We start from the raw sequence: 230686 nt of genomic DNA, 5'->3' as shown, positions 1-230686 counted from the left end.
GGATGAAGTACTGGAGATCTGCCAGCGGCTGGCAAAACTGACCGAGATGCTGCGTGGTCTGGCTGAGTTATTCCTCAATGATTTAAGTGAGAAAACCGGTAGCCATGACATTGTGCGTTTGCATCGACTGATTTTGCAGATGAACCGCGCGCTGGGGATGTTTGAGGCGCAGAGCAAACTCTGGCGGCTGGCGTCTCTGGCGCAATCTTCTGGTGCGCCGGTAACCAAATGGGCGACGCGGGAAGAACGCGACGGGCAGCTACATCTCTGGTTTCACTGTGTGGGGATCCGCGTCAGCGATCAACTCGAAAGGCTGCTGTGGCGCAGTATTCCGCACATTATTATCACTTCTGCAACCTTGCGTTCGCTGAACAGTTTTTTGCGTTTGCAGGAGATGAGTGGGTTGAAAGAGAAAGCGGGCGATCGCTTTGTGGCGCTGGATTCCCCCTTCAACCACTGCGAACAGGGCAAAATTGTCATTCCGCAGATGCGTTATGAACCGTCCATTGACAACGAAGAGCAGCATATTGCCGAAATGGCGGCCTTTTTCCGTGAGCAGGTAGAGAGCAAAAAACATCTCGGCATGTTGGTGTTGTTTGCCAGCGGGCGGGCGATGCAGCGATTTCTCGACTATGTGACGGATTTACGTCTGATGTTGCTGGTGCAGGGCGATCAGCCTCGCTACCGCTTAGTTGAACTGCATCGTAAACGCGTTGCTAACGGTGAGCGCAGTGTATTGGTAGGTTTACAGTCTTTTGCCGAAGGCCTTGATCTGAAAGGTGACCTGCTAAGTCAGGTGCATATTCATAAAATCGCCTTTCCCCCCATCGACAGCCCGGTGGTGATCACCGAAGGCGAATGGCTAAAAAGTCTTAATCGTTATCCCTTTGAGGTACAAAGCCTGCCGAGCGCCTCGTTTAACCTGATTCAGCAAGTTGGGCGTCTGATTCGAAGCCACAGTTGCTGGGGTGAAGTGGTGATTTATGATAAACGCTTGTTAACCAAAAACTACGGCAAGCGGTTACTTGATGCCTTACCGGTGTTTCCGATTGAGCAACCAGAAGTCCCTGAAGGTATAGTTAAAAAGAAAGAAAAAGCAAAATCCCCACGCCGTCGGCGGCGTTAATGATGTGAGTCAGGTAAGGAGTCATAAATGGACTATCGCAAAATCATCAAAGAGATCGGGCGCGGCAAAAACCATGCGCGCGATTTAGACCAGGATACGGCGCGCGGCCTGTATGCCCATATGCTCAACGGTGAAGTACCTGACCTTGAGTTGGGCGGCGTATTGATGGCGCTGCGTATCAAAGGGGAAGGGGAAGCAGAGATGCTCGGCTTTTACGAAGCCATGCAAAATCACACCATCAAGTTGACGCCCCCTGTTGGCAAGCCGATTCCTGTTGTTATTCCCAGTTACAACGGTGCACGGAAACAGGCCAACCTGACGCCATTGCTGGCGATCCTGCTGCACAAACTCGGTTTTCCAGTAGTGGTTCACGGTGTTAGCGAAGATCCGACCCGCGTGCTGAGCGAAACCATTTTCGAACTGATGGGGATTACGCCAACGCTGCACGGCGGCCAGGCGCAGGCGAAGCTCGACGAACATCAACCTGTGTTTATGCCTGTAGGCGCGTTTTGCCCGCCGCTGGAAAAACAACTGGCGATGCGCTGGCGGATGGGCGTGCGTAACAGTGCGCATACGCTGGCGAAACTGGCGACGCCATTTGCTGAAGGTGATGCGCTGCGTCTTTCCAGTGTTTCGCATCCGGAATATGTCGGGCGGGTGGCGAAATTCTTTAACGACATCGGTGGGAGGGCGCTGTTAATGCACGGCACCGAAGGCGAAGTGTATGCAAATCCGCAACGCTGTCCGCAAATCAATCTGATTGATCGCGAAGGAACGCGGGTGCTGTATGAAAAACAGGACGATGCAGGCAGTGAGCTACTGATACTGCCAGAAGCAAAAGACCCGGAAACCACCGCGAAGTGGATTGAGCGTTGTCTGGCAGGCAGCGAACCGATTCCCAAATCACTAAAAATCCAGATGGCTTGCTGCCTGGTGGCGGCGGGCGAAGTGGCATCCGTTAGCGATGGCCTGGCGCGCGTTAAGCAATCATTTTAATTTCTCCCCCTGCCGGATGATGAGCGTCATCCGGCCTTTACTCCACAGCAACATGAAATTGCAGCATATTTATTGACCTTCCCGCGTGCGGCGCGCAGCATAAAAAAGCAACAGGCATATAACATAAACAGGAGTTAACTATGGCAAGTGGTCATCGCTTTCATGCCCGGACGCTGCACAACTTTATTCTGACTGTGTTTCGTCAGATGGGTAGCGAGGAACAGGAAGCAAAACTAGTAGCAGATCATTTAATTGCGGCAAATCTGGCAGGGCATGATTCACATGGGATTGGCATGATCCCGAGCTATGTGCATTCCTGGCGACTGGGTTCTTTGCAAATCAACCATCACGCTAAAATTGTCAAAGATGCGGGGGCAGTGGTCACGCTTGATGGCGATCGTGCATTCGGTCAGGTGGCGGCGTACGAGGCCATGACACTTGGCATTGAAAAAGCGCGTCAGCACGGAATTGCTGCTGTGGCACTGCGTAACTCTCATCATATCGGGCGTATCGGTTACTGGGCGGAACAGTGCGCAGCGGCGGGGTTTGTCTCTGTTCACTTTGTGAGCGTAGTGGGGATTCCGATGGTGGCACCGTTCCATGGTCACGATCGTCGCTTCGGCACCAATCCGTTCTGCGTGGTCTTTCCACGAAAGGATAACTTCCCGCTGTTGCTTGATTATGCCACCAGCGCCATTGCATTTGGCAAAACCCGTGTCGCCTGGCATAAAGGTGTGCCCGTACCGCCAGGCTGCCTGATTGATGTTAACGGCGTGCCGACGACCAATCCGGCAGTGATGCAGGAGTCACCGTTGGGATCACTGCTGACCTTTGCCGAACATAAAGGTTATGCCCTGGCGGCGATGTGCGAAATTCTTGGTGGTGCGCTTTCCGGCGGCAAAACGACCCATCAGGAAACGTTACAAACCAGCCCCGATACCATTCTTAACTGTATGACCACCATCATCGTTAACCCGGAATTGTTCGGCGCGCCAGATTGTGCAGAGCAGACCGAAGCCTTTGCCGAGTGGGTGAAAGCTTCGCCGCATGATGAAGATAAGCCGATTTTGCTGCCAGGCGAATGGGAAGTGAATATGCGCCGTGAACGGCAGGAGCTGGGGATCCCGTTAGATGCCGGGAGCTGGCAGGCGATTTGTGACGCGGCGCGGCAAATTGGTGTACCAGAAGCGACGTTGCAGACTTTCTGCCAATAGTCAGCCAGCGAAAAAAAGCCCGTCCAGTGACGGACGGGCAAACAAGGGTAACATAGGATCAATGAGGGTTAGAGCACATGCGTCTGTCGGTAAACAGACAGGGAAATCCTTTTGCCGGATGCCGGTCAACGGTTCGGATTTTGTAGGCCTGATAAGACGCGGTAGCGTCGCATCAGGCACTTGTTGCCGGATGCGACGTAAACACCTTATCCGGCCTTGGAATTACTTATAGATAACCGCAGTTCCGCTTAATTTATTGTTGTTGGTGGCAGAAGTAATGCTGTATCCACTGGCACCAGCCGCCGCAGCTTTTTCTGCCAGTTTTGCTTCCAGCGCGTCGAGGGTGGATGCGCCATCGGCAGAAACTACGCCGATTTTATTCATGCTTTGTGCCTGGGATGCCGTTACCGGTTGTGCCGCGAACACGCCAAATGACAGAGTTGAAAGAGCCATAGCAGCAACAACAGTATTGATAGTTTTCATAATTAATCTCTCGCAGGTGATTTTGTTTAAGTGACGTTGTTTCGTCGATGTGATGAGTATCACGTTTTTTCACGAGAGATAAAATCGAAGAGAATTGACCGCCTTGTTCAAATAAATTGATTGATATCTAAGATGCTGATAATTCATCTATTTGTCGTGCTTATGATTCAATTTTGTACCGCGTGTCAGTTACGGCTGCGTTAAAGGCACGGAATGCCACGCAAAATGCAAATTATACTTGCTGTACTCCATGCCAGTTGTAGTTAACGTAACTGGCTGTCCTTCGAGCCTCTGCGATTATATCCTGCATAAGAATGTTTTTGTAAATCTTTCTCCTGCTGGCAGTGGATGCATAAGCGCACGCCAGGAATGGCTTCCCGACGGGCCTGCGGGATGGGAGCACCGCACTCTTCACATTCATACTGGCTTTCACCACGCGGGATTTCACCCCGAGCGCGGGCAACCGCATCTTCAATTGTACTGTTGATCTGTTCGTTGACGGCGTCATCATTAGCCCAACCGGATGCCATATCGTCCTCCCCATATCAATGCTTGTACAATTAAGTGTAGCTAATATAGGGACAAACTCTGGCAGTTCAACTGTCAGATCTCCGACCATTCTCGCAGCAGATTGTGATAAAGATTGAGTAGCGACAGGATTTCTTCACCTTCACCAAAGCGGTTTTTCAGCGACTGAATGTTGTTGTCCAAATCGAATAGCATGGCGCGCTTTTTATCATCGCGGATCATCGACTGGATCCACATAAACGAGGCCACCCGCACGCCGCGCGTGACGGGCGTTACGCTGTGCAGGCTACTCGAAGGATACAACACCAGATCGCCTGCCGGGAGTTTTACCCGATGCTGCCCGAAGGTGTCATTGACGACCAGTTCGCCGCCTTCATAGCTTTGTGGATCGCTCAAAAACAGCGTCGCAGAAAGGTCTGTGCGCATCCAGCCGTTTTGCGGATGACTGCGTACTGCGCCATCCACATGAAAACCATAGGTTTCATTGTGCTGGTAGCGATTAAACAGTGGCGTGGAGATAGTGCGTGGTAAAGCGGCGGCAAAGAACAATGCGTTCTGGTTAACCGCGTTAAGCACCTCAGTTTGCAATGCGGCATATAACGCGCTGCGGGTGTCCACTTGCTGATTGCTCTTAACTTGTGCGCCCTGCGCGCCAGTGGTGACACGACCATCAATCCATTCGGCTTGTTCCAGTTGTTCACGAAGACGTGCGACGTCCTGTGGCGATAACACGCCGGGAATGTGGTACATCATACAAGTTCTCCAAAAAGTGGGGCTTCACCCCACACCGATTTTTAACAGCAGGTGCTTTGTTCATGCCGGATGCGGCGTGAATGCCTTATCCGGCCTACCAAATGATGTGAACTCAACGTGTTGTACAACCTTGTAGGCCTGATAAGCGCAGCGCATCAGGCAGTCCTGTTCTCGCCATCAATCTTAGTAAGTCCTGCGCCCCATATCTGAATCAGAAATGCATATTGGCGGTGAGCAGGAAGGTTCTTGGCTCGCCCGGATGATAGCGGTAGCCGCTCTTGTTAATCGAGGCCACGTAATTGGTATCAAACAGGTTGTAGACGTTTAACTGGAAATCGAGGTTGCGATTGACGCGATAGCCCAATTTGGCATCGGCAACCCAATAACCTTCAGTAAACGCCGGAGTTCCCACCGCGCCGTCAGAACCTTTATGCATACTGCCGATATAGCGTGCGCCTGCGCCAATGGAGATATCATCCGTTGCCTGATACTGGCTCCATAAGGTAAAGGCGTGTTCTGGCGTATACGGCAGTGATGACGAACCATCCTGAGCCACGTCCGCACCATTTTTAATGGTCGCTTTTTGCTGGGTATATCCGCCAATCACCTGCCATGCGGGAGTGATATTTCCAGCCACGGAAATCTCATAGCCTTCGACGCGCTTTTTACCGTACTGCGAGTAAGTCCCGTCGTCGTTTTGCTCAACTTCATTTTCGATATCGGTACGGAACAGCGCGGCAGTTAGTAGCAGGCGTTTATCCAGCACTTGCCATTTGGTGCCAATTTCGCTGGTCTTCGCTTTTTGCGGTTTAAAGTCGGTGCGGTTGGCGCTGTTACCGCTGCCAGACTGTGCAAGAGCGAAGTTGCTGCCGCCAGGCGGTTGTTGGGAAACAGCATAGTTGACGTAGACATTGCCATTTTCCGTCAGATGATACAGCGCCCCGGCTTTCCAGTTGACCAGATTGCCCGACCTGGCGGTGTCAACGGTGGTGACCGGAGAACCGTTTGCCGCGCCAGTTGGGCAGGTGACGGCACCGCGACCACTGCCGCCGCAGGCGGTAGCACTGTCATATTCAGTATGATAATTGTCCAGACGGATCCCGCCGTTCAGCTCAAAATCACGGGTGATTCGCAGCGTATCGAAGGCATAAATCGCGAAGGTATCTGTCTGACCGTTAGCATTGGCACCGTTGCGCGTCAGACTGCCAGGATGAATGCTGCTGTCAGGATGGTAAATGTTCACCGGCGGTAACGTCACCGGATTAACGCCGTAGTTGGTCTGCGTTTCGCGGGTAAATTCCACGCCGGTACTGACATCATGGGCGATTGAACCGGTATAGAACGCCGACGTCAGGTTAGTCTGGTTGGTGAGGATTTTATTACTCACATCTTTAGTATTCGCCGTGCGTGACCACGTCCAGCTATCCACATTGCTGGTGGGCTGGGTAATATTCGATGCTCCGCCCATAATCGCCGTCATCAGATAATCCTGCTTCACGCGCGACCAGCGGGTGGTATTACGAATGGTGGTGTTATCGCTGATGTCATGTTCAAAACGCATAGTGGCGGTATCGGTGGTCGAATCGTCGTAATCGGAGTCCGTACCATAAAAGTTATGCGTATCCACTTTACCGGAATGGTTCAGTGCCGCCGTTCCTGCAGAAGGTGCGGAATAACCAGGCAAACCAATGGTCGGAATGCCGCCGTCCGGCGTGTTGTGCTGGGTAACGTGTAAATAGTTGAGATACAAACGCGTCGACGTACCGAGGCCTAATGCCACGGAAGGGGCGACGCCGTAACGTTCATTTTTAACCTTATCGCGCCCGGCATCGTGCGTTTTTTCGCCCATCACATTCAGGCGCACTGCGCTGGTGTCACCAATCACCTGATTGACGTCCAGTGTGCCGCGACGGAACCAGGCGCTACCAATACTGGCAGAGGCGTCAATACCAGAGTCATTACGTGGCTGTTTACTGATCATATTGATCGAACCCGTCGGCGCGCTGCGTCCGTAATCGGTGCCGGATGGGCCTTTAATGACTTCCACCTGTTCGGTATTGAAAGTGTCACGTGAGACACTACCAATATCGCGGATGCCATCAATATAAATGCTGTTAGAGGTATCCGCACCGCGCATATAAATGGCGTCGCCGGTAGTGGAATTACCATTCTCACCGGCAAAAAATGCGCCCACGCCAGGTACGTTTTTTAGCGCGTCAGTAAGGTTGGTTGCGCCCTGATCTTTTATCACCTGTTCAGAAATCACCGTCATTGTGCGGGTGGTATCGATGACCGGGCGGGAGAATTTTGGATCGGCAGATTTAAGTGGCGCATAAAGCGAAGGCGTCGATGCCTCGACAACCAGTGTATCATCAGCGTTTTGTTGCCCTTCTGCGGCGAGAGCCTGTGGCACAGGCGTGATGCCGATACAAAGGCCAGCAAAGAACGTGAGCGAATGAAAGGGTCTGGCAGGGAAATTGCGATTGTTTTCCATTTGGCAGGTGACTTTTTCTTATATGTTTAAATTTTCACTATCACGAGAAAGCATCTCTGCGGATGCGATGCCACTGTTAATCCCGTAATAGTAATCTTGAAGTGATAATAATTTTGATAAGCATTATCACCTGGCCGATTTTCTATCACCCATTGCGTGAAAAATAAATACATTTATTTACATTGTGTTCATATTTGATGTTTTTTGCTTACAAAACAGGCGAAAACTGCATCCAGAGGCGAATGCAGTTGCGTTGGTGTGGTTATTTGTAGATGGTTGCAGTACCGAACATCTGATCATTTCCGCCTGCGGAATTAATGACATAACCTTTCGCGCCTTGTTCGCGCGCTTTTTCTGCCAGTTTTTCCTCCAGATCGCTTAGGTTAGATGCACCGGTTGCCGAAACGGTTCCGGCTGGCCGTAGTTGACCGCTGTCCTGGTTACTCAGAGGTTGCGCGGCATAAGCCGTGAAGGTGATTCCGCTCAGGACGGTGGCAAGCAGTAGTGCGAGGCACTTTTTCATAATGACATCCTCATAAATACAACGAGTAGTGCCTGATAAGTGTAGGTCTCCTGCGTGATGAGAATGACGCAAAAAATTGACAGAGATGTGCTTGTTTTTTGAACGATGTATTTTTACAAAACCAGACAAATCAATGACATGCAGGGTGCTGATTTTTATGGTGAATTGCTGAAAAATGCAGTCAGGTTAAGGTTTTGAGTCATGTTAAACGCAGCCAGATATTTACCCTGCCGCGTTATGCGGGTATCTTACGCCGCTGCTTAAAGGAGAATGCTATGTCCGCCCAGAAACCGGGGTTGCACCCGCGCAACCGTCATCACAGCCGCTACGATCTCGCCACGCTCTGTCAGGTGAATCCTGAACTGAAACAATTTATCACGCTTACCCCTGCCGGTGAGCAAAGCGTAGACTTCGCCAATCCGCTGGCGGTGAAGGCGCTCAACAAGGCGTTGCTGGCACATTTTTATGCCGTGGCGAACTGGGATATTCCTGACGGTTTTCTGTGTCCGCCAGTACCTGGCCGGGCGGATTATATTCATCATCTTGCCGATTTACTGGCTGAGGCGACCGGAACAATTCCGGCCAGTGCCAGCATTCTGGATATCGGCGTTGGCGCGAACTGTATTTATCCGCTGATTGGCGTACATGAATATGGCTGGCGTTTTACCGGTACTGAAACTAACAGTCAGGCGTTAAGCAGCGCGCAGGCGATCATCAGCGCCAATCCGGGGCTTAACCGCGCCATCCGCCTGCGTCGGCAAAAAGAGAATAGTGCTATTTTTAACGGCATTATCCATAAAAATGAGCAATATGACGCAACCTTGTGTAACCCGCCGTTCCACGACTCTGCCGCGGCAGCGCGTGCTGGTAGCGAGCGCAAACGGCGTAATCTCGGATTAAACAGAGACGATGCGTTGAACTTTGGCGGTCAGCAGCAGGAGCTGTGGTGCGAAGGCGGTGAAGTGGCTTTCATCAAAAAGATGATTGAAGAGAGTAAAGGCTTTGCGAAGCAGGTAATGTGGTTCACCTCGCTGGTTTCTCGTGGCGAAAACTTACCGCCGTTGTATCGTGCTCTGACGGATGTTGGCGCGGTGAAAGTGGTCAAAAAAGAGATGGCCCAGGGGCAAAAGCAGAGCCGCTTCATTGCCTGGACCTTTATGAACGACGAACAGCGTCGTCGTTTTGCCAATCGTCAGCGTTAAAGTGTCGGTTCTCCCGGTAGTAATGGTTCTGCCGGGGTAACGCCCGGAGCAGGCAGCACTTGATAAGTCTGTACCGGTGCGCGAACACCCGCCTGGTCGAAATGTTTTTTTACCTGGCTGTCGAGGGCAAAACGTACTGTCCACTGTTTGAGTGGCAGCGTGGTAAACGAAACACGCAGTGTAAACGCGGTATTGCTTAAGCCAACAATTCCGGCAAAGTTAGGTTCACCGATAATCAGCCCGCGAACTTCTTCATTTTCCATCACTTCCGCCACGGCATCTTTTAGCGCCTGATTGGCTTTATCGGCATCTTCATGACGATCAACATCGTAATTCGCCACCACAGAGCCAATGCCGCGGACAAAGTTGGCAAAGGTGGTTATCGAGGACCACGGAATAATGTGATAAGCCCCGGTATCCTGGCGCACGCCTACGGATCGAATCGACATGCGTTCAACCGTGCCGGTCAGCGGCCCGATGGTGACTAAATCTCCGGTATTCATGCCGTTTTCAAACTGAATAAACACCCCGGTAATAATATCTTTCACCAGCGTTTGCGAACCGAAGGAAATCGCCAGCCCTAACGCTCCGGCTCCTGCCAGTAGCGGCGCAATATTGACGCCAATTTCCGACAACACAATCATAATGGTGATGGTACTGATTACCACCGCCAGCGCGTTGCGAAACAGTGTCAGCAGGGTACGCGTGCGGGCGCTGGGCAGCGGGCGACCATGAATATCCGAAGCCAGCCGATTTTCGATCAAACTGGCGAGAACCGTCCAGCCAACTGCCGAGAAGAAAAGGATGAGAGCGATGCGGATCAGGATATCCACCGTTTTCTGCCCCGTGCCGTTTTGCAGCCAGTTCCAGAAATCGAACAGTCCCCAGGCGCTGAATAGTAGCATCACCGCTACGCACACTGTCAGAATACGTGCCGTTTTCAGCGCCGCCGACAGCCAGCCGTTCAGCCGTTTTTGCAGTTCCGGATAGTTACGCTGAGTGTGTGGCGAAAGGGTAATGGTTTTTGCCAGCCAGCGAGAAAACATACCGGAAACAAACGCCGCGATCCCAATAATCGCCAGGCTACGCACCGTCGCGCCCATCATAAATTTCAGGCTGTTTCCTGGGTCAAATAACGAGAAGAAAAACAGCACGATAAAATAGGCGCTTGCCAGCCAGTGCCACACCAGCGCAAAAGCACGAATAAACAGACTGAAAAAGGCCAGTGAGTGTTCCGCGAAGTTGAGCAAATGCTGGGTAATCTCTTTTTTATTACGGAATATCAGATACAACGCCCATACCGTCATACACAGCATGATGATGACGTTCGCGAGTGCCCCGATTTGCACATTCACCTGGTTTGAGATAATCGGTACAGCCACAATCAGGCCATAACCAATCAGGCCGCTTAGCCAGCTAAGGCGGCGGCACCAGTAGCGGGCACTCTCATCCTGAATAGAGAATGGACGCAGTTCAGCAACGTTCGGGCAGAAAATCAGGCGTAAAACAGCTTTGAAAAATTCAATCAGGGCGAAAGCATTGAGAAACAGACTCTGTTGAAAAGCAATGGTGCGGCTGCCCGCATTCAGGTTGTCGCTTAAAACCTGACCGACAAATAATGTCAGTGCCAGTAACAGCAGGTCGATAATAAACGCACCGATAATCATCGCCGGAAGCTGCAACCAGTTACTGCGCTCACGATTTTTCTGCCGCGCCCACAGACCCATTTTGCGATATAACGGCAGTGCGCACAGGCGAACCAGCCAGTAAAAACTAAACACTAAAACGGCCAGCATGGAAAAATGGGTAAGGGCGTTGCTGAAGGTTTGCGGATTAAACGGTTTATGTGGGGAGCCAGTAATATTGCGATAAAGTTGCCCGAAGCGTGCGGAGAGAGCTTCACCATAATGGCGACTGACTTCGGTCACCTTTTGTAGCACGGTTTGCTCTTCAACCAGCGTTGGCGGCACGATCTTCGGTACGGGTTCCGCGGGGGGCGTGGCGGCGACGGTGCGTAACTGATCGACCAGCTCTTTGCGCGAGGTGTCATTATCCAGTACATCCGCCAGTGCACCATAGGCCGCTTTTTTTTGTTCAATATCCGGTTCCGGAGCCGGTTCAGTCGTTGGGGCCGTTGTCGTTGTGGTTGTAACGCCGGGTATGGATACCGCGTGGGCAGGTGCGCCCAGCAGGCAGAAGAGGATGAACAGGATCCACCGCATGACTCCTCCAGTGAGAAAATAGAGCAAAAAGATAAGTATAGATGCTGGGGGAGAGGGAATTTTAAATGAGAGGAATCTGGTGTTCCTCCCTTTCGGGTGAAAGGGAGGAAGGGATATTAAGCAGGTTGCTGACAACGTGCGGGCTTTTTTGCCGAATGCAGCGTGAACGCTCCTACAAATTCATGCAATTTCAATAAGTTACTATATATTCTGTAGGACTGATAAGCGTAGCACATCAGGCAATGTGTCTTATTAAGAGACGTGCTGTAAAAATTCCTGCAAACGCTGGCTTGGCGGATTCTTGATCAACACCTGTGGATTGCCATCTTCCGCAATCCGGCCTTTGTCGATAAAGATAAGACGTGAAGCCACTTTTTCGGCAAAACCGATTTCGTGGGTTACGATCACCATCGTCATACCTTCCTCTGCCAGATCCTGCATGACCTTCAGCACTTCATGGCGCAGTTCCGGATCAAGAGCCGATGTCGGTTCATCGAACAACATCATTTTCGGCTTCACCGCCAGCGCACGGGCAATCGCCACACGCTGTTGCTGACCACCAGAAAGCTCGGAAGGGTAGTGATGCGCGCGTTCCGCGAGGCCAACTTTCGCCAGCAGTTCACGCGCCAGTTTTTCTGCGTCTTCTTTGTTTGCACCACGCACGCGCAGCGGGCCAAACATTACGTTTTCAAGCGCAGTCAGGTGCGGGAAGAGGTAAAACTGCTGGAACACCATGCCTGCTTCCTGGCGAATCAGACGCTCGTCAACTTTCGGATCGTTAACCTTCAGGCCATCGACAATCAGATCGCCGGAGGTGATTTCTTCCAGTTTGTTGATGCAGCGCAGCAGGGTCGATTTACCCGAACCGGATGGTCCGATAATCACCACCACTTCGCCCTGGCTAATGTTCAAATCGATATTGTGCAGCACCTGGGTTGGCCCAAAGTGCTTGGAGACGTTTTTAAATTCAATCACAGGATTTTCATCCTTCTTTCCAGACGACGCAGAACAAAGCTCAGCACCAGGGTAATAATCAGATAGAACACCGCTACGGCGCTCCAGATCTCAAGGGCGCGGAAGTTACCGGCAATAATTTCTTGTCCCTGACGGGTCAGTTCCGCCACGCCGATAACAATAAACAGCGAGGTGTCTTTAATGCTGATGATCCACTGGTTGCCCAGTGGCGGCAGCATACGGCGCAGTGCCAGCGGTAAAATCACGTAGCGAATGGTTTCCCAGCGTGAAAGACCGAGCGCCAGCCCGGCTTCACGAAAACCTTTGTGGATTGACAATACCGCTCCACGGGTAATTTCCGCGATGTACGCGCCGGAGTTGATCATGATGGTGACCACCGCCGCAGTAAACGGATCGATACGTAAGTCGTTAAACGCCATCGGCAGGGCGAAGTAGATAAACATTACCTGGACGACGATAGGTGTCCCGCGGATCACTTCAATAAAGACCAGCGCGACGTGGTTGGCTATCCAACCACCGAAGGTGCGTGCAAAACCAGCCGCCAGGCCGATCACCAGGCCGCCAGCCAGACCGAGGACAGAAATCCACAGAGTCATTTTAGCGCCTTCGATCAGAAGCGGAATGGCCGGCCAGATGGCACTCCAGTCAAACTGCATATGTTGTTCCTGTTACCGTGGTGTAAATACCCTGAGCCAGAAGACTGGCTGGGCGAAACGCAGGCCCGGTATGCAAAAGGCCACCGGGCCATAAATTAAAGGCAATAATTATTTCGGCTCAGTACCGAACCATTTTTTGTAGATTTCGTTGTAAGTTCCGTTCTCGCGCAGGGTTTTCAACGCGCCGTTGACCTTGTCACGCAGTTCGTCGCTACCTTTCGGGAACGCAATACCGTATTGCTGAGCTTCCAGGGAGTCACCTACCGCTTTGAACTGGCCGTTACCGGCGGTTTTGATGAAGTACAGAATGTTTGGTGTATCGTGCAAAACAGCGTCTGCGCGGTTGGTGCCCAGTTCCATATAGGCGTTATCGATATTCGGGAACTGACGTAGATCTTTGGTTTTGATGTTAGTTTTTGCGTAATCAACGGAACCCGTGCCGCTCTTCACTGCAACGACTTTACCGTCGAGATCTTTCACGCTTTTCACATCGTTATTGTTGGCTTTTACCATCACCAACAGGCCGCTTTTGTAGTAGCCGTCAGAGAAATCGATCGCTTTTTTACGCTCGTCGGTAATAGTGATGCCCGCCAGTGCCAGATCGATGTTTTTGGTTTGTAATGCCGGAATAATGCCGCTGAAATCCATCGGTTTCAGTTCGTAATCCAACTTCAGTTCTTTAGCAATTGCCGCCCACAGATCGACATCAAAGCCCACGTATTTGTCGCCCTGTTTAAATTCAAACGGAACGAAAGCGGTATCTGTCGCGACAACTAATTTTTTATCCGCGGCATGAGAAGAAACCGCAAAAGCCAGGGTCAGTGCAGCCAGTGAAACTTTTAATACAGACTTCATAGCATTTCCTTTTTTCTATCCACGGGACGATCCCCTGCGTGACATTCATATATATGAAAAAATCGTGCCAGTTTTGCAACCCGTTGATTTTTCGAGATGCGACGAAATCTTACTGCACGATCTATGGGGCAACGCCCCCAGATTGCACCATTCTAGGGCACCAAAGTGGTGCGCTAAAATTGTGCAGTCAGCACAATGATCATTTAGCGTAAATCCTGATGAAAAAACAATCTTTATGTAACGATTGTGTGATGTTGTGGATACAAAAAATTTACTTATTCAGCCGGGGACGGTAGATGAATGCACTAAAAAAGTGCATTAAGAAGGGCAGCAAAGCAAAACGGCCTCCTGTCAGGAAGCCGTTTCATTGCGTACTAAAGTTTTGAACCATCAGCGATGGATTTATTCGATGTTAGATTCGATAAACCACAGGAATTTATCCAGGTCGCGGGAAGCGGCGGTCAGAATATCCGCAGTGTCATCATCTTTTGCTTCCCCGATTGCTTTACGTACGTCATTGGCGACAATCGCGTAACGGTCTGCCAGTTCTTTCAGGTGATCCTGAACGTTGTGGATGTCCAGCGGGTAGCTTTTCAGCGGTGTTTTGCTATTGATAACTTGAGTGGTGCCAAGGGCAACGCCGCCCAGTTGTACCGCACGTTCCGCCATGGTATCCAGGTGATCAATCAGGGCTGTACGGAAGCCATCCAGCATTTCATGTACGGCAATGAAGTTAGCGCCGCGCATATTCCAGTGCGCTTGTTTAGTAATCAAAGAAAGATCAATAAACTGGATAACCTGACGATTCAGCAACTCTACTGTTGCTTTCTTCTCGCTGTCAGAGACATCGTTGCGGGTATAAAGCAGATTGGTCGCTTTTGATTTAACTAATTTAGCGGTACTCATAATTTCATATCCTCTTGATGTTATGTCCCAGCAATTAACGGGATTAAGTATAGCACCGGCTATGTATTTCGCTATTGTGGCTGTTCCTATCGCACTAATAGCGGTAATAAACGTGAAAAATAAAATCTGATATAAATTCAGTAAGTTATATGTAATGATAAGAACGATTCTTATTTATTTGTTCATCAGAAGCTTTCGGAATAAATATGCTTTTGTATAACCGGATATATAAGGCCGTAGCAGGTGAAAAAAAGCGGAATATTCTGCATGGTTATGCATAACCATGCAGAATTGTAAATTTAAGTAATATCTAATTCTTCTATTTTGTTCTCTTTGCGTGCTGTCAGCGTGGAGCCCATTGAAGCGGCAATGATAGCGCCGAGTGCCAGAAGCTGTATCGGCGTCAGCATCTCACCGAGGAAAATCATCCCGGAAATGGCGGCCAGCGCCGGTTCCATGCTCATCAGAGTGCCAAATGTTCGCGTCGGCAAACGGGTGAGGGCAATCATCTCCAGCGAGTAGGGCAGAGCGGTCGAGAGGATTGCGACAGCCAAACCCAATGGAACCACTGCCCAGTGCCAGAGAGCCTCTCCTGCCTGTAACGCGCCAATTGGCACGAAAATTAACGCTGCAATCAGCGAGCCAACTGCCACCGTTGCAGGGCCGTGTTCAGCACCCGCACGTTGCCCACTTAATATGTAGATAGCCCAACAAGCACCGGCACCGAGAGCCAGCGCACAGCCGGTTAAATCGACATGGGAAACATCTTGCCCCAGCGGCAGCAGGAACCACAGACCGAGCACTGCCAGCAAAACCCAAACGAAATCTACTGGGCGACGCGAGGAGAACAGCGCCACCGCCAGTGGTCCGGTGAACTCCAGCGCAACCGCAATTCCCAGTGGTACGGTCTGAATAGAAAGATAAAAAAGATAGTTCATTCCACCCAGCGATACACCGTAAAACAACAGTGGCAACCGTTGTTCTTTGGCAAAACGCAGCCGCCACGGCTTAAAGAAAGCGATAAGAATCAGTGTCCCCAGAGCAAGACGCAGTGCAGTAACCCCGGGCGCGCCAACCAGTGGAAAAAGAGATTTTGCTAATGAGGCTCCACCCTGAATAGATGCCATGGCAACGAGCAATATTAATATCGGTAACCACACCGGCATTTTACGTAATGACCCTGGCATCATTTCTCCCATAAGTTTGTATAGTAAGGTAAAGCGTGGAGTGTACTGGATATACCGCAGGCTGGTTGAGCATTTGTTGAAAAATTTTTCCCCGTTTTGACTAAAATGCGCCAGGATTGATTGACTCATTAGTCTGATGATTAGGAATAATCTGGATGAGTGAGAGTGAAAATATGCGTAATACTTACGCAATTCACTGAAAAAATGATTTAAATTTAGATGGATAGCGGCATGTGGAAACGTTCTGTTACATGAAATGGCCCGTTAGACATCACAAATCGCGAAGAGTTTCCCATTAATTTTTGATATATTTAAAGCTTAGGACTTATTTGAATCACATTTGAGGTGGTTATGAAAAAAATTGCATGTCTTTCAGCACTGGCCGCAGTTCTGGCTTTCACCGCAGGTACTTCCGTAGCTGCTACTTCTACCGTTACTGGTGGTTATGCTCAGAGCGACGCTCAGGGCAAAATGAACAAAATGGGCGGTTTCAACCTGAAATACCGCTATGAAGAAGACAACAGCCCGCTGGGTGTGATCGGTTCTTTCACTTACACTGAAAAAAGTCGTACTAACAGTGCAGGTGATTACAACAAAACCCAGTACTACGGCATCACCGCAGGTCCGGCATACCGTATCAATGACTGGGCGAGCATCTATGGTGTAGTCGGTGTTGGTTACGGTAAATTCCAGGATACTAACTACCCGACCTTCAAACACGACACCAGCGACTACGGCTTCTCCTACGGTGCGGGTCTGCAGTTCAACCCAATCGAAAACGTTGTTCTGGATTTCTCTTACGAGCAGAGCCGTATTCGTAACGTTGACGTAGGCACCTGGATTGCCGGTGTTGGTTACCGCTTCTAATCACTTCGGTGATATAAAAAATCCGCCTCTCGGGGCTAATGCCGATCAGTTAAGGATCAGTTGACCGATCCAGTGGCTGTGTAAGAATCCGGAAACGCTCACTCGTTTCCGGATTTTTTTATGCTCATTGGACAGGCCCTTGATTTGGTATCCCGTTACGATTCTCTGCGTAACCCACTGACTTCTCTGGGGGATTACCTCGACCCCGAACTCATCTCTCGTTGCCTTGCCGAATCAGGTACTGTAACGCTACGCAAGCGCCGTCTTCCCCTCGAAATGATGGTCTGGTGTATTGTTGGCATGGCGCTTGAGCGTAAAGAACCTCTTCACCAGATTGTGAATCGCCTGGACATCATGCTGCCGGGCAATCGCCCCTTCGTTGCCCCCAGTGCCGTTATTCAGGCCCGCCAGCGTCTGGGAAGTGAGGCTGTCCGCCGCGTGTTCACGAAAACAGCGCAGCTCTGGCATAACACCACGCCGCATCCGCACTGGTGCGGCCTGACCCTGCTGGCCATCGATGGTGTGTTCTGGCGCACACCGGATACACCAGAGAACGATGCAGCCTTCCCCCGCCAGACACATGCCGGGAACCCGGCGCTCTACCCGCAGGTCAAAATGGTCTGCCAGATGGAACTGACCAGCCATCTGCTGACGGCTGCAGCCTTCGGCACGATGAAGAACAGCGAAAATGAGCTTGCTGAGCAACTTATAGAACAAACCGGCGATAACACCCTGACGTTAATGGATAAAGGTTATTACTCACTGGGACTGTTAAATGCCTGGAGCCAGGCGGGAGAACACCGCCACTGGATGATCCCTCTCAGAAAGGGAGCGCAATATGAAGAGATCAGAAAACTGGGTAAAGGCGATCATCTGGTGAAGCTGAAAACCAGCCCGCAGGCACGAAAAAAGTGGCCGGGGCTGGGAAATGAGGTGACAGCCCGCCTGCTGACCGTGACGCGCAAAGGAAAAGTCTGCCATCTGCTGACGTCGATGACGGACGCCATGCGCTTCCCCGGAGGAGAAATGGCGGATCTGTACAGTCATCGCTGGGAAATCGAACTGGGATACAGGGAGATAAAACAGACGATGCAACTGAGCAGGCTGACGCTGAGAAGTAAAAAGCCGGAGCTTGTGGAGCAAGAGCTGTGGGGTGTCTTACTGGCTTATAATCTGGTGAGATATCAGATGATTAAAATGGCAGAACATCTGAAAGGTTACTGGCCGAATCAACTGAGTTTCTCAGAATCATGCGGAATGGTGATGAGAATGCTGATGACATTGCAGGGCGCTTCACCGGGACGTATACCGGAGCTGATGCGCGATCTTGCAAGTATGGGACAACTTGTGAAATTACCGACAAGAAGGGAAAGAGCCTTCCCGAGAGTGGTAAAGGAGAAGCCCTGGAAATACCCCACAGCCCCGAAAAAGAGCCAGTCAGTTGCTTAACTGACTGGCATTACCTCTCGGGGCGGATTTTTTTGTCTCAAGATTTGGGATCGAATATATCGGTTCCGAGATGGTTGTAATCCACCTTCTGTAACTGGAAGTTTGTGATGTATATCGGCCCGGCTTTCTTTTCAGAAATAAACGGGTATTTGATGTTAATTTCCTTCGCTTTTATCCCCGTCCACTGTGAGAAAAAGCCTAAGAAGTCATTGGCTGAACGGCGTGCTTTAATTACCCGATGCGCTTTATCGTCGCTTGAAATGACCATAAAAGGCACCTGGAAATTTTGCTGATATTTATCGTCGTGAGCCAGATACTGGACTTCTTTACCGCGTTCCTTAAAGGCCAGACCGTGGTCAGAAAAGTAAACCATAGAGAAACTGTTACCGCTGTTGCGTAACTGGTCATAAAGTTTGCGCAGTAAGTCGTCCGTTTGCGTCATGGTGTAGAGATAGCATGACGTTTCTTTCGATTGTACGAAGGTTTCGTATTTGCCTTGTGTCCGGTCGCAGGCCTGCGGATGTGAGCCCATCAGATGTAAAACAATCAGTTGCGGTTGCGAGTGTTCTTCCGCCAACACCTGAGCGGTCATTTGCAGCAACGCTTCGTCTTTGGTGTTCTTATCGGCTTCAAAATTCCCTTCTTTCAGGAAGTACACTTCATCCGCACGTTTGGCGATGCTGGCGATGGCGGTATCGTATTCACCAATTTGTCCCTGATTGGAAAACCACCATGTCTGAAAACCCGCGCGGTTGGCAAGGGTGACAAAGTTATCCTGAAACTGTGGCTTGCCATCGACCACGCGGTTAAGCGTTAAGCCGAGCGATTTTTGCGTGGAACCACTGGCGGCAATGTAATCGGCAAAAATCAGGCCGTTAACACTGCTGGCAAACGGGGTGTTGTTCCAGTGGCCGCCAAAGGCACCAAGCGCGTCGCGCCGCGCACTTTCACCGATCACCACCACATAAGTGTGGTATTTCGGCTTAACTGCCGTAATCGTCCAGGTGTCTTTCATCCCGGAAAGTTTCGCCATCCGTTCTTGCTCTTCAATTACCTCGTTATTGTTAACGATGACATCCTTAGCAAAACGAAATACCGGATAGCCAGTATCTTTCAGTTTAAATACGCCGCCCCAGGCCAGGTTTTGAACCGGAGCGACAAAAAATGTCGCCACACTGAATACCAGGCACAGGCTGTCGAATTTATTCCAGCGCGCTTTTTCACTCTCTTTTTTTCGCCGGACAGCAATCACGCCGAGCGCAAAAATAAATAAGCCGACCAGATAGCTGTACCACGGAAAAATCGTCAGGATTTCAGTCGACTCTTCCATATTTGTGGAGTGCAATGCCAGCAATGTATTGAAGTTAGGCGCGCCGTAGGCCTGAGCAAAGGGGAAATAACAAGCTGCCACTAACGAACTGACGCCGATCAGGACTTTTTGCACGCGAGGCAATGTCCGCCATAGCAAAAGCAAAATAGCCGTAAACGCGGCGGTGTAGAGCAAACTGAAGGGATAGCCTAAGCTGAGATTAATTAATAGCGACTGTAAAAAGTAGAACGCAGTCCACGGGCTAAATACCCGGCTACGGGTAACAAGCGATTCTTTGAGGGTTAAATTCATATGCCACTATCGTAACAAACGCCATGTGCTCACCCTGGCGTCAAGGGTCAATACCTGCAAGAGTGCGAGAAGAGAGTGGAGTGGTCCGCATCCGCGAGCCGCAATATACGCAGGGCTGCAAGAAGATAGAGCGAGCCGCCGCTCAGGTCAACTACTGACGAAAAAATCTTTTGCGAAGAGGATAGCAAATCCGACAAAAAGTGGGGTTTTTCAAGCCAAACAATGTTTCTGCTAAAAGCTGGAGTGAAGCGGCGTACCGCGACGCCGCTATTTATTGGAGGGTTTATCTTGCTGCGGTTTGTTGTTGACCATATCGCACAACATCGAGAGCAGCATTAACCGCACTTTAAAGGGGGAGTAACTAAACACGCGTATACACCTCTTGAACTCATTCATAAGACCTCCTGACTTGCTAATCCCGTCGATCCATGAGGGATGATTGCATTACATACAGATATAGCACAGGCTATATTATATAGCTATTGCTAAAACGTTAAATTTTTGTGCCTTCACAACTCTGGTTTACAATGTGCGCACGAAATGAGAGCGCTATATATGTGTCACCATAATGAGGAAGCACAATGAGTCGTCGCGCAGGTACGCCAACAGTAAAAAAAGTGACGCAGTTAGTGAACGTGGAAGAGCACGTTGAAGGGTTTCGCCAGGTCAGAGAGGCACATCGTCGCGAGCTTATCGACGATTACGTTGAGCTGATTTCTGATTTGATTAGAGAAGTGGGAGAAGCACGTCAGGTTGATATGGCCGCCCGTCTGGGCGTCTCTCAACCGACGGTGGCTAAAATGCTCAAGCGGCTGGCAACAATGGGGCTAATTGAAATGATCCCCTGGCGAGGCGTGTTTTTGACTGCGGAAGGGGAAAAGCTGGCGCAGGAAAGCCGTGAGCGGCATCAGATTGTCGAAAATTTCTTGCTGGTGTTGGGCGTCAGCCCGGAAATCGCCCGTCGTGACGCGGAAGGTATGGAACACCATGTCAGTGAAGAGACGCTGGACGCCTTTCGTTTGTTTACCCAGAAACACGGTGCCAAATGAGCCTGCCTTTTTTACGCACGATACAAGGCGATCGCTTTTTTCAGTTATTAATTCTTGTTGGTATCGGATTAAGTTTTTTCGTTCCTTTCGCACCAAAGTCCTGGCCTGGCGCTATCGACTGGCACACCATCATCACCTTAAGTGGCCTGATGCTGCTGACCAAAGGTGTGGAGTTAAGCGGTTATTTTGATGTGCTGGGGCGTAAAATGGTGCGCCGTTTTGCCACTGAACGTCGACTGGCAATGTTTATGGTGCTGGCGGCGGCGCTACTTTCTACGTTTCTGACCAACGATGTTGCGCTGTTCATTGTTGTTCCGCTGACCATTACGCTAAAGAGACTGTGTGAGATCCCGGTTAATCGGTTGATTATATTCGAGGCGCTGGCGGTGAATGCCGGATCGCTGCTGACGCCGATAGGCAACCCGCAAAATATTCTTATCTGGGGACGCTCTGGCCTTTCGTTCGCCGGTTTTATTGCACAAATGGCACCGCTGGCTGGCGTGATGATGCTGACACTATTGCTGCTGTGCTGGTGTTGTTTCCCTGGAAGGGCGTTGCAGTATCATACTGGTACGCAAACGCCGGAGTGGAAGCCGCGACTGGTGTGGAGTTGTCTGGGACTGTATATCGTTTTTCTTACGGCGCTTGAGTTGAAACAAGAGCTATGGGGGCTGGTGATTGTAGCAGCGGGATTTGCGCTGCTGGCACGTCGCGTGGTGTTGAGTGTGGACTGGACGCTGCTGCAGGTGTTTATGGCGATGTTTATCGACGTCCATTTGCTGACCCAACTTCCAGCTTTACAGGGCGTGTTGAGTCACGTGAGTCATTTATCCGAACCCGGATTATGGCTAACGGCAATTGGTTTATCGCAGGTGATCAGTAATGTGCCGGGCACAATTTTGCTGCTGAACTATGTGCCGCCGTCGTTGTTACTGGCCTGGGCGGTAAATGTCGGGGGTTTTGGTTTGTTACCGGGATCGCTGGCAAATTTGATTGCACTGCGTATGGCGAACGATCGTCGTATCTGGTGGCGTTTCCATCTCTATTCGATACCAATGCTGTTGTGGGCGGCGCTGGTAGGATACGTTTTGTTAGTTATGCTCCCGGTTGGATAAGCGCTGGAAAATAAAAAAGGCGGATTATCAGTCCGCCTTTTGCTTAAGTTTTGAAGATTAATTCAGACGAACTGGCATCCCGGAACGGTTTTGAATAGCCTGGTCCAGAACCGCCTGATCAACATCTGGCTGACCGGTCACGGTCTGTACGCTCTTCGTCAGGGTAATTGGTACAATTTCCTGACCTTCAAACTGAGCTTCGGTCGTAGACAGCGGGTTATGGACTTCAATATAACGGCTGCCGTCTGGCTCGGTGGTCGCTTTCACTGGTTCATCAATAAACTGTACGCGCGTACCAACAGGCACTTTCTCGAACAGGAATTTGATATCTTCGTTACGCAGACGCACACAACCGTGGCTTACACGCAGGCCGATACCAAAGTTGGCGTTGGTGCCGTGGATAGCGTACAGGCGACCGATGTACAGAGCGTACAGCCCCATTGGGTTATCCGGACCAGCCGGAACAACAGCCGGAAGCGGTTCGCCTGCTGCACGGTATTCCGCATGCATTTTGGCGGTCGGTGTCCAGGTCGGGCCGGCTTTCTTACGTTCTACTTTGGTGGTCCAGTTGATAGGCGTGTCTTTACCTAACTGACCAATCCCGATCGGCAGCACGATAACGGTGTTAGTCCCTTTCGGATAGTAATACAGACGCATCTCTGCGCTGTTAATTACAATACCTTCATGAACCGTGTCTGGCAGGATCAGTTGCTGCGGAATGTTCAAGACGGTGCCGCCTTTCGGCAGGAAGGTATCCACACCAGGGTTCGCTTCCATCATATTGGAAAGCCCCATCTGATACTCGGCCGCAAAATACTCCAGCGGCTGGGTATTGCCTTCTGGAATGGTGATCACCTGATTCTGACCAACCAGGCGACTCCCGTCGGTTGGCAGAGGATAAGTTACCGCTGACGCGGTACTGCAAAAGCCGACAACAGCGAAGGCCGCTGCGAATAACGTTTTCAATTTCATATTCATGTTAAGCGAGATTTCGTGCCTGCCAGGCCATTAGGTTGAGAATATTAGAGTATTGGAAGCGCATTATATGTTCATTCCTGCTAACAGTGAAATCAGATGTGTACGAAATCACATTTTTTGCCTTTGGGAAGAGTGTAGACCTTAAGCGGCGAGCGGGATCTTCTTTCAGACTTATGGCATAATACGCGGTTTGTCATATCTCTTTTCAGGATACGCCTGTGTTAGTTTCCAGTAACGTCACCATGCAGTTCGGCAGTAAGCCGTTGTTTGAAAACATTTCCGTCAAATTTGGCGGCGGCAACCGTTACGGCCTGATTGGCGCGAACGGTAGTGGTAAATCCACCTTTATGAAGATCCTCGGCGGCGACTTAGAGCCGACGCTGGGCAACGTTTCCCTCGATCCCAACGAGCGCATTGGTAAACTGCGCCAGGATCAATTTGCCTTTGAAGAGTTCACCGTGCTGGATACGGTGATCATGGGGCATAAAGAGTTGTGGGAAGTGAAACAGGAGCGCGACCGCATCTATGCTTTGCCGGAAATGAGCGAAGAAGATGGCTACAAAGTTGCCGATCTGGAAGTGAAATACGGCGAAATGGACGGTTACTCTGCGGAAGCACGCGCCGGTGAGCTGCTGCTTGGCGTGGGTATTCCAGTGGAGCAACACTACGGTCCAATGAGCGAAGTGGCTCCAGGCTGGAAACTGCGTGTGTTGCTGGCGCAGGCGCTGTTTGCCGATCCGGATATTCTCCTGCTCGACGAACCAACCAACAACCTGGACATCGATACCATTCGTTGGCTGGAGCAGGTGCTGAACGAGCGTGACAGCACCATGATCATCATTTCGCACGACCGTCACTTCCTCAATATGGTCTGTACGCACATGGCGGATTTGGATTACGGTGAGCTGCGCGTTTATCCGGGTAACTACGATGAGTACATGACGGCGGCGACCCAGGCACGCGAACGCCTGCTGGCTGATAACGCCAAGAAGAAAGCGCAGATTGCCGAGTTGCAGTCCTTTGTAAGCCGCTTTAGCGCCAACGCGTCGAAATCTCGTCAGGCGACTTCACGTGCGCGTCAGATTGATAAAATCAAACTGGAAGAGGTGAAAGCCTCCAGCCGGCAGAACCCGTTCATTCGTTTTGAGCAGGATAAGAAGCTGTTCCGTAATGCGCTGGAAGTAGAAGGCCTGACTAAAGGGTTTGATAACGGTCCGCTGTTTAAAAATATCAACCTGCTGCTGGAAGTGGGTGAAAAGCTGGCAGTACTCGGCACCAATGGCGTCGGTAAATCGACCCTGCTGAAAACGCTGGTAGGGGATCTGGAACCGGACAATGGTACTGTAAAATGGTCAGAAAATGCGCGTATTGGTTACTACGCACAGGATCATGAATATGAGTTCGATAATGATCTGACCGTGTTTGAATGGATGAGCCAGTGGAAGCAGGAAGGCGATGACGAGCAGGCGGTACGCAGCATTCTCGGTCGTTTGTTGTTCAGCCAGGACGACATCAAAAAGCCTGCTAAAGTACTTTCCGGTGGTGAAAAAGGCCGTATGTTGTTTGGTAAGTTAATGATGCAGAAACCGAATATTCTGATCATGGACGAACCGACCAACCACCTGGATATGGAATCCATCGAGTCGCTGAACATGGCACTGGAACTGTATCAGGGCACGCTGATCTTTGTTTCTCACGACCGTGAGTTCGTAAGCTCCCTGGCGACCCGTATTCTGGAAATCACTCCGGAACGCGTGATCGACTTTAGCGGCAACTACGAAGATTATCTGCGTAGCAGAGGGATCGAGTAAGTTATTGCCCGTCACCCCGATACAGTCGGGGTGACGGCGGCTGAGGACAAACGCAAGATTGCCTGATGCGCTACGCTTATCAGGCCTACGCAGTCCCTGCAATATATTGAATCTGCAAGATTTTGTAGGTCGCATCCGGCATTAACAAAGCGCACGTTGTCAGCTCTCTGAGTAACATCGAACCGACTTCCTTAACCTCACTTCCACTAATCTATCAACTTTCACACGTCCATGCCCAGCGCGCGTTTACCGTGAACGTTCAGATCCTCCAGCGTAAAGCGGCCTTCCCAGTTTGCTTCATAATCTTCACGTGGGAAGTCACCCGGCGAGACGCCTTTTTCCAGTGCCTTTCTGTCCTTGTGCGCATAAGCCCGGTTTTTCTCGCACATCGGCGCGGCGGGAATATACATCACGTTCCCCCAGCCTTGTTGATTGTCTACCGGCGCGACGGAGTGAATCACATCGCAGTGCCACCAGACGGAATCCCCCGCTGTTATTGCCGGAATTGACGTGAGTGCTTTTATCAACAATGGGTGCCATTTCTCTGAAATTGGCAGAACCTTACCAGGCGCGACACCGCACAGCTCGTCGTCCGGTACGTCATCCAGTAACGGACGCAGTAAAACGTATGCCATCGCTTCCGGGATTGGCACCACATGTAATAATCCCTGGCCAGGCAACATATCGGAGAGCGCCGTCCAGCCCTGAAACGTGCGGAACACCGAACATTTGGTGGTGTTATCTACGGTGTATTCTTCTACATCGGTACGATGCGCAGCATCCCACGGATCATAATCATCAAAATTACCGTTGAAAACATTGGCAAAAACGCGCTGATAAGCGGGTAATAACCAGCGTTCCAGAGCACCAGAATCGGTGTGTGCGCCCAGACCTTTGGACGTCGTGCCTGGTGGGCGACGGCGAATTCTGTCCGGATAAATCACGCTGACATCGGGATCAAACCATTGTTTGCCGTTGCTTTCAGATTTCCACAGGCGGTTAAGGAAAGATTGAACCGCAGACATATTGTCGCTCTGCCGCGCTTGCATCTGCGCCTGTGACCAGTAAATGGGATAGATTTCGGGGCGAGAAGCTTCCAGCGAACCGAAAAAACTGTCGCCAGGACCTCTATACACATCATCAAAGTGATTGGCATCAAGGTAGTTGAGCATTGCGCGATCCCACGCCAGCGCCTGCTCACGAGGGAAATGGCCTTTTATTACCGCACAACCGCGGCGCTTAATTTCATTGCGAGTGACATTGTTTACTGTACCGGCTGCAATATCCCTATAAGAGATCTCCGGCCAAACCGGCAATCCTTGTGCTTTCAGGGCATCTATTTCTGCTACACGCGCTTCGATTTTTGCTGAGAGTTTATCGAAGACATGTTGCACATCACCGATCTGCTGTCGCAGCTCCGCTTTCATCTTACGGATAGCCGCTTTCGTATCTGTTGGCAGTGTCTCACAGGTAAAAGTCATATCAACCTCGCATCTTTCATTCGAAAGTAAAAATTATTACGATTGATACTTTAAGTTAAAAATAAGTTAACACAAGATAAAAATCTTGAGTCACTGCACAAAGCGAGAAAAAAGAGAGAGGCCGGAGGGGGCGCTCCGGCCAGGGGAAGATTACTTATTGAAAGGATCTGTGTTATCCAGCACCGCCTGAATCACATTCAGCGCGCCGTCATGATTATTATCATCGGTAGTGTAACGGGCGATGTGTTTAATGTTTTCCGCTGCATTGCCCATCGCAAAAGAATAACGCGCCATTTTCAGCATCTCTGCGTCGTTACCGCTGTCGCCAATTGCCACCACATTTTGCGGCGACAGATCCCAGCGTTTCAGTAACCGTGAAATGCCGTTCGCTTTATGCAGGCCGGGAATAATCAGGTCGATAAACCCAAAGCCACTGGTAACGGGTTTCATTATGCCGTCGAGCGCAACGTGCAGTTTGTCAACTACCTGCGGGATCTGCTCATCCGGCAGGTTAAGTGAAAACTTGAACAGAACATCATCAATGTCCTGATAATCTTTTACCGGTTTCAGGCGATGGTAGTGTTTTGCCATCAATGCAACGAATGATTCAGGGGCATTTTCACTGATGTATGCACTTTGCAGACCGCAGGCAACAAAATTGAGCTGTTTATCTTTCAGCAGTTCACCAATGACAATTCGAGATTCATGCGGGGTCAGTTCGCCGTGGAACAACTGCTTGCCATGTTCGTAGACCAGCGCGCCATTTTCCGCGACAAAAGAGATCTCATTCTTTAGCTCAGGAAAGAAGGAAATGAGCTGGTAATACTGGTTACCGCTGGCGACAACGAACTCGATGCCGCGCTTTTTCAGCTCCTGATATTGCGCCATAAAACGTGCCCGATTGTACGTTTTGGCATCGTTAAGAAAAGTACCGTCCATGTCTGTGACGATAACTTTTACGCTCATATGTGTGCTCCTGGCTCAAAAATGAAACCGTAACAGTGTAATAACAATGTGACGTGGAGCACAAATTATATTTCGAATGAAAGTAAGGGAGAATTGATTATGTGAATGATTTAGCCCGGTAACGACGGCTACCGGGCGGAGAGGACTACAGCATATGTTCGGTACGGGCGATGATATCGTCCTGAGCGTCAGGAGAGAGCGCGGTGAAGAAGGCGGAATAGCCTGCTACACGTACCACCAGATCGCGATACTGATCAGGATGTTTTTTTGCTTCCAGCAGTGTTTCGCGGGAAACGATGTTGTACTGAATATGCCAGCCTTTATGCACTTCGAAGAAGGTACGCAGCAGAACCATCAGCTTCTGCTTGTCGGACTCATTCTCCAGTGTCGCCGGATTCAGTTTCTGGTTGAGCAGTACACCACCGAGAATCGACGCCGTAGGCAGTTTACCTACCGAACCAATCACCGCCGTTGGGCCGAGGTGGTCGGTGCCGGAGGCCGGGCTTGCACCTTCCGCCAGAGGCGTATGTGCTTTACGCCCATCCGGTGTCGCCATCGTCTGTGCACCAAACGGTACGTTCGCGGAGATAGACGACGTACCTGCGTAATAGTTACCGCCAACCGGGCCACGACCGTAGCGCGGATTATGGTACTGCTTCAGTTCATCGATATAGGTCTGATAAGCGCGAGCCAGCAGTGTATCGACGGTATCATCGTCGTTGCCGTACTTCGGCGCGCCATTAATCAGACGCTGACGCAGTTGCTCGTGAGTCAGCCCTTCAAAGTCATCCGCCAGCGCGGCAGCAAGCTGTTGCTGACCAATCGCGCCTTGTTCAAACACCAGTTTTTTCACAGCGGCCAGGCTGTTACCCAGGTTGGCAATACCGACCTGTAAGCCAGAAACCCAGTCATATTTCGCGCCGCCTTGCTTAATACTTTTCGCTCGCTCAATGCAGTCATCCACCAGCGCCGAGCAGAGAATATCGTGTACGTTCTCTTCCAGCATGGTGTCGACGACATATTCGATTTCGATCGATTTGCGCGTGTAGTAACGGATTTGTGTATCCCACGCGTCCATGACTTCATCGAAGTTGTTGAAGTTACCCGCTGACAACGCTTTTTCTTGTGGCAGGAACACTTTGCCGCTGGTGGCATCACGACCACCTTCCAGCGCCGCCAGCATTACGCGGGCGAAGTTGATAAAGCTCATGCCGGTGCAGCGATAGCCCCATTTGCCGCCGACGGCAGTTTCGATACAGCCAATTGCCGCGTAATCGTAAGCGTCCTTCGGTTCAATACCGAGTTTAATAAATTCCGGGATCACGATTTCATCGTTGTTAAATGCCGGCATCCCGAAGCCACAGCGGATCACTTGCACGCAGGCATCGAGGAAATCGTTACTCATTCCCGCGTGGTAACGCACGCTGAGGTTAGGCTGAGTTGAACGCAGGCGACCACAGGATTCGAGGATTGCGTAGGAGAGCGGATTCACCGCATCCATCGGCTGACCATCAACCAGGTTTTGCCCACCGATGGTGACGTTCTGATACAGCGGGCTACCGGCAGAGGCTTTGGAGTGCGAACCGGAGCGGATTTTGTTCACTTCCAGCAACTTCAGCCAGCAGCTATGCAGCATCTCAATGGCGTGTTCACGATCCAGCGTCTGGTTGAGTTCAACGTCGCGACGATAGTACGGATAGAGATACTGATCCATACGACCAAACGATACCGAGTGACCGTTGGATTCGATCTGCAAAATCAACTGGATGAAATAGCATAATTGCAGCGCTTGCCAGAAAGTCTGCGGTGGCTGGTGGGCGATGAGATCGCAGTTTTCGGCCATTGCCAGCAGTTCATCGCGACGGCTTTCGCGGGTTTCGGTGGCTGCCATTTCACGCGCCAGGGCGGCGAAACGTTCAATGTGTTCACTGACTGCCACCAGCACGATATCAATGGCTTTCAGGAATTGCTCGCCGTGCAAATCTTCCAGTACCGTCAGGTTAATACGCGAGCGGCGCTCCGCCACTTTTTCGCGCAGACCATCAAGCCCTTTTTCCAGCAGCAGCGGGAAATTGACCGCCAGGTGCGCATCGCCGGAGGTCATATTGCCTTCCGCTTTAATGATGCCGGTTGCCAGCAGGCCTTTTTGCTCATCGGTAAACATGCCATAGCAGCGATCCTGTACGGTTTGACCGCGCCACCACGGGCAGACTTCATGTAGAACACGTTTGTTCTCTTCGCTCACCGCAAAACCAGCGCCGGGACGATCCGCCAGATCATCAATCTCTTTTTCGATCCACGACACGGTATATTCCGGGAAGATCGGCGCGGCGCGGACTTCGCTTGCCTGGTTGCCGATGATCAACTCATCGTGTTTGATCCAGATGGTGCGATTAGCCAGGTGATGCGCCAGCGCCAGCGCGCGACGAACCGGGATTGGCTTATCGAGATGTTGTTGATACATCTCGGTATAGTGCTGTGCGCGCTCGGTACAAACCGGTGGTTTCACAATATGTACCAGCGCATTTTTGTGCGCTTTAATGCGGTCGCTGAGCGTATCCAGTTTCAGTGTTGTCATGATTGTTATCCTCGTAAGGTCGCGGTTAACCCTTTCTGGCAGGCATACTGCTGGGCAAAGTCGAGCAGTTCTGGCGCATCAAGCGGTTTTTCCGGGGCGTCATAGGGCAGATTAAGTAAGTGATATTTGTTGATGCCCAGCATGTGGTAGGGCAGGAAATGAATTTCACCAACCTGTAGTTCATCGGCGGCAAAATCGGTAATGGCTTTCACTGCGGTTTCATCGGCATTAAAGCCCTGAATCAGCGGTACGCGGATGATGATTTTTTTCCCCGCCGCCGCAAGTTTTTTCAGGTTATCCAACACTCTGGCGGCGTTACCGTCGGTCCATTGTTTAAACGGCGCGTCGGCAACGTGTTTTAAATCGGCAAGAAACAGATCGATATAAGGCAGGGAAGGCGCGATATATTTCCACGGCACATGCAGACAGGTTTCCACTGCGGTATGAATACCGGCTTCGTGGCTGGCTTGCAGTAACGCCGCCGCCATTTCCGGCTGCATAAACGGCTCCCCGCCAGAAAGCGTTAAACCGCCGCCGCTGCGATCGTAAAACGGTTTGTCGCGCAGGACGGTCGCCATGATCTCCTCTACGTTTTTTGTTTCACCGCATACGGTCAGTGCCTGAGTTGGGCAGCAGTCGGTCAGCGCGCTCAGATGCTCAGGCGTTAACTTTTCACGATGGATAAGTAAACCATTCAGCGCTCGTTCAATCACTTCCGGGGCCGCCTTAGCGCACAGCTCGCAGCCTTCTAGGCACAGACGTGCGTCATACAGCAGATCCTGCGTGCGGGCGCGGCTTTCCGGGTTCTGACACCAGCGGCAGCCCAATGAGCAGCCTTTAAGAAAAACTACGGTGCGGATACCGGGACCGTCGTGGGTCGAGTAGCGTTGAATATTGAAGATCATAGATGCCTCTCTGTTTCGTTCAAACATTAAATAGCTTTCGAATGAAAGTTAAATTGATGTACATCAACTGTTCAGAGGGTTTTTTCGTGATAGTCTGATTTCATACAAAAGTACATTTGAGGATGGCTATGGAACTGTATCTGGATACTTCAGACGTTGCTGCAGTGAAGGCGCTGGCGCGTGTTTTCCCGCTGGCGGGTGTGACCACTAACCCAAGCATTATCGCTGCAGGCAAAAAGCCGCTGGAGGTTGTGCTTCCGGAACTTCACGAAGCGATGGGGGGGCAGGGGCGTTTGTTTGCCCAGGTAATGGCTACCACCGCTGAAGGCATGTTGAACGATGCACGCAAACTGCGTTCTATTATTGCGGATATCGTGGTTAAAGTACCGGTGACCGCCGAGGGGCTGGCAGCCATCAAGATGTTAAAGGCGGAAGGGATCCCAACGTTGGGCACGGCGGTGTATGGCGCGGCGCAAGGTCTGCTGTCAGCGCTGGCGGGTGCGGAATATGTTGCGCCTTACGTGAATCGTATTGATGCCCAGGGCGGAAGTGGTATTCAGACCGTGACCGATTTGCATCAGTTGCTGAAAATGCATGCACCACAGGCGAAAGTGCTGGCGGCGAGTTTCAAAACCCCGCGTCAGGCGCTGGACTGCTTACTGGCAGGATGTGAGTCAATCACGCTGCCGCTGGATGTTGCGCAGCAGATGATTAGCTATCCGGCGGTCGATGCCGCCGTGGCGAAGTTTGAGCAGGACTGGCAGGGGGCGTTTGGCCGGACGTCGATTTAACAGGACGTTCACCATCCTCAAAAATTGATTATGACGTGGCGGAGTGCACCGATGCTTGCCGCGTCTTATCAGGCCTGGAAATCTGCGCCCGAACCGTAGGCCAGATAAGGCGTTCGCGCCGCATCTGGCGTCTGGAGCAAATGCCCATGCGATGCCTGCCGCGTCTTATCAGGACTACAGGCGACAATTACTGTCCGCACACCTCACATCCAGGATTGCGCATCAGCTTCATTTCGCGAAACTGACAGGTCATCGCATCGTACATCACGATTTTCCCATTGGCAGGTTTGCCATAACCTGCCAGCAGTTTGATCGCTTCCATTGCCTGCAACGAACCAATTACGCCGATCAACGGAGCCATTACGCCTGCTTCCACGCAGGTTAACGCGTTTTCGCCAAACAGACGACTCAGGCAACGGTAGCACGGTTCACCATCCTGCCAGGTAAAGACGGTGATTTGACCTTCCATACGAATCGCCGCGCCAGAAACCAGCGGCACCTTTGCGGCAAAACAGCCCGCGTTAAGTTGATTACGCACCGTGACATTATCTGTACAGTCGAGCACCAGATTGTGTTTTGCAATCAACGCAGCAAGTTCAGCGTCGTCAAGCAGCGCATTCACCGGTGTAATCGCGATGTGAGGATTGATTCGCGCCAGTGCGTCACGGGCGGATTCAACCTTCGGTTGCCCGACCGTGGCATCACTGTGTAGTGTCTGACGTTGCAGATTCGAGAGCGAAACGGTGTCAAAGTCGAGCAACGTCAGGTTGCCGATGCCCGCACTTGCCAGATATTGCGATGCTGCACACCCCAGCCCGCCCAGGCCAACGACCAACACGCGAGAATCTTTCAGCGCTTCCTGACCGTCAAAATCAAAACCACGCAGGATGATTTGCCGGTTATAGCGCAGCATCTCCTGATCGCTGAGTTCCGCCATTACAAGCCCCCGAACAACGCGTTAAATGGCTCGACTTCTACCCATTCGCCCGCTTCTACATTTCCGCGATCGCGTTCCAGCACGATAAAACAGTTACCGAGACTAAAAGAACTAAAAATATGCGAACCCTGATGTCCGGTGGTCGACACTTCCAGTTCGCCGTTGGCGTTGCGTTGTAGCACGCCACGCTGGAAATCAAGACGTCCGGGGGATTTCTTCAGTCGAGATACTGTGCGTACGCGCTGACGCGCTGGCAGGCCGCTGGCGGTGTTGCCGCTTAATTTTGCCAGTAACGGTTGTACCAGTTGATAGAAAGTCAGCGTCGCAGAAACCGGGTTGCCCGGCAGGCCACAGAACCAGCTATTAGAGAGTTTGCCGAACGCAAACGGTTTGCCTGGTTTAATCGCCAGTTTCCAGAATGCGATTTCGCCCAGCTCTTCGAGAATGTTTTTGGTGTAATCCGCTTCACCAACCGAAACGCCGCCGGAACTGATCACCACATCCGCCTGACTGTCAGCTTCAATAAATGCCGCACGTAATGCGTTCGGGTCGTCACGGATAATCCCTAAGTTAATTACCTCGCAACCTAACTGTTCCAGCATCAGGTGCACGGCGAGACGGTTGGTATCGTAGATTTGACCATCACCCAGCGGCTGACCGGGTAACTGTAACTCATCACCCGTGGAAAATAGCGCCACACGCACTTTGCGAATCACCGGAACTTCGGCAATCCCCAACGAAGCAATCACGGGCAGTTCGGCGGTAGTCAGGCGAGTACCTGTCGGGAAAACAACTGCTCCCGCGGAGATATCCTCACCGCGTCGACGAATATTTTGCCCGCGACTTACTTCAGCGGTAAAACGTACGCCATTGTCCGTTTGTTCAGTCTGTTCCTGCATTACCACAGCTTCACAGCCTTCCGGCACCGGCGCGCCGGTCATAATACGAATACAGGTGCCAGCAGGCCACTCGCCATGATACGGCTGACCCGCAAACGACTTACCGGCGACGGGCAGTGGTTGACCGGAAGCGACATCGGCTAAACGAACCGCGTAGCCGTCCATTGCGGAGTTATCAAACCCAGGGACATCCAGCGGCGAAGTGACATCGCTTGCCAGAATGCGACCAAAACACTGTACCAGTGGCAGCGTTTCCTGGGGAGTCAGAGGGGTAACGCGAGAAAGCATCTCATTAAGCGCGGTGTCGAGCGGCATCAAACCGGTGGTAAATTCCATGAAAACACTCCTGCGGAGGCAAAATCGAATTTGCTTATTATGTCAGAAAAACGCCCCGGACTGTATGCCACCTCGGGCGTAGCGTGGGTTCCTGCCTTTACATGCCATATACATCTTTCTATATTCAAAAATTGAATGAGTAATTCATAAAAATTCTGATATTTATAGCAAAAGTGGCGAGCCACCCTTTAATGGACGAAAACTATGGGCAAAGCAGTCATTGCAATTCACGGTGGCGCAGGCGCAATTAGCCGCGCGCAGATGAGTCTGCAACAGGAATTACGCTACATTGAGGCGCTGTCTGCCATTGTTGAAACCGGGCAGAAAATGCTTGAAGCGGGCGAAAGTGCGCTGGATGTGGTAACAGAAGCTGTGCGCTTGCTGGAAGAGTGCCCACTATTTAACGCCGGTATTGGTGCTGTCTTCACCCGTGATGAAACTCATGAGCTGGACGCCTGTGTGATGGATGGTAACACCCTGAAAGCCGGTGCGGTCGCGGGCGTCAGTCATCTGCGCAATCCGATTCTTGCTGCCCGTCTGGTGATGGAGCAAAGCCCACATGTGATGATGATTGGCGAAGGAGCGGAAAATTTTGCTTTTGCTCATGACATGGAACGCGTCTTGCCGGAGATTTTTTCTACGCCTTTGCGTTATGAACAACTGATGGCGGCGCGTGAGGAAGGGGAAATGATCCTCGACCATAGCGACGCACCGCTGGATGAAAAACAGAAAATGGGCACTGTGGGCGCTGTGGCGTTGGATCAATACGGCAACCTGGCGGCAGCCACGTCCACGGGGGGAATGACTAACAAATTACCCGGTCGGGTCGGTGACAGCCCGCTTGTCGGTGCCGGGTGCTACGCCAATAACGCCAGCGTGGCGGTTTCTTGTACCGGTACGGGCGAAGTCTTCATTCGTACGCTGGCGGCATATGACATCGCTGCGTTAATGGATTACGGCGGTTTAAGTCTCGCGGAAGCCTGCGAGCGGGTAGTGATGGAAAAACTCCCTGCGCTTGATGGCAGTGGTGGTTTAATCGCTATCGATCATGAAGGTAACGTCGCGTTACCGTTTAACACCGAAGGAATGTATCGCGCCTGGGGCTATGCAGGCGATACGCCAACCACCGGTATCTACCGTGAAAAAGGGGACACCGTTGCCACACAGTGATGAGCTTGATGCCGGTGATGTGCTGGCGGTTGAGAACCTCAATATTGCCTTTATACAAGACCTGCAGAAAATGGCTGCGGTTCGCGGCCTCTCTTTTAGTCTGCAACGCGGCGAGACGCTGGCGATTGTTGGCGAATCCGGTTCCGGCAAGTCAGTTACAGCACTGGCGTTGATGCGTCTGCTGGAACAGGCGGGCGGTTTGGTACAGTGCGATAAAATGCTGTTGCGGCGGCGCAGCCATGAGGTGATTGAGCTTAGTACGCAGAGCTCCGGGCAAATGCAGCATATACGCGGCGCAGATATAGCGATGATTTTCCAGGAGCCGATGACGTCGCTAAACCCGGTATTTACTGTGGGTGAGCAGATTGCTGAGTCTATCCGTTTGCATCAAAACGCCAGTCGTGAAGAAGCGATGGTGGAGGCGAAGCGGATGCTGGATCAGGTTCGCATTCCGGAAGCTCAAACCATTCTTTCACGTTATCCCCATCAACTCTCCGGAGGGATGCGCCAGCGGGTCATGATCGCAATGGCACTGTCATGTCGCCCGGCGGTGCTGATTGCCGATGAGCCGACCACCGCGCTGGATGTCACCATCCAGGCGCAGATCCTGCAATTAATCAAAGTATTGCAAAAAGAGATGTCGATGGGCGTCATCTTTATCACTCACGATATGGGCGTGGTGGCAGAGATTGCCGATCGGGTGCTGGTGATGTATCAGGGCGAGGCGGTTGAAACGGGTAGCGTCGAACAGATATTTCATGCGCCGCAGCACCCCTATACCCGTGCACTGCTGGCTGCTGTTCCGCAGCTCGGCGCGATGAAAGGGCAAGATTATCCCCGTCGTTTTCCGCTGATATCACTTGAACATCCGGCTAAACAGGAAAGTCCTGTCGAACAGAAAACGGTGGTGGATGGCGAACCTGTTTTACAGGTGCGTAATCTGGTTACCCGTTTCCCTTTGCGTAGCGGGTTGTTGAATCGCGTAACGCGAGAAGTGCACGCCGTTGAGAAAGTCAGTTTTGATCTCAGGCCTGGTGAAACGCTGTCGCTGGTGGGCGAGTCTGGCAGCGGTAAATCCACTACCGGACGGGCGCTGTTGCGTCTGGTCGAATCGCAGAGCGGCGAAATTATCTTTAACGGTCAGCGAATCGATACTCTCTCGCCCGGTAAACTTCAGTCGTTGCGCCGCAATATCCAGTTTATTTTTCAGGATCCTTACGCCTCGCTGGATCCTCGCCAGACCATCGGTGATTCGATTATCGAACCGCTGCGCGTACACGGTTTATTGCAGGGTAAAGAGGCTGCTGCACGCGTTGCGTGGTTGCTGGAGCGCGTTGGCCTGTTACCTGAACACGCATGGCGTTACCCGCATGAGTTTTCTGGTGGTCAGCGTCAGCGCATCTGCATTGCCCGTGCGTTGGCGCTGAATCCGAAAGTGATTATTGCCGATGAAGCCGTGTCGGCGCTGGATGTTTCTATTCGCGGGCAAATTATCAACCTGTTGCTTGATCTTCAGCGTGATTTCGGTATCGCGTATCTATTTATCTCCCACGATATGGCAGTCGTGGAGCGGATCAGTCATCGCGTGGCGGTGATGTATCTCGGGCAAATCGTTGAGATTGGCCCACGGCGCGCGATATTTGAAAATCCGCAGCACCCTTATACGCGTAAATTACTGGCGGCAGTTCCGGTGGCGGAACCGTCCCGACTGCGACCACAGCGCGTACTGTTGTCGGACGATCTTCCCAGCAATATTCATCTGCGTGGCGAAGAGGTTGCCACCGTCTCGTTACAATGCGTCGGACCGGGGCATTACGTCGCACAACCACAATCAGAATACGCATTCATGCGTAGATAACATTCAGGCGGAGAATAAAATGGCAAGAGCTGTACACCGTAGTGGGTTAGTGGCGCTGGGCATTGCCACAGCGTTGATGGCATCTTGTGCATTCGCTGCCAAAGATGTGGTTGTGGCGGTGGGGTCGAACTTCACCACGCTCGATCCGTATGACGCGAATGACACGTTATCGCAGGCTGTGGCGAAATCGTTTTATCAGGGGCTGTTCGGTCTGGATAAAGAGATGAAGCTGAAAAATGTGCTGGCAGAGAGTTATACCGTCTCTGATGACGGCCTCACTTACACCGTGAAATTGCGCGAAGGGATTAAGTTCCAGGACGGCACTGACTTCAACGCTGCGGCGGTAAAAGCGAATCTGGATCGAGCCAGCGATCCGGCGAATCATCTTAAACGCTATAACTTGTACAAAAATATTGCCAAAACTGAAGCGGTCGATCCGACAACGGTGAAGATTACGCTCAAACAGCCGTTTTCCGCGTTTATTAATATTCTCGCTCATCCGGCGACAGCAATGATTTCACCTGCGGCACTGGAAAAATATGGTAAAGAGATCGGCTTTCATCCGGTCGGAACCGGGCCGTATGCGTTGGATACCTGGAATCAGAGCGATTTTGTGAAAGTGAAGAAATTTGCGGGTTACTGGCAGCCCGGTCTGCCCAAACTGGACAGCATTACCTGGCGTCCGGTGGCGGACAACAACACCCGGGCGGCAATGTTGCAAACCGGTGAAGCGCAGTTTGCTTTCCCTATTCCTTATGAACAAGCCGCGTTACTGGAGAAGAACAAAAATATCGAGCTGATGGCCAGTCCGTCGATTATGCAGCGTTATATCAGCATGAACGTGACGCAAAAGCCGTTCGATAATCCGAAAGTGCGTGAGGCGCTGAATTACGCCATCAACCGTCAGGCGCTGGTTAAGGTGGCATTTGCAGGATATGCAACGCCAGCTACCGGTGTTGTACCTCCGAGTATTGCCTACGCGCAAAGTTATCAACCGTGGCCTTACAATCCGGCTAAAGCACGTGAGTTACTGAAAGAGGCGGGGTATCCCAACGGTTTCAGTACCACGCTGTGGTCATCACATAACCACAGCACCGCGCAGAAAGTGCTGCAATTTACCCAGCAGCAGTTAGCGCAGGTAGGGATTAAAGCCCAGGTGACGGCGATGGATGCCGGACAACGGGCGGCGGAAGTGGAAGGAAAAGGGCAGAAAGAGAGCAATGTGCGGATGTTCTACACGGGGTGGTCGGCATCGACCGGCGAAGCTGACTGGGCGCTTTCGCCGCTGTTTGCTTCGCAGAACTGGCCACCGACGCTGTTTAATACCGCGTTTTACAGCAATAAGCAGGTGGATGAAGACCTTGCTCAGGCACTGAAAACCAACGATCCGGCGGAAAAGGCACGCTTGTATAAGGCGGCGCAGGATATCATCTGGCAAGAATCGCCGTGGATCCCGCTGGTGGTAGAAAAACTGGTGTCGGCACACAGTAAAAACCTGACCGGTTTTTGGATCATGCCAGATACAGGCTTTAGCTTTGAAGACGCGGATTTGCAATAAGCAACGCAGGGAGTGGAATGCTTAATTACGTTATCAAACGCTTACTGGGATTGATCCCAACGCTGTTTATCGTCTCGGTGCTGGTGTTTTTATTTGTCCATATGCTGCCCGGCGATCCGGCGCGATTGATTGCCGGCCCCGAAGCCGATGCTCAGGTTATCGAACTGGTGCGCCAGCAACTGGGGCTGGATCAGCCGCTGTATTACCAGTTCTGGCACTACATCAGCAATGCCGTACAGGGGGATTTTGGTCTGTCGATGGTGTCGCGTCGTCCGGTTGCCGATGAGATTGCCAGCCGCTTCATGCCTACATTGTGGCTGACTATTACCAGTATGGTTTGGGCGGTGATATTTGGTATGGCGGCGGGGATTGTGGCCGCCGTCTGGCGTAACCGTTGGCCGGATCGATTGAGCATGACCATCGCGGTATCGGGGATTTCCTTCCCGGCATTTGCTCTGGGGATGCTTTTGATTCAGGTGTTCTCCGTTGAGTTGGGGTGGCTGCCGACTGTTGGTGCAGACAGTTGGCAGCACTACATTTTACCCTCCCTGACACTTGGCGCAGCGGTGGCGGCGGTGATGGCGCGTTTTACCCGTGCTTCATTTGTCGATGTCTTAAGTGAAGATTATATGCGTACCGCGAGGGCGAAAGGGGTGAGCGAAACCTGGGTCATCCTCAAACATGGGTTACGTAATGCGATGATCCCGGTGGTTACCATGATGGGCTTACAGTTTGGCTTCTTGCTCGGCGGCTCCATTGTCGTGGAGAAAGTCTTTAACTGGCCCGGACTTGGACGTTTACTGGTCGATTCGGTAGAAATGCGTGATTACCCGGTGATTCAGGCAGAAATTATGCTTTTCTCGCTGGAATTTATTCTTATCAACTTAGTGGTGGATGTGCTTTACGCTGCCATTAACCCGGCTATCAGGTACAAGTAAGGATGCGATTATTTAACTGGCGACGTCAGGCGGTGTTAAACGCTATGCCACTGGTAAAACCTGACCAGGTACGTACACCGTGGCATGAGTTCTGGCGGCGTTTTCGTCGTCAGCATATGGCGATGAGCGCCGCATTGTTCGTTATCTTATTGATTATAGTGGCTGTTTTGGCGCGCTGGATCGTTCCTTATGACGCCGAAAATTATTTTGACTATGACAACCTGAATAACGGCCCCTCTTTGCAGCACTGGTTTGGCGTCGATTCACTGGGGCGCGACATTTTCAGCCGTGTCCTGGTGGGGGCGCAAATCTCGCTGGCGGCTGGCGTATTTGCGGTGTTTATTGGTGCGGCGATTGGGACGTTGCTGGGCTTGCTGGCAGGATATTATGAAGGCTGGTGGGACCGACTGATCATGCGCATTTGCGATGTGCTGTTTGCGTTTCCCGGTATTTTGCTGGCTATCGCTGTTGTCGCGGTGTTGGGAAGTGGTATTGCTAACGTGATTATCGCCGTCGCTATTTTTTCCATTCCGGCGTTTGCCCGATTGGTGCGCGGCAACACACTAGTGTTGAAACAGCAAACCTTTATTGAATCAGCACGCAGTATTGGTGCCAGCGATGTGACTATTTTGTTGCGTCACATCTTACCGGGGACAGTCTCTTCTATCGTCGTGTTCTTCACCATGCGTATTGGCACCTCGATTATTTCCGCCGCCAGCCTGTCGTTTCTCGGCCTTGGCGCGCAGCCGCCGACGCCAGAGTGGGGGGCGATGCTCAATGAAGCGAGAGCGGATATGGTTATCGCGCCGCATGTGGCGGTTTTTCCGGCACTGGCCATTTTTCTGACCGTGCTGGCTTTCAACTTGCTGGGCGATGGTTTACGCGATGCGCTGGACCCCAAAATTAAAGGATAATCACGGTTGAATATTGCTTGAAAGGGTTATCACCTCGCAGGAAATTATTGCCTGAAGCAAGTGTTGTAACTTTTTGCTGATTTTGTAGAATCTGGTCATTTAGTTAAAAAGTCGCTGTGGGGAACTATTTATGCAGCGGCACAGCGTACTGGCAGTTATTTTGTTAAATGTATTAACATGCTGAGTTTATACGAAAAGATAAAGATAAGGCTGATAATTTTATTTTTATTGGCTGCGCTGTCATTTATTGGTCTTTTTTTCATCATTAACTATCAGTTGGTATCGGAACGTGCGGTAAAACGTGCCGATAGCCGCTTTGAACTTATTCAAAAAAACGTTGGCTATTTCTTTAAAGATATTGAACGTTCGGCCCTGACGTTAAAAGACTCACTCTATTTGTTGAAAAACAGTGAGGAGATTAAACGTGCTGTTATTCTGAAAATGGAAATGATGCCATTTTTAGATTCAGTGGGACTGGTGCTGGATAATAATAAATATTATCTCTTTTCGCGGCGGGCGAACGATAAAATCGTTGTTTATCATCAGGAAAAGGTTAATGGGCCGCTTATCGATGAGGCGGGGCGCGTTATTTTTTCCGATTTTAACCCGTCGCAACGTCCGTGGTCTGTATCCTCGGATGGCTCTGACAGTAGCTGGAATCCGGCATACAATTGCTTTGATCGCCCGGGTAAAAAATGTATTTCTTTTACGCTACGAATTAACGGCAAAGATCGTGATTTGCTGGCTGTTGATAAAATTCACGTCGATTTAAATTGGCGATATCTGAACGAATACCTTGATCAAATCAGCGCAACGGATGAAGTCCTGTTTCTGAAACAAGGTCATGAAATCATTGCCAAGAATCAACTCGCTCGCGAAAAATTGATTATTTATAATAGCGAAGATAGTTATAATATTATTGATTCTGTTGATATAGAATATATCGCAAGGAAATCGGCAGTTCCTAATAATCCATTGTTCGATATCTATTTTTATTATCCTACGGGGGATTTATTTAACGCATCAGACAAACTCTTTTATTTACCATTTGCTTTCATTATTATCGTATTGCTGGTGGTTTACTTAATGACCACCCGTGTGTTCCGTCGACAATTTTCCGAAATGACAACGCTGGTCAATACGCTGGAATTTTTACCCGACTCTGCGGATCAAATGCAGGCACTGAAAATTCGTGAAGGCGATGCAAAAGAGATTATCAGCATCAAAAATTCGATCGCGGAAATGAAAGATGCAGAAGTTGAGCGTTCAAATAAATTGCTCTCGCTGATCTCCTACGATCAGGAAAGCGGGTTTATCAAAAATATGGCGATTATTGAGTCAAACAATAATCAGTATCTGGCCGTTGGGATCATCAAACTGTGCGGACTGGAAGCCGTCGAAGCGGTGTTTGGCGTTGAGGAACGCAACAAAATCGTCAGGAAACTGTGTCAGCAAATTGCCGAGAAATACGCGCAATGTTGCGATATTGTGACATTCAATGCCGATCTCTATTTATTATTGTGTCGGGAAAATGTAGAGATTTTTACCCATAAGATCGCGATGATAAACGATTTCGACAGTAGCTTTGGCTACCGCAATCTGCGTATACATAAATCTGCCATTTGTGAACCTCTGAAAGGCGAAAATGCCTGGAGCTACGCAGAAAAACTAAAACTGGCGATTTCCAGTATCCGCGATCATATGTTCTCTGAATTTATTTTCTGTGATGATGAGAAACTCAGAGAAATTGAAGAAAATATCTGGATTGCGCGCAATATCCGTAATGCAATGGAAAAAGGCGAGCTATTTTTGGTCTATCAACCGATTGTTGATATTAATACCCGCGACATTCTGGGAGCTGAGGCGCTGTGCCGCTGGGTTTCAGCAGAGCGGGGGATAATCTCGCCGCTGAAGTTTATTGCTATCGCTGAAGATATCGGTTTTATCAATGAACTGGGTTATCAAATTATTAAAACGGCGATGGGGGAATTCAGACATTTTAGCCAGCGTGCGGAACTGCAGGAAGGTTTCTTACTGCATATTAATGTTTCGCCCTGGCAGTTAAACGAGCCACACTTTCATGCGCGTTTTACAGCTATTATGGAAGAACATGAGCTGAAAGCGAATAGCATCTGTATTGAGATCACTGAAACAGTGATTGAACGTATTAATGAACATTTTTATCTCAATATTGAACAACTGCGTCAACAAGGAGTACGGATATCGATTGATGACTTTGGTACAGGTTTGTCAAACCTGAAGCGTTTTTATGAAATTAATCCTGACAGCATAAAAGTAGACTCGCAATTTACCGGCGATATTTTCGGCACTGCGGGAAAAATTGTACGCATTATCTTCGACCTGGCCCGCTATAACCGGATCCCGGTAATTGCAGAAGGTGTTGAGAGCGAAGAGGTTGCGCGTGAATTAATCAAATTAGGGTGTATTCAGGCCCAGGGGTATCTATATCAGAAGCCGTTGCCATTCTCTGCCTGGGACAAAAGTGGAAAGTTAGTAAAAGAGTAGTTTAGGTATGTCCAGAATCAATAAATTCGTACTTACAGTCAGTCTGCTGATTTTTATCATGATTTCAGCAGTTGCCTGCGGGATCTATACCCAGATGGTAAAAGAACGGGTGTATGGCCTGAAACAGTCCGTTATTGATACTGCTTTTGCGGTGGCAAATATTGCCGAATATCGGCGCAGTGTGTCAATTGATCTCATTAACACGCTTAATCCGACTGAAGAACAACTGTTGGTTGGCTTGCGCACAGCTTACGCTGACTCGGTTTCACCTTCTTATTTGTATGATGTTGGTCCTTATCTGATTTCCAGCGACGAGTGTATTCAGGTTAAGGAGTATGAAAAAAATTATTGTGCAGATATTATGCAGGTTGTTAAGTATCGGCATGTCAAAAATACGGGGTTTATCTCTTTTGACGGTAAAACCTTCGTCTATTATCTCTATCCGGTTACTCACAACCGCAGTCTGATATTTTTGCTTGGGCTGGAACGATTTTCGTTACTCTCAAAGTCGCTGGCAATGGATAGCGAGAACCTGATGTTCTCTTTATTCAAAGGTGGCAAGCCAGTTGTTGGGGATGAATATAACGCGAAAAATACCATCTTTACTGTTTCGGAAGCGATGGAACACTTCACTTATTTACCAACGGGGTTGTATGTCTTTGCTTATAAGAAGGATGTCTATTTTCAGGTTTGTACTTTAATTATTTTCTTTGCCGCATTAGTGGCAGCGATATCGGGGATAAGTTGCATGTATCTGGTACGCAGAGTCATTAATCGCGGCATCGTTGAGAAAGAAGCTATCATTAATAACCATTTTGACCGCGTGCTGGATGGTGGGCTTTTCTTCTCGGCGGCGGATGTCAAAAAACTCTACAGCATGTATAACTCAGCGTTTCTTGACGACCTGACGAAAGCAATGGGCAGAAAATCTTTTGATGAAGATTTAAAAGCCCTGCCGGAAAAAGGTGGCTATTTGTGCCTGTTTGACGTCGATAAATTCAAAAACATTAACGATACCTTCGGGCATTTGCTGGGCGATGAAGTGTTGATGAAGGTAGTGAAAATTCTCAAATCACAGATTCCGGTAGATAAAGGCAAAGTCTACCGCTTTGGCGGCGACGAATTTGCGGTGATTTATACCGGTGGTACTCTGGAAGAGTTGCTATCAATACTAAAAGAAATCGTCCATTTCCAGGTGGGGAGCATTAACTTAAGCACCAGTATCGGCGTGGCGCATTCAAATGAATGTACTACCGTTGAACGGCTGAAAATGCTGGCAGATGAGCGGCTGTATAAAAGTAAGAAAAACGGCAGGGCGCAGATTAGCTGGCAATAATGCTTATTAGCAGGCCGGGCGGGTAATTTGCCCGGCCTGACATTAATTAAACCCGACTACCCCACAAATCGTACTCATCGGCGTGTTCGACTTTCACACGCACAATATCACCCGGCTTAACGTTGGTTTCACCATTGAGATAAACCGCGCCGTCAATTTCCGGTGCATCTGCCATGCTGCGGCCAATCGCGCCTTCTTCGTCCACTTCGTCAATGATCACCAGAATTTCACGACCCACCTTCTCCTGCAGACGCTTGGCGGAAATCTGCTGTTGCAGTTGCATGAAGCGGTTCCAGCGTTCTTCTTTCACTTCTTCCGGAACCTGGTCAGGCAGGGCATTGGCATCAGCACCTTCAACCGGGCTGTATTTAAAGCAACCAACGCGATCCAGACGAGCTTCTTTCAGGAAATCGAGCAGCATCTGGAAATCTTCTTCCGTCTCGCCAGGGAAGCCGACAATAAAGGTTGAGCGCAGTGTCAGTTCCGGGCAAATTTCGCGCCACTGTTTAATGCGCGCCAGTTGGCGATCTACAGAACCCGGACGCTTCATCAGTTTGAGAATGCGCGGGCTGGCGTGCTGTAACGGAATATCCAGATACGGCAGAATTTTGCCTTCTGCCATCAACGGGATGACGTCATCCACATGCGGGTAAGGGTAAACGTAGTGCAGGCGCGTCCAGATCCCCAGTTTTGATAGCTGTTCGCACAGGCTGACCATGCTGGTTTTTACCGGTTCGCCGTTGTGGAAGCCAGTGCGGTGTTTTACATCAACACCATACGCGGAAGTATCCTGGGAGATCACCAGAATCTCTTTAACACCCGCATCAACCAGACGTTTCGCTTCACTTAACACTTCGCCAATCGGGCGGCTCACCAGATCGCCGCGCATAGACGGAATAATGCAGAAGGTGCAACGATGGTTACAGCCTTCGGAAATCTTCAGATAAGCATAATGATGCGGTGTCAGCTTAACACCTTGCTCCGGCACCAGGCTCAGGAATGGGTTGTGTTTCGGTTTTGGCACGTAGTGATGAACGTGTTCCAGAACCTGCTCGTAGCTATGAGGGCCGGTGATTTCCAGCACTTTTGGATGGACTTCGCGGATTTGATCTTCTTTCGCCCCCAGACAACCGGTCACAATTACCTTGCCGTTTTCATTCAACGCTTCGCCAATGGCTTCCAGTGATTCTTGCACCGCACTGTCAATAAAGCCGCAGGTGTTGACGATCACCATATCTGCGTCGTCATAGCTCGGTACTACATCATAACCTTCAGTGCGCAGTTCAGTCAGAATGCGCTCTGAATCGACGAGGTTTTTCGGACAGCCGAGGGAAACAAAGCCGATTTTCGGCTGGGGAGTTACTTTGCTCATAGCTTAAAAAATATTCAGTTACAGGAAAGGTCAGGGCAGGGATTCTACAGAGTTCTGGATAAAATTTGTATCGCAATCTGGTCAACCGGTGAGGAAAGCGCCCCAAATAAAGGGGCGCAAATGAGGATCATGCTACAGAATTTTCAGTTAGCGTCTCCGTAGGCTGGCTGCTGGATTTGTCCCGCAGCGTAAAGACCGAAATAAGCGTGAAGCAACCGGCAATAGCCCCCAGGATTAGATGGGTTTCAGCAAAGCCAATGGTGTCATACAGATAGCCTGCAATGGGTGAATAGATTGCTGTGGCGATGGATGCCACAAAAAGCACTAGCAGGTAGACCGTTGAAGAGAGTTTATGATCAAAGTTAGCCGCGATAAATTTAAACACAGACACCAGGATCAGTGGTTTTTCGATGGCGTGAATCATTTTAACGGCTGTAATCCACACCGGTCCCAGTTGGATTGCAGAACCGGCAATGCGTAACGACATAATGGTTCCGGCAATCACTAACGCCCATTTTGCACCAGTGCGGTTAACAAACCACGGCATCAGGCAGAGAAATAAGGTTTCTCCGCAGACCTGAACAGAAGCCAGAATTCCGTACCAGCGATTGCCTTCTTCTGGTGTCGGAAATTGCAGCGAAAAATACTGTGCGAACTGTTGATCGTAGGTGTCATAAATTTGTGTTACGAACAGAGTGAACATCAATAAAAACCAGAACTGACTATTTTTTGCCAGCTCAAGGGCATGGATGGCTTTCAGCGAATTGGTTTTTTCAATTTCGGCCTCGGTAAGTTCGATTTTGGTAAACATAAAGCAGATTGCGGCGATCACAATGGCGCAGCTTGCCAGCCAGAAAGAGAGATTAGGGTTGGTATCAATATATTTACCAACAATCCACGCGGCGGCGGCCCATCCCAGAGAGCCCCACATCCTTACGCGACCATATTCAAAATGATAACGACGCGAAACTTTATCTATCCAGGAATCCAGAACGCCACAGCCAGAATTAAAAATGATCCCCAGGTAAACGCCACCCAAAACAGCGCCCAGCCAGAAGTTATGAACCAGAAGCGGGGCATACACATAAATAAAGAATGGGCCTACGGGAAGTAATAATGCGACGAGGATCCAGATGAGTTGTTTCTTAAGACCAAATTTATCGGAGATGAAACCGAAGAACGGCTGCATTAATAACGCAATGAAAGCATTAACGGAATAAAGTAATCCTGTGCGTGTGGCGGTAATTTCCAGATGCTGTGTCGTCCATATGACAAAAAATGCCATCGTTGCCGACCAGGCGAAGAGGTACAGAAAATCGAAAATACTGAGCAAAATATAATTACGTTTACCGGGCAATAACATAGCCATATCCTCAATCACTGGCGTTGGGTCATTTACCGTTGGCACAGGCATTAGCTGTGCTTACTGGTTATTGTTTTGGTATGCATCTCCGGAAATGTCATACGTTAACAATTTCATTTTTACTCTGGCCCTGACATTGATGATTAGGCAATGTGTTAAATGAATGTTTGAGATTTACATCACATTTATTGCTGATAATAAAAAAGATTTAGCGAAATGGATCACTAAATCTTCTTTATGAGAACGTATTACTTTTATGCCTTGCGTGTTAGCTCATCTGCCAGCGTGCGAAGGTGTTCGGCAATATTCATCAGATCAGCCTGTGGTGAGTGCAGAGGGCCAGCAGAATTACGCACGACCAGACGGCTGGGAAGGATGGTTGAAGAGCGGAGCATAGCTTGTGCATCGTCCGGCTGTAAAATTTGTTGAACGGCAATTTTCCCTTGCAAATCAAAGTCGATTGCGACGGTCGTCAGTGAAGGTTCAAAAAACGCACTCTCATAGGTGTCGTCATAGCCAATGACAGAAATATCCTGCGGGATTTTACGTTTTTGTTGATGTAAGGCGCTTAACGCACCCAACGCCATCTGATCGTTCGCGATCAGAAGAGCGGTCGCCTGTGGCGTTTCACGTAGCATCTGTAATATCGCCAGATAGCCGCTTTGAGCGTCCCAGCTACCGTAATGTATGGCCAGCGGTGTCAGTTGGAGTGAGGCGAGGGTATCGCGCCAGGTATTGAGTCGTAACCGCGCCGGTACTGAATTTTCAGGGCCAGAGATCAAGCAAAATTGACGATGCCCCAAGTCGTAAAGATATTTTACGCTGGCGCGTGCACCTTCTGCGGGATTAAAGGTGACGTTAAACACCGGGCTATAAGGGTCCACGTCGAGAAACAGACACAATACATCACTGTTTTCAGCAACCAGAGTTTCAGCCAATGCCGTTTCCAGGGGGGCGTTGATAATAATCTTTGTTACCCGTTGTGCTTTTAAGTCATTAACTGCAGCCTGAATACCTTTAATATCAACATCATCAATCATCGATATCAGCACCTGATATCCCTGCTCCCCGGCATATTTTTTTACCGCCGCCGCAATTTGTGAAGGGGCATGTAGGGCGAGTGAGGTGGTGACCAGCCCCACCGTTTTGCTCTCTTTCCCTACCAACTGTTGAGCTACGCGATTTGGAACGTACTTCAGTTCGGCAATGGCTTGTTCAATTTTTTGACGTGTTTTGGCAGACACGTTCGCTGAATTGTTAAGCACCCGCGACACTGTCTGATAAGAAACATTGGCATGACGAGCAACATCGGCAAGGGTTGCAGCTTTGGTTTTCATATTCGCCCCGGCTAAAAGATTTGTCACAGTATACCGCAGTGAATGTCATACGTATCACGCTCACGTATTTCAGCGCATGTCTGCCAAACAGTGGAGCCTGTTTGAATGGAAAAACGCGTAGTTGCTCACATTTCTACCGGACACTTCTTGCATAACGAAGCAATTAATTACTAGATGACAGTATTGTGAACGAATAACATTTTTTGTCTGTTTAAAACAATTCAGGAGTCAGCATGGACAAGCATCCACCGATCATCCCCACAGCCCCGTGGTTACTTCATGGTGCCGATTACAATCCGGAACAATGGTTACATGTCCCTGGGATCCTGGAGAAAGATATTGCCATGATGCAACAGGCTGGTTGTAACACCATGTCGGTGGGCATCTTTAGCTGGTCAATGCTGGAACCCACAGAGGGGGAATATCGCTTTGACTGGCTGGATGAGGTGTTGGATAAACTTCATGCTGGCGGGATCTCTGTCTTCCTGGCAACCCCGAGCGGAGCCAAACCCGCCTGGCTTGCAGCACGTTATCCAGAGGTTCTGAGAGTTAGCGCGTCACGCGAGAAAATGCTTCACGGCGGTCGCCATAATCACTGCCTTTCTTCGCCAGTGTATAAAGAAAAAGTGACGCAAATTAACCGTAAGCTGGCGCAGCGATACGCGAATCATCCGGCGGTTCTGGGATGGCATATCAGTAATGAGTATGGCGGTGAGTGTCATTGTAACGGATGCCAACAGGCGTTTCGCCATTGGTTGCAGACTCGTTACACCACTCTTGAGGCACTTAATCAGGCATGGTGGACAGGCTTCTGGAGCCATACATACAGTGACTGGTCACAAATTGAGTCACCTTCTCCATTAGGTGAGATGTCTAACCACGGCCTGAATCTTGACTGGCGACGCTTTGTCACATCGCAGGTAAAAGAATTCTATCAAATGGAAGTCGCGCCGCTAAAAGCAGAACGGCCTGAGTTACCCGCGACGACCAATTTTATGTGGTATTTCAATGATTACAACTACTGGTCATTAGCTGAGGTTGTCGATTTTGTAAGTTGGGATAGCTATCCCATGTGGCACAAACAGGAAGATGAACGCGCCGTAGCTTGTAAAACAGCGATGTATCACGATCTGATGCGTACCTTGAAAAATAAACCGTTCATTCTGATGGAATCCACCCCCAGCCAGACAAGTTGGCAGCCAACCAGCAAATTGAAAAAGCCGGGAATGAACATTCTTTCTTCTTTACAGGCCGTCGCTCATGGCGCAGATGGCGTGCACTATTTTCAGTGGCGTAAGAGTCGCGGATCCGTGGAGAAGTTTCATGGTGCGGTGGTTGATCACGTCGGTCATCTGGAGACGCGTACCGGGCGCGAAGTTATACAGCTAGGGCAACGACTGGCACATCTTAAGCAATTGGTCGGGACGAAAACTCAGGCTAAAGTTGCCATTATTTTCGACTGGGAAAACCGCTGGGCGGTTAATGATGCTGCCGGGCCGCGCAATTGCGGTATCCATTACGAACAAACGGTAGTGGATCATTACCGACCTTTCTGGGAGCAGGGGGTGGCGGTCGATATTATCAACGCTGATTGTGATCTTACGGGGTATCAATTAGTTATCGCTCTAATGCTCTATATGGTTCGCGATGGATTTGCTGATCGTGCCCGTGCCTATGTCGAAGCTGGTGGCAATTTTGTCACCACTTACTGGTCCGGGATTGTCAATGAAACTGATTTATGTCACCTGGGCGGTTTTCCTGGCCCGTTGCGTGACCTGATGGGCGTGTGGGCTGAAGAGATCGATAGCCTTAATGATTATCAGCATAACGAAGTTATCTGCGAGCCGAATGCCTATGGATTGCAAGGTAAATGGCAGGCAAGGGAATTATGTGCGGTTATTCACGCCGAAGGCGCACAGGTTCTGGCGCGCTATGGTGAGGATTTTTATGCAGGTACACCTGCGTTAACGGTAAATCACGTCGGACAGGGACGTGCTTTCTATGTGGCTTCGCGTAATGATGCGTCATTTCATCAAGCGTTTGCTGCGATGTTGATCAACTCACTTAATCTTCCAAAAGCCCTTGCGACTGAACTTCCTGTTGGCGTTATTGCAACGCGTCGGACAGACGGCAATCAGGAATGGGTTTTTGTACAAAATTACACTGCTCATGTACAAAATGTGGTGCTTCCTGGTGCATGGCGAGTGGCGGAAACAGGCAAGGCTTGTTCACAAGAATTAGAACTGGCACCCTGGGGATGCGAGATACTGGAAAGAGAAATAATGTAAATTATTATTAATAAGATGTGAAGTATTGATCCTTGACAGCACTTTGTTCAAAAAGTAGCCATACTATTTAATTGCACTAAGGCTGCAAAGAGGAGGATCGAAGTATGTTCGTTGACAGACAGCGAAGCGATCTGCTTAATCGGTTGAACGATGCTCGAGTTGACCTCGCCGCATATGTGCGACTGAGGAAGGCCAAAGGATACATGTCCGTCAGCGAAAGCAATCATCTACGAGATAACTTTTTTAAACTGAATCGCGAACTGCACGATAAATCGCTGCGGTTGAATCTTCACCTGGATCAGGAAGAGTGGAATGCTCTTCATCATGCTGAAGAAGCATTAGCGACAGCCGCAGTATGTTTGATGAGTGGGTATCATGATTGCCCAACTTTTATTACCGTCAACGCCGATAAGCTTGAAAATTGTCTGATGAGCTTAACGCTGAGTATCCAGAGCCTGGAGAAGCACGCCATGCTTGAGCAGGCCTGAAAGCTAAGGGGGAGAAGGCGTCTCCCCCTTCATATTTAAGTTTATGTAAAAATAAATTTGTCACGCCCCTGACTGACTACGCTTTAAGCCAGAGTCAATCCGGAGGTGTTATGTATCGACAATCCTTTTACCTTGTGCCCCTTCTCTGTATTCCTTCCGCTCTTTGGGCGGCACCCGAAACGGTAAATGTCGAAGTACTGCAGGATAAACTCGACCATCCGTGGGCGCTGGCCTTCTTACCGGATAATCACGGCATGTTAATCACCCTGCGCGGCGGCGAGTTACGCCACTGGCAAGCAGGAAAAGGATTATCTGCGCCGCTTGCCGGTGTGCCGGAAGTCTGGGCGCACGGGCAGGGCGGTTTGCTGGATGTGGCATTAGCGCCTGATTTTGCCCAGTCGCGCCGTATCTGGTTAAGTTTTTCTGAAGTCGGTGATGATGGTAAAGCCGGAACTGCCGTAGGTTATGGCCGCTTAACTGATGACCTCGCAAAAGTGACGGACTTCCGCACCGTTTTTCGCCAGACGCCAAAACTTTCTACCGGTAATCATTTTGGCGGGCGGCTGGTATTTGATGGTAAAGGCTATCTGTATATTGGTCTGGGTGAAAACAATCAGCGCCCGACGGCGCAGGATCTGGATAAATTGCAGGGTAAATTAGTGCGCCTGACCGACCAGGGCGAGATCCCGGATGATAATCCCTTTGTGGAGGAGTCTGGTGTGCGAGCCGGGATCTGGTCTTATGGCATTCGTAACCCGCAAGGGATGGCGATGAATCCGTGGAGTAATACGCTGTGGTTGAATGAACACGGTCCGCGCGGCGGCGATGAAATTAATATCCCGGAAAAAGGTAAAAACTACGGTTGGCCGCTGGCAACTTGGGGGATGAATTACTCAGGTTTTAAAATACCGGAAGCGAAAGGGGAAATTGTCGCCGGGACTGAACAACCCATTTTTTACTGGAAGGATTCACCGGCGGTGAGCGGCATGGCCTTCTATAACAGCGACAAATTCCCCCAGTGGCGGCAAAAATTATTTATTGGCGCGCTGAAAGATAAAAATGTCATCGTGATGAGCGTTAAAGGCAACAAGGTGGCAGAAGATGGTCGCATATTAACGGACAGGAGGCAGCGAATTCGTGATGTTCGCAGCGGACCCGACGGTTATTTATACGTTCTGACCGACGAGTCCAATGGAGAATTACTCAAAGTTAGCCCACGCAATAATTAGCTAACAGGGATCATCACAACTTTACGCACCGCGGGGCGTTCGGTGAGTTGCTGATACCAGCGTTGCAGATTCGGACGTGGTGTCCAGGTCAGGCCAACGTTAAACAAATTGTAGATAAACGGCGCGATGGCAATGTCGCCCACACCAAATGCATCGCCGGAGAACCATTTCACTTTCGCCAGCTCTGCATCGAGAAGGGCAAACAGGGCGTCGCATTCCTTGCAACTGGCATCAATGGCGGCCTGATCGCGCTTTTCCGGTGGCGTTCTGACCAATCCCATCAGGATCCCTCGATGGGCATTACTGAGCGTCTGGTTTGCCCAGTCCATCCACTTTTCGGCTTCTGCGCGGCGTGCCGGTGAGTCGATCCATAAACGGTTTTGCCCGTACTGTGCTGCAATGTAGCGGACAATGGCGTTTGATTCCCAAAGAATTAAATTACTTTCGTCGTCACGCAACAGCGGCACTAGCCCGTTAGGATTCATCGCCAGAAAATCGGCGTCATGGTTTACCCCAAACTCACGACCCGCCAAAATTTGCTCATAAGGTAGTTCCAGTTCTTCGAGCGTCAGCAACACTTTTTTAACGTTGGTTGAATTATTCCGACCCCACAGCGTAATCATAGTCACCCCTTTTATACAGGCAGCCACAGGCTGAACAGGATTCCGATGGTGAAGTAAAGTTAACTTTTAAGCAACAGTGAGTAAAAAAATGACACCAGAAGCAGCGAAGCGGCAGGATATTGCATAAACTTTAAAAACTTTACCAACTTACGGTTTCTTTAAGCTTGTGTGTGCGTTATTAATCACCGAACTTATCATACGGCGATATAACGTATTTTTTTTGAATGGATACTCGGGTGGCATTTATGACGCAATACTCCTCTTTCCTTCGTGGTCTTGCAGCGGGTTCTGCATTTTTATTCCTTTTTGCCCCAACAGCATTTGCGGCGGAACAGACCGTTGAAGCGCCGAGCGTGGATGCGCGTGCATGGATTTTAATGGATTATGCCAGCGGCAAAGTGCTGGCAGAAGGCAATGCGGATGAGAAACTGGACCCCGCAAGCCTGACTAAAATCATGACCAGCTATGTGGTTGGGCAGGCGCTTAAGGCCGATAAGATCAAACTCACCGATATGGTGACGGTCGGCAAAGATGCCTGGGCAACGGGCAATCCAGCGCTGCGCGGTTCATCGGTCATGTTTCTCAAACCGGGCGATCAGGTCTCTGTGGCGGATTTGAATAAAGGTGTGATCATTCAGTCCGGTAATGATGCCTGTATTGCACTGGCAGATTATGTTGCGGGCAGCCAGGAGTCATTTATTGGTTTGATGAATGATTATGCGAAGAAACTGGGCCTGACCAACACCACCTTCCAGACGGTACACGGCCTGGATGCACCGGGGCAGTTTAGTACCGCGCGCGATATGGCATTGCTGGGTAAAGCGTTAATTCACGATGTACCGGAAGAGTATGCCATTCATAAAGAGAAAGAGTTTACCTTTAACAAAATTCGCCAACCTAACCGTAATCGCCTGTTGTGGAGCAGTAACGTTAATGTTGATGGTATGAAGACCGGAACCACGGCAGGTGCGGGATACAATCTGGTCGCTTCGGCTACCCAGGGTGATATGCGTTTGATCTCTGTGGTGCTGGGGGCGAAAACTGACCGTATCCGTTTTAATGAGTCTGAGAAATTACTGACCTGGGGTTTCCGCTTCTTTGAAACCGTGACACCAATTAAACCTGATGCCACCTTTGTGACTCAGCGGGTTTGGTTTGGTGATAAGAGCGAAGTGAATCTCGGTGCCGGTGAAGGGGGATCGGTGACTATCCCTCGTGGGCAACTGAAAAACCTGAAAGCCAGTTACATGTTAACGGAACCGCAGCTTACCGCACCGCTGAAAAAAGGTCAGGTCGTCGGCACTATTGATTTCCAGCTTAACGGCAAGTCGATTGAACAGCGTCCGCTGATCGTGATGGAAAATGTGGAAGAGGGCGGATTTTTTGGTCGGATGTGGGACTTCGTAATGATGAAATTCCATCAGTGGTTCGGCGGCTGGTTCTCTTAATCTTCTGATGACCGGATGACGCGTTAACGTCATCCGGTTATGCATCATCAATACATCAACTTAATATGCTGCGTCTGTGCGTACTTCACATACTCATCTTCCGGGCAACGATCGCTTACCACAATATCAAATCGTTTCAGGTCACTCATGCGTACCGGGCGTACCTTGCCAAACTTACTGTGGTCGACAACCAGCACATGCTTTTGCGCCATCGACATGGCCCAGTGTTTTACCGGCAACTCTTCAAGATTAAAACAGGTAGCACCTTTACTGATATGCACTCCGGCTGCGGAATAAAAAGCGATATCTGGACAGAAATTATTCAACGTCAATTGAAAATCGACGGGTTTAAAAATGGCGTTACTGGCATGAAATTCACCGCCGCAAAGAAACACCCGGCAATGGGGTTTCTCTTTCAGTGCCAGAAAGGTATTTAGTGAATAACAAACGGCGGTGAAAGGGATTTCATTATCTATCGCTTCAATAATCCACGGCGTGGTAGTGCCACAGTCAAAAAAGAGGGTCTGATCGGGTTCTACCAGCGTCGCAGCCAGTTTTGCCGCCCGGCGTTTTTCTTCCACCAGACGGGATTTTTGATCGCTTAACAGGTAATGGCTGGCACTGCGCGGTTCCAGAACGATATAACCGCCGAGTAATACGACGGGGGCGCTGTTGTTATTCAAATCGCGGCGAATCGTCATCTCTGAAACCCCGAGCAGGGTGGCGGCGTCCTTCAGATGTAACTTATCGCTGCGTTTTAATTCTTGCAGTAATTGCCCGATACGCTCTTCGCGACGTGTTTCCATAATCCCTCTGAATTGTTATTGAAGCGAGCCGCCTGATATTACACTTTTTATCCGAAATCAGCCACGCACCCAGCCTTTACGTATTGGTAAGGCGAAACAGATGCGATACCACAATTGCAGCCGCTGGTAGAGCCTGGATCCCACAGCTTGCCAGATAATCTGGGCGTTAAGGCAACCAATCATTCCCGCCAACAATCCACCAAGCATGTCCAGCGGCCAGTGAACACCGAGATAAACGCGCGACCAGGCAATAACTACCGCCAGTACCATGAGGATTGCTCCTGACCACAAACGATGCCAGCATAAAAATGCCAGCGCAAAGGTAAATATCACCGTGCCATGATCGCTCGGGAAAGAGTCATCTACTGCATGATGCAGGAAGTTATAGCCGACATTCTCGACAAATGGACGGTCATGCGGAAACAGATGGCCCATCGTCCAGGAAACAAACAGACTGACCGCTAGCGCGATGGCGATTTTTATCACCAGTTGTCGTTGCGCCGTAAATCCCCATAGCCAAAGCACCGTAGCCAACAATGGCACCACGGTAATTAAATCTTTGGCAATAAAAATTGCTAACGAAATCATCCATGCGGATGAGTCTGGCGTCGCATTAATAAGAGAGAATAATGAATAATTCAGATTTTCCAGCATAACTTTCAGACTCAAAAGGTGATTAGTGGGCAGCCATCAGGCAAGTCGATGAGAATAAATCGCTTGTTAAACAGGGTAAAGCGGCATCGTCTTATTTACCTCAACCGGATTGGCTTACAGCAGAGAATGGTAACGCGAAGAAATTAAATAAAGCTTAAAGAAAGGGGGGCTATACTCGGAATAACGTAAGAATGTGCTTAACCGTGGTTTCAGCTACAAAATTTGCTTTCTCGTTTGCCACGCTTTTATTAAAATTTGCGCGATTATTATTGGCGAAGAAATTGCATGCAAAATAAATTAGCAACAGGTGCCAGACTTGGGCGTCAGGCATTACTTTTCCCCCTCTGTCTGGTGCTCTACGAATTCTCGACCTATATCGGCAACGATATGATTCAACCCGGTATGCTCGCCGTGGTGGAGCAGTATCAGGCGGGTATTGACTGGGTTCCTACTTCGATGACCGCTTACCTGGCGGGAGGGATGTTTTTACAGTGGCTGTTAGGACCACTGTCGGATCGTATTGGTCGCCGTCCGGTAATGTTAGCTGGCGTGGTGTGGTTCATAATCACCTGCCTGGCGATATTACTGGCGCAAAACATTGAACAATTCACGCTGTTGCGCTTTCTACAGGGGATAAGCCTCTGTTTCATTGGCGCTGTGGGTTACGCCGCGATTCAGGAATCTTTTGAAGAGGCGGTTTGTATCAAGATCACCGCGCTGATGGCGAATGTGGCGCTGATTGCTCCGTTACTCGGGCCATTGGTGGGTGCCGCGTGGATTCATGTGTTGCCCTGGGAAGGGATGTTTGTGTTGTTTGCTGCATTGGCGGCGATCTCCTTCTTCGGTCTGCAACGTGCGATGCCAGAAACGGCTACGCGCATTGGCGAGAAACTGTCGCTGAAAGAGCTTGGTCGAGACTATAAGCTGGTACTGAAGAACAGCCGCTTTGTTGCAGGAGCGCTGGCGCTGGGATTTGTCAGTCTGCCGTTACTGGCGTGGATTGCCCAGTCACCGATTATCATCATCACCGGTGAACAGTTGAGTAGCTATGAATATGGTTTGCTGCAAGTGCCCATTTTCGGCGCGTTAATTGCGGGTAATTTGCTGCTGGCACGTCTGACCTCGCGCCGTACCGTACGTTCGCTGATTATTATGGGGGGCTGGCCGATTATGATTGGTCTGCTGGTCGCCGCAGCGGCCACGGTCATCTCATCGCACGCGTATTTATGGATGACCGCCGGGTTAAGTATTTATGCTTTTGGTATTGGTCTGGCGAATGCAGGGCTGGTGCGTTTAACGTTGTTCGCCAGTGATATGAGTAAAGGGACGGTATCGGCGGCGATGGGGATGTTGCAAATGCTGATCTTTACCGTAGGTATTGAGATCAGTAAACATGCCTGGCTGAATGGCGGTAATGGATTGTTTAATCTGTTTAATCTTGCCAACGGAGTTTTGTGGCTGCTGCTGATGTTTATCTTTTTAAAAGATAAACAAACAGGAAATTCTAACGACGGATAAGAAAATGCCTGGTTGTTTTATACAATCAGGCATTCAGGGATTAGTGGTGATGGTCGTCGATCTGATGTTCGATTACCATCCCTTCGCCTACGCTGGCAAGGTGACGGACATATGGATGTGCACGGTAAGCCGGAGCTGGCGTAGGGACCACGTATACGGTTTGCGGCACGCTGGCAACGCTGACGGCTTGCGGAACGCTGACTGAATCAGGGACCACCACCACTTTGTATCCACTCGGCACATCAACGGTGACACTTTGCGCCATTGCCACACCAGTAAAACTCAACAGAAACGCGCCCAGCAGTACACATTTTTTCATCATCATTTCGCCTGAAATAATCCAGAAGGGTAATTTCCGCGGATTATGCATCCTTCATTCAGGCATTGTGTTGCCGGGCGTGCTGCCGTTTTATTGATTAAATGGCGCTTCGTGTTTAAGAACTTTATCGATAATGTCCAGTACGCCTTCATGGTTATTGGAGCCTGCACGGTATTTCGCCGCCGCTACGACTGCGTTGCCAGCATTTTCCATTGCAAAGCTAAAGCCCGCCTGACGCAGCATCTCAATATCATTACCGCCATCGCCAAAAACCACCACTTCGCTGTCGTCTATGCCCCATAATTTCTGGAGTTGACGCAGGCCATTGGCTTTATGTACGCCGGGGATAATCAAATCGATACTACCGTTGCCGGTATGGACTGGCACCATAATATCGCCAATAGAATCATGTAACTCTTTTTGCACTTGCGGAATCAGTTCGTCAGAGAGATTTAACCCAAACTTGAAGAAGATATCGTCGATATTGTCAAAGTTATCGACATATTCCAGGCGATGATAGTACATCTCCGCCACGGCCTTCATTTCGGCGTCATACTTTTTCAGGGTATAGGCGCTATTTTTTCCACAGGCAATAATTTCCACCTCCGGGCGCGTCAGTAAATGCTCCACAATAGTGGAAAATGCGTCCTTCGACAGTTCGCCATTAAAAACATCTTTGCCTTCGTTCACCACCCAGCCGCCGTTTTCCGCCACAAAGGCAATTTCATTGGCAATTTCGGGAAAGAACGAAATTAACTGATAATATTGATTTCCACTGGCGACCACAAAGCGAATACCTTGTGCTTTCATCTGCTGATACTGGGCCGTAAACCGCTCACGGTTATAGGTTTTTTGATCGCTTAAGAAAGTACCGTCCATATCTACCGCAATTAATTTAATGCCCATCAACTATTCTCCATCGCAGTTTGCGTTTTTGTATCGGGTTTGGCGACGGCTTTAGCGACAATAGCCGCAAGAATAACCAGCGCCAGCACAACCAGCATTGCACTACGTAATCCATAATGTTCTCCGAGATAGCCCAGCAGTGGCGGCCCGACGAGGAATGCCAGATAACCCGTCGTTGCCACTACGCTGACGCGGGTCGACGCATCGGGGCCGGTATCGCTGGCGGCAGAAATGGTTAGTGGGAAGCCCAGAGAAGCGCCCAATCCCCAAAGCACAACAGACACCCCAGCGACCCATGCGCTATCGACAAAAATAATCAGTCCGATACCCAACGCACCCATCAAGGCACTGGCACGTACTACGGCAACGCGGCTGTAACGGTCGATGAACCAGCCACCGGTGAAGCGTCCAACGGTCATCCCCAATGTGAAACCGGCATAAATCAGTGAGCCTGACGTTGGACTAAAACCGTGGCCATCAACCATTAATAAGGGTAACCAATCGTTGGCAGAGCCTTCTGCAAAAGCCATTGCCAGTACTACGACACCAATCAACAGCAACTGGATATCACGGTAAAAAGGCACACCTTTTTCGTCATGCTGCGAGCCATCGGCAGCGTTTTTGCCCGTACCGCCAGGGATTGCCTTAATAGCAATATAAATAGGTGCGATGCCCGCCAGTGCCGCCAACAAAATATGTACAGTTGCCGGAACACCAAAGGCTGTCAACGCCATCCCGACACCAGCGCCTGCCAGCGTGCCCAGGCTATAAAAGCCGTGCATCATAGGCAAAACCGTTTTATTCATTTCTCGCTCAACGGCTGCGCCTTCAACGTTTATCGCCACTTCAGCGGAACCAAAACTGGCTCCAAAGACACCAAGACCAACGGCAAAGAGGACGGGGGATGTCAGCCAGAGCGCCAGACTTAATATCATCATCCCGATCAAAGCGCAGGACATAGTGACCAGAATGACATTACGCGTCCCAAAGCGTTTCACTAACCACGCCGAGCAGAGGATACCGCTCATCGAACCTATCGACAGGCCAAAGAGTACACCGCCCATTTCAGCGATAGAGACAGAGAGAATATCCCGAATTGCTGGCGTGCGGGTGGCCCAGGAAGCCATTAGCAGTCCTGGCAAAAAGAAGAACATAAACAACGCCCAGGTACGGCGTTTCAAGGCATTACGTGAAGAATTTACTGTCATAGATCACGTCAAAAAAAGAAGAGGGAAGACAACCTTAGCAAGGTTGTGTACATTTGTACACAATTGCAGAGAGAGGGTAAAAATATGCGCCGCGCTAATGATCCCCAACGGCGAGAAAAAATCATTCAGGCCACGCTGGAGGCAGTGAAACTTTACGGGATACATGCCGTTACGCACCGTAAAATCGCCACCCTCGCCGGAGTGCCGTTAGGATCAATGACCTACTATTTTTCAGGAATTGATGAGTTGTTGCTGGAAGCGTTTAGCCGTTTTACGCAGACGATGTCGCGGCAATATCAGGCTTTTTTTGATGATGTCAATGACGCCCCCAGCGCCTGCCAGGCCATAACAGACATGATCTACAGCTCGCAGGTCGCAACGCCGGATAACATGGAACTGATGTACCAGCTCTACGTATTGGCCAGCCGAAAACCGCTATTAAAAACGGTGATGCAAAACTGGATGCAGCGTAGTCAGCAAACGCTTGAACAATGGTTTGAACCGGAAACTGCCCGGGCGCTGGATGCTTTTATTGAAGGGATGAGTCTGCATTTTGTCACCGACCGTAAGCCGCTATCGCATGAGGAGATTTTGAGGATGGTGGAGCGAGTGGCAGGGCTGGAGATAAATTTCAGGCAACAAAAAACCCATCAACCTTGAACCTAAATGGCGGGGTTGATGGGCTCCACAAAATGGGGACATCAAAGAAAAGCAGTGGCACTAATTAAGACTGATACCCTGAAGAAAAGTTCTGCGGTTGTACAAAAAAATTTCATTTTTAGGGCAACTTCAGTTTTATCCGAGTCTGGGCCATACCATCACAATGATTGTCCCTGCCAGTGTCAGCAGTACGTTAGCTATTGCATAAGTGCCCGCATAGCCCAGCGCCGGGATGTTACTGCGGGCTGTATCACTGATGATCTCCATTGCCGGTGCGCAGGTTCGTGCGCCCATCATTGCGCCGAATAACAGTGCGCGGTTCATACGCAATACGTAAGCACCGAACAGGAAGCAGATAACAACGGGCACCAGACTGACAATCAATCCGGCAATCAACATCTGACCGCCAATCGCGCCCAGGCCGTTATTGATGCCGCTACCGGCGCTTAAACCAACACCCGCCATAAACACCATCAAACCAAACTCTTTCACCATACTTAACGCACCCTGCGGAATATAGCCGAAGGTCGGGTGGTTAGCGCGCATAAAGCCCAGCATAATGCCAGCGAATAACAATCCGGCAGCGTTACCCATGCCAAAACTGAAAGTGCTGAACTGGAAGGTAATCATCCCGATCATCAGGCCTATAACAAAGAATGCGCAGAATGCCAGCAAGTCGGTGACCTGGCTGTGAATCGAAATAAAGCCGATACGGTCAGCGATGGTCTTCACACGGCGGGCATCGCCGCTCACCTGCAAAACGTCACCTTTGTTAAGCACTACGTTATCGTCAATTGGCATCTCGATCTGACTGCGGATCACGCGGTTAAGGAAGCAACCGTGATCGGTCAACTTCAATTGCGCCAGACGTTTACCGACGGCGTTATGGTTTTTGACGACCACCTCTTCAGTGACAATACGCATGTCGAGAAGGTCACGATCAAAAACTTCTTTACCGTTACGGAAGCTGGGATCGAGTCGGGCGTGGGCATCGGGATATCCTACCAACGCTATTTCATCGCCCATTTGCAACACGGCGTCACCATCCGGATTTGCCAGAATCCCGTTACGACGGATACGTTCAATATAGCAACCGGTCTGTCGATAAATACCCAATTCACGCAAGTTCTTGCCGTCGGCCCAGGCGACCAGTTCCGGTCCGACTCGGTAAGCGCGAATCACCGGCAGATAGACTTTGCGGCTGGCGTCGGTGTCCAGACCTCGCTCACGAGCGATTTGCTGGGCGCTGGTCTGTAAGTCCTGATGCTGTAACTTGGGCAGGTAACGCGCTCCGACAATCAGGCTCACCAGACCGATCAAATAGGTTAATGCATACCCAAGGCTTAAATTATCCAGTGCCGCGGAGAGCTGCCCGCTTTCTATACCAGAGTGGCGTAACGTATCGCCCGCACCGACCAGAACCGGCGTCGATGTCATGGAGCCAGCCAACATACCGGCCGTCAGGCCAATGTCCCAGCCAAACAGCTTACCCAAACCTAAGGCGATCAACAGCGCACTACCGACCATTACCAGCGCTAACATTAGGTAATTTTTCCCATCGCGGAAAAAAATGGAAAAAAAGTTGGGTCCGGCTTCGACCCCGACGCAGAAAATAAACAGCATAAAGCCAAGATTAAGCGCGTCGGTGTTAATACTGAAATGTTGTTGACCTAATAATAGCGATACGACTAAAACGCCAATGGAATTACCCAGTTGGATTGAACCAAGTCGTAATTTTCCGAGACATAGCCCAAGCGCGAGGACCACGAATAATAACAGAATGTAATTCCCATTTAACAATTCGGCGACGTTTATATTCACGGAGACTAACTTCTTGTTTACGAGTAAGCTGTTGAAAGAAATGGTAATTTAAGATAATGTTTTTACCTGAATTCAGGGCGCAGATTCATTCAGCGCACTTAATCAATAGTAAAGTAACAATATATTTTACTAGTGTAATCACATTAGATACCAACGGCTATAAGAATTGTGTTGGCCTATATTAGCATGGAATGCGAAGCGACTTTATCTTACTGAGCGCCACACTGGCGAAAAATGTGTTCGATAGAGGCAGTGTCAGGAGGAAGATGTGAAACATAAACAACGTTGGGCGGGGGCAGTCTGCTGTTTTGTCCTCTTCATTGTGGTGTGCCTTTTCCTGGCGACGCATATGAAGGGCGCTTTTCGGGCTGCCGGGCATCCTGAAATCGGCTTACTGTTTTTTATTCTTCCTGGGGCTGTCGCCAGTTTTTTTTCGCAGCGTAGAGAAGTCCTTAAACCCCTGTTTGGCGCAATGCTGGCAGCACCGTGTTCTATGTTAATTATGCGCCTGTTTTTTTCACCAACACGCTCATTCTGGCAAGAGCTGGCATGGTTATTGAGTGCTGTCTTCTGGTGTGCGCTGGGGGCGTTGTGTTTCTTGTTTATCAGTAGCTTGTTCAAGCCACAACACAGAAAAAATCAATAAAGCCCTCAAACAGAGAGGGCTTATCCGGCAAATCAGGCGTCAAGATTCTCTTTTACCCAGGCTGCAAAATCGGTATAGCCACCGATGTGTTGCTGATCGACAAAAATCTGCGGCACGGTTTCAACGGGCTTCCCGGCCTTCTGTTGTAAATCTTCTTTAGTGATCCCTTCAGCACGAATATCCACATACTGATAGTGAAAATCATCGCGCTCGTTGCTTAATTTTTCTGCCAGATCTTTTGCACGAACGCAGTAAGGGCAACCCGGACGGCCGAAAATAACGGTTTGCATTTTCTCTCTCCATTTATCTGTCATGCGTGCATGATCACGCCAAATCTTATTCGCTGAAAGTAGGTTTAACCTGTTGCATTGATTGCTTAAAGCTATAACTGTTAAGCACAATGTGATGAAAGGTTTTAAACTGGCCGCTCACTTTGCAGAGGGAAGCCTATGCGCACGATCGGTAAATTGCCTGACAGCGTGTTGATACTGGAATTTCTCGGAATGATGTTACTGGCTGTGTCGCTGCTGTCGGTAAGCGACTACCTTTCGCTTCCGATGCCGTTTTCTACACCAGAAGCGCAAATTCTGATGATTTTTCTCGGTGTTTTGCTCATGCTTCCCGCTGCGGTGGTGGTTATTCTTCAGGTTGCAAAACGGCTTGCCCCGCAACTGATGAATCGTCCACCAGAATCTTCATGTTCAGAAAGAGAAAAAGATAATGACGCCAACCATTGAACTCATTTGTGGTCATCGCTCCATTCGCCATTTCACTGATGAACCTATCTCCGCTGAACAGCGCGAGGCGATTATCAACAGCGCCCGGGCGACTTCCAGTTCCAGTTTTTTGCAGTGCAGCAGCATTATTCGCATTACTGATAAAGCTCTGCGTAATGAACTGGTAACGCTGACCGGTGGGCAAAAACACGTTGCGCAAGCGGCGGAGTTCTGGGTGTTCTGTGCCGACTTTAACCGCCATTTACAGATTTGCCCGGATGCTCAACTCGGCCTGGCGGAACAGTTGTTACTCGGTGTCGTTGATACGGCGATGATGGCGCAAAACGCCTTAACCGCAGCGGAATCGCTGGGATTGGGCGGTGTATATATCGGCGGCCTGCGCAATAACATTGAAGCAGTGACGGAACTGCTGAAATTGCCGAAGCATGTATTGCCGCTGTTTGGCTTGTGCCTGGGCTGGCCTGCGGATAACCCGGATCTCAAGCCGCGTTTACCGTCCTCTATTTTGGTGCATGAAAACAGCTACCAACCGCTGGATAAAGACATTCTGGCGCAGTATGACGAGCAACTGGCGGAATATTATCTCACCCGTGGTAGCAATAATCGCCGTGATACCTGGAGCGATCATATTCGCCGGACGATTATCAAAGAAAGTCGTCCTTTTATTCTCGATTATTTACATAAACAAGGTTGGGCGACGCGCTAAAACCGTAACGCCGATGTATTATACGCGGGCTTTTGACCAGGTCTGACAGAGAGGTGCAGGGTGAAAATTGCCATATTGTCCCGGGATGGAACGCTCTATTCGTGTAAGCGACTGCGTGAAGCGGCGTTGCAGCGCGGTCACCTGGTTGAAATTCTCGATCCGCTTTCTTGTTACATGAACATTAATCCTGCGGCGTCGTCCATTCATTATAAAGGTCGCAAGCTTCCCCATTTTGATGCGGTGATCCCGCGCATTGGCACCGCCATTACCTTTTATGGAACGGCGGCGCTGCGCCAGTTTGAAATGCTGGGCAGTTATCCGCTAAATGAATCGGTTGCTATTGCCCGTGCGCGTGACAAATTGCGTTCAATGCAATTGCTGGCACGTCAGGGTATTGACCTGCCTGTCACGGGGATTGCGCATTCGCCGGACGATACCAGCGACTTAATCGAGATGGTCGGTGGTGCGCCGCTGGTGGTCAAGCTGGTTGAAGGTACGCAGGGAATTGGTGTGGTGCTGGCGGAGACGCGTCAGGCGGCAGAAAGCGTGATTGATGCATTTCGCGGCCTGAATGCCCATATTCTGGTGCAGGAATATATCAAAGAGGCGCAAGGGCGCGATATTCGCTGTCTGGTCGTCGGTGATGAAGTGGTTGCGGCGATTGAACGGCGGGCGAAAGAAGGCGATTTTCGTTCCAATTTGCATCGTGGTGGCGCGGCAAGTGTCGCAAGTATCACGCCGCAGGAGCGCGAAATCGCCATTAAAGCCGCGCGAACGATGGCGCTGGATGTTGCCGGTGTGGATATTCTGCGTGCAAATCGCGGACCGTTGGTGATGGAGGTAAATGCATCGCCAGGTCTGGAAGGGATAGAAAAAACCACCGGTATCGACATCGCGGGTAAAATGATCCGCTGGATTGAACGCCATGCTACGGCGGAATATTGCTTAAAAACCGGTGGTTAGTCGCAATAACGTGACTGATCATGGTTTTGCCTGCGCTTTTTGCGTAAGCTGTGCCGGTCTTTTTATCGGAAGAGGTTGTACAAAATTATGACATCGCTGGTCGTTCCTGGTCTGGATACGTTGCGTCAATGGCTCGATGACCTGGGGATGAGTTTTTTGAATGTGATAACTGTCAGGCTCTGCATCTGCCACATATGCAGAATTTCGACGGTGTCTTTGATGCCAAAATCGATCTGATAGATAACACAATCCTGTTTTCTGCTATGGCGGAAGTCAGATCTTCAGCCGTGTTACCGCTGGCGGCGGATTTATCAGCCATCAATGCCAGTTCGCTGACCGTGAAAGCATTTCTTGATATGCAGGATGATAATCTGCCAAAGCTGGTGGTTTGCCAGTCTTTATCCGTTATGCAGGGCGTAACCTATGAACAGTTTGCATGGTTTGTACGTCAGAGCGAAGAGCAGATTTCGATGGTTATCCTTGAAGCCAATGCCCATCAACTGCTGTTACCGACTGATGATGAAGGGCAAAACAACGTTAGCGAAAACTATTTCCTTCACTGATAATTCCTTTTGAGCACGCAGTCGCTGCCGCAGTGGCTGCGCGTTGTAATATTTTCTGCTGATTTTAACCTTTCATTAAAGATTATTTCACTTCTGTTGTGCCGGATTTGCTTTATCACATAGAGCAAATACGCATAAAAATTTGTTAAATGCCGTTTTTTATTACAGCTATAGTTTCAAACCCTGGCTAAAGTTATTCTTGCAATGCTTTTATATAGCGAGCAATGCTGGCCGGGAGAGAGTCCTCTTTTCTTACACCGCGCCGATAAAAAATATGCACATTTATTGCATATCTTTCAGTGTGACAACTTTTGTTCGTTTGTTAACGAACTTTCAGAAGGAAAGAGATATGACCGGCTTAAATAAAAAATGGCTATCGGGTCTGGTTGCGGGTGCTCTGATGGCTGTCTCTGTCGGCACGCTCGCGGCTGAACAAAAAACACTCCACATTTATAACTGGTCTGATTATATCGCCCCGGATACGGTGGCAAATTTTGAAAAAGAGACCGGTATCAAAGTCGTCTACGATGTTTTTGATTCCAACGAAGTGCTGGAAGGCAAATTAATGGCGGGGAGCACCGGCTTTGATCTTGTCGTTCCATCAGCCAGCTTTCTTGAACGCCAGTTGACTGCCGGTGTGTTCCAGCCGCTGGATAAAAGCAAATTGCCAGAATGGAAGAATCTCGATCCAGAACTGTTGAAACTGGTGGCAAAACACGATCCCGGCAATAAATTTGCCATGCCATATATGTGGGCGACGACTGGCATTGGCTATAACGTCGATAAAGTTAAAGCGGTACTGGGTGAAAATGCGCCTGTCGATAGCTGGGACTTGATCCTCAAACCTGAAAATCTGGAAAAACTGAAAATCTGCGGCGTCTCTTTCCTCGATGCGCCGGAAGAAGTTTTTGCTACCGTGCTGAATTATCTCGGCAAAGATCCGAACAGTACCAAAGCAGATGATTACACCGGACCGGCTACCGACTTACTGTTGAAACTGCGCCCGAATATTCGCTATTTCCACTCCTCTCAGTACATAAACGATCTGGCAAACGGTGATATCTGCGTCGCTATCGGCTGGGCGGGTGATGTCTGGCAGGCGTCAAACCGTGCGAAGGAAGCGAAGAATGGCGTAAATGTCTCTTTCTCGATTCCGAAAGAAGGGGCGATGGCATTCTTTGATGTGTTCGCCATGCCTGCCGACGCCAAAAATAAAGACGAAGCGTATCAGTTCCTGAATTACCTGCTACGCCCGGATGTAGTAGCGCATATCTCCGACCATGTGTTCTATGCCAACGCCAACAAAGAAGCGACGCCGCTGGTAAGCGCGGAAGTGCGTGATAACCCGGGGATTTATCCTCCGGCAGACGTTCGCGGCAAAATGTTCACACTGCAAGTGCAGGACCCGAAAATTGACCGAGTGCGCACCCGCGCCTGGACTAAAGTGAAGAGCGGAAAATAATCCGCAGCCGTAGATGCCGGACGGGCGCGCCAGTCCCTCCGGCAATTTGCACCATCATGGTGCGCTTGCACACCTTAAATGCCGGAGAGCAGCCGTGAATGACGCTATCCCTCGCCCACAGGCGAAAAGTCGGAAGTCGCTGACACCACTATTAGAAATCCGCAATTTGACCAAATCTTACGATGGTCAACATGCGGTCGATGATGTCAGTCTGACCATTTATAAAGGCGAAATCTTTGCACTGCTGGGCGCATCTGGCTGTGGCAAGTCCACGCTGCTGCGTATGCTGGCAGGTTTCGAACAGCCTTCTGCCGGGCAGATTATGCTTGATGGCGTTGATTTGTCACAGGTGCCGCCTTATCTGCGCCCCATCAATATGATGTTCCAGTCCTATGCGCTGTTTCCGCATATGTCCGTGGAACAGAACATCGCCTTTGGCCTGAAACAGGACAAGTTACCAAAAGCGGAAATTGCCAGCCGGGTCAACGAGATGCTCGGGTTGGTGCATATGCAGGAGTTCGCCAAACGCAAACCGCATCAACTTTCCGGCGGTCAACGCCAGCGTGTGGCGCTGGCCCGAAGCCTTGCCAAGCGCCCAAAACTTCTGCTGCTTGATGAACCGATGGGCGCGCTGGATAAAAAACTACGTGACCGGATGCAGCTTGAAGTGGTGGATATTCTCGAGCGTGTCGGCGTGACCTGTGTGATGGTCACCCACGATCAGGAAGAGGCGATGACCATGGCGGGGCGTATTGCCATTATGAATCGCGGTAAATTTGTCCAGATTGGCGAGCCGGAAGAAATTTATGAGCACCCGACCACCCGCTACAGCGCCGAGTTTATTGGTTCAGTTAACGTCTTTGAAGGGCTGCTAAAAGAGCGCCAGGAAGACGGACTATTGCTCTATTCGCCGGGGCTGGTGCATCCGTTGAAAGTCGATCCGCAGGCGTCAGTGGTCGATAACGTGCCGGTGCATGTGGCGCTGCGTCCGGAAAAAATCATGCTCTGTGACGAACCGCCTACTGATGGCTGCAATTTTGCGGTGGGAGAGGTGACACATATTGCCTATCTCGGTGATTTGTCTGTTTATCATGTTCGTCTGAAAAGTGGGCAGATGATCAGCGCTCAGTTACAAAACGCCCATCGTCATCGTAAAGGGCTGCCGACCTGGGGCGATGAAGTCCGTTTATGTTGGGAAGTGGACAGTTGTGTGGTGCTGACGGTTTAAGGAGCAAAGATGAGTACACTTGAACCTCCTGTCCGGCCGGGCGGGTTGAAACTGTGGCTTACGCAGTGGCAAATGAAGCACGGGCGTAAACTGGTGATTGCGCTGCCGTATATCTGGTTGATTTTGCTGTTTCTGCTGCCATTTCTTATCGTCTTTAAAATAAGTCTGGCAGAGATGGCGCGCGCCATTCCCCCTTACACCGAACTGATGGAATGGGCGGATGGGCAACTGTCGATCACCCTCAACCTTGGTAATTTCCTGCAGCTAACCGACGATCCGCTCTATTTCGATGTTTATCTCCAGTCGTTACAGGTAGCGGCGATTTCGACCATTTGTTGCTTATTGCTCGGCTACCCGCTGGCGTGGGCGGTGGCGCACAGTAAGCCTTCAACCCGTAATATCTTATTGCTGCTGGTGATCCTGCCGTCGTGGACTTCGTTTTTGATCCGCGTTTACGCCTGGATGGGGATCCTGAAAAACAACGGTGTATTGAATAATTTCCTGCTGTGGCTGGGCGTTATCGATCAACCGCTGACCATTCTGCATACCAATCTGGCAGTTTATATCGGCATTGTTTACGCCTATGTGCCGTTTATGGTGTTGCCGATCTACACCGCGTTAACCCGCATCGATTATTCGCTGGTAGAGGCGGCACTGGATCTCGGCGCGCGACCGCTGAAAACGTTCTTCACCGTCATTGTGCCACTGACCAAAGGCGGGATTATCGCCGGATCGATGTTGGTTTTCATTCCGGCGGTTGGTGAGTTTGTGATCCCGGAACTGCTCGGCGGCCCGGACAGTATTATGATCGGACGCGTCCTGTGGCAGGAGTTCTTCAATAACCGCGACTGGCCGGTGGCCTCAGCGGTGGCGATCATCATGTTATTGCTGCTGATTGTGCCAATTATGTGGTTCCACAAATATCAGCAAAAAAGCGTGGGGGAGCACGGATGAATAATTTACCGGTCGTTCGTTCTCCCTGGCGGATTGTGATTTTGCTGCTGGGTTTCACCTTTCTCTATGCGCCGATGCTGATGCTGGTTATCTATTCGTTTAACAGTTCGAAACTGGTGACGGTGTGGGCCGGTTGGTCAACGCGCTGGTACGGCGAATTATTGCGTGACGATGCGATGATGAGTGCGGTCGGGTTAAGTCTGACTATTGCCGCCTGTGCGGCGACCGCGGCGGCGATCCTCGGGACTATTGCGGCGGTCGTGCTGGTACGGTTTGGACGGTTTCGTGGCTCAAATGGCTTTGCCTTTATGATCACCGCGCCGCTTGTCATGCCGGATGTGATAACTGGTCTGTCGTTGTTGTTATTGTTCGTTGCCCTTGCTCATGCCATTGGCTGGCCAGCCGATCGCGGCATGTTGACTATCTGGCTGGCGCACGTAACTTTCTGTACGGCGTATGTGGCGGTCGTTATTTCTTCACGTTTGCGGGAACTGGATCGCTCGATAGAAGAAGCGGCGATGGATCTCGGTGCGATGCCGCTGAAAGTATTTTTCGTGATTACGCTGCCGATGATCATGCCGGCAATCATTTCTGGTTGGTTGCTTGCTTTTACTCTGTCGCTCGATGACCTGGTGATTGCCAGTTTTGTTTCCGGACCCGGTGCCACCACATTGCCGATGTTGGTTTTTTCCAGCGTGCGGATGGGGGTGAATCCGGAGATTAACGCCCTGGCGACGTTGATCCTCGGGGCGGTAGGAATTATCGGATTTATCGCCTGGTATTTAATGGCGCGTGCAGAAAAGCAGCGGATACGCGATATCCAGCGTGCAAGACGTGGCTGAAGACACTAAAATTTGCCAACCTGGCTACATAATACCGCGCATGTCGCGGCATTGTTTTCATGGAAGACGAAACGTTGGGATTTTTTAAGAAAACATCTTCATCACATGCTCGCCTGAATGTGCCTGCGCTGGTGCAGGTGGCGGCGCTCGCCATTATTATGATCCGTGGTCTCGACGTGCTGATGATTTTCAATACGCTGGGCGTTCACGGTATTGGCGAATTCATTCATCGTAGCGTACAAACCTGGAGTTTAACGCTGGTCTTTTTAAGCAGCCTGGCGCTGGTTTTTATTGAAATCTGGTGTGCGTTTTCGCTGGTGAAAGGCTGTAGCTGGGCGCGCTGGCTGTATCTGCTGACACAAATTACGGCTGCCAGTTATCTGTGGGCGGCTTCACTCGGTTATGGTTATCCTGAGCTGTTCAGCATTCCCGGTGAATCAAAACGCGAAATCCTCCATAGCCTGATGCTGCAGAAGCTGCCGGATATGCTCATCCTGTTGTTGCTATTCGTTCCCGCTACCAGTCGGCGGTTCTTCCAGTTGCAATAATGTGTATAATCGTCGCCCCTGATGATGTGAAGGTCAATGTATGCAGTGCGCACTTTACGACGCGGGTCGCTGTCGTTCCTGTCAGTGGATAACGCAGCCGATTCCAGAGCAACTCTCCGCTAAAACCGCCGATCTTAAAAATCTGCTGACCGATTTTCCGGTTGCGGAGTGGTGCGCGTCGGTGTCTGGCCCCGAACAAGGGTTTCGTAATAAAGCCAAAATGGTGGTGAGTGGCAGCGTTGAAAAGCCACTGCTCGGAATGCTACACCGCGACGGCACGCCGGAAGATCTTTGCGACTGTCCGCTTTATCCTGCCTCATTTGCGCCCGTTTTTGCGGCGCTAAAACCGTTTATTGCCCGCGCCGGGCTGACGCCGTACAACGTGGCGCGTAAGCGTGGTGAACTGAAATACATTCTGCTGACTGAAAGCCAGACTGATGGCGGCATGATGCTGCGTTTTGTGCTGCGCTCGGAAACCAAGCTGGCGCAACTGCGTAAGGCGCTACCGTGGCTACAGGCACAACTGCCGCAGCTCAACGTCATTACCGTCAATATTCAGCCAGTACATATGGCGATTATGGAAGGGGAGACGGAGATCTACCTGACCGAACAACAGGCGCTGGCAGAGCGTTTTAATAACGTACCGTTGTGGATCCGTCCGCAAAGTTTCTTCCAGACCAATCCGGCAGTTGCCAGCCAGCTTTATGCGACCGCGCGTGACTGGGTACAGCAACTACCGGTAAACCATATGTGGGATCTGTTTTGCGGTGTTGGCGGTTTTGGTTTGCATTGTGCGACGCCAGAAATGCAGTTAACGGGGATTGAAATTGCACCAGAAGCGATTGCTTGTGCGAAACAGTCTGCTGCTGAGCTGGGCTTAACGCGTTTGCAATTTCAGGCGCTGGACTCCACTCAGTTTGCCACCGCGCAAGGCGAAGTGCCGGAACTGGTGCTGGTTAATCCACCGCGTCGCGGCATTGGAAAGCCACTGTGTGACTATCTCTCAACGATGGCACCGCGTTTTATTATTTACTCCAGTTGTAACGCTCAAACGATGGCGAAAGATATTCGCGAACTGCCTGGTTATCGCATTGAGCGGGTACAGCTTTTCGATATGTTCCCGCACACCGCGCATTATGAAGTGCTGACGCTGTTGGTGAAGCAATAAAAAAGCCGCGGCTGCGGCTTCAGATTGTTGACCAGATGCGCTTTGTTCATGCCGGATGCGGGGTGAACACCTTATGCAACCTACAAAATCTTGCGAAATCAATATATTGTAGAGTCAATGTAGGCCAGATAAACGTAGCGCATCAGGCCATCTTACTTTTGTCATCAGTCTCAATTACTGCGGGAACCATTGATCACTGATTTTCTGATACGTACCGTCGGATTTAACGGCTGCCAGTGCGTTATTCAGTTTCTCCAGCAGAGCTTTGTTATCCGGACGAACAGCGATGCCCAGGCCGGTGCCGAAGTACTGCGGATCGGTCACTTTCTCAGTCGCAACGCCCAGTTGTGGATTGGTTTTCAGCCATTCATTAACTACCGCTGTGTCACCAAATACACCATCGATACGGCCATTTTTCAGGTCGATAAATGCATTCTGATAGCTGTCATAAGAGACGGTTTTCACTTCCGGATGCTGATCCTGAATATATTTCTGGTGGGTGGTGCCGTTTTCCATACCAATACGTTTACCTTTCAAATCGGCAAAAGTCTTATAGGTATCTTTTTTGGCAATCACGACGGCAGAGTTTTCGTAGTATGGCGTGGTAAAGGCCACCTGTTTGCTGCGCTCTGGTGTGATGTCCATCCCGGAAATCACGGCGTCATATTTCCTGAATTTTAGTGACGGGATCAGGCTGTCGAAAGCGTGATTAGTAAAAGTACATTCTGCCTGCATTTGTTTGCATAACGCTTTTGCCAGATCGATATCAAAGCCGACGATCTCATTATTAGCACCTATAGATTCAAAGGGGGGATAGGTAGCTGATACGCCAAAATTGATTTTCTCTGCGGCAGAAGCGCCGAAAGTAAAGGAAGCAAGTAATGCGGCAAGAACTAACTTTTTCATGATGGAACTCCCGTCTGTCAATCTTATGTTTATTGGCCGTGTCTGCGGCATGGGTTAACAATGCCATTAAGTGAATTTATATGCAATAAATATGATTAAATAATTCAGAATGGATAAAAAAAGACGGACAACTTAGTAGGTTGCCCGTCTTCATTATAAGGGTTTATGCAATATGTGGGTTCTGTGCTGGTGTCTGATGCGATGCTTGCGGGTCTTATCAGACCTACAAATTATCCTGCGAATGTAGGCCGGATAAGGCGTTCACGCCGCATCCGGCATTAGCACGTTATCAATGCAGCCACATTAATTCCGACGCTCGAACGCCAGCGCTTTACGCTCGAGCAGGCGCATCATCAACGTCAGCAGGCCGTTAACGATCAGGTAAATAATCCCCGCCGCGCCAAACACCATCACATCGTAGGTGCGTCCGTACAGCAACTGGCTGTATCCCATCACTTCCATCAGCGTAATGGTGTAAGCCAGCGAGGTACTTTTAAACACCAGCACCACTTCGTTGGAATAAGAAGAGAGCGAGCGTTTAAATGCATACGGCAGCAGGATCGCCAGCGTATCTTTTTTACTCATCCCCAGGGCGCTACAGGATTGCCACTGACCTTCCGGGATCGCACGAATTGCTCCGTAAAACAGTTGCGTGGTATACGCGGCACTATTCAGCGATAACGCAATCAGTGCACACAACCACGGTTCCGACAGCAAATGCCACAGCGCCGGATACTCCTGCAACGTCGGGAACTGGCCCGGTCCGTAGTAAATCAGGAAGATCTGCACCAGCAGCGGCGTACCGGTAAACAGCGTGATGTAACCCCGCACCAGCCACACCAGCACCGGTGTTTTCAGCGTCAGGACGATGGTAAAAATTAACGCCAGAATCAGCGCCACAATCAGCGAGGCGACCGTCAGCGTCAGGCTGGTATGCAGCCCTTTCATCAGTTCAGGTAAATACTCAAGCATCAGCCAGGTCTCCGCTCAAAACGTGTCGCGCGCAGATCAATGCGTTTGAGAATGTACTGGCTCAACAGGGTAATCACCAGGTAAATCGCCGCCGCCACAATGTACCAAGTAAATGGTTCCTGGGTACGGGTGGCGATGCTTTTGGTTTGCAGCATTAAATCATTCACACTAATCAAACTGACCAGCGCGGTATCTTTCAGCAGTACCAACCACTGGTTGCCGAGACCAGGCAGCGCATGACGCCACATCTGCGGCATCACCAGACGGAAAAATATAGCCGATTTCGACAGCCCCAGCGCCTGACCAGACTCCCACTGACCCACCGGCACCGCTTTCAGTGCACCGCGCAGGGTTTGCGAGGCATAGGCAGCATACAGCAGGGACAGGGCGATCACCCCGCAGAGGAACGGGCTAACGTCGAAGTTCTCTATGTCCATCTGCACCGGGATCTGTACGAACCCAAGGTTGATGGTGAAGCCATCCGAAAGTGTCAGTAGTAGCTGCGAAGAACCAAAATAGATAAACAGCACTACCAGAATTTCTGTCAGGCCGCGCAGAATCGTTACCAGCGCCGAACCTGCCCACGCGACAGGACGCCATTTTGCTGACTCCCACACCGCGAAGAACATCGCCAGCGCCAGACCGACAATCAATGCACAAACGGCAAGGCCGACGGTCATCCCGGCGGCGCTTGCTAAAGGAAAAAATTCATTCATCAGGAATTACTTCTGGAACCATTTGTTGTAGATGGTTTCGTAAGTGCCATCTTTCTTCACTTTTTCCAGCGCAGCGTTGAATTTCTGCTGCAGTTCAGTGTTGCCCTGACGTACCGCAATACCGAGGCCAGTACCGAAGTAATCTTTATCGGTCACTTTGTCGCCAACTGGTGCCAGTTTGGGATTATTGTTCAGCCATTCGGTTACCACTGCGGTGTCACCGAATACGCCGTCAATACGGCCATTTTGTAGATCCAGTTTCGCGTTCTGGTAGCTGTCATATGGAACAGTGGTGATTTCCGGATGTTTATCCATAATGAATTTCTGGTGCGTCGTCCCGTTCTGCACGCCGACTTTTTTGCCTTTCAGTTGATCAACGCTGGTGTATTTGCCTTGCTGACCAACAAACAGTGCAGAGTTGTCATAGTACGGGGTGGTGAACAGTACCTGTTTTTCACGCTCAGGAGTGATATCCATACCCGCCATAACGGCGTCCACACGACGGAATTTCAGACTCGGGATCAGGCTGTCAAACGCCTGGTTAGAGAAAGTACAGGTCGCATCGATCTCTTTGCACAACGCCTGCGCCAGGTCAACGTCAAACCCGACGATCTGGTTATTCGCATCCATCGATTCAAACGGAGGATAGGATGCTTCGGTAGCAAAACGAATGGTTTCAGCGGCTGTGGCGGAAAGACTAAAACCTGCAATTAACGCGGCAATCAGAACTTTTTTCATTGTCGTTATCCCGAATCTTAGTGAGAGAGATAGTTTTTAAATGCTTCGGTTTGCGGCTCGGTAAAACAGCTCGCGTCGCCTTGCTCTACGATGTGACCGTTTTCCATATACACCACACGGCTGGCGGTTTTACGCGCGACTTCAACTTCGTGGGTGACGATCACCTGGGTAATGTTGGTTTCCGCCAGTTCACGAATGATACTGACGATTTGCGCTGTAATTTCCGGGTCCAGTGCGGCGGTCGGCTCATCAAACAGCAACACCTGCGGTTCCATCATCAGCGCTCGGGCGATAGCAACACGTTGTTGCTGGCCACCAGAAAGGTGCAGTGGATAACGATCGCTATAAGGTTTGAGACGCAAACGTTCCAGCAGTTTTTCTGCACGAGCCAGCGCCTGATCTTTACTCAAGCCGAGTACGCGGCAGGGTGCTTCAATCAAGTTTTGCTGCACGGTGAGATGCGGCCACAGATTGTATTGCTGAAACACCATGCCAACGTTACGACGCAGGTCGCGAATCGCTTTGTCAGACGGTGTTTTGGTGAAATCGAAATGATTGCCTGCAATGTTGAGCGTACCGGAGCGCGGCATCTCAAGCAGATTGAGTACACGCAGCAGCGAGCTTTTCCCCGCGCCGCTGGGGCCAAGTAACACCAGCGTTTCGCCCTGCGGGCAATCCAGCGTGATATCGAACAGCGCCTGATGTGCGCCGTAGAAGCAATTAATGCCGTTTAATTGAATACTCATTGACACTCGTATACTGGCAGTCTGATAGCTATTGAGGTCGAAGATAGTACCTTTGACAGAATAATTATGCAATATTTCTGCTTTAAAAGTTAAAAGCAAAGCACATTATTCACTAAACATAGCACAAAATAACGAGGGTGATGGGCGGCGAGCATAAATGTCGGCATTCCTCGCAGAATGCCGGACAATTTATGGGGGTTATAATCTGATCAAGGGATTAACGGTTCTCAACGGACTGACGTAATGTTCCCGCTTTGGCGTGAACGCTGCCACCTAAATAGCGCACATCATCGATAACCCAACATTGCCCCTCCTGAATCATCAATACTTCATCCTGCCAGCTCTGATCGCCTTGTTTCAGATCTACGCGCAGCGGAATATTGCGCGCATCGCGATTCGGGATGGTCGATGCGCTGGCGACTCGGGCGCTATCAGGCAAGGTAGTACGGCTGGAGAACGGATCGCTGCTTAACAATTCGCGATGGTTGTTATCGCGGTTGGCATCGCTGAGCAGTGCCGCCAGTTTATCGCTCAAATACGGGCGCAGAGCGGTAATGTCGTTACTGCGATGCTGAATACGGTAGTCATAGAATTGCTGAGCCACGCTGTCAGGGCCGCCCTGGACGCAAGAACCTGTGCGAGTGCCATTGTCTTTATAGGCTGGCGTAACGGTGGTACAAGCACTGAGTAACAGTGCGCAAGGGATAAGCATGGTCAATTTGCTGTAGCGCATAATGATTTCCTTATAAGCGAACACCTTGAAAGCGTTCTACGATAATAATGATATCCTTTCAATAATAGCGTATCAGTCCGATAATGCTTTTGAGATCGAAGGCTTAGCAAACAAGGAGATCGATCATGCAATTTTCCACAACCCCAACACTTGAAGGTCAGACCATCGTTGAATATTGCGGTGTGGTGACGGGCGAAGCGATTTTAGGTGCCAATATTTTTCGCGATTTCTTTGCGGGCATCCGCGATATCGTCGGCGGACGCTCCGGGGCTTACGAAAAAGAACTGCGTAAAGCACGGGAGATTGCGTTTGAAGAGTTAGGCGATCAGGCACGGGCGCTGGGCGCTGACGCAGTGGTCGGCATTGATATCGACTATGAAACGGTCGGGCAAAACGGCAGTATGCTGATGGTCAGCGTCAGCGGAACAGCGGTGAAAACGCGTCGATGAGAAGAATCTTCTGGCTGGTTGCTGCGGTTCTGTTACTGGCAGGGTGCGCAGGAGAAAAAGGAATTGTTGAGAAGGAGGGATACCAGCTCGATACCCGACGTCAGGCACAGGCAGCGTATCCTCGTATCAAAGTGTTGGTGATCCATTACACTGCAGATGACTTCGATTCTTCGCTGGCGACACTGACCGATAAGCAGGTCAGCTCGCATTATCTGGTGCCTGCCGTGCCGCCGCGTTACAACGGCAAACCACGTATCTGGCAACTGGTGCCGGAACAGGAACTGGCCTGGCATGCGGGGATCAGCGCCTGGCGCGGAGCAACACGAATTAACGACACCTCTATTGGTATTGAGTTGGAAAATCGTGGCTGGCAAAAATCGGCGGGGGTGAAATATTTTGCGCCGTTTGAACCGGCGCAGATTCAGGCGCTCATTCCACTGGCGAAAGAGATTATCGCCCGCTATCACATCAAACCAGAGAATGTGGTGGCACATGCGGATATAGCCCCACAGCGCAAGGACGATCCTGGCCCGTTATTTCCGTGGCAGCAACTGGCGCAGCAGGGGATTGGTGCCTGGCCGGATGCATCGCGCGTTAGCTTTTATCTGGCCGGACGCGCACCACACACGCCGGTAGAAACAGCATCGTTACTGGAGCTTTTGGCGCGCTACGGCTATGACGTAAAACCTGAAATGACGCCGCGCGAGCAGCAGCGAGTCATTATGGCGTTTCAGATGCACTTCCGCCCGACGTTATATAACGGCGAAGCGGATGCAGAAACTCAGGCGATTGCCGAAGCCCTACTGGAGAAATACGGCCAGGACTAGCGCGGCAGTTTTCCGTGGTCGCGCAGCCAGGCAGCAGTTTGCTCGATACCTTCATCCAGCGAGATGACCGGCTGATACCCCAGCTCCTCCTGTGCTCGCGTAATATCCAGCGTAAAGTCAAAATTCAACTTGGAGATGCCGTAATGGGTTAGCGGCGGCTCTTTTGCTGACTTGCGTCCTAAACGCTCCATACTGCGGGCAATCATATCCAGCATCGGGTAAGGCACCGAACGGATACGGCAATCAATATTCAGCTCGTCGATCAATTTCTGCACGATACTGCGCAGAGTGCGATGTTCGCCGTTGGTAATGTTATACGCACGACCAGAAGGCAGTTTATCGCACGCTTCCTGGCTCGCCAGCCACATAGCGTGCACCGCATTTTCATAGTAAGTCATATCGACTAGTGCGCTGCCGCCGTGGGGTAACAGGATGCTGCCGTAGTGGTGCATCATATGCGCCAGACGGGGAATAAAGACTTTATCGTGCGGCCCAAACAGGCTTTGTGGGCGCAGAATGGTAAAGCGCGTTTGTGGATTTGTCTGCGAAAGCATATTGATGACCTCTTCACTGGCGGCTTTGCTGCGGGCAAATTCGTTGGCGAAGCGGTGCGGACGAAAATCTTCTTTGATGTCGCGGTGGTGGTGGTAGTCGAAGTACAGTGACGGTGAAGAGATATGAATAAAATTACGTACGCCCCAGGCGACAGCCCATTCGCCCAGGCGGCGAGTGGCGCGAACGTTTGCCAGATCGAAAGCCTGCTGCGTTCCCCACGGCGAGGTAAAGCTGGAACAGTGCCACAGCGTATCAATGCCTGCGAGCATTACTTTTGCCTGTGATGAGACCAGTTCAGTCAGATCTGCCTGGACAAACTCTGCGCCTATTTTCTCCAGCAATTTACCCATCGCTTCATTGCGACCGGTCGCTCTTACGCTGATGCCTTTTCGGCATAAAAATTCAACCGCGTTTCGACCTAAGCCGCTGGTGGCGCCGGTAACCAGTACCTTCATATCATTCCACTGTTGTTGATAAAAACGACGTGCGCATTCTTCCGTGATTTCATCCTTGATGCAATGGGAAACATGAAAGAATAACGCAGGTTTTTTTCGATTAATCTGTGCTTTGTTCTGCCAGTCTGGCGATTCGTTTTGCCATCCCGCGAAAAATAAACAGATGTGCGGGGATCATGAACAGCCAGTAAAACAGCCCTGGCATCCCGTGCGGGTGCCAGAAAGCGCGGACATCAATAGTGCGATAGTCGCCTTTATCTTCGAGAGTAAAACAAAGTCGCCCAAGTCCTGGCGCTTTCATACCAAACAATAAGGTAAGTTGTTTTTCAGGCTCGACGACAATCACTTTCCAGCTATCCACCGCATCGCCGGTTTGCAAATATTCTCGCTCGGGGCGACCTTTCGCCAGTTTGTGACCTATTGCGCGGTCCATCAACGCCCGGGTCTGCCACAAAATATTGCCAAAGAAGTAACGTTCTTTACCGCCGATTTGATTCACTACCCGCCATAAAGCCTGAAGGCTGGCGGAGGTTTTAACGGTATAACCCGCCTGTTTGGCGAAATAACCGTATTCTGGTCGCCAGCGGGCAAAGGCCTGAGTGTCATATCCCCAGTCGCTGGAGTTGGCGAGCTTTTCTTCCTCTCTCAACGTGCGACGCACAGCGTCATCAAAAGCGATCAGCGGTTGTGGAATGAGCGCGCGTAAGGCGGTGTCATCCGCCAGCAGATCGTGTTTCAGTCCCTGAATCAACGCACTTGCGGTGGTGGACGGTACGGAGGTAATCACATTGAGAAACCACACCGAAATCCAGCGGGTGGGGAAAGGGATGGGGATTAACCCGCGGTGTTTGCCGCTCACGCTCATAAAATGTTCAAACTGCTGTTGATAGCTGAGCACCTGTGGTCCGGCGGCTTCGAATACCCGATGTTCGCAGGCCGGATGGTCTAACAGCGCCACCAGATAGTGCAGCAGGTTTTCCAGCGCGATGGGTGTGGTACGTGAACGAACCCAGCGCGGTGGTGTTAGCACTGGCAGGTTGTAAACCATATCGCGCATGACTTCGAACGCCGCTGACCCGGCTCCGACGATAATTCCGGCACGCAATTCAGTAACAGGCACATCGGCTTCACGCAAAATATCCGCCGTGGCCTGACGGGCGCGCAGATGATCCGATTGCTCATGGGGCTGAGCCTGCAATGAACTAAGAAAGATGACTTGCTTAACCGGCACTTCACGCAGCGCATCACGGACGTTGAGAGCAACCTGGCGTTCCTGAGCGATAAAATCACCGCCTTCGCCCATGCTGTGCACCAGAAAATAGACGGTATCAACATCTTTTAACAGAGCCGTAAGGTTGTCCGGCCAGCTAAGATCGACTTTATGGCAACTGACATTAGCCAGTTGTAGCTTTGTAAGCCTGTCGACATGACGTGCCGCCGCCAGGATCTGATGCCCTTGCTGGTTGAGTGTGCGCACCAGATGCTGACCAATGTAGCCACTGGCACCGAGAACTAAAATGCGTTGCGGCACGTCTCGCTCCTTAACGCGTCAGGAAAGCGCGCCAGTGGGCGGCGACTTCAGCCAGTTGTTCACGCGAGACGTCGAGATGTGTTACCAGGCGAACAATCGGTGAGGCGTTAATCAGCACGTTTCTCGCTTTCATGTATTCACCCAACGCAGCAGCATTTTCTTCCCCGACGCGAACAAACAGCATATTGGTGTCCTGGCGCATCACATCAGCGCCCGCCTCACGCAGTTGCTCTTCCATCCAGGCGGCATTGTCGTGGTCTTCCTGTAAACGCGCGACGTTATTTTTCAGCGCATACATCCCGGCGGCCGCCAGGATCCCGGACTGACGCATCCCGCCACCGGTCATTTTCCGCCAGCGGATGGCTCGTTTAATGTAATCACGATTGCCTACCAGTAGCGAACCTACCGGCGTACCAAGACCTTTCGACAGACATATGGTGAACGAATCACAATATTGCGTGATCGCTTTCAGTTCGCAGCCATAAGCCACCACGGCGTTAAAGATGCGAGCGCCGTCAACGTGCAGCGCCAGATTGCGCTCGCGGGTAAATTCCCATGCCTGTTTCAGGTATTCACGCGGTAGTACTTTGCCGTTGTGGGTGTTTTCCAGACTAAGCAACTTTGTGCGGGCGAAGTGGATATCGTCAGGTTTGATTTTCATCGCCACTTTATCCAATGGCAGCGTGCCGTCGGTAGCCGCATCGATGGGTTGCGGCTGAATGCTGCCCAGCACCGCAGCACCACCAGCTTCAAACAAATAGTTATGTGCTGCCTGACCGACAATATACTCTTCGCCGCGTTCGCAGTGACTGAGCAGAGCGACCAGGTTGGCCTGGGTGCCGGTAGGCAGAAAAATGGCGGCTTCTTTACCGGAAAGCTCTGCCGCGTAGTCCTGCAGAGCATTAACGGTAGGGTCGTCTCCATAAACGTCGTCCCCAACCGGGGCGGCCATCATCGCTTCTAGCATGGCGCGGCTCGGTCGGGTAACGGTATCACTGCGTAAATCAATCATGGCATGTCCTTATTATGACGGGAAATGCCACCCTTTTTACCTTAGCCAGTTTGTTTTCGCCAGTTCGATCACTTCATCACCGCGTCCGCTAATGATCGCCCGCAACATATACAGGCTAAAACCTTTGGCCTGTTCGAGTTTAATCTGCGGTGGGATAGCTAACTCTTCTTTCGCGACGACCACATCCACCAGTACAGGACCGTCGATGGAGAAGGCGCGTTGCAGGGCTTCGTCGATTTCAGCGGCTTTCTCTACGCGGATGCCCGTAATACCGCACGCTTCGGCAATGCGGGCAAAGTTGGTGTCGTGCAGTTCAGTGCCATCTGTCAGGTAACCACCAGCTTTCATCTCCATCGCCACAAAGCCCAGCACGCTGTTGTTAAAGACGATGATTTTCACCGGTAGTTTCATCTGTACCACCGAGAGGAAATCGCCCATTAACATACTAAAACCGCCATCACCGCACATGGCGACTACCTGACGTTCTGGCTCGGTTGCCTGCGCGCCCAGCGCCTGCGGCATGGCGTTAGCCATCGAACCGTGGTTAAACGAACCTAACAAGCGACGCTTACCGTTCATTTTCAGATAACGCGCAGCCCATACCGTTGGTGTGCCGACGTCACAGGTAAAGATGGCATCATCGGCAGCAAAATGGCTAATTTGCTGAGCCAGATATTGCGGGTGAATCGCTTTCTCGCTCGGTTTGGCTAAATCGTCCAGCCCTTTACGGGCATCGCGGTAATCTTCCAGCGCTTTATCCAGGAACTTGCGATCGGTTTTTTCTTCCAGCAATGGCAGAAGTGCTCGCAGGGTTGATTTGATATCGCCCACCAGCGCCATATCCACCTTGCTGTGTGCGCCAATGCTGGCAGGATTGACATCGATCTGAATAATTTTGGCATCGGTCGGGTAGAACGCGCGGTAGGGGAATTGGGTGCCGAGCAGCACTAAAGTGTCGGCATTCATCATGGTATGAAAACCCGATGAGAAACCGATTAAGCCGGTCATTCCGACATCATACGGATTATCGTATTCGACATGTTCTTTACCACGCAGAGCATGGATGATTGGCGCTTTAATTTTCCCGGCAAACTCTACTAACTCTTTATGCGCGCCCGCGCAGCCGCTGCCGCACATCAGTGCAATATTTCTGGAGTAACGCAGTAGTTGCGCCAGCTTGCGTAACTCTTCTTCTTCCGGCGTCACTATTGGCAGTGGCGCGTGATACCAGTGGGTGGTTGCCCCTTCTGGCGCAGGTTTTAACGCCACATCGCCCGGTAAAACGACCACCGAAACGCCACGGTTAAGCACCGCTTTGCGCATGGCAATCGCCAGTACTTGCGGGATCTGCTCCGGGCTGGAAACCAGCTCGCAATAGTGACTACATTCGCGGAATAACTCTTGCGGGTGGGTCTCCTGAAAATAACCGCTACCAATTTCGCTGGAAGGAATATGGGCGGCAATCGCCAGTACCGGAACGTGATTACGATGACAGTCGAACAGGCCGTTGATTAAGTGCAGGTTGCCTGGCCCACACGATCCGGCGCAGACCGCCAGTTCTCCTGAAAGCTGGGCTTCAGCGCCAGCGGCAAAGGCCGCGACTTCTTCATGGCGGGTGGACATCCACTCGATAGTGCCCATACGATTAAGGCTGTCGCTGAGGCCGTTAAGCGAGTCGCCCGTCACTCCCCAGATACGTTTCACCCCAGCCGATTCGAGCGTTTTAGCGATATAAGCTGCAACCGTTTGTTTCATGGTTTTCCGTCTCCTGAATGTGATAACGGTTACAAGTTTAGTTCATCTGACGGAGAGGGAAGGGATGGGAGAAAAAGGAGGCACTAACAGTTAAATTGCCCGATGACAGGAATATCATCGGGCATAATGCGATTACGCGAGAACCATATCTCCCTGCGGATGGCAGGAACAGGCCAGCACGTAACCCTCAGCGATTTCGGCGTCAGTCAGCGTCATGGTGCTGCTCACCGTGTATTCGCCAGAAATTACTTTTGTTTTACAGCAGCCGCAAACACCCGCACGACAGGCGGCGACGACCGGAACTTTATTGCTTTCCAGCGCCTCCAGCAGCGTGGTGCCAACCGGGGCATAAAATTCTTGTGCCGGTTGTAATTTGGTGAATTTCAGACCACTGGTCGCAGCGTCCGCCACCGGCGTGAAGAACTTCTCTTTAAAGAAGCGTGTTACGCCAAGTGCTTTCACTTCCTGTTCCACCCAATCCATATACGGAGCCGGGCCACAGGTCATCACGGTACGCGAAGCCAGGTCAGGAACGCTTTCCAGCAGTTCGCGAGTCAGGCGACCAGCGATAAAGCCCTCGCTGACGTTATTTTCTGCCACCAGCGTCACCGGATAGTTGCGCCATTCGTCGGCAAAAATGACATCCTGCGGTGTGCGCACGTTGTAGATCACCTGTACATCGGCCTGCGGACGATTTTTCGCCAGCCAGCGACGCATCGACATAATTGGTGTGACACCGCAGCCTGCTGCCAGTAACAGGAATTTCTCTTCTGTTTTATCGTCGCAGGTAAATTCCCCCATCGCATCCGAAAGCCAGAGATAGTCACCGCGTTTCACCTCGCGAGTCAGCCACTGGGAGCCGACACCGTCATCAATCCGCCGCACGGTCAGGGTGATGTATTCACTCACGCCTGGCGTGGAGGAAATGGTATACGCACGCAGCGTTTCTGCTGAGTTACGCACGCTGACCAGCGCATATTGCCCGGTGCGATACGGATAGTAATCGTGGCAAATCAGGGAAAGCGTCCACACATCCGGTGTTTCTTGCTTAATGTGATGAACCTGCATCCGCCACGGGCATTGATTCGTTGGCATCGTCATCGATAAACTCCTTACGCGCTCAACAGTTGCTTCATGTCTTCTTCAACAGTGGTGATAGAACGCAGGCCGAATTTCTCATTCAGCACCGCCAGCAGGTCTGGGGTCAGGAAGCCTGGTGCAGTCGGGCCGGTGACGATATTTTTCACGCCCAGAGAAAGCAGCGTCAGCAGAATAACAATTGCCTTCTGTTCAAACCAGGAGAGTACCAGCGAGAGTGGCAGATCGTTGACACCGCAACCCAGTTTTTCTGCCAGGGTGACAGCCAGAATAATCGCTGAGTATGCATCGTTACACTGGCCGGCATCCACCAGACGCGGCAGACCTTCGATATTGCCAAACTCAAGTTTGTTAAAGCGATATTTACCGCAGGCGAGCGTCAGGATCAGGCAGTCATCCGGCACGCTGGTAGCGAAATCGGTGAAATAGTGACGTTCACCACGGGCACCGTCACAGCCGCCAAGCAGGAAGATATGACGCAGTTTTTCACGGCTCACCAGATCAATCAGCGTATCGGCTGCGCCAAGCAGCGTCTGACGACCAAAACCTACGGTGATCAGATGCGGAATCTCGCTGTACGGGAAGCCCGCCATTTGTTGCGCCTGGGCGATGACCGCAGAGAAATCCTCACCATCCAGATGACGCACGCCCGGCCAGCCAACAATGCTGCGGGTCCAGATACGATCGTCATAAGCGCCGACGGTTGGGTCGATGATGCAGTTAGAGGTCATCACGATAGGGCCAGGGAAGCGAGCGAACTCAACTTGTTGATTCTGCCAGCCACTGCCGTAGTTACCGACCAGATGCTTGAATTTACGCAGCTCCGGGTAGCCGTGAGCAGGCAACATTTCGCCGTGGGTGTAGACGTTAACGCCTGTGCCTTCGGTCTGTTCCAGCAGGTTATAGAGATCTTTGAGATCGTGACCGGAAATCAGAATACATTTACCCGCTGTAGCTTTGACGTTGACCTGAGTCGGTGTCGGATGACCGTATTTACCGGTTTCGCCTGCATCCAGAATGCTCATCACTTTGAAGTTCATCTGGCCGATTTCCATGGAACACTCGAGAAGTGCGTTCATATCGGAAGGCCAGGTTCCCAGCCATGCCATGATTTTATGGTACTGGGCGTAAATATCGTTGTCGTACTGACCGAGAACGTGAGCGTGTTCCATATAGGCCGCCGCACCTTTCAGGCCATACAGGCAGAGCAGACGCAGGCCGAGAATATTTTCGCCAATCGTTGCTTTATCTTTATTTGGCGTAAATTCCGCCGCCTGACGTTGCAGTTCACCGAGATCATCGCTCACCAGTTGCAAGTCAGCCATCGGGTTATCGACGCGGGCGTTTGCATCTACTGCCAGGCATTGTGCTTTCAGCGCCTCACGCAGGGCAATCGCTTCACGGGCGTAGCCGACAATACGAGGAGAATCGAAGTTAACGTTAGTCAGCGTTGAGAAAAATGCACGCGGCGCGAAGCTGTCTACGTCGTGGTTGATGATGCCGTATTCACGTGCTTTTACCGCCCAGGCAGAAAGCCCTTGCAGCGCCGCAATCAGTAAGTCCTGAAGGTCAGAGGTTTCCGCCGTTTTACCACACATCCCCTGCGCGTATGAGCAGCCGTTTCCTGCCGGAGTACGGATAGTTTGTTCACATTGCACACAAAACATGATCACACCTTTAAAGTTATATTTAATATGCATGTTTAAGGTTAAGACGCTTAACGCGGGGATAAAAGGGATTTTTGTTGCAACTTTAAGGGAGATTGATTTAGCGCAATTTTGGCGGCAGGGTTCTACCGCCAGAGAGGTATTACGCGGAGAAAAGGGCGATCAGAATGGGCACCAGCAGGCTAAGAATAAAACCGTGAACAATCGCCGCCGGGACCATCTCCAGACCACCTGTACGCTGAAGAACGGGCAGGGTGAAATCCATCGATGTGGCACCGCACAAACCCAGCGCCGTTGAGCGACTGCGACGGATAAGGCCGGGGATTAGCATGATGGCGATCAGCTCTCGTGCCAGATCATTAAAAAACGCTGCGCTACCGATTACCGGGCCAAAAGATTCGGTCAACAATATACCGGAAAGAGAATACCAGCCGAAACCGGAGGCCATTGCCAGCGCGGTGTTGATAGGGAGATCAAGAATAAAGGCGTTAATTAAACCGCCAATTAATGAACTGGCAACCACTACCACAGCGACAATCATTCCCCGGCGATTAAGGACAATCTGCTTTAAGGTCATGCCATTATTGCGTAGCTGAATACCGACGAGGAAAAGTAACAGAATTAACGTGTATTCGCTGGCTTCAGTGGCGTGTTGTAAGAAACCTAATCCGCTAAGGCCAATGGCAAAACCAATCACTACTACGCCGCACAGTTTTAGCGACTCCAGTGCCATCGCAATACGTGACGGTAATTTCTCTTGCTGGTGGTTATTACGCCATGGCAAACCACGCTCCAGCCACAGCAAGGCGACAATATTGCATAGCAAAATAACGGTAATACTGACGGCGGAATAATGCAGGATCGCCAGCAAATTACTGGCGAGATTATCAAGGAACGCCAGGCTAATACCCATAAAAAAGAGAATGAGATAGACCATCCAGCTTAATAACTGATTAATGCGTTTTAACGCAGCTTTTTGGCGAAGCGGAATGAGGTAACCCACAATGAGTGGCACCAGAATGATTAACAGCCCAGAAAACATGAAAACTCAGCCCTTGCAAAGAAGAAATCGAAATGCGCGATGACACACTACTGAAAGCGGAAGGATGAGTAAAGTTGCAATTAAAAGGAAACGTTATGCAAATGAGAAGGCCTGACATTGCGTCAGGCCTTCTGTGTTAATTAATCGCGTTTTTCCAGCAGTGTCCGGTAAATCAGACCACCAATAATACCGCCGACAATGGGCACTACCCAGAAGAACCACAGTTGTTCTAACGCCCAGCCCCCCTGGAAGATAGCAACCGCAGTGCTGCGCGCCGGGTTAACGGAGGTGTTAGTGACCGGAATACTGATTAAGTGAATCAGCGTTAATGCCAGACCAATGGCAATCGGCGCAAAACCCGCCGGCGCGAATTTGTCGGTCGCACCGTGGATCACCAGCAAGAAACCAGCGCTCAATACCAGTTCAACAACCAATGCAGAAAGCATGGAATAGCCGCCAGGTGAATGCTCACCATAACCGTTAGACGCAAAACCGCTGGCCGCCGCGTCAAATCCGGCTTTACCGCTGGCGATTAAATACAGCAGTGCCGCCGCAACAATACCGCCAACAACCTGGGCAATGACGTAGCCAACGACTTCTTTTGCCGGGAAACGACCGCCAGCCCATAAACCAATAGTGACTGCCGGGTTAAAATGACCACCAGAAATATGACCAACAGCGAAGGCCATGGTCAGTACTGTCAGACCAAACGCCAGCGCGACACCAGCAAAGCCAATACCTAATTCCGGAAATGTTGCCGCCAGCACAGCGCTACCGCAGCCACCAAATACAAGCCAGAAAGTACCAAAACATTCTGCTGCTAATTTTCTGAACATATCCACCTCAATTAAAAATTGACCCTGTGAAAAATATGGTCGTTTTATAGGGTCGTCGTAAAAAAGTGACGACAGAAATAATGCGTGGGTATTTTAAAAACGAAGCTGAGTCATTCGCCAGATAAATAAATCCAGTAATTTTGATTTAGAACAAATGAGGGTTCCCCCATATAGTCATTTGCCTGATTGACAGTGTAGTGCAAACCACGAAATTAAACCTTTGGGGGTAATAAAAATAATACACAAGATTAATCATTTGATTTTATTGTTTTTTGGGGGAAATCAGTGAGAGGGCGTCTGACACAATTATTCGCTCATTTTTCAGACATTTGCCATGCTTAAGTGTGATGTCATCACGTATTCCTGGGGGCTTTCCCGTTATACTGCCGGAGTAAAGGATAAGTAACATATTTCTGGAGGGGATATGATTCTTGAGCGCGTTGAAATTGTGGGCTTTCGTGGTATCAACCGACTATCGTTGATGCTGGAACAAAACAACGTCCTGATTGGGGAGAACGCGTGGGGTAAATCCAGTTTGCTGGATGCGCTAACCCTACTGCTATCGCCAGAATCAGATCTCTACCATTTTGAACGCGACGATTTCTGGTTTCCGCCGGGCGATATCAATGGCCGGGAACACCATCTGCATATCATTCTGACCTTTCGTGAATCGCTGCCTGGGCGGCATCGTGTTCGCCGTTATCGCCCACTTGAAACATGCTGGACGCCGTGCGTCGATGGTTATCACCGCATTTTTTATCGTCTGGAAGGGGAGTGTGCGGAAGATGGCAGCGTGATGACGCTGCGCAGTTTTCTTGATAAAGACGGGCATCCGATTGAGGTTGATGATATTAACGATCAGGCGCGTCATCTGGTGCGGTTGATGCCTGTTCTGCGCTTGCGTGATGCCCGCTTTATGCGCCGTATTCGCAACGGAACTGTACCAAATGTGCCCAATGTGGAAGTTACCGCGCGCCAGTTGGATTTTCTTGCCCGTGAATTATCCTCACATCCACAAAATCTTACTGACGGGCAGATTCGTCAGGGGCTTTCGGCAATGGTGCAACTGCTTGAGCATTATTTTTCGGAGCAGGGAGCCGGGCAGGCGAGATACCGCTTAATGCGGCGGCGGGCCAGCAATGAGCAACGGAGCTGGCGTTATCTGGATATCATCAACCGGATGATTGACCGGCCTGGAGGTCGTTCGTATCGGGTTATTTTGCTTGGGCTATTTGCGACTTTGCTACAGGCAAAAGGCACATTGCGGCTGGATAAAGACGCGCGTCCGTTATTGTTGATAGAAGATCCGGAAACGCGCCTGCATCCGATTATGCTTTCAGTCGCCTGGCATCTGTTGAACCTTCTGCCATTGCAGCGTATTGCTACCACCAACTCTGGCGAGCTGCTTTCGTTAACGCCGGTAGAGCATGTTTGCCGTCTGGTGCGTGAATCTTCTCGCGTTGCCGCATGGCGTCTGGGGCCGAGTGGCTTGAGTACCGAAGATAGCCGACGCATATCCTTTCACATTCGTTTTAACCGTCCGTCATCGCTGTTTGCCCGTTGTTGGTTGCTGGTGGAAGGGGAAACAGAAACCTGGGTTATTAACGAACTGGCGCGCCAGTGTGGGCATCATTTTGATGCTGAAGGGATCAAGGTCATTGAATTTGCCCAGTCAGGATTAAAACCGCTGGTTAAATTTGCCCGCCGGATGGGGATTGAGTGGCATGTGCTGGTCGATGGCGATGAAGCCGGGAAGAAGTATGCCGCTACGGTGCGCAGCCTGTTGAATAACGATCGGGAAGCTGAACGAGAGCATTTAACGGCATTACCGGCGCTGGATATGGAGCATTTTATGTATCGCCAGGGATTTTCCGATGTATTCCATCGCGTGGCGCAAATCCCGGAAAATGTACCGATGAATTTGCGCAAAATCATCTCGAAGGCGATCCATCGCTCTTCCAAACCCGATCTCGCCATTGAGGTTGCAATGGAGGCCGGACGCCGTGGTGTGGAGTCCGTACCGGCATTGCTGAAAAAAATGTTCTCGCGCGTGCTGTGGCTGGCGCGCGGTCGGGCAGATTAACCGCGAAACATCGTTGCCATCTGTGGCTGAATAGCGTCGAGCATCTCATAGCGGCGACGGTATTCAGCTCGTTTTTTACTGGCTATTTCAGCAACTTCTTTTCGTACTATCTGACCAGGAAGTCGGTAATGCCGTTCGGCATCGCATTCGCCGCCAACCGACTCCCAGAACGCGTTATAGTCCGCATGGATTTTTCCTTCTTTATCGCGATAGCGCAGGCTGCGATAAATATGCGTTTCATTGCTGACGGCAATAATCTGCTCAACCTGTAAGCGTTGGGCAAAGAGACAGACCGCTTCCATCACCAGACGTTTTGGAAACAGACCGTGGCAGGCTTTCGTCGCATTCTGGATTTCCTGGTGCGGAATTTCCCATTTCGCGCCTTGCAGTCCACCAATAAACAGCGTTCTTTTTCCCTGGTACTCACACAGAGTGAAGGTGATCTCTGCCAGAGGGATGCCCTCGCTGTTACGGAACAGGATCGTGCTGTCACCTTCTTTATCCATTGAGATCATCATGGTCAGTTCAAGCGTGAACTGCTCGCCGTTTTTTCCTTCCAGCTTCGCCAGTTGCAGCCCGGGGGTATTCAAATATAAGCTGAATTCTTCCGCCGACATGCAGGCACGCAGCAATGCATAATGGTAACGTAACGCCTCCAGTAATTGTTTGCGGTTAAGATTGGCGGCAAGGTAAGGGCGATGCAGACGAACAGGCAGTCGCGGCTGGCGTGTTAACAGCGTATTGAGGTTCGGCCAGTGGGATAGTTCGTTCATCCACTCAACGCTTAAACGCGGCATAATCAAAGAGCGCAGCAAAAATTTCTGGCGAAAGCTACGGCGATGCCAGAATTTACCTGGTCGCCACTGGCCACCAGCCAGACTAAGGAAAAGAGACATGCTGCTAAGAGATTCAGATGGCGTAAAAGCCCGTTCAGTAAGTTGTGACATATTCACAAAATCAATGATTATACATAGCGTCGATTTCACCATCGGAAATCTTAACCAAACATCAATAATGTGATTACTAACGGAAATTTTAGGGTTTTGTTGATATTTTGTTGATGTTAACAACGCCCGGATGCGCGTATGGAGTACTCAATATATTTATGAAAAAGCGAAGAAACATTAAGAAGCGTTACGTTATTGCGCTGGTGATAGTCATTGCCGGGTTGGTTGCATTGTGGAAAATTCTCAATGCGCCGGTGCCAACTTATCAGACATTGATAGTGCGCCCCGGTGATTTGCAGCAAAGCGTGCTGGCGACCGGAAAGCTCGACGCGTTGCGTAAAGTTGATGTTGGCGCGCAGGTCAGCGGTCAGTTGAAAACGCTGTCGGTGGCGATTGGCGATAAAGTGAAAAAAGATCAGCTTTTAGGCGTTATTGATCCAGAACAGGCTGAAAACCAGATCAAGGAAGTGGAAGCGACGCTGATGGAGCTGCGCGCACAACGTCAGCAGGCGGAAGCAGAACTGAAACTGGCTCGGGTGACATACTCTCGCCAGCAACGACTGGCGCAAACGCAGGCCGTTTCACAGCAGGATCTCGACACTGCTGCGACTGAAATGGCTGTTAAACAGGCGCAGATTGGCACCATTGATGCGCAAATCAAACGCAATCAGGCCTCTCTCGACACAGCTAAAACCAATCTCGATTACACCCGCATCGTTGCTCCGATGGCCGGGGAAGTCACGCAAATCACTACCCTGCAAGGGCAGACGGTGATTGCCGCACAACAAGCGCCGAACATTTTGACGCTAGCAGATATGAGTACCATGCTGGTAAAAGCGCAGGTTTCTGAAGCGGATGTTATCCACCTGAAGCCGGGGCAAAAAGCCTGGTTTACGGTGCTTGGCGATCCGCTGACGCGCTATGAAGGGCAGATTAAAGATGTGTTGCCAACACCGGAAAAGGTCAACGACGCTATTTTCTATTACGCCCGTTTTGAAGTACCAAACCCCGATGGTCTGTTGCGGCTGGATATGACTGCACAGGTGCACATTCAGCTCACTGATGTGAAAAACGTGCTGACAATCCCACTGTCGGCGTTAGGCGATCCGGTTGGCGATAACCGCTATAAGATCAAACTGCTACGTAATGGAGAAACGCGCGAGCGTGAAGTAACGATTGGCGCACGTAACGATACCGATGTTGAGATTGTCAAAGGGCTGGAAGTGGGCGAAGAAGTGGTGATTGGTGAGGCCAAACCAGGAGCTGCGCAATGACGCCTTTGCTCGAATTGAAGGATATTCGCCGTAGCTATCCCGCGGGAGATGAGCAGGTTGAGGTGCTGAAGGGGATCACTCTGGATATTTATGCCGGAGAGATGGTGGCGATTGTCGGCGCTTCGGGTTCTGGTAAATCGACCCTGATGAATATCCTCGGCTGCCTGGATAAAGCCACAAGCGGCACCTATCGCGTCGCCGGTCAGGATGTTGCCACGCTGGACGCCGATGCGCTGGCGCAGCTCCGTCGCGAGCATTTTGGCTTTATTTTTCAGCGTTACCACCTGCTTTCGCATTTAATCGCCGAGCAGAACGTTGAAGTTCCCGCCGTCTATGCTGGCCTTGAGCGTAAACAGCGACTGCTGCGCGCCCGGCAATTACTGCAACGACTGGGGCTGGAAGAGCGCGCAGAGTATTACCCTGCTCAGCTTTCCGGTGGTCAACAACAGCGAGTCAGTATCGCCCGCGCGTTGATGAACGGTGGGCAGGTGATCCTCGCTGATGAACCGACAGGCGCGCTGGACAGCCATTCCGGTGAAGAGGTGATGACTGTCCTGCATCAGTTGCGCGATCGCGGGCACACGGTGATTATCGTCACTCATGATCCGCAGGTTGCCGCCCAGGCAGAGCGAGTGATCGAAATTCACGACGGCGAAATCGTGCGTAATCCACCTGCTATTGAAAAAAATACTGCTGCAGCCAACAGCGAACCGGGTGTCAAAACGGCGTCTGGCTGGCGGCAGTTCGTCAGCGGTTTTAACGAGGCGCTGACGATGGCGTGGCGCGCGCTGGCAGCCAATAAAATGCGTACTTTACTGACCATGCTGGGGATTATTATCGGTATTGCGTCGGTGGTATCTATTGTCGTGGTAGGCGACGCGGCTAAACAAATGGTACTGGCGGATATTCGTTCTATTGGTACTAATACTATTGATGTCTATCCCGGGAAAGATTTTGGCGATGACGATCCGCAATATCAGCAGGCGCTGAAGTACGACGATTTAATCGCCATTCAAAAACAACCGTGGGTCGCTTCTGCCACACCCGCCGTCTCGCAAAACCTGCGCCTGCGTTATAACAATGTTGATGTTGCTGCCAGCGCCAACGGCGTAAGCGGGGACTATTTTAATGTTTATGGTATGACTTTCAGCGAAGGGAACACCTTTAATCAGGAGCAACTGAATGGTCGCGCGCAGGTAGTTGTTCTCGACAGTAATACCCGCCGTCAGCTTTTTCCGCATAAAGCGGATGTGGTTGGCGAGGTGATTCTTGTCGGTAATATGCCAGCGAGGGTCATCGGCGTGGCGGAAGAGAAACAGTCGATGTTTGGCAGTAGTAAAGTGCTGCGCGTGTGGTTGCCTTACAGCACCATGTCCGGGCGGGTTATGGGGCAGTCGTGGCTTAACTCCATTACCGTAAGAGTGAAAGAAGGCTTTGACAGCGCTGAAGCTGAACAGCAACTCACCCGTTTGTTGTCGCTGCGCCACGGCAAAAAGGATTTCTTCACCTGGAACATGGACGGTGTCTTGAAAACGGTCGAAAAGACCACACGTACTTTACAACTGTTTTTGACACTGGTGGCGGTGATTTCGCTGGTGGTGGGCGGCATTGGCGTCATGAATATTATGCTGGTATCGGTGACAGAGCGGACGCGGGAAATTGGTATCCGCATGGCCGTGGGCGCACGCGCCAGCGATGTGTTGCAACAATTTCTGATTGAAGCCGTGCTGGTTTGTCTGGTGGGTGGTGCGCTGGGGATAACGCTGTCACTGTTAATCGCTTTCACATTGCAGCTTTTTTTACCCGGTTGGGAAATTGGTTTTTCTCCGCTGGCGCTGCTACTGGCGTTTCTTTGTTCAACCGTTACCGGGATTTTATTTGGCTGGCTGCCTGCGCGAAATGCGGCAAAACTGGATCCAGTGGATGCTCTGGCACGGGAGTAATATTTGAGATAAAAATGCCAGCCGATCGGGCTGGCATTTTGCCTGTAGGATGTACACAATGAGACAGAAGAGCTATGCGACTGCAGCTTCTACTTCGACGGGCACAATGACACTGGCATGATTGCCTTTTGGCCCCTGGTGGACATCAAACTGAACGGATTGCCCAGCTTTTAGCGTTCTGTAACCATCCATCTGGATGGTGGAATAATGAGCGAAAATATCTTCGCCGCCGCCTTCAGGGCAGATGAAACCAAACCCTTTGGCATTGTTGAACCACTTAACAGTACCCTTTTCCATGCTTCGACATCCTTCGCAAATCTTATACAAGTAAGATGGAATAAACCGGGGTCAGAGAGGGAGCTGTTCAAAACCTCGCCAACTCTAGAAATACAATTTAGAGAAATAGGGCGAGCCGTCAAGCGTTTGACAGGGGGCTGGGGGTAGGTATGCATCAAAAATTTGAAGCAGTTAACGCTATTGACAGTAATGTGACTGATGTCGCTGATGCCAACGATAGATGATAATTATCTATTATGTGGAGTAGATTGGTCAGGCAAATAAGCTCTTGTCAGCGGCAGAGCGTTCTGCCGATAACCGTAACCGAAGATGATAACTGACAATGGGTAAAACGAACGACTGGCTGGACTTTGATCAACTGGCGGAAGAAAAAGTGCGTGACGCGCTAAAACCGCCATCTATGTATAAAGTGATATTAGTCAATGATGATTACACTCCGATGGAGTTTGTTATTGACGTGTTACAAAAATTCTTTTCTTATGATGTAGAACGTGCAACGCAATTGATGCTCGCTGTTCACTACCAGGGGAAGGCCATTTGCGGAATCTTTACCGCCGAGGTTGCAGAAACCAAAGTGGCGATGGTGAACAAGTACGCAAGGGAGAACGAGCATCCATTGCTGTGTACGCTGGAAAAAGCCTGAATGCAGGCATAAAAATTGGGGGAGGTGCCTATGCTCAATCAAGAACTGGAACTCAGTTTAAACATGGCTTTCGCCAGAGCGCGCGAGCACCGTCATGAGTTTATGACCGTCGAGCACTTGTTACTGGCATTGCTCAGTAACCCGTCGGCTCGGGAGGCGCTGGAAGCATGTTCCGTGGATCTGGTGGCGCTCCGTCAGGAACTGGAAGCCTTTATTGAACAAACCACACCCGTTCTGCCTGCCAGTGAAGAGGAGCGTGACACGCAGCCGACGCTGAGTTTTCAGCGTGTACTGCAACGTGCGGTCTTCCATGTTCAGTCCTCCGGTCGCAGTGAGGTTACCGGTGCGAATGTTCTGGTTGCTATCTTTAGCGAACAGGAGTCACAGGCTGCCTATCTGTTGCGCAAACATGAAGTCAGCCGTCTTGATGTGGTGAACTTTATTTCTCATGGCACGCGTAAAGACGAGCCATCTCAGTCTTCTGAACCAGGAAACCAGCCCGGCAGTGAAGAACAAGCTGGTGGGGAGGATCGTATGGAGAATTTCACGACGAACCTGAACCAGCTTGCGCGCGTGGGAGGAATCGACCCGCTGATTGGTCGTGAGAAGGAGCTGGAGCGCGCCATTCAGGTTCTCTGTCGCCGCCGTAAAAACAACCCACTGCTGGTTGGCGAGTCTGGCGTTGGTAAAACTGCGATTGCGGAAGGTCTCGCCTGGCGTATTGTCCAGGGCGATGTACCGGAAGTGATGGCTGACTGTACGATTTACTCTCTGGATATCGGTTCCCTGTTAGCGGGAACTAAATATCGCGGCGACTTTGAAAAACGTTTCAAAGCGTTGCTCAAACAGTTGGAGCAGGATACCAACAGCATCCTGTTTATCGATGAGATCCACACCATCATCGGCGCAGGCGCAGCTTCTGGCGGTCAGGTGGATGCGGCTAACCTGATTAAACCACTGCTCTCCAGCGGTAAAATTCGCGTTATAGGTTCGACGACGTATCAGGAGTTCAGCAACATTTTCGAGAAAGATCGTGCTCTGGCGCGTCGCTTCCAGAAAATCGATATTACTGAACCGTCGATCGAAGAAACCGTTCAAATCATCAACGGTCTGAAACCGAAGTATGAAGCGCACCACGACGTGCGTTATACCGCGAAAGCGGTGCGTGCGGCGGTAGAACTGGCGGTGAAATACATTAACGATCGTCATCTGCCGGACAAAGCGATTGACGTTATCGACGAAGCGGGCGCTCGCGCACGTCTGATGCCGGTAAGCAAGCGCAAGAAAACGGTCAATGTGGCGGATATTGAGTCCGTGGTGGCGCGTATCGCACGTATCCCAGAGAAGAGTGTTTCTCAGAGTGACCGCGATACTCTGAAAAACCTCAGTGATCGCCTGAAAATGCTGGTCTTCGGTCAGGATAAAGCCATTGAGGCGCTTACCGAAGCCATCAAGATGGCGCGTGCGGGTTTAGGCCACGAACATAAACCGGTCGGTTCGTTCCTGTTTGCTGGTCCAACCGGGGTCGGCAAAACCGAGGTCACGGTGCAGCTTTCCAAAGCCCTCGGCATTGAGCTTCTGCGCTTTGATATGTCCGAGTATATGGAACGTCACACTGTCAGCCGCCTGATTGGTGCGCCTCCGGGATACGTCGGTTTTGATCAGGGTGGTCTGCTGACCGATGCGGTCATCAAGCATCCGCACTCGGTGCTGCTGCTGGACGAAATCGAGAAAGCGCATCCGGACGTGTTCAATATCCTGTTGCAGGTGATGGACAACGGCACGCTGACCGATAACAACGGACGCAAGGCCGATTTCCGTAACGTGGTGCTGGTGATGACTACCAACGCCGGGGTACGTGAAACCGAGCGCAAATCGATTGGGCTTATCCACCAGGATAACAGCACCGATGCGATGGAAGAGATCAAAAAGATCTTTACGCCAGAGTTTCGTAACCGTCTCGACAATATTATCTGGTTCGATCATCTCTCAACCGACGTGATCCATCAGGTGGTTGATAAATTCATTGTCGAGTTGCAGGTTCAACTGGATCAGAAAGGTGTTTCTCTGGAAGTGAGCCAGGAAGCACGTAACTGGCTGGCTGAGAAAGGTTACGACCGGGCAATGGGCGCACGTCCGATGGCTCGCGTCATCCAGGACAACCTGAAGAAACCGCTCGCTAACGAACTGCTGTTTGGCTCGCTGGTGGATGGCGGTCAGGTCACTGTTGCGCTGGATAAAGAGAAAAATGAGCTGACCTACGGGTTCCAGAGTGCGCAAAAGCACAAAGCGGAAGCAGCGCATTAATCTGGGGTCGTGAAGCCTTTTAAGTAGGTTGATAAAGTCCGTAATCTCGTAAGAGGTTACGGATTTTTTTGTTTGTGAGGTGGGGCGGTAAAAACCCTATTTTTGAGGGCGAAGGTAAGTTATTGATAATTAATGCTGCTGGAAGGCAAGGATAAAAAAGGGGCTGGACAAGGAATTTTGCTGGTTTCGCTTTATTAACAATGGGCTAAGCGTGTAGTATTTGAGTTCACTGCCGTACAGGCAGCTTAGAAACAGCGTGGCATATGAATAGATGGACGCCAGCAGTTCACTGCCGTACAGGCAGCTTAGAAAAGCATCTGCATGGTGCCCGTGGTCTTAACAAGGTCCACTGCCGTACAGGCAGTTTCACAAATACGATGATGGCAGAAATTTAGCTGCGTTATGGCGCTCTCAACTCCGAACCATTAGCCGTGACACACAATAACAATTGTGATAATTGCGACGAGAATCAATTTCTCACACAGAAATCAATGCTGTACTAATCCTAACTCCTTCAAATAAAAATAATCACAGGATGTGTTTATGTCTTCAAATTACCTTACTCCTTCTGATCTCAAAACCATTCTCCACTCCAGGCGTGCCAATATTTATTATCTGGAAAAATGCCGGGTGCAGGTGAATGGTGGGCGAGTGGAGTATGTCACCAGTGAAGGCAGGGAGTCGTATTACTGGAATATCCCCATTGCGAATACCACGGCGTTGATGTTGGGGATGGGAACGTCCGTTACCCAGGCGGCGATGCGTGAATTTGCCCATGCTGGAGTGATGGTGGGTTTTTGTGGTACGGATGGCACGCCGCTGTATTCGGCAAATGAAGTTGATGTTGATGTCTCCTGGCTCAGTCCGCAAAGCGAATATCGTCCTACTGAATATCTTCAGCAGTGGGTTTCTTTTTGGTTTGCTGAAGATAAACGACTTGCCGCCGCGAAACGTTTTCAGTTAATCCGCCTGACACATATCGATAAGCACTGGACCAGCGCGAAAATGCAGCGTGAACACGCCTTTCAGCCTGATGCTAATGCACTGCAGACTCTGCTAAATCGCACTCGTGAAGAAATAGACATGGCAGAAAGCCATACGCAGCTTATGCTCGTAGAGGTGAAATTGACCAAAGCACTCTACAAAATGGTGAGTCAATCCGTGGGCTACGGCGACTTTACTCGTGCAAAACGGGGTGGCGGAGTTGATATGGCCAACCGCTTCCTCGATCAGGGTAATTATCTGGCGTATGGCCTGGCGGCAGTGGCGGCGTGGGTAACCGGGATCCCGCATGGTTTAGCAGTAATGCACGGTAAAACCCGTCGCGGTGGTCTCGTTTTTGACCTTGCCGATCTGATTAAAGATGCCCTTGTTATGCCACAAGCATTTATCGCTACAATGGCGGGAGAAGATGCTCAGGAGTTTCGTCAACGCTGCATCAATATCTTTCAACAAGCGGATGTGCTGGATGTCATGATCACCTCTCTGCAGGAAACGGCTCAGGCCCTGGCTAAGGCTGACCAATGAACGTCCTGATTATCTCGCGCTGCACAAAAAATGCTCGAGTGGAGAGCTGCCGTATTATTGATCAGTTTGCCGAACGCACTGGTGACGCCGCATGGCAAACGGTGATTACTCTGGAAGGGGTTAATACACTTCGCCGTTTACTGCGCAAAACTGCCCGGCGAAATACCGCAGTGGCTTGTCACTGGCTGAAGAAGAATGGGCAAACGGAGTTGATGTGGATTGTCGGCAATATTCGTCGTTTTAATGCTCAGGGACGCGTTCCCACAAATCGAACAACGCAAACCAGCCTGGTGAAAAAAGAAGAAAATCGCTGGCAGTGCGCGGAAAGTATTGCGCTGCTGGCGGCTATCGCTGGGTTATTTCATGATTTTGGTAAAGCAGGACGCAGCTTTCAGCAAAGCCTGACCCAAAAGAATGCCCGCAGTTATCAGCCTTATCGGCATGAGTGGATTTCGCTGCGGCTTTTTCAGGCTTTTGTCGGTGAACAGCCAGACGAAGTGTGGCTGGAAAAACTTGGGAAATTAACGGCAGATGATGAAACCGCGATCCTTGAGTGCCTGCAAAAAGACACGCCTCATTTTTCAAATAGTCCATTCAGTTCGCTGCAACCACTCGCCAAAACGGTAGGCTGGTTGATCCTTTCCCATCATCGAATGCCGGAGAATCTTTCGCCACAACCAGAACAATCATGCAAAGGCTGTGATAGTTGGCTGGAGAAGCAACTCAATGCTGACTGGAATGCCGTTAACCACCGTAAGAATGACTGGTCACAACAGGATTTCGAGCAAGTCTGGCAATTTCCGTCAGGAACGCCGCTTCAAAGCGCGAGCTGGCGAGAAAAAGCGCGTCAGATTGCCCGTAGGGCGTGTAACGCGATCGGCTTAAAGGAATGGGGGCAGATGGAGCAACTGTTTCCGTTACATATGGCGCGTTTTTGCCTGATGCTTGCCGATCACTACTATTCATCTAACGACGCGCAGCAAAAATGGCAAGACCCGAATTATATTGTCTGGGCAAATAGCGATCGGCAGAGCGGCACGCTCAAACAACGGGTAGATGAGCATCTGGTCGGCGTCGCGCATCATGCGTATCTACTTGGGCGGCAACTGATGCACACACGTGCATCGCTTCCGGCAATTGCCCGACATAAAGGTTTTAGACAACGGGCCACAGACGCGAAATACCGTTGGCAGGATAAAGCCTGGGATGTGGCACGTGCGTTACGTGAGCGAAGCCGGGAAGACGGTTTTTTCGGTGTCAATATGGCCTCGACGGGGTGCGGTAAAACCTTTGCTAACGCCCGCATTATGTATGCGCTTACCGATGAGCGGGAAGGGTGCCGTTTTACCGTCGCGCTGGGATTGCGCACGCTGACTTTGCAAACCGGCGATGCTCTGCGCAGTCTGCTTGGACTGGGCGAGGATGAGCTGGCGGTACTGATTGGTTCGGCGGCAGTTAAGCAACTGTGGCAGCAGGAAAAAACAGACAATGATTGCGGAAGTGCTTCGCAAGAATCGCTGGCAGAGGAGCAACAGTTTGTTAAATATGACGGTAGTCTGCATACCGGGGCGCTGGAAAAATGGTTGAAGGATGACAGCAAACTTAAGGCGTTAGTAAGCGCACCGATTCTGGTAGCGACCATTGATCATCTTATTTCTGCGACCGAAGGTGTGCGAGGCGGAAAACAGCTTCCTTCGATGTTGCGTTTGTTAACCAGCGATTTAGTGCTCGATGAACCTGACGACTTTGATATTGCCGATCTTCATGCAGTATGTCGTCTGATGAATTGGGCCGGAATGTTGGGAACGCGGGTATTACTTTCTTCCGCGACGTTGCCGCCAGGGCTGATTCAGGCGCTGTTCGCGGCTTATCTTGCCGGGCGTAAAATGTGGCAGTCGTCATGCGGTACGAACGGCAGACCCGTCAATATTTGCTGTGCCTGGTTTGATGAAAAAGATGCCGACGCCATACAAATTGGCGATGGCGCTACTTTTCGTGAGACGCACAAAAAGTTTGTTGCGCGACGAGCGTTAATGTTGGCCGAAAAAGAACGACTGCATTTCGGACGTATTGCTTCTATTTCATCTGCATCAAACGCGATTCAGGATGTTACCGAAAGCGTGGCTCAGACGGTACATGCGCAAATGCTGAAGTTGCATCAGGCACATCGCCAGCAGCACGAAAGCGGTAAAACCGTTTCGCTGGGCCTGGTGCGCTTCGCGAATATCAATCCACTGGTCGCAGTGACCAAAGCCCTGATCGCCATTCCATCACCAGAAGATGTCTGCATTCATTATTGTGTTTACCACTCCCGACATCCACTGGCAGTACGTTCAGATATTGAGAAGCGCCTGGACCGCGCTTTTACCCGCCATAACGAACTCGATTTCTGGAACAACGAGGATATTGCTGAAGCCTTACATAACCGTCCGGAATCGCACCATCTGTTTGTGGTGTTGGGGACATCGGTTATAGAAGTGGGGCGTGACTGGGATGCGGATTGGGGAATTATCGAACCAGGCTCCATGCGTTCGATAATTCAATTTGCCGGACGTATTCAGCGGCACCGTAGAAATGTGCCGACCAGTGAGAATCTGGTTATTTTGCGTTTTAATATCAAAGCATTGCAGAAAAAAGCCCCCGCATTTTGTAAGCCTGGTTTCGAAACAAAAGAACACTTGCTGGATAGCCATGATATTTGCGAACTGATTCCGATCGCGGACTACCGGACGATTAACGCCTTGCCGCGGATTCTGTCTGCCAATAATGACAACAAACTGGCGGAACTTGAGCATAGTCGTTTATCCACTGAATTGATGAGCAGTAAAAGCAAACATGTGGTGGCGGCGCAATGGTGGCGCGCACCGCTAAGCTGGAACGGCTGGATGCAGCGCCAGACGCCATTTCGTTATTCGCCGTTGCCGGAGGCGGTATTTTTTCTACATATGGATGATGAAGAAAGCGAAGCGCGTTTCTATTCCTACACCGGTGACAACGAGCGTAAAGCGCAGGGGAATTTCAGGCGAGAAGAGGTGAGATGCGCCAGCGGCGTCGCTTGCTGGGGCGTGATGGATTACCAACACGTTTTGTTGAATTTAGCTGATAAGCACGGTTGTGAAATACAGCGTGTTGGAGAAATGTTTGCTGAAGTGAGAGTACCGGCCAGTGAAGAAGATGCGGTCGATGACTGGCGTTATCACCCCTGGTTGGGAGTGTTCCGCAACCTGTGATAGGGGGCGCGCTGCCTGTACGGCAGTTTACAAGTCCGTATCCGGAGATACCTCTATTTCTTAGCTGCCGATGGCAGTGCGTGAATGTTAGCTATCAAACCATTGCGTGGCAAATATTTTATGCAGGGTAATATCACTATTGGTTATTGCATGGGTTTGGCTAGATTAAAGCGTAGATACCTCTAGGTGAACTATCCATGATTATCACCGCGGGTGTTGTCCCTTTTACTGTATGTGTCGTTGTACTGAAGCCTGGTTGGGCTACGGAGATTTTTCAGTGAAGTCAGGGAGCAACTTCAATTTGATGGATTAACGAAAAGGAGCCGAAATGGAAAAAACGGCGCTAATACAATTTATCACTGACTACATTGCTTCGCGAAGGCAACCCAAAATCGATACCTTTGAAAAAGAAGCAGCAAAGCGACTGGAGCAGGGCGACGACGCCAGCGCTATCGCTCAGGAGCGACAGGAACTCGAAGCACGCTACCTGCCACGTAACTGGTTAACGGATGCGGCAAAGCGTGCCGGGCAAATCAAATTAGTCACTCATGGCGCTAAATTCAGTCATGGTGACTCTAAAGCCAGTAGCTTTTGTCTGGAAACCTCCGCTAACGAAAGCTATTTAAACACGGCATCGTTGGCGAATGTCGCTACTGACGCGATTGGTAACGCTGCCGCACTTGACGTCGCAAAGTTGCTACAAACCGATGTGAACGGAGATTCACTGCTTGCCAGCCTGAAGCGTGGTGATTATCAGGCATTAAGTACGTTTGCAGAGGATAAAGCGCAACTAGAGCAGTGGGTAGCTGGGTTTAGCCAGGCATGGACAACTGGACAGCCTGCCAGCCATAAACTGGCAAAACAAATCTATTTCCCTGTCGATGATGGCTATCACCTGTTATGCCCGCTGTTTTCCAGTTCGCTGGCACAGGCGATGTATGAAAAGCTAACTGCCGTGCGCTTTAGTGAGGAATCGAAAGCCATTCGCGATGCGCACAAAGCAGGTAAATGGCACTCACAGCCAGATATTCGTTTTCCTAATCTTGCCGAAATGCATTTTGGCGGCACAAAACCGCAGAATATTTCTTTGCTCAACAGTGTTCGTGGTGGCCGTGTCTGGCTGTTGCCGTCAATGCCGCCCACCTGGGCGGCGCTGGATCGCGCACCACAAAACATGCGCAGTATTTTTGCCTTACGTGGCGATTTCAATCGGGCGGCCTCGGGCATTATCGCCCGCATGACCTATCTTCTGAAAGTTGACAAAAATAATGTTCATATCCGTACCACACGGGCGAAATATATTGATGAGTTGATAGATTTGCTGTTTATGCAGGCATCCTCTTTTCAACAAGAAAAATGGCAGGGATGGTCCGCGCAATCACCAGATTTACCTCGCCACCAGCAACTGTGGCTGGATCCGTGGCGGAGCCTGTCAGATGAGGCTTTCAAACTGGAGCGTGAAAAAAACGACTGGCAGGGTATGGTGGCCGAGGATTTCGCGCGCTGGCTGAACTATCGCCTGAAAAAAGCCAGTTTCGATGTAGGTGCTATCGAGCAAAAAGAGTGGCGCAGTCAGTCCCTGTTCGCTCAACGGATGCGTGAAATGGAAGCCGTTTTGCAGGAGGCGCTGAAATGAGTTATCTGCTCTTGTTACCCCATGTACGCATCGAAAACGCCAACGCTGTTTCCGGGTTGACCTGGGGATTCCCGTCGATGACCCATTTTCTCGGCTATGTTCATGCGCTTTCTCGCAAAGTGGTGGATGAATTTGGCGTAAGTTTTGACGGTTGCGCGGTCGTTAGCCATGAACAACATATTCAGGCGTACAGCTCCGGGCGCGATTTTCAGTTCGCTCTCACCCGTAATCCACTAACCAGAGAAGGTAAAACCACCTCATTTAATGAAGAGGGGCGTATGCACCTGACGGTCTCTCTGCTGATTGAATGTAATGGCGAAATTACCAATGGTGAATACGGTAGAAAAGCCCTTTGTGACCATCTGAAAATGCTCTGCCAGAGCCACAAACTGGCGGGCGGCAGCATTGTTGACATGCGCGATCCTCAGCTTTTTCATGCGCCTGAAGATGAAAAGCAACTGCGTAAAATCATCTGGCGTTTAATGCCAGGTTACGCGCTTTACGACCGCAGCGAATGGCTGGCTGAACATCACCAACAACATCCCGACATATCGTTGCTTGATGCCTGGCTTGATTTTGCCACGATTAAATATCAGGCCGAATCTCCGGCAGAAGACAACAGCGCAAAATGGATATACCAGCCGAAGCCGATGACCGGTTTCCTGGTGCCGTTAATGTGTGGCTACCAACGCATTTCTCCTGTTTACGCACCTGGTGAAGTGGAAAATGCACGCGGCATCGTGACGCCATTTGCTTTTGCCGAAGCGGTTTATGGCATTGGCGAATGGCGTGGATTACATCGCATTACTGATTTGCAACCGCTGATGTGGCGCTATCGTACGACGGACACTGGCTACTATTGCTCGGCAATACCACTCGTTGACGGCCCTACTACTAATGAAGATGACGATTCAGAATAAGGACATAATTATGGCAAAGGCCCCTGTAGCAATAAAAACGGCGTCGGTACTGGCATTTGAACGCAAACTGGCAACGTCTGACGCGGCGATGTACGCAGGTAACTGGCAAGGAAATGAATGGCAACCCATTGAGATTCAGGAAAAAGCGGTTCGCGGAACCATTTCTAATCGCCTGAAAAACACGATTACCAGTGACCCCACCAAACTGGATGCTGAAATCCAAAAAGCCAACTTGCAGCGGGTAGATGTAGCCTCGCTTCCGGTAGATGCTGATACGCTAAAAGTGGTGTTTACGCTGCGAGTGCTGGGTAATTTATCTTCACCTTCAGTATGTAATGATATGGCCTATCAGGAGGCGCTTTCCGACGTTATTGACGGCTATATCAGCGAGCATGGTTTTAAAGAGCTGGCGCTTCGCTATGCGCTGAATCTGGCAAATGGTCGTTTTTTGTGGCGCAACCGCATTGGTGCTGAGCAGATCCAGGTGAAAGTTACTGCTAATGATTCGTCCTGGACTTTTAACAGTCATGACTTCTCCTTGCGTCAATTTGATCAAGGCCAGAGTAGCGTCACAGAACTGGCGACAATAATTGAACAAGGATTAAGCGGAAAAGAGTGGGTGATGCTTACCGTTGAAGCGCAGGTTCGCCTCGGTGCCGGGCAAGAAGTCTTCCCATCACAGGAACTGGTGCTCGACAGCAACAGTAGCAAAAGTCGCGTGTTGTACCAGGTTGCAGGCATTGCCGGTATTCACTCCCAAAAAATTGGCAACGCTTTACGTACTATTGACACTTGGCATCCGAAGGTTGATGAGTTGGGGGCTATCGCCGTGGAGCCTTATGGCTCTGTAACCAGCCGAGGCGTTGCCTGCCGCCAACCGAAAGAAAAACTCGATTTTTATACCTTACTGGACAATTGGGTGACTAAAGGGATGAAACCAGACGTTGATCAACAGCACTACGTGATGGCAGTGCTGATCCGTGGCGGTGTCTTTGGTGAGAAAGCGGAATAAGGAGCTGCCAATGGAGCACTACCTTGAGATCCGCGTTCTGCCAGATCCTGAATTTTCGAGTGAAATGTTGATGGCAGCGTTATTTGCCAAATTGCACCGGGCATTAGGCGCAAGAGGGCAAGGTGATATCGGCGTGAGTTTCCCGGACGTGAATGTTACGCCGGGAGCGCGTTTACGCTTACACGGCAGCGCCCCGGCATTGCAGGCGCTTGAAGCCTCAACGTGGCGTAAAGGACTTACGGACTATTGCCAATGTTCACCTGTCACTCCTATTCCTGAAATAAAAGGCTGGCGAGTGGTAAGCCGTGTGCAGGTTAAAAGTAACCCCCTGCGTCTGTTAAGGCGTTCAGTAAAAAAGGGCTGGCTCACTAAAGAACAGGCAATTGAGCGACTGGCGACGCAAACTGAACGGCGGACCGATTTACCCTTTCTCAATATGAAGAGTTTATCGAGTCAGCAACAGTTCAAGCTGTTTATCCGTCATGGTGATTTGCTCACTGAACCGGTGAAAGGGGAATTCAGTAGTTATGGATTAAGCGCAACAGCAACTATTCCCTGGTTTTGATTGGTTAGTTGTAATGTAATGTATAAAAGACTTGGCCTTACAGTCAGGTCTTTTTGTCTATTGAAAAGCCTCCTTCTGGCTGGAAATAGCATAAAGAGTTCAATACCCAACACTGTTATCAGTATACGGATATTTATTTAAAATAAACAACCCGCAATTAATTATACGTATTAATCTACCGTGCAAAGACATCAAATAATGCCGAATAGTAAACAAGGTGAATGTTTTCATGGGTATTTTTTGTTTGTTACATATTTTTGACAGTTTGACTTAAATCACAAAAAACAACCTGTTTACATTGCGATAACAAGTTTAATTTGCGAAATTCATTTCCGAGAGGACAGAGACTCTTAATCACCTGGAATAAATCAGTTAAGGAATAGACTATGAAACGTTCAATTATTGCAGTTGCAGTATTATCTTCTCTTTTTATGAGCGCAGGGGCTTTTGCTGAGGAGGGGAGTGAACAGGGTGAGTTAGTTATTACCGGTAATGTGGTTGGAACTACTTGTCAATTTATCGGAAATAGCCAGGCTACGATTGCTATGAACGATATTGGTGCTGATCAATTTGATGGTAAGAGCGCTGGTTATGTTTATGATGGTTATTCAAATAAAACAACTGTACCGCTGACGGTCAAATGTACAGGAGATGAGACTCCCAGAATTACGTTTTCCAGAAGTCAGTTTGATGCAAATCTTAAAGATATCACCATTAATACTGCGGCAAACCAAAATGGTGCTGGTTTTGCTGTCTACTATGAGAGTGCAGATGGGCAATCTCAAAAGATTGAAGGTGATAAAAGTATTGAGTTAGAAAAAATTAGCTCTAATGAATATACACTAAATTTCAGTGCGAAATACGCGCAATCAGGTGATGCGGTGACTGCTGGCCCGGTTAACTCTGCTCTGACAATGACTGTCGTGACAAATTAATATCGTGTTTATCGGCGGCTTTGGCCGCCGATTTCTCAAACAAGGATTGTTTAATGAAAAAATTAATAGCCTTCTTGCTGGCCGGCATGGTCACGCCTGCGTGGGGCGGAGTCTATATCTACGGCACTCGCGTTATTTATCCAGAACAGAAAAAAGAGATTACCGTTCAATTAATGAATGAAGGTGAGCGCAGTGCTCTGATTCAGTCGTGGATTGATGATGGCGATAGCCTGTCCCCAGAAAAAATTCATGTTCCGTTTGTGCTGACGCCACCGGTAGCTCACGTAAAAGGAGGAGGGGGGCAGCAACTTAAAATTAAGCAACTGACGAATACCCTACCTAAAGATCGCGAAAGCTTGTTCTTTCTCAATGTCCTGGATATTCCACCTAATAGTGAGAAAAATGAGAGTAAAAACCAGATTAAATTCGCGATGCAAAACCGCATTAAATTTATTTATCGTCCGGAAGGTATAGCAGGTGTCGATAAAGGGAGTTTTTCTCGACTGAATATCAGAACTATCAGTAATGGTATTAATATAAAAAATAATTCAGCGAACTGGATAACTATTCCTGAACTGAAAGGTAATACCAAATCTATGATATTGGGCATTTTGACCTGAAATTAAATGTACCTCAGGCCTATATTGTTGAATATGAACGTGGATATGCTCCACCTGAGGCATGGGATCGCGGGATTAACGCATTATATACATCTTATTATGCCAGTCAGTATTACAGTAATTATAAGCACGGAGGAGATAATAAAAGTAGCTATTTAAATCTGAACAGTGGTTTGAACCTTCTGGGATGGCAGTTGCATTCAAATGCCAATTATACGAAAAGTGATGAGAGCAGCGGTAAATGGAAAAGTAACACATTATATCTGGAGCGCGGAATTTCACAAATTCTCGGCACGCTGCGGGCCGGTGAAATGTATACCGGCTCTGATGTTTTTGACTCCGTGCGTTTTCGCGGGGTACGCCTCTGGCGCGATATGCAGATGTTGCCGAACTCTAAACAGAATTTTACTCCTATAGTGCGAGGAATTGCCCAGAGCAACGCACTCGTCACTATAGAACAAAATGGTTTTGTTATTTACCAGAAGGAGGTTCCGCCAGGTCCATTCGCCATTGATGATTTGCAACTTGCTGGTGGTGGTGCCGATCTGGAAGTTACTGTTAAAGAAGCTGACGGTTCGGTATCGCGTTATCGTGTACCTTATTCATCTGTACCAAATATGTTGCAACCGGGCGTTTCGAAATATGAATTTGCTGCCGGACGTAGTCGTATTGAGGGAGCCAGCAATCAGTCGGATTTTATTCAGGGAAGCTATCAGTATGGCCTTAATAATTTGCTGACTCTCTATGCTGGCACGCAATTGTCTGATAATTACTCATCGTTTGTTCTCGGCACGGGATGGAATACACCGATTGGTGCTGTATCGGTTGATTTTACCCATTCCCACAGTGAACAAGATAACGGTGATGTATTTAATGGTCAAAGTTATCAGATTGCCTGGAACAAATATCTCTCACAGAGTGGGACGCAATTTTCTCTGGCAGCCTGGCGTTACTCCTCTCGGGATTATCGTACTTTTAACGATCACGTATGGGCAAATAACAGGAATAGATATAATCGAGAAGATGACTCTGTTTATGACATTGCCGACTATTATCAGTACGATTTTGGTCGCAAGAACAGCTTTTCTGTAAATATAAACCAGTCATTACCAGATGATTGGGGATATCTGTCGGTCAGCGGTCAATGGCGGGATTATTGGGAACGCAGCGGGACAGGGAAAGATTATCAACTCAGCTATTCGAACTCCTGGGAACGCCTTAGTTATACCTTGTCTGTTAGCCAGACCTACGATGAAGATAACCGCGAAGATAGACGCATTAACTTATATTTCTCAATTCCCTTCTCGTGGGGCGATGGAATCACTGAAAAACGACGAGATTTATTTGTTTCTAACTCAACCACTTTTGATAAAGACGGCTATCGGTCGAATAATACCAGCCTCAGCGGTGTAGCGGGGAGCCGCGATCAGTTCAGCTACGGGGCTAACTTAAGCCATCAACACCAGGGCAGCGAAACAACAGCAGGTGGAAACCTGACCTGGCGTGCGCCATTGGCGACTATTGGTGGCAGCTATAGCCAGTCGAAAAAATATCAACAGGTTAGCGGTAATATTCAAGGCGGTTTAGTCGCGTTGTCGGACGGGGTGGCACTGGCTCCCAGACTTTCCGATACGTTCGCCATCGTCAAAGCGCCGGGACTGGAGGGAGCGGCGGTGCAGGGATATCGTTACCTGACCACGGATAGCAGAGGCTACGCTATTTATGACAACCTGACGCCGTATCGTGAAAATACGTTGATGTTGGATATTGCCGACAGTAAAAGCGATGTGGCGCTGCTGGGTAACCGTAAAAACACCGTTCCTTATCGTGGTGCGGTAGTGATGACTCAGTTTGAGACTGATAAACGCAAACCCTGGTATTTCCTCTCCCAACGTCCTGATGGCTCTCCGTTGTCGTTTGGTTATGAGGTTGAAGATGAAAACGGTAATAATGTGGGGTTAGTCGGACAGGGAGGTCGGATATTTATTCGCACCAATGATGTCCCCGCATCGATTCGCGTCTCGGTTAATAAACAGCAGAAACAATTCTGCACTATTACCTTTGATAACGTTATTGATGAGAATAAAGTTTATATTTGTCGCTAAAGGATTTGGTTATGAAGAAATCACACCCAGGGATATTGTTTCACCCAAAACCTATTCCGTCAGTAATACTATTAATAATAAAGAAATGAAGCTAACTGCCTCATATATACCACCTACTTCGTATGATGAAGCTGGGAGTAAGGGCGAACTAGTAATTGCAACAGGTGATTCATTCAAGTTAAAAAACGCTGCAGCTATTTTTACATCTAATAATGTCTGTTCTTCAGGTCCGCTTGCGTCGTTACTTTGCTATCTCTTTGGTCTGTCAAGCTTAAACGAATCTTATAAGCAAAAACTAATATTTAATATTAAACATAAACCCACAACCTGTAGTTTCTCGCAATCGATTTACGAAATACAAATGCCAGATATAGCTATAAGTGAGGTTGAATCAGCAAATGATACTAAAACAGGCTCTACAAATCTGCTCCTCAATTGCGACAGTGTTTATAACGTCACGACTAATCCAGTGACTTTTAAAGTTGCGCGCGGTGAATGGGATGATAGTGGAACCATTCTGAAAACACATCGCTTAATGGTGCTAAGGGGGTTGGGTTCCAGATTTATAATGGTAACGCAACGACACCGTTAAAGCTGGGTGATACTCTGATGAACAAACTAACTAAAATGGCGGCCATTGAGAATCAGTACACCTTCCCGATTACCGCGAAATACGTTCGCGTGAAGGAGGAAGCGATACAGCCTGGAGAAGTCCAAAGCAAAGCGATATTTGCCGTATCCTATGATTAATGTGCCACTGGCCTTCACGTACTTTCGTAGAGGAAGTACGTGTTTTTTATTCATGGCGGCTCAATGCAAAAAAAGCCCGTACTTTCGTACGAGCTCTTCTTTAAAGATGGCGGTGAGGGGGGGATTCGAACCCCCGATACGTTGCCGTATACACACTTTCCAGGCGTGCTCCTTCAGCCACTCGGACACCTCACCAAATTTTTGCTGCCTTACCACATGGGTGGCAACGGGGCGTTACTATAGGGAGTTGGAGCAAAACGGTCAAGAAGAATTTATTTAGATTGATTTGTTTGGTTACGCAATGAACACACGATTCATTCGCCCGAGATTATGGCCGTATGCGTTCTGGTCAATTGTTTATCAAAAGCTACGAGGGAAATATGAGAGTGAAGAAATACCAATCGACCCATTTTTTAGAGTGACATGTAACTCATTGATTTTGTTTATTACTATCTTGACGTCTCGAAAAAGGGTATGAACCTATGATTTTGTGATTTTTAACAGTAAATCAATCGGATAGTCTGCTATTATTTCAGTTCACTGCCGTACAGGCAGCTTAGAAACAATCCAGTTGCCAGGTATCCCATACGCTATAGTTCACTGCCGTACAGGCAGTTTTTAAAATCCACACCCCAATATTTATTTTCTTCCTTAATCCCGGGCGCAAAAAAGGCCGGTTAAACCGACCTTTTACTCGTTCTTTCTCTTCGCCCGTCAGGCGGCAAAACAATCAGCGACTACGGAAGACAATGCGGCCTTTGCTCAGGTCGTACGGGGTCAGTTCAACAGTCACTTTGTCGCCCGTCAGGATGCGGATGTAGTTTTTGCGCATTTTACCGGAGATGTGTGCAGTAACCACGTGACCGTTTTCTAACTCTACGCGGAACATGGTGTTAGGTAACGTTTCAAGAACAGTACCTTGCATTTCAATATTGTCTTCTTTGGCCATCTAATCCTCTGGGGTATCACTACCGTAATTTGAACCGGCAAGATAATGCCGAAGTTCTGTAAATAAGTAAAGATTTGCGCGCTAAATCGCAACAAACAGGTTTGGCACATAACTCCGAAAACACACGGCTAAGCCGCACCAAAAGCGCAACGTATAAGGGAACGGTGAGATAAACGATGGGCGTTACCTGACGCGAAAAATTCCTTATCGGCAGCGGAGTAATGAGCGTAACCAACTCTGCGAGCGCAATTATAACACTCTGGAGAGAAATGTGCCGAAAACATTCATTTCTGTGGCGAAAACAATTGCCGCGGCACCCAGAAATTATTCGGTAATCGTTCCGGGCGCATTTGATTGAGGTAATTGAGGTAATCCCGCCGGGGAATTTCGCAGGCACCAAGCGAAGCCGTGTGATCATTAAGCACCTGGCAGTCGATCATTTTGCCGCCATGACGGATAAATTCTTCGCAGAAGATCATGAGCGCCGTTTTGGACGCATTTTCCATCCGGCTGAACATCGATTCGCCACAAAATAGCGTTCCCTGCGCTACGCCATATATGCCGCCGACAAGCTCGTCTTCATGCCAGACTTCAATGGAGTGGGCATGACCCAGCTCGTGTAAGCGGTGGTAGGCTTCAATCACATCGCGCGTAATCCAGGTTCCTTCTTCGCGATCGCTGGCACAGCCTTCAATGACCTGACCAAAGGCATGATTCATCGTGACATGGTAAGGCGAGCGTTTATGAAATCGTTTCATACTGCGACTGATGTGCAGTGATTCCGGCCATAATACTGCGCGTGGATCCGGCGACCACCAGAGAATGGGGTCGCCAGGAGAAAACCATGGGAAAATACCACGCTGATAAGCCATTAACAGGCGCGCGGGGCTAAGATCGCCCCCCAGCGCCAGCAGGCCGTTAGGCTCACGTAATGCGCCTTCCGGAGAAGGGAAGGCTATTGAATGGCGAGAAAGCTGAACCAGGCGCATGACCGCAAAACTCCACTACGCAAGTCGGATCGTTCAATAATAGCTTACAAACCCTGCTTAAACTGGTAATAACGCCCCTGTCTGGCAAGCAGTTCTGCGTGAGTACCTTGCTCAATAATTTGCCCGTTGTCCATCACTATTATTTGCTGGAAATGAGAGAGTCCGCGAAGTCGGTGAGTGACCATTAACACCGTTTTCTCACGCATCATTTCTGCAAGTAATTCAAGGATCTGACTTTCTGTTGTGGCATCTAAACCTTCGGTAGGTTCGTCCAGCAATACCAGCGGCGCATTGTGCAATAGTGCGCGGGCGATAGCCAGACGGCGCAGTTCACCACCAGAGAGTTGACGTCCGCCTTCACCTAACCAACTGTTGAGTCCTGCATCTTCGAGCAATTTCTCCAGACCGACGCGGCGCAAGATCTCCGCCAGAGCCTCATCACTACTGCCAGGCGAAGCGAGTAATAGATTATCTCGCAGCGTGGCGCTAAACAGATGCACACGCTGCGGCACAACGCTGATGGTCTGGCGCAGAGTCGCTTCGTTCAGGCTGGCAATGGGGCTACCGTTAAGCAGAATCTCGCCTTGCTGTGGATCCCATGCGCGAGTCAGCAGTTGTAACAGAGTTGATTTGCCGCATCCGGTTCGCCCGAGAATCGCAATATGTTCTCCGGCGTTTGCCTGAAGGGAAATCCCTTTAAGCGCTTGTTGTGATTGTTCCGGATAAGTGAACTGAACATCACGTAATGTCAGGGATACCTGATCGGCAACACTGGATTGGGTATCAGGAAAGGTAACTTCCGGCTTTTGGTCCGTTAAGTCAGTGATTCGCACGGCAGAGGCAATCACTTGCCCCAGATGCTGAAATGCGCCAGTCACCGGAGTCAGCGCTTCAAATGCAGCTAACGCGCAGAAGACAAACAGCGCAATTAACGCGCCAGGCTGATTATTACTACCAACGCCACCGGAGGCCATCCATAGCATCAGGATCACCGCCAGCGCGCCAATCAGCAGCATAATCGCTTGTGATAACGCGGTCAGTTCGGACTGGCGGCGTTGCGCTTCCAGCCACTGAATTTCGGTATTCTCTAACTGCGTGCGATAACGATCGCTAGCGCCAAAAATGGTCAGCTCGGCTTGCCCTTGCAGCCATGCGGTTAATTGTTGGCGATACTGACCGCGAAGGTGAGTCAGATTTTGCCCGGTGCTCTTTCCGGCGCGATAAAACAGCGGAGGCATCAGGAACAACGTCAGCAACATAATGCCGCCCAGCGTAAAGGCGAGGGTGAAATCAAGGAAGCTTAACCCGACGGTCACCACCATAATCACCACAAAAGCACCTACCAGCGGCGAAATAACGCGCAGATAAAGATGATCGAGCGTATCAACATCCGCCACGACACGGTTGAGTAATTCACCCTGGCGATAGCGGGCCAGCCCGGCAGGGGAGAGTGGCAATAGTTTGCTGAAGGTGTAAATGCGCAGATGCTGCAATACGCGGAAAGTCGCGTCATGACTCACCAGTCGTTCAAAATAGCGACCGGCGGTACGGGTGATTGCCGCGCCACGCACACCTGCGGCGGGCAGCATATAGTTAAAACTATACAGGCCTGCGACACCGGCTACAGCCGATGCGGAGAGGAACCAGCCGGAAAGTGTTAACAGACCGATACTGGCGAGCAGAGTAATAATCGCCAGCACAATACCGAGGCTTAACATCCACTTATGGCGTTTATACAGTGCCAGATAGGGTAGCAAAGCGCGCATTTAAATCTCCTCCTGACGATGGGCCAGTAATGTGGCGAAAGGACCGTTAGCCACGCTTAACTCCGCGTAACGTCCTTGCTCGACAATCTGACCATCCTGCATTACCCAGATGGCATCCCAGTCAGCAAGATCTTCTAACTGGTGGGTGACCATTAACGTAGTCTGGCGCAGTGAGGCGGCATTCAGTGCTTCCATCACGCGCTGCTCGCTGTGAGCATCAAGGCTGGCAGCGGGTTCATCCAACAGTAATAGCGAGCAGGGATTTAGTAACGCACGAGCCACCGCCACGCGTTGCGCCTGACCCACGGAAAGGCGGGCTGCCTGGTCGCCAACAGGCGTATCAACACCTTGTGGCAGGAGCGGTAGAAACTCACTGACCCACGCGTTATCCAGTGCTGTTTGTAACTCTTGTTCGCTGGCATCAGGTCGCGCTAGCAGTACGTTATCCCGTAGTGTTGCCGCCGGTAATTGCGGATTCTGCCCAACCCAGGAGAGATGTTTGCGCCACGATTCCGGTGATAAATCGCTCAATTCTATGCCGTTGACTCGTAGCGATCCCTGATAGGAAAGAAAACCGGAAAGCGCATTCAATAGTGAGCTTTTACCTGAACCGCTACGACCAACTAACACCGCACGTTGGCCTGCTGGCAGAGTAAAATTCAGCGGGCCGACCAGCGTTTTACCTTCTGGTGAAGTGATAAACAGATCCTCGGCTTCAATGGTCACCGGATCGTTAGACGCTAACTCCGCCTCACCGCGTTGTGGATGAGCGAGTGGGGTTTCCATAAACGTTTTCAGGCTGTCGGCTGCGCCAACCGCCTGGGCTTTAGCATGATAAAACGTACCGAGATCGCGTAATGGCTGGAAAAACTCTGGCGCAAGGATGAGTGCGAGAAAACCCGCAGCCAGCGTCACCCCAGTATCGTAGTGACCAAAATCCAGCTCACCGAGGTAGGAGAAACCAAAGTAGACCGCCACCAGAGCAATTGACAGCGAGGTGAAGAATTCCAGAATGCCGGAGGATAAAAATGCCAGTCGTAGCACCTCCATCGTCCGTTGACGGAAATCTTCCGAAGCAGAACGAATGCTTTCAATTTCGGCTTCACCACGACCAAAAATACGCAGTGTTTCCATGCCGCGCAGGCGATCGAGGAAATGTCCACTTAAGCGAGCAAGCGCGAGAAAGTTACGTCGGTTCGCATCGGCTGCGCCCATCCCAACCAAAGCCATAAATAACGGGATTAATGGAGCGGTGCCCAGCAGAATGAGCGCCGCAGCCCAGTTAGAAGGGAAGATCGCGACCACAATCAGTAGCGGCACTGATACCGCCAGCGCCATTTGCGGCAGGTAGCGAGCATAGTAATCATGCATATCGTCAATTTGCTCAAGTACCAGCGTCGCCCAACTCCCGGCTGGCTTGCCCTGAATCCATGCAGGCCCTGCTTGTTGCAGGCGGTCGAGAACCTGGCGGCGAATGGCAAAACGGATATGCTGCCCGGCGTGATAACCCACCCGTTCGCGTAACCAGACCACCCATGCGCGCAGCACAAAGGTCAGTACCAGTAAAGTAAAGGGAAGCAGCAGGGCTTCGCGGGGAATATTCTCCATAATCACATGTTGCAGAATACGCGCCATGAACCAGGCCTGGGCAATTATTAATATGCCGCTCACAAAGCCCAGCAGACGAGAAATATTCAGCCAACGTTGGGAGATGACGCTTTGCTGTTTTAACCAGCGGGTTAACTCTTTTTGACGGGATTTATTCATTGCACGCTTAGCAGGTGAGTTATCAGAATTTTTTGCAGGGCAATGTTACAACGGGGAAATAATAAAGGCGACCCATAGTCGCATGGAGTCGCCTTTTTTACTTTTGTTACTGATATGTAAAATTATTTTTCGCCGTATAAACCGTCGAGGTAGCGTTCAGCATCAAGTGCCGCCATGCAACCTGTACCAGCAGAAGTAATGGCCTGGCGATAAATGTGATCCATTACATCACCTGCGGCAAACACGCCCGGGATACTGGTCTGGGTGGCATTGCCATGAATACCCGACTGTACTTTGATGTAGCCGTTTTCCAGTTCCAGTTGCCCTTCAAAAATGGCGGTGTTCGGACTGTGGCCGATAGCAACAAACAGGCCAGCAACGTCGAGTGATTCGATGTTATCGCTGTTTTGCGTATCGCGCAGACGAACGCCTGTGACGCCCATCTGATCGCCAGTCACTTCTTCCAGCGTGCGGTTGGTGTGCAGAATGATGTTGCCGTTCTCCACTTTATCCATCAGACGCTTAATGAGGATTTTTTCTGCGCGGAAACTATCGCGGCGGTGGATCAAATGTACTTCGGAAGCGATGTTAGACAGATACAGCGCCTCTTCAACCGCAGTATTGCCGCCGCCGATAACCGCTACTTTTTGGTTACGATAGAAGAATCCATCGCAAGTCGCACAGGCAGAGACACCACGACCTTTAAAAGCCTCTTCAGAGGGCAGGCCGAGATAGCGTGCAGAAGCCCCGGTGGCAATAATCAGCGCATCGCAAGTGTATTCGCCGCTGTCGCCAGTCAGGCGAAACGGACGATTCTGCAAATCCACTTTGTTGATGTGATCAAAGATGATTTCAGTTTCAAATTTGGTGGCATGTTCATGCATGCGCTCCATTAACAACGGTCCGGTCAGATCGTTTGCATCGCCTGGCCAGTTTTCCACTTCCGTGGTGGTGGTCAGTTGGCCGCCTTTTTCCATGCCGGTGATCAGCACCGGTTGCAGGTTGGCGCGTGCCGCGTAGACAGCAGCGGTATAGCCCGCCGGGCCTGAACCCAGGATAAGCAGTTTACTGTGTTTGGTCGTGCCCATGAGATCCCCATAGTTGTTGGCAGACAATAGGCAGGATTGTAGGGAATTTACAGGCGTAAAAAAAGAGTATGACGATTTTGTTAACGATTTGTGCAATCGTCAAAAGCGATAAGCGTGTCAAATTCTTCTGTCATTATCACCTCTGCTACTTAATTTTTCCGGTTTATAAGCCGATTAAATGATGATTAAACGCGACTGTTAATGAATATCTGGCATGTTGTACTAAAAAACGATGTTTTGCTTTGACAATCACCTGGCGTTTTGCGAAAACATTCGAGGAAGAAAAAAACAGTATTCTTATATGCGCATAATCATGCATGTAAATACCATGTTTACCGTGCTAGTGAAATCTACGCATGGCGTGGACAGACGCCATTCGTGATGTCGATAGCTGCCACAAGGCAACGGTCTTCTCACCGTAGACCCAGGCATTGCGCGCCGTGAATCTTAATGATTTCGGTCTATCGTGACGGGTAGCGACTCTGGACAGTGATGTTTTCAGGGTCAGACAGGAGTAGGGAAGGAATACAGAGAGACAATAATAATGGTAGATAGCAAGAAGCGCCCTGGCAAAGATCTCGACCGTATCGATCGTAACATTCTTAATGAGTTGCAAAAGGATGGGCGTATTTCTAACGTCGAGCTTTCTAAACGTGTGGGACTTTCCCCAACGCCGTGCCTTGAGCGTGTGCGTCGGCTGGAAAGACAAGGGTTTATTCAGGGCTATACGGCGCTGTTGAACCCGCATTATCTGGATGCATCACTTCTGGTATTCGTTGAGATTACTCTGAATCGTGGCGCTCCGGATGTGTTTGAACAATTCAATACCGCTGTACAAAAACTTGAAGAAATTCAGGAGTGTCATTTAGTATCTGGTGATTTCGACTACCTGTTGAAAACACGCGTGCCGGATATGTCAGCTTATCGTAAGCTGTTGGGGGAAACTCTGCTGCGTCTGCCTGGCGTCAATGACACACGGACATACGTTGTTATGGAAGAAGTCAAGCAGAGTAATCGTCTGGTTATTAAGACGCGCTAACACGGAACAGGTGCAAAATCGGCGTATTTTGATTACACTCCTGTTAATCCATACAGCAACAGTACTGGGGTAACCTGGTACTGTTGTCCGTTTTAGCATCGGGCAGGAAAAGCCTGTAACCTGGAGAGCCTTTCTTGAGCCAGGAATACACTGAAGACAAAGAAGTCACATTGACAAAGTTAAGCAGCGGGCGCCGACTTCTGGAGGCGTTGCTGATTCTTATTGTTCTGTTTGCCGTCTGGTTGATGGCAGCTTTATTAAGCTTTAATCCTTCGGATCCCAGTTGGTCACAAACGGCCTGGCATGAGCCTATCCATAATTTAGGTGGGGCACCTGGCGCATGGCTGGCCGATACCCTGTTCTTCATTTTCGGCGTCATGGCTTACACCATCCCCGTCATTATCATCGGTGGCTGTTGGTTTGCCTGGCGTCAGCAGGCCAGCGACGAATACATTGATTATTTTGCCGTCTCGCTGCGAATTATTGGTGTGCTGGCGATCATCCTTACTTCCTGTGGTCTGGCGGCGATCAATGCTGACGATATCTGGTATTTTGCCTCCGGTGGCGTAATCGGGAGTTTATTAAGCACTACGCTGCAGCCACTGTTACACAGTAGTGGGGGAACGATTGCGCTGCTTTGCGTCTGGGCGGCAGGCCTGACGCTGTTTACCGGTTGGTCCTGGGTGACTATTGCCGAAAAACTGGGCGGCTGGATTTTAAACATTCTCACATTTGCCAGTAACCGTACTCGTCGCGACGATACCTGGGTTGATGAAGATGAGTATGAAGACGACGAAGAGTATGAAGATGAGAGTCACGGCAAACAACATGAGTCGCGCCGTGCCCGGATCCTTCGTGGCGCATTAGCGCGTCGTAAACGTCTGGCCGAAAAATTCATTAATCCGATGGGGCGGAAAACTGACGCTGCGTTGTTCTCCGGCAAGCGGATGGATGATGAAGAAGAAATTACCTACACGGCGCGCGGTGTCGCCGCCGATCCTGATGACGTCCTCTTTTCGGGCAATCGTGCAACGCAGCCAGAATATGACGAATACGATCCGTTATTAAATGGTGCGCCGATTACCGAACCTGTAGCTGCTGCAGCGGCTGCGACCACTGTGACACAAAGCTGGGTTGCGCCGGTTGAACCGGTAACCCAGACACCACCATCTGCACCTGTTGATATTTCACCAACACAGCCCACAGTGGCCTGGCAACCTGTTCCTGGACCGCAAGCGGGTGAACCGATAATTGCACCTGTATCCGAAGGTTACCCGCAGCAACCGCAATATGTGCAGCCTGCGGTGCAATATAACGAATCGCTGCAACAACCGGCGCAGCCTCAGCAGCCATATTATGCGCCTGCGCCGGAACAACCGGTGGTTGGTAACACCTGGCAAGCTGAAGAATCGCAATCCACTTTTGCTCCACAACCTACTTACCAGCCGGAGCAAACTTATCAGCAGCCGACCGTTCAAGAGCCGTTGTATCAACAGCCACAACCTGTTGAACAGCAGCCTGTCGTTGAACCGGAACCTGTTGTTGAAGAGACAAAGCCTGCACGTCCGCCACTTTACTATTTTGAAGAAGTGGAAGAGAAGCGTGCGCGTGAACGTGAGCAACTTGCGGCCTGGTATCAACCGATTCCTGAACCGGTTAAAGAACCAGAACCGGTCAAGCCTGTTTTGGCACGACCAGGTGTTGCAGCAGTGCCGCCGGTAGAATCCGCAGCCGCAGTCTCACCGCTGGCATCTGGCGTGAAGAAAGCGACCCTGGCAACGGGAGCCGCAGCGACGGTGGCTGCACCTGTCTTCAGCCTGTCAAATAGCGGTGGACCGCGCCCGCAAGTGAAAGAGGGTATTGGCCCTCAGTTGCCAAGGCCGAAGCGTATTCGTGTTCCGACGCGTCGTGAACTGGCGTCATACGGTATTAAGCTACCCTCACAGCGTGCAGCGGAAGAGAAGGCACGTGAAGCGCAGCGCAACCAGTACGATTCTGCCGGGCAGTATAACGATGATGAAATAGATGCAATGCAGCAGGATGAACTGGCTCGTCAGTTCGCCCAGACGCAGCAGCAACGCTATGGTGAACAGTATCAGCATGATGTGCCAGTTAACCCGGAAGATGAAATAGATGCCGCAGCAGAGGCAGAACTGGCTCGTCAGTTCGTCCAGACACAGCAGCAACGTTATTCCGGTGAACAACCTGCGGGGGCGAATCCGTTCTCGCTGGATGATTTTGAATTTTCACCGATGAAAGCATTAGTGGATGATGGTCCACACGAGCCGCTGTTTACGCCAATTGTTGAACCTGTTCAGCAGCCGCAACAACCGGTCGCGCCGCAGCCGCAGTATCAACAGCCACAGCAACCAGTCGTGCCGCAGCCGCAGGATACCCTGCTTCATCCGCTGTTAATGCGCAATGGCGACAGTCGTCCGTTGCACAAGCCGACAACGCCGTTGCCATCGCTGGATTTGTTGACGCCGCCGCCGAGCGAAGTGGAGCCAGTAGATACCTTTGCGCTCGAACAAATGGCACGTCTGGTGGAGGCGCGCCTGGCTGATTTCCGCATTAAAGCCGATGTTGTTAACTACTCACCAGGGCCAGTTATCACTCGCTTTGAACTGAACCTGGCACCGGGTGTAAAAGCCGCGCGTATTTCTAACTTGTCACGTGACCTTGCCCGTTCGTTATCAACAGTGGCAGTCCGTGTAGTTGAAGTAATCCCAGGTAAACCTTATGTAGGTCTGGAATTACCGAATAAAAAACGCCAGACCGTTTATTTGCGCGAAGTGCTGGATAACGCCAGGTTCCGTGATAACCCATCACCGTTGACGATTGTATTGGGTAAAGATATTGCCGGTGAGCCGGTGGTTGCCGATCTGGCGAAAATGCCGCACTTATTGGTTGCGGGGACTACCGGTTCCGGTAAGTCTGTCGGTGTGAACGCTATGATCCTGAGTATGCTCTATAAAGCGCAGCCGGAAGATGTGCGTTTCATCATGATCGACCCGAAAATGCTGGAGCTTTCGGTTTATGAAGGTATCCCGCATCTGTTAACGGAAGTCGTTACCGACATGAAAGATGCAGCTAATGCTCTGCGCTGGTGTGTCAACGAGATGGAACGTCGTTATAAGCTGATGTCGGCACTGGGTGTGCGTAACCTGGCAGGTTATAACGAAAAAATTGCTGAAGCTGATCGTATGATGCGGCCAATTCCAGATCCGTACTGGAAGCCGGGCGATAGTATGGATGCCCAGCATCCGGTGCTGAAAAAAGAGCCGTATATCGTGGTGCTGGTGGACGAATTTGCCGACCTGATGATGACGGTGGGTAAAAAAGTGGAAGAGCTGATTGCACGTCTGGCGCAAAAAGCCCGTGCCGCGGGTATCCACCTCGTACTGGCAACGCAACGTCCTTCGGTTGATGTTATTACTGGTCTGATTAAAGCGAACATTCCGACCCGTATCGCCTTCACGGTATCCAGCAAGATCGACTCACGTACCATTCTTGATCAGGCTGGCGCAGAATCGCTACTGGGAATGGGGGATATGCTCTACTCCGGGCCTAACTCCACCATGCCAGTACGTGTTCACGGTGCCTTTGTTCGCGATCAGGAAGTACATGCGGTGGTGCAGGACTGGAAAGCCCGTGGTCGTCCGCAGTATGTTGACGGCATCACTTCCGACAGCGAAAGTGAAGGTGGTGCGGGTGGTTTTGACGGTGCTGAAGAGCTGGATCCGTTGTTCGATCAGGCGGTGGCGTTTGTCACTGAAAAACGCAAAGCGTCTATTTCCGGTGTTCAGCGTCAGTTCCGCATCGGTTACAACCGTGCCGCACGCATCGTAGAACAGATGGAAGCGCAGGGGATCGTCAGCGAACAGGGTCACAACGGTAATCGTGAAGTGCTGGCCCCACCGCCATTTGACTAATTGGTGAATCGTAGGCCGGATAAGACGTGATAACGTTGCATCCGGCACTCCATCAACTGAAAATTCAGTATTTTCTTCTTTCCTCAAGCTGATTATTAGCCTGGAATAGAGAGTAGAGGGAACTCCCGTTTGGGAGTGACGTAATTTGAGGAACAATGATGAAAAAAATTGCCATCACCTGTGCATTACTCTCAAGCTTCGTGGCGAGCAGCGTTTGGGCTGACGCCGCAAGCGATCTGAAAAGCCGCCTGGATAAAGTCAGCAGTTTCCATGCCAGCTTTACGCAAAAGGTCACTGACGGTAGCGGCGCTGCTGTACAGGAAGGTCAGGGGGATTTATGGGTGAAACGCCCTAATCTGTTTAACTGGCATATGACTCAGCCGGATGAAAGTGTTCTGGTTTCTGACGGTAAAACACTGTGGTTCTATAATCCCTTTGTTGAACAAGCCACGGCAACCTGGCTGAAAGATGCCACCGGCAATACGCCGTTTATGCTGATTGCCCGTAACCAGTCCAGTGACTGGCAGCAATACAACATCAAACAGAATGGCGATGACTTTATCCTGACGCCGAAAGCCAGCAATGGCAATCTGAAGCAATTCACCATTAATGTGGGGCGCGATGGTACGATCCATCAGTTTAGTGCGGTAGAGCAGGACGATCAGCGCAGTAGTTATCAACTGAAATCCCAGCAAAACGGTGCTGTGGATGCAGCGAAATTTACCTTCACCCCGCCGCAAGGCGTAACGGTAGATGACCAACGTAAGTAGAGGCCCTGAGTGAGCAATCTGTCGCTCGATTTTTCGGATAATACTTTTCAACCTCTGGCCGCGCGTATGCGGCCAGAAAATTTAGCACAGTATATCGGCCAGCAGCATTTGCTGGCTGCGGGGAAACCGTTGCCGCGTGCTATCGAAGCGGGGCACTTGCATTCCATGATCCTCTGGGGGCCACCCGGTACTGGTAAAACGACCCTCGCAGAAGTCATTGCCCGCTATGCGAATGCTGATGTGGAACGCATTTCAGCCGTCACCTCTGGCGTTAAAGAGATTCGCGAGGCAATCGAGCGAGCGCGGCAGAACCGCAATGCCGGTCGGCGCACCATTCTGTTTGTTGATGAAGTTCACCGCTTCAACAAAAGTCAGCAGGATGCTTTTCTACCGCATATTGAAGATGGCACCATCACTTTCATTGGCGCGACGACTGAAAACCCGTCGTTTGAACTTAACTCGGCATTGCTTTCCCGTGCCCGAGTTTATCTGCTGAAATCCCTTAGCACAGAGGATATTGAGCAAGTACTGACTCAGGCGATGGAAGACAGAACCCGCGGTTACGGTGGGCAAGATATTGTTCTGCCAGATGAGACGCGTCGGGCGATTGCTGAACTGGTGAATGGCGATGCGCGCCGGGCGTTAAATACGCTGGAAATGATGGCGGATATGGCCGAAGTCGATAACAGCGGTAAACGTGTTCTGAAGACAGAATTATTGACGGAAATCGCCGGTGAGCGCAGTGCCCGCTTCGATAACAAAGGCGATCGCTTTTACGATCTGATTTCCGCGCTGCATAAATCTGTGCGCGGTAGCGCCCCCGATGCGGCGCTTTACTGGTATGCGCGAATTATTACTGCCGGTGGCGATCCGTTATATGTCGCACGTCGCTGCCTTGCAATAGCGTCGGAAGATGTCGGCAATGCTGATCCGCGTGCGATGCAGGTGGCAATAGCTGCCTGGGATTGCTTTACCCGGGTGGGTCCGGCAGAGGGCGAGCGCGCCATTGCCCAGGCGATTGTTTATCTGGCTTGCGCACCAAAAAGTAACGCTGTGTATACTGCGTTTAAAGCCGCGCTGGCCGATGCTCGCGAACGTCCGGATTATGACGTGCCAGTTCACTTGCGCAATGCGCCGACCAAACTGATGAAGGAAATGGGCTACGGGCAGGAATATCGTTACGCTCATGATGAAGCAAACGCTTATGCCGCCGGTGAGGTTTACTTCCCGCCGGAAATAGCACAAACACGCTATTATTTCCCGACCAACAGAGGCCTTGAAGGCAAGATTGGCGAAAAGCTCGCCTGGCTGGCTGAACAGGATCAAAATAGCCCCATAAAACGCTACCGTTAATGTTATCGTTGCGGTAATGTTGTTACTGTATCCCTGTGGTCGCAGGCTGTGGCCACATCTCCCATTTAATTCGATAAGCACAGGATAAGCATGCTCGATCCCAATCTGCTGCGTAATGAGCCAGACGCAGTCGCTGAAAAACTGGCACGCCGGGGCTTTAAGCTGGATGTAGATAAGCTGGGCGCTCTTGAAGAGCGTCGTAAAGTATTGCAGGTCAAAACGGAAAACCTGCAAGCGGAGCGTAACTCCCGATCGAAATCCATTGGCCAGGCGAAAGCGCGCGGGGAAGATATTGAGCCTTTACGTCTGGAAGTGAACAAACTGGGCGAAGAGCTGGATGCAGCAAAAGCCGAGCTGGATGCTTTACAGGCTGAAATTCGCGATATCGCGCTGACAATCCCTAACCTGCCTGCAGATGAAGTGCCGGTAGGTAAAGACGAAAATGACAACGTTGAAGTTAGCCGCTGGGGCACCCCGCGCGAGTTTGACTTTGAAGTTCGTGACCACGTGACGCTGGGTGAAATGCACTCAGGTCTTGACTTTGCAGCAGCAGTTAAGCTGACCGGTTCGCGCTTTGTGGTGATGAAAGGGCAAATCGCTCGCATGCACCGTGCGCTGTCGCAGTTTATGCTGGATCTGCACACCGAGCAGCATGGCTATAGCGAAAACTATGTCCCGTATCTGGTTAACCAGGACACGCTGTACGGTACTGGTCAGTTGCCGAAATTTGCTGGTGACCTGTTCCATACTCGTCCGCTGGAAGAAGAAGCTGACACCAGTAACTACGCGCTGATCCCGACGGCGGAAGTTCCGCTGACCAACCTGGTGCGCGGTGAAATCATCGATGAAGATGATCTGCCAATTAAGATGACCGCCCATACACCGTGCTTCCGTTCTGAAGCTGGTTCTTATGGTCGTGACACTCGCGGCCTGATCCGTATGCACCAGTTCGACAAAGTTGAAATGGTTCAGATCGTGCGTCCGGAAGACTCTATGGCGGCACTGGAAGAGATGACCGGTCATGCAGAAAAAGTCCTGCAACTGCTGGGTCTGCCGTACCGTAAAATCATTCTTTGCACTGGCGACATGGGCTTTGGCGCTTGCAAAACTTACGACCTGGAAGTATGGATCCCGGCACAGAACACCTACCGCGAGATCTCTTCCTGCTCTAACGTCTGGGATTTCCAGGCACGTCGTATGCAGGCACGTTGCCGCAGCAAGTCAGACAAGAAAACCCGTCTGGTTCATACCCTGAACGGTTCTGGTCTGGCTGTTGGTCGTACGTTGGTTGCGGTAATGGAAAACTATCAGCAGGCTGATGGCCGTATTGAAGTACCAGAAGTTCTGCGTCCGTACATGAACGGACTGGAATATATTGGCTAATATCTAAATATGCCGAATCTAAAAAGCGCCTGCGGGCGCTTTTTTTGTCTCCTTTTGATACCAAACAATAATTACATTTCACTTACGCGTAATACTACTTTCGAGTGAAAATCTATCTATCTCGTTGATTTTCAAATCATTCGATGTATACAAGCCTATATAGCGCACCGCTATAAAAATAATTACACAATACGGTTTGTTACTGGAATCAATCGTAAGCAAGCTTGAGTGAGCCATTATGAAAACGAAAATCCCTGATGCGGTATTGGCTGCTGAGGTGAGTCGCCGTGGTTTGGTAAAAACGACAGCGATCGGCGGCCTGGCGATGGCCAGCAGCGCATTAACATTACCTTTTAGTCGAATAGCGCACGCTGTCGATAACGCCATTGTGGCAAATTCTGACGAGAAGGTTGTCTGGAGCGCCTGTACAGTTAACTGTGGCAGCCGCTGCCCGCTACGTATGCATGTCGTGGACGGTGAGATCAAATACGTCGAAACGGATAATACCGGTGATGACAATTACGACGGCCTGCATCAGGTGCGCGCCTGTCTGCGTGGGCGTTCCATGCGTCGTCGCGTTTATAATCCTGATCGTCTGAAATATCCGATGAAACGGGTAGGGGCGCGTGGTGAAGGCAAATTTGAGCGCATTAGCTGGGAAGAAGCCTACGACATTATCGCTACTAATATGCAGCGTCTGATTAAAGAATATGGCAACGAATCCATCTATCTGAACTATGGTACAGGTACGCTGGGCGGCACCATGACCCGCTCCTGGCCACCGGGAAATACCCTGGTGGCGCGTTTAATGAACTGCTGTGGCGGTTACCTGAACCATTATGGTGACTACTCCTCCGCGCAAATTGCGGAAGGTCTGAACTATACCTACGGCGGCTGGGCTGATGGCAACAGCCCGTCAGATATTGAAAACAGTAAGCTGGTGGTACTGTTTGGTAATAACCCGGGCGAAACGCGAATGAGCGGCGGCGGGGTGACTTATTACCTCGAACAGGCGCGTCAGAAATCAAATGCTCGCATGATCATTATCGATCCGCGCTATACAGACACCGGTGCCGGGCGCGAAGATGAATGGATCCCGATCCGTCCGGGAACAGATGCCGCACTGGTTAATGGTCTGGCATATGTCATGATCACTGAAAACCTGGTTGATCAAGAGTTTCTCGATAAATATTGTGTCGGTTACGACGAAAAAACGTTGCCTGCCAGTGCGCCGAAAAACGGTCACTATAAAGCCTACATTCTGGGTGAAGGGCCGGACGGCGTTGCTAAAACGCCGGAATGGGCTTCGCAAATTACGGGTATTCCGGCGGACAAAATCATCAAACTGGCGCGGGAAATTGGCAGCACTAAACCGGCGTTTATCAGCCAGGGTTGGGGACCACAACGCCATGCTAACGGTGAAATCGCCACTCGTGCTATCTCAATGCTGGCGATCCTCACCGGTAACGTCGGTATTAACGGTGGCAACACCGGGGCGCGCGAAGGCTCATACAGCTTACCGTTTGTCCGTATGCCGACCCTCGAAAACCCGATCCAAACCAGCATTTCCATGTTTATGTGGACCGATGCGATTGAACGCGGCCCGGAAATGACAGCGCTGCGTGATGGTGTGCGCGGTAAAGATAAGCTGGATGTTCCGATTAAGATGATCTGGAACTATGCCGGTAACTGCCTGATTAACCAGCACTCGGAAATCAACCGCACCCATGAAATCCTTCAGGATGATAAGAAGTGCGAATTGATTGTAGTTATCGACTGCCACATGACCTCATCAGCAAAATATGCTGACATCCTGTTGCCGGATTGCACCGCCTCTGAGCAGATGGACTTTGCGCTGGATGCTTCCTGCGGAAATATGTCCTACGTAATTTTCAATGACCAGGTGATTAAACCGCGCTTTGAATGTAAGACCATCTATGAGATGACCAGCGAACTGGCAAAACGCCTTGGCGTCGAGCAACAGTTTACTGAAGGGCGTACCCAGGAAGAGTGGATGCGCCACCTGTATGCCCAGTCGCGAGAAGCGATTCCTGAATTGCCGACCTTTGAAGAGTTTCGTAAGCAGGGGATCTTTAAAAAGCGTGATCCACAAGGGCATCACGTTGCTTATAAAGCCTTCCGGGAAGATCCGCAGGCAAATCCATTGACCACGCCATCGGGCAAAATTGAGATCTATTCACAGGCACTGGCTGATATTGCAGCTACCTGGGAATTGCCAGAAGGCGATGTGATCGATCCACTGCCGATCTACACGCCGGGCTTTGAAAGTTATCAGGATCCGCTGAATAAACAGTATCCGCTGCAACTTACAGGTTTCCACTACAAATCTCGTGTGCACTCCACCTACGGTAACGTTGATGTGCTGAAAGCGGCTTGTCGCCAGGAAATGTGGATCAACCCAATTGATGCGCAAAAACGCGGTATCAACAATGGCGATAAGGTGCGGATCTTTAACGATCGCGGTGAGGTTCATATTGAGGCGAAAGTAACGCCACGAATGATGCCGGGCGTGGTCGCATTGGGTGAAGGTGCTTGGTATGACCCCGATGCGAAACGTGTTGATCAGGGCGGTTGTATCAACGTACTGACCACTCAACGCCCATCTCCTCTCGCCAAGGGGAATCCGTCACATACAAACCTCGTTCAGGTTGAAAAGGTGTAAGGAGTAACCGATGACAACCCAGTATGGATTTTTTATTGATTCCAGTCGTTGCACCGGTTGCAAAACCTGCGAACTGGCTTGTAAAGACTACAAAGATTTGACACCAGAAGTCAGCTTCCGCCGAATTTATGAATATGCGGGCGGCGACTGGCAGGAAGATAACGGCGTCTGGCATCAGAACGTATTTGCCTACTATCTCTCGATTTCATGTAATCACTGCGAAGATCCGGCGTGTACCAAAGTCTGCCCGAGCGGCGCGATGCATAAACGTGAAGATGGTTTTGTCGTTGTCGATGAAGATGTGTGTATTGGCTGTCGTTACTGCCATATGGCTTGCCCGTATGGTGCGCCACAGTACAACGAAACCAAAGGACATATGACCAAATGTGATGGTTGTTATGATCGTGTCGCGGAAGGTAAAAAACCGATCTGTGTCGAGTCTTGCCCGCTGCGGGCGCTGGATTTCGGCCCTATCGACGAGTTGCGTAAAAAACATGGCGATCTGGCCGCCGTTGCGCCGTTGCCAAGAGCGCACTTTACCAAACCAAATATTGTGATCAAACCTAACGCCAACAGCCGCCCAACCGGGGATACCACTGGCTACCTGGCAAATCCGAAGGAGGTGTGAGATGGGAAGTGGATGGCATGAATGGCCGTTGATGATCTTCACGGTCTTCGGGCAGTGTGTAGTGGGCGGTTTTATCGTTCTGGCATTTGCCTTGTTGAAAGGTGAACTTCGGGCCGATACCCAACAGCGGGTTATTGCCTGTATGTTTGGCTTGTGGGTACTGATGGGCATTGGCTTTATTGCCTCAATGCTTCACCTTGGTTCACCGATGCGCGCCTTTAACTCACTCAATCGGGTTGGCGCTTCGGCGTTGAGTAACGAAATCGCCAGCGGTTCGATCTTTTTTGCCGTTGGTGGCATCGGCTGGTTGCTGGCAATGCTGAAAAAGCTGTCACCGGTATTACGCGCGCTGTGGCTGGTGGTGACGATGGTTCTCGGTGTGGTATTTGTCTGGATGATGGTACGTGTGTATAACAGCATCGATACCGTACCGACCTGGTACAGCATCTGGACACCGATGGGCTTCTTCCTGACCATGTTTATGGGTGGCCCGCTGCTGGGATATCTGTTACTGCGTCTGGCGGGGGTTAATGGCTGGGTGATGCGTTTACTTCCGGCAATTTCAGTGCTGGCGTTGGTGGTGAGCGGTGTAATGTCTGTAATGCAGGGGGCTGAACTCGCTACGATTCACTCTTCTGTACAACAGGCTGCGGCGCTGGTGCCGGATTACGGTGCACTGATGGCCTGGCGGATTGTGCTTATCGCTGTGGCACTGTGCTTGTGGATTGCTCCGCAGTTAAAAGGTTTTCAGCCTGCGGTGCCGCTGCTTTCCGTGTCATTCATCCTGCTTCTTGCAGGGGAATTAATCGGTCGCGGCGTATTCTACGGTTTGCATATGACCGTGGGTATGGCTGTTGCCAGCTAAAGCGTTATAACCGGGGTTTCGGCCCCGGTTCTCTTTGTGTGCCGGGCATGTTCAGCAGCTCGGGGGTGAAAGTCCCCTGTCCAGCCTGATGGTGGCGAAGGACTAGCGAAGCGCAAGGGCGTCGTCGTGAGGCGGGGTCTGAAGGAAGCGTGAAGCAAATCCATGACCTGACGAACAGAAATCCGATACGAGGCCTACCCGGTTGGCGGAGCAAGCAAAGAATTGCGAAGGCCATAACCATCAAGAACCGGGGTGGTAAATCGGACAGGTGTGTGGTGAAGGCGGCTGAACTTACCCCGGGAGGCCTGTCCGTCGTTCTGTATCCAGAACTGAGCGTACCGTAAGGGGCGCTGACCGGCGGACAGGAGTCAGCAGAGGGCATAGTAGGGCATGACACCCGAAGGCCCGAACGGTAATGAGTGACGAGTATCAACGGAGGTTCTGAACGGTCATGCAGCAGAAAACGCATCGCGACCCTGAGGCCGGGGAACGGGGTGAAGCCCCGAACGCCGCCCTTCCGGGGGCTGAAACCGTGCAGGCACCGACGAACAGAGAAAGTCCGTCGTCAACAGTGTGGCTGATGGAAGCCATTTGTGAACCAGTCAATCTCAGGCAAGCCCTGAAAAGAGTTAAAGCCAACAAAGGTGCAGCGGGAGTCGATGGTATGCGCGTAAGCGAACTGCCGGACTACCTGAGGCACCACTGGCCAGAGCTGAAAGCGCAACTGCTGTCCGGCAGATACCGCCCATCTCCTGTGAGAAGAGTGTCCATACCGAAGCCCGGCGGCGGCGAACGTCTGCTGGGCATCCCGACGGTGGTGGATCGCTTCATCCAGCAGGCGATGATGCAGGTATTGCAGGCACAGTGGGATAGCTCGTTCAGCGACAACAGCTACGGGTTCCGTCCCGGTCGTTCGGCCCACCAGGCAGTGATACAAGCCCGGGAACATATCGGGGCCGGGTATCACTGGGTGGTCGACCTCGATCTGGAGAAGTTCTTCGACCGGGTAAATCACGATGTGCTGATGAGCCGGATAGAGAAACGAGTATCGGATAAACGGGTGTTGTCACTTATCCGCAGGTTCCTGAATGCAGGGGTGATGGACGCAGGTCTGGTAAGGCCGGTGACAGAAGGAACGCCGCAGGGCGGCCCACTGTCGCCGCTGCTATCGAACCTGCTGCTTGACGACCTCGACAAGGAACTGGAGAAACGTGGTCTGAAGTTCGTGCGGTACGCAGACGACTGTAATGTCTACGTGAAAAGCGAACGGGCAGGCAACCGGATCATGGCGGGGTTGACGCACTGGCTGAGCCATAAACTGAAGCTGAAGGTCAACGCGAAGAAGAGTGCTGTAGCACGCCCTGAAACGCGCAAGTTCCTTGGATACAGCTTCATAAGGGGGCGGAAGGTATGGTGCGTGGTATCGCCGGAGTCGATAAAACGGTTCAAAATGCGGATAAGAGCACTGACCGGACGCAACACAGGGAGAAGCCTTGAACAGCTAACTCAGCCGCTAAGACGATATCTGACGGGCTGGAAAAGTTACTACGGGCTGAACCAGAGGCCATCGCTGATGCGAGAGCTGAACGGATGGATAAGGCGCAGGCTGCGAAGCATACTCTGGAAACAGTGGAAAACGGGCCGCAACCGCTTCAGGGAGTTGCGCAGTCGAGGCGTAAGCAAGGACCTTGCGGCGCAAACAGCAGGAAGCTGCCATAAAGAGTGGCGGATAAGCTGTAGTCCGGCACTGAATACAGCACTCCCCAATAAGCTGTTCTCCAGACTGGGCCTGCCAGAAGTATAGGCAGGCGACGATCAACATAACCGAACCGCCGTATACGGCCCCGTACATACGGTGGTGTGGGAGGAAGCTGATCGTGAGATCAGCTCCTATCCCGATTATTTCTGTTTCGTTAAGGTGTCGTAACTGGTCATCAAATTACGATAATCAGGAATGTGGTTAGAGAACAGCGTCGCCAGGCCTTCGATATCGTTACGCCAGTCACGGTGCAGTTCGCAGGCGACACCAAACCACGTCATCAATTGCGCCCCCGCTTGTGACATGCGATCCCATGCCGAATGCCGGGTAATTTCGTTAAAGGTTCCTGACGCGTCAGTCACCACAAAGACATCAAACCCTTCTTCAATTGCGGAAAGTGCCGGAAATGCTACGCAAACCTCGGTTACCACCCCTGCAATAATCAGTTGTTTTTTACCTGTCGCTTTAACTGCTTTGACAAAATCTTCGTTATCCCAGGCGTTAATATTTCCAGGACGCGCAATATAAGGTGCATCCGGAAACTGTGCTTTCAGTTCAGGGACCAGTGGGCCGTTAGGAACAGTTTCAAAGCTGGTGGTAAGAATGGTAGGCAAATTGAAATATTTAGCTAAGTCACCCAGCGCCAGCACGTTATTTTTAAATTTGTCAGGTTCAATATCCCGCACAAGGGAAAGTAAACCAGCCTGGTGATCAACTAACAAAACAGCAGCATCATTTTTATCGAGACGAACATACGGTTTGGTCATTCTCTTCTCCTTTCGAGAGTCAGTGGTACGCCTGAAATCGTTCAGACGCGATGCGTTGCCCTGAAAGCATAGACGGGAAATCCAGGTTTGCTGTGACCATGAAATTTTTCGACTGAACGAAATGCATGAACTTTATGTTAGTTCAATAAAAACAAGTAGATGAGACTGATTATCTTTTCGTCATTAGTGTTATGAATGAGTAATATAAATCGATAATACAGCCGCTACGTTATGTACGTATTTTCACCCATTGACAATGTTTTTGGTGGTGGCATGATGCGCATGAAATTTGAGCTTCCTCACGGTTTTAATTCATGTCCACGTATACCCGGCCTGTCATGCTTTTGCTGTCTGGCTTACTTTTGTTGACTCTGGCGATCGCGGTGTTAAATACACTGGTGCCGCTATGGCTCGCCCAGGCGCATTTGCCCACATGGCAGGTCGGTGTCGTCAGTTCATCTTATTTTACCGGCAACCTGGTCGGTACTTTACTGACAGGGTATGTCATTAAACGCTTTGGGTTTAATCGCAGTTATTACCTTGCTTCCTTCATTTTTGCGGCAGGCTGTGTCGGGCTTGGTTTGATGATTGGATTCTGGAGCTGGTTAGCCTGGCGTTTCGTCGCAGGCGTCGGTTGCGCCATGATTTGGGTTGTGGTGGAAAGCGCGCTGATGTGCAGCGGAACGTCACGTAACCGTGGGCGGTTACTTGCTGCCTATATGATGGTTTATTATGTGGGGACGTTTTTAGGCCAGTTACTGCTCAGTAAAGTTTCAACCGAATTGATGAGCGTATTGCCGTGGGCTACGGGGTTGACCCTGGCGGGGATCTTGCCGCTGCTGTTTACTCGTATCCTGAATCAACAGGCTGAAAATCATGCTTCGACGCCCATGACGTCAATGCTAAAACTTCGCCAGGCACGACTTGGCGTGAATGGCTGCATTATCTCGGGAATCGTTCTGGGTTCTTTGTATGGTCTGATGCCTCTGTACCTCAATCATAAAGGGATTAGCAATGCCAGCATCGGATTCTGGATGGCGGTACTGGTTAGTGCCGGTATCCTCGGGCAATGGCCAATTGGCCGTCTGGCGGATAAATTTGGTCGTCTGCTGGTACTGCGTGTTCAGGTATTTGTCGTCATTCTCGGTAGTATCGCGATGTTAAGTCAGGCGGCAATGGCTCCAGCATTGTTCATCCTCGGTGCAGCCGGTTTTACGCTCTATCCGGTGGCGATGGCCTGGGCTTGTGAGAAAGTTGAACATCATCAACTGGTCGCAATGAATCAAGCATTGTTGTTGAGTTATACCGTGGGTAGTTTGTTTGGGCCGTCTTTTACTGCCATGCTAATGCAGAATTTTTCTGATAATCTGCTGTTTATCATGATCGCCAGTGTGTCGTTTATCTACTTACTGATGCTGCTACGCAATGCCGGACACACGCCAAAACCCGTTGCTCACGTCTAAATGAATTAGTGCAGAGTGTGAACTTGTTGTCCGCACTCTGTTTTCTTATTCCCTCTTTACACGAGCTTTCAGCAAAATTTATTTGTAAAAATAAAATGTACAGCAGATTGTAATTTTTATTCCACCATTTTCGCATTTCTTATTTTCCACACATCCCCCTGTTTAGAGATATCTATTAAATATTAGCGAAAGATCGGTCTATGCTGAGAGCGTTCAGGAAAAACAGTTGCGCTGGTACAACATTGTGCTGATGTCATTTATCACCGATTGGGGTTTGGGCAGGAAATAGATTAAAAGAACGAGTCGATCTGATAACGCTAAAGTTAAGTTTTTCTTAAGAGATGAATGGTGATAAATGTTGTCGTGATAATACGAATTTAAGTTATCGGAAAGCTTTATTTTTAGATATGGTGATAATTTAAATTGTTGGCTATTTTGCGCGTTATTATTCTGAGTTCCGCAGTGAACTATTTCTTATGGTAACAGTTTGATTTTTGAGGACAAAGTTTAAACAACGCCCAGCACTATAAAATCGTTTTTTTTGATCTGTATCAACAATGTTGCATGTTATTACTTTTGGTTAAATTTGCTGAAAATAGTTGCAACTATTGTTTCGTTATGTAGAAAATACATTTCTAATCTGGTTTAAAATTCTTCTAAGTTGATATTTTATAGGATTTTAAACTTACAAAAACCTTCTCTCACTAGAATCTACTCATACCAGGCATGGTTCACAGACTATTGTTTTAAAAATAAAATAGTCGTCTGCCACTGCACCTTATTGTTTTATCGATCGTGTATTCCTCAACGTATTTATCTGTTCAGGTTGATGGGCGCTCTACAGCCTTAGCAATCAACTAATAATGACCACTTTCTCTAAGGTTATTGATTAATTTATTTGGGTTAAAAGAGTCACATTGCTCATATCTGAAGAACAGATAAATAAACGGAATAGATTGCTGAGATTACATATTAATGCCTCTTTTGGGTGGTAAAAGTGGCGATGGCGCAACTGTGCGGTATGTGACAGTTATGTCGACATTTATAAATATTTTCATATCTTAATTATTTCGTTGAAAATTAACGAAAGGCGGTAGCGTGGGAAAAAGAGACAAAAGCACGAATATTAAGTATAACAATGTTGGTTCAGTTAAAGTAAAAACTATGATAATCACTTTGGTAAATTAAGGAAAAATGAATCTTCTCATCATGGTATATTCGTTGGGAGGAAATGTTTCAAGTAATAAAATCATAATGAGGGATATTAACACCATCAATTATAAGTAATTTTATACGATGTAATATCGGAACTATTGATAACACTTTAGTCAGAACTCCAATATGTATAGCATTACTGAAAAATTAAATTCAAGATTTAACACTGCGCTTATATTAGCCGTTACAGTCTATATTATTTTGTCATTTATTACGGCGATTGATTTTCATAAAAAAATAGAAGAAAATTCTTCGCGTATTAATCTTATACTTATTAACAATAATTTAAATAATTTTTTTCTAAAATTGAAAAAGAAGCTGATGCGTTAAAAGATGCTATTTATCTGTTACATGATGAAAATGAAATCAAACAAGCGGTCATCCATCGGATGAAAAAAATAGATTCCGTTAATCTAGTTGGGATAATGTTGAATAACGGGAAGTATCTTAGCTTTATTCGAACTGATGGTGGTGTGATTAAGTTTTTTGGCCAATCAGAACCCGGTAAACCTTTTACTGGGGTTGATGGTGAAATTAGCGATAAATACTTTGATCCTGAATCTCGCCCCTGGAATAAATTGCCGAAAGGGACTTATTCAAAATGGTCACCGTGGTATAACTGCTATGGCATTGCAGGGAAAAAATGTTTCTCGTTTTCATTACGTCCATCCGAAGAAGAAAAAAATTCGTTTGCTCTGAAGTTAATGCATTTAGATCTTGATGAAAGATATTTTAGTAATTATCTTAATAAATTGGCTGGTGAAGCTGATATTTTATTCATGGAGCAGAATAAAAAAATTATGGTAGGTAATGAAAAATCAATGCTGCATCTTATTGTTCGTAACTCATCAGGTAGTTATAACATAAGTAATGACAGTGGCAACTATACTGATAATGTCATATCACTCCCCAGACTTCCTGATGTCAGATTCCATTATTTTCACTATCAGAAATCAGAGGATGCAAACATCAATAAATATTTTACATTGATGTTTTTATGTGGTTTGGTTTGCTTCTGTTTATTATGGTATGTTGTTGAAAAGATAACAAAGAAAATTAAAAAAGAGTCCAATAAACTGATAGAGCATTTGAAAAAATTAGCGAATTCAGTATACCGCAACGACAAAATTGAAATTGTGCAAAATGACAGCAGTGAGATTATTGAGCTGAAAAAAATCATTAATAACATAAGTGATAAATACAAAGAACGAATGGAGCGGTTACTTAATCTTGTTTCTTGTGAGCAAGGAAGTTGCTTCTATATCAATAAATCTGTTATTGAAACCAACAATAAAACCTACTTAGCAGTTGGAATGCTTTGTATCTATGGATTAGAGTTTGTTGAGGCGATACATGGAAGTAAAAAATATGACGAGATTATAAATGATATAAAATCAAAAATATCAGAAAAATATTCTCGATACTGTGACATACTGAAAGTCTCAACTGAAACATATTTGTTGCTATGTCATACTCATTGTGAAGAGTTCATCGAGCAATTATCAATTTTAAATCTCCCTGATCATATTATTTGTCTAAGAAATATTTATGTTCATAAAATTGCTATTTGCGAAACTTTTGTAGGGGAAAATGTATCAAATTATGAAGGCAAGCTGAAACTGGCATTAACGGCTATGCGAGAAAATAAAGAATCTGAATTTATGTTTTATGATGACATCAAGGCTCATGAACTTGATCAAAAGGTCTGGGTCGCTGGAAATATAAAAAAGGGGATTGCGAGTAGTGAGTTTTATTTAGTCTATCAACCTATTATTGATATGGCGAATAATAAGGTTGTAGGTGCGGAGGCGTTATGCCGTTGGTTGTCAGTTGAAAATGGCATAATACCACCATCAATTTTCGTACCTGTTGCTGAAGAAATTGGCTTAATTAAAGAATTGGGTGATTTTGTACTGGTAACGGCTATTGGAGAATTTGGGGCATTTAGCCGTGAATATGAAATTACGAATGATTTTCTCCTGCATATTAATGTATCTCCGTGGCAATTAAATGAATTTGATTTCCACTTCCGGGTTTTGTCATTAATTAATACGTTTAGTATAAATGCTGATCAAATCTGCCTGGAGATCACCGAATCGGCAGTAAAAGACATAAATGATAGCTTTTACAATAATATAAATATTTTAAAAGAAAACGGTATTAAGATTTCACTTGATGATTTCGGCAGCGGTTTAGCTGATTTGAAAAAACTTTATAAAGTAAGGCCTGATAGCATTAAAATTGATTCGGAGTTTACCTCAGGAATTTTCGATGAAACAAACAGAATTGTCTATTTCATATCCAGCCTTGCCCGTGAAGAAAATATGCCGGTTATAGCTGAAGGTGTTGAAACCGAAAGCCAGGCCAGAGAATTACAAAAGTTAGGATTCTCTCATGTCCAGGGATACTTATACCAGAAACCGTTACCATTTTCAGAGTGGCATATAGACAATAAACCGAAAAAAAGAAAATAACGCAATGTTCAAATATAAAAAAAAGGTCGCAGGAATCTGTTTTTTGTATTTTTTGTGCGTCTCTGTAGTTACTTGTTATTTATACACTATGTATGTTAAAGACCGAGTTAATTCGGTAAAGGTATCTATTATTGATAGTGGGCTTGCTATTGCTAATGTGTCTGAGTATCGTCGTTCAGTATCTAATAATGTATTTTATGAACTAGAGATATCACCAGATGAACTGTTAAATAAAATACGCGATAGCTTTTCAAATTTCCAACATCCTGGATATTTATATGATCTGGGTCCTTATATGATTAGTGATGATAAATGTATCAAAATTACGTCAAAAGGAGATGATTTTTGTGACGACATAGTTTCCTCTGTTCGGGTAATTAACGAATTTGAAAGAGGTGTTATTAGTTTAAAAGATAAATACTATGTTTATTATGCACATCCCATAGCAAAAAGAACTAGTTTGATATCAGTAGTGGAGCCAGAACGTTATTTATCTCTGATAAGAAATCAGTCAGGGGAACGAGAAGATATCTATGTCTCATTTTATGATATTAATGATAATGAAAAGAAAATTGCTGGTGATGATTTTTTGATAAATGATGCTGTATTTGAGATCTCGGCTATCACCCTGACATATTCTTACATCCCTGAAATGATATTTATCGTGGCTTACAAAAAAAGCAAGTATATTTATATGTGTTTGCTATTTGTTTTTGCTTCGGCGGTATCTGCAGTCATAATATATTACTATTATATTAATTTGCTGCAAAACATTATATATAAGGGTAGGTTGGAAAAAGAATCTATATTGTCGGATCATCATTATGGTTTACGTGGAGAAAATCTATTCTTTAATGCTGAAGAGGTCAATGCAATTAGAGAAATATATGATTTTGGCACTTATGATGCGCTTACACGGGCTTCTGGTCGCCGGAGTTTTGATAAAGATATCAAAATATTGAGCGAAAAATTTGGATACTTATGTCTGTTTGACATAGATAAATTTAAAACCATTAATGATAAGTTTGGCCATTTGTTTGGTGATGAGGTACTCATAAAAATAGTTAATCTTATTAAAGATGAATTGCCTCGCAGTAAAGGTGAAATTTATCGGTTTGGTGGCGATGAGTTCGCTATCATTTATCATGATAAAGATGTAAGTCAACTAACAAGAATTTTGCACCGAATTGTTCATTTCTCGATGGGTGGGTTGAATTGTAGTTGCAGCATTGGCGTAGCTAATACTGACGAGTGCATGAATAATATTGAACGGTTGAAATTGTTGGCAGATGAACGATTATACAAAAGTAAGCAAAATGGTAGAGCTCAGATAACATGGTGTTAATGTGTTAAATTTCATTGAATTGGTTCCTTATGTTTCAAAAAAACACACAGTTTGAATAATAGTATTAATGAATGACTAGATGCCATGATCTTTAAAAATAAAGAAGCATACAACAAAATCCTTCTGGTTGTTGCTATATTGCTATGTTTTGTTTTTATATCGATTGTCGAACAGCCTCTTGGACGTTATCAACAAATATTATTCTCTATTATCATTTGCATCTCTGTTTTTCTCATCAATTTTGTTAAGGGAAGGATAATTACCCTTATTTTGATGGGGATTGGCGTACTCATATCTTCCAGATATCTATGGTGGCGTTACTCTTCTTCAGTTATCCTGGATGAGGTTCCAGACAGCTTCTTTTCAGTAACGCTATTAGTTGCTGAGACGTATGCCTGGCTTGTCTTATTACTGGGTTACTTTCAGGTTTGCTTTCCATTGAACAGAGAGTGTATACCCTTACCAGACAATAAAGAAGAATGGCCTAATGTTGATATATTAATACCCACTTATAATGAACCTCTGACGGTTGTGAAGAATACAGTTTATGGTGCACTGGCATTAGACTGGCCAAAAGATAAATTACACGTCTGGATCCTTGATGATGGCGCCAGGCAAGAGTTTAGAAGATTCGCAGATGAATCAGGCATTCATTATGTCGCAAGAGAAACACATGAACATGCTAAGGCCGGAAACATAAATAATGCGCTTAAAATAGCTAACGGAGAATTTGTTGCTATTTTTGATTGCGATCATATACCTTCTGTTTCTTTTTTAACGAAAACAATGGGTTGGTTTATTGCTGATGAAAAATTGTCGATGTTGCAAACACCACATCATTTTTTCTCCCCTGATCCTTTTGAGCGAAATCTGGGACAGTTTCGGCAAAAGCCAAATGAAGGGCATCTCTTTTATGGATTAATCCAGAATGGAACGGATACCTGGAATGCTTCATTTTTTTGTGGTTCGTGCGCAATTATCCGTAGATCTGCTTTGGATGAGGTGGGTGGCATTGCAGTCGAAACAGTAACGGAAGATGCGCATACGTCGTTACGTTTGCATCGTGCAGGTTACAGCTCTGCGTACCTTCGCTATCCTCTGGCTGCCGGACTTGCCACCGAAACATTATCAGCCCATATTGGGCAACGGATTCGGTGGGCCAGGGGAATGATCCAAATCTTGCGTATTGACAATCCATTATTAGGCAAAGGCCTGACATTATCACAGCGCCTTTGCTATCTCAGCAGCATGATGCACTTTTTATCAGGTGTGCCACGACTGATTTTCTTGTGTGCACCATTATGCCCCATTTTCTTTTCAGTTAATCTGATAGATGCATCGATAGCGGATATTATGTCTTATGTTTTGCCTTATCTATTTGTTATCGTTTTAACTAACTCAAGAATACAAGGAAAATACAGGCATTCTTTCTGGAATGAGATTTACGAAATGGTGCTGGCCTGGTACATTACGCTACCGACGCTTGTTGCATTACTTGCTCCGGCAAAAGGGCGCTTTAATGTTACGGCTAAAGGGGGATTAATAAAAAATAAGTTTGTTGACTGGCGAATATCATATCCCTACCTCATTTTTGCTATTTTAAACTTACTTGGATTGATAATGGGTATTGTTAATTTTTATAATTTGCAAGGGCATATTGCGATCCTGAATCTCTTTTGTTTAGTTTGGTTGCTTTATAATACAATTATTATTGGCGCAACTTTGGCTGTCTCTATTGAACAAAAACAGGTGCGTTTTTCTCCGCGTATCGACGTGTCTTTCAAAGGTGTGATCCAACTGACTGATGGGCGAAACTACCCTTGTTCTGTTCTTGATTTCTCCGAAGGAGGACTAGGGGTTATCATTGATAATATTTCCGACCTAAAAGATTTTGATAAAACACAGCGGTTGTCTCTTCATCTGGATGATGGTTACGGAAAATGCGATATTCCAGTACAAATAGTTCATGCTTACAATAATAAAATTGGCCTGAAGATTATGCCAATGAGCCATGAACAAAGTATTAATTATGTTAGAGCGACATTTTCTCGTGATTCAATATGGCAAGAATGGAATGATAAAATATCCCGGGATAATATTCTAAAGAGCTTTTTTGAAATATCTTTCATCTCTCTGAAAGGTTACTGTAATATGATTTTTTATATTCTCCAGAATATTAATGGACGTTCTAAGGGTTAGTTTTGTTTCTGGTTGCTAACTAAATATTTATTGTGTGTATTTGTTTTTTGTTCTTGAGTTTTTAAAATGGGAAGAAAGTTTTTTAAGGCTGGTTTTGCAATAATTTTCTTGGGGTTGTTATGCATTTATCAGGCAAATGCAGCATCGACTACACATACAACGATTAATAAACCTACCACCGGGATAATATTACCTTCTGTGCAGAAGGAGAACATTTCTATTTATGAAAAAGTGCCATCCCGCCAGTTAAAGCTCCCATTTACGCAAATAGCAGCAGTGCCAGGTAATATTGTTCTGAGTGGAGTAAACCCTCAGGGTCATATTGAGTTTGGTATGCGCAGTGATGAAATGGTTTCAGAAGCGAAACTAAAACTTGAGTATACCCCATCGCCGTCGTTACTCCCTGTCCAGTCACAACTTAAGGTTTATCTTAATGATGAGTTGATGGAGGTATTACCGATTTTCAAAGAACAACTGGGGAAAAAAATGTTGACGGAAATATCTCTCAATCCATTGTATTTCTCCGATTTTAACCGCTTGCGTTTCGAATTAATTAGTCACTACCAGAGTGCATGTGAAAATTTGACCAGCAGCAGCCTGTGGCTTGATATTGGGCGCAACAGCGAACTGGAACTGACGTTTCAGAGACTCAATCTGAAAAATGATCTTTCATATTTTCCGGTGCCATTCTTTGATCCACGAGATAACCGTACCAATACATTGCCGATGGTATTTGCCGGTACTCCTGACAAAGGGTTGCAGCAGGCATCAGCAATTGTCGCTTCGTGGTTTGGTGCACAATCGGGATGGCGTGGTCATCGATTCCCTGTTTTCTATGACCAGTTACCAGAAAGTAATGCAGTGGTATTTGCCACTAATAATAGACGACCAGACTTTCTACGTGATCATCCGTTGGTGAATGCACCTGTTATTGAAATGATCAACCATCCGCAAAATCCTTTCGTCAAATTGTTGGTACTTTTTGGTCGCGATGACAACGATTTATTACAGGCGGCAAAAGGCCTTGCGCAGGGAAATATACTGTTTCGCGGCGATAGTGTGGTCGTCAATGATGTGGAGCCGCTTTTGCCGCGCAAACCTTATGATGCGCCAAATTGGGTACGCACTGACCGTCCTGTAACTTTCGCAGAGCTTAAGACATATGAAGGGCAATTACAGGCAAGCGCCCTGGAGTCTGCGGCAATTAATATTTCATTTAATTTGCCACCAGATCTCTTTCTGCTACGTAACCGCGGTGTTGATATGAAGATTAACTATCGCTATACCACACCAATGGTGAGTGGTTCGCGCGTGGATGTCAGCCTTAATAATCAGTACCTGGAATCTTTTCGTCTAAATACTCAATCTGCTACGGATCGACTGCTGTTACATTTACCGTTATTGCAAGAATTGTTGGATGACAATAATAAAATTACCGTTCCGGCGTTGACACTGGGGGCGCTCAATCAATTGCGATTTAATTTTGAATACGTTAATACGATACCGCGCGCTGATGCTGATAGCTGTATTATTTCCCGGCCTTTGAAAAATCATGCAGTCATTGCAGATGATTCCACTATCGATTTTTCAAAGTATCATCACTTTATCGCCATGCCTGATTTACGCGCCTTTGTCAGCGCAGGCTTTCCTTTTAGTCGAATGGCTGATTTATCAGAAACAGTTGTCGTTATGCCTGAAAAGCCTGGTGCAACGCAGGTTGAAATATTGCTAAATACCCTGGGATTGATTGGTGCTCAAACCGGGTTTCCAGCCATTAATCTGACAATTACTGATGATATAAGCTCCGTTCGGAGCAGGGATGCAGACATTCTGTTGATAGGGACACTTCCACAAGAATTAGAAGACAAACAGCAAATAAATCTGCTTATTGAGGCAACGACACGTTGGGTAAAAAGTCCAATGCGGCACGCTAAATATGTCCAAATTGAGGCAGATAAAAACGATCAAAATTCGGAAACACAATCAACCATAGTTTCCCCATCGCCAATGGCTGCGGTGGTTGGTTTTCAGTCCCCGTATCATACCCAACGTAGCGTAATTGCATTGATGACCGAAGGAGCACGCGGCGATGGGTTACTCAACAATGCGTTGGTTGATAGTGTAAAGCGCGGCAATATCTTTGGCTCAGTCGCGGTTATTCGTGAATCTGGTGTCGATAGTTTACGGGCTGGAGATACTTATTATGTGGGGGATCTTCCCTGGTTTGAGCGTATCCAATACGTGTTAGCGAGACATCCCGTTCTGTTGGCGGTGTTGGCAACACTCAGTGTGGTGCTATTGGCATGGGTGGCCTGGCGTCTGCTACGCATTATTAGCCGCCGTCGTCTGAATCCTCATCAACAGTAATTCATCGTCATTTTTATTTTGCAGCTCAATCCTGTCCTGGCCTTAAACAGGCAGGGCGGGGAGCTGCACTCATTCTGTTTCTAATAAAAAGTGAGTTAACACCTGATTGAGGCCAGGCATGTACAAATTCACCCTAAATTTGCTCACACTATCCCTTGGTTTGTCGATGCTGCCGATGACGGAAGCCGCGCCAACTGCTCATCAGTTGTTGATGGCGCAGGTTCGGTTAGGCGAAGACACTCACCGCGAAGATCTGGTCGAGCAATCGCTTTATCGTCTTGAATTGGTGGAACCCAATAATCCAGATGTCGTTGCGGCTCGTTTTCGCTATCTGCTGCGAAGGGGAAATATTGACGGTGCACAAAAACAACTTACCAGGCTTTTCCTGCTCGCACCGGATTCAAAAATATATCAAGCATCGCACACGGCTATGCGACTTTCCTCGCCTGATGGCCGTCAGGCACTGCAAATGGCACGTTTACAAGCTATCTCCGGGCGTCACAAAGAGGCTATTGCCAATTACGACAGGCTATTTAATGGGGCACCGCCAGATGTCGAAATGGCGATGGAGTACTGGAGTACAGTGGCGCAAATAGCATCCCGTCGCAACGAAGCGATTAGTCAGTTGAGAATACTTAATAATGATAACCCTGACACTGGTGCAATATTGGGGGCGCTGGGCCAGGCGTATTCCCAGAAAGGCGATCGCGCGAATGCGGTGGTGAATCTGGAAAAAGCCCTCGCGCTGGACCCGCACAGCAGCAACAATGACAAGTGGAACAGCCTGTTGAAAGTGAACCGCTACTGGCTGGCGATCCAGCAGGGTGATGCTGCGCTGAAAGCCAATAATCCAGAGCAGGCCGAACGGTTGTTCCGGCAGGCGCGCAGTGTTGATAACGCCGACAGCTATGCAGTGCTGGGACTGGGTGATGTGGCAATGGCGCGCAAAGATTACCCCGCCGCGGAACGTTATTATCAGCAGACGCTGCGCATGGACAGCAGCAACACCAACGCCGTGCGCGGACTGGCGAATATTTATCGCCAGCAGTCACCGGAAAAAGCCGAAGCGTTTATTGCCTCGCTCCCGGCCAGCCAGCGGCGCAGCGTTGATGACATCGAACGCAGCCTGCAAAACGATCGTCTGGCACAGCAGGCGGAGGCACTGGAAAATCAGGGCAAATGGGCGCAGGCGGCAGCGCTTCAGCGGCAACGGCTGGCGCTGGATCCCGGCAGTGTATGGATTACTTACCGGCTGTCGCAGGATCTCTGGCAGGCCGGGCAACGTAGCCAGGCCGATACCCTGATGCGCAATCTGGCACAGCAGAAACCAGACGATCCGGAGCAGGTTTACGCTTACGGGCTGTATCTCTCCGGTCACGATCAGGAGCGGGCGGCGCTGGCGCATATCAACAGCCTGCCGCGCGCGCAGTGGAACAGCAATATTCAGGAGCTGGTTAATCGGCTGCAAAGCGATCAGGTGCTGGAAACCGCTAACCGTCTGCGGGAAAGCGGCAAAGAGGCCGAAGCGGAAGCGATGCTGCGCCAGCAACCACCTTCCACGCGCATTGACCTCACGCTGGCCGACTGGGCGCAGCAACGGCGTGATTACACCGCCGCCCGCGCTGCGTATCAGAATGTCCTGACGCGCGAGCCGAATAACATCGATGCCATTCTTGGCCTGACGGAAGTGGATATTGCTGCAGGCGACAAAGCGGCAGCGCGCAGCCAACTGGCGAAACTGCCCGCCACCGATAACGCGTCGCTGAACACGCAACGGCGTGTGGCGCTGGTGCAGGCACAGCTTGGCGATACCGCGGCGGCGCAGCAGACGTTTAACAGGCTGATCCCACAGGCAAAATCTCAACCACCGTCGATGGAAAGCGCGATGGTTCTGCGCGATGGCGCGAGTTTTGAAGCGCAGGCAGGGGAACCGCAGCAGGCGCTGGAAACCTACAAAGACGCAATGGTCGCATCCGGTGTGGCGACAACGCGTCCGCAGGATAACGACACCTTTACCCGTCTGACCCGCAATGACGAGAAGGACGACTGGCTGAAACGCGGCGTGCGCAGCGATGCGGCGGACCTCTATCGTCAGCAGGATCTCAACGTCACCCTCGAACATGATTACTGGGGTTCGAGCGGTACTGGTGGCTATTCTGATCTGAAAGCGCACACCACCATGTTGCAGGTGGATGCGCCGTATTCCGACGGGCGAATGTTCTTCCGCAGTGATTTCGTCAATATGAACGTTGGCAGTTTCTCCGCCGACGCTGAGGGTAAATGGGATAACAACTGGGGCACCTGTACGTTACAGGATTGTAGCGGCAATCGCAGTCAGTCGGATTCCGGTGCCAGCGTTGCTGTCGGCTGGCGCAATGACGTCTGGAGCTGGGATATCGGCACCACGCCGATGGGCTTCAACGTGGTGGATGTCGTTGGTGGCATCAGTTACAGCGACGACGTGGGGCCGCTTGGTTACACCATTAACGCCCATCGTCGCCCCATCTCCAGTTCCTTGCTGGCCTTTGGCGGGCAAAAAGACTCCCCGGGCAACACCGGGAAAAAATGGGGCGGCGTGCGTGCTGATGGCGTGGGGCTAAGCCTGAGCTACGATAAAGGTGAAGCGAACGGCGTCTGGGCATCGCTTAGCGGCGACCAGTTAACCGGCAAAAATGTCGAAGATAACTGGCGCGTGCGCTGGATGACGGGCTATTACTATAAAGTCATCAACCAGAACAATCGCCGCGTCACCATTGGTCTGAACAATATGATCTGGCATTACGACAAAGACCTGAGTGGGTACTCACTCGGTCAGGGCGGTTACTACAGCCCGCAGGAATACCTGTCGTTTGCCGTACCGGTGATGTGGCGCGAGCGGACGGAAAACTGGTCGTGGGAGCTGGGTGCGTCTGGCTCGTGGTCGCATTCACGAACCAAAACCATGCCGCGTTATCCGCTGATGAACCTGATCCCGACTGACTGGAAAGACGATGCAGCCGGCCAGACCAACGACGGTGGCAGCAGTCAGGGCTTTGGCTACACGGCGCGGGCATTACTTGAACGCCGCGTCACATCCAACTGGTTTGTCGGTACGGCAATCGATATCCAGCAGGCGAAAGATTATGCGCCCAGCCATTTCCTGCTCTATGTACGGTATTCCGCCGCCGGATGGCAGGGCGACATGGATTTACCGCCGCAGCCGCTGATACCTTACGCCGACTGGTAACGAGCTAGAATCAGAAGATTACGACGCGGAAATTAAGTCGAGCAAGCCAGCGTTGAGAATGCTCCTAACGCTGGCTTACTGATTATCACTAACAGGAGGGGAGCCAAAATTGCAGGGCGAAATTCAACCTGCACGTGATGTTTTAGAACATCACTTTATGACCATACTGCTCAAGAATGCCTTTCACGCGCTCCATGGTCTCTTTCTTCGGTGGTTTCACGCCATCGAGTTTGTACTCTTCGCCCATCGCCACCCATTTGTGTTTGCCCAGCTCATGGTAGGGGAGGAGTTCGATTTTTTCGACGTTACCCATATCACGGGTAAATTCACCAAGACGGTGGGCGGAATCGTCGTCGTCAGACCAGCCAGGTACTACGACATAACGGATCCAGACTTTCACATTTTTGTTCGCCAGATATTGGGCAAACTCCAGCGTTCGGTGGTTGGAAACGCCTACCAGATTTTGGTGGATCTCGTCGTTCATTTGTTTGAGATCAAGCATTACCAGGTCGGTTACTTCCAGCAGTTCATCAATCACCGGATCGTAACGACGAACAAAACCGTTGGTGTCCAGACAGGTATGAATGCCTTCTTTTTTGCAGGCGCGGAACCAGTCACGAACAAACTCAGCTTGCAGAATTGCTTCGCCGCCAGATGCGGTAACGCCGCCACCTGAAGCGTTCATAAAGTGGCGATAGGTCACCACCTCTTTCATTAAATCTTCAACGGTAACTTCTTTACCGCCATGCGTGTCCCAGGTGTCGCGGTTATGACAATACAGGCAGCGCATCAGGCAGCCCTGGAAAAAGGTGATAAAGCGAATACCCGGGCCGTCTACGGTTCCACAGGATTCAAAGGAGTGAATGCGACCAATAACTGACATTGCGGTGTTTCTCCAGATGTGGCCCATCTGAGGCCGTGTTGGTGCGCAGCTCGAAGGCTACGTCGAGTCTGTTTTGGCAGTCACCTTAAAGTATAGATAGCTGACAAAAAAGGCTCTCTTGCTAAAAAAGGCCCCACTTTCGTGGAGCCTTTATTGTACGCTTTTTACAGTACGATTTCAGTCAAATCTAATTACATAGATTGAGTGAAGGTACGAGTAATAACGTCCTGCTGCTGTTCTTTAGTCAGCGAGTTGAAACGTACTGCGTAGCCAGATACACGGATGGTCAACTGCGGATATTTTTCCGGGTTTTCCATTGCGTCGAGCAGCATTTCACGGTTCATCACGTTTACGTTCAGGTGCTGACCACCTTCGATGGACGCTTCGTGGTGGAAGTAACCATCCATCAGACCAGCCAGGTTGGTCTTACGAACTTCGTCGTCTTTACCCAGTGCGTTCGGAACGATAGAGAAGGTGTAAGAGATACCATCTTTAGCGTAAGCGAACGGCAGTTTAGCAACGGAAGTCAGAGAAGCTACAGCACCTTTCTGGTCACGACCGTGCATCGGGTTAGCACCCGGTCCGAACGGTGCGCCAGCACGACGACCGTCTGGGGTGTTACCGGTTTTCTTACCATACACAACGTTAGAAGTGATGGTCAGAACAGACTGAGTCGGGATAGCGTCACGGTAGGTGTGCAGTTTCTGAATTTTCTTCATGAAACGTTCTACCAGATCAACAGCCAGGTCATCTACACGCGGATCGTTGTTACCAAACTGCGGGTATTCGCCTTCGATTTCGAAGTCGATAGCCAGACCGTCTTCGTCACGAATCGGTTTAACTTTCGCATATTTGATTGCAGACAGGGAGTCAGCAGCAACGGACAGACCAGCGATACCACACGCCATGGTGCGGATAACGTCACGGTCGTGCAGCGCCATCAGAGCGGCTTCGTAGCTGTACTTGTCGTGCATGTAGTGGATGATGTTCAGTGCAGTGATGTACTGTTTAGCCAGCCAGTCCATGAAGTGATCCATGCGCTCCATCACTTCATCGTAGTTCAGGACGTCGCCTTTGATCGGTTCAGATTTCGGACCAACCTGCATTTTCAGTTTTTCGTCAACGCCGCCGTTGATTGCGTACAGCATGGTTTTCGCCAGGTTTGCACGCGCACCGAAGAACTGCATTTGTTTACCAACGATCATCGGGCTTACGCAGCAAGCGATAGCATAGTCATCGTTGTTGAAGTCCGGACGCATCAGGTCATCGTTCTCATACTGCAGAGAAGAGGTGTCGATGGACACTTTAGCGGCGAATTTCTTGAAGTTCAGCGGCAGTTTTTCAGACCACAGAATGGTCATGTTCGGTTCCGGAGACGGACCCATGGTGTACAGGGTGTTCAGGAAACGGAAGCTGTTTTTGGTAACCAGCGTACGACCGTCGAGACCCATACCACCGATAGATTCGGTTGCCCAAATCGGGTCACCAGAGAACAGTTCATCGTACTCCGGAGTACGCAGGAAGCGAACCATACGCAGTTTCATGACCAGGTGGTCAACCATTTCCTGCGCTTCTTGTTCGGTGATTTTACCAGCTTTCAGGTCACGTTCGATGTACACGTCCAGGAAGGTGGAGGTACGACCGAAGGACATTGCAGCACCGTTCTGAGACTTAACAGCAGCCAGGTAGCCGAAGTAAGTCCACTGGATAGCTTCCTGAGCATTGGTAGCCGGACCAGAGATGTCGTAGCCGTATTTAGCAGCCATTTCTTTCATCTGACCCAGAGCGCGGTGCTGTTCAGCGATTTCTTCGCGCAGACGAATGGTCTGTTCCAGGTTTACGCCGTTTTCCAGATCAGCCTGCAGAGAGGTGAACTGTGCCAGTTTATCTTTCATCAGGTAGTCGATACCGTACAGCGCAACGCGACGGTAGTCACCGATGATACGACCACGGCCATAAGCATCTGGCAGACCGGTCAGAACACCGGATTTACGGCAACGCAGGATGTCCGGAGTGTAAACGTCGAACACGCCCTGGTTGTGAGTTTTACGGTATTCAGTGAAGATTTTTTTGATCATCGGATCCAGTTCGCGGTTGTACGCTTTGCAGGAACCTTCGATCATTTTGATACCACCGAACGGGATAAGAGCACGTTTCAGCGGAGCTTCAGTCTGCAGACCAACGATTTTCTCAAGCTGCTTGTTGATGTAGCCAGCGTCGTGAGAGGTGATGGTGGAAGCAACAGCGGTGTCAAAGTCAACTGGCGCGTGAGTGCGGTTTTCCAGTTTAACGCCTTCCATTACTTTGTCCCACAGGGTAGTGGTCGCTTCAGTAGCGCCAGCCAGGAAGGACTCGTCACCCTCGTACGGAGTGTAGTTTTTCTGAATGAAGTCACGGACGTTTACTTCATTCTGCCAGTCACCTTTGATAAAACCTTCCCAGGCTGTGGCTAACTTTTCATTAAGCTCGGACATGTAACACCTACCTTCTTAAGTGGATTTTTTATTTACTGCGTACTTCGACAACCATTAATGGTTGTCGTTTTCACGCAGGTAAATGACCCAGTATGTCAACCCAACCAACAAACCACCGCCGATAATATTGCCGATCGTAACCGGAATCAGGTTATCAGTGATGAAGTTCATCACGGTCAGGTGAGAAAAATTTTCCGGTGCTGAACCGACAGCGGTCCAGAATTCCGGTGTAGCGAAGTCGCGGATTACAATACCCATCGGGATCATAAACATGTTTGCGATACTGTGCTCAAAACCGCTGGCAACAAACATCGCGACCGGCAGCACCATGATAAACGCTTTGTCCATCAGGCTGCGGCCAGAATAGCTCATCCATACCGCCAGGCATACCATCAGGTTAGCCAGGATACCGAGGCAGACGGCCTCAATAAAAGTATGGTGCACTTTGTGGTCGGCGGTTTGTAGGACGTTCAGCCCCCATTGACCATTGGCGGTCATATACTCGCCGGAAAGCCACATTAAAAGTACAAATAACAACGCGCCGACCAGGTTGCCAAAATAGACATTCAGCCAGTTTTTCGCCAACTGGCCCCAGGTGATACGCCCACTCGCCTTGGCAACAACAATCAACACGGTAGAAGTAAAGAGATCGGCACCGCAGACAACACAAAGAATCAGCCCCAGAGAGAAGCAAATGCCGCCAACCAGTTTTGCCATGCCGAAGGGCATTGTGCCTGTGCCAGTGGTTGCTGTGATATAGAAGACGAATGCGATTGAGATGAAAACACCGGCGGTAATCGCCAGATAGAAAGTCTTAAGCGGATGTTTCGTTGCTTTATAGACACCTGCCTCTTCGGCCACTTTGGCCATTGCTGCAGGAAGTAAAAGATCAAAAGGGTTGTCAGCTTTCACACTAACTCTCTCTTTATTAAGTCGGCGACGAGATACTAACAAAGCATTATAGATGAGAAATTGATATAGATCATATCTCGCCTGGCTTATAGGCCCGTAAGTCGCATGGTTTTTATGCAAATGCGGAGTAATTATTTGATTATCCAAATAAAAATAAATTTTAAAAATTAACAAATGAGTTGAATTTTTTCCGCATCCTCCGCTAAAACAGTTAATTAAAAGGGGGGCATCAGGCAAATAAGTAACAATATCGATCGTATTTATTAAATATAAATTACCGATATTTAACTTTATAATTACAATTATTTTATTAATGCAAATATATGTAAAGCGGGGCATTAAAAAAACGCCCCGTAATATAACTCAGACTAATCATTAAGCCTACATTGCGTAGGCTATTTGATTTTATTTTGTCCAGAATGCCGCTTTGGCGTGTTGCAGTTTTTCGTAAGCTTTCAGCAGTGACTGATGTGCGGCAAACGCATGTAGATCGTTGTCTACCGGTTGCAGGCCATAAAACGCGGCTTCGCCACTCATGGCTGCGCTGGCAGCTTCTACCGCATCAGCACCGTACATGCGAACAAACGCGTTCAGATATTGCAGTGGCTGACGATCTTCTTCCTGAGCAAGCAGCAGTAAGGTTTGCAGGCAGCGATAATAGTTCGCGCGCTCCGGGCTGAACACCGATGAGTTAAACTCCATCGTCCATTCGGTCCAGACCAGAGCCTGTTCCAGGTCGCCACCAGCCAGCGCCAGCATGGCTTTCAGTTCACCGATACGCAGGGTATACCAGCCGTTGTCCGACCCCGTTGCCAGACCCAGCAGCTCACGTACGCGGGTAAAATCGTCAAAACCTTCTTCATCCAGTTGCTCGATGAGGTTCAGGTAATCTTCTTTTTCCCATTCACTGCCTGGCAGCGACAGAATCGTTTCTCGTAAATGGCTGCCCATACTGTTATTCGCCATCCACAAATCTTCTGCCGGATAAATATCGGACATGCCCGGCACGATAATACGGCAAGCGTAGACACCCAGATGCTCATAATCAGCAATATAAACGTCTTTACCTTCCTTATTGAAGATAGCCATCAGCGTGGCGAACTCTTCTTCAGTGGTGCCGGAGAAATTCCAGTCGACAAACGGATAATCGGCATCCTGCTTGAACAGATCCCAGGAGATCAAACCGCTGGAATCAATAAAGTGCGTTTCGAGGTTGGTATGTTCAGCTACTTCTTCATCGTCGAAGGTTGGCGGAGTAAATACATCCAGGTCCTTCAAACTGCGGCCCTGCAGCAGTTCAGTCACGGTACGTTCCAGTGCAACGCCAAAATCAGGATGTGCGCCGAAAGAGGCAAAGCAAGTGCCGTTAGCCGGGTTGAACAGTACCACGCAGATCACCGGATACTGACCGCCAAGCGAACCATCATAAGCAAAGATTGGGAAACCTTCCGCTTCCAGCGTTTCGATGGCTTCAACCACCGCCGGATAACGTGCCAGCACATCAGCCGGGATCTCTGGCAGGCTGATGCTTTCAGCGATGATGCGGTTTTTCACATAGCGTTCAAAAACTTCGGATAATCCCTGGACGCGCGCTTCGTTGCGGGTATTACCAGCGGACATACCGTTGGAAACATACAGGTTACCGATAATATTCATCGGAATATAAACGGTTTGATTGTCGGACTGGCGAGTAAACGGCAGGCCGCAAATACCGCGATCTTCATTACCGGATTGCAGATCAATCAGCATACTGCCGGTCAGTTCATTCTCCGGGTCGTAAAATGCCCTCAGACGGTCATCAAGCAGGCCTTCCGGCACATCGTCGTTTTCGGTCAGTGGGAACCATTTTTCGTTGGGATAATGCACGAACGGGCCGTTGGCGATGGTTTCGCCCAGCCAGAAATCAGCAAAAAAGTAGTTAGTAGAGAGACGCTCGAAATATTCACCGAGGGCAGAAGCCAGCGCCGCCTTTTTGGTTGCGCCTTTACCGTTGGTAAAACATAGCGCGCACTCTTTATCGCGGATGTGTACAGACCAGACGTTAGGCACCGGATTCAGCCAGGAAGCTTCTTCAATTTGAAAACCGAGGTCGGAGAGTTTTTGCTGGAAGCGAGCGATGGAATCTTCCAGAGCGGCATCTTTGCCGGGGATAAATGTTTGTGTCATGAAAATCACTTTAGTCGTACGGAAAACGCGCAATAATACGGGTTTTATCTCAAAGGCGCTATCACCGCCGCCATGCCGATGAACTGTTGACTATGCTTTTAGTGGATAAACCACGATAAGAGCATAAAAATGAAGGCGTTCGATCTCCACCGTATGGCATTCGATAAAGTGCCTTTTGATTTCCTTGGCGAAGTTGCCCTACGCAGTCTCTATACCTTTGTGTTGGTTTTTCTGTTCCTCAAAATGACCGGAAGACGCGGCGTGCGGCAAATGTCGCTGTTTGAAGTGTTAATCATTTTGACACTAGGGTCGGCGGCTGGGGATGTGGCATTTTATGACGATGTGCCGATGATCCCGGTACTTATTGTCTTTATTACTCTGGCGTTGTTATATCGCCTGGTGATGTGGTCGATGGCGCACAGTGAAAAACTGGAAGATCTGTTGGAGGGTAAGCCGGTTGTCATTATTGAAGATGGTGAGCTGGCCTGGTCGAAACTTAATAACTCCAACATGACGGAATTTGAGTTTTTTATGGAGCTACGGTTGCGTGGTGTGGAACAACTGGGACAGGTTCGTCTGGCTATTCTTGAAACCAACGGGCAAATCAGCGTCTATTTCTTTGAAGATGAAAAGGTGAAACCGGGATTACTTATTTTACCCAGTGATTGTACTCAGCGTTATAAAGTGGTGCCGGAGTCGGCGGACTACGCCTGTATCCGTTGCAGTGAAATCATTCATATGGAAGCAGGTGAAAAACAATTATGTCCCCGCTGTGCAAATCCAGAATGGACGAAGGCAAGTCGGGTAAAACGGGTGACCTGACAGCAAAAACAGCGGCTTTTTGACTAGAATCCGAGATATTCTGTTGTGTGACGCGGACCACATTTTTACCCGCAACAGTTTTACCCATTGCGACGCGCGTCACTGAATGATAAAACCGATAGTCACAGGAATAACGTATTACCCAGGGTCGCAATCGATTACCGTGGGTCAATGACAACGCAACGTGGTGAGGGGAAATGGCTCAAATCTTCAATTTTAGTTCTGGTCCGGCAATGCTACCGGCAGAGGTGCTTAAACAGGCTCAACAGGAACTGCGCGACTGGAACGGTCTTGGTACGTCGGTGATGGAAGTGAGCCACCGCGGCAAAGAATTCATTCAGGTTGCAGAGGAAGCCGAGAAGGATTTTCGCGATCTTCTTAACGTCCCCTCCAACTATAAAGTATTGTTCTGCCATGGTGGCGGTCGGGGTCAGTTTGCGGCTGTACCGCTGAATATTCTCGGTGATAAAACCACTGCAGATTATGTTGATGCCGGCTACTGGGCGGCAAGCGCCATCAAAGAAGCGAAAAAATACTGCAAGCCAAATGTGTTTGACGCCAAAGTGACTGTTGATGGTTTGCGCGCGGTTAAGCCAATGCGTGAATGGCAACTCTCTGATAATGCTGCTTATATGCATTATTGCCCGAATGAAACTATCGATGGTATTGCCATCGATGAAACGCCAGACTTTGGTAAAGATGTGGTAGTCGCTGCCGATTTCTCTTCAACGATTCTTTCCCGCCCGATTGATGTCAGCCGCTACGGCGTGATTTACGCTGGCGCGCAGAAAAATATCGGCCCGGCTGGCCTGACGATCGTCATAGTTCGCGAAGACTTACTGGGTAAAGCGAATATCGCATGCCCGTCGATTCTGGATTACTCCATCCTTAACGATAACGATTCCATGTTTAATACGCCGCCGACCTTTGCCTGGTACTTATCTGGCCTGGTCTTCAAATGGCTGAAAGCGAACGGCGGTGTGGCTGCAATGGACAACATCAATCAGCAAAAAGCAGAACTGCTGTATGGCGTAATAGATAACAGCGATTTCTATCGTAATGATGTCGCAAAAGATAACCGTTCGCGGATGAATGTGCCGTTCCAGTTGGCGGACAGTGCGCTTGACAAGTTGTTCCTCGAAGAGTCTTTCGCTGCGGGCCTTCATGCGTTGAAAGGTCACCGTGTGGTCGGCGGAATGCGCGCGTCTATTTATAATGCCATGCCGCTGGAAGGTGTTAAAGTGCTGACAGACTTCATGGTTGAGTTCGAACGCCGTCACGGCTAATGCCGAAATTTTGCTTAATCCCCCACAGCCAGACTGTGGGGTTTTTATTTCTGTTGTAGAGAGTTGAGTTCATGGAATCCCTGACGTTACAACCCATCGCCCGAGTTGATGGCACCATTAATCTGCCCGGTTCCAAGAGCGTTTCTAACCGCGCTTTATTGCTGGCGGCATTAGCACACGGCAAAACCGTATTAACCAATCTGCTGGATAGCGACGATGTTCGCCATATGCTGAATGCACTGCAGGCGTTGGGGGTGAGCTATACGCTTTCTGCTGATCGTACGCGTTGCGAAATTATCGGTAACGGCGGTCCATTACACGCAGAAAGTGCGCTGGAGTTATTTCTCGGTAATGCGGGGACAGCGATGCGTCCTCTGGCGGCGGCACTTTGTCTGGGAAGCAATAATATTGTCCTGACCGGTGAACCGCGTATGAAAGAACGCCCGATCGGTCATCTGGTCGATGCGCTGCGCCAGGGCGGGGCAAAAATCGCTTACCTGGAACAAGAAAATTATCCACCGTTGCGTTTACAGGGTGGTTTTACTGGCGGCAATGTCGAAGTTGATGGCTCTGTTTCCAGTCAGTTCCTCACCGCACTATTAATGACCGCACCGCTTGCGCCGGAAGATACGGTTATTCGGATTAAAGGTGATCTGGTTTCTAAACCTTATATCGATATCACGCTCAACCTGATGAAGACGTTTGGTGTTGAGATTGAAAATAAGCAATATCAACAATTTGTAGTAAAAGGCGGTCAATCTTATCAGTCACCGGGCCACTATTTAGTGGAAGGGGATGCATCCTCGGCGTCTTACTTTCTCGCTGCAGCAGCGATTAAAGGCGGTACGGTAAAAGTGACTGGCATTGGACGCAACAGTATGCAGGGTGATATTCGCTTTGCTGACGTACTGGAAAAAATGGGGGCGACCATTAGCTGGGGCGATGATTATATTGCCTGCACGCGTGGTGAACTGAACGCTATCGACATGGATATGAACCATATTCCCGATGCGGCGATGACTATCGCTACGACGGCGCTATTTGCTAAAGGCACTACCACGCTGCGCAATATTTATAACTGGCGCGTTAAAGAGACGGATCGTCTGTTTGCGATGGCGACCGAATTACGTAAGGTCGGCGCAGAAGTGGAAGAGGGATATGATTTCATTCGCATTACGCCGCCAGAAAAACTGAAATTTGCCGGGATCGCCACTTATAACGATCACCGAATGGCAATGTGTTTCTCGCTGGTAGCATTGTCAGATACGCCGGTGACGATTCTTGATCCTAAATGTACGGCTAAAACATTCCCGGATTACTTCGAGCAACTGGAACGTATTAGCCAACCAGCCTGAACGAATATCAGGCAATAAATAGACAGATCTTTCTTTATCAAAACGTCGGTTTATTGTCGGCGTTTTTTTTCGGACATTGTGAGCCATTCGTATTAATGGTAGCGTTAGTTGTCAATGTAAGTTGTTGATACATAATATTTATGTATGATTAATCAACGGATGATTCACATGAAGAATACTAAATTACTGCTGGCGATTGCGACCTCTGCAGCATTACTGACAGGGTGTCAGAATACGCACGGTATTAATACCGATCTGGCTATCAGCTCCGGTTTAAATGCCTATAAAGCCGTAACGTTAAGCGATGCCGATGCAAAAGCGATTGCCAATCAGGGTTGTGTCGAAATGGACAGCGGCAACAAAGTCGCTAGCAAATCCAGCAAGTACGGTAAACGTCTGGCAAAAATCGCCAAAGCATTGGGTAGCAATATTAACGGTACGCCGGTCAACTATAAGGTATATATGACCAGCGACGTTAACGCATGGGCGATGGCAAACGGCTGTGTTCGTGTCTACAGTGGCCTGATGGACATGATGAACGACAATGAAATTGAAGGCGTTCTGGGCCATGAATTGGGGCACGTTGCATTGGGTCACTCGCTGGCTGAAATGAAAGCCTCTTATGCGATTGTTGCCGCACGTGATGCGATTTCCGCAACCAGCGGTGTGGCTTCTCAGCTTTCCCGCTCACAATTAGGCGATATCGCAGAAGGCGCTATCAATGCTAAGTACTCCCGCGATAAAGAGTCCGAAGCAGATGATTTCTCCTTTGATCTGCTGAAGAAACGTGGCATCAACACCCAGGGACTGGTCGGTAGCTTTGAAAAACTGGCCAGCCTGGATGGCGGTCGTACCCAGTCTATGTTTGACTCTCATCCACCATCAACAGAGCGTGCACAACACATCCGTGACCGTATCGCCTCTGGTAAGTAAATCATTGTCATCTTTCGGGCTGGTCTTTCGCCAGCCCGCTATAATTGCGCAATAAATCCCCATCTGAATACAGACAAAACTGGTTTTTGCACACAACGTTAACGATTTGTGGCGCTGGCGCGTATAATGCGCGCGGTTATGTTAACGGTACGCCTGTTTTAAGGAGATAAAGATGACGGCAATTGCCCCGGTTATTACCATTGATGGCCCAAGCGGTGCAGGGAAAGGCACTTTGTGTAAGGCTATGGCGGAAGCGTTGCAATGGCATCTGCTGGACTCGGGGGCAATTTATCGCGTACTGGCACTGGCGGCATTACATCACCATGTTGATGTGGCGTCGGAAGATGCTCTGGTGCCACTGGCATCCCACCTGGATGTACGTTTTGTATCGACCAATGGCAATCTGGAAGTGATCCTCGAAGGAGAAGATGTCAGTGGTGAAATTCGCACCCAGGAAGTGGCGAATGCCGCTTCACAAGTCGCGGCATTTCTCCGTGTTCGCGAAGCATTATTGCGTCGCCAACGCGCATTTCGCGAATTACCTGGCCTGATTGCCGATGGCCGCGATATGGGAACGGTGGTATTCCCTGATGCACCAGTGAAAATTTTCCTTGACGCCTCCTCAGAAGAACGTGCACATCGCCGCATGCTACAGTTGCAGGAGAAGGGCTTTAGTGTTAACTTTGAGCGCCTTTTGGCCGAGATCAAAGAACGCGACGACCGCGATCGTAATCGCGCGGTAGCGCCGTTGGTTCCGGCAGCCGATGCTTTAGTGTTGGATTCCACCACCTTAAGCATTGAGCAAGTGATTGAAAAAGCGTTACACTACGCGCGCCAAAAATTGGCTCTCGCATAAGCGACCGAATTTGCAGTACCCCCGCTGCAATGGAATGACAGCGGGTATGTTAAACAACCCCATCCGGCACGGAGCCAGGTGGACGTTAAATATAAACCTGAAGATTAAACATGACTGAATCTTTTGCTCAACTCTTTGAAGAGTCCTTAAAAGAAATCGAAACCCGCCCGGGTTCTATCGTTCGTGGCGTTGTTGTTGCTATCGACAAAGATGTAGTACTGGTTGACGCTGGTCTGAAATCTGAGTCTGCCATCCCGGCTGAGCAGTTCAAAAACGCCCAGGGCGAGCTGGAAATCCAGGTAGGTGACGAAGTTGACGTTGCTCTGGACGCAGTAGAAGACGGCTTCGGTGAAACTCTGCTGTCCCGTGAGAAAGCTAAACGTCACGAAGCCTGGATCACGCTGGAAAAAGCTTACGAAGATGCTGAAACTGTTACCGGTGTTATCAACGGCAAAGTTAAGGGCGGCTTCACTGTTGAGCTGAACGGTATTCGTGCGTTCCTGCCAGGTTCTCTGGTAGATGTTCGTCCGGTGCGTGACACTCTGCACCTGGAAGGCAAAGAGCTTGAATTCAAAGTAATCAAGCTGGATCAGAAGCGCAACAACGTTGTTGTTTCTCGTCGTGCCGTTATCGAATCCGAAAACAGCGCAGAGCGCGATCAACTGCTGGAAAACCTGCAGGAAGGCATGGAAGTTAAAGGTATCGTTAAGAACCTCACTGACTACGGTGCATTCGTTGATCTGGGCGGCGTTGACGGCCTGCTGCACATCACTGACATGGCCTGGAAACGCGTTAAGCATCCGAGCGAAATCGTCAACGTGGGCGACGAAATCACTGTTAAAGTGCTGAAGTTCGACCGCGAACGTACCCGTGTATCCCTGGGCCTGAAACAACTGGGCGAAGATCCGTGGGTAGCTATCGCTAAACGTTATCCGGAAGGTACTAAACTGACTGGTCGCGTAACCAACCTGACCGACTACGGCTGCTTCGTTGAAATCGAAGAAGGCGTTGAAGGCCTGGTACACGTTTCCGAAATGGATTGGACCAACAAAAACATCCACCCGTCCAAAGTTGTTAACGTTGGCGATGTAGTGGAAGTTATGGTTCTGGATATCGACGAAGAACGTCGTCGTATCTCCCTGGGTCTGAAACAGTGCAAAGCTAACCCGTGGCAGCAGTTCGCGGAAACCCACAACAAGGGTGACCGTGTTGAAGGTAAAATCAAGTCTATCACTGACTTCGGTATCTTCATCGGCCTGGACGGCGGCATCGATGGCCTGGTTCACCTGTCTGACATCTCCTGGAACGTTGCAGGCGAAGAAGCAGTTCGTGAATACAAAAAAGGCGACGAAATCGCTGCAGTTGTTCTGCAGGTTGACGCAGAACGTGAACGTATCTCCCTGGGCGTTAAGCAGCTCGCAGAAGATCCGTTCAACAACTGGGTTGCTCTGAACAAGAAAGGCGCTATCGTAACCGGTAAAGTAACTGCAGTTGACGCTAAAGGCGCAACCGTAGAACTGGCTGACGGCGTTGAAGGTTACCTGCGTGCTTCTGAAGCATCCCGTGACCGCGTTGAAGATGCTACCCTGGTTCTGAGCGTTGGCGACGAAGTTGAAGCTAAATTCACCGGCGTTGATCGTAAAAACCGCGCAATCAGCCTGTCTGTTCGTGCGAAAGACGAAGCTGACGAGAAAGATGCAATCGCAACTGTTAACAAACAGGAAGATGCAAACTTCTCCAACAACGCAATGGCTGAAGCTTTCAAAGCAGCTAAAGGCGAGTAATTCTCTGACTCTTCGGGATTTTTATTCCGAAGTTTGTTGAGTTTACTTGACAGATTGCAGGTTTCGTCCTGTAATCAAGCACTAAGGGCGGCTACGGCCGCCCTTAATCAATGCAGCAACAGCAGCCGCTAAATTTGCCTTTAAGGAACCGGAGGAATCATGACCAAGTCAGAATTGATAGAAAGACTTGCCACCCAGCAATCGCACATTCCCGCCAAGACGGTTGAAGATGCAGTAAAAGAGATGCTGGAGCATATGGCCTCGACTCTTGCGCAGGGCGAGCGTATTGAAATCCGCGGTTTCGGCAGTTTCTCTTTGCACTACCGCGCACCTCGTACCGGACGTAATCCGAAAACTGGCGATAAAGTAGAATTGGAAGGAAAATACGTTCCTCACTTTAAACCAGGTAAAGAACTGCGCGATCGCGCCAATATTTACGGTTGAGTTTTTACACAAACTTGAACGCGAAAAAAGCACCTGTCGGGTGCTTTTTTCATTTCTGTAATCTGAATCTGGAAGATGTCTCGCAGAGTTGTGTACAGTTTTCATCTTCCTGTTAAATTCTTCTGAAGGCGCCTCGGGCAAAGCAAAACACCCACCAGACAACTGCCGAACAAAGTTGCACACTTTCCAAAACAGGGAGGGGTGCATGAAAGTAACGACGATCAGCGTATGCGTAATTTGTGGGATTTTTCCACTGCTGGTATTACCGCAACTACCCGGGACGTTAGCCACTGCAGTTCTTACAACTTTCGCCTGCGTACTGGCATTTATTCCTGTTAAAGCTGTTCGTTATTTCACGCTGATATTGCTGTTTTTTCTTTGGGGCGTACTGGCGGCGAAGCAAGTTATGTGGGTAGGAGAAGCCTTAGCTGGTGCGACGCAGGATGCAATCGTCGAGATTACTGCCACTGATGGCATGACCACTCATTACGCTCAAATTACCCACTTACAAGGCCGACGTCTTTTCCCTGCGCCAGGCATCGTGCTGTATGGCGAATATCTGCCGCAAGCAGTTTGTGCCGGACAACAATGGTTAATGAAACTCAACGTTCGTGCAGTTCACGGCCAGCTTAATGATGGCGGCTTTGACAGCCAGCGTTATGCCATTGCCCAGCATCAGCCGCTCACCGGGCGCTTTCTGAAGGCAAGCGTCATTGAAGCGAGTTGTAGTCTGCGAGCGCAATATCTGGCCTCTTTACAAACGTCTCTGCAACCCTATCCGTGGAAAACGGTCATTCTTGGTTTAGGTATGGGTGAACGGTTATCTGTACCCAGAGAAATCAAAAATATTATGCGCAATACCGGTACAGCGCATTTAATGGCGATATCGGGATTACACATTGCTTTTGTGGCATTACTGGCGGCAGGGCTTATTCGCAGTGGGCAAATTTTCCTTCCTGGGCGTTGGATCCATTGGCAGATACCATTAATTGGCGGAATTTGCTGTGCTGCTTTTTATGCATGGTTGACTGGTATGCAACCTCCCGCATTGCGTACCGTAGTGGCGCTTGCAACGTGGGGAATGCTTAAGTTAAGTGGTCGACAATGGAGTGGCTGGGATGTGTGGATATGCTGCCTTGCAGTAATATTGCTGATGGACCCTGTTGCCATTCTCTCGCAAAGCTTGTGGCTCTCTGCCGCCGCGGTGGCGGCGCTTATTTTTTGGTATCAGTGGTTTCCCTGTCCGGTATGGTCGCTGCCACCTGCAGTGCGTGCGATGGTTTCTCTCATCCATCTGCAACTGGGAATAACGCTCCTGTTAATGCCTGTACAAATCGTCATATTTCATGGCATTAGCCTGACCTCGTTTATAGCAAATCTATTTGCCATTCCTTTAGTGACATTTATTACTGTTCCGTTGACGCTTGCCGCGATGATCGTGCATTTAAGCGGACCATTAATTGTGGAGCAAGGATTATGGTTGCTTGCCGACAGGTCTTTGGCTTTACTTTTCTGGGGGTTAAAGAGTTTGCCGGAAGGATGGATCAACATTGCTGAACGTTGGCAATGGCTATCATTTTCTCCCTGGTTATTGTTGATAGTATGGCGACTAAACGTATGGCGAACACTGCCAGTGGTGTGTGTGGCTGGAGGCATTATGATGTGCTGGCCGCTGTGGCAAAAACCACAGCCCGACGAGTGGCAGGTGTATATGCTTGATGTCGGCCAGGGACTGGCAATGGTGATTGCGAGAAATGGCAAAGCGATTCTCTATGATACGGGACTTGCCTGGCCGGAGGGCGACAGCGGGCAACAAATTATCATCCCCTGGCTACGCTGGCATAACCTTGAACCGGAAGGCGTCATTCTTAGCCATGAACATCTGGATCATCGGGGAGGACTGGACTCGATATTACGTACCTGGCCGACGTTATGGGTCAGAAGCCCTTTAAATGGGGAGCATCATCAGCCCTGTGTGCGTGGCGAAGCGTGGCAGTGGCAAGGATTACGTTTTAGTGTGCACTGGCCTTTACAAGGTAGCAGCGATAAAGGAAATAACCATTCCTGTGTGGTTAAGGTTGATGACGGAATGTATAGCATTCTTTTAACTGGTGATATTGAAGCACTAGCTGAACAAAAAATGCTAAGTCGTTACTGGCAGCATGTGCAGGCGACATTACTTCAGGTGCCCCATCACGGTAGTAATACCTCATCATCATTGCCATTAATTCAGCGTGTGAATGGAAAAGTGGCACTGGCATCGGCATCGCGCTATAACGCGTGGCGACTACCCTCCAGTAAAGTTAAAAGACGCTATCAACTTCAGGGATATCAATGGGTTGACACCCCTCATCAGGGGCAAATAACCGTCGATTTTTCAGCGCGAGGTTGGCTGGTACGCAGCCTAAGGGAGCAAATTTTACCTCGTTGGTATCATCAGTGGTTTGGCGTGCCAGTGGATAACGGGTAGAATATGCGGCTATTTCAACAAATGCTGGTTTTTTGAATGCATAACGACAAAGATCTCTCTACGTGGCAGACATTCCGCCGACTGTGGCCAACCATTGCGCCTTTTAAAGCGGGTCTGATCGTGGCGGGCATAGCGTTAATCCTCAACGCGGCCAGCGATACCTTCATGTTATCGCTCCTTAAGCCACTTCTTGATGATGGCTTTGGTAAAACAGATCGCTCCGTGCTGATGTGGATGCCGCTGGTGGTTATTGGGCTGATGATTTTACGTGGTATCACCAGTTATATCTCCAGCTACTGTATCTCCTGGGTATCTGGCAAAGTGGTAATGACCATGCGTCGTCGCCTGTTTGGTCATATGATGGGAATGCCGGTTTCATTTTTTGATAAACAGTCAACCGGGACTCTGCTTTCACGTATTACTTACGATTCTGAACAGGTTGCTTCGTCATCTTCCGGCGCACTGATTACTGTTGTACGTGAAGGTGCGTCCATCATTGGTTTGTTCGCCATGATGTTCTATTACAGTTGGCAGTTATCGATCATTTTGATTGTGCTGGCACCCATTGTCTCGATTGCAATTCGTATCGTATCGAAGCGTTTTCGCAGCATCAGTAAAAACATGCAAAACACGATGGGGCAGGTGACCACCAGTGCGGAACAGATGCTGAAAGGCCACAAAGAAGTGCTGATTTTTGGTGGCCAGGAAGTGGAAACGAAGCGTTTTGATAAGGTCAGCAACAAAATGCGTTTGCAGGGGATGAAGATGGTGTCCGCCTCGTCCATCTCTGACCCGATCATTCAATTGATCGCTTCTTTGGCGCTGGCGTTTGTTCTGTATGCGGCGAGCTTCCCAAGTGTGATGGATAGCCTGACAGCCGGTACGATTACCGTTGTTTTCTCTTCAATGATTGCACTGATGCGTCCGCTGAAATCGCTAACCAACGTTAACGCCCAGTTCCAACGTGGTATGGCGGCCTGTCAGACGCTGTTCACCATTCTGGATAGTGAACAGGAGAAAGACGAAGGTAAGCGTGAGATTGAGCGTGCTACCGGCGATGTGGAATTCCGTAATGTTACCTTCACCTATCCAGGGCGTGAAGTTCCCGCTTTGCGTAACATCAACCTGAAAATCCCGGCAGGGAAAACAGTTGCTCTGGTTGGACGTTCTGGTTCGGGTAAATCGACCATCGCGAGTTTAATCACTCGCTTCTACGATATCGATGAAGGCGAGATCCTGATGGATGGTCATGATCTACGCGAGTATACCCTGGCGTCATTGCGTAATCAGGTTGCGCTGGTGTCGCAGAATGTCCATCTGTTTAACGATACGGTTGCCAACAACATTGCTTACGCACGTACTGACCAGTACAGCCGTGAGCAAATTGAAGAAGCGGCGCGTATGGCTTATGCCATGGACTTTATCAATAAGATGGATAACGGTCTCGATACGGTAATTGGCGAAAACGGTGTACTGCTTTCTGGCGGTCAGCGTCAGCGTATTGCTATTGCTCGTGCTTTGTTGCGTGACAGCCCGATTCTGATTCTGGACGAAGCCACCTCGGCACTGGATACTGAATCTGAACGTGCAATTCAGGCGGCGCTGGATGAGTTGCAGAAAAACCGTACTTCGCTGGTGATAGCCCACCGTTTGTCTACCATTGAAAAGGCAGACGAAATTGTGGTCGTCGAGGACGGGGTCATTGTGGAACGCGGTACGCACAACGATTTGCTTGAACACCGTGGTGTCTACGCGCAACTTCACAAAATGCAGTTTGGCCAATGATTGAAAAAATCTGGTCTGGTGAATCGCCTTTGTGGCGGCTGTTGCTGCCATTCTCCTGGCTGTATGGCCTGGTGAGTGGTGCAATCCGTCTTTGCTACAAATTAAAATTGAAACGCGCATGGCGCGCGCCAGTGCCAGTTGTGGTGGTCGGTAACCTCACCGCAGGTGGCAATGGAAAAACCCCGGTCGTTGTCTGGCTGGTGGAACAACTGCAAAAACGCGGTGTTCGCGTTGGTGTGGTGTCAAGAGGGTATGGCGGTAAGGCCGAGTCGTATCCGTTGTTACTGTCGGCAGATACCACCACGGCACAGGCGGGTGATGAACCGGTGCTTATTTATCAGCGCACTGGTGCGCCTGTTGCGGTTTCTCCCGAACGTTCTGATGCAGTAAAAGTGATTCTGGCGCAGCATCCTGATGTACAACTCATCGTGACTGACGACGGTCTACAGCATTATCGCCTGGCGCGAGATGTAGAAATTGTCGTCATCGATGGTGTGCGTCGCTTTGGTAATGGCTGGTGGTTGCCCGCGGGGCCAATGCGTGAGCGAGCGGGGCGCTTAAAATCGGTTGATGCGGTAATCGTCAACGGCGGTGTACCGCACAATGGTGAAATCCCAATGCATCTGCTGCCGGGTCAGGCTGTGAATTTGCGTACTGGTACGCGTTGTGATGTTGCACAACTTGAACATGTGGTAGCAATGGCGGGGATTGGTCACCCGCCGCGCTTTTTTGCCACGCTGAATATGTGCGGTGTTCAACCAGAAAAATGTGTTCCGCTGGCCGATCATCAGTCTTTGAATCATGCGGATGTCAGCGCACTGTTAAGTGCCGGGCAAACGCTGATCATGACTGAAAAAGATGCGGTGAAATGCCGGGCCTTTGCAGAAGAAAATTGGTGGTATTTGCCCGTTGACGCACAGCTTTCGGGCGATGAACCAGAGAAATTGCTCGCGCAACTTTCCTCGCTGGCTTCTGGCAACTAATTCCGCCGCGGCAGCGTTCAATAGATGGAGCCATGATGACGCTGCCGTATATTTCCCTTGCCGATGCGCGTAATCTTCACCTTGCCGCGCAAGGCCTGTTAAACAAATCCCGCCGTCGTGCGTCGCCAGAAGATATCCTGTCAACTATCTCCCGTATCTCCCTGCTACAAATCGACACTATCAATATCGTTGCCCGCAGCCCTTATCTGGTACTTTTTAGTCGCCTTGGTAATTATTCTCCGCAGTGGCTGGATGAGTCACTGACACGTGGCGAATTAATGGAGTACTGGGCGCATGAAGCCTGCTTTATGCCGCGTAGCGATTTTCGTCTTATTCGCCACCGAATGCTGGCACCTGAAAAAATGGGCTGGAAATACAAAGACGCCTGGATGCAGGAACATGTAGCAGAAATTGAACAGTTAATTCAGCACATACAAGATAACGGACCGGTACGTTCAGCCGATTTTGAACATCCCCGAAAAGGGGCAAGCGGTTGGTGGGAGTGGAAGCCCCATAAACGGCATCTGGAAGGCTTATTTACTGCCGGAAAAGTCATGGTAGTTGAACGGCGCAACTTCCAGCGAGTTTATGATCTAACCCATCGCGTCATGCCTCACTGGGATGATGAGCGTGATCTCGTTTCGCAAACAGAAGCAGAAATCGCCATGCTGGATAACAGCGCGCGTTGCCTGGGAATATTCCGCGAACAGTGGCTGGCGGATTATTATCGTTTGAAACGTCCTGCACTGTCGGCCTGGCGTGATCTATGTGCTGAACAGCAACAAATTATCCCCATAAATGTGGAGAGATTAGGACAACTCTGGCTGCATGCTGACTTGTTGCCTCTTCTCGAAACAGCTCTCGCGGGGAAACTAACCGCGACGCATAGCACTGTACTGTCACCTTTTGACCCTGTCGTCTGGGATCGTAAACGTGCAGAGCAACTTTTTGATTTTAGCTACCGGCTGGAATGCTACACGCCAGCGCCGAAACGCCAGTATGGCTATTTCGTTCTGCCGTTACTACATCGTGGGCAATTAGTCGGGCGAATGGATGCCAAAATACATCGCCAGGCGGGCATTCTTGAAGTTATCTCCCTCTGGTTACAGGATGGCATCAAACCGACAGCTTCTCTTCAAAAAGGGTTACGCCTGGCGATTACCGATTTTGCTAGCTGGCAGCTGGCGACGCGAGTGACATTAGGGCGCTGCCCACCCGATCTTTTTACCGATTGCCGCACTGGCTGGGAAATAGCCCCCTACGCATAAATGATTATGATAAGATTTATGCATTCATAACCCGATCCATCTGGAGGAACTATGGATCATCGTCTGCTTGAAATCGTTGCCTGCCCGGTTTGCAACGGCAAACTTTGGTATAACCAGGAAAAACAAGAACTGATTTGCAAACTGGATAACCTGGCTTTCCCGCTGCGCGATGGCATTCCAGTTCTGCTGGAAACGGAAGCCCGTGTACTGACTGCCGATGAGAGTAAATCATGAGTTTTGTGGTCATTATTCCCGCGCGCTACGCTTCTACGCGTCTGCCCGGTAAACCGCTGGTCGATATTAACGGCAAGCCCATGATCGTTCATGTCCTTGAGCGCGCCCGCGAATCAGGTGCCGATCGCATCATCGTGGCAACCGATCATGACGATGTCGCCCGCGTCGTTGAAGCTGCGGGTGGTGAAGTATGCATGACGCGCGCCGATCATCAATCAGGCACTGAGCGTCTGGCGGAAGTTGTCGAAAAATGCGCGTTCAGTGACGATACGGTGATTGTTAATGTGCAGGGGGATGAACCCATGATCCCTGCAACAATCATTCGTCAGGTTGCCGATAATCTCGCCCAGCGTGAAGTGGGAATGGCTACCCTGGCTGTACCTATCCACAATGCGGAAGAAGTCTTTAATCCGAATGCGGTTAAAGTGGTTCTTGATGCTGAAGGTTATGCGCTTTACTTTTCACGTGCCACCATTCCGTGGGATCGTGACCGTTTTGCAAAAAGTCTGGAAACCGTTGGTGATAACTTCCTGCGGCATCTCGGTATTTATGGCTACCGTGCAGGCTTTATCCGCCGTTATGTTAACTGGCAGCCAAGCCCGTTAGAACACATCGAAATGTTAGAGCAGCTTCGCGTACTGTGGTACGGCGAAAAAATCCATGTTGCTGTCGCCCGGGAAGTTCCTGGTACAGGTGTGGATACCCCTGAAGATCTCGAGCGCGTTCGCGCTGAAATGCGCTAAGTTAATTTCACGACACTCCACCCGATTTTCGGGGGAGTGTCGTACCGTTACGATTTTCCTCATTTTTCTTTTCAACAATTGATCTCATTCAGGTGACATCTTTTACATTGGCGCTCATTATGAAGGCAGTAGCTTTTATGAGGGTAATCTGAATGGAACAGCTGCGTGCCGAATTAAGCCATTTACTGGGTGAAAAACTCAGTCGTATTGAGTGTGTCAATGAAAAAGCGAATACGGCGTTGTGGGCTTTGTATGACAGCCAGGGAAACCCAATGCCGCTGTTGGCAAGAAGCTTTAGTACGCCAGGGCAAGCACGACAGTTGGCATGGAAAACCACCATGCTGGCGCGCAGCGGGACTATCCGTATGCCAACTATTTATGGTGTGATGACACATGAAGAACACCCAGGCCCCGATGTCCTGTTACTGGAGCGGATGCGTGGTGTTTCTGTGGAAGCACCTGCACGTACACCGGAACGTTGGGAGCATCTGAAAGAGCAAATTGTTGAAGCTCTGTTGGCCTGGCACCGACAGGACAGTCGCGGTTGCGTTGGCGCAGTGGATAATACCCAGGAAAATTTCTGGCCCTCCTGGTATCGGCAACATATTGAAGTGTTATGGACCACGCTCAATCAGTTCAATAACACCGGTTTAACCATGCAGGATAAGCGGATTCTGTTCCGCACCCGCGAATGTCTTCCAGCATTATTTGAAGGATTTAACGACAATTGTGTGCTGATTCACGGCAATTTCTGTTTGCGTAGCATGTTGAAAGATTCGCGCAGCGATCAACTACTGGCGATGGTCGGGCCGGGATTAATGCTTTGGGCACCGCGAGAGTATGAACTGTTCCGACTAATGGATAATACGCTGGCAGAAGATTTACTCTGGAGTTACCTGCAACGCGCGCCAGTGGCGGAGTCGTTCATCTGGCGACGTTGGCTATATGTGTTATGGGATGAAGTTGCGCAACTGGTCAATACCGGACGGTTTAGTCGGAGCAACTTCGATCTGGCATCAAAATCACTCTTGCCGTGGCTCGCCTGATGAACCTTTTAACCACTGCCAGATGCGGCCAAGCGTTTCATAACCGGCCCGGTCGCTATGCATCAACCAGAGCGGAGACGGAATTGCCCGTTCCCACGGGTTAAGTGGTGAATCGATTGCCAGTTGATTGGCGGGGGCAGGTAGCGGATTTAATCCTGCATGTTGAAAAAAGATCATCGCGCGCGGCAAATGAGACGCAGAGGTCACCAACAGGAAAGGGGCGTCACCAATTGCCTGTTTCACTGCTGCGGCTTCTTCTTCGGTATCTTTCGGTAAATCCAGCGTAATAATCTGCTCGCGTGGGACACCCAGCGATTGCGCCACTCTGGCCCCCACTTCTGCTGTACTCACCGTATTGGTTTTTGCCACACCACCCGTGAAGATTAACTTTGATCCCGGATTTTCACGCCACAAACGCACGCCTTCATTCAGGCGTGGCAGACTGTTATTGATTAAATTTGAACTTGGCGCCCACTGCGGGTTCCAGGTATAGCCGCCGCCCAGCACTACTATATAGTCCACTTTTTGTACATTGCTCCATGTCGGATAGGTGCTTTCGATGGGGCGCAGCAGACGATCTGCTACCGGTTGCAAACTTAATAACAAAAGTGCCAGCCATCCTACGCTAATAAATATCTTCCCGGTTTTTTGAAAACGACTAAACCACAGCAGCACCAGGCCAGCACCAATAATCAGCAACATCAGCGGAAGTGGCAGCAGCATACCGCCAATCACTTTTTTCAGTGTAAAAAGCATCCTTTCTGGTTCCTTTTTTAACCATATAGCGAGGGATCGGCAGTGATATTACACCAGACGGGTTCATTCTCGCCTCGGCTGTGACAAAATAGCACCTTTATCAGAAAACGTCTTAGCCAACCGGTGGAGAAAGCAATGCAGGATCGCAATTTTGATGATATTGCGGAAAAGTTTTCCCGTAACATTTACGGCACCACCAAAGGACAGCTTCGACAGGCTATTCTGTGGCAGGATCTCGATCGTGTGCTGGCGGAAATAGGCTCGCAAAAATTGCGAGTGCTGGATGCTGGCGGTGGTGAAGGGCAGACGGCGATCAAAATGGCCGGGCGTGGGCATCAGGTCATTTTATGCGATCTTTCTGCGCAGATGATCGACCGCGCAAAGCAGGCGGCAGAAGCAAAAGGTGTGAGCGGCAACATGCAATTTATACATTGCGCTGCTCAGGATGTTGCTTCGCATTTGGAAACGCCCGTTGATCTGATATTGTTCCATGCGGTGCTGGAGTGGGTCGCTGACCCCCGTAGCGTGTTACAGACTCTGTGGTCAGTGTTGCGCCCAGGAGGCATGTTGTCGTTAATGTTCTACAATGCGCACGGTTTGCTGATGCACAACATGGTTGCAGGGAATTTTGATTACGTGCAGGCGGGAATGCCGAAAAAGAAAAAACGGACGCTTTCGCCAGACTCTCCGCGCGATCCGGCGCAGGTATATCAGTGGCTGGAAGAAGCTGGCTGGCAAATTACCGGCAAGACCGGCGTTCGCGTGTTTCATGATTATCTGCGTGAAAAGCACCAACAGCGCGATTGCTACGAAGCATTACTTGAATTAGAAACGCGTTATTGCCGTCAGGAACCTTACATTAGCCTGGGGCGTTATATTCATGTCACCGCGCGCAAACCGCAGAGCAAGGATAAAGTATGAGTGAATTTTCCCAGACAGTCCCCGAACTGGTTGCCTGGGCCAGAAAAAATGACTTCTCCATCTCGCTGCCGGTAGACCGTCTCTCTTTTCTGCTGGCGGTGGCCACGCTGAACGGCGAGCGTCTGGACGGCGAGATGAGTGAAGGTGAGCTGGTGGATGCATTCCGCCACGTGAGTGATGCGTTTGAGCAAACCAGCGAAACCATCGGCGTGCGCGCCAACAACGCGATCAACGATATGGTGCGTCAACGTCTGCTGAACCGCTTTACAAGCGAACAGGCGGAAGGGAACGCCATTTACCGTCTGACGCCGCTCGGCATCGGCATTACTGATTACTACATCCGTCAGCGCGAGTTTTCTACGCTGCGTCTTTCTATGCAATTGTCGATCGTTGCAGGCGAACTGAAGCGTGCGGCGGATGCGGCAGAAGAGGGCGGCGATGATTTTCACTGGCACCGTAACGTCTATGCGCCGCTGAAATACTCGGTAGCAGAAATTTTCGACAGTATCGACCTGACGCAACGTCTGATGGACGAACAGCAGCAACAGGTGAAAGACGATATCGCCCAGTTATTGAATAAAGACTGGCGGGCGGCGATCTCAAGCTGTGAAATGTTGCTTTCGGAAACCTCTGGTACGCTGCGTGAATTGCAAGATACGCTGGAAGCGGCGGGCGACAAATTACAGGCTAACCTGTTGCGCATCCAGGATGCGACCATGACCCATGACGATCTGCATTTTGTCGATCGTCTGGTGTACGACCTGCAAAGCAAACTCGACCGTATTATCAGTTGGGGTCAGCAATCCATCGATTTATGGATCGGTTATGACCGCCACGTACATAAATTTATCCGTACCGCGATCGATATGGATAAAAACCGTGTCTTTGCCCAGCGATTACGTCAGTCGGTACAAACCTATTTTGATGACCCGTGGGCGCTGACTTACGCCAATGCCGATCGTCTGCTGGATATGCGTGACGAAGAGATGGCACTGCGTGACGAAGAAGTGACCGGGGAACTTCCGCCAGATTTAGAGTACGAAGAGTTTAACGAGATCCGCGAACAACTGGCGGCAATCATCGAAGAGCAGCTCGCCGTCTATAAAACCAGACAAGTGCCGCTGGATCTTGGTCTGGTGGTACGCGAATATCTGGCGCAGTATCCGCGTGCGCGTCACTTTGATGTTGCGCGCATTGTTATTGATCAGGCGGTACGCCTCGGCGTAGCGCAAGCAGACTTCACCGGACTGCCAGCGAAATGGCAGCCGATTAATGATTACGGAGCCAAGGTACAGGCGCATGTCATCGACAAATATTGAACAAGTGATGCCGGTTAAGCTGGCGCAAGCGCTGGCGAATCCGTTATTTCCGGCGCTGGATAGCGCCTTACGTTCAGGTCGCCATATCGGTCTTGACGAACTGGACAACCATGCATTCCTGATGGATTTTCAGGAATACCTGGAAGAGTTTTACGCGCGTTATAACGTTGAGCTTATTCGCGCGCCGGAAGGTTTCTTCTATTTGCGTCCACGTTCCACCACGTTGATCCCTCGTTCCGTGTTGTCCGAACTGGATATGATGGTTGGGAAAATCCTCTGTTATCTCTATCTCAGCCCGGAACGGCTGGCGAACGAGGGGATCTTTACTCAGCAGGAACTGTATGACGAACTGCTCACCCTGGCTGACGAAGCGAAACTGCTGAAACTGGTAAACAACCGTTCTACCGGTTCAGACGTTGACCGCCAGAAGTTGCAGGAAAAAGTACGTTCTTCGCTAAATCGTCTGCGTCGTTTGGGCATGGTGTGGTTTATGGGCCACGACAGCAGCAAGTTCCGCATTACAGAATCGGTGTTCCGTTTTGGTGCGGATGTGCGTGCTGGTGACGATCCGCGCGAAGCCCAACGTCGCCTGATTCGCGATGGTGAAGCAATGTCTCTGGAAAATCACCTGCAACTCAACGACGAAACCGAAGAGAATCAGCCAGATAGCGGAGAGGAAGAATAATGATTGAACGCGGTAAATTTCGCTCACTGACGCTGATTAACTGGAACGGCTTTTTTGCCCGTACCTTTGACCTCGATGAGCTGGTCACAACGCTTTCCGGCGGTAACGGTGCAGGTAAATCCACCACTATGGCGGCGTTTGTTACGGCGCTTATTCCTGACCTGACCCTGCTGCACTTCCGTAACACCACGGAAGCCGGGGCCACCAGTGGTTCGCGCGATAAAGGTTTGCACGGTAAGCTAAAAGCGGGCGTCTGTTATTCGATGCTCGACACCATCAACTCGCGCCATCAGCGCGTGGTGGTCGGTGTGCGTCTGCAACAGGTTGCCGGGCGCGATCGTAAAGTGGATATCAAACCGTTTGCGATTCAGGGGCTACCGATGTCGGTGCTGCCGACGCAACTGGTGACAGAAACCCTGAACGAACGCCAGGCGCGCGTGCTGCCGCTTAATGAGCTGAAAGAGAAGCTCGAAGCGATGGAAGGCGTGCAGTTTAAGCAGTTCAATTCCATCACCGATTACCATTCACTGATGTTCGATCTGGGCATCATTGCGCGTCGTCTGCGCTCGGCGTCTGATCGTAGTAAATTCTATCGTCTGATCGAAGCCTCACTGTACGGCGGTATTTCCAGTGCCATTACCCGTTCTCTGCGTGACTACCTGCTGCCAGAAAACAGCGGCGTGCGTAAAGCGTTCCAGGATATGGAAGCAGCGCTGCGTGAAAACCGCATGACGCTGGAAGCGATTCGTGTAACGCAGTCCGATCGCGACCTGTTTAAGCATTTGATCAGTGAAGCCACCAACTATGTGGCGGCGGACTATATGCGTCACGCCAACGAACGTCGCGTTCATCTGGATAAGGCACTAGAGTTTCGTCGTGAGCTACACACTTCTCGTCAGCAACTGGCGGCGGAGCAGTACAAACACGTCGATATGGCGCGTGAACTGGCAGAGCACAACGGTGCGGAAGGCGATCTGGAAGCAGATTATCAGGCAGCCAGCGATCACCTGAACCTCGTGCAAACCGCACTGCGTCAGCAGGAAAAGATCGAACGTTACGAAGCGGATCTCGATGAATTGCAGATCCGTCTCGAAGAGCAAAACGAAGTGGTGGCAGAGGCCATCGAACGTCAGGAAGAGAATGAAGCGCGCGCGGAAGCCGCCGAACTGGAAGTGGACGAGCTGAAAAACCAGCTTGCTGACTACCAGCAGGCACTGGACGTCCAGCAAACGCGCGCGATCCAGTACAACCAGGCGATTACTGCACTTAACCGCGCTAAAGAACTGTGTCATCTGCCGGACTTAACTGCCGACAGCGCCGCCGAGTGGCTGGAAACCTTCCAGGCGAAAGAGCTGGAAGCCACCGAAAAAATGCTCTCTCTTGAGCAGAAAATGAGCATGGCACAAACCGCGCATAGCCAGTTTGAGCAGGCTTATCAGTTAGTCGCAGCCATTAACGGTCCGCTGGCGCGTAACGAAGCGTGGGATGTTGCTCGTGAACTGCTGCGCGAAGGGGTCGAACAACGTCACCTTGCAGAACAGGTTCAGCCGCTGCGGATGCGCTTAAGCGAACTGGAACAGCGCCTGCGTGAGCAACAGGAAGCCGAGCGCCTGCTGGCGGATTTCTGCAAACGCCAGGGCAAGAACTTTGATATCGATGAACTGGAAGCCCTGCATCAGGAACTGGAAGCACGCATTGCCTCCCTTTCTGACAGCGTGTCTAATGCCCGTGAAGAGCGCATGGCGCTGCGTCAGGAACAGGAACAACTGCAATCACGCATTCAGAGTCTGATGCAGCGTGCGCCGGTTTGGTTGGCTGCGCAAAACAGCCTCAATCAGTTGAGCGAGCAGTGCGGTGAAGAGTTCACCTCCAGTCAGGATGTCACTGAATACATGCAACAGTTGCTGGAGCGCGAGCGCGAGGCGATTGTTGAACGTGACGAAGTGGGCGCGCGCAAAAACGCCGTTGACGAAGAGATCGAGCGTTTAAGTCAGCCGGGGGGCTCTGAAGATCAGCGCCTGAATGCGCTGGCGGAACGTTTTGGCGGCGTGCTGTTGTCAGAAATTTATGACGACGTTAGCCTGGAAGACGCGCCGTACTTCTCGGCGCTGTATGGCCCCTCTCGTCACGCCATCGTAGTGCCCGATCTGTCGCAGATTGCCGAACAACTGGAAGGTTTAACCGATTGCCCGGAAGATCTCTATCTGATCGAAGGTGATCCGCAGTCATTCGATGACAGCGTGTTCAGCGTTGATGAACTGGAAAAAGCGGTGGTGGTGAAAATTGCCGACCGTCAGTGGCGTTATTCGCGCTTCCCTGAAGTGCCGTTGTTTGGTCGTGCGGCGCGCGAAAGCCGTATTGAAAGCCTTCATGCCGAACGTGAAGTGCTTTCCGAACGCTTCGCCACGCTCTCCTTTGATGTACAGAAAACTCAGCGCCTGCATCAGGCTTTCAGTCGCTTTATCGGCAGCCATCTGGCGGTGGCATTTGAGTCCGATCCGGAAGCTGAAATCCGTCAACTGAACAGCCGCCGCGTCGAACTGGAGCGGGCGTTGAGTAATCATGAAAATGATAACCAGCAGCAACGCATTCAGTTTGAGCAGGCGAAAGAGGGCGTGACAGCACTTAACCGCATCCTGCCACGCCTTAACCTGTTGGCTGACGATACGTTGGCAGATCGCGTCGATGAAATCCGCGAACGTCTGGATGAAGCCCAGGAAGCGGCGCGTTTTGTTCAGCAGTTCGGTAATCAACTGGCGAAACTGGAGCCGATCGTTTCAGTGTTGCAAAGCGATCCGGAACAGTTTGAACAGTTAAAAGAAGATTACGCATACTCCCAGCAGATGCAGCGCGATGCCCGTCAGCAGGCATTTGCCCTGACGGAAGTGGTGCAGCGTCGCGCACACTTTAGCTACTCCGACTCGGCAGAAATGCTCAGTGGTAACAGCGATCTCAACGAAAAATTGCGTGAACGTCTGGAACATGCGGAAGCAGAGCGTACCCGTGCTCGTGAAGCACTGCGTGGTCATTCTACACAGTTGAACCAGTACAATCAGGTGCTGGCATCGCTGAAAAGTTCTTATGACACTAAAAAAGAACTGCTTAACGATCTGCAACGCGAATTGCAGGATATCGGTGTGCGTGCTGATAGCGGCGCAGAAGAGCGCGCGCGTATTCGCCGTGACGAGCTACATGCGCAACTCAGTAATAACCGTTCCCGTCGCAACCAACTGGAAAAAGCGCTCACCTTCTGCGAAGCGGAGATGGACAACCTGACCCGTAAACTGCGCAAGCTGGAGCGTGATTATCACGAGATGCGCGAGCAGGTGGTGACCGCCAAAGCGGGCTGGTGCGCGGTAATGCGCATGGTGAAAGACAACGGCGTCGAACGCCGCTTGCACCGTCGCGAGCTGGCTTATCTTTCTGCTGATGATTTGCGTTCCATGTCGGATAAGGCGTTAGGTGCGCTGCGTCTGGCGGTAGCGGATAACGAACATCTACGCGACGTGCTGCGTATGTCGGAAGATCCAAAACGTCCGGAACGTAAAATCCAGTTCTTCGTGGCGGTTTACCAGCATCTGCGCGAACGAATCCGCCAGGATATTATTCGTACCGATGATCCGGTAGAAGCTATCGAGCAGATGGAGATCGAACTTAGCCGTCTGACCGAAGAATTAACCTCCCGTGAGCAGAAACTGGCGATCAGTTCCCGCAGTGTGTCGAACATTATTCGCAAAACCATTCAGCGCGAACAGAACCGTATCCGTATGCTTAACCAGGGCTTGCAGAACGTGTCGTTCGGCCAGGTGAACAGCGTACGTCTGAACGTGAATGTGCGTGAAACGCACGCCATGTTGCTGGATGTGCTTTCTGAACAGCATGAACAACATCAGGATTTGTTTAACAGCAACCGTCTGACCTTCTCGGAAGCGCTGGCGAAACTGTATCAGCGCCTTAACCCGCAAATTGATATGGGGCAGCGCACGCCGCAGACCATTGGTGAAGAGCTGCTGGATTATCGCAACTACCTGGAGATGGAAGTTGAAGTTAACCGTGGTTCCGATGGATGGCTGCGTGCGGAGTCAGGCGCGTTGTCAACGGGTGAGGCCATCGGTACAGGGATGTCGATTCTGGTGATGGTGGTACAGAGCTGGGAAGATGAATCCCGTCGTCTGCGCGGTAAAGATATTTCTCCTTGTCGTCTGCTGTTCCTCGATGAAGCAGCGCGCCTGGATGCCCGTTCTATCGCCACGTTGTTTGAATTGTGTGAGCGTTTGCAAATGCAGCTCATCATCGCGGCACCAGAAAATATTAGTCCGGAAAAAGGCACCACCTACAAACTGGTGCGTAAGGTATTCCAGAATACCGAACACGTACATGTGGTTGGTTTGCGTGGCTTTGCGCCGCAGCTTCCTGAAACGCTTCCAGGAACTGACGAAGCGTCTTCCCAGGCAAGTTAAGATTAAGGCGGCAGCGATGTCGCCTTTTTTTTCGAAAACTCCGTTTCTGCACTAAAAAAATGCCGCATTACGGTGTAATGCCAGTCAGTTAAGCAACTGACTGGCTCTTTTTCGGGGCTGTGGGGTATTTCCAGGGCCTCTCCTTTACCACTCTCGGGAAGGCTCTTTCCCTTCTTGTCGGTAATTTCACAAGTTGTCCCATACTTGCAAGATCGCGCATCAGCTCCGGTATACGTCCCGGTGAAGCGCCCTGCAATGTCATCAGCATTCTCATCACCATTCCGCATGATTCTGAGAAACTCAGTTGATTCGGCCAGTAACCTTTCAGATGTTCTGCCATTTTAATCATCTGATATCTCACCAGATTATAAGCCAGTAAGACACCCCACAGCTCTTGCTCCACAAGCTCCGGCTTTTTACTTCTCAGCGTCAGCCTGCTCAGTTGCATCGTCTGTTTTATCTCCCTGTATCCCAGTTCGATTTCCCAGCGATGACTGTACAGATCCGCCATTTCTCCTCCGGGGAAGCGCATGGCGTCCGTCATCGACGTCAGCAGATGGCAGACTTTTCCTTTGCGCGTCACGGTCAGCAGGCGGGCTGTCACCTCATTTCCCAGCCCCGGCCACTTTTTTCGTGCCTGCGGGCTGGTTTTCAGCTTCACCAGATGATCGCCTTTACCCAGTTTTCTGATCTCTTCATATTGCGCTCCCTTTCTGAGAGGGATCATCCAGTGGCGGTGTTCTCCCGCCTGGCTCCAGGCATTTAACAGTCCCAGTGAGTAATAACCTTTATCCATTAACGTCAGGGTGTTATCGCCGGTTTGTTCTATAAGTTGCTCAGCAAGCTCATTTTCGCTGTTCTTCATCGTGCCGAAGGCTGCAGCCGTCAGCAGATGGCTGGTCAGTTCCATCTGGCAGACCATTTTGACCTGCGGGTAGAGCGCCGGGTTCCCGGCATGTGTCTGGCGGGGGAAGGCTGCATCGTTCTCTGATGTATCCGGTGTGCGCCAGAACACACCATCGATGGCCAGCAGGGTCAGGCCGCACCAGTGCGGATGCGGCGTGGTGTTATGCCAGAGCTGCGCTGTTTTCGTGAACACGCGGCGGACAGCCTCACTTCCCAGACGCTGGCGGGCCTGAATAACGGCACTGGGGGCAACGAAGGGGCGATTGCCCGGCAGCATGATGTCCAGGCGATTCACAATCTGGTGAAGAGGTTCTTTACGCTCAAGCGCCATGCCAACAATACACCAGACCATCATTTCGAGGGGAAGACGGCGCTTGCGTAGCGTTACAGTACCTGATTCGGCAAGGCAACGAGAGATGAGTTCGGGGTCGAGGTAATCCCCCAGAGAAGTCAGTGGGTTACGCAGAGAATCGTAACGGGATACCAAATCAAGGGCCTGTCCAATGAGCATAAAAAAATCCGGAAACGAGTGAGCGTTTCCGGATTCTTACACAGCCACTGGATCGGTCAACTGATCCTTAACTGATCGGCATTACGCATTACGGTGCGCTTTTCTTTAAACTTCTTTACATTAGGTTGTGTAAAAACGTATCGACGTTTATATACTGAAGGTAAGCCTGATAAGTAACAGGCTTGCTCGTCATACTTTCGTGAGTATTGGCGTTGTACAGGCAAGTAGAGAAAAGCAGCCTGGCTATTCAAAGTATGATAAAAACAGGGGGGCAAGGGATGTTGCTTAACATGATGTGTGGTCGTCGGCTTTCGGCAATAAGTTTTTGTCTGGCCGTAACATTCGCTCCACTGTTCAGTGTGCAGGCTGATGAGCCTGAAGTAATCCCTGGCGACAGCCCGGTGGCTGTCAGCGAACAGGGAGATGTACTGCCGCAAGCGCAAGCGACGGCAATTATGGCGGGGATCCAACCGCTACCAGAGGGTGCGGCGGAAAACGCACGCACACAAATCGAATCTCAATTACCCGCAGGTTATAAGCCGGTTTATCTTAACCAGCTTCAACTGCTGTATGCCGCACGTGATATGCAGCCGATGTGGGAAAACCGTGATGCGGTTAAAGCTTTCCAGCAGCAACTGGCGGAAGTGGCGATTGCCGGTTTTCAGCCGCAGTTTAATAAATGGGTAGAGTTACTGACTGACCCAGGCGTTAACGGTCTGGCACGTGACGTAGTGTTGTCGGATGCAATGCTGGGTTACCTTCATTTCGTTGCTAACATTCCGGTCAAAGGCACGCGCTGGCTATACAGCAGTAAACCTTATGCACTCTCAACACCACCGCTCTCGGTCATTAACCAATGGCAGGTGGCGCTAAATAATGGCCAATTGCCAACGTTTGTTGCAGGACTGGCACCGCAGCATCCGCAATATGCCGCGATGCATGAATCTTTACTGACCTTGCTCAGTGATACCAAACCGTGGCCACAACTAACCGGTAAAGCAACGTTGCGTCCTGGACAGTGGAGTAATGACGTACCAGCACTGCGCGAAATATTGCAGCGCACAGGTATGCTCGATGGTGGGCCGAAAATTGCGCTGCCTGGCGATGAAACACCCGCTGATGCAGTCGTTAGCCCATCTGCCGTTGCCGTCGAAACTGCGGAAAAGCAAACAAAGTTTCTTAGTAAACCTAAGCCAACTGTACGTGCCGCCTACGATAATGAGCTTGTTGAAGCGGTTAAACGTTTTCAGGCATGGCAAGGATTGGGGGCAGATGGTGCTATTGGTCCAGCCACACGTGATTGGCTCAATGTGACACCTGCACAGCGTGCAGGTGTGTTGGCGCTCAACATCCAGCGTTTACGTTTGCTACCTGCGGAGCTTTCTACCGGCATCATGGTCAATATACCGGCCTATTCTTTGGTCTATTACCAGAACGGTAATCAGGTGCTGGACTCGCGGGTGATTGTCGGCCGTCCTGACCGCAAAACACCAATGATGAGCAGTGCCTTAAACAATGTGGTAGTGAATCCGCCGTGGAACGTACCGCCGACGCTGGCACGCAAAGATATTCTGCCGAAAGTGCGTAATGATCCGGGCTATCTGGAAAGCCATGGCTATACGGTGATACGTGGCTGGAACAGCAAAGAAGCAATTGACCCGTGGCAGGTTGACTGGTCGACGATTACCGCGTCGAATTTACCGTTCCGCTTTCAGCAAGCTCCAGGCCCACGAAATTCGCTAGGACGGTATAAATTTAATATGCCGAGTTCAGACGCTATCTACTTACATGACACGCCTAATCACAATCTGTTCAAGCGTGATACGCGTGCGTTGAGTTCTGGCTGTGTGAGGGTGAATAAGGCATCCGATCTTGCAAACATGCTGTTGCAGGATGCAGGCTGGAATGACAAGCGTATTTCCGATGCTCTGAAGCAGGGAGATACCCGTTACGTCAATATCCGTCAGTCTATCCCGGTTAATCTCTACTACCTGACAGCATTTGTCGGCGCAGATGGGCGTACTCAATATCGTACAGATATTTACAATTATGATCTGCCTGCGCGATCCAGCTCGCAAATTGTATCGAAAGCGGAACAATTAATCAGGTAAATGAAGTAGTTCGGGGAAATCAGTTGTCGTAATAATTGGCATGATTGGGGGCTATTCCTGGTAGCCCCCATCACAGCTGGGGTTGAGTCACCTTGACGTTAGCTTTATGGGCGGTTAAGGTGCACTCTTGTGCGCCAGAAGTGCATATAAACGATAACATTGACCTGTAGACTTGATTACCATGGACAAATTCGACGCTAATCGCCGCAAACTACTGGCGCTTGGTGGCGTTGCACTTGGTGCTGCCATCTTGCCGACCCCTGCGTTTGCGACACTCTCCACCCCACGCCCGCGTATTTTGACACTCAACAATCTCCATACTGGAGAGTCAATTAAAGCGGAGTTTTTCGATGGCAGAGGCTATATTCAGGAAGAATTGGCAAAACTAAACCATTTTTTCCGCGATTTCCGCGCGAACAAAATAAAGTCCATCGATCCAGGATTATTCGACCAGTTGTATCGCCTGCAAGGTCTGTTAGGTACTCGCAAGCCGGTACAGTTAATTTCTGGTTACCGTTCTATCGACACCAATAATGAATTACGCGCACACAGCCGTGGAGTAGCGAAGAAAAGCTATCACACCAAAGGCCAGGCGATGGATTTCCATATTGAAGGCGTCGCGTTAAGCAATATTCGCAAAGCCGCGTTATCTATGCGCGCAGGTGGTGTAGGATATTACCCACGTAGTAACTTTGTGCATATTGATACCGGACCTGCACGGCACTGGTAGCAATCGCTTAACGAAACAGGGGCAGTATGAATTATCGTATTATTCCGGTCACTGCATTCTCCCAGAACTGCTCATTGATCTGGTGTGAACAAACTCGCCTGGCAGCACTGGTTGATCCTGGCGGTGATGCGGAAAAAATTAAACAGGAAGTTGATGCCAGCGGCCTGACGCTGATGCAGATCCTACTGACACATGGCCATCTGGATCACGTTGGTGCAGCGGCGGAACTGGCAAAACATTACGGCGTGCCAGTACTTGGTCCGGAAAAGGAAGATGAGTTCTGGCTGCAAGGCTTGCCTGCGCAAAGCCGCATGTTTGGCCTGGATGAGTGTCAGCCACTGACGCCGGATCGTTGGCTGAATGAAGGCGACACGATCAGCATAGGGAATGTGACTTTACAGGTGTTACATTGCCCAGGGCATACACCGGGTCATGTGGTCTTTTTTGATAATCAGTCAAAACTGCTGATTTCTGGCGACGTCATTTTCAAAGGTGGAGTAGGGCGCAGTGACTTCCCACGTGGCGACCATAATCAACTGATCTCCTCTATCAAAGATAAACTGCTGCCGCTTGGCGATGATGTGACGTTTATTCCAGGGCACGGGCCGTTATCCACCCTCGGCTATGAACGGTTGCATAACCCCTTCCTGCAAGACGAAATTCCCGTCTGGTAAAGGCGCATAAAAAAGCCCGCTTTCACAGCGGGCTTCATTGGTTTTAATGCTTACAGCACAGCCACAATCGCTTCGCACAGCGGAGCCATGTTGTCTGGCGTCATCCCGGCTACGTTCACACGACCGGAAGCCACAGCATACACGCCAAACTCTTCACGCAGACGCAGTACCTGTTCTTTAGTCAGACCGCTAAAAGAGAACATGCCGTTTTGTTTGATAATGAAACTGAAGTCGCGGTTTGCGCCTTTTTCCTGCAGCGTATTAACGAACAATTGACGCATACGCTGAATACGCTGACGCATATCAGTCAGCTCTTGTTCCCAGATAGCACGTAACGCATCATTACTCAGGATAGTGGCAACAACCGAAGCTCCGTGCGCGGGTGGGTTAGAATAGTTCGCACGAATCGCCGCTTTCATCTGGCTGAATGCGCGATCCACGGTTTCACTGTCCGCAGCAACCAGCGTACATGCGCCTACACGCTCGTTGTACAGACCAAAGTTTTTAGAGTAGGAACTGGCGACGATCAGTTCTTTATGCAGAGCTGCGAAAACGCGCAGACCTTCAGCATCTTCTTCCAGACCGCGAGCAAAACCCTGGTAAGCAAAGTCAAACAGCGGTAACCAGCCTTTCTCAACGGAAAGCTGCGCCAGCGTTTGCCATTGCTCCAGTGTAGGATCAATGCCGGTTGGGTTATGGCAGCAACCGTGGAACAGCACCACGTCGCCAGCCTGGGCTTCGTTCAGACTGTTAATCAGGGCGTCGAAGTCCAGAGTATGTTTTTCCGCGTCGTAATAAGCGTATTCACGTACTTCCAGACCTGCAGAGTTAAAGACGCTCTTATGGTTCGGCCAGCTAGGGTTGCTCACCCACACACGCTTAACGTCGGTATTTTTTGCCAGGAAATCGGCAGCCACGCGTAACGCACCAGTACCACCAGGGGTCTGAGCTGTGCGGGCGCGTTTGTCGTTGATTAGGGCGCTACCTTTACCAAACAGCAGTTCCTGGGTGCAACGACCAAATTCAGGAATACCGTCAATGCCGAGGTAGTTTTTGGTGGTTTCATTTTCGAGCAGATACTGTTCAGACTTTTTAACGCTGGTCAGTACCGGGGTTTTGCCCGTCTCATCTTTATAGACACCAATCCCGAGGTTAATTTTGCCGGGACGTTCATCGGCACGAAACAGATCGGCCAGGCCCAGAATCGGGTCGGCAGGAGCGGCGGTAATGTTCTCAAACATGACGAGGTTCCATTATGGTTACAGAAGGGAAGTCCGCTATCAGGGTAACGGGAGATTTACAAAATTCCAACTATTACTGATTAAAACGCCGGCTGTTTTTGCAAGACGTGAGATTGCTCTGGAAGGCATAAAAAAAACAGGACCAAAGTCCTGTTTTTTCGGCATTTAACAAAGAGGTCTGCTATTAGAACTGGTAAACGATACCCACAGCAACTGTGTCGTCAGAACCTACGCCCAGTTTGTTGTCAGAATCGATCTGGTTGATGATGTAGTCAACATAGGTAGACATGTTTTTGTTGAAGTAGTAGGTTGCGCCCACTTCAACATAGTTCACCAGATCAACATCACCGATACCACCTTCTACGTCTTTCGCTTTAGATTTGGTGTAAGCGATGGACGGACGCAGACCGAAGTCAAACTGGTATTGTGCAACTAACAGGATATCTTGCGTTTTGTTAGCAAAGCCGCCGGTGATCGGCGTAGCGTTACGGGTTTCACCGTAGTTTGCTGCCAGGTAGATGTTGTTCGCATCGTACTTCAGGCCAGTAGCCCACTGTTCAGCTTTTTTACCCTGGCCGAGAGGCTGGGCTTCCTGCAAGTTTGTACGGTCAGCAGCACCATAAGCACCAACGATACCAAAGCCTTCGAATTCGTAGCTGATGGAGCCGCCAACACCGTCGCCGTTAGAACGACGTGCGGTGTCGCGTTCGTTTTTACCCAGGTACTGAACAGCGAAGTTCAGGCCGTCAACCAGACCAAAGAAGTTGGAGTTACGGTAAGTTGCAACGCCGCCAACACGACCAACGAAGAAGTCATCGCTGTATGCAGTGTCACCACCAAATTCCGGCAGCATATCGGTGTAACCCAGTGCGTCATAAACAACACCATAGTTACGACCGTAATCGATTGAGCCAGCATCAGCAAATTTCAGACCAGCGAACGCCAGACGGGTTTTGTTGCCATTTTGGGCATCAGAACCCTCAGAGTTGTTACCCTGGAAGTTGTATTCCCACTGACCGTAACCGGTCAGATCAGAATTGATTTGAGTTTCCCCTTTAAAACCAAGACGGGCATAGGTCATATCGCCATTGCCACCGTAACTGTTTTCACCGTTACCCTTGGAAAAATAGTGCAGACCGACAGCTTTACCGTACAGATCTACTTTGTTGCCATCTTTGTTATAGATTTCTGCAGCGTTTGCAGTTCCTGCTACTAACAGAGCAGGGACGATCACTGCCAGAATGTTGCGCTTCATCATTATTTATTACCCTCATGGTTTTTTTTATGACACCTGCCACTGCCGTCAATAAGTTTCGTCAATAAATATTTACGGAGCTATTGATGAAAGTTTGGTGTCTTTATGTATCTGCAGGCATCTTTCCATTCAAACTAACGTTTCGCTACCGTGAAAGTGCTACAAAGATAAAGATATGGTTACAAAAAGAAAAAATGTGTAACCAAATATTAATTTTAAGGAGCTTTGTGAACACCGTCATATTTCCACCAGGATTTAATGATATTTATGGCGGATCTTATATATGTATATGATTTACTTATATTAAATCTAACTAAACAGAAATTTTCTTTCTGATGATTTCTCTCTGTGACTTCTCTCTAATACACTTTCAGCCATCCAGAAAGCCAATAATAAGTATAAAAATTGTGCTATCAGATAAGAAATGACTAATCCGCAATAAGGCTATGGGTTATTTTTTGTTCGCAAATGTTGCAAAGAAACATTCCGTAACAGGAAGATTGCTTTGGCAGGGTTGCAATTAGATTGATTGACTTAACAAACAGATAACTTGACAGAAGGGGATAAAAAAGAGCCAGCGGGTGCTGGCTCTCGGAAAAGTTAAATTAGAAACTGGCGTTACGTGGAGTGCGTGGGAACGGAATTACGTCACGCACGTTTTGAACGCCAGTCACGTAGGCGATCAGGCGTTCAAAACCAAGACCAAAACCGGAATGTGGAACAGTACCGTAGCGACGCAGATCGCGATACCACCAGTAATCTTCTTTATTCAGGCCCATCTCCAGCATACGTTCGTCCAGAACGTCCAGACGCTCTTCACGCTGGGAACCACCAATGATCTCACCGATACCCGGAGCCAGAACGTCCATTGCTGCAACGGTTTTACCGTCTTCGTTAAGGCGCATGTAGAACGCTTTAATGTCTTTCGGATAGTTTTTCACGACTACCGGCGCTTTAAAGTGTTCTTCTGCCAGGTAACGTTCATGCTCGGAAGAGAGATCCACACCCCAGTAAACCGGGTTTTCAAATTTCTTACCGCAGTTTTCGAGGATGGTTACCGCGTCGGTATAATCCACCTGCGCGAAGTCTGCCTCAATGAAACGCTCCAGACGTGAAACTGCATCTTTATCCACGCGTTCAGCGAAGAATTTCATATCGTCAGCACGTTCTTCGAGAACCGCTTTAAAGACGTATTTCAGCATGGCTTCTGCCAGGCCGGCGATATCGTTCAGGTTAGCAAACGCGACTTCCGGCTCCAGCATCCAGAATTCCGCCAGGTGACGGCTGGTGTTGGAGTTTTCTGCACGGAAAGTCGGGCCGAAGGTATAAATTTTAGACAGCGCACAGGCATAAGTCTCGCCGTTTAACTGGCCTGATACGGTCAGGAACGACTCTTTACCGAAGAAATCTTTGTCGAAATCAACTTTGCCCTGATCGTTACGTGGCAGGTTTTCCAGATCCAGTGTTGAAACACGGAACATTTCGCCAGCGCCTTCGGTATCGGACGCGGTGATCAGCGGTGTAGAAACCCAGAAGAAACCTTGTTCGTTAAAGAATCGATGCAGTGCCTGCGCCAGCGTGTGGCGAACGCGCGCAACGGCACCAATCAGGTTGGTACGTGGACGCAGGTGAGCGACTTCACGCAGATACTCAATGCTGTGGCGTTTTGCTGCCATCGGGTAAGTGTCTGGATCTTCAACCCAACCAGCGACTTCAACATTGCTGGCCTGAATTTCAAATTGTTGCCCCTGGCCCGGCGACGCCACGACTTTACCCGTCACAATGACCGAGCAACCGGTGGTCAGACGCAGTACGTCTTCATTGTAATTGGGCAGAGAATTATTGATGACAGCCTGTACAGGATCAAAGCAGGAACCGTCATAAACGGCGAGGAAGGAGATGCCAGCTTTTGAATCTCGGCGGGTACGTACCCATCCGCGCACGGTGACTTCGCTGTCAACGGCTACGCGGCCCTGGAGTACGTCGGCTACAGGCACAACGCTCATAATATTCTCTCTGTTAATAGTCGGAAAAAATAAACACTTGTCCACCCGTGAAATGGGGGGATACCTATGTTACCTGGCATCCGCAATCAGACAAGCAGAATTCGCAGATGCAGCGAAAGATTTCGGAATTAAAGGTAAAAAAGGGAGCCGTTATGGCTCCCTGATGATATTAACTGGCTTTTTTAATGTGCGGAAGGTCGAACGCTTTACGAAGTGCGCGAACAAACGCCTTGTCGTGGCAGATTGTTTTGCCAGGACTGTCAGAAAGTTTCGCCACAGGTTTACCGTTACACTCCACCAGCTTAATCACAATATTCAGTGGCTTGACTTGGGGGATATCGCAGGTCAGGCGTGTACCTATACCAAAACTTAATTGCACACGGGAAGAGAAGTGGCGATAAAGCTCGACCGCTTTGCGTAAATCCAGATTGTCAGAGAAAACCAGCGTTTTGCTCTGAGGGTTGATTCCCTGCGTCTCATAATGCGCGATGGCTTTTTCGCCCCATTCTACCGGGTCGCCAGAGTCATGACGCAGCCCCTGATAGCGGCTGGCAAATTCCACGCCGAAATCACGCAAGAATGCGTCCATAGTAATGCAATCGGTTAACGCAATTCCCAGTTGATCGGGATATTCATTGAGCCATGCGGCAAGTGCGGCACGTTGGCTGTTGGCAAGATCCGGGCTGATTTGTTGATGCGCCTGGAACCATTCGTGAGCCTGAGTTCCCATTGGCGTGAGGGAAAGCCGACGCGCCAGATCGTAGTTACTGGTGCCAACGAACCAGGATTCTTGTTGCAAACGTTGAACGATGGTTTCCTGGACTTCGCGGGAAAAACGTCGGCGGGTGCCGAAATCCATCAGATGGAAGCGCGACATATCGAGATCGGCAGTTAACGCCGAGAAGTCGACTAATTTGCTTTCCAGCGTATCGAGGGCTTGCGCAACGTCGGCCTGCGGTGAGCGGTAGCGATGTACCAGTTCACTGATGACCGCCAGCAAAGGAACTTCCCAGAGGATGACTTCACGCCACGGACCGCTTAAACGAATATCCAGCTTGCCGTTATCGTTGGTGACGGTGACCTGTTCCGGGTTAAAGCGGAACTCGCGCAACCAGTTGAGGTAGTCGGCCTTAAAAAAAGGCAGGGCAGAGAGCCATTGATATTCATCATCCTGCAGGTGCAGACGCTGCATCGCCTGGACCTGTTCACGAATAGCATCGGCATAAATACCCAGCAGATCGTCACCTCGGCAACGAAACTCCGCCGCGACATGCACATCATAATAGTGATGAAACACGGCTTGCTGCATATGCAACTTATAAGCATCTGTATCCAGCAGCGAGTGCAGAACAGGAGAAGCGAATTGTGTCATAGGTGCGCAGTAGCGTCCTCGTACGGGAGCGTTTAGTACAATAAACATCTTCAGGAACTGCTGGAGTATACCTTGTTTCGCAATTTATTGAACCCCGATCACACCATATGCCACGTTTATGGTCGATGGCGTTGCGCTCTGTATGTTATAAAAATGTAGCAATAAAAGCGTTTGTACCTGAAAAGATGAAGATTCTGCGTAGCGAGATTTATACAACAGGAATAGACTGAACACCTGACTCTATAAAAGATGCTAAAGGTTATTTATGACTCAACAGCCACAAGCCAAATACCGTCACGATTATCGTGCGCCGGATTACCAGATTACTGATATTGACTTGACCTTTGACCTGGACGCGCAAAAGACGGTGGTTACCGCGATCAGCCAGGCTGTCCGTCATGGTGCATCAGATGCTCCACTTCGTCTTGACGGCGAAGATCTTAAACTGGTCTCTATTCATATTAATGATGAGCCGTGGTCCGCCTGGAAAGAAGAAGAGGGCGCACTGGTCATCAGTAATTTACCGGAGCGTTTTACGCTCAAGATCGTTAATGAAATTAGCCCTGCGTCCAACACTGCACTGGAAGGGCTTTACCAGTCAGGCGATGCGCTTTGCACCCAGTGTGAAGCCGAAGGTTTCCGCCACATTACGTACTATCTCGATCGCCCGGACGTGCTGGCGCGTTTTACGACTAAAATTATTGCCGATAAAACCAAATACCCGTTCCTGCTTTCTAACGGTAACCGCGTTGCGCAAGGTGAGTTGGAAAACGGACGTCACTGGGTACAGTGGCAGGACCCGTTCCCGAAACCGTGCTATCTGTTTGCGCTGGTGGCAGGCGATTTTGATGTGCTACGCGACACCTTCATCACGCGTTCTGGCCGTGAAGTGGCGCTGGAGTTGTATGTCGATCGCGGCAACCTTGACCGCGCGCCGTGGGCGATGACCTCGCTGAAAAATTCCATGAAGTGGGATGAAGAGCGCTTTGGTCTGGAGTATGACCTTGATATTTATATGATCGTTGCCGTGGACTTCTTCAACATGGGCGCAATGGAGAATAAAGGTCTTAACATCTTTAACTCCAAATATGTACTGGCGCGCACCGACACCGCTACCGACAAAGATTACCTCGACATTGAACGCGTTATTGGCCATGAATATTTCCACAACTGGACCGGTAACCGTGTGACTTGCCGCGACTGGTTCCAGCTTAGCCTGAAAGAAGGTTTAACCGTGTTCCGCGATCAGGAGTTCAGCTCTGACCTGGGTTCCCGCGCCGTTAATCGCATCAACAATGTGCGCACCATGCGCGGGTTGCAGTTTGCGGAAGACGCCAGCCCAATGGCTCACCCAATCCGCCCGGACATGGTCATTGAGATGAACAACTTCTATACCCTGACCGTTTACGAGAAGGGCGCAGAAGTGATTCGAATGATCCACACCCTGCTGGGCGAAGAAAATTTCCAGAAAGGGATGCAGCTCTATTTCGAGCGTCATGATGGCAGTGCGGCAACCTGTGACGATTTCGTCCAGGCGATGGAAGATGCGTCAAATGTCGATCTCTCTCATTTCCGCCGTTGGTACAGCCAGTCCGGCACGCCGATTGTGACTGTTAAAGACGACTACGATCCAGAAACTGAGCAGTACACCCTGACCATCAGTCAGCGCACGCCAGCTACGCCAGATCAGGCAGAAAAACTGCCGCTGCATATTCCGTTTGCTATTGAGTTGTATGACAACGAGGGCAAAGTAATCCCGTTGCAGAAGGACGGTCATCCGGTCAATTCAGTGCTGAATGTCACCCAGGCGGAACAGACTTTTGTTTTTGATAACGTCTACTTCCAGCCGGTGCCTGCGCTGCTGTGTGAATTTTCCGCGCCGGTGAAACTGGAATATAAATGGAGCGATCAGCAACTGACCTTCCTGATGCGTCATGCGCGCAATGATTTTTCCCGCTGGGATGCGGCGCAAAGTCTGCTGGCAACGTACATCAAACTGAATGTCGCTCGCCATCAACAAGGGCAGCCGTTATCGCTGCCAGCACATGTTGCAGATGCTTTCCGCGCTGTGCTGCTCGATGAGAAGATCGACCCGGCGCTGGCGGCAGAAATCCTGACACTGCCTTCTGTCAATGAAATGGCGGAACTATTCGATATCATCGATCCGATTGCCATTGCCGAAGTTCGCGAAGCACTCACCCGTACACTGGCGACTGAACTGGCGGATGAATTGTTGGCTATCTATAACGCCAATCACCAGAGTGAGTATCGTGTTGAACATGAAGACATTGCGAAACGTACTCTGCGTAATGCCTGCCTGCGCTTCCTCGCCTTTGGTGAAACGCATCTGGCTGACGTGTTAGTGAGTAAGCAGTTCCATAAAGCGAACAATATGACCGATTCGCTGGCGGCACTTTCGGCGGCGGTTGCTGCGCAGTTACCGTGCCGTGACGCGTTGATGCAGGAGTACGACGACAGGTGGCATCAGGACGGTCTGGTGATGGATAAATGGTTTATCCTGCAAGCCACCAGTCCAGCGGCGAATGTGCTGGAGACGGTGCGTGGTCTGTTACAGCATCGCTCATTCACCATGAGCAACCCGAACCGTATTCGTTCGTTGATTGGTGCGTTTGCAGGCAGCAACCTGGCAGCGTTCCATGCTGAAGATGGCAGTGGTTACCAGTTCCTGGTGGAAATGCTCACCGATCTGAACCGCCGTAATCCGCAGGTGGCTTCACGTTTGATTGAGCCGCTGATTCGCCTGAAACGTTACGATGTCAAACGTCAGGAGAAAATGCGTGCGGCGCTGGAACAATTGAAAGGGTTGGATAATCTCTCTGGCGATCTTTACGAGAAGATCACCAAAGCACTGGCTTAATACAAAAGTGCCTGATGCGACGCTGGCGCGTCTTATCAGGCTTACAAACCCGTTGGAATTGTTGGTTTTGTAGGCTGATAAGGCGTTCACGCCGCATCTGGCATGTTAACCATGACGCCGAACTGGTTGTTCAGAATGCCCTCGCTGCATCACCCGCTGTAACACTTCCGCTTCCAGTTCCGCTAACCGTACCGACCCTAATCGGCGCGGGCGAGGAATATCCACCGTCAAATCCAGGCCAATCTTTCCCTCTTCAATCAACAGCACCCGGTCAGCCATCGCTACCGCTTCGCTCACATCATGCGTCACCAGCAAGACGGTAAAGCCGTGCTCCTGCCAAAGTGACACAATTAAATCCTGCATCTCCAGTCGCGTTAAGGCGTCTAGTGCGCCCAGCGGTTCATCGAGCAACAATAAACCCGGACGATGAATCAACGCTCTTGCCAGCGCCACACGCTGTTTCTGCCCGCCAGAAAGTGCGGCAGGCCATTCCCCGGCACGATTTTCCAGCCCTACCGCAGCCAGTGCCTGATGCGCCGCATCGCGCCATTGGCCTTTAAGACCTAACCCAACGTTATCAATCACCGATTTCCATGGCAGCAGACGCGCATCCTGAAACATCATCCGCGTATCATCCTGAATCTCGGCCAGCGGTGTTATACCCGCCAGTACATCACCTGCGGTTGGTGTTTCCAGCCCCGCCAGCAGACGCAGCAGAGTACTTTTACCGCCGCCGCTACGACCAACAACAGCCACAAACTGACCTGCCGGAATATGCAAATCCAGTTGATTCAGCACGATATTTTCTGCGTAATGTTTGCTCACCGCATTAAGTAGCAGTGGTGTACCCTGGTTCAGACGGGCAGTATTCATGCCGTGGCCTCCTTCAGATGATAAGCCGGGTTCCAGCGCAACCAGAGACGCTCTAGCAATTGGGCGCTAATGTCAGCAAGTTTGCCGAGCAGGGCGTAGAGAATAATGGCGACGACGACGACATCCGTTTGCAGAAACTCCCGCGCATTCATCGCCAGATAACCAATGCCAGAATTGGCAGAGATGGTTTCGGCAACAATCAGCGTCAGCCACATCAGGCCCAACGCAAAACGCACGCCGACCATAATTGAGGGCAGGGCACCAGGCAGGATCACATGCACAAACAGCGGCAAGCCGGATAAGCCATAGCTACGCGCCATCTCCACCAGCCCGCGATCGATATTACGGATGCCGTGCCAGGTATTGATATAAATGGGGAACAGCGTGCCGAGCGCTACCAGGAAAATTTTTGCAGACTCATCAATGCCAAACCACAAAATCATCAGCGGGATCAGCGCCAGATGCGGCACGTTGCGCAACATTTGAATTGAGCTGTCCAGCAACCGTTCTCCCCAGCGCGACAGGCCGCTAATCAATCCCAGAATCAACCCCAGCGATCCGCCAATCGAAAAACCAATCAGCGCCCGCCAGGAGCTGATCGCCAGATGCTGCCAAAGCTCACCGCTGGCCGAGAGCGTCCAGAACGCGGCCACCACTCCTTCCGGAGAGGGCAAAATACGCGTCGACAGCCAGCCAACCGAGGAGGCCAGTTGCCACACCGCCACGATGCCCACCGGTAAAAACCAGGGGGCAACGCGCAATAACCACTTCTTCACTGGCGTTGCCATCATTTTCTTCCTTAGCTTTGCGCGACATTACGTGGGATGAACTCATTCGCTACCGCTTCGCCTTGCAGGTTCAATGGCTGTGGTTGGGGAATCTGTGGAATGGCAACATCCAGATGTGGGAACAGTAATTCGCCAACCCGATACGCTTCTTCCAGATGTGGATATCCTGAGAGGACAAAACTGTCGATGCCAAGCGCGGCGTATTCGTTGATTCGTGCGGCGACTGTCGGACCATCGCCTACCAGCGCCGTCCCCGCACCGCCGCGTACCAGACCAACGCCTGCCCATAAATTGGGGCTGATCTCCAGGTTGTCGCGCTTGCCGTTATGTAACGCAGCCATTCGCTGTTGCCCCACGGAATCCGTGCGGGCAAATGCAGCCTGTGCTCTGGCGATGGTGTCATCATCAAGATGGGAGATTAACCGTTCTGCGGCCTGCCACGCTTCGTCGTTGGTTTCGCGGACAATCACATGGAGGCGAATACCGAAACGAATTTTGCGACCATGTGCGGCCGCTTTTGCCCGCACTTGCTCGATCTTCTCTTTTACCAGTGCTGGCGGCTCGCCCCAGGTGAGATAAAGATCAACTTGTTCTGCGGCCAGATCCTGGGCGACGTCTGACGATCCGCCAAAGTAAAGCGGAGGATACGGTTGTTGAATCGGTGCAAAGAGCAGTTTTGCCCCGTGCACATGAATATGCTTACCGTTGAAATCGACAGTTTCTCCCTGCAATAAACGTCGCCAGACCTGAGTAAATTCCGCCGAGGCTGCGTAACGCTCGCTGTGGTCGAGGAACACGCCGTCTCCCGCCAGTTCTTGTGGATCGCTGCCTGTTACCAGGTTAAACAACGCACGGCCATTCGACAGACGGTCAAGCGTGGCGGCCTGGCGGGCGGCAACGGTAGGTGACGTTACACCAGGGCGCAGGGCGACAAGAAACTTCAGCCTTTGCGTAACCGGGATCATCGACGCCGCCACCAGCCACGCATCTTCGCAGGAACGGCCCGTAGGGATCAGCACGCCGGTATAGCCAAGACGATCCGCCGCTTGCGCGATCTGTTGCAGATAACCGTGATCAACCGGACGAGACTCTGTTTCCGTTCCCAGATAATGACCGTCACCGTGCGTAGGTAAAAACCAGAATATATTCAGACTCATAATTGTTTTCCTTCCAGTTGAGTGGGGTGCCAGATGCGCTGGCGAATATCGACTTTTTTCGGCAGCAGATGATTTTCATAAAACAGGTCGGCAGTATGTTGCTGTAAAGCGGCAACCTCGGCGCTCACTGGTTTGATGGTGGTGGGAGGACGGTGGCCAAGATAAGAGGCTATTACCGGTGCCGGTAAGCCCATCGTTTTTGCCAGCAAGGTGATACTTTGCTCGCGCTGGCTGTGGGTTAACGCATCGGCCTGGCTAAAGGTCTCCAGTACGCCCTGAATAAAGGCACCGTTTTTTTCTGCATAGGGGCGGGCCGCCAGATAAAACGACCCGGTCTGATTCAGACCAGTACCATCTTTTAATACCCGCACACCACCCTGTAATAATGCAGCAGAGTAGTAAGGATCCCAGATGGCCCAGGCATCTACGTTACCTTGCTGGAAGGCCGCGCGGGCATCAGCAGGTGTCAGGTAAGTGGGCTGGATATCGGTGAATTTAAGCCCGGCCTGTTGCAGTGCGCGTAGTAACAGGTTGTGCGAACTGGAACCTTTCTGAAATGCGACTTTGTGGCCCTTCAGTTCAGCCACGGTTTTTATGGGACTGTTTTCTGGCACCAGAATGACTTCGGCTTTTGGTTTTGGCGGCTCGACACCGACGTATACCAAATCCGCACCAGCAACTTGGGCAAAGATAGGTGGAATGTCGCCCGTGCTGCCAAGATCAATACTGCCGATGTTGAGTGCTTCCAGCATCTGCGGACCCGCAGGAAATTCCACCCATGAAATTTTTGTTTGCGGATAGCGTTTTTCCAGGAGTTGATGGCTTTTTGCCAGCACCATGCTGATGCTGCCTTTCTGATAACCTATCCGTAACGCTTCAGGCGAAGACTCCGCAGCAACCGCGAGCGTAGTGACGCTAAGTAATCCCGCCAGCGCCAGTTTAAATATGTTACGCATGGGCGTTTCCTCGTAGAGAGAAAAGATCAGGAACCTGGACATCACGACGGTGCAACGCCTGCCAGAAGGCTTCGAGTGCGACATCAAGACGGGATTGCAGATTCGGCGTGAATTGCGGTTTATGCTGGAAATCAATCACCTGCGAGTCATCGGCAAACACACCGTGCAGGATCTCCTGCGCTTTTAAAGCGCTTAGTACCGGTTTGAGTGCGTAATCGACCGCCAATAGATGAGCCACTGTGCCGCCTGTTGCCAGTGGTAAAACCACTTTGCCTTGCAGTGCGCGTTCAGGTAGCAGGTCGAGAAGGGTTTTTAACGCCCCGGAATAAGCCGCTTTGTAGACGGGGGTCGCGACAATCAGCCCGTCAGCCTCTTGCAGTTGTGCAGTGAAAGTTTTCAGAGCCGGGCTGTCGAAACGTGCATAGAGCAAATCTTCCGGGGCGAAGTTTTGCAGATTCCAGTGATAAACCTCCACATCCAGGCTATTCAGCTTTTCTCGCGCATATTCCAGTAAGGAACTGGAGCGAGAAGGAAAGCGAGGACTTCCAGCCAGGGTAATGACACGCATACTCTCTCCTTATAACTAATTGTTCTTATTTCGTTAACATTGATAACAATTGGGTCAGTCTGACAGAGGGTGCTGGTGAGTCGAAATGATTTATCTGGTGAAGGAAAGCCAAAAAAAGCATAAAAAAGGCGCAATAAGAAAACGTTTGCTATTTATTGCCGCAGGTCAATTCCCTTTTTGGCTGAACTCGCACATAATACGCCCCCGGTTTGCACACCGGGAATCCAGGAGAGTTCATGTACTACCCCTTCGTTCGTAAAGCCCTTTTCCAGCTCGATCCTGAGCGCGCTCATGAATTTACTTTTCAGCAATTACGCCGCATTACCGGAACGCCGTTTGAAGCACTTGTTCGGCAGAACGTTCCAGCGAAACCGGTTAACTGCATGGGACTGACCTTTAAAAACCCGCTTGGTCTGGCTGCCGGTCTTGATAAAGACGGGGAGTGTATTGACGCTTTAGGTGCAATGGGATTTGGATCGATCGAGATCGGTACTGTCACCCCGCGTCCACAGCCAGGAAACGATAAGCCTCGTCTCTTTCGCCTGGTGGATGCGGAAGGTTTGATCAACCGTATGGGCTTTAATAACCTCGGCGTTGATAATCTCGTTGAGAACGTTAAAAAAGCCCATTATGACGGTGTTCTGGGAATTAACATCGGCAAAAATAAAGATACGCCGGTAGAGCAGGGTAAAGATGACTATCTGATTTGTATGGAAAAAATCTACGCCTATGCGGGATATATTGCCATCAATATTTCATCGCCAAACACCCCAGGATTACGCACTTTACAATATGGCGAAGCACTGGATGATTTATTAACTGCAATTAAAAATAAGCAAAATGATTTACAGGCGATCCACCATAAATATGTGCCAATTGCAGTGAAGATCGCGCCGGATCTTTCTGAAGAGGAGTTGATCCAGGTGGCCGATAGTTTGGTTCGCCATAATATTGATGGTGTTATTGCGACTAATACCACCCTCGATCGTTCTTTAGTTCAGGGAATGAAAAATTGCGAGCAAACCGGTGGTTTAAGTGGTCGCCCGTTACAATTAAAGAGTACAGAAATTATTCGCCGCTTGTCGCAGGAATTAAATGGCCGTTTACCAATCATTGGTGTTGGTGGTATTGACTCGGTCATCGCCGCCCGTGAGAAGATTGCTGCGGGTGCATCACTGGTGCAAATTTATTCTGGTTTTATTTTTAAAGGCCCGCCGCTGATTAAAGAAATCATTACCCATATCTAATTATTTCTTTCATTTTCTCTTTATAAGATAATCAGGGCTTTATTTTCAGCCCTGGTTGTTTTATATTCATTCCTGTTACTTATTTAGATATTTTGTACTTTTCTTGTTGAGGTTATTAAGCAAAGCGACAATGGAATGTGTTGCGGTAGATTTATAGGGTAGAGGAGAGGCATATGCGAATTAAACCAGATGATAACTGGCGTTGGTATTACGATGAAGAGCATGATCGAATGATGCTTGATTTAGCCAATGGTATGCTATTTCGCTCACGTTTTGCTCGTAAAATGCTGACACCGGATGCATTTTCTCCTGCGGGATTTTGCGTTGATGACGCCGCGCTCTATTTCACGTTTGAAGAAAAATGCCGCGACCTTAACTTATCAAAAGAACAAAAAGCCGAACTGGTGCTTAATGCGCTGGTGGCGATTCGTTACCTCAAACCGCAAATGCCGAAAAGCTGGCATTTTGTTTCTCATGGCGAAATGTGGGCACCAGTATCGGGTGATGCAGCCTGTGTCTGGTTAAGCGACACCAATGAGCAAGTCAATTTACTGGTTATTGAATCTGGCGAAAATGCTGCACTGTGCCTGCTGGCACAGCCTTGCGTCGTCATCGCCGGGCGCGCCATGCAACTGGGTGACGCTATCAAAATTATGAATGACAGGCTGAGACCGCACGTGAGTTATGACAGCGTCAGCCTTGAACAAGCCGTTTAACCTTTCAGTTTCAATGCACTCTTCGGCACACAACTACAGCAAAGAATTGTTCCGTCGTCGCTCATAGCTGATTTTTTCAGCGGGGTGACTTCGCCTTCCAGAAGCTGGATACGACAACTTCCGCAGATGCCAGCACGGCAAGAATAGGGAATACGAATCCCTTGATTTTCTAATTGTTCCAGTAATACCTGTTGGTTATTACCGCGAAATGCCTGCCCTTGCCAGTCGATATCTACATTTGCGTCCGCTTGTTGTGTCGCTGGGAAAGTGTCGTCCGCTGCGGCTGCGCCGTAGGCTTTTGCCGGTGCCGTAGCCAGAATTTCCACTTCATCGCCAACACGAATAACACCGCTGTTGCGGGCAATCAGGTTCTGACCGAAATCGACATCGCCGTTATCCTGGGCAGTACGGAAAGATTGCAACGTTTTTAATGGTTCGCCAGCCGGATGCTTTTGCCCTTTTTCCGGGCTAACGGTGGTGAAAATACAACGGCTACATGGCTTCACCACATCGAACACCACATCGCCAATACGAATCACTTTCCAGGTGTCTTCTTCCCACGCAGGCACGCCAGAAACAACCAGATTGGGGCGGAATTGTTCCATTTTGACGCTTGCCGGACAGCGTTGCTGTACATCACGTAATGAGGATTCATTCGCGAGTAGATACGGATAGCCATCAGCGAATGACAGGGGTACAGTGTTGTGGCGTTTTACGCGCCGCGTCATCTGCGGCCCCACCCAGCGCAACTGCACTTCGCGGGAGAAAAATCCACTTAACCATGTGTTGATCGTGGCTGGAGCAATACGTGCAGTAAAATGGTTGCCCCACACTTCCGTTGGTGCGTCCTGTACGGCGAAATCGGCAAAGCGTACCCACGCGCTGCTGCCATCGGGCGCAGTGAGATGCAGACCGTCATGAACGGGAGAGGGGGTAAAGCGCACCATCTGTGGAAACTGACGGGCGGTAATAAATGTGCCGTCGGGTTCTGTCAGCATAAAAATTCGATCGAAGGCCAGCCCGCTGATATCTGCAAGAGCGTGTGTCAGACCAATGCCGCGCATGGATTTAACAGGATGAATAAAAAGCCGGGTTAATGTCGCCACGGAGCGGTCCTCAAATGAAAATAAGCCCTCAACTTTATGACATGACGCACTTATTAGCTATAATGCGCAACAATTTTCTTAGAGCCTATACCAATAGGCTATTTTATTTGTCAGTTCGGCCCTGGGCTGCGCCCGAAATCATTAGGTACTACGTGTACGCACCGGTTTCTCCGCGCTGCCCATCTCCTGACTGACTGCAACAATTACGCCTACTGCGGTAGGCTCTTAGAGTAAAAGTGACGATATGAATTCTCTGTTTGCCAGTACGGCCCGTGGGCTGGAAGAGCTGTTAAAAACTGAACTGGAAAACCTGGGGGCCGTTGAATGCCAGGTGGTTCAGGGTGGGGTCCATTTCAAGGGCGACACGCGGCTTGTTTACCAGAGCCTGATGTGGAGCCGCCTGGCCTCGCGTATTATGTTGCCGCTGAGCGAGTGCAAGGTTTACAGCGATTTAGACCTCTATCTCGGTGTTCAGGCGATCAACTGGACAGAGATGTTTAATCCAGGCGCGACCTTCGTTGTTCACTTCAGCGGCTTGAATGACACCATCCGTAACAGCCAGTATGGCGCGATGAAAGTGAAAGATGCCATCGTTGATGCTTTCACGCGTAAGAATCTGCCGCGTCCGAATGTTGATCGCGATACGCCGGATATCCGCGTTAACGTCTGGCTGAATAAAGAAACCGCCAGCATTGCTCTCGACTTAAGCGGTGACGGTTTACATCTGCGTGGCTATCGCGATCGTGCGGGTATTGCGCCAATCAAAGAAACCCTGGCGGCGGCTATTGTAATGCGTTCCGGCTGGCAGCCGGGAACACCACTGCTCGATCCGATGTGTGGTTCCGGTACGTTGCTGATTGAAGCGGCGATGCTGGCGACCGATCGCGCACCGGGCTTGCACCGTGGGCGTTGGGGATTTAGCGGCTGGGCGCAGCACGACGAAGCCATCTGGCAGGAAGTAAAAGCTGAAGCACAGACCCGTGCCCGTAAAGGTCTGGCGGAATACAGCTCTCATTTTTACGGTTCCGACAGCGATGCGCGGGTGATTCAACGCGCACGCACTAACGCCCGCCTCGCCGGTATTGGCGAACTGATTACTTTTGAAGTGAAAGATGTCGCGCAACTGACCAATCCGCTGCCAAAAGGGCCGTACGGTACAGTACTGAGCAACCCGCCATATGGTGAACGTCTGGACAGCGAACCGGCGCTGATTGCGCTACATAGCCTGCTGGGTCGAACCATGAAAAACCAGTTTGGTGGCTGGAATCTCTCTTTATTCAGCGCTTCGCCGGATCTGTTAAGTTGCCTGCAACTGCGCGCAGACAAACAGTACAAAGCGAAAAACGGACCGCTGGACTGCGTGCAGAAAAATTACCACGTTGCCGAAAGTACTCCGGACAGCAAACCAGCGATGGTGGCGGAAGATTACGCTAACCGTCTGCGTAAAAACCTGAAAAAGTTCGAGAAGTGGGCACGCCAGGAAGGGATTGAATGTTATCGCCTGTATGACGCCGATTTGCCGGAATACAACGTTGCCGTTGACCGCTATGCTGACTGGGTGGTGGTGCAGGAGTATGCGCCGCCGAAAACGATTGATGCGCACAAAGCGCGTCAGCGCCTGTTCGATATTATCGCCGCGACCATTTCGGTATTGGGGATTGCGCCAAACAAACTAGTGCTGAAAACCCGTGAACGGCAGAAGGGTAAAAATCAGTATCAGAAACTGGGCGAAAAAGGCGAGTTTCTTGAAGTCACTGAATACAACGCTCACTTATGGGTGAATCTGACGGATTACCTCGATACTGGTCTGTTCCTCGATCACCGCATAGCACGCCGTATGCTCGGTCAAATGAGCAAAGGCAAAGATTTCCTCAACCTCTTCTCCTATACCGGTAGCGCCACCGTGCATGCGGGATTAGGCGGCGCACGCAGCACCACTACGGTGGATATGTCGCGTACGTATCTGGAGTGGGCAGAACGCAACCTGCGTCTGAATGGCTTAACTGGTCGTGCGCATCGACTGATTCAGGCCGATTGCCTGGCGTGGCTGCGTGAGGCTAATGAGCAGTTCGATCTAATCTTTATCGATCCGCCAACCTTCTCTAACTCAAAACGAATGGAAGATGCGTTTGATGTTCAGCGCGATCATCTGGCGCTGATGAAAGATCTGAAGCGTCTGCTGCGCGCAGGGGGGACGATTATGTTCTCAAACAACAAACGCGGTTTTCGTATGGATCTCGACGGACTGGCAAAACTGGGGCTGAAAGCACAAGAAATTACGCAAAAAACACTTTCCCAGGATTTTGCCCGTAACCGCCAGATCCACAACTGCTGGCTGATTACCGCAGCCTGAAAGGAATAGTAATGTCATTAATCAGTATGCATGGCGCATGGCTGTCGTTCAGCGACGCGCCACTTCTCGATAATGCAGAGCTGCATATCGAAGATAACGAACGTGTTTGTCTGGTGGGTCGTAATGGCGCGGGCAAATCGACGTTAATGAAGATCCTCAACCGTGAACAGGGGCTGGATGACGGTCGCATTATTTACGAGCAAGATTTAATCGTTGCTCGTCTGCAACAAGATCCGCCGCGTAACGTTGAGGGAAGCGTTTATGATTTCGTCGCTGAAGGTATTGAAGAACAAGCGGAATACCTGAAACGCTACCACGATATTTCACGCCTGGTGATGAATGACCCGAGCGAGAAAAATCTTAACGAACTGGCGAAAGTTCAGGAACAGCTTGATCACCATAACCTGTGGCAACTGGAAAACCGCATCAACGAAGTACTGGCACAATTGGGATTAGATCCCAATGCTGCGCTGTCGTCGCTTTCTGGCGGTTGGTTGCGTAAAGCGGCATTAGGACGTGCGCTGGTTAGCAATCCGCGCGTGTTACTGCTCGACGAACCGACCAACCATCTGGATATCGAAACTATCGACTGGTTGGAAGGTTTCCTCAAAACATTCAACGGGACGATAATTTTTATCTCCCACGATCGTTCATTTATTCGCAATATGGCGACGCGTATTGTCGACCTCGATCGCGGTAAGCTGGTGACCTATCCTGGGAATTACGACCAGTATTTACTGGAAAAAGAAGAAGCTCTGCGCGTGGAAGAACTACAAAATGCTGAGTTCGATCGCAAACTGGCACAGGAAGAGGTGTGGATCCGTCAGGGGATCAAAGCGCGTCGTACCCGTAATGAAGGTCGTGTACGTGCCCTGAAAGCGATGCGTCGTGAACGTAGCCAGCGCCGCGAGGTAATGGGCACAGCGAAGATGCAGGTCGAAGAGGCCAGCCGCTCCGGTAAAATCGTCTTTGAAATAGAAGATGTTTGCTATCAGGTTGAGGGCAAACAACTGGTGAAAGATTTTTCCGCTCAGGTGCAACGTGGCGACAAAATTGCGTTGATTGGCCCGAATGGTTGCGGAAAAACCACGTTGTTAAAACTGATGCTGGGGCAACTTCAGCCAGACAGCGGGCGCATCCATGTCGGGACGAAACTGGAGGTGGCTTATTTCGATCAGCATCGTGCGGAACTCGATCCCGATAAAACGGTGATGGATAACCTGGCAGAAGGTAAGCAAGAGGTGATGGTTAACGGTAAACCACGCCACGTGCTGGGCTATTTGCAGGACTTCCTGTTCCATCCGAAACGGGCGATGACGCCAGTACGTGCACTTTCTGGTGGGGAGCGTAACCGTCTGCTGCTGGCGCGTCTGTTCCTCAAACCAAGTAACTTACTGATCCTTGATGAACCGACCAACGACCTTGACGTCGAAACGCTGGAACTGCTTGAAGAACTCATCGACAGCTACCAGGGCACGGTGTTGCTGGTGAGCCACGATCGTCAGTTTGTCGATAACACCGTAACAGAATGCTGGATCTTTGAAGGTGAAGGTAAAATCGGTCGTTATGTTGGCGGTTATCACGACGCTCGCGGTCAGCAAGAACAGTATGTGGCGCTTAAGCAACCAGCGGTGAAGAAAACCGAAGAAGTGCCTGTGCCAAAAGCAGAAACTGTAAAACGCAGCACGAGCAAACTAAGCTATAAACTGCAGCGCGAACTGGAACAGCTCCCGCAATTACTTGAAGAGCTGGAAGCAAAGCTGGAAGCCTTACAGGCACAGGTGGCAGATGCCTCCTTCTTCAGTCAGTCTCATGAACATACGCAAAAAGTGCTTGCCGATCTGGCTGCTGCTGAGCAGGAGCTGGAACAAGCTTTTGAGCGTTGGGAGTATCTTGAAGCGTTGAAAAATGGTGGCTGATCGCAAAACAGTTGTTTGATATAGAGGCTGATGACAAAGATAAATTGCCTGATGCGCTACGCTTATCAGGCATGAGGGAAACCTCAATTTATTGGATTTGTACAATTTATCATGCCGGAAAAGGCGCTCGCGCCGCATCCGGCATGATAAACGAATACTTTGTCAGCAATCTGTAAAATAGCGCATCATTAAGGAGTACCAATGTGCGAACATCATCATGCCGCGAAGCATATTTTGTGCCCGCAGTGTGACATGCTGGTGGCGTTACCCCACCTTGAGCATGGTCAGAAAGCGGCATGTCCCCGGTGTGGCACGACGTTAACTGTTGCGTGGGATGCCCCACGTCAGCGCCCCACAGCATACGCGTTGGCTGCACTGTTTATGCTGTTGCTGTCCAACCTGTTTCCTTTTGTGAAAATGAACGTCGCCGGGGTAACCAGCGAAATTACGTTGCTGGAAATTCCTGGCGTGTTGTTTTCCGAAAACTATGCCAGCCTTGGCACTTTCTTTCTGTTATTTGTGCAACTGGTTCCTGCGTTTTGCCTGATAACTATTTTGTTATTGGTCAACCGCGCGGAATTGCCAGTTCGCCTGAAAGAGCACTTAGGACGGGTGCTTTTTCAACTTAAAACCTGGGGAATGGCGGAGATTTTCCTCGCTGGTGTACTGGTGAGTTTCGTTAAACTGATGGCTTATGGCAGCATTGGCGTAGGCAGCAGTTTTATTCCCTGGTGTTTGTTCTGTGTGCTTCAGTTGCGTGCCTTTCAGTGTGTCGATCGCCGTTGGTTATGGGATGATATTGCTCCTATGCCTGCGCTGAATCAGCCGCTGAAACCGGGGGTGACAGGTATTAACCAGGGGCTGCGCTCCTGTTCTTGTTGCACAGCAATCCTTCCTGCCGATGAACCGGTGTGCCCACGCTGTAGCACCAAAGGGTATGTTCGACGTAAAAACAGTCTGCAATGGACGCTGGCGTTGCTCGTTACGTCGATCATGCTGTATCTCCCTGCCAATATCTTGCCCATCATGGTGACCGATTTTTTAGGTTCAAAGATGCCGTCGACTATTCTCGCCGGGGTGATCTTGCTGTGGAGCGAAGGTTCTTATCCGGTCGCTGCGGTTATCTTTTTGGCCAGTATCATGGTTCCGACCTTAAAAATGATCGCCATTGGCTGGTTGTGCTGGGATGCCAAAGGACACGGCAAGCGTGACAGCGAAAGAATGCATTTGATTTACGAAGTTGTTGAGTTTGTAGGCCGCTGGTCAATGATTGACGTTTTCGTGATTGCGGTGCTCTCGGCGCTGGTGCGTATGGGAGGTTTAATGAGTATTTATCCGGCAATGGGTGCATTAATGTTTGCTTTAGTCGTCATTATGACAATGTTTTCTGCGATGACGTTTGACCCGCGTTTGTCGTGGGATCGTCAACCTGAACCAGAGCATGAGGAGTCCTGACAGTATGGAATCTAATAATGGGGAAGCCAAAATCCAGAAAGTGAAGAACTGGTCTCCCGTGTGGATATTTCCTATCGTCACGGCGCTTATAGGAGCGTGGGTTCTTTTTTATCATTACAGCCATCAGGGGCCGGAAGTGACCCTGATCACCGCGAATGCGGAAGGGATAGAAGGTGGCAAGACCACTATTAAAAGCCGTAGTGTTGATGTCGGCGTGGTTGAAAGCGCCACACTGGCTGATGATTTGACGCACGTTGAAATCAAAGCGCGTTTGAACGCAGGTATGGAAAAACTGCTGCATAAAGATACCGTTTTTTGGGTAGTAAAACCGCAGATTGGTCGCGAGGGCATTAGCGGCCTGGGGACTCTGCTGTCAGGGGTTTATATTGAGCTGCAGCCTGGGGCGAAAGGGGGCAAGCAGACGAGATACGATTTGCTTGATTCACCACCGCTGGCTCCGCCGGATGCTAAAGGGATTCGGGTGATACTCGACAGTAAAAAAGCCGGGCAACTTTCTCCGGGGGATCCGGTGTTATTCCGCGGCTTTCGGGTTGGCTCGGTGGAAACCAGCACGTTTGATACCCAAAAACGTAATATTAGTTACCAGCTCTTTGTTAACGCTCCTTACGACCGACTGGTGACCAGCAATGTTCGCTTCTGGAAGGACAGTGGCATTGCGGTTGATCTCACGTCGGCGGGAATGCGCGTGGAGATGGGTTCGTTGACAACGCTACTCAGCGGCGGCGTCAGCTTTGACGTGCCTGAAGGGCTGGATTTAGGGCAGCCTGTTGCACCGAAAACAGCATTCGTTTTGTATGACGATCAGAAGAGCATTCAGGATTCGCTGTACACCGATCACATTGATTATCTGATGTTCTTTAAAGATTCGGTACGCGGCCTGCAGCCTGGCGCACCAGTGGAATTTCGTGGTATTCGCCTGGGTACAGTCAGTAAGGTGCCTTTCTTTGCGCCGAATATGCGTCAGACATTTAATGATGATTACCGTATTCCGGTACTCATTCGCATTGAACCGGAACGACTGAAAATGCAGCTTGGCGAAAATGCGGATGTCGTTAAGCATCTCGGAGAGTTGTTGAAGCGTGGTTTACGTGGATCGCTGAAAACCGGAAATCTGGTTACTGGCGCACTCTATGTTGATCTCGATTTCTACCCGAATACGCCAGCGATAACTGGGATCCGAGAGTTTAATGGTTATCAGATTATCCCGACCGTTAGCGGCGGCCTGGCGCAAATCCAGCAGCGTCTGATGGAGGCGTTGGATAAGATCAACAAACTTCCGTTGAATCCGATGATTGAGCAGGCGACCAGCACGCTGTCGGAAAGCCAGCGCACGATGAAAAACCTGCAAACTACGCTGGATAGTATGAACAAGATTCTGGCCAGCCAGTCGATGCAGCAGTTGCCGACGGATATGCAGTCAACGTTGCGTGAGCTGAATCGCAGTATGCAGGGCTTCCAGCCTGGCTCCGCAGCTTACAACAAGATGGTGGCGGATATGCAGCGTCTTGATCAGGTCTTGCGTGAATTGCAACCAGTGCTGAAAACGCTCAATGAGAAGAGCAACGCGCTGGTATTTGAAGCGAAGGACAAAAAAGATCCAGAGCCGAAGAGGGCGAAACAATGAAAAAGTGGCTAGTGACGATCGCGGCACTGTGGCTGGCCGGATGCAGCTCCGGCGAAATTAATAAAAACTATTACCAGTTACCTGTTATGCAGAGCGGTACGCAAAGTACCGCCAGCCAGGGTAATCGCCTGTTATGGGTAGAGCAGGTCGCAGTTCCTGACTATCTGGCGGGGAATGGCGTGGTTTATCAAACCAGCGATGTGAAGTATGTGATTGCCAACAACAACCTGTGGGCCAGCCCACTAGATCAACAGTTGCGCAACACCCTGGTCGCCAACCTGAGTACGCAACTGCCCGGTTGGGTGGTTGCCTCCCAGCCTTTGGGAAGCGCCCAGAACACGCTCAACGTAACCGTAACTGAGTTTAACGGCCGCTATGATGGCAAGGTTATTGTCAGTGGCGAGTGGCTATTGAATCACCAGGGACAACTGATCAAACGGCCGTTCCGTCTGGAAGGGGTACAAAATCAGGATGGTTACGATGAAATGGTCAAAGTGCTGGCTAATGTCTGGAGTCAGGAAGCCGCTGCTATTGCGCAAGAGATAAAGCGTCTACCTTAATTATAAATATTTGTAAATATAACCGTCTCCGGCATGTTGCCAGAGGCGGTTTTTTTGTGCAATTCGCAGTAAAAAACTTGTTCCTCTTCACATTTTTTGTACAACCAACATGTCCGTGTGGCTCACAAATATGACAGTGGCGTGAATTTTGCGCATTGACGGCAGTTATGATTCGCGGTATTGCTTAACTGTGATTGCACATTTAGTAATCACTGTTTTCTTTTCCACCAGAAACCAGTATGAGGGAAACGAGGCATGAAGAGACAAAAACGAGATCGCCTGGAACGGGCACATCAACGTGGTTATCAGGCCGGCATCGCCGGACGCTCAAAAGAAATGTGTCCCTATCAGACGCTGAATCAAAGGTCAGAATGGCTGGGAGGCTGGCGAGAAGCCATGGCGGACAGGGTAGTTATGGCCTGATTCTGTCTCTTTAAAAAGAAACCTCCGCAATGCGGAGGTTTCGCCTTTTAATATGCAGCCTGATTTAAATCAGAATGCAGAAGTATCCTGGAACAGACCAACTTTCAGATCGCTGGCGGTGTAGATCAGACGACCATCAACCAGTACTTCGCCGTCTGCCAGACCCATGATCAAGCGACGGTTAACAATGCGTTTAAAGTGAATACGATAGGTCACTTTTTTTGCCGTAGGTAGAACCTGACCAGTGAATTTCACTTCGCCTACGCCCAGTGCGCGGCCTTTACCTTCGCCGCCCAGCCAGCCCAGGTAGAACCCTACCAACTGCCACATGGCATCCAGGCCCAGACATCCCGGCATTACCGGATCACCGATGAAGTGACAACCGAAGAACCACAGATCCGGGTTAATATCCAGTTCTGCTTCAACATACCCTTTGTCGAAGTTGCCACCGGTTTCGGTCATTTTGACCACCCGATCCATCATTAGCATGTTCGGCGCTGGCAATTGTGGGCCTTTTGCGCCAAACAGTTCACCGCGACCAGAGGCAAGAAGGTCTTCTTTTGTATAGGATTCGCGTTTATCTACCATGTTCTCTGTAAGCCTTATTTTATTGAAGCACGCAGGATAGCTAACACGTGTACGCTGAACAAGTCCGATCAGTTCGGAATAAACCAGTTCAGCCAACGTAATGGCCACGGAAAACGGTGACGACCTTCCTGTTGCGATGCTTGCGCAATACGCTCCTGTATGGTCTGCATCAACGTCGTCTGGCCTTCGCCATCCCACATCAGATTTAATAATAAAGGCAGTGCATCAGTGACATCGTCCACTGCCCAGATTGTGAATTTGCCTTCCTCAACCGCCTTCACCAGTTCGCTGTGAAGACTCAAATGGCGAACGTTAGCCGTAGGGATAATCACGCCTTGTTTACCACTTAACTCACGCTGTTGGCAGATAGCGAAGAAACCTTCAATTTTCTCATTTAAACCGCCGACTGGCTGGGCGCGACCGAATTGATCCACCGAACCTGTGATAGCGATACTCTGATTCACCGGTACATCGGCAAGGGCGCTTATCAGGGCGCAGAGTTCAGCCATTGAGGCGCTATCGCCATCCACTTCGCTATATGACTGCTCAAAAGTCAGTGATGCCGAGAAAGGGATCTGTTGCTCGAGCTGCAGTTCCGACATCAGGAACGCCTGCATGATCATCATCCCTTTAGCGTGTATGTTGCCGCCAAGCTCGGCTTTGCGTTCGATATCGGTAAATTCGCCGTCGCCTATATGCACAACACAGCTAATACGAGAAGGTTCGCCAAAAGCGCGCGGATGGCCCGGAAATTCGATAACCGAAAGAGCGTTAATCTGCCCAACGCGTTCACCTTCGGTTTCGATCAGGATCTGCTCCTGAAGGATCTCATCCTGCATCCGTTCGGCAAGGAATCCTTCGCGCCATTCCCGCTGTTGTAGCATCAAGTTTAGCTGCTCGCCGGTAAAGCTATCGCCTTCGCATAAGGATGCGACTTCTTTACACTGGCGCAGGATCCACTGCGGTCCAAGCGGCAGAGTTTCTTGATCACCTGTGTAGCGGGTGGCTTCGCGGATAAGCACAGGCCAGGCATCGGCACCAGGCGCAGGTAACTGGTTATGTCGGGCGATAAACGTAACCCACCGACACCACTGGCTTACTGATCCCGCATCGACAATCTGGAGGGTATCTTCAAATTCACTATAAATAGCCTGCTCAGACAGTTCCGGCTCCATCTCCTGAAAATCAGCCAATGACTCGCGTTCACCGACCAGAATGACTTTAAGCTTCAGCGGTATTGAAGGAACAGAGACAGGGAGGGGGCGCGACTCATCAAACGCTACCCAGTCAAAACGTTCGCGCTTGACGATATTTTTCAGCCGCATCCACAGCAGAGGTTGTGCCAGCAGTGTACGCAAGGAGATGATTAAAATACCGCCATTTGCCTGATGCACCAGCCCTGGTTGCAAGGTAATGTCGCCATTAAACTGGCGAAGGCAGCCAAAGAGTTGTTCCGCTTCCACCCAGTCAGCAATGACGACTTGCGTTAGTGTTGCGAAATTATCATTTGCGCTAACGGCGTTACGTAAGCGAATGGTGTGGCCGGAAATCTCATAGTGACCGCCCATCAGTTGGCCTGCATCGCTTTGTAGCGTGCTTGCGGCATCGGCAATGAAATTCAGATACTCGGACTCTTCCGGGGCTTTCGCCAGCATAAAAGAGGATGATGCTCGGGCGTGCAGTAACTGTTCCAGCGCAAATTGCAGCCGCGGTTGAATGTCACTGAATAAAGGCTCGTTTTCGTCAATCAAATGTGGCTGTGCAAATACTTCCTGATAGCTTTCGGTATCAGGGACTAAGTCACGCCATGCAAGTTTCGTAATGGTCAAAGTTGATGTTTTTTAGTCTGTTGTCAAAGATGCGATTATACCGTAACCGACACTTCAGCACACGTGGAAAGCGCTGACAAAAGACCAGGCATTCACGCTAAAGCATCACAGGATGCGAGATTCTTTTCATCACACAGTTAAAAAACTGATATTCTGTAAAGAGTTACAGGGTAACATTGAGATCGCTATGAAATATCAACAACTTGAAAATCTGGAAAGCGGTTGGAAATGGAAGTATCTGGTGAAGAAACACCGTGAAGGGGAGTTAATCACCCGTTACCTGGAAGCCAGTGCCGCCCAGGAAGCCGTTGACGTGTTGCTATCGCTGGAAAATGAACCCGTGCATGTTAATGGCTGGATTGAAAAGCATATGAATCCGGAGCTGGTCAATCGCATGAAGCAGACCATTCGGGCCAGACGGAAACGCCATTTTAATGCGGAACATCAGTACACACGTAAGAAATCAATTGATCTGGAATTTATTGTCTGGCAACGGCTGGCAGGTCTTGCGCAGCGTCGCGGTAAAACGCTTTCCGAAACGATTGTCCAGCTAATTGAAGATGCAGAAAACAAAGAAAAATATGCGAATAAAATGTCTTCTTTGAAGCAGGATTTGCAGGCCTTGCTGGGTAAGGAATAACTTGCAAAGATTATTTACTTTACTGAAGACGAAAAAAACCCCGCGTGAAGCGGGGTTTTTTATCAGACGAGAACTTAAGCCTGCGGCTGAGTTACAACGTCTTTGATACCTTTAACTTCGATCTCTACGCGACGATCCGGAGCCAGGCAGTCGATCAGTGCAGCGCGCTGTTTCACGTTGTCACAGGTGTTGCCGGTAACCGGGTTGGATTCGCCCATACCACGTGCAGAGATTTTGTCAGACGGGATACCTTTAGAGATCAGGTAATCAACGACGGACTGAGCACGACGCTCGGACAGAGCCTGGTTGTAAGCGTCAGAACCGATGCGGTCAGTGTAACCCAGAACAACTACGGAACCGTCTTTCGGATCCAGGTTGCTCAGTTGGCTGTACAGCTGATCCAGAGCAGCCTGACCTTCCGGTTTCAGGGTTGCTTTGTTGAAGTTGAACAGAACGTCAGACTTCAGAGTGAAGTGCTTGGTCTGTACTTCCGGTGCCGGAGCTGGAGCCGGAGCAACTACTGGAGCTGCTTCGCCCTGACCGAAACGGTAGGAAACACCCAGGCTCAGCAGGCCGTTGTCCGGACGAGTGCCGATGGTGTGTGCGTCACCGATGTTGTTGGTCCACTGGTATTCCAGACGGGTAGCGATTTCAGGAGTGATCGCGTACTCAACACCACCTGCGAATACCGGGGAAACGCCGGTGTCGTGGTCTTTATAGGATGCGCCACCAGGTACGTTAGCCTTGGTGTCCGCACGCCATACCATACCACCCAGACGAGTGTAGATGTCCAGATCGTCAGTGATTGGGTAACCCAGTTTAGCGGTCAGTTGAACGCCCTGAGCTTTGTATGCGCCATTGATGTTGTCGCCTTTGTACGGCATACGACCTAACCAGTCGTAACCCATTTCAAAGCCAACATACGGGTTAACCTGGTAACCACCAAAAGCACCTGCACCCAGTTGGTTTTCGTGGGTCGGACCATTGTTAGGAATGAAACCAGTGTCATGGTACTGGGACCAGCCCAGTTTAGCACCAGTGTACCAGGTGTTATCTTTCGGAGCGGCCTGCGCTACGGTAGCGAAACCAGCCAGTGCCACTGCAATCGCGATAGCTGTCTTTTTCATTTTTTGCGCCTCGTTATCATCCAAAATACGCCATGAATATCTCCAACGAGATAACACGGTTAAATCCTTCACCGGGGATCTGCTCAATATTAACTCTACCGATATCTTCGGCTTATGCCGAGCACCCCTGGCGATGTAAAGTCTACAACGTAGTTGAAAACTTACAAGTGTGAACTCCGTCAGGCATATGAAAAAAAAGATTTGTATAAGGTACGTTTAACCTTTTTTGTTAACGATAATTTACAGCATAAAATCGCGGAAACCGCTTCAGACAAGCCTCCGCAGGGAAAATGAGCCATGAGTGAAATCATCAGCCGGACGCTAAAAAAAGTTCCAGGATTAATCCTAAATTTACTTAATGATACAAATTAGAGTGAATTTTTAACCCGGAAAGTTGTCTCGTGGCGTGAGAGGATGCGCTTACTGGACGCATAATGAACCCCATTGCGTTACCTTCATTGGCGGCATCCACAAGTTCAGCATGTTCTTCTTCTGTCAGATCATCTGCTAACCAACCGATCACCACGCTGTAATTTCCTGTGCGTAATGCGCGAACCATTGATTCCACTGTGTGGCAAGGGGAAAGCTGGTTGATCTGCATCACTTTCGTTAAAGGTAGTCCAGCAGCCTGAACCCATTCACGACTCAATTTTTGTTGTGGCGTTAACCATAACTGCCAACGCGATTGTTGGCCGAGTTGTTGTAATAATGGCAAAAGCAAGAGTTGCGTCATCATGGGCTGATCTTCGCGATAGACAACTTCACTAATTAGCCCAGCTGTAGTGTTTTCCGTAGAGACACGCGCGATTTTGCTTGTTGCGGATGAGAACAACGAAGAACGATGTGCATAGCCTGAAGTGTACATAATCAATCCAGCCCTGTGAGTTACTGTATATATATACAGTACACTCGGTGACAACAAAGATCAACCCTATTTTCGGAAAGTGCCTCGCAAATATTGTCGTTGGTGGCTGGAAAACATAAATTAATCTTGCCCCTTGAGAATAAGTTGCCTATTTTCGTATTTAACGGATCCGTTAATGTGAATCATTCTTTTATATTATGATTTTAAAAGGAATTTTATGAAAAGCCTCTCCTATAAGCGGATCTATAAGTCACAGAAATACCTGGCAACGTTGGGCACAATTGAATACCGATCATTGTTTGGTAGTTACAGTCTGACCGTTGACGACACGGTATTTGCGGTAGTTTCTGATGGTGAGTTGTATCTTCGGGCTTGTGAGCAAAGCGCACAATACTGTGTAAAACATCCGCCAGTCTGGCTGACATATAAAAAGTGTGGACGGTTCGTTACTCTCAATTACTATCGGGTTGATGAAAGTTTATGGCGAAATCAACTGAAGCTGGTACGTCTGTCAAAATATTCTCTCGACGCAGCGCTTAAAGAGAAAACTACACGTAATACCCGGGAAAGACTGAAAGATTTGCCCAATATGTCTTTTCATCTGGAAGCTATTCTCGGGGAAGTGGGGATTAAGGATGTACGGGCGTTACGTATACTTGGGGCGAAAATGTGTTGGTTGCGGCTGCGGCAGCAAAATAGTCTGGTGACAGAAAAGATCTTGTTTATGCTTGAAGGCGCAATTATCGGTATTCATGAAGCAGCGCTCCCGGTGGCACGCCGCCAGGAGCTTGCTGAATGGGCTGATTCTATTACGCCAAAGCAGGATTTTCCTGCGGAACTTGAGTAATCCTGTGCTGCAGGCGGCCAATTTCTGGCAGTAATGCAATCAATAACCCGATTTGTTGTACAACTAGAGGCTCCTTGCTGTCTGCTCGCGGCTCAAGTTGCTGCATCCGTTGTTTCAGGCCTGCTAATGCCTGATTGACGCGTTCTTCATCGGCAGGTTGATGATGTAGCGCGTCATCAACGTAGCAAACAGCATCATCAAGAAACGCCAGAATTTCAGGATTAGTTAACTGCTCACGGTGTGCGCCGAGGGCTGAGATGTAGCTGGTGAATGTATGGTTGAGACACAGTAACCGGAACGCGTCTTCGCGAATTTGCGGTGTAACGTTCGGTTCGCTGGACATATTCGACACTACTGAAGCCAGCTCTGCATCGCGGTTGTGGGCATCGCGGCGGGCAATACGATACGCCAGACGGTTATCACGTCCCTGATGATATTGCTCGAGAATGGCATCGAGATAGCGGCAGTTGGCCTCGGTCGCGCGTTCAAGCATCCTGGGCAGATTGCGGAAACGCCAGTCTGGCCAGATGTAACTTACCGCTGCCCATGCTATGGCACACCCGATTAGCGTATCGATTACGCGTGGCAGCGCCACTTCAAAACCCTCACCCAGCAGATTGAAGCACAGCAGCACCAACAGCGTAATGAACATCGTTGCATGAGCGTATTGCACGTTACGGAAGGCGAAAAAGAGCACGCCGGTAATGACCAGGAGCACCAATTGCCCTTCCAGTGATGGAACAAACCACAGCACTGGAATACCAATCGCAATACCCACCAACGTACCAATAATCCTTAATTTCAGGCGGTGGCGCGTGGCGTTATAGTTTGGCTGGCAAACAAACAGGCTGGTCAGCAAGATCCAGTAACCGTGATGCATCCCGGTTATCTGAATGATGGCGTAGCCGACGCACAACACCAGTGACATCCTTACCGCGTGGCGGAAGAGGGCGGATTCCGGCGTAAAGTTACGGCTAAGGCGCAGCCAGATATCACTTAATCCGTGTGGGCTGTCGTCGGCAAGTTGGCTTTCAGTATCGTTATGCGGCATCGCCTGAGCTTGCTCTGATTCAATCGTCGCCAGTTGAGCATCAATGGCGCGTAAGTTTGTCAGCAGAAATCCCAACGTTTTTAGCAAATCAATCGGCGCACCGTTATCGCGCATTCGCTCAAGCGCTGCGTCAATGTGAGTGAAGGCGCGTTCAAAATGCGGGTCGTGTTGGTAAGGCTGACGCAGCAAAATACAGCGTGACAGTTGCTGGCAAGCTTGTCCCTGCATTGACATCAGCCGCTGGAAACGGAACAGCACGTCGCTGTGGCGAAAATGTTCCCGCAACGTTTGATATTGAATATGAGAAGAGCTGGCACGCTCGTGGATATCTTGCGCCACAAAGTAGTAATGTAATGTGCGACGCGTTCCCCGTTGACCACGATCGCCGCGTAAGCGAGTCAGCAATGAGAGCTTCGTCTGGTTCAGCGTCGCCATTAGTTGCCCGTTGGCGAGAGCCAGTTCGTAGAGCGGCGCCTGGCTTTCGTCTTCTATATCGGGATCGAACATGCGTGATTTCAGTTCCAGATAACGTGCCAGTTGTTCATAGCAACGCGCCAGATTGTCCTGCAATGGGCGGACAGGGAACAGCAGATGGCCGATAAGCGTCAGGATGTTGTACCAGACGGCTCCTGCAAGCAGATACATAGGCTGTTGATACCAGTGCTCATACAGAGATGTTCCCAGCATGGTGTAAATGGCTATCAACAACGCGCCAAAAGCGATAGTCGCGTAGCGTTGCCCCAGTCCGCCGAGCAAAATGAAGCCGCTGGTGGAGAGCGTTAAGCCAATGGCAAACAACCAGGGCCACGGGAACAACAGTTCTACCGAGGCCGAAGCGATAAAAAAGCAGAACAGCGTAATGATGAGGTTACGCAGACGTCCCGCCAGCCGGTCATCGAGATCGGTCAATGCCGCCGCAACCATTCCGAGTGTCAGCGGAATCGTCAGTTTTACATCACCCAGCCACCACGGAAACGCAGTAGTACCGCAAAGTGCGATAAAAATGCGGGCGTAATACAGCCAGGCGCTGTTCCAGGTATAGCGTTTGAGCAAAGGGCTTAGCATAAAGGCCATAAAATTAGATTATTCGAAACGGCGGCGCGCATTCGCTTCACGCGCAGCTTGAGCTGTTTCCACAGAAACTACGCGGCGACCTACCGGCCACAGTGCAATAGCGGCAATTTTAAAGTTCGCAATGCCGACAGGAATACCGATGATGGTGAGGCATTGCGCAATACCAGAAGCAATATGCATTAAGCATAACCACCAGCCGAAGAAAATCAGCCAGAAAATATTCAGTACGGTGCCGCCCGTGTTGAGCAACACATTTTTACCCGCCGGATTCAGTTCATCGACATGAATAGCTTCATTGCCGTAGGGCAACAACGAAAGTTTAGTGATTTCCCAGCAGGAACGAGTCAGCGGTAAGGTAAAAATCAGCACAATACTGACAAGGGTCGCTAACAACCAGGCCAGGGTAGTGGCGAATCCGCCCAGGACAAAGTTCAGAATGTTCAAAACGGTACGCATAAAACCTCGCTTTACTGTGGTTTTCAGTAATGGGCGGCAATTGTAACGTTTTTTTGGGCTGGAGCACGTTTTCTCTGACGGTTACACTGATAAGAAATAACATCGTGTGGATCTACAGAGACATGGAACTGAAAGCGACAACTCTTGGCAAGCGTCTGGCACAGCACCCTTACGATCGGGCGGTGATCCTCAATGCCGGGATAAAAGTTTCCGGCGATCGTCACGAATATCTCATTCCTTTCAATCAATTACTGGCGATTCACTGTAAGCGCGGTCTGGTGTGGGGCGAGCTGGAATTTGTGTTGCCTGATGAAAAAGTAGTGCGTCTGCACGGCACCGAATGGGCTGAGACACAGCGTTTTCACCATCATCTTGATGCTCACTGGCGGCGGTGGAGCGAGGAGATGAGCGAAATTGCGGCCGGCGTCTTACAGCAGCAACTCGATTTGATTGCCACGCGCACCGGCGACAATAAATGGCTGACGCGGGAGCAAACTTCTGGCGTACAGCAACAAATTCGCCAGGCTTTGTCGGCGTTACCGTTGCCGGTCAACCGGCTAGACGAATTCGATAACTGTCGTGAAGCGTGGCACAAATGTCAGGCCTGGCTGAAAGATATTGAAGGCAGTCGGTTGCAGCATAATCAGGCGTACACCGAAATCATGCTCAATAAGTATGCGGATTTTTTCCGTCAGGTTGAGTCTTCACCACTTAATCCGGCGCAGGCTCGTGCAGTTGTCAATGGCGAGCATTCGTTATTAGTACTTGCTGGCGCAGGAAGCGGAAAAACGTCCGTGCTGGTAGCGCGAGCCGGCTGGTTGCTGGCGCGCGGCGAAGCGTCTCCTGAGCAAATCTTATTGCTGGCGTTTGGCCGAAAAGCGGCTGAAGAGATGGATGAGCGTATTCGCGAACGGCTCCATACTGAAGACATTACCGCACGCACGTTTCATTCACTGGCGCTGCATATTATTCAGCAAGGTAGCAAAAAAGTACCGACAGTCAGCAACCTGGAAAATGATACTACTGCCCGTCATGAACTCTTTATTGCTGAGTGGCGCAAGCAATGCAGCGAGAAGAAAGCGCAGGCGAAGGGCTGGCGGCAATGGCTGACGGAAGAAATGCAGTGGTCAGTGCCAGAAGGTAACTTCTGGGATGATGAAAAATTGCAGCGTCGTCTCGCATCTCGCCTCGATCGCTGGGTAAACCTGATGCGGATGCACGGTGGTGCACAGGCTGAAATGATTGCCAGCGCGCCCGAGGAAATTCGTGACTTGTTCAGTAAACGCATCAAGTTGATGGCTCCCTTGTTGAAGGCGTGGAAAAGCGCACTGAAGGCGGAAAATGCCGTTGATTTTTCCGGTTTGATTCATCAGGCCATTGTAATCCTTGAGAAAGGCCGCTTTATCAGCCCGTGGAAACATATTCTGGTCGATGAGTTTCAGGATATCTCACCGCAGCGCGCCGCTTTGTTAGCGGCATTACGCAAGCAAAACAGTCAGACGACGTTGTTCGCCGTTGGCGATGATTGGCAGGCCATTTACCGCTTCAGCGGGGCGCAAATGTCGCTCACCACGGCTTTCCATGAAAACTTCGGTGAAGGCGATCGCTGTGATTTAGATACTACTTATCGTTTCAACAGCCGTATCGGGGAGGTGGCGAATCGCTTTATCCAGCAAAACCCCAGTCAACTGAAAAAGCCGCTAAACAGTTTAACCAATGGCGACAAAAAAGCCGTTACTCTGCTGGAAGAGAGCCAGCTTGATGCTTTGCTGGATAAACTGTCTGGTTATGCCAAACCGGAAGAGCGCATTCTGGTGCTGGCGCGTTACCATCATTTGAAACCCGTCAGTCTGGAAAAAGCGGCGACGCGCTGGCCGAAGTTGCAAATTGACTTTATGACGATTCATGCCAGCAAAGGGCAACAGGCGGATTACGTCATCATTGTTGGTTTGCAGGAGGGGAGTGATGGCTTCCCGGCTGCGGCGCGTGAGTCGATTATGGAAGAGGCGCTATTGCCGCCAGTGGAAGATTTCCCTGACGCCGAAGAACGGCGGTTAATGTACGTTGCGCTGACTCGTGCAAGGTATCGGGTATGGGCATTGTTCAACAAAGAGAATCCTTCTCCCTTTGTCGAAGTCCTGAAAAAACTGGATGTTCCGGTGGCGAGAAAACCGTAAGAAACAGGTGGCATTTGCCACCTGTGCAATATTATTTCAGGCGTTCCGCGAGATAACGCTGATAATCCGGGATCAGAATATCCACGGCGTCGTTGAAATGCGGCGACTGGATGATGAAATCTGCCGTTGCTACGTTGGTAGCGACCGGAATGTTCCACACTGTCGCCAGACGTAGCAATGCTTTCACATCGGGATCGTGCGGCACGGCGTTTAACGGGTCCCAGAAGAAAATCAGCACATCAATTTTCCCTTCAGAAATTAATGCGCCGACCTGCTGGTCACCGCCCATTGGGCCACTTAGCATGGCATTAACGTTCATTCCTGTTGCGCGGGAAATTAAGTTACCCGTGGTGCCCGTTGCATAAAGCTCGTGCTGCTCCAGAAGCGGTTGATGCCGCCCCACCCAGCTCATCAGCGTTTGTTTGCAGTGATCGTGTGCCACCAGCGCAATATGTTTCCGCGCAGGTAAAGTGCGAGTCGTCAGTTCCATAATTTACATCCGTAGTTAGCTTTCCTACAGATTACTGTAAGCACTTACCGCTGCAAGATAAAGACCGAAAAAGCCTGCGCGCAGGCACAAAAATATCAGGAAGATGGTTGTTTTTCCGCCCATTGCAGGAAGGTATTTCGCGTTTGTGGATCAGCCAGCTTAAACCAATACTTCAGCCGTTGTTCAGTGAGCACCTGAGATTGCGGTGGAATCGCATCCAGTTCGGAAACGCCAGAAAGCAGTGTGCTGTCATCTGCCATCATGGTGGCAAATTGCGGAAGCGAGGCGCGCTTCGCAGATTTGTTATAGCGTTCAACCTCTCCTTCATAATCAATCGTTTTTGCGGTTGAGGTAATCGCCAGAATATCCAGCTTTACCGGGATCGGCGTCGCATCGCCATCTAACAATTCAAGGCGCGGAGTGGCATCAAAATGGGTCGCTTCCCGTTCATTCTCCAGACGGGGCAGGCGAAAATTAACCTGGCTGATAAGTTGGGTATTAAAACTGACGACCAGAGGTGGGGAGATATACAGACGTTCTTCATTACCAGAAAGGTTGATGGTTTTCTCGACGCGAAACACTAATTGATGCGGGCCGTTATCCAGTTCAATGCTGTCCGCGCCGCGCAGCAGAGAACTGGAAACTTTCTTGCCGTCGAGCACCAGAAGGTCAACGTCGCTGGACAGCCGCAGCGTGGTGGCAAAAACGGTCACCGGCAAACATAATACAATCAAGGTGGTCAAAATGCCGGTTTTCATAGATAGCTCCTGTCTAATGACCGCCCGAATAATAATGTATCAAAATTTTTCTTTAATCATACTTACTAACATATAGACATATTTCCATCTTTTGCTCTCATACATTCGCATTAGCTGCATGGTTGGTATGTCGGTATTGTCGTACACTTTGGTAAATAGTCTGGAGGAAATGATGAAAGAAACCGATATTGCAGCCATTTTAACGTCCACTCACACCATTGCGCTGGTAGGGGCAAGTGATAAACCTGACCGTCCAAGTTATCGCGTAATGAAATATCTGCTTGATCAGGGCTATCACGTCATTCCTGTCTCACCAAAAGTCGCCGGTAAAACGCTGCTGGGCCAGCAGGGTTACGGTACGCTGGCGGAAGTTCCGGAAAAAGTAGATATGGTAGATGTCTTCCGTAATTCAGAAGCTGCGTGGGATGTAGCACAGGAAGCTATCGCCATCGGTGCGAAAACCTTATGGATGCAGCTAGGGGTGATTAATGAGCAAGCTGCGGTACTGGCGCGGGAAGCTGGGTTAAATGTGGTAATGGATCGTTGCCCGGCCATTGAGATCCCTCGTCTGGGGCTGGCTAAATAAAAAAATCCCCGGAAGGCAAAAACCTTCCGGGGATTTTATGGGGATTAGTTACGCAGACGCGGTGCCTGGAGTTGCTTGCGGATCGTCTGCGCCAGCTCATCCATTGACGGCTGCTCTGGATGTTCATCCTGCAATTCGCTACTTAGCTGGGCTTCAGCCAGGTAGGTATGAACCGGTAGGCCGTTGTCATCCTCCATCACCACGTGATACCACGGAGCGGCGCGAAGCTCATCGTTCACCGCCAGCTCATCAGGTGACGGTTCAGAGAGCGAATAAACCGGGTCGATATCCACGACCACTCCGAGATAACCTAACAGGGAATGGCGGACCTGCTGGCCGATACCGAATTTGCTGGCAATCATAGTCACCTCCCGGGAAATCTTCACCTTTGATATAAGGACAGAATTCCACATTTCAAGTTACATGACGCGACAGGCAAACCCTTTCAGATATAGCCCTTCCGGGTAGGTAGCGATCACCGGATGATCGGCTGCCTGACGGAACTGCTCTATAAATTGTATATCACGACCGGCATCAATTGCGGCATCAGCGATGATTTTCTGAAATAAATCGCTGGTCATCAGGCCAGAGCAGGAGAAAGTCAGAAGAACACCGCCCTCATTCAATAACTGAATTGCCAGCATGTTGATGTCTTTATAGCCGCGGCACGCGCCCATTAGCTGACTTTTGTTCTCAACAAACTTCGGCGGGTCCATCACGATAACGTCAAATTTTTCACCGCGATCGCGGTAGGTGCGCAGTAATTTAAAGACGTCATCGCGCACAAACTCAGCTTTGCTCAAATCGAGTTTGTTTAGCTCAACGTTTTTCCGTGCGATATCCAGTGCTTCCTGTGAAGTATCGACACTGACCACCTGGCTACAACCGCCCATCAATGCCGATACTGCGAATCCACCGGTATAAGAGAAGCAGTTCAGCACGCGTTTATTTTCTACATAGCGGCGTGTTGCCAGGCGACTGTCACGCTGGTCCAGGTAGTAGCCCGTTTTGTGCCCGTGTTGAATGTCCACCAGTAGCTTCATGCCATGTTCTTCAATAGGCAGCAGGGCAGGTGGCAGCTCGCCGGTTACTGGCCCCTGGGTCAGCTCCATCCCCTCTTTTTTACGTACTGCCACGTCGCTACGATCGTAAATCGCGCATTCCGGATAGAGCGTTTGTAGGGCGCTGATTAATGCTGCGCGCTGATACTCCGCGCCTGCACTCAGCAGTTGCAGCACCAGAAAATTGCCGAAACGATCAATAGTAATACCCGGCAGGCCGTCAGACTCACCGGCGATTAAACGATAGCTATCGAGACCATCTTTTTTCGCCAGCCAGTCGCGCCACTTTTGCGCCTGTTGTAAGCGGCGGGTGAAAAAGGCAATGTCGATGGATTCTGACGGATCAAACGTCCAGACACGAGCGCGGATTTGCGACGCTGGCGAATAAGCGCCGCGTGCTAACCATTTTCCCTGATGATCAACAATATCGATGGTTTCACCGAGGCTGGCTTTACCTTCCATACGTGCGACGGCACCGGAAAAGACCCACGGATGGCGACGAAGTAATGATTTTTCGCGCCCTTTGGCTAACACTAAACGTACACTCATAATTTACTATTCTGTCGATGCAAAGAAATGGGCGTCATTGTCCGGAGTTTTCCATGGATTTGCAACGCGTCCATTAAGGATAAGGAGAGCGGTGATGTCGAAAGTATGCATAATTGCCTGGGTTTATGGGCGAGTTCAGGGGGTAGGGTTTCGTTATACCACTCAGTACGAAGCGAAAAGGCTAGGGTTAACCGGCTACGCAAAAAATCTTGATGATGGCAGCGTGGAAGTGGTTGCCTGTGGTGATGAAGGGCAGGTGGAAAAATTAATGCAGTGGTTAAAGAGCGGCGGTCCGCGTTCAGCCCGCGTGGAACGGGTGATTAGCGAACCGCATCATCCTTCTGGCGAATTAACGGATTTTCGTATCCGTTAAATGCATTTCACGGGTTTCGGCAGGCCGGCAATTTTGGTGGCTTGCTTTGCCGGGCCTTTCGGGAACAGTCGGTACAGATAGCGGCTGTTACCTTTTTCTTCGCCAAACTTATTCGCCATCGCTTTTACCAGCATACGAATCGCCGGAGACGTATTAAATTCCAGGTAGAAGTCACGCACAAAGCGCACTACTTCCCAGTGTTCAGGCGACAGCGTAATCCCTTCCTTTTCGGCAATCACGGCTGCCAGAGGTTCGCTCCACAGGCTACTCTCTTTGAGATAGCCTTCGGTATCGGTCTCTATCTCTTTACCTTCGAAGATCAACATATTCATTTACTACCTTAGTCAGACTGGCTGCAGTGTAGCAAAAAACAAAGCCCCGCATAAAGCGAGGCTCTGTAAGTGGTATCGGGCGAGATTAATCGCGGCTGGCGAAGCCAAGAATGCTCAACAGGCTCACGAAGATGTTGTACAGCGACACATACAGACTCACCGTGGCACGAATGTAGTTCGTTTCACCGCCATGAATGATGTTGCTGGTTTCAAACAGAATCGCGCCAGAGGAGATCAGAATAAATACCGCACTGATTGCCAGATGCAGGGCAGGCAGTTGCAGGAAGATATTCGCTACCATTCCAATCAACACCACCACAATACCGGCCATCAGCATACCGCCGAGGAAAGACATGTCTTTGCGGGTGGTAAGCACATACGCAGAGCAGCAGAAGAACACTAATGCTGTGCCGCCCAGCGCCATAGCGATTACGTCGCCCATTCCGGCAGACAGGTAAGTGTTCAGAATCGGGCCGAGGATATAACCGAGAAAACCGGTAAAGGCGAACGCGGAGATAATCCCGGTTGGTTTGTTGGCAGTTTTATAGGTCAGGAACATCAGACCATACATCCCTACCAACGTCAGAATCAGGCCCGGAGATGGCAGCATCAGAACCGTACTGGCAGTCGCGGTAATTGCCGAAAAGGCCAGCGTCAGGCTCAGCAGAAAATAGGTATTACGCAGCACCTTATGGGTGCTAAGTAGTGATGTACGGTCATGTGAAGAACTAACTATACGATCCATGGAGTCACTCTCTATGACAGGTGTAATTAATAAAGCAGCATAATGATATTGCCGAAAGCTACCCAGAGGTTTTACCCATCTTTACGCATTTGATCTGGAACAGATTTAGCAAAGACGAGTTTAACCATTGGGAATGGTATAACGGCATGGTGATTTTGACAGGTAAAAGAAAAAGGGGTTAGCATTTAGCTAACCCCTTATCTTATTTGGCGGAAGCGCAGAGATTCGAACTCTGGAACCCTTTCGGGTCGCCGGTTTTCAAGACCGGTGCCTTCAACCGCTCGGCCACACTTCCGGAATGACGCGAACTATAAACATCCCGATGCGTCGTGTAAACCCCCAATTTGTTTGTTTGCCTGAAAAACAGCCAAAATGGTGTTGTTTGCGTGAAATAACAGCAATTTGGGTGTTTCGTCGCCATAAAAACCACTCGTAATCTTCCTGCGCCAGGCTTTTAGGAAAATAAGATCCATTTTTATCGCTAAAAGATAAATCCATACACTTTGTATTGTTTTGTGCAAAACGTTCACTACGCTTTATTAACAATACTTTCTGGCGACGTGCGCCAGTGCAGAAGGATGAGCTTTCGTTTTCTATCTCTCTCGTGAAGCGATAGTTTACCTTGCTACAGGGACGTCGCTTGCCGACCAAAAGCGCCCGGCACTTCAGTCGGTGTCGCAAGGAGAAGAGACGTGCGATATGAATAATGAGGAAACCTTTTACCAGGCTATGCGACGTCAGGGGGTTACCCGGCGGAGTTTTCTTAAATATTGCAGTCTGGCTGCCACCTCGCTGGGATTAGGCGCGGGGATGGCACCGAAGATTGCCTGGGCGCTGGAGAATAAACCGCGCATTCCGGTAGTGTGGATCCACGGTCTGGAATGTACCTGCTGCACCGAATCTTTTATCCGTTCTGCTCATCCGCTGGCGAAGGATGTCATTCTTTCCCTTATTTCTCTCGACTACGACGATACCTTAATGGCTGCCGCTGGTACTCAGGCGGAGGAAGTCTTTGAAGATATCATCACGCAATACAACGGCAAATATATCCTTGCAGTAGAAGGTAACCCGCCGCTGGGCGAGCAGGGGATGTTTTGTATCAGCAGCGGTCGGCCGTTTATTGAGAAACTCAAACGTGCCGCCGCGGGGGCCAGCGCAATTATTGCCTGGGGAACCTGCGCATCCTGGGGCTGCGTACAAGCCGCTCGCCCCAATCCGACGCAGGCAACGCCTATCGATAAAGTCATTACCGACAAACCAATCATTAAAGTCCCTGGTTGCCCGCCGATCCCGGATGTGATGAGCGCCATCATTACTTATATGGTGACGTTTGATCGCCTGCCAGATGTCGACAGAATGGGGCGTCCACTGATGTTCTACGGTCAACGTATCCACGATAAATGCTATCGCCGCGCCCACTTTGACGCTGGTGAGTTTGTCCAGAGTTGGGACGATGACGCCGCTCGCAAAGGTTACTGCCTGTACAAAATGGGGTGTAAAGGGCCAACCACCTATAACGCCTGCTCCTCAACCCGTTGGAATGATGGCGTCTCCTTCCCGATCCAGTCCGGTCACGGTTGCCTGGGCTGTTCTGAAAATGGTTTCTGGGATCGCGGCTCATTCTACAGCCGCGTGGTCGATATTCCGCAGATGGGAACGCACTCTACCGCTGATACCGTGGGCTTAACCGCGCTTGGCGTCGTGGCTGCGGCTGTTGGCGTACATGCAGTCGCCAGCGCGATTGACCAGCGCAGACGTCATAACCAGCAACCAGCAGAGACCGAACAACAGCCAGGCAACAAGGATAAACAGGCATGAGCACTCAGTACGAAACTCAGGGATACACCATCAATAATGCCGGACGTCGCCTGGTGGTCGACCCGATCACGCGTATCGAAGGTCATATGCGCTGTGAAGTGAATATTAACGATCAGAATGTGATCACCAATGCTGTCTCCTGCGGCACGATGTTTCGCGGGCTGGAGATCATTTTGCAAGGCCGTGATCCGCGTGATGCGTGGGCGTTCGTTGAACGTATCTGCGGCGTCTGCACCGGCGTACACGCCCTGGCTTCGGTTTACGCCATTGAAGATGCTATTGGCATCAAAGTGCCGGATAACGCCAATATCATTCGCAACATTATGCTGGCGACGCTCTGGTGCCACGACCATCTGGTGCACTTTTATCAGCTCGCCGGAATGGACTGGATCGACGTACTTAACGCGCTGCAAGCCGACCCGCGTAAAACTTCCGAACTGGCGCAAAGCCTCTCCTCGTGGCCGAAATCTTCTCCAGGTTACTTCTTTGATGTGCAAAATCGACTGAAGAAATTTGTCGAAGGCGGGCAGTTAGGGATCTTCCGCAACGGCTACTGGGGGCACCCGCAGTACAAACTGCCACCAGAAGCCAACCTGATGGGCTTTGCTCACTATCTCGAAGCTCTCGATTTCCAGCGTGAGATCGTCAAAATCCACGCGGTCTTTGGCGGTAAAAACCCGCATCCCAACTGGATTGTCGGCGGGATGCCTTGTGCCATAAATATCGACGAAAGCGGTGCGGTCGGGGCGGTTAATATGGAACGCCTGAACCTGGTGCAGTCGATCATTACCCGCACGGCGGACTTCATTAATAACGTGATGATCCCCGACGCCTTAGCCATCGGCCAGTTCAACAAGCCGTGGAGTGACATCGGCACTGGCCTTTCTGATAAATGCGTCCTCAGCTACGGTGCGTTCCCGGATATCGCTAACGACTTTGGCGAGAAAAGTCTGCTGATGCCTGGCGGTGCGGTGATCAATGGCGATTTCAAAAACGTACTGCCAGTGGATTTAGTTGATCCGCAGCAGGTGCAGGAATTTGTCGATCACGCCTGGTATCGTTATCCCGACGATCAGGTCGGGCGTCATCCGTTCGATGGTATCACCGACCCGTGGTACAACCCCGGCGACGTTAAAGGCAGCGATACAAACATTCAGCAACTGAATGAACAGGATCGCTACTCGTGGATCAAAGCGCCACGCTGGCGCGGTCACGCGATGGAAGTAGGGCCGCTGGCTCGCACGTTAATCGCTTACCACAAAGGCGATGCTGCGACCGTTGAGTCGGTTGATCGGATGATGTCGGCGCTGAACCTGCCGCTTTCTGGCATCCAGTCGACGTTAGGCCGCATTCTGTGCCGCGCCCATGAAGCTCAGTGGGCTGCAAGTAAGTTACAGTACTTTTTCAACAAGTTAATGACCAACCTGAAAAACGGCAATCTTGCCACCGCCTCCACCGAAAAATGGGAGCCTGCGACCTGGCCGAAAGTGTGCCGTGGCGTCGGCTTTACTGAAGCACCGCGTGGGGCTTTAGGCCACTGGGCCGCTATTCGCGATGGCAAAATTGATCTCTACCAGTGTGTGGTGCCGACCACCTGGAACGCCAGCCCGCGCGATCCCAAAGGGCAAATTGGTGCTTATGAAGCCGCACTGATGAACACCAAAATGGCGATCCCCGAGCAACCGCTGGAGATCCTGCGTACCCTGCACAGCTTCGACCCGTGCCTCGCCTGTTCAACGCATGTGCTGGGCGACGACGGTAGCGAACTGATCTCCGTGCAGGTGCGCTAACAGCGAAGGAGAATCATCATGCAAGAGAAAAGCGACAACGTTATCAGCCACTATGTCTTTGAAGCGCCCGTGCGGATATGGCACTGGCTGACGGTGCTGTGCATGGCGGTATTGATGGTCACCGGCTACTTTATCGGCAAGCCGCTGCCTTCAGTCAGTGGTGAGGCGACGTATCTGTTCTATATGGGCTACATCAGGCTAATACACTTCAGCGCCGGGATGATTTTTACCGTCGTCTTGCTGATGCGGATCTACTGGGCGTTTGTCGGCAATCGCTACTCACGCGAGCTTTTCATCGTGCCGGTATGGCGCAAAAGCTGGTGGCTGGGCGTGTGGTACGAAATCCGCTGGTATCTGTTTCTGGCAAAACGCCCGAGCGCTGACATTGGCCATAACCCCATCGCGCAGGCTGCGATGTTCGGCTATTTCCTGATGTCTGTTTTTATGATCGTCACCGGTTTTGCGCTGTATAGCGAACACAGCCAGTACGCCATTTTTGCGCCGTTTCGTTATGTAGTGGAATTTTTCTACTGGACGGGCGGCAACTCGCTGGACATTCATAGCTGGCATCGGCTGGGCATGTGGTTGATTGGCGCATTTGTGATTGGTCATGTTTATATGGCGCTGCGTGAAGACATCATGTCCGACGACACGGTGATCTCCACGATGGTGAACGGCTACCGTAGCCACAAATTTGGAAAGATGAGCAGCGACAAGGAGCGTTCATGAGCGAGCAACGTGTAGTGGTAATGGGGTTGGGCAACCTGCTGTGGGCCGATGAAGGTTTCGGTGTGCGGGTGGCGGAACGGCTGTATGCCCATTATCACTGGCCCGAAAACGTGGAGATTGTCGATGGTGGTACTCAGGGGCTGAACCTGCTGGGGTATGTTGAAAACGCCAGCCATCTGTTGATTCTCGATGCTATTGATTACGGGCTGGAACCCGGAACACTACGAACATATGCCGGAGAGCGCATTCCGGCATATCTCAGTGCGAAGAAAATGAGCCTGCACCAGAACAGTTTCTCCGAAGTATTAGCGCTGGCAGATATCCGCGGACATCTGCCAACACATATTGCCCTCGTCGGGTTACAACCGGCAATGCTCGACGACTACGGCGGTAGCCTTAGCGAGCCTGCGCGGGAGCAACTGCCTGCAGCGGAACAGGCGGCGCTGGTGCAACTGTCGGCGTGGGGAGTTGTGCCACAACGGGCGGAGGAATCGCGTTGTCTCAATTATGACTGTCTGTCGATGGAAAATTACGAAGGTGTTCGCTTGCGTCAGTATCGGATGACGCTGGAGGAGCAGGGATGATTAACGACTCACCTTTTAGTGCGTTGTGGCAACGTATGCTGGCGCGTGGCTGGACGCCGATCACTGAGCCTCGTCTCGATCAGTGGCTTATGCAAGCGCCGGATAGTGTGGTGCTGTTAAGCAGCGATCCGAAACGTACTCCTGAAGTCAGTGATAATCCGGTGATGGTCGCAGAGCTACTGCGTGAGTTTCCAGATTATGCATGGCAAGTGGCAATTGCCGATCTTGAGCAAAGTGAAGCCATCGGAGACAGATTTAGTGTTTTTCGTTTTCCAGCCACATTAGTGTTTACTGATGGTCATTATCGCGGCGTATTGAATGGCATTCACCCGTGGGCAGAGCTGATAAACCTGATGCGCGGCCTTGTCGAATCAAAACAGGAGTGTGATTCATGAGTGAGACTTTTTTCCATCTGCTGGGGCCAGGAACGCAACCTGATGATGACAGTTTCAGCATGAATCCGCTGCCAATTACCTGTCAGGTGAATGATGAACCGAGCATGGCGGCACTGGAGCAGTGTGCTCATAGTCCACGGGTGATTACGCTGTTAAACGATCTACAGCATCAACTAACGCAACGCGTACCGCCATTAGGCGAGGTGCTGGCCGTCGATCTGTTAAATCTCAATGCTGATGATCGCCACTTTATCAATACGCTTCTCGGAGAAGGGGAAGTGTCAGTGCGCATCCAACATATTGACGGCAGTGAAAGTGAAATTCAGGAGGCGATCTTCTGCGGATTGTGGCGAGTACGCAGGCGTAGCGGTGAGCTATTGCTGGAAGACCGGCTGGAGACAGGCTGCGCGCCGCTGCCGTTATGGCAGGCGGCAACGCATAATACGCTGCCGACAGATTCGCTGCTACCACCGCCCATTGATGGTCTGATGAACGGACTGCCGCTGGCTCATGAATTGCTGGCGCATGTGCGTAATCCTGAGGCGCAGCCACATAGTATTAACCTGACGCAGTTGCCTGTCAGCGAGGCTGACAGGTTATTTCTCTCGCGGCTGTGCGGGCCGGGTAATATCCAGATTCGCACTATTGGCTATGGCGAGAGCTATATCAACGCCACCGGTTTGCGACATGTCTGGCATTTACGCTGTATGGATACGTTAAAAGGCCCATTACTTGAGAGTTATGAAATCTGCCCGATACCGGAAGTTGTGCTGGCAGCGCCGGAAGATTTGGCGGACTCCGCGCAGCGGTTGGGCGAGGTGTGTCAGTGGCTTATAGAAAGCGCGCAACAGTGAAAATGGCGGCAAATATCGCTTTCAGTCCTATGAATATCGCAATCAGCGAATACAACCACCTACAAACTGTAAGGATAAAAAGGGAGATCTACTATTAAAGGGTTATTTCCCTCTCTTCGCCTACAGGAGTTCGCATGTGGGATGTTATTGATTTGTCGCGCTGGCAGTTTGCACTGACCGCGCTATACCACTTTTTGTTCGTGCCCCTTACCCTGGGGCTGATTTTTTTGCTGGCTATCATGGAAACCATTTACGTGGTCACCGGCAAAACAGTCTACCGCGATATGACGCGCTTCTGGGGTAAGCTCTTCGGTATCAACTTCGCTCTCGGCGTGGCTACTGGTCTCACCATGGAGTTTCAGTTTGGTACTAACTGGTCATTCTATTCCAACTATGTGGGCGACATTTTTGGCGCACCGCTGGCGATGGAAGCATTAATGGCCTTCTTCCTCGAATCCACCTTTGTCGGTCTGTTCTTCTTTGGCTGGCAACGGCTGAATAAATACCAGCACCTGCTGGTCACCTGGCTGGTGGCATTTGGTTCCAATATCTCCGCATTGTGGATTTTGAATGCCAATGGGTGGATGCAGTTTCCGACCGGCGCGCATTTCGATATCGACACCTTGCGTATGGAGATGACCAGTTTCAGCGATCTGGTCTTTAACCCTGTCAGCCAGGTGAAATTTGTCCATACGGTGATGGCAGGTTATGTGACCGGGGCGATGTTCATTATGGCGATCAGCGCCTGGTACTTACTGCGCGGACGGGAGCGTGATGTCGCTTTACGTTCGTTTGCTATCGGTTCGGTCTTTGGCACACTGGCGATAATCGGCGCGCTGCAACTTGGAGACAGTTCTGCCTATGAAGTCGCACGCGTTCAGCCGGTAAAACTGGCGGCAATGGAAGGGGAGTGGCAAACCGAACCGGCACCTGCGCCGTTCCATCTCATTGCCTGGCCGGAACAGGATCAAGAGCGTAACGCTTTTGCCATCAAAATCCCTGCGCTGTTAGGGATCCTCGCCACTCACTCATTAGATAAGCCTGTACCAGGGTTGAAAAATTTGATGGCTGAAACTTATCCACGATTGCAACGCGGGCGTATGGCCTGGCTGCTGATGCAGGAGATTTCGCAAGGCAACCGCGAGCCGCATGTACTGCAAGCATTTCATGAGCTGGAAAACGATCTCGGTTATGGCATGTTGCTCTCCCGCTATGCGCCGGATATGAATCATGTCACACCTGCGCAGTATCAGGCGGCTATGCGCGGTGCTATTCCACAAGTTGCGCCGGTGTTCTGGAGTTTCCGCATCATGGTGGGCTGCGGTTCGCTGTTGTTACTGGTAATGCTGATTGCGCTCGTTCAGACGCTGCGCGGCAAAATCGACCAGCATCGTTGGGTGCTGAAAATGATGCTCTGGAGTTTACCGCTGCCGTGGATTGCCATTGAAGCAGGGTGGTTTATGACCGAGTTTGGCCGTCAGCCGTGGGCGATTCAGGACATTTTGCCAACATACTCCGCGCACTCTGCCTTAACCACAGGACAACTGGCTTTTTCACTGATCATGATAGTAGGGCTTTACACCCTGTTCTTAATCGCTGAAGTCTACCTGATGCAGAAATATGCCCGTCTGGGGCCAAGCGCGATGCAGAGTGAACAACCGACGCAGCAGCAGGGGTAAAGGAGAGAATCATGTTTGATTATGAAACATTGCGCTTCATCTGGTGGCTACTGATTGGCGTGATTCTGGTGGTCTTTATGATCTCCGACGGATTTGACATGGGGATCGGTTGCCTGCTGCCGCTGGTGGCGCGTGATGATGATGAACGCCGGATAGTGATTAACAGTGTTGGCGCACACTGGGAAGGCAACCAGGTCTGGTTAATCCTCGCGGGAGGGGCATTATTTGCCGCCTGGCCCAGAGTTTACGCCGCTGCGTTTTCTGGATTTTATGTGGCGATGATCCTGGTGCTGTGCTCGCTGTTCTTCCGCCCGCTGGCCTTTGATTATCGCGGA

190 protein-coding genes, 2 tRNA genes and 4 pseudogenes (2 of these 196 running past the window's edge) are annotated in these 230686 nt (G+C 50.1%); 112 read left to right on the top strand and 84 right to left on the bottom strand.

Translation table 11 applies throughout. From position 1 onward, the window contains the following. The 3 genes from dinG to C1192_RS08320 form a co-directional block, all read left to right on the top strand. A protein-coding gene (dinG, locus tag C1192_RS08330) for an ATP-dependent DNA helicase DinG (protein WP_052462994.1) crosses the window boundary here: on the top strand, positions 1 to 1126 show its 3' portion. 1025 nt of this gene lie to the left of the window's left edge; only the last 1126 of its 2151 coding nucleotides appear in the window; its start codon lies beyond the left edge, outside the window; the stop codon is at positions 1124 to 1126. A gap of 27 nt (positions 1127 to 1153) precedes the next feature. After that, positions 1154 to 2122, top strand: coding sequence for a DNA-binding protein YbiB (gene ybiB, locus C1192_RS08325; protein ID WP_000386506.1), 969 nt, complete (start codon positions 1154 to 1156; stop codon positions 2120 to 2122). A 140-nt stretch (positions 2123 to 2262) separates the two neighbouring features. Beyond that, positions 2263 to 3336 carry a malate/lactate/ureidoglycolate dehydrogenase gene (locus C1192_RS08320; RefSeq protein WP_038354533.1) on the top strand — a complete coding sequence of 358 codons (1074 nt, stop codon included), beginning with the start codon at positions 2263 to 2265 and terminating at the stop codon, positions 3334 to 3336. Between the two features lie 222 nt (positions 3337 to 3558). Here the strand turns inward: C1192_RS08320 and ybiJ are convergent, their stop codons facing one another. The 5 genes from ybiJ to mcbA all read right to left on the bottom strand — a co-directional run bounded on the left by ybiJ (position 3559) and on the right by mcbA (position 8117). Next, complete coding sequence (gene ybiJ / locus C1192_RS08315) at positions 3559 to 3819, bottom strand: DUF1471 family protein YbiJ (RefSeq protein ID WP_000849310.1); 261 nt, start codon at positions 3817 to 3819, stop codon at positions 3559 to 3561. 263 nt (positions 3820 to 4082) lie between these two features. Continuing rightward, the gene (locus C1192_RS08310) at positions 4083 to 4349 is read right to left on the bottom strand and encodes a DksA/TraR family C4-type zinc finger protein (RefSeq protein WP_038354532.1); all 267 of its coding nucleotides are present in this window, start codon (positions 4347 to 4349) and stop codon (positions 4083 to 4085) included. A 73-nt stretch (positions 4350 to 4422) separates the two neighbouring features. Further along, positions 4423 to 5100, bottom strand: a complete 678-nt coding sequence (ybiX, locus tag C1192_RS08305; protein WP_038354531.1) for a PKHD-type hydroxylase YbiX — start codon at positions 5098 to 5100, stop codon at positions 4423 to 4425. Between the two features lie 211 nt (positions 5101 to 5311). After that, a complete protein-coding gene (locus C1192_RS08300; RefSeq protein ID WP_038354530.1) occupies positions 5312 to 7594 on the bottom strand; it encodes a catecholate siderophore receptor Fiu in 2283 nt (760 codons plus the stop codon). Positions 7595 to 7856: 262 nt separating this feature from the next. After that, positions 7857 to 8117 carry a DUF1471 family periplasmic protein McbA gene (gene mcbA, locus C1192_RS25110; protein WP_001516045.1) on the bottom strand — a complete coding sequence of 87 codons (261 nt, stop codon included), beginning with the start codon at positions 8115 to 8117 and terminating at the stop codon, positions 7857 to 7859. A 275-nt stretch (positions 8118 to 8392) separates the two neighbouring features. Between mcbA and rlmF the strand changes: the two genes are divergently transcribed. Beyond that, entirely contained in the window at positions 8393 to 9319 is a 927-nt protein-coding gene (gene rlmF, locus C1192_RS08290; protein ID WP_038354529.1) for a 23S rRNA (adenine(1618)-N(6))-methyltransferase RlmF, read from the top strand. Here rlmF and ybiO read toward each other — a convergent pair. The 6 genes from ybiO to rhtA form a co-directional block, all read right to left on the bottom strand. Next, entirely contained in the window at positions 9316 to 11541 is a 2226-nt protein-coding gene (gene ybiO / locus C1192_RS08285; protein ID WP_038354528.1) for a mechanosensitive channel protein, read from the bottom strand. The two genes, rlmF and ybiO, sit on opposite strands and share 4 nt — an antisense overlap. Positions 11542 to 11793: 252 nt before the next feature. Next, positions 11794 to 12516: a glutamine ABC transporter ATP-binding protein GlnQ gene (gene glnQ / locus C1192_RS08280; RefSeq protein ID WP_000569100.1), complete on the bottom strand. Its 723-nt coding sequence runs from the start codon at positions 12514 to 12516 to the stop codon at positions 11794 to 11796. Further along, positions 12513 to 13172, bottom strand: coding sequence for a glutamine ABC transporter permease GlnP (gene glnP / locus C1192_RS08275; RefSeq protein ID WP_001159054.1), 660 nt, complete (start codon positions 13170 to 13172; stop codon positions 12513 to 12515). The genes glnQ and glnP overlap by 4 nt, the downstream gene beginning before the upstream one ends. Positions 13173 to 13280: 108 nt before the next feature. After that, on the bottom strand, positions 13281 to 14027 hold the full coding sequence (gene glnH / locus C1192_RS08270) for a glutamine ABC transporter substrate-binding protein GlnH (protein WP_001516049.1): 747 nt from the start codon (positions 14025 to 14027) through the stop codon (positions 13281 to 13283). 402 nt (positions 14028 to 14429) lie between these two features. Beyond that, positions 14430 to 14933, bottom strand: a complete 504-nt coding sequence (gene dps / locus C1192_RS08260) for a DNA starvation/stationary phase protection protein Dps (RefSeq protein WP_000100800.1) — start codon at positions 14931 to 14933, stop codon at positions 14430 to 14432. 299 nt (positions 14934 to 15232) lie between these two features. Next, positions 15233 to 16120, bottom strand: a complete 888-nt coding sequence (gene rhtA, locus C1192_RS08255; protein ID WP_001119539.1) for a threonine/homoserine exporter RhtA — start codon at positions 16118 to 16120, stop codon at positions 15233 to 15235. A gap of 233 nt (positions 16121 to 16353) precedes the next feature. On the opposite strand from rhtA, the gene C1192_RS25105 reads away from it, so the two are divergent. The 3 genes from C1192_RS25105 (at position 16354) to C1192_RS08245 (ending at position 18436) form a co-directional block, all read left to right on the top strand. Beyond that, entirely contained in the window at positions 16354 to 16419 is a 66-nt protein-coding gene (locus C1192_RS25105) for a protein YliM (RefSeq protein WP_120795379.1), read from the top strand. Between the two features lie 52 nt (positions 16420 to 16471). Then, on the top strand, positions 16472 to 16987 hold the full coding sequence (gene ompX, locus C1192_RS08250; RefSeq protein ID WP_038354527.1) for an outer membrane protein OmpX: 516 nt from the start codon (positions 16472 to 16474) through the stop codon (positions 16985 to 16987). A gap of 120 nt (positions 16988 to 17107) precedes the next feature. Further along, a complete protein-coding gene (locus C1192_RS08245) occupies positions 17108 to 18436 on the top strand; it encodes an IS4-like element IS4 family transposase (RefSeq protein WP_103194787.1) in 1329 nt (442 codons plus the stop codon). 37 nt (positions 18437 to 18473) lie between these two features. Here the strand turns inward: C1192_RS08245 and opgE are convergent, their stop codons facing one another. Further along, positions 18474 to 20057 (bottom strand): phosphoethanolamine transferase, encoded by a 1584-nt coding sequence (opgE, locus tag C1192_RS08240; protein ID WP_038355208.1) that lies wholly within the window; start codon positions 20055 to 20057, stop codon positions 18474 to 18476. A gap of 267 nt (positions 20058 to 20324) precedes the next feature. Next, positions 20325 to 20453: a manganase accumulation protein MntS gene (gene mntS, locus C1192_RS08235; protein ID WP_001001759.1), complete on the bottom strand. Its 129-nt coding sequence runs from the start codon at positions 20451 to 20453 to the stop codon at positions 20325 to 20327. A 185-nt stretch (positions 20454 to 20638) separates the two neighbouring features. On the opposite strand from mntS, the gene mntR reads away from it, so the two are divergent. After that, positions 20639 to 21106, top strand: a complete 468-nt coding sequence (gene mntR, locus C1192_RS08230) for a manganese-binding transcriptional regulator MntR (RefSeq protein WP_000091026.1) — start codon at positions 20639 to 20641, stop codon at positions 21104 to 21106. Then, complete coding sequence (locus tag C1192_RS08225; RefSeq protein WP_038355207.1) at positions 21103 to 22221, top strand: anion transporter; 1119 nt, start codon at positions 21103 to 21105, stop codon at positions 22219 to 22221. The genes mntR and C1192_RS08225 overlap by 4 nt, the downstream gene beginning before the upstream one ends. 57 nt (positions 22222 to 22278) lie before the next feature. On the opposite strand, the gene ldtB is transcribed toward C1192_RS08225, so the two are convergent. Further along, the gene (gene ldtB, locus C1192_RS08220) at positions 22279 to 23199 is read right to left on the bottom strand and encodes a L,D-transpeptidase (protein WP_001056379.1); all 921 of its coding nucleotides are present in this window, start codon (positions 23197 to 23199) and stop codon (positions 22279 to 22281) included. Positions 23200 to 23417: 218 nt separating this feature from the next. On the opposite strand from ldtB, the gene C1192_RS08215 reads away from it, so the two are divergent. Continuing rightward, positions 23418 to 25010: an ABC-F family ATPase gene (locus C1192_RS08215; RefSeq protein WP_000961451.1), complete on the top strand. Its 1593-nt coding sequence runs from the start codon at positions 23418 to 23420 to the stop codon at positions 25008 to 25010. A gap of 221 nt (positions 25011 to 25231) precedes the next feature. Here the strand turns inward: C1192_RS08215 and C1192_RS08210 are convergent, their stop codons facing one another. The 4 genes from C1192_RS08210 to C1192_RS08195 all read right to left on the bottom strand — a co-directional run bounded on the left by C1192_RS08210 (position 25232) and on the right by C1192_RS08195 (position 30940). Further along, a complete protein-coding gene (locus tag C1192_RS08210; protein WP_038355206.1) occupies positions 25232 to 26491 on the bottom strand; it encodes a DUF1479 domain-containing protein in 1260 nt (419 codons plus the stop codon). Between the two features lie 150 nt (positions 26492 to 26641). Further along, positions 26642 to 27457, bottom strand: a complete 816-nt coding sequence (gene ybiV / locus C1192_RS08205) for a sugar-phosphatase YbiV (RefSeq protein ID WP_038355205.1) — start codon at positions 27455 to 27457, stop codon at positions 26642 to 26644. A gap of 145 nt (positions 27458 to 27602) precedes the next feature. Continuing rightward, a complete protein-coding gene (locus tag C1192_RS08200) occupies positions 27603 to 30035 on the bottom strand; it encodes a glycyl radical protein (protein ID WP_000209339.1) in 2433 nt (810 codons plus the stop codon). A 5-nt stretch (positions 30036 to 30040) separates the two neighbouring features. Beyond that, the gene (locus C1192_RS08195; RefSeq protein WP_038355204.1) at positions 30041 to 30940 is read right to left on the bottom strand and encodes a glycyl-radical enzyme activating protein; all 900 of its coding nucleotides are present in this window, start codon (positions 30938 to 30940) and stop codon (positions 30041 to 30043) included. Positions 30941 to 31068: 128 nt separating this feature from the next. On the opposite strand from C1192_RS08195, the gene fsa reads away from it, so the two are divergent. Continuing rightward, positions 31069 to 31731, top strand: coding sequence for a fructose-6-phosphate aldolase (gene fsa, locus C1192_RS08190; protein WP_001516055.1), 663 nt, complete (start codon positions 31069 to 31071; stop codon positions 31729 to 31731). 187 nt (positions 31732 to 31918) lie between these two features. Here fsa and moeB read toward each other — a convergent pair whose 3' ends face one another. Both moeB and moeA read right to left on the bottom strand, forming a co-directional pair. Then, positions 31919 to 32668: a molybdopterin-synthase adenylyltransferase MoeB gene (gene moeB, locus C1192_RS08185; RefSeq protein WP_038355203.1), complete on the bottom strand. Its 750-nt coding sequence runs from the start codon at positions 32666 to 32668 to the stop codon at positions 31919 to 31921. Beyond that, a complete protein-coding gene (gene moeA / locus C1192_RS08180; protein WP_016248515.1) occupies positions 32668 to 33903 on the bottom strand; it encodes a molybdopterin molybdotransferase MoeA in 1236 nt (411 codons plus the stop codon). Before moeA ends, moeB begins: the two co-directional genes overlap by 1 nt. A 204-nt stretch (positions 33904 to 34107) precedes the next feature. Here moeA and iaaA point away from each other — a divergent pair, with 204 nt between their 5' ends. The 7 genes from iaaA to C1192_RS08145 all read left to right on the top strand — a co-directional run bounded on the left by iaaA (position 34108) and on the right by C1192_RS08145 (position 44203). Next, complete coding sequence (iaaA, locus tag C1192_RS08175) at positions 34108 to 35073, top strand: beta-aspartyl-peptidase (RefSeq protein WP_016248516.1); 966 nt, start codon at positions 34108 to 34110, stop codon at positions 35071 to 35073. Further along, on the top strand, positions 35060 to 36931 hold the full coding sequence (gene gsiA / locus C1192_RS08170; protein WP_001516056.1) for a glutathione ABC transporter ATP-binding protein GsiA: 1872 nt from the start codon (positions 35060 to 35062) through the stop codon (positions 36929 to 36931). Before iaaA ends, gsiA begins: the two co-directional genes overlap by 14 nt. A gap of 19 nt (positions 36932 to 36950) precedes the next feature. Continuing rightward, positions 36951 to 38489: a glutathione ABC transporter substrate-binding protein GsiB gene (gene gsiB, locus C1192_RS08165; protein WP_038355202.1), complete on the top strand. Its 1539-nt coding sequence runs from the start codon at positions 36951 to 36953 to the stop codon at positions 38487 to 38489. A 17-nt stretch (positions 38490 to 38506) separates the two neighbouring features. Next, a complete protein-coding gene (gene gsiC / locus C1192_RS08160; RefSeq protein ID WP_000936055.1) occupies positions 38507 to 39427 on the top strand; it encodes a glutathione ABC transporter permease GsiC in 921 nt (306 codons plus the stop codon). Positions 39428 to 39429: 2 nt separating this feature from the next. Further along, complete coding sequence (gsiD, locus tag C1192_RS08155) at positions 39430 to 40341, top strand: glutathione ABC transporter permease GsiD (RefSeq protein WP_001516059.1); 912 nt, start codon at positions 39430 to 39432, stop codon at positions 40339 to 40341. A 177-nt stretch (positions 40342 to 40518) separates the two neighbouring features. Beyond that, complete coding sequence (locus C1192_RS08150) at positions 40519 to 42867, top strand: sensor domain-containing phosphodiesterase (RefSeq protein ID WP_016248521.1); 2349 nt, start codon at positions 40519 to 40521, stop codon at positions 42865 to 42867. Positions 42868 to 42874: 7 nt separating this feature from the next. After that, entirely contained in the window at positions 42875 to 44203 is a 1329-nt protein-coding gene (locus C1192_RS08145; protein WP_038355201.1) for a GGDEF domain-containing protein, read from the top strand. 46 nt (positions 44204 to 44249) lie between these two features. On the opposite strand, the gene rimO is transcribed toward C1192_RS08145, so the two are convergent. From rimO to C1192_RS08130, 3 genes are all read right to left on the bottom strand, one after another. Continuing rightward, a complete protein-coding gene (gene rimO, locus C1192_RS08140) occupies positions 44250 to 45575 on the bottom strand; it encodes a 30S ribosomal protein S12 methylthiotransferase RimO (RefSeq protein WP_038355200.1) in 1326 nt (441 codons plus the stop codon). A 127-nt stretch (positions 45576 to 45702) separates the two neighbouring features. Beyond that, a complete protein-coding gene (locus C1192_RS08135; protein ID WP_038355199.1) occupies positions 45703 to 46938 on the bottom strand; it encodes an oligosaccharide MFS transporter in 1236 nt (411 codons plus the stop codon). Positions 46939 to 47192: 254 nt separating this feature from the next. Beyond that, positions 47193 to 48275, bottom strand: a complete 1083-nt coding sequence (locus tag C1192_RS08130) for a LacI family DNA-binding transcriptional regulator (RefSeq protein WP_038355198.1) — start codon at positions 48273 to 48275, stop codon at positions 47193 to 47195. A gap of 233 nt (positions 48276 to 48508) precedes the next feature. Between C1192_RS08130 and C1192_RS08125 the strand changes: the two genes are divergently transcribed. The 3 genes from C1192_RS08125 (at position 48509) to C1192_RS08115 (ending at position 52280) form a co-directional block, all read left to right on the top strand. Further along, positions 48509 to 50563, top strand: coding sequence for a beta-galactosidase (locus C1192_RS08125; RefSeq protein ID WP_038355197.1), 2055 nt, complete (start codon positions 48509 to 48511; stop codon positions 50561 to 50563). A 104-nt stretch (positions 50564 to 50667) separates the two neighbouring features. Next, a complete protein-coding gene (bssR, locus tag C1192_RS08120; protein WP_000497146.1) occupies positions 50668 to 51051 on the top strand; it encodes a biofilm formation regulator BssR in 384 nt (127 codons plus the stop codon). Between the two features lie 110 nt (positions 51052 to 51161). Beyond that, positions 51162 to 52280, top strand: coding sequence for a PQQ-dependent sugar dehydrogenase (locus C1192_RS08115; protein WP_038355196.1), 1119 nt, complete (start codon positions 51162 to 51164; stop codon positions 52278 to 52280). Here C1192_RS08115 and gstB read toward each other — a convergent pair. Continuing rightward, the gene (gstB, locus tag C1192_RS08110) at positions 52277 to 52903 is read right to left on the bottom strand and encodes a glutathione S-transferase GstB (protein WP_038355195.1); all 627 of its coding nucleotides are present in this window, start codon (positions 52901 to 52903) and stop codon (positions 52277 to 52279) included. The two genes, C1192_RS08115 and gstB, sit on opposite strands and share 4 nt — an antisense overlap. A gap of 245 nt (positions 52904 to 53148) precedes the next feature. Between gstB and dacC the strand changes: the two genes are divergently transcribed. After that, positions 53149 to 54351: a serine-type D-Ala-D-Ala carboxypeptidase gene (gene dacC / locus C1192_RS08105; protein WP_038355210.1), complete on the top strand. Its 1203-nt coding sequence runs from the start codon at positions 53149 to 53151 to the stop codon at positions 54349 to 54351. Between the two features lie 47 nt (positions 54352 to 54398). Here the strand turns inward: dacC and deoR are convergent, their stop codons facing one another. Both deoR and ybjG read right to left on the bottom strand, forming a co-directional pair. Continuing rightward, the gene (gene deoR / locus C1192_RS08100; protein WP_038355194.1) at positions 54399 to 55157 is read right to left on the bottom strand and encodes a DNA-binding transcriptional repressor DeoR; all 759 of its coding nucleotides are present in this window, start codon (positions 55155 to 55157) and stop codon (positions 54399 to 54401) included. A 57-nt stretch (positions 55158 to 55214) separates the two neighbouring features. Next, complete coding sequence (gene ybjG / locus C1192_RS08095; RefSeq protein ID WP_038355193.1) at positions 55215 to 55811, bottom strand: undecaprenyl-diphosphate phosphatase; 597 nt, start codon at positions 55809 to 55811, stop codon at positions 55215 to 55217. A 285-nt stretch (positions 55812 to 56096) separates the two neighbouring features. Between ybjG and mdfA the strand changes: the two genes are divergently transcribed. After that, entirely contained in the window at positions 56097 to 57329 is a 1233-nt protein-coding gene (mdfA, locus tag C1192_RS08090) for a multidrug efflux MFS transporter MdfA (protein WP_001516067.1), read from the top strand. A 40-nt stretch (positions 57330 to 57369) separates the two neighbouring features. Here the strand turns inward: mdfA and C1192_RS08085 are convergent, their stop codons facing one another. The 3 genes from C1192_RS08085 to C1192_RS08075 all read right to left on the bottom strand — a co-directional run bounded on the left by C1192_RS08085 (position 57370) and on the right by C1192_RS08075 (position 59762). Next, the gene (locus C1192_RS08085) at positions 57370 to 57654 is read right to left on the bottom strand and encodes a hypothetical protein (RefSeq protein ID WP_077784562.1); all 285 of its coding nucleotides are present in this window, start codon (positions 57652 to 57654) and stop codon (positions 57370 to 57372) included. 84 nt (positions 57655 to 57738) lie between these two features. Further along, a complete protein-coding gene (locus C1192_RS08080; RefSeq protein WP_038355192.1) occupies positions 57739 to 58554 on the bottom strand; it encodes a Cof-type HAD-IIB family hydrolase in 816 nt (271 codons plus the stop codon). Further along, positions 58554 to 59762: an MFS transporter gene (locus tag C1192_RS08075; RefSeq protein ID WP_038355191.1), complete on the bottom strand. Its 1209-nt coding sequence runs from the start codon at positions 59760 to 59762 to the stop codon at positions 58554 to 58556. Before C1192_RS08075 ends, C1192_RS08080 begins: the two co-directional genes overlap by 1 nt. 84 nt (positions 59763 to 59846) lie before the next feature. Here C1192_RS08075 and rcdA point away from each other — a divergent pair, with 84 nt between their 5' ends. Beyond that, complete coding sequence (gene rcdA / locus C1192_RS08070; protein WP_038355190.1) at positions 59847 to 60422, top strand: DNA-binding transcriptional regulator RcdA; 576 nt, start codon at positions 59847 to 59849, stop codon at positions 60420 to 60422. Positions 60423 to 60557: 135 nt separating this feature from the next. On the opposite strand, the gene C1192_RS08065 is transcribed toward rcdA, so the two are convergent. Further along, a complete protein-coding gene (locus C1192_RS08065; protein WP_038355189.1) occupies positions 60558 to 62243 on the bottom strand; it encodes an aspartate:alanine antiporter in 1686 nt (561 codons plus the stop codon). Between the two features lie 268 nt (positions 62244 to 62511). On the opposite strand from C1192_RS08065, the gene C1192_RS08060 reads away from it, so the two are divergent. Further along, on the top strand, positions 62512 to 62889 hold the full coding sequence (locus tag C1192_RS08060) for an inner membrane protein YbjM (protein WP_000681115.1): 378 nt from the start codon (positions 62512 to 62514) through the stop codon (positions 62887 to 62889). Positions 62890 to 62921: 32 nt separating this feature from the next. Here the strand turns inward: C1192_RS08060 and grxA are convergent, their stop codons facing one another. Continuing rightward, entirely contained in the window at positions 62922 to 63179 is a 258-nt protein-coding gene (gene grxA, locus C1192_RS08055; protein ID WP_001195226.1) for a glutaredoxin 1, read from the bottom strand. Positions 63180 to 63338: 159 nt separating this feature from the next. On the opposite strand from grxA, the gene C1192_RS08050 reads away from it, so the two are divergent. The 10 genes and pseudogenes from C1192_RS08050 to rlmC all read left to right on the top strand — a co-directional run bounded on the left by C1192_RS08050 (position 63339) and on the right by rlmC (position 72060). Further along, positions 63339 to 63626 carry a YbjC family protein gene (locus tag C1192_RS08050; RefSeq protein WP_001259126.1) on the top strand — a complete coding sequence of 96 codons (288 nt, stop codon included), beginning with the start codon at positions 63339 to 63341 and terminating at the stop codon, positions 63624 to 63626. Next, the gene (gene nfsA / locus C1192_RS08045; protein WP_000189116.1) at positions 63610 to 64332 is read left to right on the top strand and encodes a nitroreductase NfsA; all 723 of its coding nucleotides are present in this window, start codon (positions 63610 to 63612) and stop codon (positions 64330 to 64332) included. The genes C1192_RS08050 and nfsA overlap by 17 nt, the downstream gene beginning before the upstream one ends. 60 nt (positions 64333 to 64392) lie before the next feature. Continuing rightward, complete coding sequence (rimK, locus tag C1192_RS08040; protein WP_000684354.1) at positions 64393 to 65295, top strand: 30S ribosomal protein S6--L-glutamate ligase; 903 nt, start codon at positions 64393 to 64395, stop codon at positions 65293 to 65295. Between the two features lie 87 nt (positions 65296 to 65382). Continuing rightward, positions 65383 to 65858, top strand: a pseudogene (locus C1192_RS08035) (type III secretion system chaperone family protein). A 349-nt stretch (positions 65859 to 66207) separates the two neighbouring features. After that, positions 66208 to 67320 (top strand): spermidine/putrescine ABC transporter substrate-binding protein PotF, encoded by a 1113-nt coding sequence (gene potF / locus C1192_RS08025; RefSeq protein WP_038355188.1) that lies wholly within the window; start codon positions 66208 to 66210, stop codon positions 67318 to 67320. A gap of 94 nt (positions 67321 to 67414) precedes the next feature. Next, on the top strand, positions 67415 to 68548 hold the full coding sequence (gene potG, locus C1192_RS08020) for a putrescine ABC transporter ATP-binding subunit PotG (protein ID WP_000995979.1): 1134 nt from the start codon (positions 67415 to 67417) through the stop codon (positions 68546 to 68548). A gap of 9 nt (positions 68549 to 68557) precedes the next feature. Continuing rightward, the gene (gene potH / locus C1192_RS08015) at positions 68558 to 69502 is read left to right on the top strand and encodes a putrescine ABC transporter permease PotH (protein WP_038355187.1); all 945 of its coding nucleotides are present in this window, start codon (positions 68558 to 68560) and stop codon (positions 69500 to 69502) included. Continuing rightward, on the top strand, positions 69499 to 70344 hold the full coding sequence (potI, locus tag C1192_RS08010; protein ID WP_001516076.1) for a putrescine ABC transporter permease PotI: 846 nt from the start codon (positions 69499 to 69501) through the stop codon (positions 70342 to 70344). The genes potH and potI overlap by 4 nt, the downstream gene beginning before the upstream one ends. A 59-nt stretch (positions 70345 to 70403) precedes the next feature. Further along, complete coding sequence (locus C1192_RS08005) at positions 70404 to 70892, top strand: YbjO family protein (protein WP_000389253.1); 489 nt, start codon at positions 70404 to 70406, stop codon at positions 70890 to 70892. 40 nt (positions 70893 to 70932) lie between these two features. Further along, positions 70933 to 72060, top strand: a complete 1128-nt coding sequence (gene rlmC / locus C1192_RS08000; RefSeq protein WP_038355186.1) for a 23S rRNA (uracil(747)-C(5))-methyltransferase RlmC — start codon at positions 70933 to 70935, stop codon at positions 72058 to 72060. A 174-nt stretch (positions 72061 to 72234) separates the two neighbouring features. Here the strand turns inward: rlmC and artJ are convergent, their stop codons facing one another. The 6 genes from artJ to C1192_RS07970 all read right to left on the bottom strand — a co-directional run bounded on the left by artJ (position 72235) and on the right by C1192_RS07970 (position 76871). Continuing rightward, positions 72235 to 72966, bottom strand: a complete 732-nt coding sequence (gene artJ, locus C1192_RS07995) for an arginine ABC transporter substrate-binding protein ArtJ (protein ID WP_038355185.1) — start codon at positions 72964 to 72966, stop codon at positions 72235 to 72237. 303 nt (positions 72967 to 73269) lie between these two features. Next, on the bottom strand, positions 73270 to 73938 hold the full coding sequence (gene artM, locus C1192_RS07990) for an arginine ABC transporter permease ArtM (protein ID WP_038355184.1): 669 nt from the start codon (positions 73936 to 73938) through the stop codon (positions 73270 to 73272). Next, the gene (artQ, locus tag C1192_RS07985) at positions 73938 to 74654 is read right to left on the bottom strand and encodes an arginine ABC transporter permease ArtQ (RefSeq protein WP_038355183.1); all 717 of its coding nucleotides are present in this window, start codon (positions 74652 to 74654) and stop codon (positions 73938 to 73940) included. The genes artM and artQ overlap by 1 nt, the downstream gene beginning before the upstream one ends. 6 nt (positions 74655 to 74660) lie before the next feature. After that, positions 74661 to 75392, bottom strand: coding sequence for an arginine ABC transporter substrate-binding protein ArtI (artI, locus tag C1192_RS07980; RefSeq protein WP_000756581.1), 732 nt, complete (start codon positions 75390 to 75392; stop codon positions 74661 to 74663). 17 nt (positions 75393 to 75409) lie between these two features. Next, positions 75410 to 76138 (bottom strand): arginine ABC transporter ATP-binding protein ArtP, encoded by a 729-nt coding sequence (artP, locus tag C1192_RS07975; RefSeq protein WP_000027205.1) that lies wholly within the window; start codon positions 76136 to 76138, stop codon positions 75410 to 75412. 217 nt (positions 76139 to 76355) lie between these two features. Continuing rightward, a complete protein-coding gene (locus tag C1192_RS07970; RefSeq protein WP_001516079.1) occupies positions 76356 to 76871 on the bottom strand; it encodes a lipoprotein in 516 nt (171 codons plus the stop codon). A 125-nt stretch (positions 76872 to 76996) separates the two neighbouring features. Between C1192_RS07970 and C1192_RS07965 the strand changes: the two genes are divergently transcribed. Both C1192_RS07965 and amiD read left to right on the top strand, forming a co-directional pair. Further along, positions 76997 to 77320, top strand: a complete 324-nt coding sequence (locus C1192_RS07965) for a heavy metal-binding domain-containing protein (RefSeq protein WP_001160731.1) — start codon at positions 76997 to 76999, stop codon at positions 77318 to 77320. Continuing rightward, positions 77317 to 78147: an N-acetylmuramoyl-L-alanine amidase AmiD gene (amiD, locus tag C1192_RS07960; RefSeq protein ID WP_001516080.1), complete on the top strand. Its 831-nt coding sequence runs from the start codon at positions 77317 to 77319 to the stop codon at positions 78145 to 78147. The genes C1192_RS07965 and amiD overlap by 4 nt, the downstream gene beginning before the upstream one ends. Here the strand turns inward: amiD and C1192_RS07955 are convergent. From C1192_RS07955 to aqpZ, 8 genes are all read right to left on the bottom strand, one after another. Next, positions 78144 to 79157 carry a 3-beta-hydroxysteroid dehydrogenase gene (locus C1192_RS07955; RefSeq protein WP_038355182.1) on the bottom strand — a complete coding sequence of 338 codons (1014 nt, stop codon included), beginning with the start codon at positions 79155 to 79157 and terminating at the stop codon, positions 78144 to 78146. The genes amiD and C1192_RS07955 overlap by 4 nt on opposite strands. A gap of 100 nt (positions 79158 to 79257) precedes the next feature. Beyond that, entirely contained in the window at positions 79258 to 80688 is a 1431-nt protein-coding gene (locus C1192_RS07950; protein ID WP_038355181.1) for an SDR family oxidoreductase, read from the bottom strand. 10 nt (positions 80689 to 80698) lie between these two features. Beyond that, a complete protein-coding gene (gene ltaE, locus C1192_RS07945) occupies positions 80699 to 81700 on the bottom strand; it encodes a low-specificity L-threonine aldolase (RefSeq protein ID WP_038355180.1) in 1002 nt (333 codons plus the stop codon). Positions 81701 to 81736: 36 nt separating this feature from the next. Beyond that, positions 81737 to 83455, bottom strand: coding sequence for a ubiquinone-dependent pyruvate dehydrogenase (gene poxB, locus C1192_RS07940; protein WP_000815343.1), 1719 nt, complete (start codon positions 83453 to 83455; stop codon positions 81737 to 81739). Between the two features lie 132 nt (positions 83456 to 83587). Beyond that, positions 83588 to 84556: an NADH oxidoreductase gene (gene hcr / locus C1192_RS07935; protein WP_038355179.1), complete on the bottom strand. Its 969-nt coding sequence runs from the start codon at positions 84554 to 84556 to the stop codon at positions 83588 to 83590. Positions 84557 to 84567: 11 nt separating this feature from the next. After that, on the bottom strand, positions 84568 to 86220 hold the full coding sequence (gene hcp / locus C1192_RS07930; RefSeq protein WP_000458827.1) for a hydroxylamine reductase: 1653 nt from the start codon (positions 86218 to 86220) through the stop codon (positions 84568 to 84570). A 142-nt stretch (positions 86221 to 86362) separates the two neighbouring features. Next, positions 86363 to 87262: an L-lysine exporter LysO gene (gene lysO, locus C1192_RS07925; protein WP_016248529.1), complete on the bottom strand. Its 900-nt coding sequence runs from the start codon at positions 87260 to 87262 to the stop codon at positions 86363 to 86365. 140 nt (positions 87263 to 87402) lie between these two features. Beyond that, positions 87403 to 88098, bottom strand: coding sequence for an aquaporin Z (gene aqpZ / locus C1192_RS07920; RefSeq protein WP_001516085.1), 696 nt, complete (start codon positions 88096 to 88098; stop codon positions 87403 to 87405). A gap of 424 nt (positions 88099 to 88522) precedes the next feature. On the opposite strand from aqpZ, the gene C1192_RS07915 reads away from it, so the two are divergent. Continuing rightward, a complete protein-coding gene (locus C1192_RS07915; RefSeq protein WP_000599821.1) occupies positions 88523 to 90181 on the top strand; it encodes an ATP-dependent endonuclease in 1659 nt (552 codons plus the stop codon). On the opposite strand, the gene C1192_RS07910 is transcribed toward C1192_RS07915, so the two are convergent. Further along, complete coding sequence (locus C1192_RS07910) at positions 90178 to 91128, bottom strand: VirK/YbjX family protein (protein ID WP_133053296.1); 951 nt, start codon at positions 91126 to 91128, stop codon at positions 90178 to 90180. The genes C1192_RS07915 and C1192_RS07910 overlap by 4 nt on opposite strands. Before the next feature lie 158 nt (positions 91129 to 91286). On the opposite strand from C1192_RS07910, the gene macA reads away from it, so the two are divergent. Both macA and macB read left to right on the top strand, forming a co-directional pair. Beyond that, positions 91287 to 92402, top strand: a complete 1116-nt coding sequence (macA, locus tag C1192_RS07905) for a macrolide transporter subunit MacA (protein WP_000747340.1) — start codon at positions 91287 to 91289, stop codon at positions 92400 to 92402. After that, positions 92399 to 94345, top strand: coding sequence for a macrolide ABC transporter ATP-binding protein/permease MacB (macB, locus tag C1192_RS07900; protein WP_038355178.1), 1947 nt, complete (start codon positions 92399 to 92401; stop codon positions 94343 to 94345). The genes macA and macB overlap by 4 nt, the downstream gene beginning before the upstream one ends. Before the next feature lie 72 nt (positions 94346 to 94417). On the opposite strand, the gene cspD is transcribed toward macB, so the two are convergent. Beyond that, the gene (gene cspD / locus C1192_RS07895) at positions 94418 to 94642 is read right to left on the bottom strand and encodes a cold shock-like protein CspD (RefSeq protein ID WP_000410785.1); all 225 of its coding nucleotides are present in this window, start codon (positions 94640 to 94642) and stop codon (positions 94418 to 94420) included. A 149-nt stretch (positions 94643 to 94791) separates the two neighbouring features. Here cspD and C1192_RS25485 point away from each other — a divergent pair, with 149 nt between their 5' ends. The 13 genes and pseudogenes from C1192_RS25485 to C1192_RS07830 form a co-directional block, all read left to right on the top strand. Next, positions 94792 to 94866 carry a hypothetical protein gene (locus C1192_RS25485; RefSeq protein ID WP_212741843.1) on the top strand — a complete coding sequence of 25 codons (75 nt, stop codon included), beginning with the start codon at positions 94792 to 94794 and terminating at the stop codon, positions 94864 to 94866. Between the two features lie 98 nt (positions 94867 to 94964). Beyond that, a complete protein-coding gene (gene clpS, locus C1192_RS07890; RefSeq protein WP_000520777.1) occupies positions 94965 to 95285 on the top strand; it encodes an ATP-dependent Clp protease adapter ClpS in 321 nt (106 codons plus the stop codon). Between the two features lie 30 nt (positions 95286 to 95315). Next, entirely contained in the window at positions 95316 to 97592 is a 2277-nt protein-coding gene (gene clpA / locus C1192_RS07885) for an ATP-dependent Clp protease ATP-binding subunit ClpA (RefSeq protein ID WP_000934071.1), read from the top strand. Between the two features lie 543 nt (positions 97593 to 98135). After that, the gene (cas1f, locus tag C1192_RS07880; RefSeq protein ID WP_038355177.1) at positions 98136 to 99119 is read left to right on the top strand and encodes a type I-F CRISPR-associated endonuclease Cas1f; all 984 of its coding nucleotides are present in this window, start codon (positions 98136 to 98138) and stop codon (positions 99117 to 99119) included. Beyond that, positions 99116 to 102349 (top strand): type I-F CRISPR-associated helicase Cas3f, encoded by a 3234-nt coding sequence (gene cas3f / locus C1192_RS07875; RefSeq protein WP_038355176.1) that lies wholly within the window; start codon positions 99116 to 99118, stop codon positions 102347 to 102349. Before cas1f ends, cas3f begins: the two co-directional genes overlap by 4 nt. A 328-nt stretch (positions 102350 to 102677) precedes the next feature. Further along, the gene (gene csy1 / locus C1192_RS07865) at positions 102678 to 103985 is read left to right on the top strand and encodes a type I-F CRISPR-associated protein Csy1 (protein WP_038355175.1); all 1308 of its coding nucleotides are present in this window, start codon (positions 102678 to 102680) and stop codon (positions 103983 to 103985) included. After that, positions 103982 to 104905 carry a type I-F CRISPR-associated protein Csy2 gene (gene csy2, locus C1192_RS07860; RefSeq protein WP_038355174.1) on the top strand — a complete coding sequence of 308 codons (924 nt, stop codon included), beginning with the start codon at positions 103982 to 103984 and terminating at the stop codon, positions 104903 to 104905. The genes csy1 and csy2 overlap by 4 nt, the downstream gene beginning before the upstream one ends. Positions 104906 to 104915: 10 nt before the next feature. Next, complete coding sequence (gene csy3 / locus C1192_RS07855; protein ID WP_038355173.1) at positions 104916 to 105917, top strand: type I-F CRISPR-associated protein Csy3; 1002 nt, start codon at positions 104916 to 104918, stop codon at positions 105915 to 105917. Positions 105918 to 105927: 10 nt separating this feature from the next. Beyond that, positions 105928 to 106482, top strand: a complete 555-nt coding sequence (gene cas6f, locus C1192_RS07850; protein ID WP_001516092.1) for a type I-F CRISPR-associated endoribonuclease Cas6/Csy4 — start codon at positions 105928 to 105930, stop codon at positions 106480 to 106482. A gap of 386 nt (positions 106483 to 106868) precedes the next feature. Continuing rightward, on the top strand, positions 106869 to 107417 hold the full coding sequence (gene yehD / locus C1192_RS07845; protein ID WP_038355172.1) for a fimbrial protein YehD: 549 nt from the start codon (positions 106869 to 106871) through the stop codon (positions 107415 to 107417). A gap of 53 nt (positions 107418 to 107470) precedes the next feature. Continuing rightward, a complete protein-coding gene (locus C1192_RS25660; protein WP_241482958.1) occupies positions 107471 to 108037 on the top strand; it encodes a fimbria/pilus periplasmic chaperone in 567 nt (188 codons plus the stop codon). Then, positions 108013 to 110142 (top strand): annotated as a pseudogene (locus C1192_RS07835) (fimbrial biogenesis outer membrane usher protein); the annotation flags it as partial. The gene C1192_RS25660 and the pseudogene C1192_RS07835, both read left to right, overlap by 25 nt. A gap of 22 nt (positions 110143 to 110164) precedes the next feature. Further along, positions 110165 to 110892, top strand: a pseudogene (locus C1192_RS07830) (fimbrial protein); the annotation flags it as partial. Between the two features lie 107 nt (positions 110893 to 110999). Here the strand turns inward: C1192_RS07830 and C1192_RS07825 are convergent. The 6 genes from C1192_RS07825 to trxB all read right to left on the bottom strand — a co-directional run bounded on the left by C1192_RS07825 (position 111000) and on the right by trxB (position 117451). After that, positions 111000 to 111087 (bottom strand) — tRNA-Ser (locus tag C1192_RS07825). A gap of 535 nt (positions 111088 to 111622) precedes the next feature. Next, on the bottom strand, positions 111623 to 111841 hold the full coding sequence (gene infA / locus C1192_RS07820) for a translation initiation factor IF-1 (RefSeq protein WP_001040187.1): 219 nt from the start codon (positions 111839 to 111841) through the stop codon (positions 111623 to 111625). Positions 111842 to 112125: 284 nt separating this feature from the next. Beyond that, positions 112126 to 112830, bottom strand: a complete 705-nt coding sequence (gene aat / locus C1192_RS07815; protein ID WP_038355171.1) for a leucyl/phenylalanyl-tRNA--protein transferase — start codon at positions 112828 to 112830, stop codon at positions 112126 to 112128. Between the two features lie 44 nt (positions 112831 to 112874). Beyond that, positions 112875 to 114596 (bottom strand): heme ABC transporter ATP-binding protein/permease CydC, encoded by a 1722-nt coding sequence (cydC, locus tag C1192_RS07810; RefSeq protein WP_001202150.1) that lies wholly within the window; start codon positions 114594 to 114596, stop codon positions 112875 to 112877. After that, complete coding sequence (gene cydD, locus C1192_RS07805) at positions 114597 to 116363, bottom strand: heme ABC transporter permease/ATP-binding protein CydD (RefSeq protein WP_001043634.1); 1767 nt, start codon at positions 116361 to 116363, stop codon at positions 114597 to 114599. Between the two features lie 122 nt (positions 116364 to 116485). After that, positions 116486 to 117451 carry a thioredoxin-disulfide reductase gene (trxB, locus tag C1192_RS07800; protein ID WP_000537399.1) on the bottom strand — a complete coding sequence of 322 codons (966 nt, stop codon included), beginning with the start codon at positions 117449 to 117451 and terminating at the stop codon, positions 116486 to 116488. 544 nt (positions 117452 to 117995) lie between these two features. On the opposite strand from trxB, the gene lrp reads away from it, so the two are divergent. From lrp to ltrA, 9 genes are all read left to right on the top strand, one after another. Then, the gene (gene lrp, locus C1192_RS07790) at positions 117996 to 118490 is read left to right on the top strand and encodes a leucine-responsive transcriptional regulator Lrp (RefSeq protein WP_000228473.1); all 495 of its coding nucleotides are present in this window, start codon (positions 117996 to 117998) and stop codon (positions 118488 to 118490) included. Between the two features lie 134 nt (positions 118491 to 118624). Further along, complete coding sequence (locus C1192_RS07785; protein WP_038355170.1) at positions 118625 to 122422, top strand: DNA translocase FtsK; 3798 nt, start codon at positions 118625 to 118627, stop codon at positions 122420 to 122422. 158 nt (positions 122423 to 122580) lie between these two features. Further along, positions 122581 to 123192, top strand: a complete 612-nt coding sequence (lolA, locus tag C1192_RS07780; RefSeq protein WP_001516101.1) for an outer membrane lipoprotein periplasmic chaperone LolA — start codon at positions 122581 to 122583, stop codon at positions 123190 to 123192. Positions 123193 to 123201: 9 nt separating this feature from the next. Beyond that, entirely contained in the window at positions 123202 to 124545 is a 1344-nt protein-coding gene (gene rarA / locus C1192_RS07775; RefSeq protein ID WP_038355169.1) for a replication-associated recombination protein RarA, read from the top strand. A 90-nt stretch (positions 124546 to 124635) separates the two neighbouring features. Next, positions 124636 to 125928: a serine--tRNA ligase gene (gene serS, locus C1192_RS07770; protein ID WP_000886683.1), complete on the top strand. Its 1293-nt coding sequence runs from the start codon at positions 124636 to 124638 to the stop codon at positions 125926 to 125928. Positions 125929 to 126166: 238 nt separating this feature from the next. Continuing rightward, positions 126167 to 128611: a dimethylsulfoxide reductase subunit A gene (dmsA, locus tag C1192_RS07765; RefSeq protein WP_038355168.1), complete on the top strand. Its 2445-nt coding sequence runs from the start codon at positions 126167 to 126169 to the stop codon at positions 128609 to 128611. 10 nt (positions 128612 to 128621) lie between these two features. Further along, positions 128622 to 129239: a dimethylsulfoxide reductase iron-sulfur subunit DmsB gene (dmsB, locus tag C1192_RS07760; RefSeq protein ID WP_000213098.1), complete on the top strand. Its 618-nt coding sequence runs from the start codon at positions 128622 to 128624 to the stop codon at positions 129237 to 129239. 1 nt (position 129240) lies between these two features. Next, positions 129241 to 130104 (top strand): dimethyl sulfoxide reductase anchor subunit DmsC, encoded by an 864-nt coding sequence (dmsC, locus tag C1192_RS07755; protein WP_001516103.1) that lies wholly within the window; start codon positions 129241 to 129243, stop codon positions 130102 to 130104. 451 nt (positions 130105 to 130555) lie between these two features. Then, complete coding sequence (gene ltrA / locus C1192_RS07750; protein WP_103194786.1) at positions 130556 to 131908, top strand: group II intron reverse transcriptase/maturase; 1353 nt, start codon at positions 130556 to 130558, stop codon at positions 131906 to 131908. A gap of 95 nt (positions 131909 to 132003) precedes the next feature. Here ltrA and ycaC read toward each other — a convergent pair whose 3' ends face one another. Next, positions 132004 to 132630 (bottom strand): isochorismate family cysteine hydrolase YcaC, encoded by a 627-nt coding sequence (gene ycaC, locus C1192_RS07745; protein WP_038354795.1) that lies wholly within the window; start codon positions 132628 to 132630, stop codon positions 132004 to 132006. Positions 132631 to 132944: 314 nt separating this feature from the next. Between ycaC and C1192_RS07740 the strand changes: the two genes are divergently transcribed. The 7 genes and pseudogenes from C1192_RS07740 to bcsC all read left to right on the top strand — a co-directional run bounded on the left by C1192_RS07740 (position 132945) and on the right by bcsC (position 146919). Further along, positions 132945 to 134093, top strand: coding sequence for an MFS transporter (locus tag C1192_RS07740; RefSeq protein WP_000109280.1), 1149 nt, complete (start codon positions 132945 to 132947; stop codon positions 134091 to 134093). 181 nt (positions 134094 to 134274) lie between these two features. Beyond that, a pseudogene (locus C1192_RS25655) lies at positions 134275 to 134373 on the top strand (hypothetical protein); the annotation flags it as partial. Between the two features lie 1240 nt (positions 134374 to 135613). Then, the gene (locus C1192_RS07735; RefSeq protein WP_306173864.1) at positions 135614 to 137782 is read left to right on the top strand and encodes an EAL domain-containing protein; all 2169 of its coding nucleotides are present in this window, start codon (positions 135614 to 135616) and stop codon (positions 137780 to 137782) included. A gap of 4 nt (positions 137783 to 137786) precedes the next feature. Next, positions 137787 to 139127, top strand: a complete 1341-nt coding sequence (locus C1192_RS07730; protein WP_038354797.1) for a GGDEF domain-containing protein — start codon at positions 137787 to 137789, stop codon at positions 139125 to 139127. Positions 139128 to 139211: 84 nt separating this feature from the next. Continuing rightward, positions 139212 to 141326, top strand: a complete 2115-nt coding sequence (bcsA, locus tag C1192_RS07725; RefSeq protein ID WP_052463008.1) for a UDP-forming cellulose synthase catalytic subunit — start codon at positions 139212 to 139214, stop codon at positions 141324 to 141326. Positions 141327 to 141392: 66 nt separating this feature from the next. Next, on the top strand, positions 141393 to 143693 hold the full coding sequence (bcsB, locus tag C1192_RS07720) for a cellulose biosynthesis cyclic di-GMP-binding regulatory protein BcsB (protein ID WP_072041578.1): 2301 nt from the start codon (positions 141393 to 141395) through the stop codon (positions 143691 to 143693). 118 nt (positions 143694 to 143811) lie between these two features. Then, positions 143812 to 146919 carry a cellulose synthase complex outer membrane protein BcsC gene (gene bcsC / locus C1192_RS07715; RefSeq protein WP_103194785.1) on the top strand — a complete coding sequence of 1036 codons (3108 nt, stop codon included), beginning with the start codon at positions 143812 to 143814 and terminating at the stop codon, positions 146917 to 146919. Between the two features lie 142 nt (positions 146920 to 147061). Here bcsC and pflA read toward each other — a convergent pair whose 3' ends face one another. The 4 genes from pflA to ycaO all read right to left on the bottom strand — a co-directional run bounded on the left by pflA (position 147062) and on the right by ycaO (position 153354). Further along, entirely contained in the window at positions 147062 to 147802 is a 741-nt protein-coding gene (gene pflA / locus C1192_RS07710) for a pyruvate formate lyase 1-activating protein (protein ID WP_038354660.1), read from the bottom strand. Positions 147803 to 147993: 191 nt separating this feature from the next. Further along, positions 147994 to 150276: a formate C-acetyltransferase gene (gene pflB, locus C1192_RS07705; protein WP_038354661.1), complete on the bottom strand. Its 2283-nt coding sequence runs from the start codon at positions 150274 to 150276 to the stop codon at positions 147994 to 147996. 54 nt (positions 150277 to 150330) lie between these two features. Continuing rightward, entirely contained in the window at positions 150331 to 151188 is an 858-nt protein-coding gene (gene focA, locus C1192_RS07700; protein ID WP_000642551.1) for a formate transporter FocA, read from the bottom strand. A gap of 405 nt (positions 151189 to 151593) precedes the next feature. After that, on the bottom strand, positions 151594 to 153354 hold the full coding sequence (ycaO, locus tag C1192_RS07695; RefSeq protein WP_001516111.1) for a 30S ribosomal protein S12 methylthiotransferase accessory factor YcaO: 1761 nt from the start codon (positions 153352 to 153354) through the stop codon (positions 151594 to 151596). A 129-nt stretch (positions 153355 to 153483) separates the two neighbouring features. Between ycaO and C1192_RS07690 the strand changes: the two genes are divergently transcribed. The 14 genes from C1192_RS07690 (at position 153484) to C1192_RS07625 (ending at position 169363) form a co-directional block, all read left to right on the top strand. Continuing rightward, a complete protein-coding gene (locus tag C1192_RS07690) occupies positions 153484 to 154176 on the top strand; it encodes a DUF421 domain-containing protein (protein WP_000642842.1) in 693 nt (230 codons plus the stop codon). Between the two features lie 197 nt (positions 154177 to 154373). After that, a complete protein-coding gene (serC, locus tag C1192_RS07685; protein ID WP_038354662.1) occupies positions 154374 to 155462 on the top strand; it encodes a 3-phosphoserine/phosphohydroxythreonine transaminase in 1089 nt (362 codons plus the stop codon). Positions 155463 to 155533: 71 nt separating this feature from the next. Next, a complete protein-coding gene (gene aroA / locus C1192_RS07680; protein WP_000445220.1) occupies positions 155534 to 156817 on the top strand; it encodes a 3-phosphoshikimate 1-carboxyvinyltransferase in 1284 nt (427 codons plus the stop codon). 168 nt (positions 156818 to 156985) lie between these two features. Next, a complete protein-coding gene (gene ycaL / locus C1192_RS07675; RefSeq protein WP_001516112.1) occupies positions 156986 to 157750 on the top strand; it encodes a metallopeptidase YcaL in 765 nt (254 codons plus the stop codon). A 172-nt stretch (positions 157751 to 157922) separates the two neighbouring features. After that, a complete protein-coding gene (gene cmk, locus C1192_RS07670; protein WP_038354663.1) occupies positions 157923 to 158606 on the top strand; it encodes a (d)CMP kinase in 684 nt (227 codons plus the stop codon). A gap of 110 nt (positions 158607 to 158716) precedes the next feature. Beyond that, positions 158717 to 160390, top strand: coding sequence for a 30S ribosomal protein S1 (gene rpsA, locus C1192_RS07665; protein ID WP_000140327.1), 1674 nt, complete (start codon positions 158717 to 158719; stop codon positions 160388 to 160390). Between the two features lie 159 nt (positions 160391 to 160549). Beyond that, positions 160550 to 160834: an integration host factor subunit beta gene (gene ihfB, locus C1192_RS07660; protein ID WP_000167336.1), complete on the top strand. Its 285-nt coding sequence runs from the start codon at positions 160550 to 160552 to the stop codon at positions 160832 to 160834. A 205-nt stretch (positions 160835 to 161039) separates the two neighbouring features. Next, positions 161040 to 163304 (top strand): ComEC family protein, encoded by a 2265-nt coding sequence (locus C1192_RS07655; protein WP_038354664.1) that lies wholly within the window; start codon positions 161040 to 161042, stop codon positions 163302 to 163304. A gap of 36 nt (positions 163305 to 163340) precedes the next feature. After that, positions 163341 to 165089 carry a lipid A ABC transporter ATP-binding protein/permease MsbA gene (gene msbA / locus C1192_RS07650; protein ID WP_000551252.1) on the top strand — a complete coding sequence of 583 codons (1749 nt, stop codon included), beginning with the start codon at positions 163341 to 163343 and terminating at the stop codon, positions 165087 to 165089. Continuing rightward, entirely contained in the window at positions 165086 to 166072 is a 987-nt protein-coding gene (gene lpxK, locus C1192_RS07645) for a tetraacyldisaccharide 4'-kinase (protein ID WP_038354665.1), read from the top strand. Before msbA ends, lpxK begins: the two co-directional genes overlap by 4 nt. Positions 166073 to 166107: 35 nt before the next feature. Then, entirely contained in the window at positions 166108 to 167340 is a 1233-nt protein-coding gene (ycaQ, locus tag C1192_RS07640) for a crosslink repair DNA glycosylase YcaQ (RefSeq protein WP_038354666.1), read from the top strand. Between the two features lie 51 nt (positions 167341 to 167391). Further along, the gene (gene ycaR / locus C1192_RS07635) at positions 167392 to 167574 is read left to right on the top strand and encodes a protein YcaR (RefSeq protein WP_000350069.1); all 183 of its coding nucleotides are present in this window, start codon (positions 167392 to 167394) and stop codon (positions 167572 to 167574) included. Further along, complete coding sequence (gene kdsB / locus C1192_RS07630; RefSeq protein ID WP_000011587.1) at positions 167571 to 168317, top strand: 3-deoxy-manno-octulosonate cytidylyltransferase; 747 nt, start codon at positions 167571 to 167573, stop codon at positions 168315 to 168317. The genes ycaR and kdsB overlap by 4 nt, the downstream gene beginning before the upstream one ends. Before the next feature lie 152 nt (positions 168318 to 168469). Next, on the top strand, positions 168470 to 169363 hold the full coding sequence (locus C1192_RS07625) for a YcbJ family phosphotransferase (RefSeq protein WP_000436936.1): 894 nt from the start codon (positions 168470 to 168472) through the stop codon (positions 169361 to 169363). Here C1192_RS07625 and elyC read toward each other — a convergent pair. Then, positions 169340 to 170119, bottom strand: a complete 780-nt coding sequence (gene elyC / locus C1192_RS07620) for an envelope biogenesis factor ElyC (RefSeq protein WP_038354667.1) — start codon at positions 170117 to 170119, stop codon at positions 169340 to 169342. The two genes, C1192_RS07625 and elyC, sit on opposite strands and share 24 nt — an antisense overlap. Before the next feature lie 135 nt (positions 170120 to 170254). On the opposite strand from elyC, the gene cmoM reads away from it, so the two are divergent. The 4 genes from cmoM to mukB are packed head-to-tail and all read left to right on the top strand — an operon-like array spanning position 170255 to position 177504. Further along, positions 170255 to 171040 (top strand): tRNA uridine 5-oxyacetic acid(34) methyltransferase CmoM, encoded by a 786-nt coding sequence (gene cmoM, locus C1192_RS07615; protein WP_001516118.1) that lies wholly within the window; start codon positions 170255 to 170257, stop codon positions 171038 to 171040. Further along, the gene (mukF, locus tag C1192_RS07610) at positions 171037 to 172359 is read left to right on the top strand and encodes a chromosome partition protein MukF (RefSeq protein ID WP_038354668.1); all 1323 of its coding nucleotides are present in this window, start codon (positions 171037 to 171039) and stop codon (positions 172357 to 172359) included. Before cmoM ends, mukF begins: the two co-directional genes overlap by 4 nt. After that, positions 172340 to 173044, top strand: a complete 705-nt coding sequence (mukE, locus tag C1192_RS07605; RefSeq protein WP_010329756.1) for a chromosome partition protein MukE — start codon at positions 172340 to 172342, stop codon at positions 173042 to 173044. Before mukF ends, mukE begins: the two co-directional genes overlap by 20 nt. Beyond that, complete coding sequence (mukB, locus tag C1192_RS07600; protein WP_038354669.1) at positions 173044 to 177504, top strand: chromosome partition protein MukB; 4461 nt, start codon at positions 173044 to 173046, stop codon at positions 177502 to 177504. Before mukE ends, mukB begins: the two co-directional genes overlap by 1 nt. Positions 177505 to 177592: 88 nt before the next feature. On the opposite strand, the gene C1192_RS07595 is transcribed toward mukB, so the two are convergent. Continuing rightward, positions 177593 to 178921 carry an IS4-like element IS4 family transposase gene (locus tag C1192_RS07595; RefSeq protein WP_103194784.1) on the bottom strand — a complete coding sequence of 443 codons (1329 nt, stop codon included), beginning with the start codon at positions 178919 to 178921 and terminating at the stop codon, positions 177593 to 177595. A 278-nt stretch (positions 178922 to 179199) separates the two neighbouring features. Between C1192_RS07595 and ldtD the strand changes: the two genes are divergently transcribed. The 3 genes from ldtD (at position 179200) to gloC (ending at position 182436) form a co-directional block, all read left to right on the top strand. Beyond that, on the top strand, positions 179200 to 181032 hold the full coding sequence (gene ldtD / locus C1192_RS07590; RefSeq protein ID WP_038355292.1) for a L,D-transpeptidase: 1833 nt from the start codon (positions 179200 to 179202) through the stop codon (positions 181030 to 181032). Between the two features lie 181 nt (positions 181033 to 181213). Next, complete coding sequence (gene mepK / locus C1192_RS07585; protein ID WP_001516120.1) at positions 181214 to 181762, top strand: peptidoglycan L,D-endopeptidase MepK; 549 nt, start codon at positions 181214 to 181216, stop codon at positions 181760 to 181762. A 26-nt stretch (positions 181763 to 181788) separates the two neighbouring features. Further along, a complete protein-coding gene (gene gloC, locus C1192_RS07580; protein ID WP_001109447.1) occupies positions 181789 to 182436 on the top strand; it encodes a hydroxyacylglutathione hydrolase GloC in 648 nt (215 codons plus the stop codon). Between the two features lie 50 nt (positions 182437 to 182486). On the opposite strand, the gene aspC is transcribed toward gloC, so the two are convergent. The 4 genes from aspC to pncB all read right to left on the bottom strand — a co-directional run bounded on the left by aspC (position 182487) and on the right by pncB (position 188310). Continuing rightward, on the bottom strand, positions 182487 to 183677 hold the full coding sequence (gene aspC / locus C1192_RS07575; RefSeq protein WP_038355291.1) for an aspartate transaminase: 1191 nt from the start codon (positions 183675 to 183677) through the stop codon (positions 182487 to 182489). Between the two features lie 184 nt (positions 183678 to 183861). Beyond that, positions 183862 to 184935: a porin OmpF gene (gene ompF, locus C1192_RS07565; RefSeq protein WP_000977929.1), complete on the bottom strand. Its 1074-nt coding sequence runs from the start codon at positions 184933 to 184935 to the stop codon at positions 183862 to 183864. A 602-nt stretch (positions 184936 to 185537) separates the two neighbouring features. Beyond that, entirely contained in the window at positions 185538 to 186938 is a 1401-nt protein-coding gene (asnS, locus tag C1192_RS07555) for an asparagine--tRNA ligase (protein ID WP_000117892.1), read from the bottom strand. Between the two features lie 169 nt (positions 186939 to 187107). Continuing rightward, entirely contained in the window at positions 187108 to 188310 is a 1203-nt protein-coding gene (gene pncB, locus C1192_RS07550) for a nicotinate phosphoribosyltransferase (RefSeq protein WP_038355289.1), read from the bottom strand. A gap of 265 nt (positions 188311 to 188575) precedes the next feature. Between pncB and pepN the strand changes: the two genes are divergently transcribed. Continuing rightward, positions 188576 to 191188: an aminopeptidase N gene (gene pepN, locus C1192_RS07545; protein ID WP_038355288.1), complete on the top strand. Its 2613-nt coding sequence runs from the start codon at positions 188576 to 188578 to the stop codon at positions 191186 to 191188. A 105-nt stretch (positions 191189 to 191293) separates the two neighbouring features. Here pepN and ssuB read toward each other — a convergent pair whose 3' ends face one another. Genes ssuB through ssuE form a run of 5 tightly spaced genes read right to left on the bottom strand, consistent with a single transcriptional unit; the run spans position 191294 to position 195530 of the window. Beyond that, positions 191294 to 192061 carry an aliphatic sulfonates ABC transporter ATP-binding protein gene (gene ssuB, locus C1192_RS07540; protein ID WP_001516122.1) on the bottom strand — a complete coding sequence of 256 codons (768 nt, stop codon included), beginning with the start codon at positions 192059 to 192061 and terminating at the stop codon, positions 191294 to 191296. Next, complete coding sequence (gene ssuC / locus C1192_RS07535; protein WP_038355287.1) at positions 192058 to 192849, bottom strand: aliphatic sulfonate ABC transporter permease SsuC; 792 nt, start codon at positions 192847 to 192849, stop codon at positions 192058 to 192060. Before ssuC ends, ssuB begins: the two co-directional genes overlap by 4 nt. Positions 192850 to 192860: 11 nt before the next feature. After that, a complete protein-coding gene (gene ssuD, locus C1192_RS07530) occupies positions 192861 to 194006 on the bottom strand; it encodes an FMNH2-dependent alkanesulfonate monooxygenase (RefSeq protein WP_038355286.1) in 1146 nt (381 codons plus the stop codon). Beyond that, complete coding sequence (locus C1192_RS07525; RefSeq protein ID WP_016242623.1) at positions 194003 to 194962, bottom strand: sulfonate ABC transporter substrate-binding protein; 960 nt, start codon at positions 194960 to 194962, stop codon at positions 194003 to 194005. The genes ssuD and C1192_RS07525 overlap by 4 nt, the downstream gene beginning before the upstream one ends. After that, positions 194955 to 195530 (bottom strand): NADPH-dependent FMN reductase, encoded by a 576-nt coding sequence (gene ssuE / locus C1192_RS07520; RefSeq protein ID WP_001516126.1) that lies wholly within the window; start codon positions 195528 to 195530, stop codon positions 194955 to 194957. Before ssuE ends, C1192_RS07525 begins: the two co-directional genes overlap by 8 nt. Positions 195531 to 195766: 236 nt before the next feature. Between ssuE and pyrD the strand changes: the two genes are divergently transcribed. Both pyrD and zapC read left to right on the top strand, forming a co-directional pair. Further along, positions 195767 to 196777, top strand: a complete 1011-nt coding sequence (pyrD, locus tag C1192_RS07510; RefSeq protein ID WP_001516127.1) for a quinone-dependent dihydroorotate dehydrogenase — start codon at positions 195767 to 195769, stop codon at positions 196775 to 196777. Between the two features lie 173 nt (positions 196778 to 196950). Continuing rightward, a complete protein-coding gene (gene zapC / locus C1192_RS07505) occupies positions 196951 to 197493 on the top strand; it encodes a cell division protein ZapC (protein ID WP_001220666.1) in 543 nt (180 codons plus the stop codon). Here zapC and ycbX read toward each other — a convergent pair. Then, entirely contained in the window at positions 197490 to 198599 is a 1110-nt protein-coding gene (ycbX, locus tag C1192_RS07500) for a 6-N-hydroxylaminopurine resistance protein YcbX (protein WP_038355285.1), read from the bottom strand. The two genes, zapC and ycbX, sit on opposite strands and share 4 nt — an antisense overlap. A 244-nt stretch (positions 198600 to 198843) precedes the next feature. Here ycbX and rlmKL point away from each other — a divergent pair, with 244 nt between their 5' ends. The 6 genes from rlmKL to rmf all read left to right on the top strand — a co-directional run bounded on the left by rlmKL (position 198844) and on the right by rmf (position 206954). Then, the gene (gene rlmKL / locus C1192_RS07495) at positions 198844 to 200952 is read left to right on the top strand and encodes a bifunctional 23S rRNA (guanine(2069)-N(7))-methyltransferase RlmK/23S rRNA (guanine(2445)-N(2))-methyltransferase RlmL (RefSeq protein WP_038355284.1); all 2109 of its coding nucleotides are present in this window, start codon (positions 198844 to 198846) and stop codon (positions 200950 to 200952) included. A gap of 11 nt (positions 200953 to 200963) precedes the next feature. After that, on the top strand, positions 200964 to 202871 hold the full coding sequence (locus C1192_RS07490; protein ID WP_000053064.1) for an ABC transporter ATP-binding protein: 1908 nt from the start codon (positions 200964 to 200966) through the stop codon (positions 202869 to 202871). Positions 202872 to 203072: 201 nt separating this feature from the next. Beyond that, positions 203073 to 204326, top strand: coding sequence for a membrane integrity-associated transporter subunit PqiA (pqiA, locus tag C1192_RS07485; protein ID WP_000333137.1), 1254 nt, complete (start codon positions 203073 to 203075; stop codon positions 204324 to 204326). Between the two features lie 4 nt (positions 204327 to 204330). Beyond that, on the top strand, positions 204331 to 205971 hold the full coding sequence (gene pqiB, locus C1192_RS07480; protein ID WP_000445524.1) for an intermembrane transport protein PqiB: 1641 nt from the start codon (positions 204331 to 204333) through the stop codon (positions 205969 to 205971). Continuing rightward, complete coding sequence (gene pqiC, locus C1192_RS07475) at positions 205968 to 206531, top strand: membrane integrity-associated transporter subunit PqiC (RefSeq protein WP_038355283.1); 564 nt, start codon at positions 205968 to 205970, stop codon at positions 206529 to 206531. Before pqiB ends, pqiC begins: the two co-directional genes overlap by 4 nt. Positions 206532 to 206786: 255 nt before the next feature. Further along, the gene (rmf, locus tag C1192_RS07470) at positions 206787 to 206954 is read left to right on the top strand and encodes a ribosome modulation factor (protein WP_000828647.1); all 168 of its coding nucleotides are present in this window, start codon (positions 206787 to 206789) and stop codon (positions 206952 to 206954) included. A 69-nt stretch (positions 206955 to 207023) separates the two neighbouring features. On the opposite strand, the gene fabA is transcribed toward rmf, so the two are convergent. Continuing rightward, on the bottom strand, positions 207024 to 207542 hold the full coding sequence (gene fabA / locus C1192_RS07465) for a bifunctional 3-hydroxydecanoyl-ACP dehydratase/trans-2-decenoyl-ACP isomerase (RefSeq protein ID WP_000227927.1): 519 nt from the start codon (positions 207540 to 207542) through the stop codon (positions 207024 to 207026). A gap of 68 nt (positions 207543 to 207610) precedes the next feature. Then, positions 207611 to 209371: an AAA family ATPase gene (locus tag C1192_RS07460; protein ID WP_000156540.1), complete on the bottom strand. Its 1761-nt coding sequence runs from the start codon at positions 209369 to 209371 to the stop codon at positions 207611 to 207613. A 187-nt stretch (positions 209372 to 209558) separates the two neighbouring features. Between C1192_RS07460 and matP the strand changes: the two genes are divergently transcribed. Continuing rightward, positions 209559 to 210011 (top strand): macrodomain Ter protein MatP, encoded by a 453-nt coding sequence (gene matP, locus C1192_RS07455; RefSeq protein ID WP_001516131.1) that lies wholly within the window; start codon positions 209559 to 209561, stop codon positions 210009 to 210011. A 74-nt stretch (positions 210012 to 210085) separates the two neighbouring features. Here matP and ompA read toward each other — a convergent pair whose 3' ends face one another. Next, entirely contained in the window at positions 210086 to 211138 is a 1053-nt protein-coding gene (ompA, locus tag C1192_RS07450) for a porin OmpA (protein ID WP_001516132.1), read from the bottom strand. Positions 211139 to 211493: 355 nt separating this feature from the next. Next, positions 211494 to 212003: an SOS-induced cell division inhibitor SulA gene (gene sulA, locus C1192_RS07445; RefSeq protein WP_000288698.1), complete on the bottom strand. Its 510-nt coding sequence runs from the start codon at positions 212001 to 212003 to the stop codon at positions 211494 to 211496. A gap of 217 nt (positions 212004 to 212220) precedes the next feature. Here sulA and sxy point away from each other — a divergent pair, with 217 nt between their 5' ends. Continuing rightward, the gene (gene sxy, locus C1192_RS07440) at positions 212221 to 212850 is read left to right on the top strand and encodes a CRP-S regulon transcriptional coactivator Sxy (protein WP_000839163.1); all 630 of its coding nucleotides are present in this window, start codon (positions 212221 to 212223) and stop codon (positions 212848 to 212850) included. Here the strand turns inward: sxy and yccS are convergent. Further along, the gene (yccS, locus tag C1192_RS07435) at positions 212813 to 214975 is read right to left on the bottom strand and encodes a YccS family putative transporter (RefSeq protein ID WP_000875016.1); all 2163 of its coding nucleotides are present in this window, start codon (positions 214973 to 214975) and stop codon (positions 212813 to 212815) included. The two genes, sxy and yccS, sit on opposite strands and share 38 nt — an antisense overlap. 9 nt (positions 214976 to 214984) lie before the next feature. After that, positions 214985 to 215431, bottom strand: a complete 447-nt coding sequence (locus tag C1192_RS07430) for a YccF domain-containing protein (RefSeq protein ID WP_001261229.1) — start codon at positions 215429 to 215431, stop codon at positions 214985 to 214987. A gap of 122 nt (positions 215432 to 215553) precedes the next feature. On the opposite strand from C1192_RS07430, the gene helD reads away from it, so the two are divergent. Further along, positions 215554 to 217608 carry a DNA helicase IV gene (gene helD, locus C1192_RS07425; RefSeq protein WP_001516134.1) on the top strand — a complete coding sequence of 685 codons (2055 nt, stop codon included), beginning with the start codon at positions 215554 to 215556 and terminating at the stop codon, positions 217606 to 217608. 31 nt (positions 217609 to 217639) lie between these two features. On the opposite strand, the gene mgsA is transcribed toward helD, so the two are convergent. Together mgsA and C1192_RS07415 are read right to left on the bottom strand one after the other, a co-directional pair. Next, positions 217640 to 218098: a methylglyoxal synthase gene (mgsA, locus tag C1192_RS07420; RefSeq protein WP_001516135.1), complete on the bottom strand. Its 459-nt coding sequence runs from the start codon at positions 218096 to 218098 to the stop codon at positions 217640 to 217642. Positions 218099 to 218193: 95 nt separating this feature from the next. After that, positions 218194 to 218856, bottom strand: coding sequence for a DUF2057 family protein (locus C1192_RS07415; RefSeq protein ID WP_000847778.1), 663 nt, complete (start codon positions 218854 to 218856; stop codon positions 218194 to 218196). Between the two features lie 172 nt (positions 218857 to 219028). Here C1192_RS07415 and C1192_RS07410 point away from each other — a divergent pair, with 172 nt between their 5' ends. Beyond that, a complete protein-coding gene (locus C1192_RS07410; protein ID WP_001516136.1) occupies positions 219029 to 219442 on the top strand; it encodes a CoA-binding protein in 414 nt (137 codons plus the stop codon). 44 nt (positions 219443 to 219486) lie between these two features. Here C1192_RS07410 and hspQ read toward each other — a convergent pair whose 3' ends face one another. Beyond that, positions 219487 to 219804, bottom strand: coding sequence for a heat shock protein HspQ (gene hspQ / locus C1192_RS07405; protein ID WP_001295356.1), 318 nt, complete (start codon positions 219802 to 219804; stop codon positions 219487 to 219489). 57 nt (positions 219805 to 219861) lie between these two features. Further along, positions 219862 to 221052 carry a 23S rRNA (cytosine(1962)-C(5))-methyltransferase RlmI gene (gene rlmI / locus C1192_RS07400; RefSeq protein ID WP_000116311.1) on the bottom strand — a complete coding sequence of 397 codons (1191 nt, stop codon included), beginning with the start codon at positions 221050 to 221052 and terminating at the stop codon, positions 219862 to 219864. Positions 221053 to 221146: 94 nt separating this feature from the next. Between rlmI and yccX the strand changes: the two genes are divergently transcribed. After that, a complete protein-coding gene (yccX, locus tag C1192_RS07395) occupies positions 221147 to 221425 on the top strand; it encodes an acylphosphatase (protein ID WP_001516138.1) in 279 nt (92 codons plus the stop codon). Here yccX and tusE read toward each other — a convergent pair. The 4 genes from tusE to C1192_RS07375 form a co-directional block, all read right to left on the bottom strand. Then, positions 221422 to 221751 carry a sulfurtransferase TusE gene (gene tusE, locus C1192_RS07390; protein ID WP_010376933.1) on the bottom strand — a complete coding sequence of 110 codons (330 nt, stop codon included), beginning with the start codon at positions 221749 to 221751 and terminating at the stop codon, positions 221422 to 221424. The genes yccX and tusE overlap by 4 nt on opposite strands. Before the next feature lie 91 nt (positions 221752 to 221842). Continuing rightward, complete coding sequence (gene yccA, locus C1192_RS07385; RefSeq protein WP_000375136.1) at positions 221843 to 222502, bottom strand: FtsH protease modulator YccA; 660 nt, start codon at positions 222500 to 222502, stop codon at positions 221843 to 221845. Positions 222503 to 222709: 207 nt separating this feature from the next. After that, positions 222710 to 222797 (bottom strand) — tRNA-Ser (locus C1192_RS07380). Then, on the bottom strand, positions 222776 to 223000 hold the full coding sequence (locus C1192_RS07375; protein ID WP_133115753.1) for a hypothetical protein: 225 nt from the start codon (positions 222998 to 223000) through the stop codon (positions 222776 to 222778). The genes C1192_RS07380 and C1192_RS07375 overlap by 22 nt, the downstream gene beginning before the upstream one ends. A gap of 201 nt (positions 223001 to 223201) precedes the next feature. Here C1192_RS07375 and hyaA point away from each other — a divergent pair, with 201 nt between their 5' ends. The 8 genes from hyaA to appB form a co-directional block, all read left to right on the top strand. Then, complete coding sequence (gene hyaA / locus C1192_RS07370; RefSeq protein ID WP_038355281.1) at positions 223202 to 224320, top strand: hydrogenase 1 small subunit; 1119 nt, start codon at positions 223202 to 223204, stop codon at positions 224318 to 224320. Next, on the top strand, positions 224317 to 226110 hold the full coding sequence (gene hyaB / locus C1192_RS07365; RefSeq protein ID WP_038355280.1) for a Ni/Fe-hydrogenase large subunit: 1794 nt from the start codon (positions 224317 to 224319) through the stop codon (positions 226108 to 226110). Before hyaA ends, hyaB begins: the two co-directional genes overlap by 4 nt. A gap of 18 nt (positions 226111 to 226128) precedes the next feature. Next, complete coding sequence (hyaC, locus tag C1192_RS07360) at positions 226129 to 226839, top strand: Ni/Fe-hydrogenase b-type cytochrome subunit (RefSeq protein WP_001156752.1); 711 nt, start codon at positions 226129 to 226131, stop codon at positions 226837 to 226839. Then, positions 226836 to 227423, top strand: coding sequence for a hydrogenase 1 maturation protease (hyaD, locus tag C1192_RS07355; protein WP_038355279.1), 588 nt, complete (start codon positions 226836 to 226838; stop codon positions 227421 to 227423). The genes hyaC and hyaD overlap by 4 nt, the downstream gene beginning before the upstream one ends. After that, a complete protein-coding gene (gene hyaE / locus C1192_RS07350) occupies positions 227420 to 227818 on the top strand; it encodes a hydrogenase-1 operon protein HyaE (protein WP_001516141.1) in 399 nt (132 codons plus the stop codon). Before hyaD ends, hyaE begins: the two co-directional genes overlap by 4 nt. Beyond that, a complete protein-coding gene (locus tag C1192_RS07345) occupies positions 227815 to 228672 on the top strand; it encodes a hydrogenase expression/formation protein (RefSeq protein ID WP_000004881.1) in 858 nt (285 codons plus the stop codon). The genes hyaE and C1192_RS07345 overlap by 4 nt, the downstream gene beginning before the upstream one ends. 134 nt (positions 228673 to 228806) lie before the next feature. Beyond that, positions 228807 to 230351 carry a cytochrome bd-II oxidase subunit 1 gene (gene appC, locus C1192_RS07340; protein ID WP_038355278.1) on the top strand — a complete coding sequence of 515 codons (1545 nt, stop codon included), beginning with the start codon at positions 228807 to 228809 and terminating at the stop codon, positions 230349 to 230351. Positions 230352 to 230362: 11 nt separating this feature from the next. After that, a protein-coding gene (appB, locus tag C1192_RS07335; protein WP_016261889.1) for a cytochrome d ubiquinol oxidase subunit II crosses the window boundary here: on the top strand, positions 230363 to 230686 show its 5' end (the start). Its footprint extends 813 nt past the window's final position; only the first 324 of its 1137 coding nucleotides appear in the window; the start codon lies at positions 230363 to 230365; its stop codon lies beyond the right edge, outside the window.

The organism is Escherichia marmotae (assembly GCF_002900365.1).
GTDB classification, from domain to species: domain Bacteria; phylum Pseudomonadota; class Gammaproteobacteria; order Enterobacterales; family Enterobacteriaceae; genus Escherichia; species Escherichia marmotae.
The sequence above is the reverse complement of the archived record's forward strand: the minus strand, read 5'-3'. Positions and strand labels throughout refer to the sequence as shown.

Excerpts from the sequence above, each read along its gene's own strand:
- ybiB (WP_000386506.1), top strand. The coding sequence starts at position 1,154 with ATGGACTATCGCAAAATCATCAAAGAGATCGGGCGCGGCAAAAACCAT.
- C1192_RS08320 (WP_038354533.1), top strand. The coding sequence starts at position 2,263 with ATGGCAAGTGGTCATCGCTTTCATGCCCGGACGCTGCACAACTTTATT.
- ybiJ (WP_000849310.1), bottom strand. The coding sequence starts at position 3,819 with ATGAAAACTATCAATACTGTTGTTGCTGCTATGGCTCTTTCAACTCTG.
- C1192_RS08310 (WP_038354532.1), bottom strand. The coding sequence starts at position 4,349 with ATGGCATCCGGTTGGGCTAATGATGACGCCGTCAACGAACAGATCAAC.
- ybiX (WP_038354531.1), bottom strand. The coding sequence starts at position 5,100 with ATGATGTACCACATTCCCGGCGTGTTATCGCCACAGGACGTCGCACGT.
- C1192_RS08300 (WP_038354530.1), bottom strand. The coding sequence starts at position 7,594 with ATGGAAAACAATCGCAATTTCCCTGCCAGACCCTTTCATTCGCTCACG.
- mcbA (WP_001516045.1), bottom strand. The coding sequence starts at position 8,117 with ATGAAAAAGTGCCTCGCACTACTGCTTGCCACCGTCCTGAGCGGAATC.
- rlmF (WP_038354529.1), top strand. The coding sequence starts at position 8,393 with ATGTCCGCCCAGAAACCGGGGTTGCACCCGCGCAACCGTCATCACAGC.
- ybiO (WP_038354528.1), bottom strand. The coding sequence starts at position 11,541 with ATGCGGTGGATCCTGTTCATCCTCTTCTGCCTGCTGGGCGCACCTGCC.
- glnP (WP_001159054.1), bottom strand. The coding sequence starts at position 13,172 with ATGCAGTTTGACTGGAGTGCCATCTGGCCGGCCATTCCGCTTCTGATC.
- glnH (WP_001516049.1), bottom strand. The coding sequence starts at position 14,027 with ATGAAGTCTGTATTAAAAGTTTCACTGGCTGCACTGACCCTGGCTTTT.
- dps (WP_000100800.1), bottom strand. The coding sequence starts at position 14,933 with ATGAGTACCGCTAAATTAGTTAAATCAAAAGCGACCAATCTGCTTTAT.
- rhtA (WP_001119539.1), bottom strand. The coding sequence starts at position 16,120 with ATGCCAGGGTCATTACGTAAAATGCCGGTGTGGTTACCGATATTAATA.
- ompX (WP_038354527.1), top strand. The coding sequence starts at position 16,472 with ATGAAAAAAATTGCATGTCTTTCAGCACTGGCCGCAGTTCTGGCTTTC.
- C1192_RS08245 (WP_103194787.1), top strand. The coding sequence starts at position 17,108 with ATGCTCATTGGACAGGCCCTTGATTTGGTATCCCGTTACGATTCTCTG.
- opgE (WP_038355208.1), bottom strand. The coding sequence starts at position 20,057 with ATGAATTTAACCCTCAAAGAATCGCTTGTTACCCGTAGCCGGGTATTT.
- mntS (WP_001001759.1), bottom strand. The coding sequence starts at position 20,453 with ATGAATGAGTTCAAGAGGTGTATACGCGTGTTTAGTTACTCCCCCTTT.
- mntR (WP_000091026.1), top strand. The coding sequence starts at position 20,639 with ATGAGTCGTCGCGCAGGTACGCCAACAGTAAAAAAAGTGACGCAGTTA.
- C1192_RS08225 (WP_038355207.1), top strand. The coding sequence starts at position 21,103 with ATGAGCCTGCCTTTTTTACGCACGATACAAGGCGATCGCTTTTTTCAG.
- ldtB (WP_001056379.1), bottom strand. The coding sequence starts at position 23,199 with ATGAATATGAAATTGAAAACGTTATTCGCAGCGGCCTTCGCTGTTGTC.
- C1192_RS08210 (WP_038355206.1), bottom strand. The coding sequence starts at position 26,491 with ATGACTTTTACCTGTGAGACACTGCCAACAGATACGAAAGCGGCTATC.
- ybiV (WP_038355205.1), bottom strand. The coding sequence starts at position 27,457 with ATGAGCGTAAAAGTTATCGTCACAGACATGGACGGTACTTTTCTTAAC.
- C1192_RS08200 (WP_000209339.1), bottom strand. The coding sequence starts at position 30,035 with ATGACAACACTGAAACTGGATACGCTCAGCGACCGCATTAAAGCGCAC.
- C1192_RS08195 (WP_038355204.1), bottom strand. The coding sequence starts at position 30,940 with ATGATCTTCAATATTCAACGCTACTCGACCCACGACGGTCCCGGTATC.
- fsa (WP_001516055.1), top strand. The coding sequence starts at position 31,069 with ATGGAACTGTATCTGGATACTTCAGACGTTGCTGCAGTGAAGGCGCTG.
- moeB (WP_038355203.1), bottom strand. The coding sequence starts at position 32,668 with ATGGCGGAACTCAGCGATCAGGAGATGCTGCGCTATAACCGGCAAATC.
- moeA (WP_016248515.1), bottom strand. The coding sequence starts at position 33,903 with ATGGAATTTACCACCGGTTTGATGCCGCTCGACACCGCGCTTAATGAG.
- iaaA (WP_016248516.1), top strand. The coding sequence starts at position 34,108 with ATGGGCAAAGCAGTCATTGCAATTCACGGTGGCGCAGGCGCAATTAGC.
- gsiB (WP_038355202.1), top strand. The coding sequence starts at position 36,951 with ATGGCAAGAGCTGTACACCGTAGTGGGTTAGTGGCGCTGGGCATTGCC.
- gsiC (WP_000936055.1), top strand. The coding sequence starts at position 38,507 with ATGCTTAATTACGTTATCAAACGCTTACTGGGATTGATCCCAACGCTG.
- gsiD (WP_001516059.1), top strand. The coding sequence starts at position 39,430 with ATGCGATTATTTAACTGGCGACGTCAGGCGGTGTTAAACGCTATGCCA.
- C1192_RS08150 (WP_016248521.1), top strand. The coding sequence starts at position 40,519 with ATGCTGAGTTTATACGAAAAGATAAAGATAAGGCTGATAATTTTATTT.
- C1192_RS08145 (WP_038355201.1), top strand. The coding sequence starts at position 42,875 with ATGTCCAGAATCAATAAATTCGTACTTACAGTCAGTCTGCTGATTTTT.
- rimO (WP_038355200.1), bottom strand. The coding sequence starts at position 45,575 with ATGAGCAAAGTAACTCCCCAGCCGAAAATCGGCTTTGTTTCCCTCGGC.
- C1192_RS08135 (WP_038355199.1), bottom strand. The coding sequence starts at position 46,938 with ATGTTATTGCCCGGTAAACGTAATTATATTTTGCTCAGTATTTTCGAT.
- C1192_RS08130 (WP_038355198.1), bottom strand. The coding sequence starts at position 48,275 with ATGAAAACCAAAGCTGCAACCCTTGCCGATGTTGCTCGTCATGCCAAT.
- C1192_RS08125 (WP_038355197.1), top strand. The coding sequence starts at position 48,509 with ATGGACAAGCATCCACCGATCATCCCCACAGCCCCGTGGTTACTTCAT.
- bssR (WP_000497146.1), top strand. The coding sequence starts at position 50,668 with ATGTTCGTTGACAGACAGCGAAGCGATCTGCTTAATCGGTTGAACGAT.
- C1192_RS08115 (WP_038355196.1), top strand. The coding sequence starts at position 51,162 with ATGTATCGACAATCCTTTTACCTTGTGCCCCTTCTCTGTATTCCTTCC.
- gstB (WP_038355195.1), bottom strand. The coding sequence starts at position 52,903 with ATGATTACGCTGTGGGGTCGGAATAATTCAACCAACGTTAAAAAAGTG.
- dacC (WP_038355210.1), top strand. The coding sequence starts at position 53,149 with ATGACGCAATACTCCTCTTTCCTTCGTGGTCTTGCAGCGGGTTCTGCA.
- deoR (WP_038355194.1), bottom strand. The coding sequence starts at position 55,157 with ATGGAAACACGTCGCGAAGAGCGTATCGGGCAATTACTGCAAGAATTA.
- ybjG (WP_038355193.1), bottom strand. The coding sequence starts at position 55,811 with ATGCTGGAAAATCTGAATTATTCATTATTCTCTCTTATTAATGCGACG.
- mdfA (WP_001516067.1), top strand. The coding sequence starts at position 56,097 with ATGCAAAATAAATTAGCAACAGGTGCCAGACTTGGGCGTCAGGCATTA.
- C1192_RS08085 (WP_077784562.1), bottom strand. The coding sequence starts at position 57,654 with ATGATGATGAAAAAATGTGTACTGCTGGGCGCGTTTCTGTTGAGTTTT.
- C1192_RS08080 (WP_038355192.1), bottom strand. The coding sequence starts at position 58,554 with ATGGGCATTAAATTAATTGCGGTAGATATGGACGGTACTTTCTTAAGC.
- C1192_RS08075 (WP_038355191.1), bottom strand. The coding sequence starts at position 59,762 with ATGACAGTAAATTCTTCACGTAATGCCTTGAAACGCCGTACCTGGGCG.
- rcdA (WP_038355190.1), top strand. The coding sequence starts at position 59,847 with ATGCGCCGCGCTAATGATCCCCAACGGCGAGAAAAAATCATTCAGGCC.
- grxA (WP_001195226.1), bottom strand. The coding sequence starts at position 63,179 with ATGCAAACCGTTATTTTCGGCCGTCCGGGTTGCCCTTACTGCGTTCGT.
- C1192_RS08050 (WP_001259126.1), top strand. The coding sequence starts at position 63,339 with ATGCGCACGATCGGTAAATTGCCTGACAGCGTGTTGATACTGGAATTT.
- nfsA (WP_000189116.1), top strand. The coding sequence starts at position 63,610 with ATGACGCCAACCATTGAACTCATTTGTGGTCATCGCTCCATTCGCCAT.
- potF (WP_038355188.1), top strand. The coding sequence starts at position 66,208 with ATGACCGGCTTAAATAAAAAATGGCTATCGGGTCTGGTTGCGGGTGCT.
- potH (WP_038355187.1), top strand. The coding sequence starts at position 68,558 with ATGAGTACACTTGAACCTCCTGTCCGGCCGGGCGGGTTGAAACTGTGG.
- potI (WP_001516076.1), top strand. The coding sequence starts at position 69,499 with ATGAATAATTTACCGGTCGTTCGTTCTCCCTGGCGGATTGTGATTTTG.
- C1192_RS08005 (WP_000389253.1), top strand. The coding sequence starts at position 70,404 with ATGGAAGACGAAACGTTGGGATTTTTTAAGAAAACATCTTCATCACAT.
- rlmC (WP_038355186.1), top strand. The coding sequence starts at position 70,933 with ATGCAGTGCGCACTTTACGACGCGGGTCGCTGTCGTTCCTGTCAGTGG.
- artJ (WP_038355185.1), bottom strand. The coding sequence starts at position 72,966 with ATGAAAAAGTTAGTTCTTGCCGCATTACTTGCTTCCTTTACTTTCGGC.
- artM (WP_038355184.1), bottom strand. The coding sequence starts at position 73,938 with ATGCTTGAGTATTTACCTGAACTGATGAAAGGGCTGCATACCAGCCTG.
- artQ (WP_038355183.1), bottom strand. The coding sequence starts at position 74,654 with ATGAATGAATTTTTTCCTTTAGCAAGCGCCGCCGGGATGACCGTCGGC.
- artI (WP_000756581.1), bottom strand. The coding sequence starts at position 75,392 with ATGAAAAAAGTTCTGATTGCCGCGTTAATTGCAGGTTTTAGTCTTTCC.
- artP (WP_000027205.1), bottom strand. The coding sequence starts at position 76,138 with ATGAGTATTCAATTAAACGGCATTAATTGCTTCTACGGCGCACATCAG.
- C1192_RS07970 (WP_001516079.1), bottom strand. The coding sequence starts at position 76,871 with ATGCGCTACAGCAAATTGACCATGCTTATCCCTTGCGCACTGTTACTC.
- C1192_RS07965 (WP_001160731.1), top strand. The coding sequence starts at position 76,997 with ATGCAATTTTCCACAACCCCAACACTTGAAGGTCAGACCATCGTTGAA.
- amiD (WP_001516080.1), top strand. The coding sequence starts at position 77,317 with ATGAGAAGAATCTTCTGGCTGGTTGCTGCGGTTCTGTTACTGGCAGGG.
- C1192_RS07955 (WP_038355182.1), bottom strand. The coding sequence starts at position 79,157 with ATGAAGGTACTGGTTACCGGCGCCACCAGCGGCTTAGGTCGAAACGCG.
- ltaE (WP_038355180.1), bottom strand. The coding sequence starts at position 81,700 with ATGATTGATTTACGCAGTGATACCGTTACCCGACCGAGCCGCGCCATG.
- poxB (WP_000815343.1), bottom strand. The coding sequence starts at position 83,455 with ATGAAACAAACGGTTGCAGCTTATATCGCTAAAACGCTCGAATCGGCT.
- hcr (WP_038355179.1), bottom strand. The coding sequence starts at position 84,556 with ATGACGATGCCAACGAATCAATGCCCGTGGCGGATGCAGGTTCATCAC.
- hcp (WP_000458827.1), bottom strand. The coding sequence starts at position 86,220 with ATGTTTTGTGTGCAATGTGAACAAACTATCCGTACTCCGGCAGGAAAC.
- lysO (WP_016248529.1), bottom strand. The coding sequence starts at position 87,262 with ATGTTTTCTGGGCTGTTAATCATTCTGGTGCCACTCATTGTGGGTTAC.
- aqpZ (WP_001516085.1), bottom strand. The coding sequence starts at position 88,098 with ATGTTCAGAAAATTAGCAGCAGAATGTTTTGGTACTTTCTGGCTTGTA.
- C1192_RS07915 (WP_000599821.1), top strand. The coding sequence starts at position 88,523 with ATGATTCTTGAGCGCGTTGAAATTGTGGGCTTTCGTGGTATCAACCGA.
- C1192_RS07910 (WP_133053296.1), bottom strand. The coding sequence starts at position 91,128 with ATGTCACAACTTACTGAACGGGCTTTTACGCCATCTGAATCTCTTAGC.
- macA (WP_000747340.1), top strand. The coding sequence starts at position 91,287 with ATGAAAAAGCGAAGAAACATTAAGAAGCGTTACGTTATTGCGCTGGTG.
- macB (WP_038355178.1), top strand. The coding sequence starts at position 92,399 with ATGACGCCTTTGCTCGAATTGAAGGATATTCGCCGTAGCTATCCCGCG.
- cspD (WP_000410785.1), bottom strand. The coding sequence starts at position 94,642 with ATGGAAAAGGGTACTGTTAAGTGGTTCAACAATGCCAAAGGGTTTGGT.
- clpS (WP_000520777.1), top strand. The coding sequence starts at position 94,965 with ATGGGTAAAACGAACGACTGGCTGGACTTTGATCAACTGGCGGAAGAA.
- clpA (WP_000934071.1), top strand. The coding sequence starts at position 95,316 with ATGCTCAATCAAGAACTGGAACTCAGTTTAAACATGGCTTTCGCCAGA.
- cas1f (WP_038355177.1), top strand. The coding sequence starts at position 98,136 with ATGTCTTCAAATTACCTTACTCCTTCTGATCTCAAAACCATTCTCCAC.
- cas3f (WP_038355176.1), top strand. The coding sequence starts at position 99,116 with ATGAACGTCCTGATTATCTCGCGCTGCACAAAAAATGCTCGAGTGGAG.
- csy1 (WP_038355175.1), top strand. The coding sequence starts at position 102,678 with ATGGAAAAAACGGCGCTAATACAATTTATCACTGACTACATTGCTTCG.
- csy2 (WP_038355174.1), top strand. The coding sequence starts at position 103,982 with ATGAGTTATCTGCTCTTGTTACCCCATGTACGCATCGAAAACGCCAAC.
- csy3 (WP_038355173.1), top strand. The coding sequence starts at position 104,916 with ATGGCAAAGGCCCCTGTAGCAATAAAAACGGCGTCGGTACTGGCATTT.
- cas6f (WP_001516092.1), top strand. The coding sequence starts at position 105,928 with ATGGAGCACTACCTTGAGATCCGCGTTCTGCCAGATCCTGAATTTTCG.
- yehD (WP_038355172.1), top strand. The coding sequence starts at position 106,869 with ATGAAACGTTCAATTATTGCAGTTGCAGTATTATCTTCTCTTTTTATG.
- C1192_RS25660 (WP_241482958.1), top strand. The coding sequence starts at position 107,471 with ATGAAAAAATTAATAGCCTTCTTGCTGGCCGGCATGGTCACGCCTGCG.
- infA (WP_001040187.1), bottom strand. The coding sequence starts at position 111,841 with ATGGCCAAAGAAGACAATATTGAAATGCAAGGTACTGTTCTTGAAACG.
- aat (WP_038355171.1), bottom strand. The coding sequence starts at position 112,830 with ATGCGCCTGGTTCAGCTTTCTCGCCATTCAATAGCCTTCCCTTCTCCG.
- cydC (WP_001202150.1), bottom strand. The coding sequence starts at position 114,596 with ATGCGCGCTTTGCTACCCTATCTGGCACTGTATAAACGCCATAAGTGG.
- cydD (WP_001043634.1), bottom strand. The coding sequence starts at position 116,363 with ATGAATAAATCCCGTCAAAAAGAGTTAACCCGCTGGTTAAAACAGCAA.
- trxB (WP_000537399.1), bottom strand. The coding sequence starts at position 117,451 with ATGGGCACGACCAAACACAGTAAACTGCTTATCCTGGGTTCAGGCCCG.
- lrp (WP_000228473.1), top strand. The coding sequence starts at position 117,996 with ATGGTAGATAGCAAGAAGCGCCCTGGCAAAGATCTCGACCGTATCGAT.
- lolA (WP_001516101.1), top strand. The coding sequence starts at position 122,581 with ATGAAAAAAATTGCCATCACCTGTGCATTACTCTCAAGCTTCGTGGCG.
- serS (WP_000886683.1), top strand. The coding sequence starts at position 124,636 with ATGCTCGATCCCAATCTGCTGCGTAATGAGCCAGACGCAGTCGCTGAA.
- dmsA (WP_038355168.1), top strand. The coding sequence starts at position 126,167 with ATGAAAACGAAAATCCCTGATGCGGTATTGGCTGCTGAGGTGAGTCGC.
- dmsB (WP_000213098.1), top strand. The coding sequence starts at position 128,622 with ATGACAACCCAGTATGGATTTTTTATTGATTCCAGTCGTTGCACCGGT.
- dmsC (WP_001516103.1), top strand. The coding sequence starts at position 129,241 with ATGGGAAGTGGATGGCATGAATGGCCGTTGATGATCTTCACGGTCTTC.
- ltrA (WP_103194786.1), top strand. The coding sequence starts at position 130,556 with ATGCAGCAGAAAACGCATCGCGACCCTGAGGCCGGGGAACGGGGTGAA.
- ycaC (WP_038354795.1), bottom strand. The coding sequence starts at position 132,630 with ATGACCAAACCGTATGTTCGTCTCGATAAAAATGATGCTGCTGTTTTG.
- C1192_RS07740 (WP_000109280.1), top strand. The coding sequence starts at position 132,945 with ATGTCCACGTATACCCGGCCTGTCATGCTTTTGCTGTCTGGCTTACTT.
- C1192_RS07730 (WP_038354797.1), top strand. The coding sequence starts at position 137,787 with ATGTTCAAATATAAAAAAAAGGTCGCAGGAATCTGTTTTTTGTATTTT.
- bcsA (WP_052463008.1), top strand. The coding sequence starts at position 139,212 with ATGATCTTTAAAAATAAAGAAGCATACAACAAAATCCTTCTGGTTGTT.
- bcsB (WP_072041578.1), top strand. The coding sequence starts at position 141,393 with ATGGGAAGAAAGTTTTTTAAGGCTGGTTTTGCAATAATTTTCTTGGGG.
- bcsC (WP_103194785.1), top strand. The coding sequence starts at position 143,812 with ATGTACAAATTCACCCTAAATTTGCTCACACTATCCCTTGGTTTGTCG.
- pflA (WP_038354660.1), bottom strand. The coding sequence starts at position 147,802 with ATGTCAGTTATTGGTCGCATTCACTCCTTTGAATCCTGTGGAACCGTA.
- pflB (WP_038354661.1), bottom strand. The coding sequence starts at position 150,276 with ATGTCCGAGCTTAATGAAAAGTTAGCCACAGCCTGGGAAGGTTTTATC.
- ycaO (WP_001516111.1), bottom strand. The coding sequence starts at position 153,354 with ATGACACAAACATTTATCCCCGGCAAAGATGCCGCTCTGGAAGATTCC.
- C1192_RS07690 (WP_000642842.1), top strand. The coding sequence starts at position 153,484 with ATGAAGGCGTTCGATCTCCACCGTATGGCATTCGATAAAGTGCCTTTT.
- serC (WP_038354662.1), top strand. The coding sequence starts at position 154,374 with ATGGCTCAAATCTTCAATTTTAGTTCTGGTCCGGCAATGCTACCGGCA.
- aroA (WP_000445220.1), top strand. The coding sequence starts at position 155,534 with ATGGAATCCCTGACGTTACAACCCATCGCCCGAGTTGATGGCACCATT.
- ycaL (WP_001516112.1), top strand. The coding sequence starts at position 156,986 with ATGAAGAATACTAAATTACTGCTGGCGATTGCGACCTCTGCAGCATTA.
- cmk (WP_038354663.1), top strand. The coding sequence starts at position 157,923 with ATGACGGCAATTGCCCCGGTTATTACCATTGATGGCCCAAGCGGTGCA.
- rpsA (WP_000140327.1), top strand. The coding sequence starts at position 158,717 with ATGACTGAATCTTTTGCTCAACTCTTTGAAGAGTCCTTAAAAGAAATC.
- ihfB (WP_000167336.1), top strand. The coding sequence starts at position 160,550 with ATGACCAAGTCAGAATTGATAGAAAGACTTGCCACCCAGCAATCGCAC.
- C1192_RS07655 (WP_038354664.1), top strand. The coding sequence starts at position 161,040 with ATGAAAGTAACGACGATCAGCGTATGCGTAATTTGTGGGATTTTTCCA.
- msbA (WP_000551252.1), top strand. The coding sequence starts at position 163,341 with ATGCATAACGACAAAGATCTCTCTACGTGGCAGACATTCCGCCGACTG.
- lpxK (WP_038354665.1), top strand. The coding sequence starts at position 165,086 with ATGATTGAAAAAATCTGGTCTGGTGAATCGCCTTTGTGGCGGCTGTTG.
- ycaQ (WP_038354666.1), top strand. The coding sequence starts at position 166,108 with ATGACGCTGCCGTATATTTCCCTTGCCGATGCGCGTAATCTTCACCTT.
- ycaR (WP_000350069.1), top strand. The coding sequence starts at position 167,392 with ATGGATCATCGTCTGCTTGAAATCGTTGCCTGCCCGGTTTGCAACGGC.
- kdsB (WP_000011587.1), top strand. The coding sequence starts at position 167,571 with ATGAGTTTTGTGGTCATTATTCCCGCGCGCTACGCTTCTACGCGTCTG.
- C1192_RS07625 (WP_000436936.1), top strand. The coding sequence starts at position 168,470 with ATGGAACAGCTGCGTGCCGAATTAAGCCATTTACTGGGTGAAAAACTC.
- elyC (WP_038354667.1), bottom strand. The coding sequence starts at position 170,119 with ATGCTTTTTACACTGAAAAAAGTGATTGGCGGTATGCTGCTGCCACTT.
- cmoM (WP_001516118.1), top strand. The coding sequence starts at position 170,255 with ATGCAGGATCGCAATTTTGATGATATTGCGGAAAAGTTTTCCCGTAAC.
- mukF (WP_038354668.1), top strand. The coding sequence starts at position 171,037 with ATGAGTGAATTTTCCCAGACAGTCCCCGAACTGGTTGCCTGGGCCAGA.
- mukE (WP_010329756.1), top strand. The coding sequence starts at position 172,340 with ATGTCATCGACAAATATTGAACAAGTGATGCCGGTTAAGCTGGCGCAA.
- mukB (WP_038354669.1), top strand. The coding sequence starts at position 173,044 with ATGATTGAACGCGGTAAATTTCGCTCACTGACGCTGATTAACTGGAAC.
- C1192_RS07595 (WP_103194784.1), bottom strand. The coding sequence starts at position 178,921 with ATGCTCATTGGACAGGCCCTTGATTTGGTATCCCGTTACGATTCTCTG.
- ldtD (WP_038355292.1), top strand. The coding sequence starts at position 179,200 with ATGTTGCTTAACATGATGTGTGGTCGTCGGCTTTCGGCAATAAGTTTT.
- mepK (WP_001516120.1), top strand. The coding sequence starts at position 181,214 with ATGGACAAATTCGACGCTAATCGCCGCAAACTACTGGCGCTTGGTGGC.
- gloC (WP_001109447.1), top strand. The coding sequence starts at position 181,789 with ATGAATTATCGTATTATTCCGGTCACTGCATTCTCCCAGAACTGCTCA.
- aspC (WP_038355291.1), bottom strand. The coding sequence starts at position 183,677 with ATGTTTGAGAACATTACCGCCGCTCCTGCCGACCCGATTCTGGGCCTG.
- ompF (WP_000977929.1), bottom strand. The coding sequence starts at position 184,935 with ATGATGAAGCGCAACATTCTGGCAGTGATCGTCCCTGCTCTGTTAGTA.
- asnS (WP_000117892.1), bottom strand. The coding sequence starts at position 186,938 with ATGAGCGTTGTGCCTGTAGCCGACGTACTCCAGGGCCGCGTAGCCGTT.
- pncB (WP_038355289.1), bottom strand. The coding sequence starts at position 188,310 with ATGACACAATTCGCTTCTCCTGTTCTGCACTCGCTGCTGGATACAGAT.
- pepN (WP_038355288.1), top strand. The coding sequence starts at position 188,576 with ATGACTCAACAGCCACAAGCCAAATACCGTCACGATTATCGTGCGCCG.
- ssuB (WP_001516122.1), bottom strand. The coding sequence starts at position 192,061 with ATGAATACTGCCCGTCTGAACCAGGGTACACCACTGCTACTTAATGCG.
- ssuC (WP_038355287.1), bottom strand. The coding sequence starts at position 192,849 with ATGGCAACGCCAGTGAAGAAGTGGTTATTGCGCGTTGCCCCCTGGTTT.
- ssuD (WP_038355286.1), bottom strand. The coding sequence starts at position 194,006 with ATGAGTCTGAATATATTCTGGTTTTTACCTACGCACGGTGACGGTCAT.
- C1192_RS07525 (WP_016242623.1), bottom strand. The coding sequence starts at position 194,962 with ATGCGTAACATATTTAAACTGGCGCTGGCGGGATTACTTAGCGTCACT.
- ssuE (WP_001516126.1), bottom strand. The coding sequence starts at position 195,530 with ATGCGTGTCATTACCCTGGCTGGAAGTCCTCGCTTTCCTTCTCGCTCC.
- pyrD (WP_001516127.1), top strand. The coding sequence starts at position 195,767 with ATGTACTACCCCTTCGTTCGTAAAGCCCTTTTCCAGCTCGATCCTGAG.
- zapC (WP_001220666.1), top strand. The coding sequence starts at position 196,951 with ATGCGAATTAAACCAGATGATAACTGGCGTTGGTATTACGATGAAGAG.
- rlmKL (WP_038355284.1), top strand. The coding sequence starts at position 198,844 with ATGAATTCTCTGTTTGCCAGTACGGCCCGTGGGCTGGAAGAGCTGTTA.
- C1192_RS07490 (WP_000053064.1), top strand. The coding sequence starts at position 200,964 with ATGTCATTAATCAGTATGCATGGCGCATGGCTGTCGTTCAGCGACGCG.
- pqiA (WP_000333137.1), top strand. The coding sequence starts at position 203,073 with ATGTGCGAACATCATCATGCCGCGAAGCATATTTTGTGCCCGCAGTGT.
- pqiB (WP_000445524.1), top strand. The coding sequence starts at position 204,331 with ATGGAATCTAATAATGGGGAAGCCAAAATCCAGAAAGTGAAGAACTGG.
- pqiC (WP_038355283.1), top strand. The coding sequence starts at position 205,968 with ATGAAAAAGTGGCTAGTGACGATCGCGGCACTGTGGCTGGCCGGATGC.
- rmf (WP_000828647.1), top strand. The coding sequence starts at position 206,787 with ATGAAGAGACAAAAACGAGATCGCCTGGAACGGGCACATCAACGTGGT.
- fabA (WP_000227927.1), bottom strand. The coding sequence starts at position 207,542 with ATGGTAGATAAACGCGAATCCTATACAAAAGAAGACCTTCTTGCCTCT.
- matP (WP_001516131.1), top strand. The coding sequence starts at position 209,559 with ATGAAATATCAACAACTTGAAAATCTGGAAAGCGGTTGGAAATGGAAG.
- ompA (WP_001516132.1), bottom strand. The coding sequence starts at position 211,138 with ATGAAAAAGACAGCTATCGCGATTGCAGTGGCACTGGCTGGTTTCGCT.
- sulA (WP_000288698.1), bottom strand. The coding sequence starts at position 212,003 with ATGTACACTTCAGGCTATGCACATCGTTCTTCGTTGTTCTCATCCGCA.
- sxy (WP_000839163.1), top strand. The coding sequence starts at position 212,221 with ATGAAAAGCCTCTCCTATAAGCGGATCTATAAGTCACAGAAATACCTG.
- yccS (WP_000875016.1), bottom strand. The coding sequence starts at position 214,975 with ATGGCCTTTATGCTAAGCCCTTTGCTCAAACGCTATACCTGGAACAGC.
- C1192_RS07430 (WP_001261229.1), bottom strand. The coding sequence starts at position 215,431 with ATGCGTACCGTTTTGAACATTCTGAACTTTGTCCTGGGCGGATTCGCC.
- helD (WP_001516134.1), top strand. The coding sequence starts at position 215,554 with ATGGAACTGAAAGCGACAACTCTTGGCAAGCGTCTGGCACAGCACCCT.
- mgsA (WP_001516135.1), bottom strand. The coding sequence starts at position 218,098 with ATGGAACTGACGACTCGCACTTTACCTGCGCGGAAACATATTGCGCTG.
- C1192_RS07415 (WP_000847778.1), bottom strand. The coding sequence starts at position 218,856 with ATGAAAACCGGCATTTTGACCACCTTGATTGTATTATGTTTGCCGGTG.
- C1192_RS07410 (WP_001516136.1), top strand. The coding sequence starts at position 219,029 with ATGAAAGAAACCGATATTGCAGCCATTTTAACGTCCACTCACACCATT.
- hspQ (WP_001295356.1), bottom strand. The coding sequence starts at position 219,804 with ATGATTGCCAGCAAATTCGGTATCGGCCAGCAGGTCCGCCATTCCCTG.
- rlmI (WP_000116311.1), bottom strand. The coding sequence starts at position 221,052 with ATGAGTGTACGTTTAGTGTTAGCCAAAGGGCGCGAAAAATCATTACTT.
- yccX (WP_001516138.1), top strand. The coding sequence starts at position 221,147 with ATGTCGAAAGTATGCATAATTGCCTGGGTTTATGGGCGAGTTCAGGGG.
- tusE (WP_010376933.1), bottom strand. The coding sequence starts at position 221,751 with ATGTTGATCTTCGAAGGTAAAGAGATAGAGACCGATACCGAAGGCTAT.
- yccA (WP_000375136.1), bottom strand. The coding sequence starts at position 222,502 with ATGGATCGTATAGTTAGTTCTTCACATGACCGTACATCACTACTTAGC.
- C1192_RS07375 (WP_133115753.1), bottom strand. The coding sequence starts at position 223,000 with ATGGATTTATCTTTTAGCGATAAAAATGGATCTTATTTTCCTAAAAGC.
- hyaA (WP_038355281.1), top strand. The coding sequence starts at position 223,202 with ATGAATAATGAGGAAACCTTTTACCAGGCTATGCGACGTCAGGGGGTT.
- hyaB (WP_038355280.1), top strand. The coding sequence starts at position 224,317 with ATGAGCACTCAGTACGAAACTCAGGGATACACCATCAATAATGCCGGA.
- hyaC (WP_001156752.1), top strand. The coding sequence starts at position 226,129 with ATGCAAGAGAAAAGCGACAACGTTATCAGCCACTATGTCTTTGAAGCG.
- hyaD (WP_038355279.1), top strand. The coding sequence starts at position 226,836 with ATGAGCGAGCAACGTGTAGTGGTAATGGGGTTGGGCAACCTGCTGTGG.
- hyaE (WP_001516141.1), top strand. The coding sequence starts at position 227,420 with ATGATTAACGACTCACCTTTTAGTGCGTTGTGGCAACGTATGCTGGCG.
- C1192_RS07345 (WP_000004881.1), top strand. The coding sequence starts at position 227,815 with ATGAGTGAGACTTTTTTCCATCTGCTGGGGCCAGGAACGCAACCTGAT.
- appC (WP_038355278.1), top strand. The coding sequence starts at position 228,807 with ATGTGGGATGTTATTGATTTGTCGCGCTGGCAGTTTGCACTGACCGCG.